The following is a 229,978-nucleotide window of genomic DNA, read 5'->3' as shown; positions in this document are numbered from 1 at the left end:
CGATCCATGCGCGGCCCGGAAGGGCACATTTTTGTTATTACTTATTTTTATTATAATATGAGTTTTTTAACACGCACGGAACGCCCCTGGCAAGGGACTGGCTCCCGGCGCTGCGAAAACCCCGGCGGGTGCCATGAGCGTTGGGGTGCGCCGGCTGCGCGTGGCGGACATCTGGACGAAATTCGCAGCGACCCGCCGCCCCGCCTGGCTGGAGGCGGACACCCCGCCTCGGCCGCGCTGCCGGCGTTCTCGTCCACCAGGGACATCTGCGAAAGGGCGGCGCCATGCTCCTCGCGAAGGCTCGCAAGGCGGCTTTCGCCATATCCATCTGGGGATGGCGTGTCGCGGAACGCCCTCAAGGCCGAGGACGCATCGGGGGGCGAGCGGGGCAATATGCGCAATTCGAAGGATGATCGTCGGCCATCGCGAACGACGCCATCCGCACCGTGGCGCTGGTGGCGGCGACCAGATTGTCGCCAAGGCCTTCGCCATCGAGCCCTGTGCCGCGGCCCGCATCAACCAGAGCGGCGGCGCCTTCGTCCAATCGGGTGGCGGCACCGCCGCCCTCAGGGGCTTATCGCCCGGCACCGGCGTGTCGGACATGCCATGCCCGATCTCATGAGGACCGACGGCGTTACCGGCTCGCGCGGCACCCCCAGGCTCACGGAAGCAGCCGGCCTCCCGGCGTCCAGCCCAATGTGTGCCGTGGCCGGCACCCATGCCGTGAAGGGGGCGCCGGCGGCTCACCGAGAGCGTTTCCCCGTTTCACGGAATCGGGGAAGCGCCCCCAGCCGGCGCCGGGGCGGGTCAGACCTTCTTGAGCCCTGCGAGCACCTTGTCCACGCCGCCAATCGCCACCTTGACGTTCACCTGCCGCCCGTCCTGGAGCCGGAAGGCCACGGTCGCCTCCTTGGCGGCGGACAGGTCGTTGGCGAGGGCCTGGTCGTAGGCGAGGCTCGCCTCGCATTCGCTCGTGGAACACCATTGGTACGCGAGCTTGCGGGTGTTCTGGCCGATGACGAGGTCGACCCCGTCGCGCACCAGAATGCCCGTAGGGGTGGTGATCGCGATGGTGGGCACATCCTTGCCGTCACGCCCGATCTTCCACACCACCACCACCCGCTTCGATTGGGCGTCGGTGACGCGCAAGATGCCCCAGCAGGCCTTCTTGCCGGTCTTCGCTCCCGCCGCGGGAGGGGCCTCCTGACAGGTGAGCACCCAGCCCTCGAAATTAGTGGTCTCGGTCTTGACCGGGCCGGTGGGCTGGGCCGGCGCCGGTGTGGCCTGGGCGGCCGCGCCCGGGGCGGGCCGGGCCGGCGGCTGCTGGCTCTGGGCTTCCGCCACCGTGCCGGCGCCGCCTGAGAGCATCACCGCCAGCGGTGTCACCGCAATCAGCGTCGCGAGCACACAAAAAGACTTGGCGAGGTTCACGTGCCGCCTCCGGGATGGCCGACGCGGCAGTCACTGGCGCGTCCGTCGGACTGAGATGGGAAGAGCGGCGCACCGAAGCGCGCCGCCCTTTCAAACTTGCACACGCCCGGGCGCGGGTCACCACTGGTAACGCACGCCGCCCTTCGCGCTGCCGGCGGTGTAGCTGTCGCCGAACTTCACGTCCGCATTGGCGAAGCCGTTCCAGCCGTTGCCCTTTCCGAAGATGTTGACGCCCACGCCGACCTCGCCGAACAGGCCGTCGAAGGTGTCGACGGTGGAGAACGGCAGGCCCGGGTTGAACACCGTGACCGCATTGTCGCCCAGGAACTCGTACCAGAGGCGGCCGGTGAAGCTGGTCACCACGCTGTAGGTGGCGGCGTCGTACACCTGCGCCCCGACCCGCCCACCGACGCTGCCGCGCAGGCTGTCGTTGTTGCCGAAGTCGACGAAGGTGGACGGCACCAGCGCCAGGTTCGAGATGTTGGTGTTCACGTAGCTGAGGGTGCCGAGGGCGTCGAAGAAGCCCGAGGTTCCCCACGTCCAGACGCGGTAGCCGGTGTCGAGGCTGAAGCCGAGGTTCCGGACGTCCGTGGACTGGCCGAAGTAGCCGGCCCCGAGCAGGGTCGGCGCGTCATAGTCCATGGAGAGGAAGTCGCCCTTGACCAGCGCGTCGAAGTACCACTTGTCGGTGATGTACGAGGCGTAGGCGCCGACCGTGCCACCCGAATAGGTCGCCGACGTGGGCGAGGCATCGAACGAGAGGTCGGAGGCCACGTAGCCGCCGAGCACGCCGAACACCACCGCGTCGTTTTGCGTCGCCACACCTTCCTTGCCGAAGTCGGCACCCGCCATGAAGCCGTAGATGTTCTGGCTGTAGCTGGTGTCGAAGCGGTAGAGGCTGCCGAAGGCGCTGAAGCTGTCGGAAGCATCGCGCGAGCCCCAGCTGCCGATCACCTTGCCCCAGATGCCGGGGGTGACCGAGCCGGGAGCGCCGCCCACGGCCTTGATGCCTTCCTTGGTCACGAGCTGGGTCGTCGTGCCCTGCAGGTAGGAGCGCAGGTCCGCCTGCCGGTCGAGCCACACGCCGGTGGTCTCGTGCCAGATGGCCTGGGCGCCGGTGACGAGCTTCGGCAGCTCGAACACCTCCTGGTCGGGCAGGCCGACCAGGTACTGGTCGTTGCCGATCACGGCGAGGTCGTAGAAGAACAGGCCCTTGTCGATCACGCCGCCGAACTTCGCCGCGTAATTGGCCGAGGCGGGATCGATGTAGAAGCTCTCCGGCAGCGTGGTGCCGGCGGCGCTCTGCACGTCCACCACCTGGATGCCGGCGAGGTTCAGGGCGCCGGGCCCGGCATTGACGTCATTGATGAGCAGCGCCGTCTGGCCGGTGGTGACGAGGCCGGCGATCTCGGCGCCGTTCACGTCGAGGCCGCCCACCGCCAGCACGTCCGAGGTGGAGCCCGGCGCGCCGAGGAAGCTGTCGAGCCCCACGGTGCTGTTGCCCACCCCGTTCCAGGTGCCGCTCACATAGGTGTTGTCGCGGGCGCCGTTGAAGGCGATCTGCCCCGGCGTCTCGTCGATCATGGTGAGGAGGCCGCTCTGGAGGAAGAGCGGGTCGCCGTTGTTGAACGTCTCGAGGCTGTTGAAGCGGGTGCTTTCCGCCACCGCCCCCTGCAGCGCCGTGACGATGCGGCCATCGTTGTTCAGAACGTCCGCGCCGCCGCCGAAGTAGTTGTCGCCGACGGTGACCCAGGTGTTGGAGCTCAGGTTGTTGAAGATGTCGGCATTGTCGGTAAGCCCGATGCGGCCGACGATGGTGCCCGAGTTGGTGATGGTGGTGGCGCCGCCATCGGTGTCGATGACGATGTCGCTCGCCGCCACGATCAGGCCGGGGAGATTGACGCCGCCGGTGAAGCTCCAGGAGCTGACCAGGGCGCCGGACGCCACGGTGATGTTGGTAGCGTCGTCGCTGGCGATGGAGACCACCGCCTCGGCCCAGCTCTTGCCCGAGCCGATGACCGCGGCGTTGGTGCCGACATTCACCGTGGCGATATCCGCGGAGAAGATGCGGATGCCGTTGCCGACCCCGCTCTCGTCCGCGTCGCCGCGGACCACGGACGACGTGCCGGTGGTGATGGTGACATTGTCCCAGCCGCCGGCGCGGATGCCCTTGTCGTTGCCGGAGGCCACCGAGAGGCCGCCGGTGGTGACGGTCACGTCGTTGCCCGGGCCGAAGGCGAAGTTGGTGGCCGTGATGGCATCGTCGCCGGCGAAGATCCGGGCCCCGGTGCCGGTGTTGACGTAGACGTCGCCCGTGCCGGCGAACTTGCCGGCGACGACGCCGTCTCCGCTCGCCTGCAGGAAGCTGTTGACGCCGGTGTCCACGGTGGCGTCGCCCGAGGTGCCGATGGACTGGGCCTCGATGCCGGTGGAGCCGGAGAAGATCTGGCTGTTCACGCCGGTGACCACCGTCGTGTTGCCGGTTCCGAAGAAGTGCCCGGCGAAGATGCCCGCGCCGGCGGTGATGGTGCTGTCCATCCCCGTCTGCACCAGCACGTTGCCGTCGCCGAAGGACTTGCTGGCGATGATGCCGAAGTCCTGGGCGTCGATGATCTTGTTGGTGGCGAGCTTCACCGTCACGTCGCCGGTGCCGAAGAGGCTATTGGCCTCGATGCCGTTGGCGGTGGTGGAGGTGATGTTGGCGTTGGCGTTCACCGCCACCGCGCCGTCGCCGGCCTTCAGGATGAAGATGCCGTTGTCGGTGGCGGTGATGGCGGCGTTGTTGGTGACGGTCACGTCGCCGGTGGTCAGCGCCGCCGAGAGGACCTGAATGCCCTCGTCGCCGGCGGTGATGACGCCGTTGGTGACGATGTCGATGTTGCCGCCGCCGAGGTGGCCCACCGAGATGCCGTCGTCACCCGCATTGATGGTTCCGGCGGCGGTGGTGGTGATGGCGATGGGGCTCTCGCCGAAGGCGATGGCGAGGATGCCGTCGCCGCCGGTCGCCGCGCCGCTCAGGCCGCCGATGGGGCCGTTCACGTCGATGGAGGTCAGGCCGTCGCCGAGCTTGAAGGTGAGGATGCCGATGCCATCGGACTTGATGGAGCCCGCGGCATTGATGTTCACGTCGATGGCGCCATTGCCGATGTTGGCCCCGACGATGCCGATGGCCGTGGCCTGCACCTCGGCGTTGACGTTGGCGATGGCGGTGCCCGAACCGATGGTCACCGCCGCGCCGCCGATGACCGGAGGATCGATGATGCCGTTGATGGTGAGCGTGGCATTGCCCGAGCCGCCGCCGATGGCCGCGGCGCCGATGATCCCGCCGGGTGCGACGCTGACCTTCTGGTTGACCGTGACCTCGGTCTCGCCGCCGGTGTTGAGGCCGACCACGCCCGCCACGGCCGCGTTGACCGTGCCGTCGGTGACGACCGTCACCTTCTGGCCGGCGCCGATATTGCCGCCGAACACGCCGATGCCGCTCGCCGACGTCACCGCCGCCAGGGTGTGCACGTCCACCGTGCCGCCGTTGCCGATGGAGAGGGCGCCAACGCCGAGCAGGTCGCCACTGACGGCCGCGTCGGTGAGGACGGTGACCGCGTTGTTGTCGCCGAAGGCGAGGCCGGCCACGCCGAAGCCGTCGGCCGAGGTCACGGTGGAGAGGGTGTGGATGTCGAGAGAGCCGCCGGTGGCGCCGAGGATGCCTCCGACGCCGAGGAGCCGGCCCGCGACCGCCTGCTCGGTGGTGACGGTGACGACGTTCGGACCGGCGCCGATGGCGCCGCCGAACACGCCGAAGCCGTCGGCCGAGGTTACCGTGTCCTTGGTCAGCACGGTCACGGTGTTGGCGTCGCCGAAGGCCAGCGCGCCGACGCCGAGGTAGCGGCCGGTGACCGCCTTGTCGGTGGTGACGTCAATGGTGTTGGAGCCGAGACCCAGCGCCGCCACGCCGAAGCCGTTGGCGGAGGTGACGATGTCCTTGGTCTCGACGGTGAGGGTGCCGCCCGTGCCGCCGATGACGCCGCCGACGCCGAGCAGGTCGCCGGAGACCTCCTTCTGGGTGGTCACGGTCACGGTGCTGGCGCCGGTGCCGATGGCGCCGCCCAGGACGCCGAAGCCGGAGGCGGATGTGACCTTGGCCAGCGTCTCCACCGTCACGGTGGTGCCGTTGCCGCCGAGGTTCAGCGCGCCCACGCCCAGCAGGTCGCCGTGCACCTCCTGCTGCGTGGTGACGTCGATGGTCTGGCCGGTGCCAATGCCCAGAGCGGCGACGCCGAAGCCGTTCGAGGAGACGACCTTGTCCTCGGTCACGATGGTCAGCTGCGAGCCGGCGCCACCGATGAGGCCGCCGACGCCGAGGAAGGTGCCGTTCACCTGCTCGCCGGTGGTGACGTTGACCACCGAATTGTCGCCGATGCCGGCGCCCACCACGCCGGCGCCGCCGGAGGTGATGGCCGCGGTGGTGGTGACGTCCACCTGGCCGTTGGCGCCGATGGAGAAGCCGCCGACGCCGAGGATGCCGGAATTCACTGCCGCCGAGGTGGAGACGGTGACGACGTGGTTGTCGCCGATGCCACCGCCCAGCACGCCGATGCCGTCGTTGGAGATGGCCGCGGAGTTCTTCACGTCCACCGTGGTGGCGATGCCGGCGAGGTTGTCACCGATGACCACGCCGCCGACGCCGAGAAGGCCGCCGGAGATGGCGCCGGTATTGGTGACCTTCACCTGGCCGTTGTCGCCGACGACGAGGCCGGCCACGGCCGCGCCCTGGGTGGTGATGGCGCCGGAATTGGTGACGCCCAGCGTGCCGCCGGTGCCACCGATGACGCCGACGACGCCGGCGATATCCGCATTGACCGACGCCTGGTTGTCGACGGTCACGGTGTGGTCGGTGCCGAAGCCGGCGCCAAGCACGCCGATGCCGGAATTGTTGAGGATGGCGCCGGAGTTCCGCACCTCCACCGTCGTGCCGGCGCCGGGGCCGATCGCGACGCCGGCGACGCCGAGGAAGCCGCCGTTGATGGCGCCGCCGTTGGTCACCGAGACGTTGGTGCCGAGGCCCGACCCGTCGAGGTCGATCGCCGCGCCGAGCACGCCGATGCCGCCGGTCTGAATGGCGCCGATATTGTTGACGGTAACGGTCTCCACGCCGGTGCCGTCGCCGATCACGATGCCGCCCACGCCGAGGAAGCCCGCCGAGACCACCGCGAGGTTGTTGACCGACACGTCGTTGCCATTGCCGACGGCGAGGCCGAGCACACCCACCTGGTAGTCCTCGACTACGCCCTTGTTCTCGACGTTCACGTCGAGGCCCGCGGCGTTGTCGCCCACCTTGATGCCGGCGATGCCCACCAGGGGAAGGGCGCCGACGCTGGATTCCACCGTGGCGCTGTTGTCCACGTCCACGCGGCCGTTGCCCACGTTGAGGGCGAGGATGCCGACCACGTCGGCGTCGATGTTGCCGGCGGTGTTGGTGGTGGCGGTGCCGTTGCCGATGGCCACCGAGGCGACGCCGATCAGCGGCGGGTCGATCACGCCGGAGAAATTGACGGTCGCGTCGCCGTTGTTGGCAATGGCGCCGACGCCCACGAGACCGCCCTGCGGTACCTGCACCGTGCCGTTGGTGGTGACGGTGACGTTGCCGCCGGTGTTGAAGCCGAGCACGCCGCCCATGGTGCCCGAGACGCTCTCGGTCTCCACGTTGACGGTGCCGCCGGTGCCGATGGAGCCGGCGAGGACGCCGAAGCCGCCGGTGGCGTCCACGTTGTCCTTGGCCTCGACGTTGACCTCGTTGCCGGTGCCGATGCCCACGGCGAGGATGCCGTGGCCGTTGTTGGCGGTCACGTCGTCGTCGGTCTCCACATTGACGGTGGCCTTGCCGGTGCCGACCGCCGAGTTCCAAGTGGAGGGATCGCTCGGGTTAAAGCCGGCGAAGTCGCCGACGCTCGCGCCCATGGCGAAGATGCCGTTGCCGCTGGTGCCTTCCACGTCGCCGGAGACGTCGACCGTGGTGTTGGCATTGCCGTTGAGGCTGCCGGAGAGGGCGAAGATGCCGTTGGAGCCGCCGGTGATGTCGGCGCTGCCGCGCACCGTGGTGGTGGCGGTGTTGGGGCCCCCCGACACCGGCGCGGTGATGGCTGAGGCGAAGATGCCGGCACCCGTGCCGCCCATCACCGTTCCGCCGTTGGCCGTCACGGTTGTCGTCGCGTCCACGCCGATGCCGCCGAGGCCGATGGCCGACGCCGTGGCGTTGATGCCGTTGGTGCCGCCGGAGACGAAGGTGCCGTTGGTGGTGACCGACGACACCGCGGGCACCTGCAACGGCCCGGCGGAGATCCCCACGGCGGTTGCGTTGATGCCGTCGCCGGACCCGCCCATGACGGTGCCGCCGGCGAACTTGAGATCCAGGTCGGCGCCGAGCGCCGCGACGCCGTTCGTCCCGCCGGTGTAGAAGCCGTTGTTGGCGATCAGATTGACTTCCGGTGCGATGAAGCTCGCGCCGTTGCCGCTGGTGCCGGAGAAGAAGCCGCCGTTGGTCGTGGCGTTGATGGTGCCGCCGCTGGTGATGACGAGGCCGTTGGTGCCGCCGCTCACAAAGGCGCTGGGCGTGGAGGAGAAGGTGACGCCGGTGACGCCGGTCAGATTGATGCCGTCACCCGTCCCGCCGGTCGCCGAGCCGCTGAAGCCGGTCATCGTGAGGCCGAGCAGCGAATTGTAGACGATGCCGTTGGTGCTGCCGGTGAAGACCGCGCCAGTGTTGTTGCTGGTGAGCGTGGTGTAGGAGGTCACACTCAGCGCCGTGCCACCGGGGGCAGTCTGCACCGTGGCCCCCGCTCCGGCGACTACCGTCACCGGCCGCAGATCCAAGGCGTTCAACGGCGTGTAGGTATAGCCGTTGGGGTCGTCGCCCGTGCAGGTGACGGTTACCGACAGAACGCCGCTTGAGGAGCAGGCCGCGTTGGCCTGGCCCGGCTGGATCACCGCGGCCAGAACCGTCGCCAGCGCGGAGCTGAGGAGCAGCGCCTTCATGCGTCCGCGGTTCACCGAGGGATGCACGTGCGCGCCAGAAAGGATGGTGCCGCCCGAATTGACCATCTTCACCCCCAAGTTGCGACCGAGCTCAATCCGGCCACGACACGTTTCATTCGGCCGCACTGCCCGTGCGGCCGCTTGGCGAGGGCGCAACACGGCACCCTCGCAACTGACCGGAAGCTAGCCGGGCGTCGGCGGCGTTTCTCTGCATCTGGCGAATAGTTACTACTCAAAAAGCGAATCTCATCACATTCCCGCGGGGTGTTGCACATCTGCCATGCGCTCTATTTTTCATTATAAAACAATTTACTATACCATACCGTGTATAGATTTTGGTATTTTAATACCAATCTTTGTTGAGTATTTTGATCCGTAAATAACGGTATTATGGTAGTTATTATTGCATTAAAATTCTATTTGTCGTGATGTTCGTCCGCTGACGGGGGCGATGGACTCACGATGGAGGAATTTCTACAGATTTCGCAGTCGCAATATTTTAGTATTGAATGGGCTGCCGACTCTCTTACCAATACTCCTCTGCGGCACGACGGGACCGTTCCGCCCCCCGGCAAGGCCAAGAGCGTTAACGATGAGTTAACTTCCTGCTCAATTGCCCTGCAGGATGTGATCATTGTTTATGCAAAGATCGAGCGATCGGGAATTCTGCGGATCGTGCCGCGTGGCCGACCGGTAACTCTGGCTGCGCGCATCAGCGAATCCTCGAATCTACGATGGGATCATGCGGAGCCGCTCGACACCGGAGCGAACGACGTGTCCTTGGGCACCATCCGCACCACGGTCGAGATCAGGCTGCCGCCGGCTGAGGCGACATTCGTGCTTGCTCCGAGCGACCTGGTCGCCCAGCCCGAGGTCCGCTTGCCGCCGACCCACGTCCCGGCCGGGACGCATCCGGCGCTGGACGTCCTCATGGCGCAGGCATCCACCCTCGTCGGCCGCAGGCTGACGCCGACGCTGGCGCAGGTGTGCGAGGCCAGCTTGCGCGGTCTTCTCACGGTTGCTCTTGCGGGCGGCACCCCCGCGAAGGCCCGCCCGGACGCACCGGATCGGCTCTACCGCGAGGTATTGCTCGATATCGCCGCCAATTGCGGGCGCCACGATTATGGCGTCGTCCAGGTGGCCCAGCGGCACAAGATCAATGTGCGCACCCTGCAGAAGATGTTCCAGAAGCGCGGCACCACGCTCAAGGAGCATATAACCGCCTCACGGCTTCAGCTTGCGCGCGACGCCCTGCTCGATCCGGCCAATGCCGACAAGAAGGTCTCCGACATCGCCTTCGAGGCGGGCTTCAACGATGTCAACACCTTCAACCGCCTGTTCCGCAAGAGATTTGGCCGAACCCCCTCGGCCCTCCGCGCCCAGCCCTCCGGATCCCCGGCCGAGCCCGCGGCCTGAGGGGCGCGCGAGGAGGGCCCGCCGGCCCCCAACGCCCTCGGACGGTTGCGGAAGCGATTCGGACGATGGTCCAAGCGGGCTCTTCGACCGCTTTCTGCGGCCACGTTGAAACGTCCTGCCCGCGGCGCCGTTGATAACGGGTAGCAACCACAGGACGGAGGGCGCCATGGCGCAGGACAATCACTCCCGTGAGGGGGGCAAGCCGAAGCATTCGCAGGGCGGCCTCGTCGGCAACTATCAGGAGAGCGAGCGGGAAGAGGCCACCGGGCACGACGGGACGTGCGAGCGCGCGCCCGGCGGCCTCGTCGGCAACCACCAGCAGGGCCAGCCCGGGTGCGATCCGCAGGGCAACACCGCCGGCCGGCAGCCCCCGCCAAAGGACGGCGAGCTCTCCCCCCACGAGACGTCCAGCGACAGGACCAAGAGTAAAGGCCAAGAGTAAAGGCCAAAGAGGGGGAGGGGCAGGAGTGGGGGGGCAGCAGCGAATAGCCAAAGTCGAGCCGTCGCGTGGCGATAAGACCAGGCGGCCGCCGGTGAAGGGCGCCGGGTTTGCCGGAGATTCCAACTGGACCGCCGCGCCGGCGCGCAGCCGTGCCGCGACGATCGCACCACGTGGACTTCCTCGTCTCATCGAAGGCGGGCGCAGCGAGCGCGAACCTCGTCGTTTGCCCGGGACCTCGCGGGACAGATGTGGGGATGCTTGATCCCGGGTTTGATGGCGTGAATCGCCGCATCGCCGAGCGTGCGGATGGGTGCGGCCAGGATCTGCTTCTCCATGGCCTCCAGCTCACCCTCGCACGCGGCGGGGCGGGGGTCGGCTGCCGGAACGGTGGGGTTCGGCATAGGGATTGCTCCAGCGGCAATCAGCATTCAATGTTGAGGCGCCAGTAGCGAGCCCGGCCCCCTTCAGCATAAAATGTTGAGCGACATGACCCCAGCACAATGCCGAGCAGCCCGCGCGCTCCTCGACCTGACCCAGCCCGCTTTGGCAGATGCCGCCCAACTTGGCCTGTCCACGATCGTCGATTTCGAGCGCAGCCGCAGGGCCGTCTCTGCCGAGGCTGCCGGCGCTATCTTCGTTGCCGAGAACGGCGAGGGACCTGGCCTGAGGCTGCGGAAGCTGGCGCCGTTGGCATCCCGATGACCCGGCCACGGCAACACTTATGACGCCGATCTGTACAGCGGGGACGAGCCTCATGAAGTACATCGTGTCAATTGCCGTGATCGGCATCCTGCTTCTGCAATGGACCGGCGCCATTCCTCTGGACAGCGTCGGCGGGGCGATGGTGATCGCGGCGGCTGTTTTCGTCGGCGCGCTGGCCGTCGCGATTCACGAGGCCTGGACGAGGAAACGGGGTGTACTTGGCTGGATCGTGAACATCGTCGTCTCATTCGTCGGCACTTTTCTGGTCGCCCCTCTCGGCGGCATGGTGATGGTGATGCTCCTCCTTCCGTTTATGGATGGATCTTCGTCGCTGGCCGCCGCGGGGGGTCCCCAGATGTCCGTCGCGCTTGCCGGCCAGATGGCCATCGCGCTGTTGGGATCATGGGGCGCGCTTTGGCTGGTGAACCGGTGGCGATGAGCATGTTCAGTGGCGCGTGTGCGGCAGCCACGACTGCTCGTTCGGCACGCATAGTCTTTCCGTCCACTCGGCACGGCGTCACGGCCGGCCGCGCCCAACCGATGCCTGCAAGCGGACGGCGGGGTCGCGGGCTTGGCGTACGCCCCTGAAGCCCGGAGGACCTGCCGCATCTCGAACCGGAGCTGCGCGCAAAAAGGGGAGAACGCATCCGACCTGACGTTGCCCCTCTGAGGTAATCCAGCTTGAAGTTCATGCTGGCCATCGAGAGGATCAGAACATGCGCCGCAGCCGCTTCACGGATAGCTTCCTCGCAGCCCTCAAGCTCGCCGCAGCCCGCATCTGGATCAAGGCGTTATGAGTCCTCTGCCTAAGTGGCGGCGGCTTTTCCCACTGACATTCTGGCCGTCAGCAGCAGGGACGTCAGCCGCTCCGAAATCGAGCGAATGCGCTGCTTCTGCGGCCGCGGCCTTCAGATCAGCAGCCAACGCGCGGATACGAGGCGCATCGAGATCGTTGGTGAAAGCGATGGCCGACAGCGCGCTTCTCGCAAGGCCATCTGGCCCGCAAATAGGGGCTGCCACCGTAGTGAAGTTGCGATTGTAGCGGCTGATATCGACGGCATAGCCGTCAACACGCGCGGCCCCTGCCTCCGCCCAGAACTGTTCGAAGCTCGGCGGATCTTGCCAGCGCAGCTCCTTGAACATGGCATGGATGTCCTCTTTGGGGAGCCCGAGATGGCCGGCGAAGCAGCGCCCCAGGGCTCCGATCAGTGAAGGCAGGCGCTGTCCGATCGTCATATAGACTCGGAGCGGCACCGGTGCCTCCGCGATGTCGATCAGCAGGACTCGGCTCGGGCTGATCAGCCGCCAGAGGATCACGGTCACGGAATGATCCAGCGCCACGCGCGCGAGATGGGGGTGAAGCAGACGGACGAAGCTCCCGCGCCGCAGCACGCTGGTCGCAAGCTCCAGCACGCCGATGCCCGGCGAGTACTTCTTCGTGGCGGGATCGAACAGGGCGAGACGCTCCTGTACCAGCGTGCGGAGCAGGTTGAAGCAGGTGCTCTGGCTGATGTTCAAATCGCGCGCGATCTGGATCACGCCAGCCGGTTCGGGCTGGGCGTTGAGATACCGAAGAATTGCAATTCCCCGCACCAGAGCGGGAACCGTCGCGACAGGACCTTCCGATCTGATCATTCCGTATGCTGCATATAATTCTTTGGGAAGAATGAGGCAGCATAGGGGACTGGACCACGTTCCACAATCCGGCGAACCTGCGCCGAACTCGGTGATCGATTTGGGGCGGTGCGCCCGGGGGAAGCAAACTCCGCGCTACCTGCCGCCGCGTTTCCGCCGGATGGGCTTGGCCTGAGCCGCGCCTTGCTGTTCTGCGAAGAGGCCGCCGGCCAGCAGCTTACCGTAGGCGGACAGCACATGGTCCGGCACAGTCGTGACGCTTTGGTCGGTGTCTGTATAGGCATATCGCTGGCTGAGGTAGCCGCGTGCGCCCATCAGCATATGCACGAGAACTTCGATTTCCTCGTCACTGAAAGCCTGCACCTCGCCTTTCTCGCGGCCGCGCCGAAGCAGGCGAGCGTAGGCGCCGGCAACGGTTCGGATATGTTGCTGGTAGCCCGCCGGCGCGAAAAGCTCCGCTTCGTTAAGGATGCGCAGAAATTCTGGCACCTCCTTCAGATAATCGAAGAAGGCCCGGAAGCGGTCGGCTTCCCGCACCGCCTCGGATCCCTCCCCGCGTGTGCGCTCCTGAATGAAGCGCAGCATGTCCTTGCCGATCTCCGGCAGAAGCTCGTCGAGCAGATCCTGCCGCGTGACGAAGTAATTGTAGAATGTGCCCTGTGCCACGCCGGCCTCGGCCGTGATCCGGGACACGGATGCTTCGGCATAGCCGAGCCGACCCACAACCTTCCGCGCCGCGTCGAACAGCTTCTGCCGGGTCAGCTCGTTGCGCTCGGCGCGCGTAAGCTTGGTGCGGGCAAGCTTGCCCTTTGTCGGCAGCCGGGCGGATGTGGGCATGGAAAACACTCTGGCGGGGTCAGGACAGCAGTTCATCGCGCAGCACGCGCTTCAGAACCTTGCCGGATGGATTGCGCGGCAGCTCGTCCCGTAGCACGAGATCCTTAGGAACCTTGAAGGCCGCTAGCCGCGCCCTGCAGTGCGCGACGAGCGTTCGAAGGTCAAGCTCGGCGCCTTCCTCCAGCGTGACCACTGCCACCGGCCTCTCTCCCCATTTTTCGTCCGGCACCCCGATGACGGCCACCTCGCGCACCGCCGGCAACTCGTAGATCACCCGTTCCACCTCAGAGGAGGCGATATTCTCCCCACCAGAAATAATAATATCCTTTTTTCGATCGGTGAGGAAAAGGAACCCGTCGGCGTCCAGGTGGCCCACGTCCCCGGTACGGAACCAGTCGCCGAACCGGCAGGCCGCCGTCTTCTCGGGGTCTCGCCAGTAGCCGCGCGTCACTTTGGGGCCGCGCACGCAGATCTCGCCCGTCTGGTCGGGTCCGAGGCGGTTGCCCTCATTGTCGTGGATCTCGATCTCCACATGTGCGAGGGCGCGGCCGGTCGAGCCGATCTTCTCGATTTCGCGCCCCGGCTCCATGAAGGTGTCGCCGCCGCAGGTCTCGGTGAGCCCGTAGGCATCGATGTAGCGGGCGTTGGCGAAACAGGCAGAGAAGCTGCGGATTCGCGATTCCGGTGTGCGCTCCCCGCCGCCGATGACCCATTCGAGGCTCGAAACGTCGTAGTTCGCGCGCCCGGGGCAAGCCAGCACCGCGCTCATCATCACAGGCGCGAGCCAGGCACCCGTGAGCCGGTCGGCGGCGATGGCGGCGAGCACCTCATCCGGCGCAAAATCCCGCTGGATCGAGAGGAGGCCCCCGACCCAGAGCACGGCGATGCCGGGCAGGTCGAAGGCGCCCACGTGATAGAGCGGGCCGACCACGAGCAGGCGCGTCTCACGCCCGAGGCCGAGGGCCAGGATGTGATCGGAGGACTTCCAGTAGAAGTTCTCGTAGCTGTGCATCACACCCTTCGGTCGATCGGTGGTGCCGGAGGTGTACATGAGGCGGAAGAGGTCGCCCGGCGCGCGGCGGACTCCCTCAATTCGTGGCGATCCCGGGAACAGGCGGCGGGCGTCCGTCCGCGCGGCACGATCCACGATCAGCACGCGTGCCGGACCTGCGGCGTTGCTCTCCAGCTCGTCGTCGGCGAACAGGAGCTTTGCGCCCGAATTCTCGACGATATAGGCCACCTCGTCCGCGGACAGTCGGAAGTTGATGGGCAGGAAGACTGCTCCGACGTGGCTGGCGGCCAGCGCCAGGTCGAGGAATGCGGCGCTGTTCCTCATCAGCACCGCCACCACCTCGCCCGGTTCAACGCCGTGCGAGAGCAGCCCGGCGGCGACGCGCTCCGCCCGGTCCAGAAGCTCACCGTAACTGACGCTGTGTCCCTCGAAGAGCACGGCCGGCCGGTCCGGATCGACCTTGGCGTGATAGGCCACGAAGCTCGTCAGGTTGATCATAGCGCGCCGTCTCCCTTGGGCGTTCGCGGCCGTGGGTGCCGGCCGTCGATGGATTTTATGATTGATGACTCATAGTTCATTTTTTAGTTGACGTCACCGCCTTCCCTCCCCGATTGTGTACCTGCGCAGCGTAAGACTGCGGCGATGGGCAGGAGCGCCGCCGGCCGGGAATTCCTTCCCTGTGGATCGGCGAGCGGGAGGAGACAATGAGCGATTCCAGGGGGAATTGTGTCAATCGGCGCGTGGCGCTGAGCCTGACCCGTCCGTGTCCGTGCTTAGCGCGATCATCGAGACCGACACCGCCGCCGGCTCCCTCGTGCACGAGCAGCGCATGACGCCGTAGGACTACACCTCCGACATCAAGAGCCTCGCCGCGATGCTGCGCCGGATCGGCGCCGAGGAGGGCGTGGCGCCAGAAGCCTTCGACCGTGTCGAGGCCTCCGCGGATGGCCTGCCGTCGGGCCGCATCGAGGACATCGTCGAGGCATTCCAGACGGTCTCCGCACGCATCGCCGCAACAAAAAATGAATAATGACTCATAATTCATTTTTCGTTAGACAGATTCAGCTCTTCGCGAGGTACCCATGACCGAGGCGCCCACCTCTCCCCCCAGCGACGGCGCCGCCAACACCGGCGCGCGCGTGCTCGGCCTCTACCGGCAGCTCCTTCTCATCCGCAGGGCCGAGGAGCGGCTGATCACCATGTTCGCCGACGGCGAGGTGCCTGGCTTCATCCACCTTAGCGTCGGCCAGGAGGCGGTGTCCGTGGGGGTGATGAGCGCGCTCGGGGCGCAGGACACCATCGCCTCCACCCATCGCGGGCATGGCCACGCCATCGCCAAGGGACTGCCGCTCGACGGCTTCTTCGCCGAGTTGCTGGCGCGTGACGAGGGCCTGTGCCGCGGCCGCGGCGGCTCGATGCATGTGGCGGACATGAGCGTCGGCATGCTCGGCGCCAACGGCATCGTCGGCGCCGGCCTGTCCATCGCGCTCGGCTCGGCGCTCGCCCACAAGCGGCTCGGGCGCGAGCAGGTGGCTGTGGCCTTCTTCGGCGACGGGGCGCTCGCCGAGGGATTGCTGCATGAGTGCATGAACATGGCCGCCCTGTGGCGTCTGCCTCTGCTGTTCGTTTGCGAGAACAACGGCTGGAGCGAGTTCCTGCCCAGCTCCAAGCAGATTTCCTTTGCGCTCGCGGACCTCGCCCGGGCCTATGGCATTCCCCACACCCGGATCGACGGCAACGACGTGGTCGCGGTGGCTGATGCGGCCGCCGACATCGTTGGCGCGGTCCGCGCTGGCGGCCCCGCGGTGCTCGAATGCATGACCACGCGCGTGCGGGGGCATTTCGAGGGCGATGCGCAGAAATATCGCGACCCGGACGACCTCGACGCCCTGGGCCCGCTCGATCCCATCCGGGTCGCGGCGCTCCTGCTCGCGGGCCTCGGTGTCGAGGATGCCGCCCTGAAGGCGGTGGCGGACGAGGTGGAGAGCCGCATCGAGGCGGCGGTGGAGGCTGCCCGCAAGGGCCATGATCCCGATTTCGCTGCGGCGTACGCGGACGTCTACAGCCCGGCGGAGGCAGTGTGATGGCGGAAGTGCGTTACCTGCACGCGGTCAACCGCGCCCTCGCGGACGCCCTCACCGCCGATCCGGCGGTGGTGGTCTTCGGCGAGGACGTGTCCGAGGCCGGCGGATCGTTCGGCGCAACGCGCGGCCTGCGCGGCCGGTTCGGCGAGGACCGAGTGTTCGACACGCCCATCTCGGAAGCCGCCATCGCCGGCGCGGCGGTAGGCGCGGCCCTGTCCGGGCTGAGGCCGGTGTTCGAGATCATGTTTATGGATTTTACCACGCTCGTCATGGACGCGATGGTGAACCAGGCGGCCAAGGCCCGTTTCATGTTCGGCGGGCAATCCTCGGTGCCGCTGGTGATGCGCACGCCCCACGGCGGCGGGCTCGGCGCCGGGCCGCAGCACTCCCAGTGCCTCGAAGCCTGGTTCGCCCATGTGCCGGGCCTCAAGGTGGTGTGCCCGTCCGATCCATCGAGCGCCTATGGCCTGCTGCGCGCCGCCATCGAGGATCCGAACCCGGTGGTGGTGGTGGAGAACAAGGCGCTCTACGCCATGAAGGGCGAGCTCCCCGACACGCCGGAGCCCATGACCATCGGCCGCGCCCGGACGCTGCGCACGGGGCGGGACCTGTCGTTCGTCACCTACGGCGCCGCCGTCCATACCTGCATGGCCGCCGCGCGGGACCTCGCGGCGGAGGGGATCGAGGCCGAGGTGATCGACCTCCTGAGTCTCCAGCCCTGGGACTTCGACGCCGTGCTGGCCTCGGTCAGCCGGACCCACCGCCTGGTGGTCGTCCACGAGGCGGTCGAGGCGTTCGGCCCCGGTGCAGAGATCGCGGCCCGCATGGCGCTGGACGGCTTCGACGAGCTCGACGCCCCGATCATGCGGGTGGGCGCGCCCTTCATGCCCGTTCCGTTCTCCAAGGCGCTCGAAGGCGCCTACATCCCCTCGGCCGCGGCGGTGGTGAACGCCGCCCGCCGCGTCCTCGCCTGAGCTTCGGAGAGTGCCATGGAAGACCGCGTCACGCTCGAGCGCCGCCAGAATGTCGCGCTCATCACCATCAACCGTCCCGAGACCCTCAACGCCCTCGACATGGACACCCTCGCGGCCCTTGACCGCGCCGTCGGCGCGGCGGAGGCGGATGCCGAGGTGCGCGTGCTCGTGCTCACCGGCGCGGGCAACCGGGCCTTCGTGGCCGGCGGCGACATCGCCGACCTGAACGCGCGCCAGGGCCTCGCCCACTATCTGGAGCTCGGCGAGCGGCTGCACACGGTATTCCGGCGGATCGAGACGCTGGACAAGCCCACCATCTCGGCGGTGAACGGCTGGGCGCTGGGCGGAGGCACCGAGCTGCTCCTGTGCACGGACATCCGCATCGCCGCCGACAGCGCACGGTTCGGCCTGCCGGAGGTCAACCTCGGCCTTTTCCCGGGAGCCGGCGGTTCGCAGCGGCTGCTGCGCCAGGTGGCGCCCTGCAAGGCCCGCGAGCTCATGTTCCTGGGCGACCGCATCACCGCGCAGGATGCCGAGCGCATCGGGCTGATCAACAAGGTGGTGCCGGTGGCCGAGCTGATGGCCGAAGCGTTCGCCATGGCCGACGCCATCGCCGGGAAGTCGCCGCTGGTGCTGAAGCTGCTCAAGCGCGCGCTGGTCGATGGAGACGAGATGCCCCTGCGCTCCGCCCTCCGCCACGAGCAGGCGATGATCGGCCTCGTGCTCGACACCGCCGACGCCCACGAGGGCTGCTCGGCGTTTCTCGATAAGAGGCCCGCAGCGTTCCGCGGCGTCTGACGGAGGAACGGGTGCGGCCATTGGAGGCGAGCCATGACGAGCGCGATCGTGATGCCGAAGCTCGGCCTCACCATGACTGAGGGGCTGCTGGCGTCGTGGCGGGTCGGTCCTGGCGACGACGTGCAGACGGGGGACGTTCTGTTCGTCGTCGAGACGGAGAAGATCGCCACGGAGGTGGCGGCGCAGGGGCCGGGGCGGGTCGAACGCATCGTCGTGTCCGCCGGCGACGTGGTGCCGGTGGGTGCCGTCGTCGCCACCTGGACCGGCGAGGGAGGCGCGGATCAACCGCTCCCGGAGGCCGGCCCTGCCCCGTCCACGGACACGCCGGCTGCCGGGCCCGTCGATCGCGAGGTGGCGCCCCAGGGCGGCGGGCGCATCATCGCGACGCCTCTCGCGCGCAGGATAGCGCGGGAAGGCGGCATCGAGCTGTCCTTGCTCTCGGGGTCAGGCCCGCGCGGACGGATCAAGGCCGCAGACGTCACGGCGGCGCTCGGGCGCCGCGGACAGGTCGCCGCGCCCGCAGCGCCGCAGACCGTGAACGCGGCCGCGCCGACGTCCATGCCGCCCGGCGGCAAGCGGCGGCCAGCGAGCGCCATCGAGAAAGTGGTGGCGCGCCGGCTCACGGCGGCCAAGCAGGAGATACCGCACTTCTATGTGCTGGCCGAGGCGGATGTGACGCGCCTGCTGAGTTTGCGCGAGGAACTGAACACCGCGCCGGATGCGCCGCGGATCAGCCTGACCCATTTCGTCGTCGCCGCGGTGGGCCGTGCCCTTGCCCGCATGCCGGAGATGAACGTCGTGTGGACGGAAGACTGCGTGGAGGAACTCCATGCTACCGACGTGGGCGTCGCCGTCGACACGCCGAGGGGCCTCCTCGTACCCATGGTGCGCAATGTCGCCGCGCTCTCCATCGACGCGACCGCACGCACCATGAGCGCCGCTGTGGAGAAGACGCGGGAGGGCAGGCTTGCGGCAGAGGATCTCGCCGGTGGAGCGATCTCGGTCTCCAATGTCGGCATGTTCGGAGCCTCGCACCTCGTGCCGATCATCAATCCGGGCCAGTCGTCCATTCTCGGTGTTGCGGCGGTGAAGCCTGTGTTCCGGCCCGACGCATCCGGCGCGCCGGCCTTGAGGCAGGAAGCGGGCCTCGTCCTGTCCTGCGATCACCGCGTGCTCGACGGCGTGAAGGCCGCGCGTTTCCTCGACCTCGTCACGAAGCTTCTGCAACAGCCCCTGGCGCTTCTGCGCGCGTGAAAGCTAAGGATCTCGACCATCATGGATTTCGCACGCACCGAAGAACAGCGCCTCCTCATTGATACCGCCCGTCGCGTTGGCGAGAAATTCGGGCTCGATTACTGGCGGACCCTCGACGCGAACAAGGAGTTTCCGAAGGCGGCCTGGGAGGAGATCTGCAACGCGGGCCTGTGCGGCATTGCCATCCCAGAGGAATATGGCGGTGCCGGCCTCGGCATGACCGAACTGGCGATGGCGGTCGAGGCCTTGTGCGCGGCCGGTGGCGGCTCGACTTTGAGCCAGATGTTCATGTGCAATCCCATCTTCGGCGGGATCACGCTGACGAAGTTCGGCACGCCGGACATGAAGCGCGAGCTGCTGCCGAAGCTGGTCTCCGGCAAAGCCACATTCGCCATGGCGCTGACCGAGCCGGACGCCGGCACCAACACCCTTGCCCTGAAGGCGTTCGCCCGCGCAGAGGGCAGCGGTTGGCGCCTCAACGGCCAGAAGATCTGGATCACCGCGGTCCCGCAGGCGACGAAGATCCTTGCCGTCGCCCGCACCACCAAGGCGGAGGATGTGAGGAGCAAGGTGGACGGGATCAGCCTGTTCCTCATCGACCAGGATCGGGACGGCATTAGCCACCAGGCGATCGAAAAAGTCGGAACCAACACGCTCCCCTCTTCGGCGGTGTTCTTCGAAGATGTGCGCGTCGACGGGCATGAGCTCGTGGGAACGCTAGATGGCGGCTTCCGGCAGTTGCTCGATGTGCTCAACACCGAGCGGATCGTGACCACCTCCGGCCTCGTCGCGACCGCCGAGCTCGCCATCCGCCTCGCGGTGAGCTACGCCAAGGACCGCAAGATCTTCAACGGCCAGCCCATCGGCGCCTATCAAGGGGTCCAGTTCCCCCTCGCCGAAGCGCACATCCAGGCCGAGTGCGCGCGCCTCATGAACCACAAGGCGGCGACGCTCTACGACCAGGGTCAGCCCTATGGCAGCGAGGCCAACATGGCCAAATGGCTGGCCGGTCACGCCGCCGGGCTCGCCACGGACCGTGCCATCCAGACGCTGGGGGGCATGGGCTACTCCAAGGAGTTCCATGTGGAGCGCCTGTGGCGCGACGCCCGCCTGTTCCGCTTCGCGCCGGTGGCCGAGGAGATGGTGCTGAATTTCGTGGCCCAGCATGATCTGGGGCTGCCGCGATCGTACTGACATGGGCCGGAGTTGAGAGGGTCTTTGCTAACATCGGTCGGCGCGGTCGCTTCCCATCGAACCCGGGAGATTCATCATCAATCCGATCCATCAAATGCCGGGACTAAACAGCTAGGATTCCGGCTCAGGCCGCGTTTGCCCCGCTGTGGCGACCAGCCTGCTCCCCGAGCTTGTCCAGGTAGCGCACGATCGTGTCTCTCACGCCGGAGCGGCTGTCGTTTTCGTGCATCATCAGGGAGAGTTGCGCCAGCCGCGCCGGCAGTTTCGACGGCGGCTGGTCGATGCGGATGCGCCGGACGCCTTTGGAGTCGGTAACGCTGACGGCTGCGGTCGTTATGGCGCTTCCTTCACGAGCGCGTCGAGCGCGACGGCGCTTGCCCCCCGCAGGACAAGCGGATTGATCTCGATCTCCTCCAGCCTGCTCTCCGAGAGGAAGCGCTCGCAAAGCTCCGCCAGCGCCCGGGCGACGGCCCGCAGGTCCACCGACGCACGCCCCCGGAAACCGTCGAAGAGCCTGGCGCAGCGCAGACCGCGAAGCATGGCCTCGATGGCATCGTCGCCAAGCGGAAGGAACCCCATGACGACATCCGGCGCGAGTTCGACTTCCACCCCGCCCCGGCCGACCATGAGGACCGCGCCGAATACCGGATCCCGGCGCAGACCCGCGACCAGCTCGAAGTCGAACGGCACCATCTGCTCAATGAGCACACCTTCGCATGAGACACCCGCTGTCGCGCCTTGCTCCAGCAGCGTGGCTGTCGCGGCGGTTGCCGAAGCGACATCGGCGAGCCCCAGTACGACGGCACCATGGTCGCTCTTGTGCAGCATCTGCGGGCTCTGCAGCTTCGCCGCATAGGGGCCGGGGATGTCTGCAAGGGCGGCGGCCACCTCCTCGGGCGAGATGACGAGGACACCTGCGGGAATGGCAAGGCCTCCGAGGCCGGCGAGTCGGGCCTTGCTGCGCCATTCGGTGAGCTGGCAGGCCTCCGGATGCGGGCCGGCTGGCGGTGGCGCGTTCGGAATCTCGCGGGCCATGGGCCGTGCTTTCGCGCTCCGCATCACGTTGGCGAGCGCGGCCACCGCCTGCGGGATATCGCCATAGACCGGAATGCGCGCTGCACCAAGGCGGGTCACGACGTTCGGCGGCGCGCCGATCCACACGACGACGAAGGGGCGGCCGCTCGCCTCGCGGGCGCTGAGGATCGCCCGCGCCAGATCGTCTGCAATGGAGTGCATGAGGCCGATGAACAAGATCGCGCAGTCGAGTTCCGGCGCCGAACTCACCACGGCCAGGGTGCGGCGGAACATCGTGGGGTCCGAGAGGACGTTGGCGGTGAGGTCGATGGGGTTCTGCGGCTTGGAATATTTGGGTAGACAGCGCGCGAGCTCCTGCGCCGTATCCGGGGTGAGGCGCGGCAAGCTGAGACCCGCGCTCTCGATGGCGTCCGCGAGCAGGACGCCGGCCCCACCGGACACGGACAGTATCCCCGCCTGCCCCGCCGCGGGCAGCGCATCGAAGAGGACCAGCTTGGCGGCGTCGATCAACTCCGTGATGGACGACACTCGCACCGCACCATACTGATCAAAGCAGGCCTGATAGATGCGGTCTTCCCCCGCGATGGCGCCGGTGTGGGAGGCCGCGGCGGCCGCTCCGGCAGCGGAGCGCCCGGCCTTGATCAGGAACACCGGCTTGCCGGCCCGGGCCGCGTCGCGCAAAGCATCGCGGAAGGCGGTGCCGTGCTTCACATCTTCCACGTAGGCGCCGATGACGCGGGTGTCGGGATCATGCACCAGCATGGAGAGGCCAGCGGCGATGTCGATGTCGCACTCGTTGCCGGTGGTGATCCACCGGCTGACTCCGAGACCGGACTGGAGCACGAGGTCGAGCCAGTAGGCGCCGAGGGCGCCGCTCTGCGTGACGAAGCCGAAGCCGCCAGGGACGAGGGCGTTGCCTTCCATCGCCGTGGTGAAGGAGGCGATGAGCCCGCTGTGGGCGTTGATCACCCCGAGGCAGTTGGGCCCCACCAGCGCAATGCCGTGCTGCTGCGCCAGCGCGCCGAGCCGGGTTTGGAGGCGTGCGCCTTCGGCGTCATGCTCGGCGAAGCCCGAGCTGAGCACGACGAAAGACGCGATCCCGCAGCGGATTCCCTCTTCGACGACCGGCTCCACCTGTGCAGGGGCGGTGCCGATGATGGCGAGGTCCACGGGCCCGTCGATGGCAGCCAGCGAGGGATAGGACTTCAGTCCCTGCACCTGGCTGCGGGATGGGTTCACCGGGAGGATTTGGCCCTTGAAGCCGCGCTTCAACATGTAGGCGATCGGCCGACCCGTCAGCTTGGCGGGGTCGTCGGAGGCTCCGACCACGGCCACCCGCGTCGCGGCCATCAGGCGCGCGAGCCGGTCGGCCGGCGTCGTATTCATGGTGATGGTCATGTTCATCATGCACTCTCAGTCGACGTCGTCCGTGGGAGTTCGGCCTTGGGCCAGCGCCGCGAGAGCGCACCGACGAGGCCATCCGGCGCAATGCGGATGACCGTCACCAGGAGCAGCCCGTAGATGAGCAGATGCACGCCGGGCAGGGCATCGCCGAACGTATGGCGCAGCCACTCGCCGGCAGGCACCAGCACCAGCGGGCCGAGCACAGGACCCCAGACCGTTCCCGTGCCGCCTACCACCGTGAACAGGATGATCTCGATGACGATGGTGATGCCCGCGAAGGTGTGGGGTTCCACGAACTGCAGATACTGAGCATAGAAGGTACCACCCAGTGCGGTGAGCCCGGCGCTGATCGCCATGGCCATCATCTTGTACTTCAGCACCGGGACGCCGATGGCGTGGGCAGCGCGTTCGTTGTCGCGCAGGGCACGCAGATAAAGGCCGATCTTGCTGCCGTAGAGCCACGCGGAGAGCACAAGGGCGGCGAGCGCATGGACCGCGATCACGACATAATAGGTGCCGTCGCTCCTGAACTGGTAGGAAGCCGGCCCGCCGCGCGGCAGCGTGAGGCCGCGGCTCGCTCCGAAAAAGTCGATGGAGGAGAGGGCGAGATAGCCGAGCATCGCAAAGGCGATGGTGACCAGCGCGAACGATAGGGGCGGCAGCGCGTAGCGGAAGGACAGCCAGGCGATGAACACGCCGATGATTACCGCCACCGCGGCGCCGGCGAACATGCCGATCCAGGGCGACAACCCGAAATGGATCGATAGCAACGTCGGCGTGTAGGCGCCCGCCGCCAGGAACAGGCTATGGCCGATACAGAACTGGCCGGCGGTGCCGCCGACAATATTCCAGGCGATGCACAGATAGATGAACAGCATCGTCAGGAGGGCGATGCTGATGCTGCCACCGCCCAGGGCGAACGGCGCCAGGGCGATGACGACGAACGCGATCCAGGGCAAAGGGCCACCGTAACCGGAGAATAGGGCAGTCATCAGCGCTCTCCCAGGAGGCCGCGGGGACGGAACAGCAGTACGACGATGAGCAGGCCATACGGGATCATCGCTCCAACGGTGCCGCCATAGAGCAGGCTGCCGAGGCTCTCCGCCACGCCGATGATGAGGCCGCCGATCATCGATCCGAGGAAGTTGCCGATACCGCCGATGACCATGACGATCAGGGCGACGAGGGTCAGGTCGAGGCCCATGGTGGGGGAGAGGGTGAACTGGGAGACGATCATGGGGCCTGTCAGGCCGAGCAGTCCGATCCCGAGGCCGAAGGCCAGGGCCTGGATGCGGTCGATGCGGATCCCCATGAGCGCGGCGGCGTCGCGGTTCTGCGTCACCGCCCGCACCTGCCGGCCGAAATCGGAGCGCATGAGCACCACATAGAGCACAGCGGCCAGCGTCGCTGCGGCCGCCGACCCCACCACCAGCACCCACGGCATGACCAGGGGCGCGATCACGAGATTGCGGTTCGAGAGCACTGTCGGCACGGTGTGATAGTCGCCTCCGAACAGCACCAGGATCAGGTTCTGCTCCACGAAGACGAGGCCGAGCGTGAGTTGCGCGCCGGCGAGCACCCCCGCCGCGAGCACGGGCTGCACGAGGCGCCGGAACAGGAGGATGCCGAGCCCCAGGAACAGCAGGAACATGAAAGGTGCGGCCACGTAGGCATCCACCTTCAGCGCGGCGTAGAGGATAAAGCTGCCATACATGGCGAGCGCCAGGAAATCGCCGTGGGCGAAGTTCAGGAGCCCGCCAACGCTGAAGATCAGCGTCATGGAGAGGGCGATGAGCGCATAGATCGCGCCCATCTGCAGTCCCTGCACTGCCGCTTGCAACAAGACTTCGCCAGACATGAGGGTCCTCACAGGCGCCCGAGATAGGCTTTGCGGGTGGCAGGGTCGCGCACGAGGTCGCCGGAAGCGCCTTCGAGCACGATGCGGCCGTTCTCGATCACGTATCCGCGGCTCGAGACCGCGAGCGACAGCTTCACATTCTGCTCGGCGAGCAGGATGGTGAGCCCTTCCCCGTTGAGCCGGCGGAGGGCGGCATAGGTCTCCTGAACCATGAGAGGGGACAGGCCGAGCGAGGGCTCGTCGAGGATCAGAAGCCGCGGCAGGGCCATGAGGCCGCGGCCGATGGCCAGCATCTGCTGCTCGCCACCCGACATGCTGCCGGCATGCTGGTCCCGCCGCTCGGCAAGACGGGGGAACAGGTCAAAGATCCGCTCAAGGCTCGCCGCCCGCCGCGCACGCGCACGCGGATGCACGCCGCCGAGCATCAGGTTTTCCCACACACTCATCCGTGGGAACACCATGCGGCCTTCCGGAACCAGCACCACGCCAGCCTCCACCGCCCGCTCGCAGCCCCGGCCGTCGAGCTCCGCCGCCTCGAAGCGGATGGCGCCTCCCGTGGGCCGGATCAGGCCGGCGATGGTCTTCATGAGCGTGGTCTTGCCGGAGCCGTTCACGCCGACCAGCGCCACGAGTTCCCCCTCGCGCACGCAGAGGTCGACGCCGCGCAGGATGGTGATCCGGCCGTAGCCGGAGACGAGGCCGGAGATGTCAAGCAAGCTCGAACTCCTCGCCCAGATAGATTTCCACGACCTTCGGATTGCGCACCACCTCGTCCGGCGGCCCCTCCGCAATCTTGCGGCCGGCGCCGATCACCACCACGCGGTCGGAGATGCTCATGATGACCTCCATGAGGTGCTCGACCACCAGGAAGGTGATGCCGCCGTCCCTGAGCCGTCGGATCAGGGCGACCACCTCCTCGGCCTCGCTCGGCCGCAGTCCGGCCATCACCTCGTCGAGCAGGATCATCTGCGGGCGGGTGGCGACCGCCTTGCCGATCTCGAGCGCCTTCTGGTCCGGCAGCGTGAGCTGGCGGCAGGTGAGGTCGAGCTTGTCCTTGAGCCGGACCAAGGCGGCGGTTTCCTCCGCCACCCGGCGAGCCGCCGCCATGGGCTGGTGCACCAGGGCCGCGGCGGTGAGGGTCTCGCGCACGGTCAGGCTCGGGAACACCTCCACAATTTGGAAGGTTCGGGTGAGCCCACGCCGGCAGATGGCCTCCGGCGGCAGATTGGTGATCGGGTCTCCAAGAAAGCGCACTTCGCCGGCGCTGGCGCGCACAAAGCCGGAGAGCACCTGGAAGAAGGTGGTCTTGCCGGCGCCGTTGGGGCCAATGACGCCGACAACCTCTCCGCGCCGCACGTCCAGCGATACACCATCGACGGCCCGAAGGCCGCCGAACTGCACGGCGATGTCGCGCGCGGAGAGAATCACGTCGGCCGCGGCCGGAGCGAGATCGGTTTGAGGGGCTAAAGTCATAGCAACAGCATTTCCTGTACACGGCGAATCCGGCGCATCGTCCCCCGGGAGACCGGATCGGACGACCGGCCGCGCGTCCTATGCCGGCGCGCGGCTCCCTTCAGTCGCGGGTCTTGATGATGGCCCGCGCGGACGCGACGGCTTCCGGGTAGACGATCTGCTTGTTGCCGTCCTTCCACTGGATGAAGATCGGGCTTGTTCCCTCCAGCATGCCGTCGCCGCCGAAGCGGAGGTCGCCCGGGATGAAGGGCAGCACGATGTCGGGCGCCCCCTTCTCAAGCTTCAGCGCACGGAACGCGGCATTCACCTTGACCGGATCGTCCGAGCCCGCGTTCTCCAGGGCACGCACCAGAAGCCGCGCCGCCTGGACCCCGAACATGAAGCTCTGGTCGAGGACCTTGTCGGGATAGAGCGCCTTCCCGGCCGCGACAGCCTGCTTCAGTCCCGGCAGGTTCCCGTCCTCTGAATAGAAGGCGAGGCCGAACGACTTTGTGAGCGTCTTCTCCGCCACCTCTGCGCCGAGGGTCGACCACAGCTTGTCGTCGCTGAAGCCGGCCGAACCGCCGATCCAGATGGGGGCGTCGTAGCCGAGATTGAACCGGGCCCGGTGGAGCAGCATTCCGTCCTGGAAGTACACGGCGGAGATGACGGCGTCCGGCGCCAGGTTCTTCACCTTCAGGACGATGGGCGTCATGTCCTTCACCGTGGGCTCGACCGGGATCTGCTCCAGCACCTTCACCCCGAGCGCCTGGAGCGCGGCCACCGCGCTCTTGGCGACCACCTGGCCATAGTCGTTGTTGACATAGGTGATGACCACGGTGTCGACTTTCGCCCCCTGCTTGCGCAACCAGGAGACGAGGTCGGCATAGCCCTTGCCGAACCCTTCCGCGCTGATGGACAGGGTCGAGAAATAAGGTGTGTTGGGCACGATGGTGGTCTGCAGGCCGACGCCGCCCACTTCACCACGGTCGGCAACCGGCATGAAGGCCTGAGCCTCCGGCGTCGAATAGGGGCCAAGGATGAAGGAGACCTTCTCCTCCGACATCAGGCGGCGCGCCTCCAGCGAGGTCTTTGCGGCCTCCGATCCGTTGTCGGTCACCACGAGCTTGATCTTGGCGCCGCCGAGACTCTTGATGCCACCCGCGGCGTTTGCCTCGCGCACCACCATCTCGATGCCGCGGATGACGCTGAGGCCGCTCTCCGCGTAGCGGCCGGTGCGCGGAATGAGGACGCCGACCTTCACGTCCTTCGTCTGCGCGTGAGCGGCGGTCTCGATCATCGAAATTGCGATGAGCAAGGACAGCGCGAGGAGTCTTAGGAACTTCGACCGACTAAGCATGTCATTCCTCCCTTGCGTCGAAAACGGGGCCGGTTGCTCCGACCTCCTGCTTCTGCCCGGTCAATTTCCGAGCGACAGCGTTCCGGTGATGACCGGCTCTCCGCGCTGATTGACCACGGTGACGTCATAGCTGCCGTTCCCGTTCGGACTTGTTCGTCCCATCACGCTCACCGTGTCGCCTTCCCGGACGGGGCGCACGAACCGCACATCCAGCCGTGCGTCGCGAGCCGCCTCGTCCCCATGGGTGGCGCGCAGCGCCTGCCAAATGAGATTCATGGACAGCATGCCGTGGGCGATGACTCCGCCCATCGGGGTGGACGCCGCGAAATCCGGGTCCACGTGGATAGGATTGAAGTCGTCGGTGATTTCCGCATAGCGCCGGATCGTGGCACGATCCACGCACAGGGAAATGGTCACGAGATCGGCGCGCGCATCCATGGTCACCTCGCCCAGAGCGTCTTCATGAGGCCGGAGAACAGGTGGTCCCCCGCCTGCGAGCGCGTCTCGCTGGCGAACCGAACCCAGCGCCGCTCGCCGCGCAGTTCCTTGCCCGCGCAGGAAAGGGAAGTGACCACCGTCTCGCCCGGCCGAGGAAGACGCCGCACCTCGAAGGTCTGGGCGCCATGGACGTTGCCCGGCGGGCGCGGCTGCAGAAGGTCGCTATAGGCACGGATGAAGACCACCGCCGTCAGGCCCGCTGGAACGCAGGAGCCGCCGCGATCTTGGGGGAACATTTCGAACCAGCGCTCCAGGATTGCGCTGTCGAGGGTCAACGCACGCTCGCCGATCATCTGGCCCGGCTCGAAGGTTTCATAGAGGTACATGGGCTTAATCCCGCAGCCGGGCTTGGGGCAAAGGCGGAAAGCCGCCCTCGGTCGGCTCGAACACAATGTCCACCGGGGCACCGATGGCCACGGCGGAGAGGTCGGCGGCCCGCACGTTCATCATTGCCCGCACCCCCTCCTCCAGCTCGATGATGGCGAGCGCATAGGGAACGTCTGCCTTGAAGGCGTCGGTGGGTGCGCGATGCACGATGGTGAACGAGAACACCGTTCCCCGCCCGGACGCCGGCCGCCATTCCAGACCGCCCACATGGCAGCGCGTGCAGGAGATCCGGGGCGGGAACTGGTCGTGGCCACATCGGGGGCAGTGCTGGAACTCCATGCGTCCCTCGGCGCAGGCCGCCCAGAAATGGCGGGTCACGGCATTGGGCTTGGGCAGAGGCTTCGCGCTGGACACTCAGGACCTCCCCAGGACGAGGGAACAGTGGGCGGACAGGATGCCGCCGTCGCCATGCACGAAGGCAAGCTCGGCGTCCGCGACCTGCCGCGCTTCGGCTTCCGCGCGGAGCTGCCGCACCGCCTCCACCACGTGGAACATGCCACCCGCAGCGCCCGAGTGGGCGTAGGAGAGCAAGCCCCCGTGGGTGTTGCAGGGCAGCGCGCCGCCAATGTCCATGGCGCCTGCAAGAATCGCGGGGCCGGCCTCGCCGCGCCCGAAGAAGCCGATACACTCCAGCTCCGCCAGCAAGGTGATGGTGAAGCTGTCGTAGATCTCCGCCACGTCGATCTCGGACGGCCGCACGCCGGCGCGGGCGAAGGCCTGGGCCGCGGACTGCTTGCAGCCGAAATCCGTGAGGGAGGGGGCGGCCACGATGTGCTCGTGGGTATTCATCTGCCCCGTGCCGAGGATGGCGACGCCGCCTTTCGCCGTGTCGCGGGCTGCGTCGGCCGCGCTCACCACCACGGCGGCGGCGCCGTCAGAAATGAGGCAGCAGTCCAGCAGCCGCAGGGGGCTGGCAATGACCTTCGAATTGGCCACGTCGTCGAGGCTGATGGGTGTGCGCATCTGCGCCTTTGGGTGGCGCATGGCATTGATACGGTGAGCGACGGCAACGCCAGCGAGATGCTCGCGTGTCACGCCGTGCTCGTGCATATAGCGCTGCGCCACGAGCGCGTAGGCAGGCGGCACGCCGATGCCGTAGGGTCGCTCGAACTCGGCATGGCCGACCTCCGAGAGCGCAGCCACCGCCTGGTCACGGCTCATGCCCGTCAGCCGGTTGTCGCCACACACACACAAGACGTGCCGGCACAGACCGGCCTCCACCAGCGCCGCCGCCTGCATCACCTGGGCGCAGGCGGTGGCGCCCCCCGCCTGCACCGCAACCGAATAGGACGGTGCGATGCCGAGGAACTCGCTCACGACCGAGGACAGCATCAGGTGCGGCGCCGTGAAGGAGTAGGCGCAGAGCACGCCATCGATGTCGCCCAGAGAGAGACCAGCATCGGCCACCGCAGCGCAGGCGGCCTCCGCCTGCAGGCCGAGGGAGGTCGAGCCTTCGAGCCGCCCAACGGCGGTGTCGGCCGCGCCGGTGATGACCGCTTTCACCATGCTATTTCCCCTTCGTCGGGGCGAATTTTTCCCACACGAATCCGAGTGGCGCCCGCGCAAGGAAGTCGGCTACGGCCGCGTGATGGTAAGGCGTCTCCAGGGCCACCGCCTGGGCACAAGCCTCCAGCTCGGCGAGGGCGTGCCGGTCGAGGTTGAATGCCTGGTTCAGCACGGTCTTGGCCATGCCGATTGCCTGCGTCGGCGCGTGGCGAAACCGTTCGGCGAAGGCGATGCCGGCCGCGAGCGCATCCCCCTCCGGCAAGATCTCGTGGACGAGGCCCAGCGCCTTTGCCTCCTCGGCACCGACCCCCCGCCCGGAAAAGATCAACTCCTTCGCCCGCTGCAGGCCCACCATGCGCGGCAGAAGCTGAAGCCCGCCGAGGTCCGGCACCAGGCCGATGCGCACGAAGACCGCGCAGAATTGCGCCCGCGGGGTGGCGAGGATGAAATCGGCGGCGAGGGCGAGATTGAAACCGGCGCCGAAGGCCGGCCCATCCACCACTGCGATGACGGGCATCTCCAAGTCGAGCAGTTCGTCGAACCAGACGTGGAGACGGCGGATGCGCTCGCGATTGACGTGCGCGGGCCGCCGCTCGGAGGACAGCGACTTCAGGTCGCCGCCGGCGCAGAAGGCGCCGCCCGAGCCGGCGATGACCAGCGCCTTGGCGCCAGGCTCGTCGCGGAGCATCCTGAGGACCTCCTCGATCTCCCGGCGCATGTCGAGATCGAGAGCGTTGCGCTGCTCCGGCCGATGGAGGACGAGGCGCGCGATGTCATTCTCCACGGCGAATTGCAGAGTGGTGAAGGCGGTCACGACCGGCCCCCGAAGGTCCGCGAGATGATGTTCCTTTGGATCTCTGACGTGCCTTCGCCGATGACATAGACGAGTGCGTCGCGATGGAAGCGGGCGACGGGATATTCCTGCATGATGCCAGCGCCGCCGAGGATGCGGACGGCAGCCTCGGTGACGCGCACGGCGGCCTCGCTGGCGATGAGCTTCACCTTGGAAGCGGTCGCGGCGTCGATGGTGCCTTGATCGACGCGCCAGGCGCCGTAATAGACCATCCACTTGGCCGCATCGATGTCGGCGGCCATGTCCGCCAGCTTGTGGGCGATCGCCTGGTGGGCCAGGATCGGTTTGCCGCGCACAATACGGGTCTGGGCAAAGGAGAGGGCCGCATCGAAGGCACCGCGCGCCATGCCGAGACAGTTGGCGGCCACCCCCACCCGGTTTTCCGAGAGGGATTCCAGGACGATGCCGTATGAGCCGACGCTGTCGCCCAGCAGAGCCTCGTCGGGAACGAAGGCATCAGAGATGTGAATGAGGCCGGTCTCGGAGGCCCGGATGCCATCCTTCTTCAGCTTGTGGATGTCGAAGCCCGGATTGGGCAGATCAACGATGAACAGGCTGATGGCATCCGCCGTAGGTTCAGGCTTGGTTCGGGCAGCGACCACGAGGAAGTCGGCGATGGGTGCGTTGGTGATGTAGAGCTTCGCGCCGTTGAGGCGCCAGCCACCCTCCACCTTCTCGGCGCGCGTCTTCATGCTGCGCACGTCGGAGCCGCCGTCGGGCTCGGAAAGGCCAAAGCCACCAATCTTCTCCCCGGCGAGACCTGGCACGAAATAGCGTGCTTTCTGCTCGGCTGTCCCCGCACGCCAGATGGGCCAGAGCGCCAGATGGGTGTGCGCCGACCAGGACGAGGCGAACGCTTGGCACACCCGGCTCGTCTCTTCCCGGACGATGCAGTCGGAAATCTTGTCGAAGCCGGCGCCGCCGTCCGCCTCGGGATAGCGCACGCCGAGCAGGCCGAGCTCGGCCCACCGGTGGAACAGGTCGGGTGGAAAGGTCTCGTGCTCCTCGGCGCCCGCGACCAGCGGCGCAAGTTGCTCGGCGGCGAAGCGCGAAACGGTCTCGCGCACCATTTCGTGCTGCGTGGAAAACGCAAAATCCATCAGGCTCTTTCCTCCTCAGCGGTATGATTCCGCCCCCGCCTTTCGCTCTGATGATGGCGCCCGGCCGAGATCGTCAAGCCGCATAATTCTTCTAATTGAATAATATTCTGTCACTTGAATATTGATATGCCCACTTGGGCGGCCGTGTCAACAAACCGTTGTGCGGGAAGGCAAGAGGTGGCTCGATGCAGTCCGACGCCAGAGCCTTGCCTTGGGCTTGCCGGAGGCAGTACCCGAGGGTCGGCCACGTCCGGCTCCACGACCCGAGCCGGAAACCCGGTCTGAACCTCGAAGTGGGGTGTGGGGCTCATGCGAGGCGCAAGTTCCTCGAACTCGCAGATCCCAACCGAGCCCCCATGGCGGCGGCAACCGTGAAGGTGATCGATGCCATCTTCGAGATCGAGTGCGAGATCAACGGCAGGCCGCGCAGTAGCCGCAGACCATGACCGGCACCACGAACGCGGCAACGACGACCGTCCTTGCCCGGAGAGCGCGAGTGATCAGGAACAGGAAGTGGCCGGGGCCGAACCGAAACAGGCCGGCGGCCAATCCGATGAGGACAGCGCCTGTGGCGCCTGCTCCGCTCTGTTGGACCCGGCCCGCGGCCGTTGACGGTCATCCGGCTCTTGACGAGGGCAAAGTCCCGCACACTGCGGCAGGAAATGGGGTCCTGCTCCTGCTGGAAGCGGAGAACCATCCGCTGACAGCCCCCTTGCGGGTCAGGCCGTGGGCCGCAATCACCGCGGCAAAGCGAACGCGGTTGCAGGCATGCGGAGTTGACGGCATGGCCGGACCATACGCCTCACGGATGGGCGGCCCCCTGATGATGGCCGAGATAGGCGCTCACCAGCATCTCATCGGCCATGAAGCGAGGCCAGTCGCCCTCGATAACCTCGTGAGCGATCCGCCCGGTCGCCATCACATAGGCCCGGCTGGTTGCACTCGACGCGATGGCGATGTTCTGCTCCACCAGAATGATGCTCATGCCATCCGCGCGCAGCCGGCCGAGAACATCCAGGATGTCCTTCACCACTTTTGGGGCAAGGCCGGTGGAGGGCTCGTCCATCAACATGATGTCCGGCTGGAGGAGAAGCGCGCGGCCGATGGCGACCTGCTGTTGCTGGCCACCGCTGAGCAGGTCGCATCGTACGCTCAGCTTTTCGCCCACCGCCGGGAAGAGATCGACGATCCGCTCCAAGGTGAACACATGCCGGCGCCCCCGCCCAGCCCGCTCGGCCAGGGCCAGATTTTCCCGCACCGTGAGTTCGCCGAAGAGGTTCCGGTTCTCGAGCACCACGGCTAGGCCGAACCCGCTGCGCTGATGCGGCGGGATGCGGGTGATGTCCTCGCCGCCGAGTCGGATCTCGCCGTCCCGCGCGGGCAGGAGACCGGCCAGCGTGCGCACCAGCGTGGTCTTGCCGGCGCCGTTGGCACCCACCAGCCCGACCACTTCGCCCGTGCCGATGCTGATATCGATGCCCTTGAGGATCGTCAGCGCGCCGTAGCCGGCGCAAAGGCCTTTCACGCTCAACATCTCACACCCCCAGATAGGCCTCGCGCACGGCCGCATCCTCCTGGACCTCCGCCATGGTGCCGGAGGCGATGATCCGCCCGAAGTTGAGCACGTGGATGGCTTGCGCCACCCCCATCAACTCCATGTCGTGCGAGACGAGCAGGATGGCGATGCCTTCCTCCGCCAGGAGCTTCAGCTTGGTGATGAGCACCTCGATCTCGGTGGTGGTCAGGCCCGAGGACGGTTCGTCCAGCATCAAGAGCCGCGGCCGGCCCTGATAGGCCCGCGCCAGCTCCAGCAGACGGCGCTGGCCGGCGGTCAGGAGCGGCGAGGGACGGTCGAAGACGGCGCCAAGATCGAAACGTTGAGCGGTCTCGTAGGCCCGCGCGCGCATCTCCGTCATCTCGCGACGCGCCGCGGGGAGGCCGGCAAGGCCGGCGAAGAAGCCCGAGCGGCCCGCCTTGAAGGCGCCCACCATCACGTTCTCCGCGACGGTCAGGCGCTCGAACACCTTCGGCGTCTGGAAGGTGCGTACCAGGCCGTCGAGGCTCCGCCGGCGCACGCTCTCGGCGCGGATGTTCCGGCCATCGAACAGCACCGCGCCCGACATGGGCATGAGAAAGCCCGAGATGATGTTGAACAAGGTCGTCTTGCCGGAGCCGTTGGGACCCATCAGTCCCGTAATGCCCACGGCCGGAACAGCGAAGCTCACGTCGTGAAGCACCTGGAAGCCGCCGAAGCGGTGGGCGATGGTCTTCAGCTCCAGCAACGGAGCATCGGGCGCGCTGGCGGCGACGCGGGAGGCAAGGTTCATGGCGTGGTCTCCCCGCGAGTGGCGCCGGACCTGCGCCTCACCAGCCCGGTCAGGTCACGGCCGAGGCCCCACAGGCCATCCGGGAAGAACACCACGGAAGCGACAAGCGCGAGCCCGAAGAGGACGCGGTGGATGTCGCCCAGCGTGCTGAGCAGTTCCGGCACGAGGCCGATGAACAGCGCCCCCACAATCACGCCGGCCGGAACCGAGGCGCCGCCGATGACCGGGACGAGCAGGAACAGGATCGACTTGTCCACGCCGAAGCTGTCCACGTTCACGAACCCCACATAATGGGCGAACAGGCTGCCCGACAGCGCGCCGAGCCCGCTCGACAGCATGAAGATCCAGAGTTTCAGCCGGGCATTGTCGATGGCCATCACCATGGCCGCATCCGGGGCGTCGCGCATGGCCTGCAGGGCGAGGCCGATGCGGCTGCCCATCAGATTGTGCATGGCGAGGATGGTGGCGAAGGCGATGGGCCAGACCAGATAGTAGAATTTTTCCGGCGTATCGAAGATGAATCCCCCCACCGCCAGCTTCGGCACGCCTGGCACGCCGAGCGTGCCGCCGGTGATGAAGTCTGCCTCGAAATAGATGTTGGTGCAGATGATGCCGAGCGCGAGAGTGGCGAGCGCCAGGAAATAGCCCGAAAGCCGCAGGATCGGCCGGCCGATGAGCGCGGCGATGGCCAGTGAAAGCACGATGCCGATGGCGATCCCCGCCGGCGCCGGCCAGCCCAGCCGCGCCGAGCAATAGGCGCGGGCGTAGCCGCCGATGCCATAGAATGCCGCCTGGCCGAGATTGACGATCCCGCCCTGCCCGAGAAGGAAGCCGACGCCGGCGCCGGCGATGGCATAGAGCCCGCAGAACACCAGGAGGTCTACGACGTGGCGCTCCAGCACCATTGGCAGGATGAGGAACACACCGGCGGCGAGCGCGAGGACAGACAAGGCAGCCGCCGACGAGCGGGTGGTCCGCAGCCGTTGCGCAGACAGCTCGCCGGCAATGCCGGGCGGGGCCAGAGAGGTCTTGTTCGGCAGCATGACTCAGCCTCCCTTGCGGCCGGCGCGGCCGAGGATTCCGTCCGGAACGAAGATCATGATGACGATGAGCAAGGTGAGGGCGACCGCATCCTTCATCCCGGACGAGACGAAGACGATGGACATCGCCTCCAGGATGCCGATGACGAGGCCGCCCACCAGCGCCCCGAGCGGATTGGAGAGGCCACCGAGGATGGCCGCCGCAAACCCCTTCAACGTCAGCAGCGGCCCCATCTGGTAGCCGACGCCGATGAGCGGCGCGACGAGGAGGCCCGCCAGCGCCGCCAGCAGGCCGCCCAGGGCGAAGGTGGCGGTGCGCATGGCGCGGACATTGATGCCGGTGGTGGCGGCGCCATCAGGGTCGATGGAGGCCGCCATCATGGAGAGCCCCAGGTGGGTGTGCCGATAGAACAGGCGCAGCGCCAGGATCAGCGCGGCGGAGATGCCGATCACCCAGAGGGCATGCTCCCGGATGATGGCGCCGAACACCTCGTACACCTCGTCCCCGAGCGGCGGCAGCAGGTGCTCCTCCCGGCCGAACAGGTAGAGCACCCCGGCCGAGAAGGTGAAGCCCAGGCCCACCGTGAGCAGGAGGAAGGATTCCTCCCGCGCCCGCCGGGCGAACAGGGCGCGGATCGGGCCGAGCTCCACGAGGATGGCGATGGCCATCCCCGTGAGCGCGCCGGCCACGACGGCCAGCCAGAGCGGAAGGCCCCATATGGCAGCAGCAAACACGGCCGTGGCTGCGCCGACCACGGCGAGCTCGCCCTGCATGGCGTTGATGACATGGCTGCCCTTGAAGATGACGGCGATGCCGAGCCCGACGAGGGCATAGACGAAGCCGTTGGTGACACCGGCGAGCAGTGCCTGAGTGAAGAGCATCAAGGCCAAGGGACGTCCCCCGTATCTGGGTTCAGGAGCCGGCCTTGAACGGCAGGCGGACGAACTTGCCCTTGTCGAGCTTCGAGAAGACGTAGCTCTTCAGCGTCAGGCCCGTCAGGTCCTCCTGCGAGAAGTCGAACCGGGCCATGGCGCCCTCGAAGGGGCCGCGGATCGCCTCGCACAACGCTCCGGGCTGGGTGTCGGCCCCGAGCTTGGCGAGGCCGGCCGCCACCGCATTGAAGGCGTCCCAGGCGCTGGCTTCCATGGTCTTGGGCAACACCCCGTATTCCTTGCGGAAGGCCTCGACGAACGCGGCCTGGCCAGGGAGGGGGTCCTCCGCCACCAGGAACTCGGCGAAGACGATATTGTCGGCCGCGTCGCCCATGGCCTTCACATACTCATAGGTGGCGGTGCCGAGGGCCGACAGGAGCGGCGCGGTAAGGCGGATCTGCCGGGCATTGCGGAACGGCGTCGCCGAATTGCCGATGACGGCGACGGCGTCGGGAGCTGCGGCCTTCACCTTGGCGGCCTGGGTCGTGGCGTCGGTGGCGCCCACTTCCCATTTCTCCACCGCCACGATCTCCACCGGATAGTCGGGGCTCACCTCCCGGATCTTCGTCATCACGATGTTGCCGTAGGCGGAATCATGCAGGACGCCGAGCTTCTTCGCGCCCAGCGCCTTGGTCGCGACCTCGAGCAGGGCGCGGGCGTTGAGGTCCTGCGACGGCAGCATGTGGAACACGCAGCGCCGCGTCTTCTCCAGTGGCACGCCGAGGCCGGTGAAGGCCATGACGGGGATCTTGGCCGGATCGGCGACACCCCCGACCGCAAGGGTGGAGGCCGTGAGCGTCGGGCCGACGATGGCCTGCACCTTCTGGGAGAAGATCAGGTTGTTCGCCTTGGTGACCGCGACATCCGGGCTCGACCCATCGTCCTCCATGATGAGCTGGATCTGACGGCCGTCGATGCCGCCTTTCTCATTGGCGAGCTTCACGGCCAATTGCAGCCCGTTGCGCTGCGGGATGCCGGCGCCTGCGCCGGGCCCGGTGGTCGACAGGATGACGCCAATGCGGATGGGTTCCGCCGCCTCGACGACGGCGACCGTTCCTGCAAGAGCGAGGACGAGCGCTGGCACCGCCAGGAGCGCCCGGCGCGACACGGATTGCGTCATGTTCTTCCTCCCAGATTTTATGTTTGTTCGACACTTCAGAAACCGACGCGGTCACCTCCCTTGAGGGCGAGCATCGACCGTGCGTCGCTTGGGGTCGCGAGCATCGGTCCCCGGCTTGATCTCCGTCCGGAACGGCATGAAGACCTTGGGATCGGGCGTCGGGCGACCGTCCCGCGCATTTCGGGCATGCAGGCGGAGGATGGCCGCGCCGGTCTTCACGCACCTTCTCCCTGGCCGGACTTGCGCACCGCGTCCTTCAGGTGGTGCACGAGCCCGGCGCGCACCTGATCGGCGGCCTGCGGCGGCCAATGGCGGAACCCTTCTCCCGACTTCATGCCGAGCCGGCCCCGCGCGACGAGATCGCGCAGATAGGCCGAGGGAGCGGCATGGCGGCTGAGGGCGGGCAATATGGTCTCGTGGATGGCGAGGGTCAGGTCGGTGCCCACGAGGTCCGCATTCTCCAGCGGCCCCAGCACCGCCAGGCGCAACCCAAAGCTGGCCTTGACCACCGTATCCACCGTCTCGGCATCGCAGACGCCCTCTTCCACGAGGGAGATGGCCTCGCGCCACAGCGCGTGCTGCAGCCGGTTCCCGACGAAGCCCGCCACGTCCCGACGCACATGGACCGGCTGCTTTCCCGCTGCTGCAAGGATGTCCATGGTGCGCGTGACGACGTCCGGCGTCGTGCGGTCCGTCCCGATCACCTCGACCAGCGGAACCAGATATGGCGGGTTCCACCAATGGGTGCCGAGCGCCCGCTCCGGCCGGGAAAGGTCGGCCATGATGCTGCCGATGGGGATGACGGAGGTGTTGGTGGCGAGAATTGCATGGGCCGGTGCACCGGCCTCGATTTCGGCGAACAGGGCGCGCTTGGCGTCGAGGTTCTCGGTCGCCGCCTCGATGACGAGGCCTGCGCCTGCCACGGCGTCCGCGAGCTTGTGGCAAGGCAGAACCCGCTGCGCGGCGGCGGGGTCCTGGCCGAGCGCGGAGAGGTTGGCACCGATGCGCGAGCGCAGGGACGCCAGCGCCTCGGGCATCGGGTCGAACACCCGGACCTCGTGCCCCCGTTCCGCGAACACCTGCGCGATGCCATGGCCCATGAGGCCGGCGCCGACAATGGTTGTGAGTGGCTGTGCGGTCATGCCCTTCTCCTCCTGCGTCCGCCGCAGGGTGCGACCCGTCCCGGCTGGATGCCGGAACAGGTCAGGTCGGGTGCGGTCTCAGAGGGGCGTGCCCGCCTCGATGCGGTAGGCCTGCTGGGGATCCTCGATGGCGACGAGGCGGATGATGCAGCCGTCGCCCCGATCCCAGTTCCAGGGGAAGAAGGCGAAGGTCACGCGCTTTCCGGTGACGGCATCGAGGTCGCCGCCGACGTTCTCGATGCCGAGAATGCCGTTGGTGAAGAGCTTGCGGTGGACCGGCTCCCACTCGGGGTGGTCCTCCTTCCAGTCCCGGCCGCCGGACCATGCCTTGTATTCCTCGGCGAGGTGGGGATGCAGGGGGCCGTTGCGGTGGGGGCCGATGGCGGTCGCCAGCGGATGGTCGTTGGCCTGGGTATCGTGGCCGACCACCTTCACCCGCTTCTCGACGAACCAGTCGCCGGCCGAGGCGACAAAGCCGGGCGCGTAGCAGAAATACTCCGCATTGTCGTCGTAGAGCTTGTGCCATCCGGTGTTGACGATGACCACGTCACCCGGGCGCACATGCGCCCCGGCGGCCTTTTCAAGGTCCTCGTAGGTGATGGGCTCCCACTTCTTCTTCGGGATCGAGACGACGATCCCGGTGCCGAAGAAATGCGGCAACGGAACTTCATCAATGAAAGGCGTGCCTTCCACCACATGAGCCGGCGCATCGATGTGGGTCGTGTTGTGCATCGTGGTGGTGATGCGCTGGGTCAGGACACCCGATTTTGCCATGTAATGGATGCGCTCGATCTGCACATCCTGGAAATACGGCAGTTCGGAGACTGAAAACCAAATCGGTGTGAAAGATTATAGAATTTGAGGCCCATGTCGTTATGGAGATTCGACTGAAACTCGATGCCACGGATCGTGACAGTCATTCAACGCCTCCCAGCGTCTTACCCTCGGCGAGGGCGGATCTTTTTCGTTGCTTCCGGGATATGGCGCGCAAAGGGGGTGGTCAAATGGAATGATACATGTGTACTGTAATGCGATACACATCCACGGAGCGGGCGATGTCGAAGGATGGAGCGGCCATCCGCGAAGGGGGTGGGATCCAGGTGATTGCTCGGGCGGCGGCCATCCTGCGGTCGCTGAAGAACCTACGTTCGGGGCTCAGCCTCGCGCAGATCGCAGGCCGGGTGGGTCTCCCGCGCTCGACCGTGCAGCGGATCGTCAACGCGCTTCTGGAGGAAGATCTCGTGATTTCCGCCGGTCCGGAGGGCGGCTATCGCCTCGGGCCGGAGATCCACGCGCTCTCCCGCTCCGGAAAGCTCGACATCGTGGAACTGGTGCGCCCCCACATCGTCGCGCTCTCCCAGGCGACAGGCGAGACGGTGGACTTCTCCGTACTGCGCGGGAGCGAGGTGCTGTTCCTCGACCAGGTGACGGGAACGCACCGGCTGCGGGCGGTCTCGGCGGTCGGGGACATTTTTCCGCTGACCAACACGGCTAACGGCAAATGTTGCCTCGCCCTGCTCGAACCCGAACGGGCGCGGACCCTCGTGCGCAAGGAGCTCCCGGGCACCAAGCGGCTCAACGCCGTGCTCGCGGAAATCGCCGAGGTGCGGCGCTCCGGCCTCGGCTTCAATCACGAGGAGCACACCGTCGGGATCAGCGCCGTCGGCGTCGGCTTTCGCGATGCCGCGGGCGGGATCTATTCGATCTCCATTCCCGTTCCCACCTCACGCTTCCAACTCGTGCGAGACGATGCGATCCATCATCTGCAGGCGCACAAGACCCAGATCATCGAAGAGTTGGGCGCCGGCAACAAAAATTTCCGCGTGGAGTGATTATCGTGGATGCGAATATCTGAACAATAATCGGCGGCCCAGCGGCGCTCATGCACCGCCCGACCCGATCTGGTAGACCGGAATGCCGAGTTTGCGGGCCTTGTCGGCGAAATTGTCCTGGATGCCCCTGCCGGGGAAGATGATGACCCCGACGGGCATCACCGAGAACGTCTGATCGTTGTGCTTGAAGCGGGCGGCCTTGGCGTGCCGTGTCCAGTCCGGCTTGAAGGCCACCCGCGGTACCTCGCGGGCATCGGCCCAGCAGGCGGCGATCTTCTCCGCGCCCTTGGGTTCGTGCGCAACCGGGAGATAGAAGCAGCGAGGACGGAAGCGCAGGCTTCCGGTTTCGTGCAAAGCCGTGATGCCGCGGTTCCGCAGATACGCCTCACACACCATGCGCTACAATTGTAGAGCGATCGAGCAGACCAGCCGCGTCGCCAAGCCGCGCATCGCTGGCCGGAACGTTGGAACAAAGGGCGGTAACCAAGGGTCCCGAAACCGACCTAAAGTGCATGGCGCGCCGGGGAAGATTCGAACTCCCGACCCCCAGATTCGTAGTCGGTTCAACCGTGTTTCCTTGGATATCCCCACCTATCCCAGTCTGTCAACAACCCACTGCTATCACTAGATATCTAGTTCCTGCTCTTGTACGGTCTGCCCCGGACTTTTCGTTTTGGTGATGACCCGGTGATGACCCGTGATGACCCGGATTGGATCGAATAGGCCTCCTGAGCGGGTAGCGAAGCTCACCAAGCGAGCCGTTGACGCTGCGGAGCCTGGAGCGGATCGGTACACGCTGTGGGACAGCGAAGTGAAGGGCTTCGGCCTTCGCGTCACACCAGCCGGGGCGAAGACTTACATTGCGCGATATCGGACAGGTGGCGGGCGAACTGGGCAGCTTCGCCAGATGACGCTCGGCCGCCACGGCACGCTGACACCCGAAGAAGCACGCGCGCTGGCCAAAAAGACCCTGGGGGCTGTGACCAACGGAGCCGACCCAGCAGCTGCCCGTGCAGCAGAGCGCCAAGCGATTTCCGTCAGGGAGGTCGCCGAGACGTTCCTCCTCGAGCACATGGAGGCGAAGCGGAAGCCGAGCACGACTGTGCTGTATCGAGACATTCTGAACCGCCACGTCCTGCCCGAGTTTGGTGGTCGGAAAGCTGAAAGCCTCACTTCCGCCGATCTGGCAAAGCTCCACATCAAGATGCGCCCTACCCGCTTCCAGGCAAACCGGATGCTGGCCGTGGTCGGCAGCATGTACTCATTTGCTGCGTCCCGCGGGTTCGTCGCGAAGGGTGTGAATCCCTCCGTCGGGATCGAAAAATACACGGAGCAAGGCCGCGAGCGTTATCTCAGCAGCGAAGAGCTCGCCCGCCTGGGGGATGCGATCCGCGAGGCGGAGACGGTCGGCATTCCGTGGGAGCCCGACCCGGCGAAGAAATCGAAGCATGCTCCAAAGGCCGAAAACCGCAGGACGCGCATCGACCCCTACGCTGCCGCGGCGCTCCGGCTTCTCCTGCTCACCGGCGCCCGCCTGCGTGAAATTCTGCACCTCCGATGGGATCACGTGGACCTGGAACGAGGCCTGCTCTTCTTGCCGGACAGCAAGACGGGAAAGAAGACCATCGTCCTGAACGGGCCGGCGATGTCACTGCTCGCCGAACTACCCCGCGCCGGCGCCTTCGTCATCGCTGGCGCTTCCGCCGGCACCGACGAGGAAAAGCCGCGGGCGGATCTGCAGCGCCCGTGGGCGCTCGTTTCGCGCCGTGCCGGCTTCTTCGAGATGACGCCAGTTCTGATGGTGCAGGGAAAACCCGAGGTCGACGCCAAGGGCAAGCCGAAGCTGCGGGAGCGGCCGACCGTCCGCCTGCACGACCTCCGCCACACCCATGCTTCGATCGGCGCCGGCGCCGGCTTGGGCCTGCCCGTGATCGGCAAGCTCCTCGGTCACACACAGGCATCCACCACCCAGCGCTATGCGCACCTCGACGCAGATCCCCTTCGGCGAGCATCGGACCAGATTGGGCGGGCGATTGCCGCGGCGATGGGTGAACCCGCAGGGAAGCTCCCAGCCAAGACCGGGAGGACCTAACCGGTGACGAAAAGAAAGCTGCCAAGGCAAATGCCCTCGTGGGAGCGCAACCGGCTTGTTGGCGCCGTCGACAGCGATCCTGCAGACGAGGAACCATCCTTCTGCGAGGCTTGTGAGACCGACCAGCCTGACGATGAGGATATTGTCGAAGGCATCCCAGCGGGCAGCGACTCTGCGGCCGTTATCGAGCATGCCGAAGATCCTCTCGAAGTAACGGCGCAACAGATCAACTTTGACGGTTCAGCGCCGTTGCCCCCGTGGCCTCGGGATGAGGAAAAAAGCCGTCACGATGGGGTGGATCCGCTAGATGGCAAGAAATTCACGGAACTACCTCCGCGCTTAATGCTTGATCTTCTGGGTGGCAAACATTTTTACGTTCGATTTCCGCTGCCATACTCGATTCCGGAAATGAAGACAATTACTTCCTTCGTTCCGCCAGAAGTGCGTGCCGATTCGGCGGATTGCATCGTTTTTTTGGCCCGAAAGTATTTGGTGAAAACGACGCTTGAACGTCCAGGCGCTTCAAAGCCAAGCCCCCAGGAGGAACTGGAAAATCTCCGAGATGCGGTGTCGAATTTACAGACCGCGATCCGTTCAGTCTCCGTTGAGGCGAGAAGGGTTCTGCATTTGTTGCCTAATAATTTACGAATAAGCATTCCTTATGGCCGGCCGCAGGTTGAAATAATATCGAGGCTGCAAAAGCCTGGATACTTTTCCATAGACGAGCTTGGTGCTGCTCTCAACGCCTTTCAGACACAGAACGAGGGGGTCCTCCAGAATATTCCGCCCAATAAGGATAGGCGGGGGGCTAAGCGTGCGCTTAAGAGTTCTCTTCAGGCGGACTTCGAGAAAGTGTTCCTTCTTGCTCACGGGGGCAGAAAGCCCAAGGGCGGGTTCGCCGAATTTCTCGACGCATGCTGCGAGCCCATCGGGGTCGAGCGTGTGGATCCGGAGAGTGAACGACGGGCCCGCATCCGGGCAAGGGCTCCCCTGAAGAATGGGTGACACAATGGGCCCGAAAGCGGGGTATTTGTGTCACTAGTTCCAGACTGCATTTTCTCCCATCGTCTCCTCACAGCTGATCTGCCCTTGGCGGACATGACGGAGGCGATGAGATGGCACTGGGACTTCGACGCGTTGATACGAAGGGTGCGGCCCAATACACAGGGCTGGCGGAATCGACGCTGAACAAGCGGCGCGTTTTCGGCGGCGGGCCTCGCTACATCCAGATCGGGCGCAGGGTGCTCTACGATATCGCGGATCTCGACGCGTGGATGGAGCAGAACAAGCGTTCGTCCACTTCGGACGCCGGCCGGGCCGCCTGACGATGCCGAAAACAGCGAACCCGACGCCCCTGGGGAAAGGGCGTCGGGCTCCGAGATTGACCACTGCGATTAGTGATGTCTCGGAGTTTCCTTCCTCCCTCGCCGTGTTTCAACGCACCGCGCCGCCGCGCCGGCCGATCCGGCCTCGCGTGGTGCTGGATAGCGGCGTCGTCGCCGGCCCCGACCCCAGCACCCGCGGGCGCCGCCTGTACTGGCTCGAAGCGACCAATGAATTCGGCGAGACCGCGGTCGTGGCCGATTCCTTCTCGCTTCGCGACCTGCAGTGGCTCGCCCTCCAATATCAGCGCGCTGGGTGGCTCGTCATCGATCGGACGGCGGGAGGCGCGCCATGACCGCGGCCCCGCAATTGGATCGGCAGATCGACACGGCCCATCGCTTCGCCCGCGATTCCGCCTTGTGGCTTCTTGGCCTCTGCCTTCGTCCCGACGGCCAGGTTGCAGCACTCCCCGATCGAGAGCTCGGCGAGCGTGCCTTGCGCGGCGTACGCAGCGGCGCGGCCACACTTCTCCGAGCCAGCGGCGTGGATGACCCGGAACTCTCCGAACGATACCAGAATCTCGTCGGCTCGTTGTTCCTCAGCGAGTTTGATCGGCTTTGCGCCGCCTGGCGAACCAAGGGAGGCCGGGCATGACGGCGCCCATCTCCGCCTCGCTTTCGATCACTCTGGCGCGCACCGATGCGCTCGCCCATTGGGAAACGACGCCCGCTTGGTTCGGCTTCCTTCGTGCCAATGGTCTGGATCCCCGTGAGATCGAGCCGTTCGCGGGGACAATCGGCGTCGTGCCTTGCCGCTTCACGCCACCGCCGCGCCGTTTCCGGTTAGATCCTGACGGTGCCGACGCCGCGTTCTTCGAGGTGCTGGCGATCGAGGATGGCGAGATCGTTGTGGCAGATCTTGTCGCGTTCGACGTGGCCGATCCGACGATCTTCGGCACCTTGGAAGGCTGCGGCGTGCTGCTCGGTGCTGACCAGATCGAGAACCCGTCGAGATATCTCGGCGACCGACCGCTGCTGGTCCATCGCACACCCCTGACGTGGCTTCGGGCCGGCTGCCAAGGTGTCGTCGTGCTCGATGAAAGGCGCGGCGGGGGTCGGCTGGCGGGGGCGCTGGGCAATCTGCTGGCAGAAGATCTGGATCACGCCCGGGCCCTGCACCGCATGATGGGGCGCGCTTTCCCAACCCGCCGGATCCGCGTGCCGTCGGCGTCAATCCGGGGGCAGCGTGACCCACGACCTGTCGCTCGATGAGGCGGACGACCTGGAGCGACGTGGCCGGCGGCGCAGCAGCGCGCGAGACCGCGCGGATCTGGCAGCAGATTCTCGATCTGAAGCCACACCCATTGATGCACGACATTCCGACAATAGCGGTGAGCTGACGGCGGACGATATTGCGCGGCTGGCACCGATGCTCGACGCCTCGGTCTTCGATGGCGTCGAGGTGCCGGAGCGCGAGTGGCATGTCGAGAACTATATCCCGCGGAAGACTGTCACGATTCTCTCCGGCGATGGCGGAACCGGGAAGTCCACCTTGGCCATGCAGCTTGCGGTCTGCACGGTGTTGGGACGCCCATGGCTCGGCATGCCGGTGGAGAATGGACCGGTCATATACGTCGCCGCCGAAGATGATCTCGATGAGCTCCACCGGCGATTTGCCGCCATCGTGGACGATCTCGGCTTGAGTTTTAGGCACCTCGTTGGGGCCGGGCTTCAGATCATCCCGCTAGCCGAGTGTGAGGATGCCCTGTTGGCGGTGCCGAACAGGGCCGGCAACCTGGAGCCGACGCAGCGTTTCCACGCCCTCATGAAGCGGGTGGAAGATGTTCGGCCGTCACTCTCAATTCTCGACACCAAGGCGGACCTCTTCGGCGGCGACGAGTTGAAGCGCGGTCATGCCCGCCAATTCATTGGAATGCTGCGTTCGCCTTCAATCCGGCTTAGCTACACTACTCTGCTACTCGATCATCCATCTGCCAGTGGACTAGCCCGCGGCACCGGCGACTCCGGATCTCTTGGCTGGGGGAACTCCGTGCGAAGCCGGCTCTATTTCGAGCGGATCAAAGACGAGGATGGCACCGAGGGCGACCCGGACGTGCGCCGGCTCGCCACTATGAAGGCGAACTATGCACAGAAAGGCCTCGAGTTGCGGGTTCGCTGGGAGCGCGGGGTCTTCGTGCCCGTGCCCACGCAGGGGACGGCCGCATATGGCGCCCAGGCGGCAGCGGACTACGCGGAGGATGTCTTCCTCAAGATGATGACTGCCCTCACTGCGGAGGGCCGGCCACCGACACCGGCCGGGCCCCAGTACGCCCCGACGATGTTCGCCAAGGATCCTCGTGCCGAAGGCCTCTCAAAGCGGGTTCTGGAGGCTGCAATGAACCGCCTCTATGCCAAAGGGCAGATCCGGGTGGAGGAGACGGGCCCCCGTCGAAGCGCCGTAAGCACGTCGTTCTGGTGGCCCCTTTGCCTCGGAAATGACCTTCCAATCCCTTCCAATCCCCCCATTCTCGCTTCCGATCGGTTCCAATCCCCCATCGAGCGATGTTCCAATCCCCCGGTTTTTTGGCTTCCAATCCCCTTTGCGGGCCTTCCAATCCCTTCCAATCCCCTTCCTTCCAACCCCCCATACCCCCCGAGCCCTTAGAGGGCGCTGCGCCGCCCCTCTGGAGAGGGGCGCTGCGCCCATCTGGCGGGTTGCGAGCGCACTTCCATCGCCGACCGACATCCCTCCCGTTCCAGAATGCTGGAAGCCGACGGATCACGGCTCGGTGCACCGCAATGTCCAATATGCCCGTGTGGATTGCGAGCGAACCCCGATGAAGGAGGGGGATTAATCGAGTTGGAGGGCGAGGTAGCTTTGCCCACCAACCGCCGCGGAAAAATCCCCAGCAGCATGGAGGTCGCGGCGTGAACGCCACCCAATAGGCTACCGGCCACCACGCAGCGTGCCCGTCGTGCGCATGCACCATCCACCGGGCGCGCCGCAGGGCCGTGCTCGGGACTGGCAGAGCGGTGGGAGGAGGATCGGACGGACCGCCTTGCTGGCCGGCGCACAGGAGCCGCGCCGTGCTGTTCAGCCGGCGGCCAGGCGCTTGCGGACGCGCTGGACCTGCATCGGGAACCACGTGCCGCCGGCGGGCGTGCTGATGCCGCGGCGGTTCAGCTCTTCGGCGGCAGCACGCGCGGTCATGCCGTCGAGTTCGGCGAACACCGGCGCGAGAAGTTGGGCTCGTTCCTCTGCCTCGGCCCTGAACCGCGGCGCGAGATGCTCGGCGCCGAACCGGCCCAGTTGCTGACCGCGGGCCTTCGCGGCGGCCAACGCGCTACGGGTACGGGCTGAGATAAGACGCCGTTCTTTCTCCGCGAAAGCCGCAAAAATGTGCAACGTAAACGGGTCTGCATCTGCCCCCAGCTCGGCGACGATGAAGGGCACGCGCTGCGACATGAGCCCCGCGATGAACGCCACGTCGCGGCTCAAGCGATCCAACTTCGCGACGATCACCGGGCATTTGCGCCGCCTGGCCGAGGCCAGCGCTGCCGCCAGCTCGGGCCGACGATCAAGAGCATCACTGCCCTTTCCGGTCTCGATTTCGATGCGCTCGCCCTGGATCTCAAAGCCCTCGGTCGCGGCAAAGCGGGCAATGGCTTCGCGCTGGGCTTCCAACCCGAGACCCGACTTCCCCTGCCTTGAGGTGGAGACTCGAAGGTAACTGATGGCGGCGCGCATAACAGGCACTCCAACGTTTGCCTGTTACGCTCGGGCCTGCGGGGCAGCTCGTCAAGAGGAAATTGCACGTCACTCCAATGGTTTGCGGCGATCCGGAGCGTCGTCTGCGGCACCTCGTTCGCGGGGGAAGGTCGACGTGCCCCCACACCCGGGGCCTTCGCACGTGAGAACGCGCGGGAGGGGGTGGGGGGCAAAAACCGACGGCCGCCGTCGGGCTCCTACATCGCCCACGCAACGGAGCCGAAAACGATCCGGGGTCAAATTTTTTCTGGCTCGAAGTTCCTTCCGGGAAAGGTCGGCGCGATCTGCGCAACCGCGGCAGCCTCATTGTTTTTCAGTCCGCGGCACACGGCAACGATATGCTCCATCCCCGCCCGCGGCCGCGCCGCGGGCCTCAGATCGAGGTGAACCAGCAGCCACAGTTTGCGGGTAACCCCATTTCCCCAGCGACGCCCCGAGCCGCCAGCATTTTCCCTGTCGCGGCGCAGAAATGGAGCGGGATCGCCGTCCATCACCGGGAATAGGCACACCTTGAGGGCATAATTTTCGCGTTTTAGCATTTCGTGTATAGGGTGCACACGTATACATTGCGCTGACACGCCGTGGCTTGGCGCAGCCTCGGCAGGTTGCAGCGGGATTGGGATTGCCGTCGGGGGCTGGCAATGGGCATGACGTCCTTGTGGATCGGCATCGCGATCTTCATCGTGCTCTATGCCGGCCTCGCCGCGTTTTCCATTGCTGTTCTTCCCCGCAAGAAGTATCCGCACCGGGAATTTGCGGATATCACGCAGGCGCTTGCCTACGACGACGCCCGGAACAAGCTGCGACAGACCATCGCGCAGATCGTCATCGGCTCGGGTTTCGTGTTCACCTTCGTGGCGGCCATCGTAGGGCACAACATCACCGTCCTGGAAGGCGAGCTGAAGAAGCAGAGCGACGATATCACCGCCTATATTAATGCGGGCAAGCTCGAAGGCGATGCACGCCTCATCTTCCTCGACCGACTTGCGAGGATATCGCCCCAGGGTTTTCACGATGCGGCCTACCGGGATGTGATCCGCACCATTCCGCACGCGAAGGACCCGCAATGTGAAAAGCCGGACTTCGACAACAGCCGCACCACGCTGGCCCTAACCCTGCTTGCGAACCGGATTGAGGCGAATGATGGCGCGCTCAGCCTCCTCCTCGAACGAAAGTGCCTAGCGGGGGTCCGGCTCGATCATTGGGGAGAGAAGGTCACGCGGGGCACTGGGCTGCGTTGGATGAACCTGTCCGGCTCGTCGCTCGTCGCCGCCGATTTGACGGGGATGGATCTCTCCAACAGCACCATGATGGGCGTTGCGGGCTGTGACTACGACATCGATGGATGGAGCGCAGATGTGGAGGCGAAGGGCCTAGATCTACGCGATCGCAACACGGCTTCCGAGCCCAAATACCCGGATCTTCGCCGCAAATACACTTTGCATTTCATCGACACCAAACTCAGGAACGTGCGGTTCGACTGGGCCTGCCTAAGCGGCGCGGATTTCCGCAAGGCGACCCTTAAGGGCGCGCAGTTTCACGGAGCCAACGTATCGCGCGCCGATTTCCGCGACACGGACATCTTGCCGTCACAGCTCGCAATGGCCTGCTACGGGCGGACCGATTTTTCGGCGGAGAAGAATGCGAAGGATTTTCCGCTGTTTGACGGATATGCCAGCGCCGCGTTCCGCGGCAAGGCGGCGATAATCCCGCTCTGCTCCAATGGGGAGCAATGACTGCAGTCTAAGTGTGAACGGGCGGGCGTCTCGCGGACAATGGTATCATACACTGTCTGCATTGCAGGAAGTCCCCATCCTGGTCCCGGACCGCGCACGATCGAGGTCTATCAGCTCGACAAGCGATCCTGCCTCATCGTCGTGGCCCAACTCTCCCCCGAGTTCACCGCGCGGGTGGTCGACCGCTGGCAGGAATTGGAGCAGCGCGTAGCGTAGCCCGACCCGATCCACGTGCTGAACGACCCGGCGGCGATGCGCGGGCTCCTGCTCACCTATTCGGAGAAGGTGCTGACGCTGGAGAGCGAGAACCAGGCGCTCGGCGACAAGGCCCGGCGCTGGATCGGATCGCAGTCGTCATCAGCATCCGCTGACTGGCCTCCCGCCTAACCTTGACGGGTGCGTTGTCGTGAATTGCGCGGGCCTTAGCCTCACTCCCGACTTCAGGGGCAGGCGGAGAGCCCGACCGGCATGAACAACACGACCGACCGGGGCTTTCGGTACTTCGACACCGATCTCGGAAAATCCATCGAATGGAACGGCACCGGGTGGCAGGCGCCATCGGTTTCGGCCGTCTGATCCTCGGTGCGTTGCTGCAAATTCCGGGGCGCCTAGCCTCTCCTCACAACCGGGCTGCCACCCGGGGCGCGGCAACCGAATTTGCGAAATCCTTCTCGGTGCCGGCGGTCGAATACGACACCCGCGCGCTGGGGCTTGGCAGCGCCGGCACCGAGAGGATCCATCATGCGTGACCCGCTCTCCGAGACACCTATCCCCGCCGTGGACGGCACGGCGCCCGTCATTCCGTTCCCGTCCCATCTCGCCCGCCCGAGCAACCTGCCCCGCTTTGCGGAAGCGCAGGTGGCGCCGCGGAGGGATGAGACGCTCGTCGAAAAGCTGAACCGCGCGCTTGCCGACATCGCGAGCATTCGCCGACCGCTGGAGGGCATGTGATGGGCGCGGAAACTCTCGCCCTCGCCGCCCTGACCGGCGCCTCGGCCGGCTTCAAGGCATACGGGGAATCGAAGGCGCAGGGCTATGCCGCCGCGGCGGCCGAGCGTGACGCCATGGTGGCGAAGACACAGGCGGCGCAGACCGACACGCAACTGCGCGAGGAGCTGAACCGCACGCTGAGCCGGGTGTCGACCATCCGCGCATCCTCGAATGTCGGCCTCGACAGCCCGACCACCGGGGCGGTGCTGGACGAGCAGCGCCGCATCGCCGACCGCGAGCGGCAGATCCGCGTCGGCTCGCTCGACATGCAGGCGGCGGCGAAACGGGACGAGGCCGATTTCCGGCGCGCGTCCGCGAACATGGCGCTCTACGGCGGCGGGCTCGATGCCGTCACCGGCATGGCGAAGATCGGCTACGGCGGCATGAAGCCCTCCGGCTCGTCCTGACACTGAACGGAGGCTCCCGTGGTCGATCTTCCCGAGTATCCCCATCGCCTGGTGGTTACTGAAGGCCCGCGCAACGGCATCTCCCCGGCCGACATCGCCGCGCCGTACGCCATGTTCGCCCGGGCGATGGACAATCTCGCCGACACGGTGCTGCCCGCCGCCATCGAGCAGGCCGAGGCCCGCGGGGCAGAGGCCGTCACCATCGGCCCGGACGGCCAGCCGCAGATCACGGAGATGGCGACGCTCGGCGTGCTGGGGCAAGCAGCGCAACGCGGTGCGCGGGCGAAGTATTTCGCGGACCTCCAGACGAAAACCGGGGAAGATTATCTCCAGCTTCGCCAAAAATATCAGGATGAGCCGGCTCGCTTCGATGTCGCGGCCAAAGCCTATAATCGCGAGATTGTCTCGAAGCAGGACCCTGTCTTGCGGCCGGCCGTTTCCACGGCGCTCGACAAGCTGCGCATGGGCCATTTCACGGACCTGTTCGAGAAACGGTTTGCGGTCGACCAGGCCAATGCCAAGACGGCGCTGGAAACTCAGCTGAACACGGTCTCGGACAACCTCGTGGCGCTGGCCCGCAGAGGCGGCGTGGAGAGCGGCGAGTATCTCGCCCAGGCGGAGAACGCGAAGGCCATCCTCGGCGAGCTCGGGAAGACCCCCCGCTGGGGCTACGGGCCTGCGGTCGTAGAAGACCGCCTGCGCCGCCTCGAAGACCGTGGCCGGGCCGCGGCCGTGCTGTCGTCCGTCGATGCCACCTATGACCACGTCGGGCCGCACGAGGCCCTGCGGCAGGCGGAAACGGCAATCTTCGATCCCAGCCTGCGGATGGACGAGGCCGAGCGGCAGAGCCGGTTCAACCTGGTGAAGGCGCACGTCGCCGCGCGCAAGTCCGAGGCAACGGAGGATATCCGCGAGATCCGCGCGCTCGCCGAGCCCACCATCACGGCGCTCCGGGACGGTGTCGACCTGGAAGCGGATGGCGACCTTCTGCGCCAGAGGATGCTCTCCCTTGGCGACACCATCGGTGCGGCCCGCATCACCTATGCGATGGAATATGGCCGCGGCCGCCGCGGGCAGTTCTCGATCCCCACGTCGGAATGGCAGCGGGGATCACTCGGCGATGTCCCGAAGGTACCGGCCCTCGCGACGGCCCGCATGGGCTTCGGCCAGGAGCTTCAGGACCCGGCGGTGAAGGCGCGCCTTGCCGCGCTCACCCAGGCCGAGGTCGGGGGCCAGGGGCCAGCGGCGCAGCAGGCGTTCATCGAGACCATCATGAACCGCGCTGCCGCGCGCGGGCAGACGCTGGCGCAGACCATGATCGGGGACTATTTCCCGGCGGTCACGCACCAGCGCACGGCACAATTCGTCTCCGATCCGAACATTGCCGCGCGTTATGACGGGGCGGTCTCTGCGGCGCTCGCCGGATCGAACGTCGGGAAGTTCGCCACCGGCAACGCGAGCGGGACGGTGCGGTTCAACGGCGGCCCCGGCGTGGCGGCCCACGGCGGCGAGCGCTTTGGCATTGAAGGACCGGATCAGGAATGGGCGCGCCGCATGGGCGCCGACATCGTCGGTTCCGGTCCGGATCGGCCTTCGTCCCCACTTCCCGCCTCCGCTCAGGGCCAGCAGGAGGGTATCGCGGCAGGCGGGTTGCCCGCCTCGCAGATCGCGGGCCTGCGCCAGTGGGCTGGCACCACGTTCGACGGCATGATGGCGGACGCGAAGAAGTCCGTGGGCAAATGGCACATCGGCGACGAGGATGTCGCCTTCCTCTCGGGGCGGATCTTCCCGTTCCTGGACGAGAAGCGGAAGCGCCAGGCGGTCGAGTTCCTCGCCGATGCCGAGCGCACGGACGCCCTGCTCGACCTGTCGCCGGATGCGCGGCAGGTGTTGCGGAACAGCCTGGAGCAGGCCGCGGCAGGTGGCAATCATGCGGCCCGCGCCGCGCTGCTCGACGACGAGGAGCGGTTCGCCACTCTCCAGCGCATGGAGCAGGAGACGCCGCTCCTGCGCGGCGTTCGCGCCGGCTGGATCAAGCCCCCTCCGCCTGTTCCCTGGCAAGGTTCGGACGATCAGGTGGCCGCCGCGATGCAGGCTCACGCGCGGGCGGCGATGCTGGTCACCAATCAGCTCCGGCGGCCGGTCCCGGCGTTCGAGGGCGAGGATCTCCGCTCGCTCGCGGGTGCGCTCGACATGGCGGACACGAGCGGCAAGGTCCGCATCCTCGGTGCGCTGGCCACCCTGCCGCCGGGCGTGCGCGAGGCAACGTTCGGCAAGCTGCATGAGACGGGGGCGAAAGGCGCGGTGCTCGCGTTCGCCGGCGGGCTGGCGAAGGATGCGCCGGATGTCGCCGCCGGCATCGTCCGCGGCCGGGACGCCCTCGCCGCCGAGCCGCGCTTTGTGCCGCAGAAGGAATCCGAGGCGCAGGCGTTCACCGAGGCTCTCGACACCACGCTTCCGGCATCGGCCTTCTCGATTGGGCACCGGACCGACGAGCGCGAGGCTTACGCCATCATGCGGGCTGCCGTGCGTGCCCGTTATGCCGACCTGTCCGCCGGCGCCGGCGACGCCTCCGGCGTATTGAAGCGGGAGCGTCTGGAGCGCGCCGTCGAGGAGGTGACCGGCGGCACTGTGCGCCACAACGGTGCGACCATCCTGGCGCCGAAGCGGGGTATGGACCAATCCGCCTTCGACAACATCCTGCTGGGCCTGACCGACACCGACCTCGCCGGCGCCCGCACGACGTCGGGCAAGCCGGTCACCGCTCAATATCTGCGCGACAGTGCCACGCTCGAATCCTTCGCCCCAGGGCGCTATTTCGTCCGGCTCAACCGCAACGCCGAGTCCCCACAATACGCCGCGGGCGACGACGGCCGCCCGTTCGTCCTTCGCCTCGACGACAAACAGCCGCCTGCAACCCGCGCGTGGGGGATGCCGCCTTCGTCGCCCGCCATCCCCTGGACCCAGTCGAACTTCGGCCGAGAGCCCTCCAGTTGGCCGGGAGGTGGTCGATGAGCTTTGGGATCTTCACCAAGGGACAGAACGAATCCCTCGACTATGCCCAGCAGCATCTCGCCGAGGATCTGCCGCTGGAGTTCTCAGATGCCTTCGATGCCGCCTGGCAAGAGGGGCTCCTGTTCGGCCAGTCCGTCTCCTCCGGCACCGCTCGGATGCAGGGCGTCCAGGAATATCTGGATGGCCTGCGCGAGAAGACCGGCACCACCTTCGTCAATCCGGCCTTCGCACCCCTCGGCGGCGGCAGCGCGGCGCTCGACGAGCTCAACGGCCAGATCGCGGCCCTCGCGCCGAAGTTCCCCGAGCTGGGCCTGAAGCCGCTCACCGCCGAGGACCTGGATCGCCTCGGCGAGGAGAAAGCGCGCCGGGCGCGGCAGGCATACCGCAAGGCCGCGGCACGGGAGCAGACCTGGGGCGGCACGGCCGGCCTCCTGCTGGGCTCCCTGTCCGCCGGTGCCGCCGATCCCGTCAACATCGTGACCCTGCCGCTCGCTGCGCCGAAGGCGCTCGGCATCCTCGGCACGGCGCTTGCCACCGCCGGCATCACGGCCGGCACCCAGGTCGGCATCGAGGCCATCGCCGCCCCGTTCAAGGAGAAGGTCGAGCCGGGCTACGGCGCGATCGGCGAGGCGGCCGAGAATGTGCTCAACGCGGCCGTCGCAGGCGGCGTGCTCGGCGGGGGGCGAAGGGCCTGGCTGCCATCTGGAGCCGTTACAAGACTGGTTCCTGGCCGCGCTCCGTGCGCGACGCCGGCAATGTGGTGGCGAGCGAAGGCCAGATCGACGCCACCAATCTCGTGCCCACTGTCGAAGGCGAGATGGCGCACCGCACGGCGCTCCAGCAGTCGATCGATGCGCTCGTGTCCGGCCGCCCCGTCGACGTGTCCGATACCATCACGCCCGACCTGTTGCGCGCCTATGGCGAGCGCCTGGATCCCGTGCTGGAAGCCCGCGGCAAGGCGCGCGCCGCGGAAGAATCGGCCTTCGCCCTGGAGCGCGAAGGGGCACGCCTGCCATCCTCGATGGAACGCCTGAGCGAGCTGCAGCTGAACGAAATCCGCAGTACGGCCCGGACTCTCGAACAGGAAGCCTCGGACGCTTTTGCCTCCCTGCGGGGTGAAGCCGACAGTCTCGCCGCCCGTCGCGCCGCCTTCGATGAGCGCGCTCCTGCTCGCGACGCCCTGCGCGCCGAGGTGGAGGGCCTTCGCACGGACCTCACGGCCGCGGAGCAGCGCCTCGCCGAGACCCGCGCCCCGAATGATCCCGACACGCAGGCCCGCCTTTCGGCCATTGAGGCCGACCTCGCCGCCGAGGGCCTGCCCACCGCGCGCCGCGTCGAGTTGGAGGTCGAGCGGGCCACCATCACCGAGACGCTCACCGCCACCGCTCCGGCAGATGCCCGCGCCATCGCTAGCCTCTCGGGAGAGGCGAAGGGGCTGCGCACCGCGCTCGCCCGAAAGGAGAAGGCGCTGGCCCGCGCCGAACAGACCGATGCGCGGGCCCGTGCCAAGCTCGACAAGGCCGACGCCGATCTGCCCCGCCGCATCACCGCCCACGAACAGCGCGCCGCCGGCCGCCGCGAGGCGGTCACCACCGAGATGCGCCGCACCGTGGCCCGGCTTGCGCAGGACGGATACGGCGTCCGTCTGTCCCGCGAGGAGGCCGAGCAGATCGCCGGCCAGATCCTCGGTGCCGGCGATGACGGCGCCGATGCGGTGCTGCGGTCGGTGACCGAGCACCTGGTGGACCGTGCGTTGGAGCAGCGCCGCACCCAGCCCGCGCCGCCACCCGGCCCCGGCCGCCCGGATCCCGTCGCGGCGCAGCGGGCCCGTGTCGGCCATTGGACCGACCAGACGCGCAAGCGCATCCAGGGCCTCGCCCGCGAGGTGGGCTATGAAATGCCGCGCGAGGAGGCCGCCATTGTCGCCGCGGCCGTTGCTCGCGCGCGGACCGATGACGAAGCTCTCGCCATTCTCGACGAGCTCCTGCTGCGCCCGCGCACCATCACCGAGACTCTGCCAGGCACCCTCGCGGCAAACCGCCTGCAGCCGGCACAGTCCCGCCTGACCGGCGCGGCGCTTGCGGTCCGAGAAGATGTGTATCGCCAGCTCATTGCGGCGGGCGAACCCGAGGGCCGGGCCGCCGCCGGCGCAGCGATCTGGGCCGCCCGCTACGACACGCGTGCCCGCCGGCTGGGCCTGTCGCCGGAACAGGCGTTCGACCTCTACCGGAAGGAGGGCGTGGACATCCGCGCGGCCGAGGCGCCGGAGGTGCTCGGGCCGGACAGCCTGCCGCAATCCTGGCTCGACCGTCTGAAGGCGGCCGGGGTCAGCACCGAGGTGAAGGCGCCGCCGCCGGCCGCTGCGGCGCGCGGGGAATCGCGCGGCCCAGTTCACGTGGACGCCGGCGCGAAGGAATGGACGCTCTATCACGGCACCGAGGCGACGACGGATTTCGAGCGCTTCGACCCGGAAAACGGCACCAACCCGCACACTCCGCCGGACGAGCGCGGCCTGTTCCTCGCCCCGTCGCCTGGCATGGCGGCCACCTATGCGTCGGGCACCGGCGCTACCGAGGGCGCTGGCCCGCGCATCTTCAAGGTGAAGGTCGATCCCGGCCGGTTCAAGGTGCTCGACCTGCCGGAGATGATCCGCAGCGATCCGGAGTTCATCGACCTGCTGCACGCCGCGAACAGCGATCGGCAGGGGCGGGGCGCGGAAGGGAGCTGGATCCCAGCGAACCAGCTCGACGCGCATTCCCGCCAGCGCTTGGCGGACCAGATTGCGCAGGCGGATACGCAGACGGAGGCAGCGCGGGCGGCCCGCGCCGTGATTCCGGATGCCACGGATGCCGACATTGCCGCCATGGTGGAGCGCTCGCGGCGCGTGATGCGCTCCAGCGGTGCCCTGAGCGCGGCGGTGCGCTATGGGCAGCAGCACGGCTACGACACCATCGTCGTGCGCGGGCTAATGGAGCATGATGGCGCCGATCAGGTGGTGGTGCTGCGGCCGGACCGGGTGTTCTCGGCCTATTCAGGGGAAAAGCTGTATCAACGCCGGAGCGATGCGCCGAAGGTCAGCACGGAAGTGCTTCGGGGTCAGTTGAAGGAGCAATTTCCGTCCGTCGAATTCTGGCTCGGGGAGCGGGATGGCGGAAATGTGCTTGTCCTGGATAAGATCGCCATCCCAGCTCAGCAGCGCGGTGCGGGCGTGGGCACCCAATTCATGCGCCGACTGCTCGAAGTGGCAGACCAGAATGGGCAAACGGTCGCGCTGACGCCATCCGGCGACTTTGGTGGGTCTAAATCCGCGCTGGAGCGTTGGTATCGCTCTCTTGGGTTCGTCCCGAACAAGGGGCGGAAGGCGGACCATTCGATATCGGAGGCGATGTACCGGCCGCCGGGGGGACGTTTCTTCCAGGAAAATGGAGGGCCACCCCGCGGCGCCATTACGATGGCCGACAACCGGGCCGTCATCGAGCTGTTCCAGGGCCGCGACGCCTCCACCTTCATGCACGAATCCTCGCACCTGTGGCTCTCGGAGATGGTGCGCGATGCCGAGGTGTCGCCGGCGGTGAAGGCGGACCTGGATGTGACCCTGCGCTGGCTCGGTGTGGACGACGCGGCGAAGATCGGTCGCGCCGAACAGGAGAAGTGGGCACAGGGCTTTGAGCAATACCTGCGGGACGGCAAGGCGCCGTCGTCCGCGCTCGCCCGCGCCTTTGAGCAGTTCAAGGAATGGCTGACCAGCATCTACCGCGCCGTATCGGACCTGGGCGATCCGATCCCGGACGACATCCGCGGCGTCATGGACCGCATGCTGGCGGTGCCGGAACAGGAGGTCGCGCCCGCAGCTTCGCCATCGCGCGCCGCACCCGTCCGCCCGGAGCAGCTCGCGGCCCTCGCGCCGGAGCTGATGCCCGCGAAGGTGCTCGCCGCCCGCTCGTCGGAGGAGACGGAGGCCGCGGTGCTCCACGATCTGGACAAGCTGCGGGCCACCCGAGACTTGCAGATCCCCGTCGGCGAACGGCTCGACGAAACCGGCGCGCGCGTCGCTGACATGCGCTCGGTCGACGAGCTCATGGACGAGGCCGATGCCCGCCTTGCCGCTGCGGCGGAGATCCGCGCCTGCGCCATGCCCATGCCGGAGGTGACCCTGTGAGCGTCGTGGATTGCATCGACAAGCTGGTGAAGACCGGCCAGATCACGCGGCAGATCGCGGACGAGGCCCTCGGCCTCTACGAGCGCTCCCGCGGCGAGTTCGGCCGCACCATGGGCCCGGCGAGCGCGGAGGCGGCCGCCGGCCTCGCCGCCGCGCGGGCGCTGGAATCCTCGGCCAAGCGGCTGAAGAACGACACGGCGACGCAGGCGCTCGCCTGGGCGAATGCCGAGCGGCGTGTCCTGTCGCACCCCAAGGGCCGCGTTGCTGGCGTCATGTCCATGCTCACCCGCGACATCTGGGAAGCCGGCGGCGAGAACGTCGCCACCAAGGGTGAGGTCATCTGGGCGCAGCTTTCGGCGAAGTTCGGCCAGGCGCTGGAGGCCTATTCTCCCGGCATCGCCGGCCAGTCGCGCCAGCAGATCGCCGGCGTGCGCAACCTCGTGCGCGAGCTGTTCGACGTCGAGACCGGTGACGGAATGGCCAAAGCCGCGGCGGCGGGCTGGAAAGCGGCGGAGAAGGAAGGCACGGACCGGATCCTCGCGGCCGGCCGCAACGTCCCGCTGGCCGACGCATGGCGCCTGCCGCAGTTCTGGGACACGCTCCGGGTGCGCGCGTTCACCCGTGAGGAATTCAAGGCCGACTTCGCCGCCGAGCTGGATCGCGGTGCGCTCACCCTGTGGGACCGCGACACCGGCGCCCCGGCGAAGGCCGACCGGCGCGACTTCGTGCTGGAGCGCGCCTATCGCGATATCACGGTGGGGGACAGCGCGAGCACCGCCTTTTCGCCCGAGCAGCGCACCTTCCAGTTCGCGGACGGTGCCGCGGGCGCGGAGGCCTGGCTGCGGCTCCAGGAGAAGTACGGCTCCGGGCAGAATGTCTTCGGCGTCCTCACCGGCCACCTGCAACGCATGGCGAACGAGATCGCCCTCGCCGAGGTCATCGGCCCCAATCATGGCGCCATCGTCCGCGCTGCCCTCACCCTTGCGAAGGAGGAGGAAGCCGGCCTGTCGCGCTGGCAGCGACTGAACCCGCTGCGGATGCTGGAGAGCCGGTCCATCGCCGAGCGCGCCTACGACGTGCTCACCGGTCGCGCCAACGCCGTGGATGGCCCGCTGATGGCCGGGTTCTTCGGCGGGCTGCGCTCGCTCAACGTCGCCTCCAAGCTCGGCGGCGCCATCGTCTCGGCGATCCCCGGCGACAGCGTCACCACCGCGCTCGCCGCCTCCTACAATGGCATGGACCCCGGCCGCATCCTCACCGGCGTCATCCGCGAGATCAGCCGCGGCGGCGAGGAGAGCCGCCAGATCGCGGCCCGCCTGCAGCTCACCGCGCACGCCGCGATGGATTCCGCCCACAGCTTTGTCCGCTTCGCCGGCGAGGCGTCGGGGCCGCAGATCCTGCGGGCGATGGCCACCACCGTGATCCGGGCGCAGGGGCTGGCATGGTGGACCGACACCATGAAACGGGTCTTCACCATGGAGTTCACCGGTCACCTCGCGGACCATGCCGGGCATTCGCTCGACGCCCTGCGCAAGGTCGACGCGCCGCTCGCCAACTTCCTCGACCGCCACCAGATCAGCGCGAAGGAATGGGACACGATCCGCGCCGGCGCGCCGCTGGAGGTGGAGGGCGCGCGCTTCCTGGACACCGAGGCGATCGGGGACCGGGCGCTGCGGGAGAAGCTGCTGGGCGCCATGATCGAGGAGCGGGCCTTCGCGGTGCTCGAGCCCGACGCCCGCATCCGCGCCGTCATGACCGGCGGCACGACAGCCGGCACCTTCTGGGGCGAGATGGTCCGCAGCGCGACGCTCTTCAAGTCGTTCAGCATGACCATGGTCGCGACACATCTCATGCGCCTCGCGACCCAGGGGCCCATCGAGCAGCGGGTGTGGAACGGCGCCGCCTTCGTGCTGTTCAACCTGCTTGCCGGCGCAGCCGCGATCCAGGCGCGTGCCGTGCTCTACGGCAAGACGCCGGAGGCCATGGACACGCCCGGCTTCTGGGTGCGCTCCGGACTGCAGTCCGGCTCGCTCGGCGTGTACGGCGACCTGATCAATGCCTCCACCTCGCGCACCGGCCGCTCGCCCGTCTCGGACCTCGCCGGCCCGGCCATCGGCGCGGCGGAGGACGTGGCGCGCCTGTCCTCGCAGCAGCTCCGGCGCCTGATGGAGGGGGCCGACACCACCTTCGGCGCCGAGGCGGTGCGCACCGCCAGGCGCTACGACCCCTCCCTCTGGTACACGCGCCTCGCCGTCGATCGCCTGCTGTTCGACCAGATCCAGACGCTCGTGGATCCGGACTATCGCGCCTCCTTCCGTCGGTCGGAGAAGGCCGCCCAGCGCGACTTCGGGCAGTCCTATTGGTGGGCGCCGGGCGACGCGCTGCCGCGAGGTGTGCGATGACGCGCATGAACTGGGGCCGCGCCCGCCGCTGGAAGCCCGAGGACAGCCTCTCCCGGCCGACCGTCGCCACCGACCGGATGGAGTCGTTCGGCTCCGCGCGCCGTCCGGCCCAGCGCACCTTGCCGCTTCCCGCAACGGCCTCGTCCACCATCACGTTGGCCTATCTCGCCGGCTTCGGCTTCAACCGCCTCTCCGCCTGGTGCCCGAGCTGCCGCGCCGTTGCCCGCATCAGCTTCGAGGAGCTCGCGGCCGAGCATCTCGACCGGGCGCCCGAAGACCTCGGCACTGCGCTCGCCTGCCCGGACTGCGGCTCGTCCCGGGCGCTCTCGCCCATGGCGGAAAAGGCGGTGCGCATCGGATGAGCCTGGAGCCGATCGCCTTCTGCCGGGACTATCGCGGCCTGATGGACGCGCTGAAGGCGCGGCGGGTAGCGCTCGGGTTCACGCAGATGGAGGTGGACGATCGCGCGGGGCTCCAGGACGGCTACACCGGCAAGCTCGAAGCCTGGGACCGGGACAGTGGGCGCCGGTTGGGGCCGGTATCCCTGGAATTGCTGCTGGTGGCGCTCGACGTTCAGATCGCCCTCGTGGAGCTCCGCCCGCCGGCGCCTCGGGCCGAACCCGATCCGGCGCAGCTCCGGCTCCCGCTCGTCGGCGGAGACATGCGCCGTCGCACCGATCAGGATTTTGTGCGCCTCCCTGGCCGGAACCGGCGGCGCGAGGCGCAGGCGCAAGCGGACCAGCAGAAATGCGCAGAGGTGATCACGGAGGCCGCCGAATGACCCGCGTCGAGACGCGCGACACCATGCGCAACCGGATGCGGGCGGAAATCCGCCGGCGCTGGAAGCCCCTCTCCCGGCGGGCGCTCGGGTGCAAGCGCGGCGCGCGGAACCGCAAGGACGTCTGGCTGCTGGCCAGCGACATGCCGGCCATCATCCTGCGCGTGATTGCCCGCGAGCTGGCCGCCGGGCGCCAGGTGCAGATCCCCGGCTTCGGCACCTTCCACAGCCGGTTCGGCGGGACCACGGTCGCGCTCCAGGGAAATCGGCCAGGTCACAAGCCGCTGCCATCCCGCCGGATGGCTCAGGTTCGCGTCTCGAAGTCATTGATCCGGGCGGTCCCTGGCGACGGTACCCGCTGGTCGCTGAAGTTCCGCGCCTCGCCGCTGCTGAAGAAGTCGATCCAGCCCGGCGGCCCGCCGCTGAAACGCACGCGGCGCAAGGCGGTGAGGCCAGAAACCCTGCCGCCCGCACCTGCGCCCGCACCGCGGCCGTCGGCGCCACTCGCCGAAATCATCCTGCGCTGATGGGAGGACGCGATGGAAGAAGAGACCGAAAACCCGCTGCTCCCCGAACCCGCCGAGCCGGACCCGCTCACCCCGAAGCGCCGGGCCTTGGTCGACGCCATGGTGTGGCGCGGGCTGAAGCTCACCGATGCCGCGGTCGAGGCCGGCATGACGGAGCGCAACGCCCGCATGTGCGCCCAGGACCCGAGCTTCCGGGCCGCGCTGAACCGGGAGATGGCTGCCTTCAAGGCATCGCACCGGCCGCGGAACGTGCACCGCCTCGCCGAGCTGCGCGATCAGGACGAAGCCAAGGGCGCCGCTGTGCAGGCCATCCGGCTGCTGGAGGATATGGCGGAGGCCGCCGATGCGGAGAAGACGACCACCGTCAAGCCCGGCATCGTCGTCATCATCCGCCGCGAGCACCTGCCGCAGCCAGCCGCCCCCGAAGGGGCGAAGATCGTGTTCTGCGACCCTGAAGACGAAGCCGGGTAGCGATGAGCGTCGACTGAGGCGCCCCGGCTCCCCGGCCCATCACTGGGATTTCCGCGAGGAAGACTGCAACCGTGCCACGGGCGGCGGATGGTCGAACCCAGCGTTCGCCGTTTACCATAAGAAGAGTGCGTTGTTGACCGGGACTACTTCAAATTGAATTGTTAAAGAACAGTTAACCGAGCGGAACTGGGGGCAGAGATGAGTGCCGGCGCTCGCACGCAGATGACGCCGCTTGCCTTCATCAAGAAATGGAAATCGGCTTCCCTCAATGAACGACAGTCTGCGCAAGAGCATTTTATTGACCTCTGCGCCCTGGTCGGCCATCCAACTCCGACGGAGGATGATCCCAGAGGCGAATTCTTCGCCTTCGAGAAAGGCGCGAGCAAGGTCGGGGGTGGTCGTGGCTTTGCCGACGTGTGGAAGAGGGATTACTTCGCATGGGAATACAAGCAGAAGAACGGTGATCTGGATGGCGCCCTTCTTCAATTGATGCGCTATGCCCCAGCCTTGGAGAACCCGCCGCTTCACGTCGTCTGTGACATCCAGCGCTTTCGCATCCACACGGCTTGGACAAATACAGTCCCGGCGACCTACGAAATTAACCTGGACGATCTAGCTGATCCGGCCCCGCGAGAGATCCTCTATAATCTGTTCTTCAACCCCGAGAAGCTCAAGCCGACACGGACCAGAGCCGGATTGACGAAGGAGGCGGCCGACAAGTTCTCCACCATTGCCTGGCGTCTGCAGGGGCGAGGTGCTCCGGAAGACATCGCGCACTTTGTGAACCAACTGGTGTTCTGCTTCTTTGCCCAGAGCGTTGGCCTTCTCCGCGGCGGGATCTTTACCACTTTGTTGCGCCGTGCAGCGCAAAATCCCGGCAAAGCGCGCGACTACCTTAGTGGCCTGTTCGAAGCCATGGAGAAGGGCGGCGACTTTGCACTCACCGATGTCATGCATTTCAACGGAGGGCTCTTCGACGGACGCAAAGCTCTGCCGCTGGACGAAGGTGACATCGGCCTTTTGATTGCTGCCGACAGCCTCGACTGGAGCCTGATCGACCCGACAATCTTCGGCACGCTGTTCGAGCGCTTCCTTGATCCGAAGAAACGGGCCCAGATTGGCGCGCACTATACCGACGCGGACAAGATCGGTCGGATCATCGACCCAGTGATCTTGCGTCCTCTCCGCGCTGAATGGGAGGTGACCAAAGGAAAAATTGTGGGTCTCCTGGATGGGACGTCCCAGCCGCCAATGCGAAAGAAAGAGCGCCGTCGGATGACCCGAGAGGAGGCCGCCGAAGAGGTCCGATCCGCATTCATCGAGAAGCTTTGCAACTTGAGGATTCTCGATCCGGCCTGCGGCTCGGGCAATTTCCTCTATCTTGCACTACAGGGTGTGAAGGACATCGAGAACCGGGCGAACCTCGATTGTGAGATGCTGGATTTGAAGTCGCGTTGGCCGGCCGTTGGCCCTGAAATCCTGCTGGGCATTGAGGTCAATGCGCTCGCCGCCGAGCTCGCACGAACGACGATCTGGATCGGCGATATCCAATGGCGCCTGCGGAACGGGATCCACACCCACGAGGTCCCGGTCCTTCGAAAGCTGAATTCCATCGAGGGCGCGGATGCCCTCATTGAGCGCGTCCCTGCACCTGATCGCGGCGGACAGATGGACTTGCTGGCCGGTCCTAATGCCAGGACCGCCTATCGCCCCACCATTTGGCCCCGCGCGGACTTTATCGTCGGCAATCCCCCGTTTCTCGGCGGGAAGCTGCTCCGGCATGGGCTTGGAGATGAGGTCGTAGATCGTCTTTTCAACCTATACGATGGGCGTGTAACGCGGGAGGCTGACCTTGTCTGCTATTGGTTCGAGCACGCTTTGGCTGCCGTCAAGGGCGGACGCTCGCAGAGGGTCGGTTTGGTGGCGACCAATTCCATCCGCGGAGGCGCCAACCGCAAGGTGGTAGAACAGATCGTAGCTGAAAGCCGGATCTTCGAGGCCTGGAGCGACGAGCCGTGGGTGGTCGATGGTGCGGCGGTTCGTGTGTCCCTCATTTGCTTCGGCAATGGGGAGGACGCCTGCCAACTCGACGGAGCGCCTGTCCCCCAGATTAATGCTGACCTGACCTCGGGCACGATGGACTTGACCAAGGCGCGCCGTCTCAAGGAGAACCTTGGCGTCGCATTCATGGGCGACACGAAGGGTGGCGCGTTTGACGTCCCGGGAGAACTCGCGCGAGCGTGGCTCCAGATGCCTCTCAACCCGAATGGACGACCTAACTCTGACGTACTGCGGCCCTGGCGCAACGGCATGGATGTGACGCGCCGGTCGCGCGATATGTGGATCATCGATTTCGGCTGGGTGATGACGGAACAGGAGGCGTCCCTTCATGAGGCTCCGTTCCAGCATGTGAAGGATCACGTGCTCCCCGAACGTTCTCAGAACCGACGTGATGCCTATCGCGAACGCTGGTGGCGGCATGTAGAGCCGAGACCGGCTTTTCGTACAGCGGTCCGGCAACATGCTCGTTATCTCACGACACCAAGAGTCGCCAAGCACCGGCTATTCATGTGGTTGAACGCCTGTGATGTGCCAGATTCCAGAATATTTTCATTCATTCGTTCTGACGATTTTTTCTTTGGCGTCTTGCATTCTAGGTTTCATGAGTTGTGGTCTTTGAGAACGTGCTCGTGGCATGGCGTTGGCAATGACCCGACCTATAATAATTCGACGGTATTCGAGACATTTCCGTTCCCCGACGGACTAACACCTGATGTTCCGATCGCGCGCGTCCTACGAGATCGCCGCGCTGAAGCCATAACGCAGACAGCAAAGCGCTTGGACGACCTGCGCCAGGCTTGGCTGAATCCTCCGGACCTGGCCCGCATCGAGCAAGAAGTGGTCCCTGGTTTTCCGGACCGCATTCTTCCAAAAGACGCTGCCGCGGCGGCGATCCTGCGCGAGCGCACCCTGACCAACCTCTACAACCGGCGCCCGCAGTGGCTGATCGATGCGCATCGCGAACTCGATGGTGCCGTCGCTGCAGCCTATGGCTGGCCGGCGGACATTTCCGACGAAGATGCGCTGGCCCGGCTGTTGGAGCTCAACCTGGCGCGGGCCGCTGCTGACGAAGCCGGCCCATCCGCACGGACGACTAAGCGGCCCCCTAAGCCCGACGGCGAGCGGCGCCAGACCCACATGAAACTGCCGATCACCGGCAAGGCAGGGAAGCAGGCGGACTTCCAGTCCCCCGAATTTCTTCCGCAGTCGGTAGAGGAAGAGCCCGCTGCGAAGCGCCGTCGGGGCCGGCGCCGCGCCAGTTGATCGTCGCCGAGCGGGGCGACGATCTGTTCAGCGCGGGGTGAGAAGGACGGGCGCCGGCTATTTTTTATCGATGGGTGGGCGACGGCGTGGCGGAGGTGTAGGAGGATCCCAATTCTCCTTGACGCCCGTCCCTGTTGAATGGAGCCGCGGGCCAATACCAGCCCTGTGATCGAACCAAGCTCGCACGGCGGGCCAGTAGCGGCCGCCGAACATCGGATCGATGCGGGGCAGGCCCTGCCGTTCGAGGATGATCGCGATGGATTTCCACTCGCTGACGCGCCCTGGCCCGAGGACAGCCCGTGCAATGTCGACCTCGCAGGGGAACAGAGGCATCTCTGCGCGTGGGGCCATGAGCATCTCCTTCACTACGGACGTGCATATGGCACATCTGCATCGGCTGGCCGATGACGGTCAACAATCAGCGTGATCGCCGAACAGCTCGTCTGCTGCGCCGTCGATCACCTGTCCATCCGACGATCTCGGCCACTGTCCAAACCTCTGCTCGGCCACTCGTGCCATCCCAGCGAGGATCGCGTCGCCACCGTAGAGATTGCGGCTCCGGAAGCCGGCGGCCCTGGCGCGCTTCCCGAACTCGGAATCCGGATGATCGAGGAGGACTTCCGCGGCGGCCGTGACCATCGACGACCGGGGCTCCGTCCGTCGCCGCTGCGCTCCCGGCGCTGGGTCATAAGCCCCCTCCATCAGCTTCGCGAAGCTTTCCGGCTTCAGCAGGAAATCCAGGCTCGCCCGCCATCCGCGGTCGTTTTCGCCGCGGAGGAACGGCGACGCGCGGACCCGGTCCATGGCGATCCGCCAGCCGGCGATTCCTCCGCAGTCCCGCAAACGGGCCTTGAGGGCCAGCCGGCGCTTCCGGATTAGCCCCTGCGCTTCGGGTAGGCCGACCTCGGCCGCCATCCGGTTGAAGGCCGCCAGCGCCTCGGCGAGTTCTTCCTGACGATCCACCCCGTCGCGATCCGACGCCGAGGGGGAGGAGGTTCCGTCAGGAACCGATGGGGTGAAATTGGATGAGGGTTGAGTTTTTTCTTTAGAGGGGGTGCAGGGGGAGACCTTTCTTTTTTCCTCGGGAGAGGGGTCGCATTCGTCGCGCGATATCGCGGAATTCGCGCGACAATCGGCGACATCCTGCGAAGCCTGCGATGTCGCGCGAACATCCGAGTGGCGGGCTGCCTCCCGCTTCCGACGCATGCGCTCGCGGTCGGCTTCGCGCTTCCGCTCGGCCGCATCGCTCGAACGATCCGTAGGCGCTGAGACCTCCATCTCGACCTCGATGCGGGCGACGGCAGCGACAAGCTCGTCGCCGGTTAGACCGGCGGCCATCAGCTCGCGCAGGGCAGCGGCGATCATGCTCATGCGCCGCCCTCCGACCCGACGACAAAGGCGCGCATCGTGCCGAAGATGGCCGCCACGTCCGCATCACGTGGGGCGATGCCGTCGAAGCCGGCCGGCCCACTGATGTGGTCCAGCCACGCCAGCATGCCGGCGGCCGTGAGGGGCACGGTGTGTAGCACGTGCTGCAGGGCCTCGACCTCCCGTTCGGAGGCAGCATCACGCAGGGCGCCCGCTTGGGCAGCGAGGGGACCATCGGCGCGATCAGGCAGTTCGGCCTCGCCGGCGGCATCGAATGCAGCCTCATGCTCGGCCCGGCGCCGCTGGTGCTCGGCGATGGCGGCGAAGATCGGATCAGCCATTGGGGCCTCCGACTTGCTCAAGGCGGTTGATGAAGGCGACCACCTCTTGCCAACCGCCCGGCCACAGATATTCGCGGACGATCTTCGCCTGCATGGAGACATCATTCATCGTCCGGATTGGCTCCGCGAGTATCTGCTCCTCCAGGGCGTTCAGTTGATCCTCGATCGCGGCAAGGCGATCCCCGATGCTGGTGACCCCGCTGCTGTCGCGAAGGGCGTCGCACTCGTCGCCCCAGCGATCCATGACGGCCGCCCGGTGGAGCGCGTCGTCTCGCACCCAGTGCGAATATTCGATGCCTTCGCAAGCGGACGCCAAACCCCTCCAGTGGCTGGCCATTCCCCACCGCATAAGCTGGCCCGAAGGCGTCTTGTCCAAAAAGCTTACCCCAAAGCCGAAATGCTGCGGTCCCGCATAGGCTTCCCGAGGCAGGGCCGGTTGAGCTGCGAGGTAGCGGTCGCGGGCTGCCTCCGCTTCCGCTGTGAGGCGCGTGTACTCAGGCTTGATGGCCCGCCACCTCTCCCACAGCGCGGGGACAGGGCTGTTGATCAACGCAGCCGCCTCCGCCTCCTTCGGCAGGATCGCGACGGGCACCACGAGCGCGGCGATGGTGCCCAGGGCGGCGCCGGCCTTGAGCACGGCGCGACGGTTCTTCAGGCTATCAGCCATTGGATGCCTCCCCAGCATCGGCGGGCAGGCTGTGCAGCGCTTTGAGCACGGCGGTCCGCTGCTTCTTCAGTTCCTCGGCGCGGTCCATGATCAGCCCGGCCACACGCTGAGCGGCCTGGGCCTCGTCCCACGGCATCGCTCCAGCAATGATGAACACGGCATGGGCGAGATCGCGGACCTCGAGCAGGCCGTTCTCCATGCGGTCAATCATGGTGAGGATCGCATCGTGGGATTCGGTGATGGCAGGCAAGCCGGGGGCGACTGCCGGAACGGTGGGGTTCGGCATAGGTGTTGCTCCAATCTGTCGATAAACGACGGATCGGACGTTAAGCGACTGCTAACTACAGATCAATCCATTTTCGATGGTTCTGGCGATTGAAGATGCCATGTGGTAGCCATCGCACATGATTACGCCAGCCCAATGCCGTGCCGCGCGTGCACTCATCGATTGGTCGCAGCAGCAGCTCGCTGATGCCGCGAAAGTCGGCGTCGTGACGATCCGGCAATTTGAGGGAGGGGCGTCCGCGCCGAGAAATGCCACCCTCACCGTGATCCGCACCGCCCTCGAAGCCGCCGGCGTGATCTTCGTCGAGGAGAACGGCGAGGGGCCGGGCGTTAGGCTGAGGAAACGAGGGTGATAACGACGGAGAGCATGGCTCGGCCTCCACCTAGACGAAAGGCGGGCGCCACAAGTTTAGGGATTGGTTCCGGTTTTTATCGAGATGAGGCCGAGTCGCGCCTCGGTCGGCAAGGCACAAATAGCGGCGCGGCTGACATGAATCGTCTTCGCAAACGCGAGTCATTTCAGACCTGTCTCTCGACCGAAATTGCTGGCGCTGTGGTTTGGGGGCGCCGTTGCGATCAGCTATGGCACGAGGATGGAGGAGCCCGTGGTGTTGCGGCCTTCCAGGTCCAGATGAGCCTTCGCAGCCTCAGCCAGCCCGTAGGTCTGGTTGACGTGGATCTTGAGAATGCCCGCGTCCACCAGCCCGAAGAAGTGACGCGCCGAAGCCAGCAGGTCGCTGCGTTTGCGCATGTAGACGAATAGGCTGGGATGGGTGAAGAACAGTGAGCCCTTCAGGGTTAGCTCCCGGGCATTGACGAATTCGACCAGTCCAGATGCATTGCCGTAGTTCACCATCATCCCGAGTGGACGCAGGCAATCGATCGAGCCGGCATATGTATCCTTTCCAATGGAATCGTAGACAACACGTACGCCCTCGCCGCCGGTGATCTGGCGCACCTCCTTCACGAAATCCGTCTTTGTCCGCACGATGGGATATTGGCAGCCGTTGAGCCGCGCGAGGTCTGCCTTTGCTTCCGACCCCACGGTTCCGATCACCACCGCGCCGATATGGTGCGCCCATTGGCACAGCATGAGCCCCACTCCGCCCGCCGCGGCGTGGACTAGGATGGGGTCGCCAGGCTCGACCGCGATGGTGCGGTTGAGGAGATATTGCGCGGTGATGCCGCGATTGATGCCGGCCGCCGCCCGCTCGAAGCTGATGCCGTCGGGAATGGGCACCAGCCGGTCCGCGGCGAGGTTGCGCTCCTCCGCATAGGCGCCGGCTGGATAGCAGATATAGGCCACCCGATCGCCTACCTTAACCTCGTCCACGTCCGGCCCCACCGCCGTCACTATGCCTGCCCCCTCCACCCCAATGACCGCAGGCAAGGCCGGGAGCTTGTAAAGGCCGGTGCGGTGGTAGATGTCGATGTAATTCACCCCGATGGCGCGGTGGGCGACGCGGGCCTCGCCCGGCCCGGGCGGCGGGACCTCGATCTGTTCAAGCATCAGCCGGTCGACGCCGCCGGGTTCGTGGATGCGCACCACCTTCGTCATTGCCTCTGGGTCTCCCTTTCCGGCGCCCTACGCCACAGTCGCGCGCATGGTGCCAGCCGGGGGATCTGCCGGAAGGGCCGGATTTACCCAAACTGATGGAACCGGTTCTCGCCTCATGTTGCTTGGGGCAGCCTGTTTTCGGTGCGGCTGCCCAATTTCCAACCACAACCAATCGAGTGGCACTTCGCGAACCCGCCCGAAGTGGTTCTTCCAAACCAGGCGATTGTTGGTTCACGCTGGGATCATTCAAATCGGACAGAGGCCGGCGAGGGTCGATCATGCGGATGTTGAGAGCACTACGGAACGCGTCTGCGGCATTCACACTCCTGGCTTCGGCTTCTCTGGCGGGCGGCTATTCCGCTCTGGCGGCAGAGTTCCGCTGGGCGTCGTCCGGCGACGTCCAGTCCCTCGACCCACACTTCACCATCGAGACCTTCTCAACCAGCATGCTGGCGAATGTCTACGAGCCGCTGGTGCGGCGCCTGCCGGACATGAAGCTCGAGCCGGCGCTTGCCACCTCCTGGGAACAGACCAACCCGCTGACCTGGACTTTCCGCCTGCGGCAGGATGTGACCTTCCAGGACGGCACGCCCTTCACCGCGGCAGACGTGCTGTTCTCCTTCGAGCGCGCCAGCAGCCCGGGATCGGCGATCAAGGGCTATTTCGCGGCGGTCGACCGGATCGAGGCGACCGATCCCTACACCGTCGTGTTCAAGATGAAGCGGGTCGACCCCATCCTGCCGGAGGAGATCTCGGCCTGGCTCATCATGTCCAAGGCATGGTCGGAGCAGCACGGGGCGGCCAAGGCGAGCGGCGCGGCCACCGCCGCGGAGAGCTTTGCGACGCTCAACGCCATGGGCACAGGGCCATTCCATGTCGTGACGCGCGAACCCGGCGTGAAGACGGTGTTCGAGGCCAATCCGAAATGGTGGGACAAGCCGCAGCACAACGTGACCAAGGCGACCTACCTCGCCATTCCGAACCAGGCGACGGCGGTGGCGGCACTACTCGCCGGCAGCATCGACATGATCTACGACGTGCCCTCGGACGCGGTGGACAACCTGTCCCGCTCCTCGGGCATCAAGATCCTCACCCGCCCCGAGTTGCGGGTGATTTACGTGGGCTTCGACGTCACCCGCGAGGAACTGCTGGACTCCAGCGTGAAGGGCAAGAACCCCTTCAAGGATCCGCGGGTGCGCAGGGCCTTCGCCGAGGCCATCGATGTCCAGGCCATCAAGCGCTCGGTGATGCGCGGGCTGTCTCAGCCGACCTTCATGATGGTGGCGGACGGCATCAAGGGCTATAATAAGGATCTCAACATCCGCCCCACATATTCGCCGGCCTCCGCCAAGAAGCTGCTGGCGGAAGCAGGCTATCCGGACGGCTTCACCTTGGGGATGGACTGCCCGAACGACCGCTACCCCAAAGATGAGGACACATGCCAGGCCATCGTCGGCATGCTCGCCAAGATCGGAATCAAGGTGAATTTGCTGGCCCAGACTAAGACGCGCATGTTCCCCAAGGTGTTCTCGCCGCGCTTCGAGACGAGCTTCTTCCTCCTCGGCTGGGCGCCTTCCAGCAACGACGCGCATTCCGCCTACGAGCGGCTGCTCTATTCCCGCGGCCGGAGCACGGAAAAAGGCACCTACAACATCACCGGCTTCCACAACGACCAGTTTGACGGGCTCATCGACGCGGCAGGCGTGGAGATCGATCCCGTCAAGCGGCAGGCCATGCTCGATGAAGCGGCCCGTATTGTGCAACGGGAGATGCCGACCGTCCCGCTGCACCAGCCGCTCCTCGTATGGGCAGCGCGCGACGGGGTGACTGTCGAGCAGTATCCTGATGACTTCTTCCCGCTGCGGCTAGTCCGCGTCGGCAAGACCGGAGGCTGAGGCATGGTTGGCTACGTCGCCCGCAGGCTGGCGCAATCGATCATCGTGGCGGTGGCAGTGGCCTTCATCGCCTTCGCAGTGACCGACCATGTGGGCGACCCCCTGGCCAATCTCGTCGCCCAGGACGCCTCCCAGCAGGAACGCGACCAAGTGGCTGCCATGCTGGGCCTCGACGCCCCCTTTCCGCTGCGTTTCGCCCACTACCTCGAGCAGATCGCGACCGGCAACTTCGGTCTCTCCTACCGCACGCGCGAGCCGGTCCTGAAGATGATCGTCGACCGCCTTCCGGCCTCCATTGAGCTGAGCGTGTGCGCGATCCTGCTCGCGCTGGTCATCGGCGTTCCGATGGGCGTCTATTGCGGGCTGTTTCCCAAAGCCTGGCTCAGCCAGGTCTTCCTCGGCATAGCCATGATGGGCATATCACTGCCGACGTTCCTGATCGGGATCTTCCTCATCCTCATTTTCTCGGTTTGGCTAGGCTGGCTGCCGGCCTTCGGACGCGGGGACGTGGTGGCGATCGGCTGGTGGACCACCGGGCTGGTCACCGCCGGCGGCCTGAAGGCGCTGGTGCTGCCGACCGTGACCCTCGGCCTGTTCCTGATAACGCTGGTGATCCGGCTCATCCGCGGGGAGATGCTGGAGGTGATGCGCGAGGAATACATCCGCTTCGCCCGCGCCAGGGGCATTCCCAGCCTCTCGATCTATTTCCGCCACGCGCTAAAGAACTCCATCGTGCCCGTGGTCACTGTGCTGGGGCTCCAGTTCGGCTCCGTTCTGGTGTTCGCGATGATCACGGAGACGGTGTTCTCCTGGCCGGGCATCGGCTCGCTGATGATCCAGTCGGTGACCACCGCCGACATTCCCGTCATGACCACCTATCTGGTGATGACGGGCGTGCTGTTCACCCTGATCAACCTCGCGGTCGATCTGCTCTATCTCGCCATCGATCCGCGCGTGCGGCTGGCGGGGGCGTGAGGGCAGCCGCATGAGCCTCACCGCGCCTTCCCGCTCCTCCGTTGCGCTCCCCGTGCCGCTCGCCCGCCTCGCCGCGGTCGTGGCAGACCTTGCGGGCGCCGCAACGCGCGCACCGCTGGTCGCACTGTGCGGCCTCGTGGTGGGGCTCGCCGTGGTCTGCGCGCTCCTGGCGCCGTGGATTTCGCCCCACAACCCTTACGACCTCGTCAGCGTGGAGTTGTCGAACGCGTTCCTTCCGCCGGCGTGGATCGAGGGTGGCTCCTCGGACTTTCTCCTTGGAACCGACAACCAGGGACGGGATCTGCTCTCCCTCATCATCTATGGGCTGCGTAGCTCGCTCGGCATCGCGCTCCTCGCCACCGCCACCGCGCTGCTGGTCGGCGTCACCGTGGGCCTCGTGAGCGGATATGTGGGGGGCTTCCTCGATTCGGTGCTCATGCGCGTCGTGGATATCCAGGTGGCATTCCCCGCGATCCTGCTGGCGCTGCTCATCGACGGCGTCGCCCTCAGCCTCCTCGGCAGCCAGCGCCACCAGTCCGCCGCCGTGGTGGTGCTGGTCCTGTCCATCGGTCTATCCCATTGGGTGCAGTTCGCCCGCGCCATTCGCGGCTCGACGCTGGTGGAGCGGCAGAAGGACTACGTGAGCGCCGCTGAGGTGCTCGGCGTCGGGCGGGTGCGCATCCTCGTGCGGCACATCCTGCCGAACGTGGCGGGCCCCATTGTCGTAATGGGCACCCTCAACGCCGCGCTCGCCATTATCAGCGAAGCGACCCTGTCCTTCCTCGGTGTCGGCCTGCCGCCCACCGAACCTTCCCTCGGCACGCTGGTGCGCATCGGCAACAACTTCCTGTTCTCCGGGGAATGGTGGATCGCCGTATTCCCCGCCCTGGTGCTCGCGGTCCTCATCATCGCCGTCAATTGCCTCGGCGACTGGCTGCGTGACCTCACCAACCCCAAACTGGCGTGAAGACGAGGTGACGCATGGGCAGTGAACCCCTCCTGAGCATCCGGCACCTCGAAATCCAGCTTGCCGCGGCACGGGGTGAGAAGGTGGCGGTAGACGGTGTCTCTCTCGACGTGGCGGCGGGCGAGGTGCTGGGCCTCGTGGGTGAATCGGGCGCCGGAAAATCGCTGATCGGCTCGGCGATCTGCGGGATCATGCGTCACCCCGCCCGCATCGGCGGAGGGTCCATCCACCTTGAGGGACTGCGGATCGACAATCTGCCCGAGAAGCGGATGCGCGCCCTGCGCGGCCGCCGCATCGGCACCATCTTCCAGGATCCGCTGACCAGCCTCAACCCCCTGCTCACCGTTGGCCAGCAGCTCGAAGAGACCATTCGCAGCCACGTCCCCGTAACGCGGCGGGAGGCGCGTGAGCGCGCATTGTCCCTGCTCGACGAGGTCGGCATCCCGCGACCGCGCGAGCGGATCGACCAGTATCCCCATCAGTTTTCCGGCGGCATGCGCCAGCGGGTGGTGATCGCGCTCGCCCTGTGCGCCGACCCCGCCCTCATCATCGCCGACGAGCCGACCACCGCGCTCGACGTCTCGCTCCAGGCGCAGATCATTCTGCTACTGCGCCGCCTGGTTCGCGAGCGCGGCATGTCCATGATCATCATCACCCACGATATCGGCGTGGTGGCGGAACTCGCCGACCGGGTCGCGGTGCTCTATGCCGGCCGCCTCGCGGAGGTGGGGGCGGTCACAGATGTGCTCTCCCGCGCCAGTCACCCCTATACGCGCGGGCTGCTGCGCTGCGTGCCCATGATCGGGGTGGACGTCGAGGCGTTGGAGCAGATCCCCGGCGCAATGCCATCCCCCGGCGCGACGCCGGCCGGCTGCGCCTTTCACCCGCGTTGCCTGCGCCGGTCAGCGCAATGCGATGCTGAGCCTCCGCCCATGCGACATCTCTCCGGGTTCGAGGTGGCGTGCTGGGATCCGCATCTGGAACCGGCACCGGCGGAGGTGGGAGCGTGATGCATCAGGTAGTTGCGCGATCGACTGCGGCAGAGCCCCTGCTCAAGGTGAGTAACCTGTCGCGCCATTTTCCCGTCGGCGCCCACCGCGTGGTGAAGGCGGTGGAGCAGGTGAGCTTCGAGATCGCCGCCGGCGAGACCCTGTGCATCGTGGGCGAAAGCGGTTCCGGCAAGTCTACTCTCGGCCGCCTGGTGGTGGGGCTCGATGTCCCCACGGGCGGCGCCGTGACGTTCGCAGGTCACGACTGCCAGCCGAAGCGCGGAAGGTCCGGCGGGCGCGGGCCGATCCAGCTCATCTTCCAGGATCCCTACGCCTCGCTGAATGCCCGCCACCGGGTGAGCGACGCGCTGGCGGAGGTGGTGCGCATCCATCGGCCGGCCATCGGCGAAGCGGCCGTCTCCGCCCGGGTCGACGAGCTTCTGGTACAGGTCGGCCTCAGCCCGCGCGACGGGATGAAGTATCCGCATCAGTTCTCCGGCGGCCAGCGCCAGCGCATCTGCATCGCCCGGGCGCTCGCGGCGGACCCGCGCTTCATCGTCTGCGATGAGCCTACGTCCGCCCTCGACGTCTCCGTCCAGGCACAGATCCTCAACCTCATCAAGCTGTTGCAGCGCGAGCAGCAGCTGACCTACCTGTTCATCAGCCACAATCTCGCGGTGGTCTATCACATCGCCGACGCGGTGGGCGTGATGTATCTCGGGCGACTCGTGGAGATGGGCCGCAAGCACGCCGTCTTTGGCCAGCCGACGCATCCCTACACCCGGATGCTGCTCAACGCCGTGCCAAAGCTCGAGCGCTCGCCCGATGCCGCCCTTGCGGCCAACGGTGAGATCGCGAGCGCCATCGCTCCGCCGCCGGGCTGCGCGTTTCATCCCCGCTGTCCACTCGCCGATGCGCGGTGCGCGCGGGAAATCCCGCAGATGCTGGCGCAGCCGAACGGCACCTTCGCCGCCTGCCACGCCGCGGAGGAGAGACGGCTGCCCTTCTAGATGCCATGCACCGCGTGGCGCCCGAACCTATGAAGCAACGGAGGCACGGATGATCGTCGAGCAGCGGACCTACACACTTCATCCGGGGCGCGGACCCGACTATCTCGCCATTTATGGCGAGGAAACCTATGCCGCCAGCCAGCGCATTCTCGGGAACATGATCGGCGTGTTCACCACCGAGATCGGCGAATTGAACCAGTTCATCACCATGGTCGCTTACGACAGCTGGGAGGAGCGGGCCGAGCGGCGGCGCCAGCTGCGCGCCGATCCGGCATACCTGCGCTATTCCCCGCAAGTGCGACCGATGATCGTGCGGCAGGAGTCCAAGATCCTGATTCCCGCGCCGTTCGCGCCGCTGAAGTAATCAAATTGGCCCCGCCACGATGGCGGCAAGTGGAACTCGACCATTTCAATCGTGGGCGCTCTCATTCGTCCATCACGATATTGAACCGGAGAGGGATCTCGATCATGAGCGATCGCAACGACCTGCGCGGCATTCTCAACTTCCTGCCGACGCCCACCATGCCCGATGGTGCGATCGACTACGATCGGCTCGCGGCCCTCGTCGAGACGGCGGTGCAGAACAAGGTCAAGGCGGTCACGCTGTTTGGCAGCGTGGGAACGGTGGCCTCGCATCCTGCCGACGAGCGCATGCAGGCGGCGGAAGTCGCCGTGAAGCAGGCCGCTGGCCGCACCCACGTCATGATCGGGACCGGCGCCGTCGGCCAGCGCGAGGTGATCGCCCTGTCGAAGCACGCGGAGAAGGTCGGTGCGGATTCGGTGCTGGTGGTGCCCGTCACCTACTGGATCCTGAACGAGCGGGAGATCGTCGATCATTACCGCACCATCAATGAGGCGCTCGGCATCCCGATCGCCGTCTACAACAATCCCCGCCTCACCGGCACGGACATCACCCCCGACATCCTCGCCCGCCTTGCCGACCTTCCCAACGTGCGCTACGTGAAGGAGAGTTGCCCGGACGTGCTGCGCATCAGCCAGACCAAGCGCCTATGTGGCGACAAGGTGCAGGTGCTGCTGGGGCGCGAGAACATCGCCTTCGAATCCCTCGCCGTCGGGGCGGATGGCTGGACCTCGGTGCTGTCTGGCGTCCTTCCCGCCGATATTCAGGCCATCTTCGAAGCCGCCACGAAAAAGGACTTCGACGCGGTGCTCATCATGACGCGCCGCCTGCTTCCCATCGGCGACTTCCTCATGGCGAAGGGGCTCGCCCGCTCGGTCTATGCCATGTACGAGCTGATGGGCGCGCCAGTGGGCAAGCCGCCGCGGCCGCTCCTGCCAATGGATGACGCCGCTGACCTGTCGAAGCTCGCCGACCTCATGCGATCCGTGGGCATTGTGGTGGCAGAGCCGGCGCGCAAGGTCGCGTGAGGCGGGAGGCGAATTTGGAAGCCGCTGCACGCGAGGAGGTTCGCACCATCTGCAGCCACTGCTCCACCCGCTGCGGCGTAGTGGTGACGGTGGAGGGTAACGTTCCTGTCGCGATCCGCGGCGACCGCGACCATCCGGTTACGCAAGGGTTCATATGCCCGCGCGGCCGCGCTGCCATCGAGTATTTCCACAATCGCCGACGCCTCGACCACCCCTTGAAGCGCATGGGCGACCGGGGCGAGGGACACTGGGTCAGGGTGCCGTGGGACGAGGCGGTCGACGAGATCGCCGACCGGCTGAAGCGGATCGCCGAGGAGAGTGGCCCGGAGGCGCTCGCGTATTTCTTCGGCACCTACCATGGCACGGACCAGGGTGCGGGCCTCAGGTTCATGAACCTGTTCGGCAGTCCGAACTATGTGGGCAACGCCTTCATCTGCGCCGGACCAAAGACCGGCGCAGAGTGGGTGACGCTCGGGTTCGGCCCGGCCTCGCCTGATCTCGCTTCGGGCGAGGCACGCTGCATCATCGTCTGGGCGCAGCATCCTTCGGCGTCCAACGTGCCGTTGTGGACGCGCATCCTCAAGGCGAAGGCTGCCGGCGCGAAGCTGGTGGTGATCGATCCCGTGCAGACCCCCGAGGCGCGGGCCGCCGACCTCTGGCTAAAGATCCGTCCGGGAACCGACACGGCTCTGGCGCTCGGCCTCATCCACATCGCCATCACCGAGGGCTGGACGGACCAGGCCTTCATCGCGAAATGGACGGTGGGATACGACGCGCTCGCCGAGCGGGTCGCCGACTACACCCCCGAGCGGGTGGCGCAGCTGACCGGCCTCGCCGAGGCGGACATCAGGACATGCGCGGCTTGGTACGCGGACGACGGTCCCGCCGCCATCTCCATCGGCGTCATCAATGGCATGGGGCGCGACACCTTTTCCTGCGAGCGGGCCAAGCTCTGTCTCATCGCGGTGACAGGCAACATCAACCGCCCCGGCGGTAACATCCTTGCCGGTCCCACGCGGCGGGTCATGACCAAGGCCGACCTCGAGATGAACGATCGCCTGTCCGACGTCCAAAAGGACAAGCGCATCGGCGGTGATGCCTTCCTAATGCACACCCGGGGCTACGAGGCCATCAACGCGGCGGCGCGCCGCCTGTGGCCGCAGCATCACTATCCCCTGACGACGTCCCGTGGGGGCATCGCCCATCCACCCAGCATGTTCCGCGCCATCGTGGACCGGGAGCCCTATCCCGTGCGCGCGGCCATCGTGCAGCACAACAATCTGGTGGGCAGCTACGCCAACAGCCGGCTCGCACGCGATGCGCTCGTCTCGCCGAATCTGGAATTGTCGGTGGTGCACGAGCTGTTCATGACGCCGACGGCCGCGCTCGCCGATTTCGTCATGCCGGCCGCCTCCTGGATCGAGAAGTCGTTCATGTACGTCTCGGGCGAGGGCGGGATGTTCTTCGCCGGCCGGCGGCCGGTCCGCCCCCATGCGGAGCGCCACAGCGACTACGAGTTCTTCCGCGATCTCGGGCAGCGGCTCGGGCAGGGCGCCTTCTGGCCCGACACTCTGGAGCAGCTCTGGGACATGATGCTTGCGCCAGCGGGCCTCACCCACGGTGCGCTGGCGTCCGCGGGGCAGAACTGGGTGAACGATGCTGCCGGCTATGCGCCGTTCGCGACCGATCCGGCCACCGGCGAGCCGTTCGGATTCGGCACGCCGAGCGGCAAGATCGAGCTGTCGTCCTCCATCCTCGCCGCCTGCGGCGCGGACCCACTGCCGAGCTACCAAGGCTATGCGCCGGCCGACCGCGGCGCGGGCGGCGAGCTGCCGCTCACGCTGATGACCGGCGCCACCAAGATCGACATGACTCATACCGACCACAGGCAGGTCGAAACAATCCGGCGCAAGCACTACGACCCGCTGGCGCGGATTCATCCCGACACCGCCAGCGCGTACGGCATCGCCGACGGCGACTGGATCTGGATCGAGAGTCCCATGGGGCGTATCCGGCAACGCGCGCAGCTCTCGCCGGACATGCCGGAGAAAACCGTCGATGCGGAGCGCTGGTGGTTTCCCGAACGCGATGGCCGGGTGGACACCCTGTTCGGTACGATGGAGACCAATGTGAACGTGCTGGTAGACGACAACCCCGACCTCTGCGACCGGTCCTATGGCACCTGGCCGCTGCGGCTCATCCGCTGCCGGATCGAGAAGGCCGACGCGCCGGCCTAAGAGCCACCCAAGGTCACGCGGTCCGGCCGAGGTGCGCCTCCAGCCACTTGCGGCCCCGCCTGCCGGGGGTGGCAGCTACCTCTTCCAGGATGGATTGCGCGGCCAGGAAGCCATCCGGCTTGCTGGTGCCGAGAACCCCGCTCGGCCCCCGCTTCAGCCAGCCCACAGCATAGAGCCCCTCAGCCACCCGCCCTGCCTTGTGCAGCAGCCGGCCGTCGCCGTCGAACGGCAGGCCGGACAAGCGGGCGGGGAGGAAGCCGGTTGCCGTCACCACGGCCCCGCAGGCGACCAGCCGCTCACGTTTTTCGCCCCGTCCCACACAGAGGCGGAGCCCGGTCACCCGGCCCGACCCGACGATCTCCTCGGGTGTCGCGTCGAACAGGAAATGGATGCGCCGCGTGGCGCTCCGTGGCGGGGCCGAGGCATAGGCGCGGAAAGCTTCCAGATTGCGCACCTGCATCCGGCCGGTGCCGGGCGGCGCGGCGGCGGGGATGCTCGCGGGCTCCGCTACGATGCCGGCGTCGGCGAGGCCGGCCAGCTCGCGCAGTTCTGGATTGGTGAACTTCGCCTCCAGCGGACCCCGCCTTCCGATCAGGTAAATGTCCCTGATCCCGGCTCCGGCGATGGCCTCACGGGTGGCGGGGGCGATCTCGGTGCCCTCCAGTTCGGCGCTGGTCCGTGCGAGCAGGCGCGCGATGTCGAGCGCCACGTTGCCGTTGCCGATCACCGCAAGGCCAGGCTGATCCAGCAACGGGTCGAGCCCGATGAAATCGGGATGGCCAGTGTACCAGCCGACAAAGGCGGCCGCGCCGTAGACGCCGGCAAGGCCCGTGCCCGGAATGGCGATGCCGGCGTCCTCCGCCGCGCCCGTGGCGAGGACCACGGCGTCGTAATTGGCTCGCAGCGCCTCCAGATCCACGGTGCGGCCGAGCTCTACGCCGGTGAAGAGCCTGACCGGGGGTGCCGACAGATGCCGGGCGAACGTCTCGGCGATGCGGCGGGTCTCCGGGTGGTCGGGCGCGATGCCGAAGCGGGCGAGCCCGAAGGGCATATGCAGCCGCTCCAGCACATCCACCTCCACGGCGCGCCCCGTCGCCAGAAGCGCCTCCACCGTGAAGCATGCGGACGGGCCGGAGCCGGCGATGGCGACACGCAAAAGCTCGGCAGATGGCATCGTGGCCTCGTTTGCTGGCCTCGGGCCGCGCCACGAAGCGTGGCGCGGCGGAGCGCACCGTTGCCGAATAGGCGAGGCGTCCTGCTCTGCGGAAGAGCCGCATTGCGGGTTTGCGCAGGAGCCACAGGGCGCACCGGAGCACCGAATTGGTACTATGAGATTGGCATAAATCGGCTCTACGAAAGGAACCGGATAGCGAGGTCTACTGTGGCGCACGAGTCCGTCGTCGCCGCAAAGGAATCGCCATGCCGTATGTCGTCACCGAGGAATGCATCAGGTGCAAGTACGCCGAATGCGTCGCGGTCTGCCCCGTGGATTGCTTTCGGGAAGGCGCCAACATGCTGGTGATCGACCAGACCCAATGCATTGACTGCGGAAGCTGCGAGCCCGCCTGCCCCAATGAGGCGATCATTCCGGGCATCGATGATGACGGCGGCCGTTGGGCGGCCTTCAACCAGACCTATGCCGCGGTCTGGCCGCTCATCAAGATATCGCACCAGCGGTGCGCGCCGGCCGACGCCGACGATTGGAAGGCGGTGCCAGACAAGCTGGCCAAGCACTTCGATCCCGCCCCAGCGGCGCGGCCGTGAGCGTGGCGGACGTGAATGTCTCGGCGGCGTCGCACCGCGTCCCTCAGCGCCCGTTGGCAGGTAACTCGCAAGAAAAGCCGCCCCGGTCGGCTGGATCGGGGCGGCTGGGCCGTGTTCGGTCGAGTCCCGGCCGATCAGCCCTCGATGGGCCGGATGCGGCTGTAGTCCACCAGATAGGAGGGCAATTCTACCCCCGCGAGCAGGCGGCCATCATCCACCGCCGGCTCCGTTACGGTCCGGACCGGAACGATGCCGCCCCAATATGGCAGCGCGTAATCCTCATCGTCGTCGGCGGGCGGGCCACTGCGGATCTTCGCCGAGGCCTCGTCGATCCGCATCTTCAGCAGCGAGGTGGCTTTCATTTCGAGGTCGGTCGGCGGGCGGACGTCATCCCAGCGGCCCGGTACGATGTGATTGGTGAGGACAGTGAGTCCATGCATCTTCTCCTCACCCTCGACGAGAGCGGCCTTGCCGAGCACCACTACCGAGCGATGGTTGACCGAATGGTTGAACACCGAGCGGGCCAGAACGAGGGCGTCCACCAGCGTGACGGTGACGCAGATCGGGATCTCCTCGGCCAGGGCGCGCATCATCCGGCTGGCAGAGGAGCCGTGGAGGTAAAGCGTGTCCCCGTCACGGCCATACCCCGTGGGGATGACGAAGGGCTGGCCCTCCTGGACGAATCCCACGTGGCAGACGAAGGCCTCGTCCAGGATCGCGTAGATGCTGTCGCGGTCATAAACGCCCTTGTTCGGCCGGCGCCGAAGCGTGGTCCGCTCGGTTTTCAGCGACGGGGCGGGGCCGTTCGTCATCTTATTCATCGCTACTCTCTTCGATTGCTGGCGCCGGCTGGGCGGCCGAACGACGCTTCTCAGCGCCCTGCTTCCCCTGTTATTGTCTCAAGCGGTTCTTCAACAGGACCGCTTGAGACGCAGATGATGGGTCCATTTCCGAAATGCTGATCCGCATCGACAATTCCAGCCCGATCTATCAGCAGATCTATTCGGCATTGCGCGGGGGATCCTGTCGGGCGAACTGCCAGCGGGCACCCGCATCCCCTCCAGCCGCAGGCTTTCCAAGGATCTCGCGGTCTCGCGCAATGCTGTGCTACTGGCCTATGACCAACTGCTCGCGGAAGGCTATCTCGATTCCGCTGTAGGCTCCGGCACCTTCGTCGCCGCCAACCTGCCGGACGATGGGCTCCCGAAAAGCCGGCAGCGCCCGTCCTCCGACCCGGCCGCAAGCCCTCACGCCGTCTCGCGCGCCGCGGTGGCGGCGCAGGCGGCGTTCGCACAGGCGGTGGGTTTCAGAGGCCAGGCGCCCACCTACGATTTCCAGTACGGCGTGCCCAACGTGCTGGATTTCCCCCATGAGCTGTGGCGCCGGCTGTTGATCTCCGCCGCGCGGCGCCGTAGCGCGAAGATCCTCGCATACGCACATCCCTCCGGTGTCCCGGAACTACGCGAGGCGGTCGCGCGGTACGTGCGTCAGGCGCGCGCCGTCGCGTGCAGCGCGGAGAACATCCTCATCGTCAATGGCTCGCAGCAGGCCCTGGATCTGGTGGCTCGCACCCTCTGCGATCCCGGCGATCGCGTGGTGATCGAGAACCCGCATTATTCGGGAGCGCGCAATGCGTTCTCGGTGGCGGGTGCCTCGCTCGTACCGGTGCCGGTGGATCGTGGCGGGCTCTCGGTGGAGACGGGGGAGCAGATCGTGAGCGATGCCAAGCTCATTTACGTCACTCCCTCCCACCAGTTCCCGACCGGCGCGATCATGCCGCTGGCACGCCGCATCGCGCTTCTCAACTGGGCCGAGGCGCTCGGAGCCTACGTGGTGGAGGACGACTATGACAGTGAGTTCCGCTATCTGGGGCGCCCCATCGAGGCTGTGCAGGCGCTCGATACCAAGGGACGCGTGATCTACGTGGGGACGCTATCGAAGACCATGTTTCCGTCGTTCCGCATGGGCTACATGGTGTTGCCGACCGCACTCGTGGAGGCGTTCTGCGCCATGAAGTACGTCAATGATCGGCATAGCGCGATCCTGCAGCAGCAGGCTCTCGCCATGTTCCTGAGCGAAGGCCATTTCGAACGCCACGTTCGTCGGTCACGGGTGCGCAACGCCGCCCGGAGGGAGGCGCTAATCGCTTCGCTTCGCCGTCATTTCGGCGATCGCGTGCAGATTGCCGACGAGAATTCAGGACTGCACCTGCTGGTTTGGTTCCCCGACCTCACCGCGCAGGAGACGCCGGCGCTCGCGCAGGCGGCCGAGAAGCTCGGCGTCGGAGTCTATTCGGTCGCGCCCTACTTCATCGGCGATCCTGGCGGCTGCGGGCTAGTTCTCGGCTATGCCGCACTGGAGCCGCCAGGTATCGATGCGGGCATCGCATTGCTGAGGCGGGGTTGGGACCGCGTCACCACACAATGATGCCTGAACGACCCCTGTTCCGCTGCCGGCTTTCTGAACAGGTCGTTTGGTCACTGACCATCAATTTGGGAGGATCCCTCGCCGCGCAGATCCTCAACAGGGTGTGGGAGGTCGCCTTAGGGCACGCGCGTCACCGTCACGAACGCGGTCCAGTGAAGCCGACCGTCCGCCCACACACACGCTGCTTCTGGTGATGACCCGGTGATGACCCGACCGCGCCAGTACGCTTTCACGTACCCGCGCATGTGGGAAATTATCGTTTATTTTCTTTGAGTTAGGTGGCGCGCCGGGGAAGATTCGAACTCCCGACCCCCAGATTCGTAGTCTGGTGCTCTATCCAGCTGAGCTACCGGCGCCTGCTGCCCCTCTTCGGCCTCGGCCGAAATGGAAGGCGGGACCTTCCAGGGCGTCGCGGCGGGGAGCGCCGCGAGGACCCGTCAGCTACTCCTTTTCCGCGGACCGCGCAAGGCCCCCGCGCCGCGGAAGCGACGCGCAGGCGCCGGCAGCGCACAGCCTGTGGAAAACCCCGCCTCACGCGCGGATGCGTTCCCGCCGATGGTGCCGGTCGCCGCTCTGGTCGGGAATGGTGATGCGGAAGGTGGTGCCCACCTGCGTGTCCACGAGGCGGATCTCGCCGCCATGCGCCCGCACGAGCTCCTCGGCGATGGGAAGGCCGAGGCCGGTGCCGCCCCGCCGGGCCGATGAGACGAAGGCCTCGAACAGGTGCTCGCGCCGCGCGGGAGGAATGCCGGGGCCCGTGTCGGAGAGCTCGATCTCCACGACCGTGCCCTTGCGCCGCGCGCGGATGCGGATCTGGTCGCGGTCGGGATCGAGAGGCACCCGACCCTCCAGGGCCTGCACCGCGTTCCGGGCGATGTTGAGCATCACCCGGAACAGCTGGTCCGGATCCGCGTCCGCCACCAGCCCGCGCTCCACGTCCGCCACCCAGCCGATTCCGGCGCCGCTCGCCAGGCCGAGCGTGTCGCGCACCTCCTCGAACAGCTGCGCCACCTCCACGTCCCGCCGCTCGGGCAGCGGCTCCTTGGCGCGGCCGTAGGACAGCGTCTGCTCGCAATAGGCGATGGCCCGGTCGAGGGCCGCCAGCAGCTTCGGGGCGAAGCGCTGCACGGTGGGGTCCGGCACCGAGACGAGACGATCGGAGAGAAGCTGCGCCGAGGCCAGGAGATTGCGCAGATCGTGGTTGATCTTGGACACCGCCAGGCCCAGCGCGGCCAGGTGGCTCTTCTGGTGCAGGGTGAGGGAGAGCTCGCGCTGCATCTCCTCCAGCGCCTCCTCCGCCGTGCCGATCTCGTCCGAGCGCCCGCTGGGCACGATGATGCGAGAGGCGTCCTCCGGATTCTCGCGGAAGGCGGAGATACGCTCGGTGAGCCGCCGCATGGGCCGCACGAACAGCCAGTTCAGGCTCACATAGACGAGGATGCCGGCCACCACGGCCACCGCCAGCGACACCAGCAGCACCGTGGCGGCGAAGCGCAGCAGCGCGCGGCGCATGGGCGTCTCGCTCAGGACGATCTCGATGAAGTCCGCCCCCCGGGGCGGATCGCCGACCACGCGCAGGATCCGCCCGTTGCGGGCCATCAGCGTGTCGCAGGCATCCCGCACGGCGCTCCACAGGGTGGTGCCGCGCATGTCGATATGCACGTTCGCTTCCGGCGGCATGGTGGAGGCGGCCAGCAGGCGGCGCGTGTCCTCGCTCTTCACCACGATCACGGTGGCGCCGACGCTGTCCAGCAGCTCGCGCGTCAGGTCCGCGGAGATCCCCTCCTGTGGCGCGGCGTCGAGCGCGAGCGCCGCGGTGCGGGCAGCGGCGAGGCGGTCGGAGAGCCAGGCGATGCGATAATTGGCGATGGTGGGCACGAGCACGGCGATTTCCGCCGCGGCCACCACCACGACGGTGAGCGCCAGCAGCTTGGCCGACAGGCCGAAGCGCCACCGCGCGCCCTCGGGCGCCGGCCGGGCACCGGCTCTATGGCTCGTCGGCTCCAACATGGCTCTGATACGGGGGGAAGGCCCGTCCCGGATCCCCGCGCCCTGCGCGCGGCAGATCAAAGTAAACAAATAGGCAACCACCGCGGTGCCGACCAGAGCAACTTAAGATCGAGGTAAACGGCGGGCGCCGCCCACAGCTGAAGCGGGGCTATTCCTCTTCGCCGAAGCGGTCGGCGACAAGGGTCGTGAGCGCGTCCATCACGGCCGCCGCCTCGGCGCCGGTGGCGGTCACGGTGACGGTGGTGCCGGGGGCGGCGGCCAGCATCATCAGGCCCATGATGGAATTGCCCCCCACCGCCTCGCCGCTGCGGCATACGGTGACGCAGGCATCGAAGCGCTCCACCGTCTGCACGAACTTGGCCGAGGCCCGCGCATGCAGGCCCCTCTTGTTCACGATGGGAAGGGTCCGCACCAGGGCCTCGGGCGCCACCGGCCGGCCGCAGACCATTGCCGGGTCCTCCTCCCCCGAAGCGCGGGGGGCGGGAAACTCATTTGCCCGAAAGGACACGGCTTGCGACATTGATGTACTTCCTACCGGCTTCCTGAGCGACATCCACCGCCTCGGCCAGCGGCAGCTCGCCGCGTACCTTGGCGAGCTTCACCAGCATCGGCAGGTTGACCCCCGCCACCACTTCCACGTCCGGAGTGTTCATCACCGAGATCGCGAGGTTCGACGGCGTGCCGCCGAACATGTCCGTCAGGATCACCACCCCGTCCCCCGTGCGCACGCGGTCGACAGCGTCGATGATGTCGCGGCGGCGTCGCTCCATGTCGTCGTCGGGACCGATGGTCACAGCGGCGATCTGGGTCTGCGGCCCCATCACGTGTTCCAGGGCTGAGCAGAATTCATCTGCGAGGTGGCCGTGTGTGACGAGGACAAGACCGATCATGCTCCCTCCGCCCTCATCCCCGAATGAAGGCCTCCCGCGCTGCGGGACGGCCATATTCAGAGCGGCTCAAAAATTACGCAAGGGGTGCAACGCACAAAAGCACATTTAGTTTTCGTAATCGTCAGTCGCGAGCAGGGTCGCCAGAAGCACCCGCGCCTCGTCTGCCGTACGCGCAGAAACTCTTTTTATTTCAATGCCATGCATTTCTTCACGGCCGGCAGGGGCCGAGGGCATGCGCGTCGTGTCCCCTGCTGCAAGATCGACCAGCCATCGCACCGCGACAAAAGGGCGATGGGCCATGCGGCGGACGCCGAGCCCTCGCGCCTCGATGAGGCCGGCGAGCCGCGGCGCCGGCCGGGCCACCAGGGTACCCTCCGCCGCCGCGAGGTGCACGCGATCGTCGGCGACCAGTTCCGCCGGCGCGAGCGCGCGGGGTGGATCGAGGATCAGGCGCAGCGCCAGCCAGGACTTGCCGGCCCCCGACGGCCCGCGGATCAGCACTCCCCCATCGCCGATGGCGACGCAGCTCGCATGGATGGAGGCGGCGGGATCTTCCATCGCCTCACCCGGCCGGAAGGCGGACGACGAAGCGCGCGCCGGCCACCCGCGGGGCGTCGCCGGGAACCGCCTCCATCCGGTTCTCCGCCCAGATCCGGCCGCCGTGCGCCTCCACGATCTGCCGGGAAATGGAGAGACCGAGCCCGGAATTCTGGCCGAAGCCCTGGTGCGGGCGATCGGTGTAGAAGCGCTCGAAGATGCGCGCCAGGGCGTCGGGCCGGATGCCGGGCCCGTCGTCGTCCACCACGATCTCCGCCCCGTCCTTGAGCCGGCGGCAGGTCACGCGCACGCAGCTACCGGAGGGCGAGAACGATCGGGCATTCGAGACCAGGTTGTCCACCACCTGCCCGAGGCGCGAGGCGTGGCCCGCCACCAGGAAGTCGGCAGCGGCGCCGGAGGCGCGCTCGAAAGCGAGGGAGACGGAGACACCGTCATCCTTGCGCACGTCCTGAGCGAGGCCCACCACCATTTCCAGCAATTGCCTGAGATCGACGTTCGCCGCCTCCTGGCGCTGCAGCTCGGCGTCGAGGCGGCTCGCGTCGGAGATGTCGGAGATGAGGCGGTCGAGCCGCTTCACGTCGTGCTGGATCACCTCCAGGAGCCGCCCGCGCGAGGTATCGGTCTTGGCCAGCGGCAGGGTTTCCACCGCGCTGCGCAGGGAGGTGAGCGGGTTCTTCAGCTCGTGCGCCACGTCGGCGGCGAAGCTCTCGATGGCCTCGATGCGGTTGTAGAGGGCGCTTGTCATGTCGCGCAGGGCGCCGGAGAGATGGCCGATCTCGTCCGCGCGGGCGGTGAAGTCGGGGATCTCCACGCGGTTCTTGATGCGCCGGCGCACCCGCTCGGCCGCCGCCGCGAGCTTGCGCACGGGGTCGGCGATGGTCCCGGCCAGCAGCACCGACAACAGCACCATCACCGCCGCCGCCACCAGGAAGACGCGGACGATGACGAAGCGCTCGGCCTTGACCGCGGCATCGATCTCGCCGCTCTGGGTGGAGAGCAACAGCACGCCGAGAATGGCGCGGAAGCGCTGGATGGGCACGGCGACGGAGACCACCACCTGCCCGCGGTCATCCACGCGCACCTCGCTCGCCTTGGTGCCGACGGCGGCGGAGGCGACCTCGGGATAGTTCTTGCCGGCCTGTGGGCCGTACTCGCGATAGAGCGGCAGGTCGCCGCGGCCGAACCAGAGCTGCACCGCGCGCCACGCCCGCTCGGTCACCCCCGGCTTGGGCTCGTTGGGCGAGGGCAGGTCGTAGCGCAGGATCTCGCCGCGCGAGTAGAGCGAGCGGGAATCCAGCAGCAGCTGGCCGTCGCGGTCATAGATGCGCGCGCGCGTGCGGGTCGGCCCCACGAGGCGGCGCAGCACCGGGGCGACGCGCTCGGGGTTGATGGGGAATTCGAGCGGGGCGAAGCCGTCGTCGGCCGGGCCGTAGCTCTCGCCCGCCTGCAGCTCAAGCAGGCGCTCGGGGTCGAGCGTGATGGTGTTGGTCTCCACCTGCGCCGAGGAGGCGATGGCGGCGGCGATGATCTCGCCCTGCACGAGCAGGCTCTGGATGCGCGCGTCGATGAGGCCCGAGCGGAATTCCGACAGATAAAGGATGCCGGAGACCAGGGCGCAGAGCCCGGCGAGGTTGAGCAGGACGATGCGGCGGGTGAGCGAGGAGAAGCTCTTGAACGCCACGAAGCGGCGCACGCGGGTGAGCCAGGCGAGGACACCGCCGCGCGGCTCGCTTACCTGCTCCATCCCCCCATGCTCGGTTTCCGCGCTCATGACGTCGCGCACCTCGGCGTCGCGCACCTCGGCCGCCCCCGCTCGACCCGCGGCACGCCGGCGCTCACTCCTTGAACCGGTAGCCGACGCCGTACAGGGTCTCGATCATCTCGAAGCTGTCGTCCACCGACTTGAACTTCTTGCGCAGGCGCTTGATGTGGCTGTCGATGGTGCGGTCGTCCACATAGACCTGGTCGTCATAGGCGGCATCCATGAGCGCGTTGCGGCTCTTGACCACGCCGGGACGCTGGGCGAGCGCCTGCAGGATGAGGAACTCGGTGACGGTGAGGGTCACCGGCTCGTTCTTCCAGGTGCAGGTGTGGCGCTCGGGGTCCATGCGCAGGTTGCCGCGCTCCAGCACCTTGGCGCTGTCGGTCTCGCGCGGGGCGACGCCGTCCTTGGCGCCGGCCCGGCGCAGCACGGCCTTCACCCGCTCCACCAGCAGGCGCTGGGAGAACGGCTTCTTGATGAAGTCGTCGGCGCCCATCTTGAGCCCGAACAGCTCGTCGATCTCCTCGTCCTTGGAGGTGAGGAAGATCACCGGCATGTCGGTCTTCTGGCGCAGGCGGCGCAGCAGCTCCATCCCGTCCATGCGCGGCATCTTGATGTCGAGGATGGCGAGGTCCGGCGGATTGGTCTTGAAACCGTCGAGGGCCGAGGCACCGTCGGTGTAGGTGTCGATACGATAGCCTTCCGCCTCCAGGGCGATGGACACCGAGGTGAGGATGTTGCGGTCGTCGTCGACGAGGGCGATGGTGGGCATGACACCTCTTTTCAGCCGTCCGGTACGGCCGCTTTGTTCTGCGGCCTGCCACAGGGGGTGAACCCCGTTCGCGTGGCCGAAATGTGACACACAAGAGTCGATTGCCGCAAAATAGCGGGATTCTCCCCTGACTCCAAATGCCGGCCCGATCCACGTAAGGGAATGAGCGCGCAGGCAAATCGTGCGGCACCCCTTGCCGCCCCCGCACCGCGGACGGCACCGGCACGTTTGCCCGTCCCGGATGGGGACGTGCGCGGGGATCGCAGAAGCGCCGATCAGGGTGAAGGAAAGGTAAATTCCTGCGCCTCGGCCTCGCCCGTCGCGCGTGCCACCAAGGCAGGGGAAGGTGGCCGGTGACGGTGGCCGGGGCGCGCCCTTCATGTGCGGCTGCCGATGTCCCCCGTCCGCACCGCCCGGTTCGCGATCGGATCCCGATGCTCAACCGGCCTTGTCCAGGGCCTCGGCCTCCGCCTGGAGCGCTGCGAGCAGGGTCATGAAGCGCTCGCCCTGCACCACCACGTGGGCGCGCACCCGCTCGGCGGCGCCGACGCCGTCGCCGGCGGCCAGCGCCTCCACGATCCCCTCGTGCTCGGCGAAGGAAGCCTCCATGCGGCGGGGCACCTTCAGCTGCAGGCGACGATAGGGCTGAAGGGCGCGCTGGAGCCGCAGCGCCTCGCCCATCAGCACGCGGTTGCCGGTGGCGGCGTAGATGGCGCCGTGGAAGACCGCATTGGCCGGATAGTAGGCGGCCTCGTCGCCCGCCGCGACCGCGCCGCGGCAGGCCTCATGCGCGGCGCAGATGGCGGCCATGTCGGCCGGGCCCATGCGTTGTGCGGCGAGGCGCGCGCAGGCGGCCTCGATCTCCGCCATCAGCTCGAAGGATTCGAGGAGCGCGCGGGGGCCGAGCAGCACCACGAAGGCGCCGCGCCGGGGGCGGATCTCCACCAGGCCGGAAGCGGAGAGCTGGATGAGGGCCTCGCGGATGGGCGTGCGCGACACGGCGAAGCGCTCGGCGAGGCCCGCCTCGTCGAGCCTCTGGCCCGGCCGGAGCCGGCCGGAGACGATGTCGTCCTCCAGCGCCTCCCGCAGCCTCGGGGTCTGCTCGCCACGCACGTTCGCCTCCCGGCTACAAGGAAGCCGCGCCCCCTCGCTCAATGCAAGTCATATAATCTTGCATACATGATGATTGACAATAAATGCATATTGTCCTTCATTCAATGCATGAACGCTGGGAAGGCTGCCGTGCTCCGTTCCCGCCGCCATCGCGCGGCGATCGCCGGGCGCCCGGCCGGCCTCCGCCGAAAGAGATGCGCCGGAACGGCGCGCGAGGCCTTGCCATTGCCCGTTTCCCGCCGTCCCATAGGGTATCCGGCAGCAGACTCTGACATTCCATGGGTGGGGGCCATGCCATGAGTTCCAATACCTCCTTCTTCGGCGATATGCTCACCTCCATCGCCGAGCGCGGGCGGGCGCTGCTCGACCGCACGAATCGCGTGTCCGGGGCCACCAAGGCGGCCACGCTGGTGGAGCGCTGCGAGCAGTTGCTCTCGGGACGCGGCGAGGCATCGGGGGTGGCGCTCGCCACCGACATCCTCGACCGCTACGCCCGTATGAAGACCGGCGAGCGCATCGCCTTCTTCGAGGCGCTGGCGGAGACCTTCGGCCCGGACCGGGCGCGGCTCGAGAAGGCCATCGAAAGCTACGCCCGCACCGGCTCGGACGCGGCGGCGGCGGAGATCCACCTCGCCAGCGAGCCGCGCCGGCAGGAGCTGTTCCGCCGCTTCAACCTCGCCCCCGGCGCCACCCTCTCCCTCGTGCGCATGCGCGAAAACCTGATGGACGCCCTCGTCCTGCGGCGCGACCTTGCCGCCGTGGACCGGGATTTCGGCCATCTCTTCTCGTCCTGGTTCAACCGGGGGTTCCTCGTGCTCCGCCGCATCGACTGGTCCACGCCCGCCAACGTGCTGGAGAAGATCATCCGCTACGAGGCGGTGCACGCCATCCGCGACTGGAACGACCTGCGCGCCCGCGTCGACAGCCCGGACCGGCGCTGCTACGCCTTCTTCCATCCGGCCCTCGTGGACGAGCCGCTGATCTTCGTGGAAGTGGCGCTCACCAAGGACATACCGGGCGCCATCGCCCCGGTGCTCGACCAGGCGCGCGAGCATCTGGAGCCGGAGAAGGCGACCACCGCCGTCTTCTATTCCATCTCCAACTGCCAGCGCGGGCTCGGCGGCGTGTCCTTCGGCAACTTCCTCATCAAGCAGGTGGTGGAGGAGATTTCCCGCGAGATCCCTTCCCTCTCCACCTTTGTCACCCTGTCCCCGGTGCCGGGCTTCCGGGCGTGGCTGGATGCCGAGCGCAAGGCGGAGAACGCCCTCGGCCTCTCGGCCGCGGACAAGGAGACGCTCAAGAGCCTCGACACGCCCGACTGGTCGGAGAAGGTGGAGGCGCGGGACGCGCTGGCGCCCGTGCTCGGTGCCGCGGCGGCCTACTACTTCCTCGTGGCCCGCACCAACAAGGGCAAGCCCATCGACCCGGTGGCGCGCTTCCACCTGGGCAACGGCGCCCGGCTGGAGCGCATCAATCCCATGGGCGACCTCTCGGCGAAGGGAATCTCCCAGGCCGCCAGCCTGATGGTGAACTACCGCTACGTGCTCTCCGATATCGAGAAGAACCACGAGGCCTTCGCCGGCAAGGGCGAGGTGGTGGCGAGCGCCGCCGTCAAGAAGCTGCTCAAGGCCGAGGCGAACGGCCGCTCGCTTGTTCCCATTCCCTGAGCCGGCACGGCTCCACACCTGAAGAAGCCGGTGGGCGGCGATCTGTCGGCCGCGGCCGGCGCGTGAGAGGCACATGAGCGACAACCATCTTTTCGACGCCATCCGCGCCGCCATCCCCGCCGCGGGCAAGCCGCTCGCCTTTCTCGCCGACGGGCGGGTGGAGACCTATGGCGACGCCCTCGCTTTGTCCGCCCGCCTCGCCGGCCTGCTGGTGGCGCGCGGGGTGAAGCCCGGCGACCGGGTGGCGGTGCAGGTGGAGAAATCCTGGCCCGCGCTGGCGCTCTATCTGGCCGCGGTGCGGGCCGGCGCCGTCTACTTGCCGCTCAACACCGCCTACACGCTGAACGAGGTGGAGTATTTCCTCTCCGACGCCGAGCCCACCGTGTTCGTCTGCCGGCCGCAGATCGAGGCGGAAGCCCGCGCGCTGGCGACCCGCCTCGGCGTGCCCTGCGTCGAGACGCTGGGGGCGGACGGTGCCGGCTCGCTGACCGACGCGGCCGCCGGCTTCCCCGCCGACTTCGAGGACGTGCCGCGCGGGCCGGAGGATCTCGCCGGCATCCTCTACACCTCGGGCACCACCGGCCGCGCCAAGGGCGCCATGCTCTCCCACGCCAACCTGCTCTCCAATGCGCAGACGCTGAAGGACTGCTGGCGCTTCACCGCCGACGACGTGCTGATCCACGCTTTGCCCATCTTCCACACCCACGGCCTGTTCGTCGCCACCAACATCGTCCTGCTCGCCGGCGCCTCCATGATCTTCCGGTCGAAGTTCGACCCGAAGGAAGCGCTGGAGCTGATGGGCCAGGGCGAGGCCGGGCACCGCCCGACCAGCCTCATGGGCGTGCCCACCTTCTACACGCGCCTGCTCGACCAGCCGGGCCTCACCCGCGAGGCGACGGCCGGCATACGCCTGTTCATCTCCGGCTCGGCGCCGCTCCTCGCCGAGACCCACCGCGCCTTCTTCGAGCGCACCGGCCAGGCGATCCTCGAGCGCTACGGCATGACCGAGACCGGCATGAACACCTCCAACCCTTATGACGGCGCGCGCATCGCCGGCACGGTGGGCTACCCGCTGCCGGACGTCTCCCTGCGCGTCACCGATCCGGAGACCGGCCGGGTGCTGCCCACGGGCGAGATCGGCATGATCGAGGTGAAGGGTCCCAACGTCTTCAAGGGCTACTGGCGCATGCCGGAAAAGACCGCCGGCGAGTTCCGCGACGGCTTCTTCATCACCGGCGATCTCGGCAAGGTCGACGAGGCCGGCTACGTGCACATCGTCGGCCGCGGCAAGGATCTCGTCATCACCGGCGGCTTCAACGTCTATCCCAAGGAAGTGGAAGGCGAGATCGACGCCATTCCCGGCGTCCTGGAAAGCGCCGTCATCGGCCTCGCCCATCCCGATTTCGGCGAGGGGGTGACAGCCGTGGTGGTGCCAGCGGCCGGTGCCAGCCTCACCGAGGACGACATCCACAGGGCGCTGGAGACCCGCCTCGCCAGGTTCAAGCAGCCCAAGCGCGTCTTCTTCGTGAGCGAGCTGCCGCGCAACACCATGGGCAAGGTGCAGAAGAACGTCCTGCGCGAGACCTACAAGGACATCTATCGGAACGTCGCCTGACGCCGCCGACGCCCGGCCTGACCGGTCCCATCAGGGTCCCATCAGGCGCGGCCACCAGCGCGCCTGGGCGGCCCCCCTGCCCTCACCGCACCACCGGCACCACGTCCACGCCGACGGAGAGCAGGTGGTCGCCGGAGGTGACGATCACTCCGTCCACCGGCGCCACGTCGGCATAGTCGCGGCCCACGGCGAGGATGATGTGGTCGTCGCAGGCGGGAATGGCGTTGGTGGGGTCGAGCCCGATCCAGCCGGCCACCGGGCCGCACCAGATCTCCACCCATGCATGGGTCGCATCCGCGCCCTCGAGCCGCGGCTGGCCCTCGGGCGGAATGGTGCGCAGGTATCCGGACACATATCGCGCCGGCAGGCCGAGGCCGCGCAGCCCGCAGATCATCACCTGCGCGAAGTCCTGGCACACCCCCTTCTTGGCGACGAACGCCTCGTGCGGGGAAGTGGTGACGCGGGTGGCGCCCGGCTGGTAGACGAAGTCCGCCTTGATGCGCTGCATCAGCTCCAGCCCCGCCTCCAGCACCGGCCGGTCGCCGCGGAAGCTGGTGCCGGCCCACTCGGTGATCTCCGGATCGAGGGGCACCGCGCGGCTCGGGAACAACCCGTGCACCGCCGCCCCCGGGCCGAGGTCGTGCTGTTCCATGGCCATCGCCCGCACCTCGTCGACGAAGAGCGTGGCGGCGGGATCGGGCAAGGGCGTGGACGCCACCTCGACCCGGCTGCGGGTGGTGATGGACAGGTAGTCGTGCGGTTGGTCGACGGTGAGCCAGGTGAGGCCGTTGCCGAAGAAATCGGTCCCGCGCTCCAGCTCCGCCGGCTCGGGATCAATGTCGAGCATGTGGGCGATGACGTGCTGGTGGCCGGGGCGGTCGGCGGGCGTCATCCGCAGCACCTGCCGGACCACGCGCACGGGCACCTGGTAGCTGTAGGTGGTGGTCTGGCGGATGTCGTAGAGCATCGCTTCGTCCTTCAAGACCGGCCCCGGGGTGCCGCGCATCGGGGATCCGTGGTCACGTTCCGGTCGTCACATGGTGAAGGTGAGGGTCATCTCCGGCGAGTGGCCCTGCAGGAAATAGTGGGACGAGATCTCGTCCGACAGCTCCATCAGCATGTGCTCCATGGCGTCGAACCAGCCCGGATCGAAGCTCTCCGCCGTGCTCGCGGCCAGTTCCGCCTGCATGCGCGCCACCAGCCGCTCCCAGCGCGGCGGCGGGGCGTCCTGGTCGCGCCCCGGCAGTACCTTCAGGTGGTTCGCCATGCGGTGGACCTGGAACGTCACCGAGCGCGGATTGTCCGGATCCAGCAGCACCAGGTCGAGCACCGGCCCGCGGGCCTCCATCATCACGTAGCGGGTGCGATAGGTGATGAGGCTGTCGGCCACCTGCAGCAGCGCATCGAGGGAGCCCTGCGGCGCGCCCTGCTCGCCGAAGGTGCGGGCGAACCGCAGCGTGCCGATGGCCCGCTCGGTGCGTCGCCCCAGCTCCAGGAAGCGCCAGCCGGTGAGACGGTTCATGTTCTCGCTGGCGAGGCCCGAGAAGGCGGCGATGATGCGCAGGGCGGCGTCGGCCCGCTCGGCTGCGTCCGCCTCGGACGGGGCGGAGGGCATGGGCGCCAGCACGCAGGCCTCCAGGTCCACCAGCGCCCGCCAGGCGTCGGGCGAAAAGCGGTCGCGGATGACCGAGGCCGCTGCGCGCGCCGCCTGCACCAGCTGCGGCAGGGCGCCGGGCACGTCGCGGCGGGTCAGCACCGCCACCGCGTAGCGGGCCGGCGTGGCGCGGGCGAGATCGCGCGGCATGGCGCCCCAGGCGCCGAGCAGGCCCAGCAGGCGCGAGACGAGGGGGCTGGTGCCGCTGTCCCCGCTCTCGGCGAGGCGGCCCACGAGGACACGGGAAAGGCGCAGCGCCGCCTCGGCGCGCTCCACATAGCGCCCGAGCCAGAACAGGTTGTCCGCCGCGCGGCTCGGCAGGGTACCGGAGGAGCGGCGGACCTTCACGTTGTCCGGGCTCGGCAGCAGGGTGGTGTCCGCCACTTCCGCGTCGGCCAGCACCCACACGTCGGCCGAGCGGTCGCCCTTCTGCATGGAGACGGCGCGGGCATCCGCCGCCGAGGAGATGCGGCAGAAGCCCCCCGGCATGACCGTCCAGCCCTTGTCGGTGGCGGCGAGGAACACCCGCAGCATGAAGGGCCGCGGCGTCAGCTTCTCGCCGGTCCACACCGGGGTGGTGGAGAGGCGGGCGATATCCTGGCCCACCACGTCCGCGCCGCGGCGGGCGAGCAAGGTGGACAGGCGCCGGCGATCGGCCGCCGGCAGGTCCGCGCCGAGCACCGAGCCGCCATCCGGCAGACCCGGCAAGGCCCGGCCGAAGGCGGAGGAGATGACGAGTTCGTCCAGATGCTCCATCACCTGCGCCCGCTCCGCCGGCTGGCCGCACCACCAGGTGGCCACGTGCGGCAGGCTCAGCGGGCGGCCAAACAGGCGGGTGGCGACGCGCGGCAGGAAGGCGAGCAGGGCCGGCGCCTCGATCAGGCCGCTGCCGAGGGCGTTGGCGAGGGAGACGCCGCCCGCGCGCGCCGCCTGGACCAGCCCCGGCACGCCAAGCCGCGAGCGGGCGTTCAGCTCCAGCGGATCGGCGAAGTCGGCGTCGAGCCGCCGCAGCAGCACGTCGATGCGGCGCAGCCCCGCCACCGTCCGCACGTGCAGCGTGTCGCCGCGCACGGTGAGGTCCTCGCCCTCCACCAGCAGGAAGCCGAGATAGCGGGCGAGCAGCGCGTGCTCGAAATAGGTCTCGTTCAGCGGGCCTGGGGTGAGCAGCCCGATGCGGCCCTCCCCGGTGCGGTCGAGCTTGAGCAGCGAGGTGCGCAGCGCCTGGAAGTAGCCGGCCACCCGCTGCATGTTGAGGCTGCGCGAGACATCCGGCAAGGCGCGGGTGGAGGCCAGCCGGTTTTCCAGCGCGTAGCCGGCGCCGGAGGGAGCCTGGGTCCGGTCGGCCAGCACCCACCAGCGCCCGTCGGGCCCGCGGCCCACGTCGGCGGCGTACAGGCGCAGGAAGCGGCCGCCTTCGGGCCGCACCCCCACCAGCGGGCGCAGGAATTCCGGGCTCCCCGCCACCGCGGCGGCGGGCAGGTCGCCGTCGGCGACCAACTGGCCGGGGCCGTAGACGTCCTGCAGCACCTCTTCCAGAAGCTCGGCGCGCTCGATCAGGCCGGCGGCCAGCACCTCCCATTCCGCCTTCTCGATGAGCAGCGGCATGTGGCTGAGCGACCATGGCCGCTCGCCGCCCCCGGTATCGTCGTAGACGCGGTAGAACACGCCGGAATCACGCAGATAGCGGTCGGCCGCGGAGAAGCGCCGGCGCAACTCGTCGGAGCCCAGCTCGGCGAGGGCCGCGAGGAACGGCAGCCAGTGGCTTCGCGGCTGGCCATCCTGGTCCATCATCTCGTCGCGGACGCCCGGCAGGGTGCGATAGCCACCGATCAGGCTCTCGGCCGCAGCCCTCTCGAACGCCTCGCTGCGCTGCTCCGCCCCCGCCACGATCTTCCTTTCGCCGCGTCCGCCGCTGCGGACCGCTCATTATGCGCGCACCGGCGCGAGATGCATCCTTCTTTGGAAGGAATCCAGGCGCCGGCATCGCGGCGACCGCCCGGCAATGCCGCCGGCGGTCCCATCAGGCCGCCGCCGCGCTCGCCCCCGGGCCGCTTTGCCCCCCGCCCCGCGAGGCGGGGGAGACGATGCCGCGCCCTCGCGGCGTTCAGCCTCCCTGCGACAGGCGCAGGTCGAGGGTGGTGGGGAACTCGCCCGGCGCGGTCTCGGCCGGGACGTGGACGACGCCGGGCGTGTGGCCGTAATCCTGGAAGCGGGCGAGGCGGCGCGCCTCCGCCTCGTAGGAGTTCACCGGGAAGGTGTCGTAGCTGCGGCCGCCCGGATGGGACACGTAATAGACGCAGCCCCCCGCGAGCGATCGCTCCAGGTGTCCACCACGTCGAAGGTGAGCGGCGAATGCACCGGGATGGTGGGATGCAGGCCCGACCAGGGCTGCCACGCCTTGTACCGTACGCCGGCGACAAAGGTGCCGTTGCGCCCGGTGGGCGCCAGCGGGACGCGGCGGCCGTTGCAGGTGAGCACATGGCGGGAGGGGTTGAAGCCCTCCACGGTCACCTGCAGGCGCTCCACCGAGGAGTCCACGTAGCGCGCGGTGCCGCCGGTGACGCCCTCCTCGCCCAGCACGTGCCAGCACTCCAGCGCCTGGCGGACCTCCACGTCCACGCCGGCCCGCTGCACCTTGCCATAGGCGGGAAAGCGGAACTCGAACTGCGCCCGGAACCATTCCGGATCGAAGCTATAGCCGGCGTCGCCGAGATCATCGAGCACGTCGACGAAGTCCGCCCAGACATAGTGCGGGAGCATGAAGCGGTCGGTCAGGGTGGTGCCCCAGCGCGTGCACTTGCCGTGCACCGGCTTGTGCCAGAGCCGGGCGATGAGGGCGCGCAGGAGCAATTGCTGCGCAAGACTCATGCGCCAGTCCGGCGGCATCTCGAAGCAGCGGAACTCCACCAGACCGAGGCGGCCGGAGGGGCCGTCCGGCGAATAGAGCTTGTCGATGGAGATTTCCGTGCGGTGGGTATTGCCGGTGACATCCACCAGCAGGTTGCGCAGCAGGCGGTCCACCAGCCACGGCGCCGGCGGCGGGGTGTCGCTGCCCGGCAGGGCGATCTTGGAGAAGGCGATCTCCAGCTCGTAGAGGCTGTCGTGGCGCGCCTCGTCCACCCGCGGATGCTGCGAGGTGGGGCCAATGAACAGGCCGGCGAACATGTAGGACAGGGATGGGTGGCGCTGCCAGTAGAGCAGCAGGCTCTTGAGCAGGTCCGGGCGGCGCAGGAACGGGCTATCGGCCGGTGTCGCGCCCCCCACCACCACGTGGTTGCCGCCGCCGGTGCCGGTGTGGCGGCCGTCCACCATGAACTTCTCGGTGCCGAGCCGCGAGAGGCGCGCCTCCTCGTAGAGGATGCGGGTGATGTCGACGCAGCCGGACCAGGTCTCGGAGGGATGGACGTTCACCTCCAGCACGCCCGGATCGGGCGAGAGGCGGATGACGTCGAGACGATAGTCGAAGGGCGGCGGATAGCCCTCGAGGTGAAGCGGGGTGTTCAGCTCGATCGCCACCTGCTCAACCGCGGCGATGAGGTCCAGATAGTCCTCCAGCACCTCCACCGGCGGCAGGAACACGCACAGCCGCCCGCCCCGCGGCTCCACGCAGAGCGCGGTGCGGGTGTCCTCCGCGTAGATCTGGGTGTCGTTCTTGGCGAGATACTGGCGCACCAGCTCCTGCGCGCGCTCGCCGGTGCCATAGGCTTCGGTGCGGGCGGCCACGCGATAACGCTCGCGCGCGTCGCTCGCCGCCTCGCCCGCCGGCTCGCCGTCCGCCGCCGCGCGATAGCGGCTGCGGAACGCCTCGGCGTCCGGGAGCGGCCCGCGCGGCTCGAACGGGTCGGTCGGCACGATGTAGGGATAACGCGTGGGCGCCAGATACATCATGGATTCGAGCGGAAGCCGGTAGCCGATGGGGCTCTCGCCGGGGATCAGGAACAGAAACTCGCGGCGGAAGGTCCAGGTTTCCGAACGCCAGGCCGGCCCTTCCGGGGTCGCGATCCGCTTCAGCGGCAGCACCGCGCCGGTGGGCGTGGCGAGGCCCTGGTTGAAGGTGCGCACCAGCATGCGCCGCGCCACCTCGTCGGCCATGCGCTCGTCGCCGGGGGCGATGTTCTCGGGAAGGGACTGCTCCTTCCACATGAAATAGATGTTGTCCTCGTAGGCGGGCTGCACGAACTGCGCACCCACCTTCAGCTTCTCGGCCAGGGCCTTGCAGAAGCGGTCCGCGTCGGCGGCGGTGGCGCCGTAATTGATCTTCTCGTCGGCGATCAGGTCCTCGCGCCGCCACATGGGCTGGCCGTCCTTGCGCCAGAACAGGTCGAAGGACCAGCGCGGCAGCGTCTCGCCGGGATACCACTTGCCCTGGCCGTAATGCAGCACGCCCTCGGCGGAGAAGCGCCGGCGCAGGCGGCGGATGAGGTCGTCAGCGCGCACCCGCTTCTGCGGGCCGAGGGCCTCGGTGTTCCATTCCGGCGACTCATAGTCGTCGATGGAGACGAAGGTGGGCTCGCCGCCCATGGTGAGGCGTACGTCGCCGGCCTTGAGGTCCTCGTCCACCTTGTGGCCGAGGGCGTCGAGGGCGGCCCAGGTCTCGTCGGAGAAGGGCAAGGTGACGCGCGGCGCCTCGGCGACGCGGGCAACGCTCATGTCGAAGCCGAACTCGGTCTCCGACTTCTCAAGCAAGTATCCGGTGATGGGCGCCGCCGACCGGTAATGGGGGTCGCGGCCAACGGAATGTGGCCCTCGCCGCAGAGCAGGCCGGAGGTGGGGTCGAGGCCGATCCAGCCCGCGCCCGGCACATACACCTCGCACCAGGCGTGCAGGTCGGTGAAGTCCACGTCGGTGCCGGACGGACCGTCCAGCGCCGCCACGTCGGGCTTCAGCTGGATCAGGTAGCCGGACACGAAGCGCGCGGCGAGGCCGAGATGGCGCAGCACCTGCACCAGCAGCCAGCCGGTGTCGCGGCACGAGCCGAGCTTCTTGGTGAGCGTCTCGTCCGGCGTCTGGACACCCGGCTCCATGCGGATGACGTAGCCGATCTCCTGCTGCATCCGCTGGTTGATTTCCACGAGGAAATCCACGATACGGCGCGGCTCGCGCGAGACCGAGGCGACGAAGGCGTCGAACGGCGTCCCCTCGCTCTCCAGCTCGAGGTAGGGAGCAAGCTCCGCCTTCAGCTCGGGGGCGTAGGTGAAGGGGAAGTTCTCGGCATATTCCTCGACGAAGAAGTCGAACGGATTGAGCACGTCGAGCTTGGCGAGGAGATCCACCTCGACCTTAAACTCCTCCACCTTCTCCGGGAAGACGATGCGCGCGAGCCAGTTGCCGAACGGGTCCTGCTGCCAGTTGATGAAATGTTCGGCTGGCGAAATCTTGAGCGAATAGGCGGGAATCTCGGTGCGGCTGTGCGGCGCCGGGCGCAGGCGGATGGTCTGCGGACCCATGGCCACCGGGCGCTCATACTTGTAGCTCGTGACGTGATGCAGGCTCGCGAGGATCGACATGAAGGCACCTGGTCCTGCGGGCGACGGCCCCGGGGGGCAGCCCAACGGTTGGGTGGAACGCATTCAGCCAAGGTTAGCCAAGCCCCTTATGGGGCGAAAGCGCGACTTTGCGGCGACGCTCGCCTCGTTGGCGAGCAAGTGCCGCATTAAACGGCACCAGCGGCGCCCCGGGTTCAGGCAGATGCGGGCGCCGGGGGCACGTCGGGTTCGGGGGGCGTGAGGCCGCCCGCCTTCTTCTTCCTGCCCTTCAACTTCTCCTCGAAGCGCTGCAGCACCGTGTAGAAGGACGGCACGAACAGCACCGCGAGGCAGGTGGAGGCAAGCATGCCCGAGACCACCGCGATGCCGATGGACTTGCGCGAGTTCGCGCCGGCGCCGGTGGCGAACACCAGCGGCAGCACGCCGAGGATGAAGGCGAACGAGGTCATGAGGATGGGGCGGAACCGGAGGCGCGAGGCCTCCACCGCCGCATCCATGATCTCCATGCCCTCCGCCCGCTTCTCGCGGGCGTACTCCACGATCAGGATCGCGTTCTTTGAGGCGAGCGCGATCAGGAGCACGAGGCCGATCTGGGTGTAGAGATTGTTGGCGACGCCGAGCCCCAGCAGCGCCCCCACCGTGCCGAGCAGCGCCAGCGGCACCGCAAGGATCACGGCCATGGGCTGGATCCAGCTCTCATACTGTCCGGCCAGCACGAAATAGACGAGCAGAATGGCGAGGCCGAACACGTAGTAGATCTGATTGCCCACCGCCTTCTCCTGATAGGACATGGCGGTCCACTCGAAGCCGGCTCCGGGCGGTAGGGTCGAGGTGGCGATCTGCTCCATCAGCGACAGCGCCTGCCCGGAGGAGAAGCCGGCCGATTCGGCCCCCACGACGGTGGAGCTCGGATAGAGGTTGTAAAGCGAGATCAGGGGCGGGCCCTGCACCGTCTTGATGTCCACCAGCGTGCCCAGGGGCACCATGTCGCCGCCAGGCGTGCGGACCTTCAGGCCCACCAAGTCCGCCGGCGTGACGCGGTAGCCCGCCTCCGCCTGCACGTAGACCTGGAAAACATTGCCGAACTTGTTGATCTGGTTGACGTAGGTCGAGCCCAGATAAGACGAGATGGTGTTGAACACCTGCCCCACGGTGACGCCCAGCGTCTCCGCCTTGATGCGGTTGACCTCCACCTCGATCTGCGGCGCCCCGGCGCGGAACGAGGAGGAGACGTGGCTCAGCGCCGACTGGGCCCGCGCCTTGTCGACGATGGTGGTGGTGATCTGCTCCAGCAGGCGGTAGTCGAAATTGCCGTTGCGCAGCTGCGGCTGCATGGTGAAGCCGGCGGCGTTGCCGATGCCCTGGATGGCCGGAGGCACCAGGATCAGCACTTCCGCCTCCTCCACGTCCGCCACCGCCTTGTTGAGGTTGTTGTAGAGCGAGAGCAGGTCCTGCCCGGTGGTGGCGTAGCGCACGTCCCACGGCGTGAGGGTGATGTAAAGCACCCCGGCATTGGACAGGGTGGAGGAGTTGTCGAGCACCGAGATGCCGGAGATGCCGAGCGCGGTCTTGACCCCCGGCACCTTGCGCACGCGATCGGACACGTCGGCGACGATCTGCTTGGTGCGGTTGAGGTTGGAGGCGTCCGGCAGCTGCACGTGGGCCAGGAAGTAGCCCTGGTCCTCGATCGGCAGGAAGGCGGTGGGGATCCGCGTCAGGCCATAGGCGGCGACGCTCATGAGCGCGATGGCGATGATCACCATCAGCTTGGAATGATGCACCATGCGGGAGATGAGTCCCGCATACCAGTGCTCCGCCTTGCCGTAGATGGTGTTGAAGCCGCGATAGATGAAGTTGCGCTTCTCCGGCGGCACCGGCTTGCGCAGCCAGAGGGCGCACTGGGTGGGCTTGAGCGTCGCCGCGTTGATGGCCGAGATGAAGGCCGTCGCGGCGATGACCAGCGCGAACTGCTTGAACATCTGCCCGGTCAGGCCCGGTATGAACGAGGCCGGCAGGAACACGGACATGAGCACGAGGGTGATGCCCACCACCGGGCCGAACAGCTCGTCCATGGCCTTTTCCGCGGCCGGCTGCCCGTCCATGCCCTCCTCGATGTGGCGCGCCACGCCCTCGACGATGACGATGGCGTCGTCCACCACGATGCCGATGGCAAGGATGATGGCGAACAAGGTCGAAAGGTTGATGGTGAAGCCCATGGCGTCCATGGCGGCGAAGGCGCCGATGATGGTCACCGGCACCGTGGTCGCCGGCACCAGCGTCGCCCGCCAGTCCTGCAGGAAGAGCAGGATCACCACCAGCACCAGCAGCGCCGCCTCGAACAGGGTCTTCCAGACCTCGTCGATGGAGGCGGACACGAACCAGGTGGTGTTGAAGGGGATGTTGTATTCGAGCCCCTCGGGGAAGCTCTTCTTCAGCTCCTCCATCTTCAGCGCCACCTGGGCGGACACCTGCAGGGCGTTGGCGGCGGGAAGCTGGAAAATGCCGATGCCGGCCGCAGGCTTGTTGTCCTGCATGAAGTCCTTGGAATAGCTCTGCGAGCCCAGCTCTACGCGGCCGATATCCCGGATGCGGACGATGCGCCCGCCGTCCGAATTATCCACCTTGACGATGATGTTCTCGTAGTCCTTCGCCTCGTCCAGGCGCCCCTTGATGTTCACCGTGTACTGGAAGGCGGCGTTGGACGGCGCCGGCGGAATGCCGAGCTGGCCGGGGGTGACCTCCTGGCTCTGCTTCTGGATGGCGTTGGAGATGTCCGTCGGGGTCAGCCCGAACGCCTGCATGCGGTCGGGATCCATCCAGATGCGCATGGCGTAGGTGCCGGCGCCGAACACGCCCACGTTGGCGACGCCGTAGACGCGTTCCAGCTCGTTCTGGATGTTGATGATGGCGTAGTTGTTGAGGAACAGGCCGTCATACCGTCCGTCCGGCGAGATCAGGGTCACGAACTCGAGGATCGAGGTGCCCTTCTGCAGGATGGTGACGCCCTGCGCCTGCACCGCGGTGGGCAGCGAGGCAAGGGCGATGTTGACGCGGTTCTGCACCAGCACCTGCGCCATATTCGGATCGGTGCCGATGGCGAAGGTGACGATCAGGGTGTAGGTGCCGTCCGATGCCGACCAGGACTGCATGTAGAGCATGCCCTCGACGCCGTTCACCTGCTGCTCGATGGGCAGGGCGACCGTGTCGATGAGCGTCTTGGCGGAGGCGCCCGGATAGGACGTGGACACCGACACCGTCGGCGGCACGATGTTCGGATACTGCGATACCGGCAGCCGCATGAGCGAGACAAGCCCGATCAGCACGAACACCAGTGCGAGCACGTTCGAGAGGACCGGCCGCTCGATGAAAAAGCGCGAGATCATGGGCGCTGCCCCAGGTTCGAGGGCGGATCAGTTCTTCGGGGTCGAAGGCGAGGTCGGCGCCTGCGAGGGCGCGACCGAAGGCGCGGCCACCGCCGGCGCATTGGCGGGCGCGACCCCGGCCGGCTTCGGCAGCGGCTTGCTGCCGTCGTCGGTCTTGGGCGCGGCGATGCCGACGATCTTGCCTGCCTCCACGTCCACCTTGGAGCCCGGCACCGCGCGCTGGATGCCGTTGATGATGATGCGGTCGGAGCTCTTCAGCCCGCCTTCCACGGCACGCAGCCCGTCCGCCTGGAGCTGGCCGAGGGTGATCTGCGCCTGCGACACCACGTTGTCCGCGCTGACCGTCAGCACGTAGGGGCCGAGCTGGTTGGCGCTGATGGCGGCGTCCGGCACGAGGAGGGTGGTCGCCGCCTTGCCCAGCGGCACGCGCACCCGGGCGAAAAGGCCGGGGAGAAGGGCGAAATCGTCGTTCTGGAAGAGGCCGCGCACGGTGAGCGTGCCGAGGCTGGGGTCCACCTGCGGCGCGATGTAGTCGATGCGGCCCGTGTGCGGATAGCCGGTCTCGGTCTGCAGCCCGATCTCGATGGGGATGTCCGGCACCTCGCGGGTGATGGAAACCAGCGAGCGGCCGTCCTTGGCGAGGTGTTCCTTGATGCGCAGCACCTGCTGCTCGCTCAGGGTAAACCAGACCCAGATGGGGTTGAGCTGGACGATGGTGGCGAGCTTGGTGGGCCCGCTGTAGCCGACGAGGGCGCCCACGTCCTGCAAGTGGGCCGTGACCGCGCCGTCGAAGGGCGCGGCGACCTCGGTATAGCCGAGGTTGATCTGGGCCAGCAGCAGCGAGGCCTGGGCGTTGGCCACATCGGCCACCGCCGAATCACGCTTGGCGCGCGCCTGGTCGAGGGTGGCCTGGGAGGCGAAGTCCTGCTTGGCGAGCTGCGCCTGCCGGTTGTATTCCGCCTCGGCCTGCACCTGCGCGGCCTGGTTGGCGGCGAGGGTCGCCTTGGCCTGGTCCAGCTGGGCCTTGTACTGGTCCTGCTCGATCACGAACAGCACCGAGCCCTTCCGGGCGAGCGCGCCATCCTTGTAGTTGATGGAGGTGAGGAAGCCCTGGACGCGCGCGTTCAGGTCCACCGAATTGATGGCGGCGGTGTTGCCGGTGAGCTCTAGGAAGCGCGTCACCGGCTGCTCCAGAACCGGAGCGACCGTCACCTTGGGAGGCGGGGGTGGAACGTAGGTGTTCTTCTCCTCGCAGGCCGCCAGGAGTAAGGCCGCACAAAGCGCGACGCTGCCACGCTGCAGCCCACCGGACACCCCGATACCCCCCACCATACTCCATCCCCCGATTGTGCAGTCGCGGCGGATAGTAAGCATGGGGTCCAGACGTGTCCATGAGAGGAATGGGCCGGGTCCCGCGTGCCGGCCGGATTTGCCGCGGCCTGTGCAAGGCAGCAACGCTTTGTCAAAGCAGCGCGGATGCGCCTCCGGTCCGAGCGCGCGACGGCGGGCGAGCCGGGAGGGGAGATGAGCACCGGCAGGGGCGCGACGGGCCGCGGCCGCCCTCCCCCGCGCGGCGCACGGCACCCGGATCGCCCGACCTCGCATTGACATTGCCCCGACCCGTTCATAAGTGTCCCGCTGGTACGCTGCCCCCGAAGGGACGCGCGAAAGCGGCTGCGCGCTTTGTCGCTGCACCCGCCTGCGCGCGCCCTGCGGACTTGCTGACGCCGCATTGCGGTTGTCCAAAGGCGCATCATTGACCGGAGGGTCCGGCGGCCCGTCTCCGCCCTCCTTGAGACCTGACGGATCGGAACAGAGACACAACCCATGTTAGGTGGACTTGCCCGCAAGCTCTTCGGCTCCGCGAACGATCGCCGGGTGAAGGGATACCGTCCCCGCGTTCAGGCCATCAACGCACTGGAGCCGGAGTTGGAGGCGCTTTCCGACGAGGCGCTCCGGGCCCGGACCGACGACTTCCGCCGCCAGATCGCCGAAGGCAAGACGCTGGACGACCTTCTGGTGCCGGCCTTCGCCACCGTGCGCGAGGGCGCCAAGCGCGCGCTGGGCATGCGGCCGTTCGACGTGCAGCTCATCGGCGGCATGGTGCTGCACGAGGGCGGCATCGCCGAGATGAAGACCGGCGAGGGCAAGACCCTGGTCGCCACCCTTCCCGTCTACCTCAATGCCCTGGCCGGCAAGGGCGTGCACGTGGTGACGGTGAACGACTACCTCGCCAAGCGCGACGCCGAGTGGATGGGCCGCCTCTACCGCTTCCTCGGCCTCACCACCGGCATCATCGTCCACGGCCTCGACGACGACGAGCGCCGCGTCGCCTACGCCAGCGACGTGACCTACGCCACCAACAACGAGCTCGGCTTCGACTATCTGCGCGACAACATGAAGTACGAGCGCGCCCACATGGTGCAGCGCCCGCACTTCTACGCCATCGTCGACGAGGTGGACTCCATCCTCATCGACGAGGCGCGCACGCCCCTCATCATCTCCGGCCCGCTCGACGACCGCTCCGACTTCTACAACACCATCGACGCCTACATCCCGCGCCTCGCCAAAGAAGACTACGAGGTCGACGAGAAGCAGCGCACCGTCACCATGACGGAAGCGGGCATGGAGAAGATGGAGCAGATGCTGACCGAGGCGGGGCTGCTCAAGTCCGAGAGCCTCTACGACATCGAGAATGTCTCGGTGGTCCACCATGTGAACCAGGCCCTGCGCGCCCACACCCTCTTCCAGCGCGACAAGGACTATATCGTCCGCAACGGCGAAGTGGTGATCATCGACGAGTTCACCGGCCGCATGATGCCCGGCCGGCGCTATTCGGAAGGCCTGCACCAGGCCCTGGAAGCCAAGGAGCGGGTGCAGGTCCAGCCCGAGAACCAGACGCTGGCCTCCATCACCTTCCAGAACTATTTCCGCCTCTACGACAAGCTGTCGGGCATGACCGGAACCGCCAACACCGAGGCGGCGGAGTTCTCCGACATCTACAAGCTCGAGGTGGTGGAGATCCCCACCAACGTGGCGATCTCCCGTACCGACGACGACGACGAGGTCTACCGCACCGCGGGCGAGAAGTACGCCGCCATCATCGAGCTGATCAAGGAATGCGCCGCGCGCGACCAGCCGGTGCTGGTGGGCACCACCTCCATCGAGAAATCGGAGCTGCTGGCGGAACTGCTCAAGCAGGCCGACTTCAAGCAGAAGGACTTCTCCGACCCGGAGGCCTTCTCCGGCCGCGAGCTCCTCAGCAATGACAGCGCTGTGAAGGCCTTCGCGGTGCTGAACGCGCGCTATCACGAGCAGGAGGCCTACATCGTCTCCCAGGCCGGCGTGCCGGGGGCGATCACCATCGCCACCAACATGGCCGGCCGCGGCACCGACATCAAGCTCGGCGGCTCCGCCGACATGCGCATCGACATCGAGCTGAAGGACCTGCCGGAAGGCGAGGAGCGCGCCGCCGCCGAAGCGAAGATCCGCGCCGAGGTGGAAGCGCTGAAGCAGAAGGCGCTGGCCGCCGGCGGCCTCTACGTGCTCGGCACCGAGCGGCACGAGAGCCGGCGCATCGACAACCAGCTGCGCGGCCGCTCCGGCCGCCAGGGCGACCCCGGCCATTCCAAGTTCTTCCTCTCCCTGGAAGACGACCTGATGCGCATCTTCGGGTCGGACAGGCTCGATGGCATGCTGCAGCGCCTCGGCCTGAAGGAAGGCGAGGCCATCATCCACCCCTGGATCAACAAGGCGCTGGAGAAGGCGCAGCAGAAGGTGGAAGCGCGCAACTACGACATGCGCAAGAACCTGCTCAAGTACGACGACGTGCTGAACGACCAGCGCAAGGTGGTGTTCGAGCAGCGCCTCGAACTGATGAATGACGGCGACGTCGCCGAGACCGTCGAGGACATGCGCCACGCCCTCATCACCGAGATGGTGGCCAAGCACATCCCCGAGAACGCCTATCCCGAGCAGTGGGACGTGGACGGCCTCGACGCGGCGCTGAAGGAGGTGCTCGCCCTCGAACTGCCCGTGAAGGAATGGGCGAAAGAGGAGGGCATCGCCGGCCCCGAGGTCACCGAGCGCGTCATTCGCCTGGCCGACGAGCTGATGGCGGCCAAGGCCGCCCAGTACGGGCCGGACATCATGCGCTATGTGGAAAAGTCCATCCTGCTGCAGACCCTCGATCACCTCTGGCGCGAGCATATCGCCATGCTCGACCACCTGCGGCAGGTGGTGGGGCTGCGCGGCTACGCCCAGCGCGACCCGCTCAACGAATACAAGTCCGAGGCCTTCAACCTCTTCTCCGCCTTGCTCAACCGGCTGCGCGAGATCGTCACCGCCCAGCTCATGCGGGTGGAGATCGTCACCCAGCCGCCGGCGACGGAGGAGCTTCCGCCCATGGAAGCCCACCACGCCGACCCCTTCACCGGCGAGGACGAGATCGCGTTCGCTGGTGCGTCCATCGGCAGCCGGCCCCAGCCCCTGCTCTCGGGCGACGTGGCGGTGGTGGAGCGTGATCCGAACGATCCCTCCAGCTGGGGGAAGGTGGGCCGCAACGAGGCCTGCCCCTGCGGCTCGGGCAAGAAATACAAGCACTGCCACGGCCGCTTCGCCTGAAGCGCCGGGTCTTTTCGGGTCTTGGGGGCGGGAGCCGTCCCGCCCGGGCGCGCCGCTCAGCGGGCGATGCGGCGGGCGAGCAGCCTGTCGATGCCGAGGAAAAGCAGGGCCGTCGCGAGGAACGCCGCGGCGAGCAGCACCGTGTTGAGGGCCATGCGCCCGTCCCCGAGCTTGGCCGGATCGAGGAACCAGTAGGCGTACCATCCGTCCGCCTCGCCCCGCGCCAGGGCATAGGCGAGGTAGAGGATCGGCGGCGCCATCGCCCACAGGGCGTCGCGGACGGCGAGGCTGCCGTGGCGTGACAGGCCCCAGGTCGCAAGGAACAGCAGCGGCGTCGCCTCATGCAGCAGGTGGTCCGCCACCGCCTGCCAGCCCGTGGGGTTCCACACGTGCCGGAGCAGCAGCGCGTAGATGATCCCCACCAGCACAATGGACACCACCGCCATCAGCCGCAGGCGCGGCGTCGCGATCCGCCCGGCCGGGTAAAGAGCCACCGCCGTCGCCACCACCGCGACGAGGCCGTTGGTGAGCACGGTGAAGAAGCCGAGGAAGCGCCACGCGGCGGCGCCCAGGCCCTGGCCGATGGCGGCCATCCTGACCACCACGATGCCCAGTTGCAGCGCCAGCGCCACCCAGGCAACCCCCGCCGTGACGGCCGCGGCCCGCCTCGCCCAGTCTTCCATGCGCCCCTCCCCTCCGGAAAGCATCCGTCGGCAGCAGTGAGCGTAAGCGGCACCTTAAGGCTTCAGCAAGCGGCGGGAGCGCCCGGTGCCGGCTTCGATCAGGCTGCGGCGGGCCGATCGGCGCGGGCTCCAGCCGCTCGAGGGGACGATGGCGGAAGCTCCGGCGCATGGGCGGAGCATAAGCGGAGACGGCGCCGGAGGGGGCGCGGCGGTGCCCGCAGCTCACGGCGCGTTCACGCTTTTCCGCATGCCGCCGAGCGAGAGCCTCCGGCCGAAGCCGCCCCGCTCACTGCGGGCGGGTGGCCGAGGGTTCGGAGGAGACGGACCGCTGCGGCACGGTGGCGGCCGCGACGCTCGCGACGGCCGCCGGGTTGGGCACGCCTGCGGCGGGCCTGGGAACGCCTGCGGCGGGCTTGGGCGCCGCGGCGGTCGCCACCACAGGCTTCGCGGCCGGGGGCTGAGGAGCGGCGGCGGGCGTGGGAACGCGGGCCACGGAGGCGGTGGTCGCCACTTCGGCCGGCGCAGCGGCGGCCCCGGTCACCTTCGGCGGGTTCACGTATTCCGGCAGCGTTCCCGGCGCCTCGGTGAAGGAGAGCTGTCCGCTCTCGCGCTCCTTGAGCTTGGCCAGGAAAACCGGGTGCATGCCGCCATCGCTGCCGGTGCGCACGGGCGCCAGCGGCGAGGACGGGGAAAGCTCCGCCACCTGGGCGTCGTCCTTCCTCTGCTTCTCGGCCACGGCGGAGGCGATCTGCGGCGGCACCTGATAGGGCGGGCAGGCGGCGGCGGCATCGAAGCCCCGGCCCGGCGCCGCCTCGGCGTCGAACACATAGGAGCGGGCGCACACGTTCACCTTCGGCTCCTGCCGGGTGACCTCGAAATGGTCGTAGCCCTGCTTCAGGTTGCGCCAGAAGGCCATGTTCGGGTTGTTGCGGTGCTTGGCGATGTTCTTCGGCGTCATGCGGAAGGGGTAGGCCTGCACCTGGAACGCCCGCTGCCCGCCGCCGAAGCTCTCGCGCGCCAGCGAGAAGATCTCGGAAATCTGCTCGTCGGTCATGGCGTAGCAGCCGGCGGACGAGCAGTCGCCATGCACCATGAGGAACTCGCCCGTGCGCCCGTAGGCGCGGTCGAAGGCGTTGGGGAAACCGAGGTTGAAGGACAGGTAGTAGTTGGAATTGGGGTTCATCTGCCCGGGGGTGATGGCATAGAAGCCCTCGGGCGCCTGCCGGTCACCCATCCGCACCTTGGGACCGAGCTCGCCCGACCAGCGGCAGATGGGATAGGTCTTCAAAAGGGCATAGGAGCCGTCGGAGGTGACCTTCCACACCTCGAGCTCCGCCTCTTCCTTGAAGATGCGCACCAGGATCGGGCTTGCCGGCGACATGTCCTTCTGCCCGAGCAGGGACACCATTTGCGGCGACAGCGGCTTGTTGGCCTTGCGCGCCACCTCGGAATCGGTCGCGTTGCACGCCGCGAGGGCGAGCGCCGCGACGGCGGCCAGGGCCACCATGCGGATGCGGGACGAGGCTTTCGTCAACGGACGGCTCAACGCTTGACTCCCGGGTCCCTGCCGGTCGCGGTGACCGACATGGTTAGTCCCTCAACCCTTGACGGCACGTAAAGAGTTGCCGCCCTGCTCCCTTGGAGACAATAAGGCAAATGCGGCCAAGATGAGATGCGCCGCACCCGTCCGCCCCCTGTCGCATGGACATGGTTAAAGCGATCTGCCGATGGCCAGGAACTTGTCGCGGCGCGCCTTGCGCACCTGCGCCCCATCAAGGCCGGCGAGCGAGGACAGGGCATCGGCGATGGCATCGCCCGCCGCCGCCACGGCCGCGTCGGGATCGCGGTGGGCCCCGCCGGCCGGCTCCTTGACGATGGCGTCGATGACGCCGAAGCGCAGCAGGTCCTGGGCGGTGATCTTCATGTTGGTGGCGGCGTCCTGCGCCTTCGCGGTATCGCGCCACAGGATGGAGGCCGCGCCTTCCGGCGAGATCACGCTGTAGATGGCATGCTCCATCATCAGCACCTTGTTGGCGGTGGCGATGGCGATGGCCCCGCCCGAGCCGCCCTCGCCGATGACGAGCGCCACGTTGGGCACCGAAAGGGAAAGGCACGCGTCGGTGGAGCGGGCAATGGCCTCCGCCTGCCCGCGCTCCTCGGCGCCGATGCCGGGATAGGCGCCGGCGGTATCCACCAGCGATATGACCGGCAGGCCGAAGCGGTCGGCAAGCTCCATGATGCGGGCCGCCTTGCGGTAGCCCTCCGGGCGCGCCATGCCGAAATTGTGCCGGATGCGCATTTCGGTGGAGGAGCCCTTCTCGTGGCCGAGCACGCACACGGCCTCGCCGCGGAACCGGGCGAAGCCGCCGAGGATGGCTTCGTCCTCGCCATATTTGCGGTCGCCCGCCAGCGGAGTGAAATCCTCGAACAGGCCGCGGGTGAAATCGGCGAAGTGGGGGCGCTGCGGATGGCGCGCCACCAACGTCTTCTGCCAGGGCGTGAGGTTGGTGTAGAGAGCGATCAGCGCCTCGCGCGCCTTGGCCTCCAGCCGCTGTACCTCGTCGGTGATGGCCACCCCCTCGCCGGAGGAAGCCAGCGCCCGCAGCTCTTCCACCTTGGCCTCGAGTTCGGCGACCGGCTTCTCGAAGTCCAGATAGCTGCGCATGAGTGTCCGTGGGGTTGGAGGGGGTCGAACGCGGCGCCCCCCCGACGCGGCGCGAAGCTGCCTTCGCCGCGACGGCAAGTCAAGGCCACCAAGTCAAAGGCCGCCGAGTCAAGGCCGCCAAATCAAGGCGCAGCCCGATGCGCCCGGTTATTGTAACCGTCGTGCCGGCTTACGAGGCCGGCGCAGGAAACAGCGCGAGCCGCCGACGGCTGCATCGTGCGCATTCGCGGTTTTGCCGCGGCCCCCACGCGGCGGATGCGCCCTTTGAAACGCAAACACGGCTGCAGCGTTGTCTTCCAATGATGGTCAGATGATGGAGGCTGCCATGCCCGCCCATGTTCCCACGCCCCGGACGCCACGTCCCCCCACGGAAGCCCGCCCCACCGGAACCCCCGCGACAAAAGCTCCGGTCGCGGCAGGAAAACCCAGCGCCGGAAACGACTTTCCCGCGGCCGGTCCGCATGCCAAGCCGCACCTGACCGATCCGGAGAAGACGCCGGGCGCCGGCGCCCTGCCCGATCCCGGACGGCCCCGCGATGGCGACGCGACCGGCTGACGCAGGCGGCGGGCGCCTCGGCGTGGTGCCTTACGCCTTGTTCGGAGGAGCCTCGGGGGCTATTGCTGTGGCGCAACTCCCCGGGGACCGTTTCTGCGATGCGCGCACTGCTCGACGTCATCCTTGTCGTACTGCAACTCTACGTCTGGATCCTGATCGCGGCGGCGGTGCTGTCCTGGCTCGTCGCGTTCAATGTGGTGAACCCGTACAATTCGTTCGTGCGGAACGTGGGCGAGTTCCTCTTCCGCGTCACCGAGCCGGTCCTGGCGCCCATCCGCAACCTGCTGCCCAATCTCGGCGGCATCGATCTGTCGCCGATGGTGCTGATCCTGCTGATCTTCTTCCTCCAGCAGGTGATCCACTACTACGTCTACCCCAACGTGTTCTGAGAGGCCGGCACACCCCGTGTCCTTCCTGAAGCTGCTCGCCGACGGCGTGGAGGTCACCATCCGTGCCACCCCGCGCGGCGGGCGCGACGGCCTCGACGGGCTCGCCAGCCTGTCGGACGGGCGGGAAGTGCTGAAGGTGCGGGTGCGCGCCGCCCCCGAGGATGGCGCCGCCACGGCGGCGGTGTGCAAGGTGCTGGCCCAGGCGGCGGGGGTCGCACCCTCGCAGGTGAGGCTCGCCTCGGGCGCCACCGCCCGGGTGAAGGTCTTCCGCATGTCCGGCGACGCCCCGGCGCTGGCGGCGGCGCTCACCGCCGCAGCCGCGGGCAAGGCGAAGGGCTGACCCCTCCCTATCCGGGTCTCAGGCGTCCTTCAGGAAATCCGCCCGCATGGGGGCGAACACGTCCACCAGCACGCCGGGCTCGATGCAGATCGCCCCGTGATGGACGCCCGAGGGCACGTAGAAGCTGTCGCCGGCCTTGAGCCGCTGCGTCCGCCCGTCGATGGTCAGGTCGAACACGCCGCTCTCCACGCTGGTGATCTGCACGTGAGGATGGCTGTGCGGCGCGCCGCCGGGTCCGGGCGTCTTGAAGATGACCCGCACCATCATGATCTCGTCGTTGAAGGTGAGGATCTGCCGGCTCACCACCTCGTCGATCACCTCCACCGGCGTTGCATCGGCGAAGGCGAAGACGTCCCCTTTTTCGCTCATGGATCTCTCCTGTCGGCTCAGCGGGCGAGCCAGCCGCCGTCCACCGGCAGCACGACGCCGTGCACATAGTCCGCCGCGCGGGAGGCCAGGAACACCGCCGCCCCGCCGATGTCCGACGGATCGCCCCATTTTCCCGCCGGGATGCGGGCGAGGATGGCGGCGTTGCGGTCCGGGTCCGCGCGCAGCGCCTCGGTGTTGTTGGTGACGAAATAGCCGGGCGCGATGGCGTTCACATTGATGCCCCGCCCCGCCCATTCGCAAGCCAGCAGCCGCGTCAGGCCGGCCAGCCCGCTCTTGCTCGCCGTGTAGGAGGGAATGCGGATGCCGCCCTGGAAGGAGAGCAGCGAGGCGATGCTGATCACCTTGCCGCCCTTCCCGTCCTGAAGCATGCCGCGCGCCACCGCCTGGGTGAGGAAGAAGGTGGACTTGAGGTTGACGTTCATCACGTCGTCCCAGTCCTGCTCGGTGAAGTCGATGGCGTCGGCGCGGCGGATGATGCCGGCATTGTTGACCAGGATGTCGACACGCCCCCCCGCCCGCGCCTCCGCGACGACGCGCTCGATCGGCTCCAGCGTCGCGAGGTCCGCGGCGACGGCGGTGAACGACGCCCCGGCGGCGCGCACCAGGTCCGCCGTCTCGTCCATGGCGGAGCGGCCGACGCCCACCACCTGCGCCCCCGCCGCGCCCAGGGCCACGGCGATGGCCTGGCCGAGGCCGGTATTGGCGCCGGTCACCATCGCGCGGAGGCCGGCAAGGTCGAAGGGAGAGGGAATGGCGGCGGTCACTTCAGCTCGCCCATGGGCACCATGTCCATGTCCGTATAGTCGATATTGTCGCCGCCCATGCCCCAGATGAAGGTGTAGGCCCGCGTGCCGCAGCCGGAATGGATGGACCAGGGCGGGGAGATCACCGCCTGCCCGTCCGCCACCACGACGTGGCGGGTCTCGTCCGGCTCGCCCATGAGATGAATGACGCGGGCGTCCGCCGGCAGGTCGAAATAAAGGTACACCTCCGAGCGGCGGTCGTGCACATGACAGGGCATGGTGTTCCACACATTGCCCTCGTCGAGCTGGGTCATCCCCATGACCAGCTGGCAGGAGGTGACCACGTCCGGATGGATCATCTGGTAGATGGTGCGCTTGTTGGCGGTGGCGGTGTCGCCGAGCGGCATCCGCTTCGCCTCGGCGATGCGGACCACCTTCGTCTCGTAGCGCGCATGCGCGGGGGTGGAGAGCAGATAGAAGCGGGCCGGCGCATCCGGATCGTCGGAGGCGAACACCACCTCCCGCGTCCCCATGGGGACGTAGAGGGCATCGCGGTGGCCGAGGGGATGGGCCACGCCGTCCACGCTCACTGTTCCCGCACCGCCGATGTTGAAGACACCGAGCTCGCGCCGGTCGAGAAAGTTGGGTGAGCCGATGGTGGCCTTGTCGCTCTCCAGCTTCAGCGGCACCGAGGCGGGGGTGGCGCCGCCGATGACGAAGCGCTCCACGTGGGAGTAGGTGAGCAGCACCTTGCCGGGCTCGAACAGCCGCTCCACCAGGTAGTTGCGCCGCAGCGCCGCGGTGTCGAAGCCCTTGGCCGCGTCCTGGTGGTGCACGTGGCGCACGTCGATCATCATATGGCAACCTCGCAAGGGGGATGGCGGGCGGACGCCCGGAAAAGCTCCGAAGACGGGGCCGGATCAGGCGGTCAGCGGAACACGGACGGCAGCCAGAGCGACACCGCCGGCACGTAGGTGACGATCATCAGCACCGCGATGGAGGCACCGAAGAAGGGCCAGATGGTCTTCATCGCCTCGCCGATGGTGATCTTGCCCACGGCGCAGCCCACGAACAGCACCGAGCCCACCGGCGGCGTGTTGAGGCCGATGCCGGCGTTCAGGATCAGGATCACCCCGAAATGCACCGGATCGATGCCGAAGGCCTTCACCAGCGGCAGGAAGATGGGGGTGCAGATGATGATCATCGGCGCCATGTCCATGAAGGTGCCGAGGATGAGCAGGATGATGTTGATCAGCAGCAGGATGACGTAGGGGTTGGACGACAGCGACTGCATCAGCTCAATGGTCGCCTTCGGCACCTGCAGGAAGGCCATGAGCCAGCCGAAGGAGGCGGCGGTGCCGATCACCAGCAGCACCATGGCGGTGGTGCGCACCGCGCCGAGCGTCGCGTCCACGAAGCCGGACCAGTCCATCTCCCGATAGACCAGGGTGGTCACGAGGATGGCATAGACCACGGCGATGCATGAGCTTTCCGTCGCCGTGAAGATGCCGGAACGCACCCCGCCGAAGATGATGCCGATGAGCAGGATGCCCGGCACCGCCGCCACCACCGCGCGCAGCACGGCGTACCAGCCCGGGAATTCGCCGGCCGGATAGCCGCGATTGCGCGCCACCACATAGGCGGTGATCATCAGCGCGGCGGCCAGCAGCAGGCCGGGCACGATGCCCGCGGTGAACAGATCGGCGATGGAGATGGTGCCGCCCGCCGACAGGGAATAGATGATCATGTTGTGGGACGGCGGGATCATCAGGGCGATGATGGCCGCGTTCACCGTCACGTTGACCGCATAGTCCTTGGCATAGCCGTGGCGCGCCATCTGCGGGATCATGATGCCGCCGATGGCCGAGGCGTCCGCCACCGCCGAGCCGGAAATGCCGCCGAACAGGGTGGAGGCCACCACGTTCACCTGGCCGAGCCCGCCGCGCAGGTGGCCAACGAGGCTCGCCGCCATGCCGATGAGGCGGTCGGCGATGCCGCCGCGCATCATCAGGTCGCCGGCGAAGATGAAAAACGGAATGGCCAGCATGGAAAAGGCGTTCATGCCGGAATTGAGCTGCTGGAACACCACCACCGGCGGCAGGTCCATGTAGAGCACCGTCGCCAGCGAGGCGAGGCCGAGGCAGAAGGCGACCGGGGTGCCGATGAGCAGCAGCAGCGCGAACACGCCGAACAGGATGGTGATGGCCATGGATCTATCCTTCCCGCGTCATTCGACGGTGTGCACGTGCCCGAGCGGCACCTCGGGGACGCGCTTCTCGGTGAGGTCGGTCAGGAGCCGCTCGAAGGAGAACAGGCAGATGAGGAAGCCGCCGCCCACGAGCGGCAGGTAGTCCACGCCCTGGGGCAGGTCGATGCCCGCCATCTTGGCGCTCCAGGTGCCCATGGCGAGGTCCCAGCCATACCAGGCCATGGCGCCGCCAAACGCCATCACCAGCACGTGGGTGGTGATCTCCATGGCCCGGCGCACAGGGGGGCTGGCGAAATGCAGGCCGATCTCGAAGCCGAGATGCATGCCCTCGCGCACGCCCACCGCCGCGCCGAGCAGGATGAACCAGCTCATCAGCAGCAGCGACAACGGCTCGGTCCAGCTCGGCGAGGCGTTGAGGATGTAGCGGCCGATGACCTGCCAGAACACGGCGGCCGTCATGGCCACGAGGCCCGCGCCGGAAATCCAGAGGGCGACGTGGGACAGGAGCCTGACCACGTGCCTCAGCATGAGGAGGCCGGAGAATTCACCCATGGACTCCCGTTCCTTCAAGGTGTGCTCGCTCATGCGAAACCCCATCCTGCAGGCCGCGCCGGGCCAGGCGGCCCGGCGCGGCGCGCGCTTCAGTCGACCGCGCGGATGCGGGCGACGAGGTCCTTCATCTTGTCGGTGGTGACGAACTTGTCGTAGACGGGCTTCATGGCGTCGATGAAAGGCTTCTTGTCCACCTCGTTGATGATGGCGCCGCCCTTGATCACCCGCTCCTTGGACTCGGCGTCCCGCTTGGCCCAGAGCTCGCGCATCTTCTTGGTGGCCTCCAGGCCCGCCTCCTTGAACATCTTCTGCTCGTCGGCGCTCAGCTTGTCCCAGGAGCGCTTGGACATGACGAAGACCTCGGGGGCGAGCGAGTGCTCGGTGAGCGAATAATACTTCGCCACCTCGTAGTGCTTGACCGAGTCGTAGGAGGGATAGTTGTTCTCCGCCCCATCCACCAGGCCGGTCTGCAGCGCCGAATAAAGCTCACCGAACGGCATGGGGGTCGCGTTGGCGCCCAGGGCATTGATCATGCCGATGAAGAGATCCGACTGCTGCACCCGGATCTTCATGCCCTTCATGTCGTCGAGGGTCTTGATCGGCTTCTTGGAATTGTACATGGAGCGCGCGCCGGAATCGAAGAAGCCCAGCACCACGAGGCCGTGCGGCTCGAACGACTTGGCGATCTCGGCGCCGATGGGGCCGTCCACCACCTTGTACATGTGCTCCACGGAGCGGAACAGGAACGGCATGCCGAGCACCGCCGTCTCCGGGATCAGGTTGTTGAAGGGCGCGGTGTTGATCCGGTTGAGGTCGATGACGCCGAAGCGCGTCTGCTCGATGGTGTCCTTCTCGCCGCCGAGCTGGCCGGCATAGAATACCTGCACCTTGTACTTGCCGTTCGTCTTCTTCTCGATGATCTCGCCGAAATACTTCACCGATTCCACGGTGGGATAGCCGTCCGGATGGATGTCGGCCGAGCGCAGCGTGGTCTGGGCGAGGGCCGCCGGCGCCGCGAGAAGCGCGGCCGCGGCGACGGCGAGGAGGGGCAGGCTTCGGCGTGACAGCATTGGCGTTCTCCCTGGTGTTTTGCGTATTCCAGCGGCCTTTCCGGCCTTTGTCGCGGACGCGCCCGGAGGCGCGCGCCGCGGTGTTGCGCAGGCCGGCGCGCCGCGCCGGCCCCGCGTGTCGTCACATCACGGCGCCGATCTGCCAGGGCACGAACTCGGCGTCGCCATATCCCAGCGCCTCCGACTTGGTGCGCGCGCCCGAGGCGACGGCCAGCACCGCATCGAAGATCTCGCGGCCCTTCGCCGGAAGCGGCACGCCGTCGAGCACGTCGCCGCAGTTGATGTCCATGTCCTCCTCCATCCGGCGATAGATGTCGGAATTCGTGGCGAGCTTGATGGACGGCGCCGGCTTGCAGCCGAAGGCGGAGCCCCGGCCGGTGGTGAAGCAGATGACATTGGCGCCGCCCGCCACCTGGCCGGTGGCGGCCACCGGGTCGTAGCCCGGCGTGTCCATGAAGACGAAGCCGTGCGCGGTCACCGGCTCGGCATATTCATAGACGGCCCTGAGGGTGGCCGATCCGCCCTTGGCGGCAGCGCCCAGCGACTTCTCGAGGATGGTGGTGAGCCCGCCCGCCTTGTTGCCGGGGGAGGGATTGTTGTTCATCTCCCCCGCATTGCGGGCGGTGTAGTCCTCCCACCAGCGGATGCGGGCGACGAGCTTCTCGCCCACCTCCCGGCTGGCGGCGCGGCGGGTGAGCAGGTGCTCGGCGCCGTAGATCTCCGGCGTCTCGGAGAGGATGGAGGTGCCGCCATTGGCCACCAGCAGGTCGGAGGCGACCCCCAGCGCCGGGTTGGCGGTGAGGGCCGAATAGCCGTCCGAGCCGCCGCACTGGAGGGCCAGCACGATCTCGGAGGCCGGCCGCGTCTGGCGCCGGGCGGCGGCCGCCTTCGGCGCCATTTCCCTGAGCATGCCGAGGATGTGCTCCACGGTGCGCCTTGTGCCGCCCTCGTCCTGAATGGTGAGGGTGCGGAAGCCCTCCGCCTCCTGCACCCCATACTCGGACTTGAAACGGGCGATCTGGAACATCTCGCAGCCGAGCCCCACCATGACCACGGCGGCGAAATTGGGATGGGTGGCATAGCCCCACAGGGTGCGGGAGAGCACATCGTAGCCCTCCCCCTTGGAGGCCATCCCGCAGCCGGTGCCGTGGATGATGGGCACGATGCCGTCGATACCGGGAAAATCCGCCAGCAGCCCGGCACGCTCGGCCGCCTGCGCCGCAAACCGCGCCACCGAGGCCGAGCAGTTCACGCTGGTGAGGATGCCGAGATAGTTGCGGGTACCGGTGCGCCCGTTGGAACGGAGATAGCCCTGGAAGGTCGCGCGCTCCGCCTCGGGGACCAGGACATCCTCTTTCGCGTCGGCGGCGAAGGCGTAGTCGCGGGCGAAATCGTGCAGCACCACGTTGTGGGTATGGATGTGGGCGCCGGGCGCGATGGGTGCGGCGGCGAACCCGATGACCTGGCCGAACTTGAGCACCGGAGCGCCTTCGGAGATCGCCTCCAGCGCGAACTTGTGCCCCCTGGGAATGCGCGCGAGCGCACGCACGCCGGCCACGGGAGCGCCCGCGGGCACCTCGTCCAGAGCCACGGCCACGTTGTCCTTCGCCGACAACGCCAGGACGCGAGGCGCCGTGCCGATTATCGCTTCCACCAAGACGCTCCTCCCTCGCGGCCGGGTTCCGGCTCCGGCGCCTTCGTTGACGCTTTTGATATGCTAATATATTAGTATGCGAAGCACCGCAAGAGCGGCGCGGGATGGGGAGGCGGCGGGCGTGGCGGATCTCAGGCGCAAGTTGGCCACCCGCGGCGAGAATGTCCGCGCGGTGCCGGCCTCGGCCCGCATCCACGCGGCGCTGCGCGACGAGATCGTCGCCATGACGCTCCCCCCCGGCGGCGCCCTGCAGGAAAAGCAGATCGCCCTCGCCTACGGCGTCAGCCGCACGCCGGTGCGCGAGGCGATCCTGAAGCTCGCGGACGAGCGCCTGGTGGACATCTTCCCCCAGTACGGCACCTTCGTCTCGCGCATCTCGGTGCCGGAGGTGCGCGACGCCATGGTCATCCGCAACGCGCTGGAGCGCACCACGGTGCGCGAAGCCGCCGCGCGCGTCGCCGCGGCCCCGTCGGCGGACCGCCGGGCGCTGGTGGCGCCCCTCCACACCCATCTGCGCCAGCAGCGGGAGGCGCACCGGGCGCGGGCACTCACCGATTTCCATGCGGCCGACGAGGACTTCCACCAGGCCATCGCCGAGCTGGCCGGGCACCCCAACATCTGGCGGGTGATCCGGCAGGAGAAGACCCACGTGGACCGCTGCCGCCTGCTCACCCTGCCCTCGCCCCAGCGCCGCTCCTCGGTCATCGCCGAGCACGCGCTGGTGGCGGACGCCATCGCGGCCGGGGATGCGGATGCGGCGGAGAAGAACATGGCGGCCCATCTCGGCCGGGTCATCCCCAGCGTGGAGGCCCTCGTCGCCGCCCATCCCGATTATTTCGAGCAGGGCCCCGATCCCGCCGTCGCTGCGAACGAGGCCGCCGAACCGCCACTTGTCGCGAAAGCGAGGTAAGTCCTTGTCCCCGCTCCTTCATCCCGACCGACTCTTCCCCGCCGACCCGTCCGCGCGCGCCGTCGCCCGCCGGCTGTACGGGGAGGTGGAGGCCTTGCCCATCGTCTCGCCCCACGGCCACACCGACCCGCGCTGGTACGCGCGCAACGCGCCCTTCCCGGACCCCGCGAAGCTGTTCGTGGTGCCAGACCACTACGTCTTCCGGATGCTCTACAGCCAGGGCATCCCCCTGGAAAAGCTGGGCGTTCCCCGCAGCGACGGCGGCGAGACCGAGCAGGATGGGCGCGCCATCTGGCGGCTGTTCGCCGCCAACTACCACCTGTTCCGTGGCACCCCCACCCGCCTGTGGCTGGACCACGCCTTCGCCACCCTGTTCGGCCTCGGCGAGCGGCTGTGCGCCGAAAACGCCGATGTCACCTACGACCTCATCGCCGGCAAGCTGGAACAGGACGCCTTCCGCCCGCGCGCCTTGTTCGAGCGCTTCAACATCGAGGTGATCGCCACCACCGAGAGCCCCCTCGACGACCTCGCCGCCCACGCCGAGATCCGCGACAGCGGCTGGAGCGGACGCGTGGTGACGGCCTATCGGCCCGACCCGGTGGTGGATCCGGAGTTCGAGGGCTTTTCCGCCAACCTCGCGCGGTTCGGCGAGCTGACGGGGGAAGACACCTTCTCCTGGTCCGGCTACCTCGAAGCGCACCGCAGGCGGCGGGCCTTCTTCAAGACCTATGGCGCCACCTCCACCGACCACGGCCACCCCACCGCCGCCACCTTCGACCTGCCGCGTGAGGAGGCGCAGGCCCTGTTCCGGCGGGTCACCGGCAACGCCCCCGTGAGCGCCGGGGATGCCGAGCTGTTCCGCGGCCAGATGCTCACCGAGATGGCGCGCATGAGCCTGGAGGACGGCCTGGTGATGCAGATCCATCCCGGCGCCGTGCGCAACCACAACGGCCAGGTGTTCGCCCGCTACGGCCGCGACAAGGGGGCCGACATCCCCTCCCCCACCGAATATGTGCGCGCGCTGAAGCCGCTGCTCGACCGCTTCGGCAACGCGCCGGAGCTCACGCTGATCCTCTTCACCCTGGACGAGACCACCTATGCCCGCGAGCTGGCGCCCCTGGCCGGACATTATCCGGCGCTCAGGCTCGGCCCGGCCTGGTGGTTCCACGACAGCCCGGAGGGCATGAAGCGATTTCGCGCCATGACCACGGAGACCGCCGGTTTCTACAATACGGTGGGCTTCAACGACGACACCCGCGCCTTCCCCTCCATCCCGGCCCGCCACGACGTGGCCCGGCGCATCGATTGCGGCTTCCTTGCCGAGCTCGTCACCGAGCACCGGCTCGACGAGGACGAGGCGGTAGAGGTGGCGCGCGACCTCGCCTACGGCCTCGCCAAGAAAGCCTACCGGCTGTGAGCGGCGCACGGCTGTCCCTCGCCAGCCTCGCCCATGTGCCCGCCCCCGTGCGCCGCCCCGGCTATGACGTGGCGGCGGCGCAGGTGGGCGTGGTGCATCTGGGCGTCGGCGCCTTCCACCGGGCGCACCAGGCGGTCTACCTCGACGACATCCTCGGCCGCGGCCATGCGGGCTGGGCGGTGGCAGGCGCCAGCCTGCGCTCGCCCAACACATCCGATGCCCTCGACCCGCAGGACGGCCTCTACGCCCTCGTCACCCGCTCCGGGGAGGGCGACCGCCTGCGGGTGATCGGCTCCCTGCGCCGCCTGCTCGTGGCGCCACGCGAGCCGCAGGCGCTGCTCGCCGCCATGACCGACCCGGCGGTGCGCATCGTCACCCTCACGGTGACCGAGAAGGGCTATTGCCACGATCCCGCCGCCGGCACCCTGGACGAGGGCCACCCGGACATCCGCGCCGACCTCGCCGATCCCGAGCGCCCGGTGAGCGCGCCGGGCTTTCTGGTGGAGGCGCTGCGCCGGCGCCGTGCCGCTGGTATCGCCCCCTTCACCGTCCTGTGCTGCGACAACCTGCCGGCAAACGGCCGGACCGTGGCGCGGGTCGTCGCCCGCCTCGCCGCCTTGCGCGAGGCCGACCTCGGGCGGTTCGTGGAAGGCGAGGTGGCCTTCCCCTCCACCATGGTGGACCGCATCGTCCCCGCCACCACCGACACGGTGCGGGCCCTGGTGGCGGACGGACTGGGGATGGAGGACGCGTGGCCGGTCTCGGCGGAACCGTTCAGCCAGTGGGTGGTAGAGGACCATTTCCCCCTCGGCCGGCCGCCGCTGGAGGAGGTGGGCGTCGAGCTGGTGCCGGATGTCGCCCCCTACGAGCACATGAAGCTGCGCCTGCTCAACGGCGCCCATTCCACCATGGCCTATCTCGGTGCCCTCGCCGGCTACGCCCATATCGCCGACGTGATGGCGGCGCCGGCCTTCGCCCGCCTGGTGGAGCGGCTGCAGGACGAGGAGATCACCCCGACCCTGCATCTGCCCGCCGGCGTGGACGTGGGCGCCTACAAGCGCGCCCTGCGCGAGCGCTTCCGAAACCCGGCGCTGAAGCACCGCACCTGGCAGATCGCCATGGACGGCTCGCAGAAGCTGCCGCAGCGCCTCGTCGCCCCGGCGCGGGACCGGCTCGCCGCCGGCGCGCCCATCCCGCTCCTCGCCTTCGCCATCGCCGGCTGGATGCGCTACGTCACCGGCCGCGACGAGCACGGCACGCCCATCGAAGTGCGCGACCCCCTGGCGGGCCGGCTGCGGGCGCTCGCCGACGCGGCCGGTCCCGATGCCGACCGCCTCACGCCCGCCCTCCTCTCGGTGCGCGAGGTGTTCGGGGACGACCTGCCGGCCGATCCCCGATTCGCCGGGCCGGTGCGCGCGGCGCTCGGCCGGATCCTCGCCGGCGGCGTGGCGGCGAGCGTCGCGGAGACGGTGGCGGGCTGAGGGAGAAGGCGTCGCCCGCGCCCCTTGTTCGGCGCGCCCCCCTCGGGCATCGTGCGCGCCTCATTCAGGCGGACCGCACATGTCTCCTTCTCCCCGACCCCTCAAGCCCGGTGACCACGTCTTCCTGGTGGATGGGTCCTCGTTCGTCTTCCGCGCCTACTTCCAGTCCATCAACCAGGACCGCAAGTACAATTTCCGCTCGGACCGCCTGCCCACCGGCGCGGTGCGGCTGTTCTGCACCAAGCTGTTCCAGTTCGTGCGCGACGGGGCGGTCGGCATCAAGCCGACCCACCTCGCCATCATCTTCGACAAGTCGGAGGACAGTTTCCGCAAGGAGCTCTATCCCGACTACAAGGCCAACCGCTCCGACCCGCCGGACGAGCTGATCCCGCAGTTTCCGCTCATGCGCGAGGCGGTGCGCGCCTTCGGCCTCATCCCGGTGGAGCAGGCGCGCTACGAGGCGGACGACCTCATCGCCACCTATACCGACCAGGCGGTGAAGGCAGGGGCGGAGGTGCTGATCGTCTCCGCCGACAAGGACCTGATGCAGCTCATCGGCCCGAACGTCGCCATGTACGATCCCGCCTCCGGCGAGAGCGGCGGGCGCGGGGCACGGCCGGAGCGGCGCATCGGCCTCGGCGAGGTGGTGGAATATTTCGGCGTGCCGCCGGAAAAGGTCACCGACGTGCAGGCGCTGGCGGGCGACTCGACCGACAATGTGCCGGGCGTGCCCGGCATCGGCATCAAGACCGCCGCCCAGCTCATCGGCGAATATGGCGACCTGGAGACGCTGCTTTCCCGCGCGTCCGAGATCAAGCAGCCCAAGCGGCGCGAATCGCTCCTGGGCAATGCGGAGGCGGCGCGCATCTCCAAGCAGCTGGTGACGCTGGTGCGCGACGTGGCGGTGGAGGTGCCCCTCGACGATCTGGTGCTGGAGGCGCCCGACGCCCGGCAGCTCATCGCGTTCCTGAAGGCCATGGAATTCACCACCATCACCCGCCGCGTGGCCGAGGCCTATGGTGTCGAGGCGGGAGAAGTGGAGCCCGACCCGAGGCTCGCCCCTAAGGGCGACCTCTTCGGCCCCGGCCCCGAGGCGGACGCTGCCGCGCCGGGGGCACGGCGTCCGGCGGGACGGCTGCACAGGCGTCCGCGGACACGCCGAAGGGCACCCTCAACCCGTCCGACCTCGCCCAGGCCCGCGCCGGCGAGGCCCGCGCCACCCCAGTGGACCGCAAGGCATACCGCACCATCCTCGACCTCGCCGAGCTCAAGGCGTGGTGCGCCAAGGCCGCCGACCAGGGGCTCGTCGCCTTCGACACCGAGACCACCTCGCTGGACCCCATGCAGGCGGATCTGGTGGGCGTCTCGCTGGCGCTCTCGCCCAACGAGGCCTGCTACATCCCCCTCGCCCATCAGGGCGCCGGGGACGGGCTGTTCAGCGAGGGACTGCTGCCGGGCCAGATCCCGTTCGCCGACGCCATCGCCGCGCTGAAGGGCGTGCTGGAGGACAAGGGCACGCTGAAGGTCGGGCACAATGTGAAGTACGACCAGCTCATCCTCGCCCGCCACGGCATCGAGGTCGCGCCCATCGACTGCACCATGTGCATGTCCTACGCGCTGGACGCGGGGCGCAACGGCCACGGCATGGACGAGCTTTCGGTCCTCCACCTCGGCCACCAGCCCATCGCCTTTTCGGAAGTCACCGGCAAGGGCAAGGCGCAGATCACCTTCGACAAGGTGGCGCTCGACACGGCCACCGCCTATGCCGCCGAGGATGCGGACGTCACCCTGCGCCTGTGGCGGGTGCTGAAGCCGCGCTTGGCGGCGGAAGCGCGGACCACGGTCTACGAGACGCTGGAGCGCCCGCTCATCCCGGTGCTGGCGCGCATGGAGAGCCGGGGCATCTCCATCGACAAGGCGATGCTGGCGCGCCTCTCCTCCGAGTTCGCGCAGGGCGCGGCGCGGATCGAGGATGAGATCGCGGAACTTGCCGGCGAGCGGCTGAACGTGGGCTCGCCGAAGCAGATGGGCGACATCCTGTTCGGCCGGATGGGGCTTCCCGGCGGCACCAAGACCGCCACCGGCATGTGGTCCACCAAGGCCACCGCGCTGGAGGAACTGGCCGAGGCCGGGCACAAGCTGCCGCAGAAGATCCTGGACTGGCGCCAGCTCTCCAAGCTCCGCTCCACCTATACGGACGCGCTGCCCAATTTCGTCCACCCGCAGACCAGGCGCGTCCATACATCCTATGCGCTCGCCGCCACCACCACCGGGCGCCTGTCCTCGTCCGACCCCAACCTGCAGAACATCCCCATCCGCACCGAGGAGGGCCGGCGCATCCGCCGGGCGTTCGTGGCGGAGGACGGCAACCTGCTCGTCTCGGCGGACTATTCGCAGATCGAATTGCGGCTGCTGGCCGAGATCGCAGAGATCCCCGCGCTCCGGCAGGCCTTCACCGAGGGCCTGGACATCCATGCCATGACCGCATCCGAGATGTTCGGCGTGCCGGTGCAGGACATGCCGGCCGAGATCCGCCGTCGGGCCAAGGCGATCAATTTCGGCATCATCTACGGCATCTCCGCCTTCGGCCTCGCCAACCAGCTGGGCATTCCGCGCGATGAGGCAGGCCAGTACATCAAGCGCTATTTCGAGCGCTTCCCCGGCATCCGCGACTATATGGAGGAGACCAAGACCTTCTGCCGCGAGCATGGCTACGTGGAAACGCTGTTCGGCCGGCGCTGCCACTATCCCGACATCGCGGCGAAGAACCCCTCCATCCGCGCCTTCAACGAGCGCGCCGCCATCAATGCCCGCCTCCAGGGCACGGCGGCGGACATCATCCGCCGGGCCATGATCCGCATGGAGCCGGCGCTCGCGAAGGCCGGGCTCGAAGCCCGCATGCTGCTGCAGGTGCACGACGAGCTTGTGTTCGAGGTGCCTGCCGGCGAGGCGGACGCGACCATCCCGGTGGTGCGCCACGCCATGGAGACCGCGGCCAGCCCCGCCGTCACCCTCGCGGTGCCGCTGAAGGTGGACGCCCGCGCCGCGAAGAACTGGGAAGAGGCGCACTGAGGCACTCCGCGCATCCCTGCCCACCGCAGCGAAGCTGAAGGAGAGCGGGGACCCGGCGTCAAAACGCTCGCGCAGCGGGCGATGTGTTGGATCGCCGGATTATGGAAGCGCCTTCGGCGGTCTCTTGCTGGGCTCCCGAACCGTCGTCGCCCTCCGGCTTTGCCGGAGGGCCCATGCTCTGGCCGGGCATCACGCCCGGCGGCGGGACGGATGCTCCGGTCAAGCCGGAGCATGACGGCGGTTGAGCTGTCCACCACCGATTGGCCGGCGACGTTCCCCCGGTTGACGCATCCGCCCCCCAAGCTGCTAAACACCTCCCCCGCAACGAAAGGACCGATCCATGAGCATCGAGAGGCTCGACAAGGGCCGCCGCATGAGCGAAGCCGTGATCCACGGCAACACCATCTACCTCGCCGGCCAGGTGGCCGAGGGCGCGGACGTGGCGAGCCAGACCCGCGGGGTCCTCGCCTCCATCGACAGCCTTCTGGCCCGTGCCGGCACCGACAAGTCGCGCATCCTCTCGGCCACCATCTGGCTTTCGGACATCGCCAACTTCGCCGACATGAACGCCGTGTGGGACGCCTGGGTCGACCAGGAGAATCCGCCCGCCCGCGCCACCAGCGAGGGCAAGCTGGCGGCACCCAAGTATCTGGTGGAGATCATCATCGTCGCCGCCCGCGACTGAAGGATGCCGGTGGGACCGTCACGCCGGGCCTCGTGCCGGGCATGATGGTCCCAACCGCGTGCAGGCCCAGCCGCGTGCAGGCTCGCGAAGGCCACGACCGGGCATTCCACCCCGCCCCGACGCGCGCGTTGATCGCCGGCGCGCCGCGCCGTACGCTTCGAAACCAGAGCCTCTCAGGAGCATCTTTCCCCATGGCCGCCACCGGCCCCGACACCCCCTCCTCCCGCGCGCCGCGCCACACCGGCCATGCGCGCATGGAGCAGATCGCCCGCCTGCCCGTCTTCTTCGGCCTCGAGGGGCGGCGGGTGCTGGTGGCGGGGGGTGGTGAGCCCGCGGCCTGGAAGGCCGAGCTGCTGTCCGCCGCCGGCGCGCGGGTGGAGGTGATCGCCCCCCAGGTGTGCGAGGACCTGTGGCGCCTCGCCGGGGCTCCCCCGCACGGCCCCATCGCCATCCATGTGCGCGCGTGGCACGCGGACGACCTCGACGGCGCCGTCCTCGCGGTGGCCGACGGCGAGGACGAGGGTGAAGCCGCGCGGTTTTCCGCCGCCGCCCGCGCGGCGGGGGTGCCGGTGAACGTGGTGGACCGCCCGGCCCTCTCCGACTTCACCTTCGGCGCCATCGTCAACCGCTCGCCCCTCGTGGTGGGCATCTCCACCGACGGCGCGGCGCCGGTCTTCGGCCAGGCGGTCCGGGCCAAGATCGAGGCGCTGCTGCCCACGGGCTTCAAGGCCTGGGCGCTGGCGGCGAAGACCTGGCGCCATCAGGTCACCGCGCGCGGCCTGTCGCACCATGCGCGCCGCGCCTTCTGGGAGCGCTTCGCCGCGAAAGCCCTCGCCGAGCCCAACCGCGCGCCCGACGACGACGACCGCGCCGCCTTGTTCAATGCCATCGAGACCGAAGGCGCGGCCGCGCATTCCGGCTCGGTGGTGCTGGTGGGCGCGGGTCCGGGCGACCCCGAGCTGCTGACGCTCAAGGCGGTGCGGGCGCTGCAATCGGCGGACGTGGTGCTCTATGACGACCTCGTCTCGCCCGCCATCCTCGATTTCTCCCGCCGCGAGGCGAGGAAGATGCTGGTGGGCAAGACCGGCTACGGCCCCTCCTGCAAGCAGGACGACATCAACGCCCTGATGGTGGACCTCGCCCGCGAAGGCCGCCGGGTGGTGCGCCTGAAGGGCGGCGAGCCCATGATCTTCGGCCGCGCCGGCGAGGAGATCGCCCATTGCCGGGCGGCGGGCGTGCCGGTGGAGGTGATCCCCGGCATCTCCGCGCCGCAGGGCGCGGCGAGCCGGCTCGTCACCTCCCTCACCCATCGCGACCACGCGCGGCGGCTGCAATTCGTCACCGCCCATGCCCGCGACGGCAAGCTGCCGAAGGACCTCGACTATGGCGCCCTGTCCGACAAGGCGGCGACCACGGTGGTCTACATGCCGCGCCGGACCCTGCCGGACCTGGTGCGCAACCTGATGGCCGCCGGCATCGATCCCGCGACCCCCGCGGTGGCGGTGTTCTCGGTGACGCGGCCGGAAGAGAAGGTGGTCATGGGCCGCGTCGCCACCCTCGCCGAGGACGTGGCCCGCGCCGTGGACGCGGGCGCCGAGGGGCCGTGCCTCGTGCTCTACGGCCATGCTTTGGCCGAGCTGGGAGCCGGCGTGCTCACGCCGCCGGCCGGCGCGGCAGCGGCGGGCTGACGCGAGGGAGGCCTCCCCGCCCCACGTTCAGGACGGCAGGTGGAAGTCCAGCAGCCGGCCCTGCGGGAAATCGTAGAGCCGGCCGGTCTCGGTGAAGCTCGGCAGGCACAACGGCAGGATGCCGGCGGCCGCGGCCTCGGGGGGCGGCAGGCTCATCGGGTCTTCGCCGGGAAAGGCCTTGGCGCGCATCAGGGTGCGGATGGGGCCGGGATTGAACAGGTTCACCTTGAGATTTCCGGTGATGCTCTCCGCCGCCCAGGTGCGGGCCATCGCTTCCAGCCCGGCCTTGGTGATGGCGTAGGGGCCCCAATAGGCCCGCGCCTTGTGCGCCGCGCCGGAAGAGATCATCACCGCCCGCCCGGCGGGCGACAGCTTCAGCAGCGGATCGAAGGAGCGCACGCAGCGCCAGTTGGCGGTGAGGTTCACCGCCACGGCGTTGTCCCAGTCCTTCGGGTAGACATGGCCCAGCGGCGACAGCGGGCCGAGCACGCCGGCATTGGCCACGAACACGTCGAGCCGGCCGTAGCGCTCGAACAGCGCGCCGCCGAGGCGATCGGTGCCGTCTGAATCCTTGAGGTCCAGCGGCACCAGGGTGGCGGTGCCGCCCACGGCGCGGATGGCGTCGTCGATGTCCTGGAGCCCGCCCTCGGAGCGGCCCACGGCCACCACATGGGCGCCCGCCGCCGCGAGGGCGACGGCGGTGGCCGCGCCGATGCCGCGGGTGGCGCCGGTGACGAGGGCGATTTTATCGGCGAGCGGCCGTTCGGCGGTCATGGGCGATCCAGAGCGATTATCCTGGGCGCTTTCTTTCAGAAAACCGCCGCGGTTCCAAGCCCGGCCGTCGCGCCGGCCCCGCGCGGCCCCCTATCGCTTCAGCGCGGCAAAATAGGCTGCAAGGTCGGCGGCCTCGGTGCGGTTCAGCGAGACCTGCGGCATCTGCGGGTGCGGGAGCAGCAGGCGGAAGGCGAGCCAGGGACCGGAGATGTCCCCGTCCCGCGCGGCGATGGCGGGAAAGGTCGGGGCGTCGGTGGTGCCGCGCGTGGCGTCCACCGCCACCACGTGGCAGTTGGCGCACAGACGCTCGGCAAGGACACGGCCGGCGGCGGCATCCGCCGCCCGTGCCGGAACCTCTCCAGCAAGGAGGAGGGCGAGAGCGGCCCCCGCGAGCGTCAGCCTCAGGTCAGATCTCACGATGCCCGCCTTTCATCACCGGTGAACGCCGCCCGCGCCGAACCGCGACGGGCGGGGATCAGCGCAGCAGCACTTCCAGTTCCTGGTCCTTGCCGGCTTCCACCTTGAAGTCGCGGTTGTAGTTCTTGCCGTCCTTGCGGGCGATGGCGGTGTAGTCGCCCTCCCCGAGGACGAAGGTGGGGAAGGCGCCGATGGATTCCTTGATGGTGTCGCCGCCAGGGGTGATCACCGTCCACTGGGTGTCGGCGAGCGCCTCGCCGGCCGGCACCTTCACCAGCTTCAGGACGATCTGCGCCGCGCGATGGTGCACGGTGGCGTCGGTGAGCTTGCCCGGCTGCACGTTCACGTCGGCGCGCACCACCGCATTGGCGTCGCCGTAGGTGGACACCACATGGTAGGTGCCCTCCGGCAGCAGCACCACCTCGCCGGCGCTGGCGCCCCGATAATAGGGCTGGCTGGAGGTCCGCCCCTGCAGGAACGAGCCCTCGAAGATGTCGAAGGTGAGCTTCTGCGCCGGGATGGGCTTGTCGTTCACGTCCGCTGCGAGGCGCAGGGCGCCCGCCGGCATGTCGAAGGCCTGCCGGCGCGAGACCGGCCCCACCTGCACCCGCTGGGCGGTGGTGGCGAAGCCGAAGGCCACGTGGACGATATAGCCGCCGGGCGTGAGGAAGAAGACCGGCGAGGCCTCCGAGCTCTCGGCCACGAGAGGGAAGGCCCCCGAACTCTCCGGCTGGTCGGCGAAGACACGCCAGATGAGCCCGCGCGGCACCGGCGCGCCCTCCGTCCCGAAGCGGGCATAAAGGCCCAGCGCCGACTTGCCGGCGGGCGCCGCGGGCAGCACCGCGTGCGGCTCGCGCGCCGACGACCCGCCGCCGGGCGGCGCGAAGGGCGCCGCGGGAGCCCCCGGGCCGGGCGCCTGGAGCACCGGGCGGGGGGCGCCGGGCGGCGGCGCGAACGGGCCGGCGGCGGATGGGGCCGACTGGCCTCCCAGGAATTGCATGCTCTGCGCCGCTGCGCCGGCGGGCGACAGCAGCAGCACCGCGGCGAGCAGCGCCGCAGCGCGCCGCGTCGCCTGCCGACGCCACAGCGAGCCGGCGCGGGGGACGGCGGAAACGGACGAAAATGCGCGGGTGAGGCGGTGCATTCATCTCACCTGCACAAAATTCAGGGCGGATTCAAGTCAGGGCGGATTCACGCCGGGATCAGCGCGCCCGCCTGCCGGAGCGGAAAGCCGGGCGGCGGTTCAAACGCGGTGCGCTTGCCATTATAGAGAGGAGCGCCCGCCGCGCCTTTCCTTGTCGTCTCCCCTTTCTTGCAAGAGCTTTTCCACGATGCCCGATGCCCTCGACCTGCTCGCCACCCGCCGTTCCTCCCGCATCATCGACCTGGTGGAGCCTGGCCCCTCCGGCGCCGACCTCGACACCATCCTCACCATCGCCGCCCGCGTGCCGGACCACGGCAAGCTCACGCCGTGGCGCTTCCTCGTTCTGGAGGCCGACGGCCGTGCCCGCGCCGGCGCCGCCCTGGCGCAGGTGCTGAAGGCGGCCGATCCCGCCACACCGGACAAGCGCCTGGAGGACGAGGCCGGCCGCTTCCTGCGCGCCCCGGTGGTGGTGGCGGTGATTTCGCGCGCGGCGCCCCACGTGAAGATCCCGGAGTTCGAGCAGCTCATGTCCGCCGCCGCCTGCTGCCAGAACATGCTGCTCGCCGCCGCCGCCCTGGGCTACGGCGCCACCTGGATCAGCGAGTGGCCGGCCTATGACGCCGATGCCCGCGCCGCCCTCGGCCTCGCCGCCGACGAGCGCATCGTCGGCTTCATCTACATGGGCACCGCCACCCAGAAGCTGGAGGACCGCCCGCGCCCCGATCTGTCGCAGGTGGTGACGCGGTTCTGAGAACGCCGCCGCCCGGCGGCCTCGGGGCCAGCCGGGAAAAAGGTTCAGCTCCGCTCCGACAGGCCCCCCGTGTCTTGCCGGCGGCCGCGCATGGATGCCCGGGACAAGCCCGGGCATGACGGTCGGTCGGTGGCACGGGCCAAAGGCGCCGGTCGAATTTCCAACCCGCCCTCAGCTCTCCTTGAAGCCGTAGTCGGGGATGCCCTGCTCGTTGCCGTAATACTTGTAGGGCAGGAACTTGCCGGACATGGTGATCTGCACCCGATCACCCTTGGGATTGGGCTCGCGCACCATCTCCATGTTGAAATCGATGGCGGACATGATGCCGTCGCCGAACTCCTCCTCGATCAGCGCCTTCCAGGCCGGCCCGTTCACCATCACCAGCTCGTAGAAGCGGTAGATCAGCGGGTCGGTGGGCGGCATGGGCGTGCCGGCGCCGCGCATGGGCACCTCGTTCAGCATGCGCTCCTCGACCTCCGAGAGGGAGAACAGGGCGGCGGCCTTCGCCGCCAGCGGCTTCACCAGCTTCATCTGGCCGAGCAGCGCGCCGACCACAAGGACCGGCGACATGCCGCCGATCTCCTCGCAGATATACTTCCAGGTCCAGCCCTTCTCGCGCTTGATGTCGAGGATCTTCTCGGTGAGTTCTTCGCGCTTCATTGGGTCTTTTCTCCACTCTTGTCAGTCGATCGATGGGCCGGCCGGCTGCCTCACGCGCCCGTCCGCTCACTCGCGTCCCTTCACTCACGTCCGTTCACTCACGTCCCTTGGCGAGCGCCGGGAAGGGGATGGTATTGGCGGGCGGCGGCTCTGGCGCCGCGCCGAGGCGCACCTGCGGCGGATGGCGCGGGTCGTAGTCCTGCGGCTTCTCGTCCCTGAAGGTGCGGCTGCGGGCGACGAGGAAATCCACCAGGTGATTGCGCACCGTGTAGTAGTCCGGCTCGCGATGAATGGTATCGCGGGCGCGCGCGGCCGGCAGCGGGTTCTCGACCACCTCGGCGACCATGGCCTCCGGGCCGTTGGTCATGAGCACGATCTTGTCGGCGAGGTAGATGGCCTCGTCCACGTCATGGGTGATCATCACCACCGTCTGCCCGGTGGACGTGCAGATGCGCCGCACCTCGTCCTGCAGGGTGCCGCGGGTGAGCGCGTCGAGGGCCGAGAACGGCTCGTCCATGAGCATGATCTTGGGCTCGATGGACAGCGCGCGGGCGATGCCCACCCGCTGGCGCATGCCGCCGGAGAGCTCCGCCGGCTTCTTGTGCTCGCTGCCCCTGAGTCCGACGAGGTCGATGCAGCGTTTCGCCCGCTCCTCCACCTCGGCGCGGGACGCCTTGCGCCAGCGGGAAGAGACGGCATAGGCCACGTTGCCGAGTACGCTCCGCCACGGCAGCAGCGCGTGGCCCTGGAAGATGACGGCACGGTCGAGGCTGGGGCCGGAGATGGCCTGCCCGTCCACCACCACCACGCCGTCCGAGGGCTGCTCCAACCCGGCGAGGATGTTGAGCACGCTCGTCTTGCCGCACCCCGAATGGCCGATGATGCAGACGAACGCGCCGCGCGGCACCTGGAGCCACAGGTTCTCGAAGATGGTGGTGGCCCCGCCCCCCGGCGCCGGATAGCGCCGGGCGATGCCCTCGATGGAGATGAATTTGGGGTCGCTCTCGGCCACGGCGCTCACTCCGGGAAGGTGACGCGGCGCTGCAGGCGCGCCAGGATCAAGTCGAGCACCATGCCGACGACGCCGATGAGCAGGATGCCCACGATGACATTGGCGATGGAGAGGTTGTTCCATTCGTTCCACACGAAATAGCCGATGCCGGTGCCGCCCACGAGCATCTCCGCCGCCACGATGACGAGCCAGGCGATGCCGATGGAGATGCGCATGCCGGTGAGGATGGTGGGCGCCGCCGCCGGCAGGATCACCGTGAAGGCCCGCCGCCACGGCCCGACTTCCAGCGTGCGGGCGACGTTGAGCCATTCCTTGCGCACCGCTCCCACCCCGAAGGCGGTGTTGATGAGCATGGGCCAGACCGAGCAGATGAAGATGACGAAGATGGCCGAGAGGGACGAATCCTTGATGGTGTAGAGGGCGAGCGGCATCCAGGCCAGGGGCGAGATGGGCTTGAGCACCTGGATGAACGGGTCCAGCGCCCGGTAGGCGAGCGGCGACATGCCGATGAGAAAGCCCACCGGCACCGCCACCAGCACGGCGATCGTATAGCCGAGCGCCACCCGGCCGATGGAATAGAGCAGCTGGAGGCCGAGCCCCTTGTCGTTCGGCCCGTTGTCGTAGAAGGGCCGCTTCAGGTTGTCCCAGAGCTTTTGCGCCACGTCGAGCGGCCCCGGCATGGCGGACTTCGCCCCGACCGTCTGGATGCCCATGAGCTTGGCATATTCCGGATCCAGCGCCGGCCCCGAGCTCGCGCCCGGGGTGACGGCGATCTGCCAGAGCGCGCAGAAGGCGACGAACAGCAGCACCGAGAGAAAACCGGCGCGCAGGCCGAGGCTCTTCATCACGTCAGCTCCGCTTGATGGCGAAGGAGGCGACGTATTCCGCGGGCTTTTGCGGATCGAACACCTTGCCCATCACCGAGAACGACTTGGAAGTGGTGGCGGGCGGGGTCAGCCCCATCTCCTTCATCACCTTGGCCGCGTCGGTGGCGAGGAACACCTGGTTGGCCACGCTCTGGTAGTCCACCTCGCCCTTGATCTGCCCCCAGCGCTTCATCTGGGTCAGCATCCACACGGCGAACGAATCCCACGGGAAGGGATCGAAATCGACGCGCTTGGGGTCGTCCTTGATGTTGCCGAGGCCGTCGGCATACTTGCCCACCAGCACCTGCTCCAGCACCACCGGGGGCGCGTTGAGATAGGCGGCCGGGGCGATGGCCTCGGCGATGGCCTTGCGGTTCTCCGCCTTCGAGGCGTAGCCGGTGGCGTCCACGATGGCCCGCAGCAGCGCCGCATAGGTGTTGGGCATGGTGGCGATGAACTCCTTGCTGGCCGCGAACGAGCAGCAGGGATGGCCATCCCACATGGTTTTCGACAGGGAATGGATGAAGCCGACGCCATCGAACACGGCGCGCTGGGCCACATTGTCCGGGGCGAGGAAGCCGTCGATGTTCTCGGCCCGCAGGTTCGCCACCATCTCCGGCGGCGGCACCACGCGCAGCTGCACGTCGGTGTCCGGATCGATGCCGTTCTCCGCCAAAAGGTAGCGCAGCAGGTAATTGTGCATGGAGAAGTCGTAGGGAATGGCGAGCTTCATGCCCTTCCACGACTTCACGTCCATCTTGTCCTTGTGCTTGATGCCGAGGGTGAAGGACTGGCCGTTGATGTTCTCGATGGCCGCCGCCACGAACGGGATCGGGTTGGAGCCCAGCCCCTGCGAGATGGCGAGCGGCATGGGCGCCAGCATGTGGGCGGCGTCATATTCCTTGTTGATGGTCTTGTCCCGGATCACCGCCCAGCCGGCGGTCTTCACCACCTCCACGTTGAGGCCGTGCTTGGTATAGAAGCCCATGGGATGCGCCATGATGATGGGGGTGGCGCAGGTGATGGGGATGAAGCCCACCTTGAGGTCGGTCTTCTCCGGCTTGCCGGTGGCGGCGAAGGCCTCGGTGGCCGCATCCAGCGGGAAGAAGGTGGCGACCGCCGCCGCCGCCGTGGAGGCGCCCACTGCCTTCAGGAAGGCCCTGCGCTTCATGTCATTGGGGAACAGCGCCCGCATGAGGCCCGAGGCCACCACGTCGCGATAGCGCGCCTCGTCGCCGAGCCCGGCCGCCCGCTCCGCCGCGGCATGCTCGTCCGGCGTCGCATGGCGCCCGCACAGGCAGCGGCCGAGCTTCGACTTCAGCGAGAACGGGTTCGAGAACATCGACATCAGGGCTCTCCGTGCGGAAATTTCGGGTGGATGACGCTATGGAAGGGCAATGGCCGTGCCACCCCTACCCGGGCACGGGCAGGGGTGGTGGCGCGACCAGCGCCTTGCGGGCCAGCATGTGGCTCTTGGGGTCGTTGACGGAGCAGACCGCGAGCAGGCGATCCCCCGCGAAATACCGCACGCAGAAGCGACCGGCTGCGATGTCGCCCTCGCATTCGGTACGGTCGAAGCCGTCCAGGAGGCCGGCGATCTGAAGCTTCACATCATATTGGTCGGACCAGAACCACGGCACCGGATCGTATGCAACCGTACTCCCGGTGATTGTTTTTGCGGCAGACTTGGCCTGGTCGATGGCATTCTGCACGGATTCCAGGCGTACACGACGCCCGTACAGAGTGCTTGGAAAGGAGGCAACATCCCCGGCAGCGTAAATGTCGGGCGCGCTGGTGCGCGTCGCCGCGTCCACCCGGATGCCGTTCTCCAGGGCGATGCCGGCCTCCGTGGCCAGTTCCGCATTGGGCACCGCGCCCACGGCGGACAGCACGAGGTCCGCCGGCAGGATCCGCCCGTCCGCCAGTTCCACGCCGGTCACCCGGTCGGTGCCGGTGATCCGCGTCACCCCCATGCCGGTGAGCACGGCGACGCCATGGCCTACATGCAGGTCACGGGCGAAATCCGAGATGGTGGCGCAGGCGACGCGGGCGAGCAGCCGCTCCTGGCCTTCCACCACGCTCACGTCCAGGCCGAGCTTGCGCGCCTTGGCCGCCACCTCGAGGCCGATATAGCCGCCGCCGATGATCACCAGCCTCGCCCCCGGCAGGGCCGCGGCGCGGAAGTGCTTCACGTCGTCGATGGAGCGGATGGAGAAGACCCCCGGCAAGTCCGCCCCCGGCACCGGCAACGCGCGGGCGCGGGTGCCGGTGGCGATCAGCAGCGCGCCGTAGGTGAGGTGTGATCCATCGGCCAGATCCACCCGCTTCTCGGCCGGATGGATGCGGGCGACACGGACGCCAGTGCGCACCTGCGCGCCCGCATCCGCATAGAATTTCGGTGCCTTCAGCTCCAGCCGGTCCTCGGTCATCTCGTCGCCGAGATAGGCCTTCGACAGAGGCGGGCGCTGGTAGGGCAGATACGGCTCGTCGCCGAGCACCACGATGTCGCCGGCATACCCTTCCGCCTTCAGGGAGGTGACGGCCTGGGCCGCCGCCTGCCCCGCGCCGACGATGACCACGGGCGCGCTCATTGCGCCGCCTCCGCCGGTGCCCCGGCCAGCGCCTCGGCGAGGAAGTCCAGCCGGTCCTGGCCGAAATAGAGCTCCCCATCGACCACATAGGAGGGCGAGCCGAACACGCCGGCGGCTATGGCCTCCGCGGTGTTGCGCGCGACCCGCTCGGCCGCCTCCACGCTGTCGGACAGCTCGGCGAGGTGCGCGCCGTCGAGGCCGACCTCGTCGGCGAGGCGGACGAGGGTGGCCCGCTCGGAAATCTGGAGGTTGCGCGCCCACACCGCGCCGAGGCAGGCGCCGATGAGGTCGGTGGCATCGATGCCCTGAAGCATTGCCGCCGCGATCAGGCGGCAGGCGGGCAGCGTATCGGTGGGCCAGAAGGCCGGCTCGGTGTTGATCGAAATGCCGGCGCGCTTCGCCCAGCGCACGATGTCCACCTTGCGATAGGCGTTGCGCACCGGCGACTGCTTGGCCGGGGCGGTGGAGCCGCCCTCGGCGAAGACTTTCAGGATGTCCACGGGCCGCCACAGAATGGCGGCGCCGTGCGCCCGCGCGATGGCGACGAGGCGCGCGTGCCCCAGATAGGCATAGCCCGATTGCGGGCTGAAATAGCAGGTAATCTCGGGCACGGCGGGGCTCCTTCGGTTCAGGCCGTGGCCGCCGCCGGATGCCCCTCCTCGATGGGGAGCGCCGGATCGCGCGACCATTCGTTCCAAGAGCCAAAATACATCTTCACGTCCTTCACCCCCGCCTCTTTCAGCGCGAGGAAGGTGTTGGAGGCCCGCGCCCCTTTGAAGCAGTAGAGATAGACGGGTGTGTCGGGTGAAATGCCCACGGTGGCGCATTCGGCCAGGATCTCGGGCGCCGACTTGAAGCGCGGGCCGTCCGCCGTGGGCTTCATCATGCGGTACCACTCGATCCACCGGGCGCCGGGGATGCGTCCCTTGCGGGGGCAGAAGTCCTTGCCATAGGGGGACGAGCTCTCGCCGATCCACTCGTCCACGTCGCGCACGTCGAGCTTGGCGATGGCGGCATCCTCCACTGCGGCGAGCATGGCGGCGGCGTCGATGACCACCGCGCCGGCGGCCTCGTCCACCGGGAAGGCGGCTGCCTTCGGCTCCGGCAGGTCGATGGAGACCGGCAGGCCCACCGCGTTCCAGGCGTCGAAGCCGCCGTGCAGCACCTTGATCTTGGGGTAGCCCAGGAAGGTGAGCAGGAAATAGCCGCGGCAGGACTGGCCGAAGCCGGAATTCATGGACTGCTCGTAGATGACCGCCGTTTCCCTTCCCGAGAGGCCGGCCTTGCCGAAGGCGTCGGCGAACTTCTCGCGCAGCTCGGCATAGCCCTCGGGGGTGGAGGTGGCGAGGAAGGTGAAGATCTCATGCAGGTTCACCGCGCCGGGAACATGCCCGGCCGCATAGCTTTCCGGGTTCCGCGTGTCGATGACGACCGTGGGCTCGGACAGGATCAGCTTGGAGAGCTCGGACGGCGAAATCAGGATTGCGCTCATGGTAATCCCCTCTCGAAGGATGGATGACGAAACGAACCGGAAGGTCGGAGGCTTCGCGCCCCTCGGCGTGTTGGAAGGAAAGCGGGCCGGCGCTCAGGCCGGCATCTGGTCCAGCATCAGGCGCAGCTGCTTGGTGGCCGGCGTGACGATGGCGACGAAATAGGCCTCGCGCAGGCGGCGCTGGCAGCGGTGGGCACGCACATAGCCGCGGGCGCCGCAATGGAGCATGGCGTTGTGCGCCGCCTCGACGCTCTTCTCCCCGGCGAGGAGCCGGGCGGCGACCACCCGGCGCCAGTATTCAGGGCTGGTGTCGTAGGGCGTCTCGGCGAGGGCGTTCACCTCCGCCTCGATGCCGGCGAGGGTCTCGGCCAGGGCGTCCGGCTGCGTCTCCAGGAAGCGGTTCACGTGGCCCAGCGGCCCCTCCACCTCGCGCATCATGGCGACGGCGTCGCGCATGAGGCCGATGGCCATGCCGGCCTGGAGCAGGATGAAGCCGGCGCGCATCTTCTTCACGAAGGCCATGGCCTCGTGCGCCAGCACCATGTCGTCGGGGACGAACAGATCGCGCACCTGCACGCCGTAGGTGCCGGTGCCGTCCATGGAGAGGAAGGGCTCGCACGGCTTCAGCGTCACAGCCGGGTCGGCGCAGTCGATGAGGGCCATCACCGGCTCGGCGCCGTCGACGGCGAAGATGGCGCCGAAGAAGTGGTCGGGCCCGAGGTTGGACACCCAGGGCAGGATGCCCTTTACCTTGTAGCCCCCGTCCACCCGGGTGCCCTTCAGCTTCAGCGTCTCGATGCCGAAGAAGGACTTCATGGGATTGGAGAGCGCGGTGCCGCCCAGCACGTGGCCGGTGGCGGCGGCGGCGAGGTACTTTGCCTTCGCGGCCGCATTCTCGGAGTTGATCAGGTACCAGACCAGCGTGTTCTGGCACCAGGCCATGAAGCCGGTGGAGGTGCAGACCTCCGAGATGCGGCTCATGCCCTCGATGGCGCTGCCCAGCCGGTGCCCCTCGCCGAGATGCAGGCGGAAGGCCCCGGCATCGGCGAAGCGATGCAGCAGGGTGGCGGGATAAGTCCCCTCGTCGATGGCGCGGGCCCAGGCGGACAGGTCGGTAACCGCGATCTTGCCGATCTCGGCGAGCGCCGCGGCGGAATCGAGGTCGGATGCGGACAATTCATGCGGCGACAAGGCGGACACGGCGGTCGATGGCATGGCAATCCCTCTGGCTGAAATTCCCTTGGTGGACCCCGGCAACACGGACCGGCATGCCCGGGCAAACCGGGCATGCCGGGCGCGGGCGATCAGGCCAGCGCCACCTCGAGATTCACCGGGCGCACGAAGGTGTTGGCCACCGGCGACCACTTGGTGACATGGGCGATGAGGGCGTCCACGTCCTCCTTCGGCACGCCGTCGCACTCCATCTCCACCTTCACGCGCACGTCGGTGAAGCCCACCGGCTTCTCGCTGACGTCGCCGGTACCCCACACGGCGGTGATGTTGAGGTCGCCCTCCAGCTGGAGCTCCAGCTTGCGCACGGTCCAGCCGCGATGCACCGCATTGGCATGCAGGCCCACGGCGAGGCAGGAGCCCAGCGCCGCGAGCGAGGCTTCGGACGGGTTCGGGGCGGTATCGTCGCCGAGCAGGCCCGGGGGCTCGTCGACGATGTAGGGGGCGAGGTTGCGGATATAATTGGCGTGCCGGAAGCGGCCCTCGGCCACAGTCTTGCACTTCAGGGTCTTGATGACCTTGGGGTCCGCCTTGCCGGCGGCGATGAGCTTCTCGAGGCCGTCCCTGTCGATGGGGGCGAGGCAGCCGGTGGCAGCCTCGGGCGCGAGGCAGCCCGTGAGAACGGTTTGGGGCGCGGACATCCGGATCTCCTTGGGTCACGAATAGACAGACCGGTCTGTCTTATGCATGCCCTGTGCCAGCTGCATCGGACCCAGGACGAATCTTCAGCGAAACATCTTTTCCTCAAGCGAGAGAAGCATTTTCGGCTTCCCCTCGTCGCCATTGCACGGCATGATTCATGCCTGTAATTGACAGACAGGTCTGTCTGAGTGCCCACGAAATCGGCACATTGGTGAGAAGCGATGCAGCAGCCGAAGATGATGCGGGCAAAGGTGCCGCACGGTCCCAATCCGCATGCCGCTCCGGAGCCGGAGGCCGAGCCGAAGGCGCGCGAGCGCATCCTTTCCGCCGCGACCCGCCTGTTCTGTCGCTATGGCATCAATGCCGTGGGCGTGGACGCGGTGGTGGCCGAGGCGGCCACCGCCAAGGCGACGCTCTACAAGACCTTCGGCTCCAAGGAGCGGCTGGTGGAGGCGGTGCTGGAGCGCGAGGGCGCCGCCTGGCGCGACTGGTTTCTCGGCGAGCTGCTCAAGGGGGAGGCACCGGCCCGCGCCCGCCTGCGCCGCATCTTTCCCGTGCTGCGGGAATGGTTCGGCGACGACGCCTTCTTCGGCTGCCCGTTCATCAATGCCGTGGCCGAGCACGACAAGAGGGACGACCGCCTGCGCCAGATCGCCCTCGCCCACAAGAAGGTGGTGCTCCAGACCATCGCCCGTCTCGCCGCCGAGGCCGGTTCCCGTGACCCGGAGGGCGCCGCCCACCAGATCGGCGTCCTCATCGACGGTGCCATCGTCGCCGCCATGATCACCAAGGACGCCAACGTCGCCCTGCTCGCCGGCCAGACCGCCGACCTGCTGATCGCCGGCATGGTGGCGGAAGCCGCCTGAGGCTTCCGCCGGCGACGAGAACCGGCGCGCGTGCGGCGCGCCTTCCCCTGAATGCCCATTCGCCCGAGCTTGACGCTGCCCCATGCGCCGGCCATTACGGCGCAAAGGATCGTCGGGAGGAAATATCATGCGTATTCGCGCCGCCGTGCTCCGCACGTCCCCGGTCGGCAAGCCCTACGGGGAGACGCGCCCGCTTACCATCGAGACGGTCGAGCTCGCCCCGCCCCAGGCCGGCGAGGTGCTGATCAAGGTGGCGGCTGCGGGCCTGTGCCATTCCGACCTCTCGGTGATCAACGGCGACCGTCCGCGCCAGTTGCCCATGGTGCTCGGCCACGAGGCCTCGGGCGTGGTGGTGGAGACCGGCGCCGGTGTCACCGACCTGTCCCCCGGCGACCATGTGGTGATGAGCTTCGTGCCCACCTGCGGCACCTGCCCCTCGTGCCTGGATGGAAAGGCCCAGCTGTGCGGCCCCGGCCAGGCGTCCAACGGCGCCGGCACCCTGCTCGGCGGCGGCCGGCGGCTCACCTGCGACGACGGCACGCAGGCCTACCATTTGTGCGGAATCTCTGGCTTCGGCGAGTATGCGGTGGTCTCGCGCCGCTCCATCATCAAGATCGACCCGGAGATGTCGCTGGTGGACGCCGCCCTGTTCGGCTGCGCGGTGATGACCGGCGTCGGCACGGTGGTGAACACCGCCGGCGTGAAGGCCGGCGACCGGGTGGCGGTGGTCGGGCTCGGCGGCGTCGGCCTTTCGGCGCTCATGGGCGCGGTGGCGGCCGGGGCGGAGCAGATCGTCGCCCTCGACATCTCGCCGGCGAAGCTGGAGCTGGCCCGTTCGCTCGGCGTCACCGACACCTTCCTGGCCACCGACCCCGATGTGGTGGAGGCGGTGAAGGACGCCACCTCCGGCGGCGTTCACCACGCGGTGGAGATGGCGGGCTCCGCCCCGGCCTTCGAGCTCGCCTACAAGATCACCCGGCGCGGCGGCACCACCACCACCGGGGGCCTTGCCAACCCCAACGCCCGCGTGTCCCTGCCGCCGGTGCACCTGGTGGCCGAGGAGCGCACCATCAAGGGCAGCTACATGGGAAGCTGCGTGCCGCCGCGCGACATCCCGCGCTTCATGGCGCTCTACCGGCGCGGCAAGCTGCCGGTGAACCGCCTGCTTTCCTCCACCGGCCCGCTCGACGACATCAATGAGGGCTTCGACCGCCTCGACCGCGGCGAGGTGGTGCGTCACGTGATCGTCTATTGAGGCGGCGGGCGGGGCGGCGGAGGCGCCCTTCCCCACCGAGCTTGCCCCGCCGCTTCGCCTGATGTCTTTGACTGATGTCTTTGCCTGGCCGCATTTTCTTCACGCGAACCCGTCCCCGGGCTCGAAAATGCTCTAAGGTCCCGGCGTCCGCAAAAGGAGAAGCCATGCGCGCCGTCATCCGTCTCGTCGCCGTCGCGGCGCTCGCCCTCGGCCTGTCGGGCTGCGACAAGTGCGGCAACTGGTTCGGCCAGGGCAGGCCCGGCGCCTGCCAGTCCACGACGCCGAAATGAGCGCTCCCTACCTGGCGTAGGGATTGGGTACCGTGCCCTTCACCGCCTTCAGGCGGGCAATCTCGGTCCGGATGGGACCGAACGGCCCGTATTTGTGCTGCTCCGCCGGGAAGCTGTCCGCGTAGGGGCCGTAGGGCGTGTCCACCGGCTTTTCGAGCAGGTTCGGGAAATCGGCCTCGAATGCGGCCCGCGCCGGGCGCGGCTGGCTCACCACGTAGGCGGCCACATCCCACGCATCCTCAGGCACCAGCACGGGCATGGTCCAGTCGGTGCCGTTCGGCATGTTGTCGTGCACGAAATTGGCGATGGTGACGAGGCGGTTCATGCCGGCGCCGTCGTTGAAGCTGTCCGGTCCCCATAGCGGCGGCACCCCATAGCCGAAGCTCGCGACCACGGCGTTGCGCGCGAGGCCCCGGCCATCCGCGCGATGGCAGAAAACACAATTCTGCGCGTAGACGAGCGCGCCGCGCGTCGGATCGGCGGGCCGGTCGAGGCCGGGGATGGCGCCGGCCCCGGCGCCCTCGATGCGCGCGTCCTTCGGTAGCGCGGTGGAGAGAATCCGCAGATAGGCGACAAGCGCCCGCATGGGGCCGGCGTCCCGCGGCATGGGGCGGCCGTTCATGGAGCGCGTCATGCAGTTGTCCAGCCGGTCCTCGAGGCTCGCCATGCCGCCGCTGCGCGCGGAATATTGCGGATAGTCGGTCGAGGCACCCACCAGCGGCAGGCCGAATTTCTTGCGGCCGGCATTGAGATGGCAATTGACGCAGGCCAGATTGTTGCCCGCGAACCGCATGGCCGGGTCCGGCGCATCCGGCCCGATATGGCGGGCGGTGGCTTCCAGGACGGAGCGGCCGTAGCGCACCAGGCGACCCTCGGCGTCATCCGGCAGCAGATCCACCTGCGGGATGTCCCACACCGCGATGCGGGCGTTGGCCGCGGCGAGCGCGGCGGCATCGCCGGCCGGCGCGCCGGGCCGCGGCGCCTCCTGCTGGGCCAGCGCCGCGCTCGCGGCGAGGGTCAGCGCGGCGCAGGTCAACGCGACGAAGGTCAATGCGGTGAAGGTCCGCGCGCCAATGGCGATGGCCCCGCCGGCCCTTCCAGCCAGCCCCCTCGGATATGCCCCCATGGCCGCTCCCCATCGGGCCGAAACGCCCGTCTTTGTTGCATCCGCGCCGTCGCGCCGTTATAAGCGCGCCTTCGTCCGCGGCATGCGCCCCCCTGGAGGCGTGCCGTCGGTCGAAGGCGCGTGCCCGCTCGGCGAGCCCGTGCCGCTTCCTGAACCTTATCAAAGTTAGGACGAGTGCCATGACTGCCATCAAGGAACTGAAGGCTGTGGCGCGCCCGCGGGCCGGCAAGGGGGCCGCCCGTGCCGAGCGCCGCGCCGGTCGCGTGCCCGCCGTGATCTACGGCGAGAAGCAGGAGCCGGTGACGATCTCGCTGAACCATCGCGAGATCAACAAGATCATCTATGCCGGCCACTTCCTCACCACGCTGTTCGAGATCGACGTGGACGGGACCAAGCACCGCGTGATCCCCCGCGACTACCAGCTCGACCCGGTGAAGGATTTCCCCCTGCACGTGGACTTCCTGCGCGTCTCCCAGGGCGCGAGCGTGACGGTGGAGGTGCCGGTGCACTTCGTGAGCCATGAGGCCTCCCCGGCGCTCAAGGCCGGTGGCACCCTGAACGTGGTGGCCCACACGGTGGAACTGGAGTGCCCGGCCGAATCGATCCCCGCCTCCATCGAGGTGGACCTGACCGGTGCCGATTACGGCGACATCTTCCACCTGTCCGACCTGACTCTGCCCGCGGGCGTGACCTGGGCCGGCCACGGCGACGACACTCTCGGCACCATCGTGGCCCCGTCGGGCCAGGCTGATGCCGCCGCCGAGGATGCCGCGGAAGCGGCCAAGGCCTGATCTGTCGCATCGCCACAGTCTGATCTGACGACTTTCGGGCCGGAGGAAAGCCTCATGTTCCTGTTCGCAGGGCTCGGCAATCCCGGCCCGAAATATGCCGGCAACCGTCACAATATCGGCTTCATGGCGCTGGACGCCATCTGCCGGCGCCACCGGCTCGGTCCACTCCGGCGCCGCTTCCAGTCCATGGCGGCGGAAGGCGAGATCGCCGGCGAGAAGGTCATCGCCGTCTTCCCCGAGACCTACATGAACGAGAGCGGGCGCGCGGTCTCCGAGGCGCAGCGCTTCTACAAGATCCCCCTCGACCACATCTTCGTCTTCCACGACGAGCTGGACCTGCCCCCGGCCAAGGTGCGCATCAAGAAGGGCGGCGGCAATGCCGGCCACAACGGCCTGCGCTCCATCACCGCCCAGTGCGGCAACGACTATTTCCGCGTCCGCCTCGGCATCGGCCATCCCGGCGACAAGGCGATGGTGATGCCCTACGTGCTCGGCGACTTCGCCAAGGCCGAGAAGGCCTGGGTGGACACGGTGTGCGACGCCTGCGCGGACTTTGCGCCCCTGCTGGCGGAAAAGCGCCCGGAAGAGTTCCAGAACCGCGCCCACCTGTTCCTGGAGGCGCAGGGCTTCGGCGAGCAAAAGCGGGTCGGCGAGAAGGGGTGAGGGCCGGGTGCGCCGTCGCGACCTGTTCCGATGGCGGGTTGCGCAGCCGTCCCGTCAGGGGATATGCGAAAGCCGAACGGTCACCCGCCTGACCTCCTCCCGTTCCTGATCCTGCCGCCGCCGAGGCTGGCGGGACAACTCTGAGCGTTCCATGGGCTTCAAATGCGGTATCGTCGGGCTTCCCAACGTGGGCAAGTCCACCCTCTTCAACGCGCTCACGCAGACCGCGGCGGCGCAGGCGGCGAACTATCCGTTCTGCACCATCGAGCCCAACGTGGGTGACGTGGCTGTACCGGACCCGCGCCTCGACACGCTGGCGCAGATCGCCGGCTCGGGGGCGATCATCCCCACCCGCCTCACCTTCGTGGACATCGCCGGCCTCGTGCGCGGCGCCTCCAAGGGCGAGGGGCTCGGCAACCAGTTCCTCGCCAACATCCGCGAGTGCGACGCCATCGCCCATGTGGTGCGCTGCTTCGAGGACGGCGACGTGACCCACGTGGAGGGCAAGATCTCCCCCGTGGACGACATCGAGACCATCGAGACCGAGCTCATGCTCGCCGACCTCGAAAGCCTGGAGAAGCGCGCGGCGGCGCTGGAGAAGAAGGCCAGGACCCTGGACAAGGAGGGCAAGGACACCCTCGACCTCATGACCCGCGCCCTGGTGCTGCTGCGCGAGGGCAAGCCGGCCCGCTTCGCCGAGGTGAAGCCGGAAGAGGAGAAGCTGTTCTCCCAGCTGGGCCTGATGACCGCCAAGCCCGTGCTCTACGTGTGCAACGTGGAGGAGGCCTCCGCCAAGGACGGCAACTCCCTCTCCGCCCAGGTGTTCGAGCGGGCGAAGCTCGAAGGCGCCATGGCGGTGGTGGTCTCGGCCAAGATCGAGAGCGAGATCGCGGTTCTCCCGCCCGAGGAGCAGAAGGAGTATCTGGAGGCCATCGACCTGGACGAGCCGGGCCTCAACCGGGTGATCCGCGCCGGCTACGACCTCCTGCACCTCGTCACCTACTTCACCGTGGGGCCGAAGGAGGCGCGCGCCTGGACCATCACCAAGGGCACCAAGGCCCCGGCGGCGGCCGGCGTGATCCATACGGATTTCGAGAAGGGCTTCATCCGCGCCGAAACCGTCGCCTACGACGACTACGTGAAGTTCAAGGGCGAGGCCGGCGCCCGCGAGGCTGGGCGCTTCCGCCTGGAAGGCAAGGACTATGTGGTCGCCGACGGCGACGTGCTGCACTTCCGCTTCGCCAACTGAGCCAGGGGCGCGGGCATGACGACGGAGGCGGCGGGGCCGCGCGAGATCGGGCGCTTCACCTTCACCGCCGAAGAGATCCGGCGCTTCGCCCGTCTCTATGACCCGCAGCCTTTCCACCTGGACGAGGACGCGGCGCGGCGCTCGCATTTCGGCACCCTCGTCGCGTCAGGCTGGCACACGGTGGCGGTGTGGATGGGATTCTTCGTGCGCGCCCACGCCGGGGCGGCGGAGAGGCTGCCGGAGGATCATCCCGCCGTCATCTCGCCGGTGGGCGTCGGCTTCGGCCTCCAGAACCTGCGATGGCCGGCCCCGGTGCGCGCTGGGGACACCATCGTGTTCCTCACCGAGATCCTCGATTCGCGCGCGAGCGGCAGCCGCTCCGGCTGGGCCATCCATCACCGCCGCAACAGCGCGCGCCGGGAGGACGGGACCGAGGTGCTCTCCTTCGAGCTGAGGCACCTGGCGCCGGAGATCGCAACCGCCCCTGAGGGCGCGGGGGGCCTTCCGGCATCCGGCGCGCGGTGACGACCCGGCCGGGGCGCGCGGCGGCCGCTGTCCGGGCCGGGAGAACCGGGGGGCTTGCGCCTTCTCCACCTTGACGTTTGCGGCATCCTCGCCTTGGATCGCATTCCAACGACAGGGAGGCCCGCCTTGCCCGACATCTTCTTCGAAGATTTCATCATCGGTGAGGTGAAGACGTTCGGTTCGCACGAGGTGACGCGGGATGAGATCGTCACCTTCGCCCGCGAGTTCGACCCGCAGCCCATGCATCTCGACGAAGCCGCGGGCAAGGCGTCCCTGCTCGGCGCCCTCGCGGCCTCTGGATGGCAGACCTGCGCCATCATGATGCGGCTCATCTGCGACGGCTTCCTGGTGCGCACCGCCGGCATGGGCTCGCCCGGCGTCACCGAGAACAAGTGGCTGGCGCCCGTCTTCCCCGGCGACGTGCTCACCCTGCGCCGCACGGTGCTGGAGAGCCGCACCTCGCGGAGCAAGCCCGACATGGGCCTCGTGACGTTCCGGTTCGAGCTGCTGAAGGCGAACAAGAGCCCCGCGATGGAACAGGTCTGCGTGCTGATGGTCGGCCGCCGCAACCCCGGAGCCCGCCTCGCATGAAATTCTTCGACGACATCGAGGTCGGCGCCCGCGAGGTTCTGGGCCACCACACCTTCGGCGAAGCGGAAATGATCGCGTTCGCCCGCGCCTATGATCCCCAGCCCTTCCACGTGGATCCGGAGGCGGCGAAGCGCAGCCATTTCGGCGCCCTGGTGGCCTCCGGCTGGTACACCGCATCGCTCTGGATGCGATATTTCGTCGGCTTCAACGTGCGGACAGCCGAGGCCCAGCGCGCACGCGGCGAGCGGGTGCCGGTCGTGGGCCCCTCCCCCGGCTTCTCCAACCTGCACTGGCTGAAGCCGGTCTATGCCGGCGATACCATCACCTACGCCACGGAGGCGAGGGAGAAGACGGTGAGCCGCAGCAAGTCCCACTGGGGCATCCTCAAGGCCTACAACAGCGGCACCAACCAGTATGGCGACCTGGTGATCGACTTCGAGAGCGTGGTGCTGCTGGAGCGGCGGGGGAGCTGAGAGCCCCCCGCCCGGGCGGGAGCCCCGGGCGTTCCAGACGGGTCGCGCGCCCCGCGCGATCGTCGCGGGGCGCGCGCCGGCCTCACAGGCCGAGCAGCGCCATCGCCGCCTGCGGGTAGCGCGTGCCCGCCACCGCCGCCGGCGCGAACAGCGCATCGAGGGTCGCCACCTCGGCGCCGGTGAGGCGGAGCGCAGCCGCCGCGACGTTCTCCTTCAGGTAGGCCACACGCCGCGTGCCGGGGATGGGGATCACGTGGTCCTGCTTGTTCAGGATCCAGGCGAGGGCGATCTGCGCGCTGGTGGCACCCTTCTGCGCCGCGAAATCGGCCAGCGCCTCGGTGAGCTTGAGGTTCTGCGCCAGCGCCTCGCCCACGAAGCGCGGGTTGGTGCGGCGGAAATCGTCCGCGGCCAGGGCATCCGGACTGGTGACCGCGCCGGTGAGGAAGGACCGCCCGAGCGGACTGTAGGCGACGAAGGCGATGCCGAGCTCGCGGCAGGCATCGAGCATCTCCGCCTCCGGCTCGCGGCTCCACAGGGAGTATTCGATCTGCACCGCGGCGATGGGATGCACCGCATGGGCCCGCCGCAGGGTGGCCACCGAGCATTCGGACAGGCCGAGGAAGCGCACCTTCCCCGCCTCCACGAGGCCCTTCATGGCGCCAACCGTGTCCTCGATGGGGGTCTCGGGGTCGACGCGGTGCTGGTAATAAAGGTCGATGGTGTCGATGCCGAGCCGCGCGAGGCTGGCGTCGCAGGCGGAGCGCACATAGTCCGGCGTGCCGGAGATGCCGAGGCGCTCGCCGTTCGGCCCGCGCACGTTGCCGAACTTGGTGGCGAGGATCACCTGGTCGCGCCGGCCTTTCAGGAAGCGGCCGAGCAGCCGCTCATTGTGGCCGACGCCGTACATGTCGGCGGTATCAAAGAAATTTATGCCGAGGTCGAGGGCCGCTGCTAGGGTTGCCAGCGACTGGTCGTCGTCGCTGGGGCCGTAGAATTCCGACATGCCCATGCAGCCGAGGCCGATGGCGGACACGGAAAGACCCGAGCGACCGAGAGGACGGTGGTCCATGGGGACCTCACGATGATGAGAGGGGAGAAACCGAAGGCGGCCAACGCGGACAGGACTGGCCACACAAGTAAACTACACCGTATCGTTTACATATGTCAATGAATCCCGCCACGCCCCGCCCGGTGGCGCCCCGGCGCCGCGATCCGCGCGGCACCGCCGCCCGCATCCGCGCCGCCGCGCGCCGGCTGTTCCTGGAAAAAGGCTACGAAGCCACCGCCATGGATGCGGTCGCCGCCGCCGCGCCGGTGTCCAAGCGCACGCTCTACCAGCATTTCAGCAGCAAGGCGGAGCTGTTCGGGGCGGTGATCGACGAGGCTTGGTCGCATTTCACCCGCGCCCCCATGCTCCCGTCGGATACCACGGGCGATCCGCGCGCGGTGCTGCGCGCCTATGTGGGCCGGCTGACCGAGCATTGGGACCGGCCCGACGTCATCCCCCTGCTGCGCCTGGTCATCGCCGAGGCGCCCCGCTTTCCGGAGCTTTCGCACGCCTATTTCGCGGCCGGCAAGGAACCGGCGGTCAAGGGCCTGTCGGCCTATCTCGCCAGCCTCGCCGGCGAGGGCCGCCTCGCGCCGGGCCTCGACCCGCAGCTCGCGGCGGCCCAGTTCCTCGGCGCCATCAAGGAGCCCCTGTTCTGGCCGCGCGTGCTCGGCGTGCCGGCGGCTTTCGATGGGGCGGAGGCGATGGAACGCGCCATCGACACGGTGTTGCGGCAGGGGTGAGGGCCGCCGAAACGGGCAAAAGCGCCGCGCCGCCCGCCAGGTCCGGGCCCCGCACCCGGTCGCGCGGCGGCGCCTTCGCCCCGCCGTCCCTTGCCCCGTCACCCTGCGGCTGCTAAGAGCCGCGCCATCCGCGGACCGCCCGCGGCCTTCCCATTCCAGAACAGACAGGACGGTTCCCCATGGCGATCGAGCGCACTTTCTCGATCATCAAGCCCGACGCGACGCGTCGGAACCTGACCGGCGCCATCAATGCCGTCATCGAAAATGCAGGCCTGCGCATCGTCGCCCAGAAGCGCATCGCGATGACGAAGGCGCAGGCGGAGACCTTCTACGCCGTGCACAGCGCGCGCCCCTTCTTCGGCGATCTCGTGTCCTTCATGACCTCGGGGCCGGTGGTGGTCCAGGTGCTGGAAGGCGAGGACGCCGTGGCCAAGTACCGCGAGGTCATGGGCGCCACCAATCCCGCCAATGCGGCGGACGGCACCATCCGCAAGCTGTTCGCCGAATCCATCGAGGCGAACTCCGCGCACGGCTCCGACAGCGTGGAGAATGCGGCGGCGGAAATCGCCCAGTTCTTCTCCGGCAACGAGATCGTCGGCTGAACCCCGGCAGCTCTTGACCCATGCCGCAGCGCGCGATCGATTTGTGCGCTGCGGTGTCCGGTTTTTGTTGTGAGCGGACTTAACGGAAGCTAGCGTAGCGTCAAAATCCAAAATACGGCGCACCAGACGCAGAATACCATAAGGTCCGGGGTAGGAACCATGTCGCTCGATTCACCAGTGCTCTGGCTCGCACTGCTGCAGATCATCTGGATCAACGTCCTCCTCTCGGGGGACAATGCCGTGGTCATCGCCCTCGCCTGCCGTTCCCTGCCGGACAAGGCCCGCCGCATGGGCATCGTCCTCGGCGCGGGGGTCGCGGTGGTGCTGCGCATTCTCTTCACCGGCATCGTGGCGACCCTTCTCGCCCTGCCGTGGCTGAAGCTGGTGGGATCGCTGGCCCTCATGTGGATCGCCGTCGACCTCGCCGCGCCCAACGAGGCCGGCGAGGAGAGCGTCGAGGCCAGCGACAGCCTGTGGAAGGCGGTGGGCACGGTGGCCGTGGCCGACATCGTCATGAGCCTCGACAACGTGGTGGCCGTCGCCGCCATCGCCGACGGCAACTGGTGGCTCCTGGTCTTCGGCCTCGCCATCTCCATCCCGCTGATCGTCGCCGGCTCCTCGCTGGTGATGGCGCTCATCGACCGCTTCCCGCTGCTGGTCTGGGCCGGCGCCGCTTTGCTCGGCTGGGTGGCCGGGGACATGCTGCTCGGCGACGTGGCGGTGATCGAGCGCATCGGCGCCGAGACCACGGAGCACCTGCACCGCATCGTCTCCGCCGTCGGCGCAGTACTGGTGGTGGCCGTGGCCTACGGCCTGAAGCGCTACAAGGCATCGCGCGGCCACGACAACCTCGCCGCCTAGGCGGCACGCCCCCGGCGGGGGTATCGAAATCGGGGCCGGATGGCCCCTTTTTCTTGGTATGATATTGACGTAGCGTAAGTTTTACGTAGCGTCATCATTCCACGGAAAAGTAATGCGCGCCAGAAATGGCGCACCGCGGCGGTATCCGCAGCTGGGAGCAGACGATGGATTTTACGGCACCAACCTTCTGGGTCTCGCTTCTCCAGATCATCTGGATCGACCTGCTGCTGTCCGGTGACAATGCGGTGGTCATCGCGCTCGCCTGCCGCTCGCTGCCGGTGAAGCAGCGCAAGTGGGGCATCCTGCTCGGCGCCGGCGCGGCGGTGGGGCTGCGCATCCTGTTCGCCCTCGCCGTCACCGTGCTGCTCGGCATCCCGTTCCTGAAGGTAGCGGGCGGCCTTCTGCTGTTCTGGATCGCCATCAAGCTGGTGACCGACCACGAAGGCGAGGCGCACGATGTCGCCGCCTCCGACAGCCTGTGGAAGGCGGTGCGCACCATCGCCATCGCCGACGCGGTGATGAGCCTCGACAACGTGGTGGCCATCGCCGCCGCCGCGCGCGGGCACTGGGAGCTGTTCGTCTTCGGCCTCGTTCTCACCATCCCGCTGATCATCTTCGGCTCGCAGCTGCTGCTCAACCTGCTCACCCGCTTCCCCATCCTCATCTGGGCCGGCGCGGCGCTCTTGGGCTGGATCGCCGGCGAGATGCTGGTGGGCGACGTGATGGCGCTCAGCTACCTGCAGCATTTCGACCCCTCGCTGGTGAAGGTGGACGACCACGGCGTCCATCCGGCCGCCCTGCCCCATTACCTGGCCAGCGTCACCGGCGCGGTCGTCGTGCTGGCCGCGGGCTACCTGCTGCGGGGCCGCTCCCGCGGCGCGGAGGCCGGGCACGGGGCCTGATCGCCGCCCGGGATGCCTTGAAAAGGGGGCGACGGCAGCCGTCGCCCCCTTTATCCTGCCCGCATGAACGTGCATGCCCCGAACACGTCCCCCGCCCCCACCGGCGCCGTGACGACACGCGCCTCCACCTGCCCGCATGACTGCCCCTCCACCTGCGCCCTCGAGGTGGATATCGGCGCGGACGGCCGCATCGGCCGCGTGCGCGGCGCCAAGGCGCAGACCTACACCGCCGGAATCATCTGCGCGAAGGTGGCTCGGTATGCCGAGCGGGCAAACCACCCGGACCGCCTCACCCACCCGCTGCTGCGCACCGGGCCGAAGGGCTCCGGGCAGTTCGCCCGCATTTCCTGGGACGAGGCCCTCGACCGCATCGCCGAGGCGCTGCTGATGGCCGAGCGGGAGCACGGCGCGCAGTCCGTGTGGCCTTATTTCTATGCCGGCACCATGGGCCTGGTGATGCGCGACGGCATCAACCGGCTGACCCATGCCAAGGGCTATTCGCGCTTCTTCGCCACCATCTGCGTCAACCCGGCCTGGAGCGGCTACATGGCCGGCGCCGGCCGCATCTCCGGCGCCGACCCGCGCGAGATGGCGGTCTCCGACCTCGTCACCCTGTGGGGCAACAACGCCGTCTCCACCCAGGTCAACGTCATGACCCACGCGGTGAAGGCGCGGAAGGAGCGCGCGGCGAAGATCGCGGTGGTGGACGTCTATCGCACCCCCACCATGGAGCAGGCGGACATGGCGCTGCTCATCCGCCCGGGCACGGACGGGGCGCTCGCCTGCGCCGTCATGCACGTGCTGTTCCGCGACGGCCATGCCGACCGCGCCTATTTGGAGCGCTATGCCCGCGACGTCGAGGCGCTCGAAGCCCACCTGAAGTCCCGCACCCCGGCCTGGGCCGCCGCCATCTGCGGGCTGGCCGCGGAGGAGATCGAGGCCTACGCGCGGCTGGTGGGCACCACGCCCCGCGCCTTCTTCCGCATCGGCTACGGCCTCTCGCGCAGCCGCAACGGGGCGGTGAGCATGCATGCGGTCGCCTCCATCCCGGTGGTGACGGGCGCCTGGCAGCACGAAGGCGGCGGCGCCCTGCACTCCCTGTCGGGTACCTACCGCTGGCGCAAGGGATGATCGAGGGGCTCGACCGGCTCGATCCGGCCACCCGCCAGCTCGACCAGTCCCGCATCGGGCCCATCCTCATGGGCGAAGAGGATGCGCTCGCCGGCGGGCCGCCGGTGAAGGCGCTGTTCATCCAGAACACCAATCCCCTCGCCGTCGCGCCGGAGCAGGAGAAGGTGCGGGCCGGCTTCGCGCGCGAGGACCTGTTCGTCGCCGTGCACGAGCAGTTCATGACCGACACGGCGCAGATGGCCGACATCGTCCTGCCCGCCACCATGTTCACCGAGCATGACGACCTCTACCAGGCGGGCGGGCATCCCCACATCCAGCTCGGGCCGAAGCTGGTGGAGCCGCCGGGCGAATGCCGCTCCAACCACGAGGTCGTCTGCGCGCTGGCGCGGCGCGTGGGGGCGGAGCATCCCGGCTTCGCCATGAGCCCGCGCGAGCTCATCGACTGGACCCTGCGCGAGACCGGGCGCGCGCCGCTGGACGCGCTGGAGACGGCCCGCTTCATCGACGTGGCGCAGAGCTTCGAGGAGGCCCACTTCCTGAACGGCTTCGGCCATCGCGACAAGCGCTTCCACTTCGCGGTGGACTGGGCCAACCTCGGCTTTCCCGCCCCGGCCAAGTTCGGTCCCGTGGCCGACATGCCGGCCCTGCCCGACCACTGGGCGGTGATCGAGGACGCCACCGCCGAGCACCCCTTCCGCTTGGTGACGGCGCCGGCGCGCAACTTCCTCAACTCCTCCTTCACCGAGACGCCCACCTCCGCCGCGCGGGAGGGGCCGCCCTCCTTGCTCATCCACCCGCAGGACGCGGCGGCGCTCGGCGTGGCGGAGGGCGAGCAGGTGGAGGTGAGCAATCCGCGCGGGTGCGTGGTGCTGGCGGTGCGCCTGTTCGACGGGCTGCGGCGGGGCGTGGTGGTGTCGGAGCAGATCCAGCCGGCCCGCGCCCATCACGGCGGGCGCGGCATCAACACCCTCACTGGCGCCGATCCGGTCGCCCCGGTGGGCGGCGCCGCCTTCCACGACAACCGGGTGCGCATCGCGAGGCTCCCGGCCGGCTGATCGCAACGGCGGTGGACGCCGCCATGCCACCTGCACTACAAGGCGGTGTCTTTCCACCACAATCCGGGATGTCCCGCCGCGATGCTCGCCGCCTTTGCCGACCGCGTGGCGCAATGGCCCAACATTGCCATCGTCCTGAGCTTCTCGGGCGTGATGCTGGCTCTGCTCATCCTGTCACGCCGGCTCGGGCGGCGCTTCCTGCCCCGCACGGGCGAGGATGAGCGCGCCAGCGCGGTGCTCGACACCTTCAAGGTTCTGGGGCCGCTCACCGGCGTGTTCCTGAGCTTCTCCCTGGTGCAGAGCATCGGACAGTTCCGCGCCGTCGACGTGAACGTCGCCCGGGAAGCCACCAACATCTTCCAGCTCGACCGCGCGCTCGCCGGCGCGCCTGCCACCGAGGAGGCGCGATCCGCGCGCCTCGCCCTACGCGACTATGTGCGGTCCGTGGTCAGCGACGAATGGCCCGCGCTCCACGACGGAGAGAGCGAACCCCGCGCCACGGTGCAGGCCCTCAACCAGCTCCACCTCTCGGTGGAGGCTCTGGTCGCCAGACTGCCGACGGACGCGCGCGCCGCCAGCGACGTGGACAAGAATTTCGACGACATGCAGGACGACCGCGCCAACCGGCTCGGCGTAGCCCATGGCGGGCTGCCGGACGTGATCTGGTGGGTGCTGGCCCTGCTCTTCGCCCTGCTCTTCGCCTGCGGCGCCTGCCTGCAGGGCTCGACCGCGCGCCACCCGCTGCCGATCGTCTACGTGACGGGGCTGGGGCTGCTGGCGGCCCTGCTCTTCATCTTCGACCGGCCGTTCCAGGGCGACGTCAGCATCGCCCCAGCGCCCATCGTGAAGGTGCTGGGCCAGATGGAGGCGCGGCTGAAGTGAGGCAGGGCCTTAGGACCGATCGACATTCAAATCGACCGACGCCCTCCCTACACCACCATTGCGGCCGGGCTTGTCCCGGCCATCCCACGCGGTTGGGCCGGGCACATATCCTCGCAGGCCGGCGCCAGCGGTGCGGCGTGGATGCCCGGGACAAGCCCGGGCATGACGGCATCCGAAGAAAAGCGCGGACACTGAATGTCGATCGGTCCTAAGGCCCCTCACACCACCGGCAGCACCAGCGGCGCGAGGCCGCCGCGCGCGCCTTCGATCAGCACCCGCTCCTCGGCCACCGTCAGCCGGCCGGAGGCGAGGAGCTCGAGGCCCTTGGGATAGATGACGTGCTCCTGTGCCAGCACCCGGTCGGCCAGCGCGTCGGGGGTATCGTCGGCCTCGATGGGCACCACCGCCTGGAGGATGATCGGCCCCTCGTCCATCTCGGCGCGCACGAAATGCACGGTGCAGCCGTGCACCCGCACCCCGGCCTCCAGCGCCCGCTCGTGGGTGTGCAGGCCCTTGAAGCTCGGCAGCAGGGAGGGATGCACGTTGATCATCCGGTCGCGCCAGCGCTCCACCAGCCACGGCGTGAGCAGGCGCATGAAGCCGGCGAGGCAGACGATCTCGATGCCCTCGGCCTTCAGGTGCGCATCCAGCGCCGCGTCGAAGGCGACGCGATCCGAATAGTCCTTGTGGCTCAGCACCAAAGTCGGGATGCCGTGTTCCTTGGCGAAGTCGAGCCCGGGGGCATCGGCGCGGTTGGAAAGCACGAGGGCGATCTCGGCCGGAAAGTCCGGCTGCTCGGCCGCGCGCACCAGCGCCGCCATGTTGGAGCCGCGCCCGGAGATGAGGACGGCGGTGCGCTTCGGCTGCGCGCCGTTGGAGCGGCCGGTCATCGCGCGAACCCGAAATCCGTCGCGCCGTCATAGGTCACGTGAGCGCCGCCGGCCCCCGGCTCGATCACGCCGAGGCGGATGACGCTCTCGCCCGCGTCGGCGAAGGCGTCCGCCACCTCCTCCTCCCGCTCCACCGGCACCACCACGGCCATGCCGACGCCGCAGTTGAAGGCGCGCAGCATCTCCTCGGGGGCCACGGCGCCCACGCTGGCGAGCCAGCGGAAGACCGGGGGCACCATGAGGTTGGCAAGATCGATGCGGGCGATGGTGCCCGTGGGCAGCACCCGCGGCAGGTTCTCGGTGATGCCGCCGCCGGTGATGTGCGCCAGCGCCTTCACCGCACCCGTCGTGCGGATCACCGAGAGCACGCTCTTCACATAGAGGCGGGTGGGGGTGAGCAGCGCCGCGCCCAGCGTCTCCCCGGCGTGGAACGGGGCGGGATCGGTCCAGGCGAGGCCCGAGCGCTCGACGATGCGGCGGACCAGGGAATAGCCGTTGGAATGCACCCCGTCCGAGGCGAGGCCGAGGATGACGTCGCCCGCCACCACGTCCTTCCGCGGCAGCAGATCGCCGCGCTCCACCGCGCCGAGGGAGAAGCCGGCGAGGTCGTAATCGCCGTCCCGGTACATGCCGGGCATCTCGGCGGTCTCGCCGCCGATGAGGGCGCAGCCGGCCGCCTTGCAGGCCCGGGCGATGCCGGCGACGATGTGGGCGCCCACTTCCGGCGCGAGCCGGCCGGTGGCGAAATAATCGAGGAACAGCAGGGGCTCGGCGCCCTGCACCACCAGGTCGTTGACGCACATGGCGACGAGGTCGATGCCGATGGTGTCGTGCACGCCGGTGTCGATGGCGATCTTGAGCTTGGTGCCGACGCCGTCGGTGGTGGCGATGAGGAGCGGGTCGGAAAAGCCCGCCGCCTTCAGGTCGAACACCCCGCCAAAGCCGCCGATGTCCGCGTCCGCCCCGGGGCGCGCGGTGGCCTTCACCAGCGGCTTGATGAGATCGACCAGGCGGTTGCCCGCATCGATGTCCACGCCCGCGTCGCGGTAGGAAAGTCCGTCCTGCGCCATAAAGGTCCCCGTCTTTGCGCGGGGCTTAGCTTTGAATGCCGGGCAAAGCAAGGCGGCCAAGCGCAACCCTGCGCCCCTTCCGTCCGCGCGAAGGCGATTGACCCTCACCCGCCGGGGCGGCAGGCCTTGACCATGGCGGCGACCGCGTCCACGTCGTCGCGGAAGGGAAGCGTCCGCCGCCAGACGAGGCCGATGGTGCGGGTCGGCACCGGATCGGGAAACGGCAGCAGCCGCACCCGCGGGATGCGCCCGCCCTCCGAGGACACGAACATCTCCGGCAGCAGCGTCACGCCCTGCCCGTTGGCCACCAGCTGGGCCAGGGTGGAGAGGCTGGAGGCGCCGAAGCGCCTCAGGCGCTTCTCGTCCACCTTGCGGCAGACGTTGAGCGCCTGGTCGCGGAAGCAGTGGCCGTCCTCCAGCAGCAGGAGGTCGTCGGCGAGGATCCGGTCGGCGGAGGCCAGCTCTTCCGGAAAGGCGTCGGACGCCTCCGGGACGGCGAGGAAGAAGGGATCATCGAACAGGGCCAGGGTCTCCAGCGCCGGGTGCTCCACCGGCAGGCTGAGGACGACGAGGTCGAGGTCGCCATGGGCGAGGTCGGCCACCAGCTGGTCGGTCTGGCTCTCCCTGAGCGCGATCTCGACGCCGGGATAGCGGCGCGCCATCTCCGGCAGGAGGCGCGGCAGGAGATAGGGGGCGATGGAGGCGATGACGCCGAGGCGCAGCCGGCCCTCCAGCAGGTGGCCACGATCGCGAATGGTGCGCTCCATGTCGCCCAAGGCGGCGAGCACGCCGCGGGCCCGCGCCGCCGCCTCCTCCCCCACCACGGTGAGGCGGACTCCGCCCTGTCCGCGCTCGACGAGGCGCACCCCCAGCATGTCCTCCATCTCGCGGATCTGCATGGACAAAGCCGGCTGGGTCACGGCGCACTCCTTCGCCGCGCGCCCGAAATGGAGGTGCCGGGACAGGGCGTCGAAATAGCGAAGCTGGCGGGTGGAGAGCATTCGATAAGATTATCTGATCAAAAATTCAATGCAATCTGATTTGTGCTTATGCCGGCTTCCCCGCATGCTGTGCCGAGATTTGGCCCGGAACCAGACCCGGCGCGGCAGAAGCGGCCGCGCCGCTGCGTTCTCAAGGGCAAGATGCGGGCTCGCGCCGGCGGAGGAGCGAGGCGCGCAACCCGGATGGCGGCAGCCCGGATCGCGAATGCGCCGGGCGCCGGGCGGAAGACGCCGGAAGCTCCCATCGCCGCCCCATGGCGGACGGGAAACCGTGCGGGGAAAGCCTGACGGGCGAGCGGTCCGATCGTCAGGCTCGCGGAAAGGGGATGCGCCACGGCGCATCCCCTTTCTTTTGGCGTGCGCCGCTCAGGCGCCGCGCGGGCTCGGTTTCCAGGCCGGCGCCGCTCAGGCGCCGCGCGGGCTTCAGTCTTCCAGCACCTTCAGCTTGAACAGCAGGCCGGCGAGATAGGCGCCCACCAGCGGCACCACGATGAACAGCCACAGCTGGGAGATGGCCTTGCCGCCGGCGAACAGGGCCGGGCCGATGGAGCGGGCCGGGTTCACCGACACGCCGGTCACGGGGATGAAGACGATATGGATCATCACCAGCGACAGGCCGATGGCGAGCCCCGCCGCCTGGGTGATGCCGGCCTTGGAGGTGGAGCCGAGGATGACCACCAGGAACACGAACGTGCCCACCAGCTCCGCCACGATCGCCGCGCCGAGGCCGTAGCCGCCGATATAGCCCTCGCCCCAGCCGTTCTGGCCGAGACCCGCCGTGCCCACGTCGAAGCCGGCCAGCTTGCCGGAGGCGATGACGAACAGGATGGCCGCGCCGGCAATGCCGCCCAGCACCTGGGCCAGCCAGTAGAGCGGCACCTCGGACGTGGGCAGCCTTCCGGCCGCCCATACGCCGATGGTGACCGCCGGATTGATATGGCAGCCGGAGACGTGCCCGATGCCGTAGGCCATGGAGGTCACTGCGAGGCCGAAGGCGAACGCGATGGCGAGCATGCCGATCGGGGCGCTTCCATACCCGGTGAGAACCGCCGACCCGCAGCCGAACAGGACCAGCACCGCGGTGCCGATGAATTCCGCCACATATTTGTTCATGCCCACCTCCCAGGTGCGCACCCGTCCGGCCACTGTCACAGCGCCGATGGGAAAGAGCGCACCATCCATCGATTCAAGGACGGATTCACCGAGGAGGCCGACGCGCCGCCCCGGACCCATCCCGCATGCGACGCGAATCCCAGACCCCTTCGGGGGGCGCCGCCGCGCAAGCCAACGCCTCGTCAAGGCCGAGATCAAGATCGCAACCGCGACCGGCGGGGCTTTCCACCGTTCTCTCGCGCCATCCGTCGTGGGGACCGCTCGCGAAAAGATGAACGGTTCCTGAGCGCCCGATCCAGCGCCGGTTCAATTGGAAAGACGTAAGACGTGCCGATCTTCATCCTTCGTTAGGGGGAAGACGGCCGGACCGCACGGCGGTAGCTGCCACGTCCGGCCCACCCGGTTTTTCGCGAGAGTCACATGAAGACGCGGTCCATCATCGTCATGGCGGGAGCAACGCTCCTCGTCGCTAGCGCATTCGGAGGCAACCTGGTGCGTGCCTTCCCGGCGGAGCCGGCACCGGCTCCGGGCGTCGCCCAAATCGCCCAGGCCACCGAGGCGCCTTACCAGTGGCACGGCTATTTCGGGCCCCGGCTCGTGGTGACCGACGCCTATGTGCCCTCCTGCCCGCTGCGCAAGATGTGGGTGGACACCGATTCCGGCCCGCGCCTCAAATGGCGCCGCGCCTGCCCGGACCAGGGCTAGGATCGACCGGCGCACGGTCCGGCCCGCGTCCATCGGGATCGCCAGGCACGGCGAAAACACAAGCAAAATGGCGCCCGGATGCCGGTCTGTCCTCGGCGTCCAGCGCCGGGAGTGGGCGCGGCGGCGTGCGCTTGAAGCGCCTGGCGTGCCTGGAGCAGGCGCTCGGCCCCGCTGACGCTCGACACGGAACATGGTAGTCCTGCGCCGCCCCTGAGATCGGGGAGGGAGGGTCTTCATGACGCGACTTTGGAGAGGAGCTCCGGCGGCCGCGCTCGCCGCCGCGCTGCTCTTGAGCACCGGCGGTCACGCGCAGCAGCAGCCGCCCGCCGCTGCCCAGCCCACCACCGGCCAGCAGGCCACCGGCCCGTCCGCGCCGCTGCCCTGGCCCCGCGATTTCGACCTCGGCGACAACCAGCTCCTTCAGCTCTACCAGCCGCAGATCGACAGCTGGAACGGCGACCAGATGGCCGGCCGCGCCGCCGTGGCCATCGGCCCGAAGTCCGGTACCCCCACATACGGCATGGTGCGTTTCTCCACCCGCGTGGCGGTGGACAAGCCGGCCGGCCTCGTCCACCTCGCCACCCTCTCCATCGACGGCGTAGAGGTGCCCACCGAACCGGACAAGGCCGCTCTCATCCGCTCGACGCTCCAGTCCCGCCTGCCGGCGGACGGCATGACCATCCCGCTCGACCAGCTCCAGGCGAGCTACGCGGTGAACCAGGAACTGGCCAAGCTGAAGACCCAGCCGGTGGACAACACCCCGCCGCAGATCGTGTTCACCACCGCCGCCACCATCCTCGTGCCGGTGTCCGGCGCGCCGGCGCTGCGGCCGATCAAGGACGTCACCGGCTTCCAGCGCATCATCAACACGCGCCCGCTGCTGCTGCTCGACGAGGCCGGCACCTATCATCTGGAAGCCGCCGGCCACTGGTATGAATCCACCTCGCTCGGGGGCAGCTGGATCCTCACGCCGCAGGTGTCCGACGCCCTCACCGCCGCCGGCAAGGCGGCGAGCCAGGAGATCCCCGGCGATCCCCTGCTCAACAGCCAGGGCAAGCCCATCAACCCGGCGCCGGCGATCCTGGTGAGCAGCAAGCCCACGGAGCTGATCCAGACCGAGGGCCAGCCGCAGATGCTGCCGGTGGTGGGCACCAACCTGCTCACCATGAACAACGCCGACCACGCCGTGTTCATGGAGACCACCTCCAACACCTATTACGTGCTGATCTCCGGCCGCTGGTTCCGGGCCCCGGACCTGAAGGGCCCGTGGGCCTTCGTGGCCAGCGACGCCCTGCCGAAGGACTTCGCCAAGATCAATCCCAACGATCCCAAGGCCAACGTGCTGGTCTCGGTCGCCGGCACGCCTCAGGCCAAGGAAGCGGCCATCGCCGCCACCATCCCGCAGACCGCCTCGGTCAAGCGGACGCTGGAGCTCAAGGTGGTCTATGACGGCGCGCCGCGGTTCGAGCCCATCGCCGGCACCCCCCTGACCTATGCGGTGAACACCCCCACCCCGGTGATCCGCCTCGACGGCCAGCGCTTCTATGCCGTGAACAACGGCGCCTGGTTCGTCGCCGAGGGTGCGGCCGGCCCGTGGCGGGTCGCCGACGTGGTGCCGGACGTGATCTACACGATCCCGGTCTCCTCGCCGCTCCACTACGTCACCTACGTGCGCATCTACGCCACCACCCCCGACGCGGTGGTGGTGGGCTACACGCCCGGCTACATGGGCGTGGTGGTGGCGCCGGGCGGCACGGTGGTCTACGGCACCGGCTACACCTGCCCCGGCTATGTGGGCACCTACTGGTTCTCCTGCCCGGTCACCTACGGCCTCGGCGCCGGCTTCGCCCTCGGGGTCGACGACGGCTTTGCCTTCGGCTTCGCCACCGGCTGGACCTGGGGCGCGGCGGTGTGGCCCTATTGGGGTCCCTACTGGCATCCGTGGGGTCCCTATGGCCCCTATGGTCCTTACGGCCCGTGGGGTCCGCACGGCTACGGCCCGTGGGGCGGCCACTGGGGCTACACCAACATCAACCAGACCAACCTGTATGGCCGCTGGGGCGGCGCCGCCACGGTGAACCACGCCTGGGGCACCACCTGGAACGGCACCGAGTGGTCCGGCCGCAACTGGCACGGCACCACCGCGGGCGACACCCACTTCACCGGCCGCTCGGCCGCGGCGTTCAATCCCTATTCGGGGAACTACGCCGCCGGCCGCGAGAACGCCCGCGACAACCCGGCCACCGGGGCGCGCGGGGAATCGCGGGCGGGCGTGGCGGGCAACGCCTATACCGGCAATGCCGCGGCGGGCCGCGAGTCCGCCGGCTACAACCCCGCCACCGGCACCGGCCACGCCTCGCAGACCGCCGTCACCGACAAGGACGGCAAAGTCAGCGTGGACAGCCGCGGCGTCGCCGGCAACGCCAAGACCGGCAATGCGGTGGCCTGGAACAACGGCCACGTGGCGGTGGACCACGACGGCAACGTCTACCAGCACACCGACTCGGGCTGGAGCAAGAACACTGGCTCCGGCTGGCAGAGCGTGGACCGCAACGCCAACACCAGCACCCTCGACAACGAGGAGCGCGCCCGCGCCACCAGCGAGCAGCGGGTGTCGAGCTATGGCCGCAGCAGCTATGGCGGCGACGGCTTCGGCGGCGATGCCTTCGGCCGGGGTGACACCTTCGGCGGCGGCGACCGTTTCGGCGGCGGCTTCGGCGGCGACGGCTTCGGCGGCGGGGACCGCTTCGGCTCCGGCGGCTTCGACCGCGGGTTCGGCGGCTTCGGCGGCGGTGGCCGAGGCTTCGGGGGCGGCTTCGGCGGAGGGTTCGGCGGCCGCCGCTGACCCCGCCGTCACACGACGAAAGGCCGGGCACCCGCCCGGCCTTTTTATTGCCCGGAAAGCCTCAGGCGGCCTGCCCCAGCCCCGCCTCCGCGCCGGCGAGGATGCGCTGCACCGGCGTCGGCGCGAACTCCTCCGGCACGGCGCAGAGCTTCAGCCGGACCGCCAGCCGCCCCATGCGCGGATCGGCGGTGAGCACGGTGAAGGGGACTGCGAGCACATAACCCGCCAGCACTGGCGCCGCCCACAGCACCAGCACCGGCTGGACGGCGAGGAGCCCCCCCGTCACCGCCAGGCCGAACAGTGTCTGCGGCCAGAAGCAGCGCAGCGCGGTACCCCAGCCTACCCTGTGCCCGTCGCGGACCTGTGCCCGCCAGCCGGAACGGGCGCGGCCGAGGAGGAGCCGGCCGATCTGCCCCGTCACCGCCAGCGCCGTGATGGCGGAGAGGAGGAAGGAGAACGCCAGCTCCACCACGACCGCTATGGCGAACCGGCGCGGCCCGCCATAGCGGGCGACCCCGCCCGACGTCAGCGCCACGTCGGCGACGCCGGCGAGCTTGGGCGTGAGCGCCAGCACCAGCATGCCGCCATAGAGGGCGAGGGCGAGCCCGGCCGGATAATCCGGCGTCGCCAGCGCCTCGGCGGCGGCGAACGGCAGCAGGGCCAGCAGCAGCGGATGCGCCGGCACGGTGACAAACATGAGGACGGCCCAGACCAGCTGGAAGCGGCTCATGGGCAGGAGGCTCGCGGCAAAGCCGGGCCGGGCCAGCAACCGCAGATATTGCAGGTTGCCGAGGCACCAGCGCAGGTCGCGGGTGACGAAGTCGGTGGCGGCGGGCGGATTCTCCTCGTAGCTCTCGCTCTCCACCGGCAGCACCCGCGCCTCGTAGCCGGCACGGCGCATCAGCGCCGCCTCCACCTGGTCGTGGGAGAGGATCGGCCCGCCCAGCGGCGGGATGCCCGGCAGGGCCGGCAGGTGGCAGGCGTCGCGGAACGGGGCGATACGGATCAGGGCATTGTGGCCCCAGAAGGGGCCGCAATCCGCCGTCCACCAGCTGGCGCCGAGCGTGTAGCAGCGCATGCCGTGGCGCATGCCGAACTGGAAGATGCGGGCGAACGCGCTCTGCGCCGGCAGACCCACCACGAGGCTCTGCAGGATGCCCAGCCGCGGGTGGGCGGCCATGAGGCGCACCATGTGCAGGATGGTGCCGGCCCCCATCAGGCTGTCGGCGTCCAGCGGCAGCATGAAGTCGTAGCGCTCGCCGGCGGCAAGGCAGAAGTCGCGGATGTTGCCGGCCTTGAAGTCGGTATTCTGCGCCCGCCGGCGGTAGAAGATGCGCGCCGCGCCCTCCTGTGCCTTCCAGGCGGCCACGGCCTCCTCCTCGGCGGCGGCGATCTCGGGCCGGGAGGTATCGCTGAGGACATGGAAATCGAACGCGCCCCCCTGCCCGCTGGCATCGAGGTCCGCTTTCACGGCCTTGAGACGGGCCAGAGCGCGGACGGGGTCCTCGTTGCGCAGGGTCATGAGAACGGCGGTCCGCTGGGTCACCGGGCCACCCGGCTCCGGCGACCCGGGGAAGGGGGCGGCCGCTTCCAGCCCGCGCCGGCCGCCATGGGCGAGGCGCAGCCCGACGAGCGCGTTCCAGAAGCCGATGGTGTTCCACGGCGTGATGGCGAGGGCGCACAGCGCCAGCGCGCCATCCACCACGGTGAAGCCCCCGGCGGCGCCGAGCACCCCCATGCCCGCCAGAAGCAGGGCCAGGGTGACGCCATTGGCGGCGAGCATGAACAGCCGCCGCCGGCGCAGCGCGCCCATGGGCTGGAGGAGAGCGGGGGTAAAGGCATCCGCAGGAAGCCGCCGGGGGATTGGACCGGACCGCGAAGACATGCATAGCTCCCTTCGCCGCCCGCAGCGGCATTCCCCGTGGCTATACGAAAGCGCAGGCATGGCAGCCACCGATGCGTCAAAATGCCCCATGACCGCGCGCGCACTCTGGTACGTCGGCCCGGGCAGCTGTGCCCTGCGCACCGCGCCGCTGCCGGACGCCGCCGCCGGCCATGCGCGCATCGAGAGCTTGTGGAGCGGCATCAGCCGCGGCACCGAGCGCCTTGTCTTCCGGGGGCTCGCCGACCCGATCCACCGCGACCGCATGCGCGCGCCCTTGCAGGACGGCGATTTCCCCTTCCCGGTGAAATACGGCTACAGCGCGGTCGGCCGCGTGGAGGAGGGCCCGGCGGAGCTTCTGGGCCGCACGGTGTTCGCCCTTGCCCCGCATCAGGACCGCTTCCGCCTCCCCGCCGACGCGCTGGTGCCGGTGCCCGATGGCGTTCCCGCCCGCCGGGCGACCCTCGCCGCCAACATGGAGACGGCGCTGAACGCGCTCTGGGATGCCGGCGCCGGCCCCGGCGACCGCATCGCGGTGGTGGGAACCGGGCTCGTCGGCCTGCTCGTGGCCTACCTCGCCGCCCGCCTGCCGGGGGCCGAGGTCACCGCCATCGACCCCGACGCCCGCCGCGCCCCGCTCGCCACCGCCTTCGGCGCCGCCTTCGCGCCGGCGGGGCCGAAGGCGCTCGATGCCGACATCGTGTTCCACACCTCCGGCACCGGGGCGGGCCTCGCCACGGCGCTGGGCTGCTGCGGCGAGGAAGGCCGCCTCGTGGAAATGAGCTGGTACGGCGACAGGGCGGTGGAGATCGGGCTCGGCGGCGCCTTCCACCACCGGCGGCTTGCGATCCTCTCCTCGCAGGTGGGGCAGGTGAGCCCCTCCCGCCGACCGCGCTGGAGCCACCGGCGCCGGCTCGCCAAGGCCCTCGACCTCCTCGCCGACCCGCGCCTCGACGCGCTCATCACCGAGGAAGTCGCCTTCGACGATCTGCCACAGGCCCTGCCGCGTATTCTCTGCGACGGGGCGGCAGGCATCGCCACCGTCGTGCGCTACACATAGCGCCGGACCAACGGCAGAGGGGAAGCGCGCATGTATGCGGTGGAAGTGCGGGACCACATCATGATCGCCCACAGCTTCAAGGGCGCCCTGTTCGGCCCCGCCCAGGCCCTGCACGGCGCCACCTTCGTGGTGGACGTGGCCTTCTTCCGCGCGGAGCTGACGGTGGAGGGGGTGGTGGTGGATATCGGCCGCGCCCATGAGGCGCTCAAGGGCGTGCTCGGCCCGCTCAACTACCGCAACCTCGACGACCTGCCCGCCTTCGCCGGCCGCAACACCACCACCGAGGTGCTCTGCCGCCACGTCTTCGACCGGATGGCGGAAGCCGCGCGCGCCGGTACGCTGGGCGCCGGCAGCGATGGCCTCGCCCGCATCCGGGTGACCCTGCACGAATCCCACGTGGCCCGCGCCTGGTACGAGGCGGACCTCGGCGCCGACGCGGCGTCGCTGCAACTGATCTCCTGAGATCGAATGCGAGGCTGAATGCGCGTTGCCTTCGTCCATCCCGGCGACATCGAGACGCCCACCGGCGGCTACGCCTATGACCGCCGGATGATCCGCGAGCTCGGCGCGGCGGGCCTCGACATCGCGCCGCTGCGCCTCGACGGCGCGTTTCCCACGCCCTCGGCGGGAGAGATGGAAGCAGCGCTCGCACGGCTCGCCGCCACGCCGCCAGATACGCTGCTGCTCGGCGACGGCCTCGCGCTCTCGGTGCTGCCGGCGGAGCGGCTGAAGCGCCTCGGCCGGCGCACGGTGGCGCTGGTGCACCACCCGCTGGCGCTGGAAACGGGGCTCGACCGGGCGGCGGCGCATGCGCTCCATGCAAGCGAACAGGCGGTGCTCGCCATCGTCGACGCCGTCATCGCCATCAGCCCCGAGACGTGGCGCATGCTGATCGCGCGCTATGGCGTCACCCCGGAGCGCATGACCCTTGCCCTGCCGGGCACCGAGCCGGCGGCGCGGGTGCCGGCGGACGGCGCGCCGCCGCGACTCATTGCGGTGGGATCGCTGACGCCGCGCAAGGGCTACGACGTGCTCCTCGACGCGGTCGAACGGCTGGGCGACCTGGATTTCACCCTGACCATCGTCGGCACGCCGGACCTCGATCCCGGCACCGCCGCGCGCATCGCCGGCCGCGTCGCCGCCATGCCCGGCGGCCGCGTGCGGCTCGCCGGGCAGCTTGATACGGCGCAACTCGATGCCGCCTACGCAGCGGCGGACATCATGGTGCATCCCGCCTTCTACGAGGGCTACGGCATGGTGTTGGCGGAAGCCATGCGGCGCGGCCTGCCGGTGGTCTGCACCACCGGCGGCGCGGCGGGCGAGACGGTGCCGGATGGCGCCGGCCTCAAGGTGCCGCCGGACGACGCCGCCGCGCTGGCCGCCGCATTGCGCCGGCTGATCGGGGACAGGGCGCTGCGCCGCCGGCTCGCCGATGGCGCGTTCACCGCCGGGCAGGCCCTGCCCTCCTGGCAGGATACGGCCCGCATCATCGCCGGCGTCCTCACGAAGGTGGCGACATGAGCCCGCCCGCCGCCACATTCTCCGACGATTGGCTCGCCTTGCGCGAGGCGGCGGACCATGCGGCCCGCAGCGCGGCGCTGGAGGACGAGCTGGCGCGCCGGCTCGCCGGCCTGGAGGTGCAGCGCATCGTCGATCTCGGGGCCGGCACCGGCTCGAACCTGCGCGCCCTCGCCCCGCGCCTCGGGATCCGCCAGCACTGGACGCTGCTCGACCACGATGCAGGGCTGGCACAGGCTGCCCGTGCCCGCCTCGCGGCCTTCGCCGATGCGGCGCGCGAAGAGGAGGACGGGCTCGTCCTGCGCATTGGCCCGCGCGAGATCCGGGTGGATTTCGCCATCGCCGACCTTGCCGCCGATCCCGCCGCGGCGCGCGGCTTCGGGCCGCATCTGGTGACCGCGTCCGCCTTCTTCGACCTCGTGTCGGGGGCGTGGTGCGCCCGCTTCGCCAAGGCCTTCGCGGGGAGCGGCATCCTCCTTCACGCCGCCTTGACCTGCGACGGACGCGACGCCTGGATGCCACCCCACCCGGCGGACGCGGCCATCGCCGCCGGGTTTCGCGCGCATCAGGGCACGGACAAGGGCTTCGGGCCGGCGGCCGGCGCCGATGCGGCGCGCTGGCTCGGCGCGGCGCTGGCCGAGGCCGGCTATGCGGTGCGGGTCGCCGACAGCCCGTGGCGGCTGGGACCGTCCGAGCGGGCCCTCATCACGACGCTCGCCGACGGCACGGCGCGGGCCGCCGTGGAAAGCGGCGGGGTGGACGAGGCGACGGCCGGGGACTGGGCGCGCCATGCGGCCGAGGCGGATGCCTGCACCATCGGCCACGTGGACCTCATGGCGACGCCCCGGGGTTAGGACGGCCGGGGCGAGAAGCTCACTCCAGCCCGGCGATGGCGCGGGCGAAGTCGCGGGCGGCGAAGGGCTGGAGGTCGTCCGCCCCCTCGCCCACGCCGATGAGGTGGATGGGCAGGGAATGCTTTGCCGCGATGGCGACGAGGATGCCGCCGCGGGCCGTGCCGTCGAGCTTGGTCATGACCAGCCCGGTCACCCCGGCGATGCGGGTGAAGGCCTCCACCTGGGACAGCGCGTTCTGCCCCACCGTGGCGTCGAGCACGAGCAGCACCGCGTGAGGCGCGCCGGGCTCCAGCTTCCGGATGACGCGCACCACCTTCTCCAGCTCGGCCATGAGCTCGGCACGGTTCTGCAGGCGCCCGGCGGTATCCACCAGGAGGATGTCTGCCCCCTCCTCCCGCGCCTGGGTCACCGCGTCGTGGGCGACGCCCGCCGCGTCCGCCCCCTGCTCGCGGGCGATGACGGTGGCGCCGGTGCGCTGGCCCCACACCTTGAGCTGCTCGATGGCGGCGGCGCGGAAGGTGTCGCCGGCGGCGAGCACCACCTTCTTCCCCTCCCCCACCCATTGGGCGGCGAGCTTGCCGATGGTGGTGGTCTTGCCCGAGCCGTTGACGCCCACCATGAGCACCACGAACGGCTTGTGCGCGGCATCCACCATCAGGGGCCGCGCCACGGGGGCGAGGATCGCCTCCACTTCGGCGGCGATGAGGCCCTTCACCTCCTCGGGCGCGATCATCTTGTCGTGCCGGCCCTTGCCCACCGCCTCGACGATGCGGGCGGCGGTCGCGACGCCGAGGTCGGCGCGGATGAGCACGTCCTCCAGCTCCTCCAGGGTCTCGGCGTCGAGCTTGCGCTTGCTGACGAGGTCGGTGATGCCCTGTCCGAGGCTGGACGCGGTGCGGGCGAGACCCGAAGCAAGGCGGCTCCAGAATCCCCTGGCCGGAGTCGGGGCCGGCGCGGTCGGCTCCGAACCGGAAGGGCGCTCCGGCTCGGGTGAAGGCGGCGGTTCGGGCTCGACCACGGCCTCGGGGACAAACACAGGCTCCGGCGGGACCGGCGCTTCCGGTTCCACCACGGGGATCGCATCCGGCTCCACCGGCATGGGCGCCTCGGCGACTTCCGCCGGCGGGGCAGGCGGCTCCTCGGCCGGGGGCGCGGATGGCGCAGACGTGGCGGGCTCCTCGGCCGCTGGCGCCTTGGCGGGCTCTTCGGCGCCACCCTTCAGCCAGCCCCAGAAGCCGCCCTTCTTCCTGCTCGGGTCCTTGGGATCCTCGTGGCTCATGGCTGGCTGCCGCTCCTGGAAAGGGTCATGCCGCGATCAGCCGCACGCCGTCATGTCCGGCGATGCGCAGCTCCGCGAGGCTCCCGCGCTCGGTCGGCCGGGCGAGCCGCACGGGGGTGAAATGCTCGGTGTGGCCGCGCCCTCCGGCCTCCACCAGCACCGTCCGGCGCCGGCCGACCTGCGCTCCCAGGTGCCGCCGCAGCAGGGCGGATGCGGTCTCGCGCAGCCGCAGCGCCCGCTCGGCCACCACCGGCGGGGGCAGAAGCGGCATCCGGGCCGCCGGGGTGCCGGGGCGGGCGGAGAAGGGGAAGACGTGCAGGAAGGCGAGGCCCGCTTCCTCCGCGAAGGCGCGGGTGGCGCGCGCCTGCACCTCGGTCTCGGTGGGAAAGCCGGCGATCATATCCGCCCCCAGCACCACGTCCGGACGCGCCCGCCGCAGGGCCGCGACGAAGGCGAGGGCCTCAGCGCGGGTATGACGGCGCTTCATGCGCTTGAGGATCAGGTCGTCGCCCGACTGGAAGGACAGGTGCAGATGCGGCATCAGCCGCTCTTCCTCGGCAAGCGCCCGCATGAGCACGTCGTCGGCCTCCACCGCGTCGATGGAGGACAGGCGCAGGCGCGCCAGCTCCGGCACGCCCTTGAGCACCGCGCGCACCAGCCGGCCGAGGGTGGGGGTGCCCGGCAGGTCGGCGCCATAGGCGGTGAGGTCGACGCCGGTGAGCACGGCCTCGCGGTGGCCGTTTTCCACCAGCCGGCGCACATGCTCCACCACCGCGCCCATGGGCACGCTGCGAGAGGGGCCGCGGCCGAAGGGGATGATGCAGAAGGTGCAGCGGTGGTCGCAGCCGTTCTGCACCTCCACGAAGGCGCGGGTATGCCCGTCGAAGCGGTCGGCAAGGTGGGGCGTCGCGGCGCGCACCGCCGCCATGTCCTGCACCTGCACCTTCTGTTCGTCCGGGATGCCGAAGGCCAGCGCCGCCCGAGCCCCGGCCCAGGTGCCGGGATCGGTCTTGGCCGCATTGCCCAGCACCAGGTCCACTTCGTCCATGCGGGCGAAGGCCTCCGGATCGGTCTGCGCCGCGCAGCCGGTGACGACGATGCGCCGCGCCGGATCCTCCCGCCGCGCCCGCCGGATGGCCTGGCGCGCCTGGCGCACCGCCTCCGCCGTCACCGCGCAGGTGTTGACCACGAGCATGTCGACCACGCGGGCGTCGGCGAGGCCCGCGGCGGCCGCCGCGCGGGCGATGCCGTCGCCTTCCAGGGCATTGAGCCGGCAGCCGAAGCTGACGACGCGCACCGCGTCGCCCGCGTCCTCGCCGCATTCCGCCGCAAGGGGCATCAGGCGACATCCTCGAGCATGGCGGGGGTGAGGGTGCCGGAGAATTCGTGCGCCACCGGCCCGGTCATGAGCACGTGGGAATCGCCCTCGCGCCAGACGATCTCCAGGTCGCCGCCCGGCAGGGTCACCGTGGTGGCGCGGCCGGCGCGGCCGGTGCGCGCGGCGGACACCGCGGCGGCGCAGGCGGCGGTGCCGCAGGCGCGGGTGCGCCCGGCGCCGCGTTCCCACACATGCAGCCGGACGCGATCCGGCGCGGTGAGGCTGGCAAACGAGATGTTGGCCCGCTCGGGAAACAGCGGATGATGCTCCAGCGCAGCGCCGAGACCCTCCACGTCCACCCTGTCCGCGTCGGGCACGAAGAAGACGGCATGGGGATTGCCCATGCTGACGAGGCTCGCCGGCCCCAGTTGCTCGAAGCCCGGCACAAGCACCGCGGCGGTGTCGCCCACGTCGCGCGAGAGGGGGATTTCGGTCCAGGCGAAGCGCGGCGCACCCATGTCCACCCGCACCTGCCCGTCGGCGCGCACCGCGCAGTCGAGGAGGCCGGCCTCGCTCTCGAACAGCACGTGCGGCGCGCCGGTCGCCTGCGCCTCCAGCGCGGCGATGCAGCGCGTGCCGTTGCCACAGGCCGCGGAATAGGAGCCGTCGGAATTGAGGATGCGCACGAAGGCGGCCGTCCCGGCCCGCCGGGGCGGATAGAGCACCATCGCCTGGTCGAACGGCAGGACCGAGGGACGCGCCAACGCCCGCGCCGCAGCCGGCGGCACATCCACCGGATCGGCGCGCAGGTCCAGCACGAGGATCTCGTTGCCGAGGCCGTTCATCTTCACGAATGGGCGATGGGCGAGCGGGTTCACGGCGCAGGTCTTCGATGAGGCTCAGGTTCGGCAAGGCGCAGGATTGAAGGCCCTATATGGCCCCGATCCGCCGCCGGCGCCACCCCCGGCACGCCGGGCCGCCACGGGCGCCGCAAAGCCGTCGCAATCAAGCCCGGTTGCAACCGCGGGACCGCCCGCAAAGCGCCGTCTCGTCAGGGCGTTGGATCATGCTAGAAACAGCCATCCCTGCTTCGGCAGTGAGGAGAACTGGACATGCTCGGGTTGCGTTGGAGAAGAACGAAGACCGGACCGGCGGGCACGCGCGCACGCGTCGCGCCTCTTCAGGCCTCTGTTCTGGCGGCGGCGCTGATGGGCGCGGGGCTCCTGGGTGCCGGAACGCTTCCCCTCCGCGCCCAGGGCGCGGCGACGCCGGCAACCCCCGACGTGGCTCCGGCACCGGGACCGTCGGCGCCCGCGCCGGGCACCTCGCCCATCGATCCGAAACCGGTGGAGACCGTGCCCGTCTCGCCGTCCGGCCGATCGCTTGCACCGCAGGAAATCACCCTCTCCCCGGTGCCGGTGCTGACGCTTTCCGGCCACGCGAGCTGGGAGGAGGCCTATGACAGGCTCGTCACCAGCCTGCAGCAGGCGGACAAGGAGCTGAAGCGCCTGGGCCTGGCGCGGTCCGGCGACGCCTTCGTGGTCTATTCCTCGAGCGACGACCTCGGCTTCGAGTACGAAGTGCAGCTTCCCTTCTCTGGTACCACCACGGAAAAGCCGCAGGGCGGTATGAAGATAGGCGGATCGTTCGCCGGCAAGGTGCTGAAGTTCAGCCACGCCGGCTCATTCGCCGACATGGACAATACCTACGAGCAGATTGCGAACTATCTGGACGAGAAGAACGTTGAGCAGAACGAGCTCTATATCGAGCAGTATCGCTCCGACCTCCTCACCGCCAAGCCGGAAGCGCTGGAGATCGACATCCTGGTTCCGGTTCAATGAAGTCCACAAGAGCGTCCGAGTATCAACGACGTGCGCCGCAACGGCGCTAAAAATGTCTTTGTCTGCAATGCGCTCAGGGGCGTGACGCAGGGGTAGGAGGGCCGAATGGCAGGTTTCACAGTAGCGACATGCGTCAAGGGACGCGCGGGAAACTGGTCCCGCGTGGCCGTGGCGGCCGTGTTCGGATGGTCCACGGCGGTCTATCCGGTGCTGGCGCAGACGCCACCGGCCGATCCGCCGGCCCAGGGAGCCCCTCAGGTCGCGCCCGACCAGCCGCCGCCCCCCGGCGCACAGCCGGCACAGGTCCCGCCCGTTCCGGACGCGGCGCAGGCGACCGGCCCCACCTATTCGCTCAGCGACCTGGAATACATCCTGGGTCCGGTGGCCCTCTATCCCGACCCGCTGCTGGCCATCCTGTTCCCGGCCACGCTGTTCCCCGAGCAGATCGTGGACGCCTATAACTGGATCGAGGCCAATCCGCGCCTGGTTCAGGCGCGGAACTTCGCGCAGGTGGACGCCAGGGACTGGGATTCCTCGGTGAAGGCGCTCGTGCGCTTTCCGGACGTGATCCGCCAGCTCCATGATCACATGGAATGGTCCGAATCCCTCGGCCTCGCCTTCTCCACCCAGCCGCAGGATGTCTCCACCACCATCCAGATGCTGCGCGCCAAGGCGCAGAGCGTCGGCAACCTGAAGTCCACGCCGCAGCAGGTGGTCACCACCCGCGAGGAGGGCGGCCAGCGCACCATCTATATCGCGCCGGCCAACCCCGAGCGGATCTACGTCCCCGTCTACGACAGCTCCTCCGCCTTCACCACCTTCGCCACCGGGGCCCTGCTGTTCGGCACCGCCGTGCTCGTGGGCTCGGCCTGGAACAACAACTGGGGCTGGAACAACCGCGGCTGGAACTCGGTGTGGGTCGTGCCGCCGCGCTGGAACCGGCCGCCCCATTGGGGTCCCGGCTGGGGCGGTCGCCCGCCGGCCTGGGGGCCTGGCCCGTGGCGTCCCGGCCGCCCCGGCGGTCCGGGTGGTCCCGGCGGCCCTGGCGGTCCCGGTGGCATCGGCGGCCCGGGTCGTCCCGGACTTCCCGGCGGTCCCGGTCGCCCCGGTGGTCCCGGCGGCCCCGGATTTCCCGGCGGCCCTGGGGGCATCGGCGGTCCCGGTCGCCCCGGACTTCCCGGCGGTCCCGGCGGTATTGGTGGTCCCGGCCGTCCCGGCGGCCCCGGTGGTCCCGGCCTTCCCGGTCGTCCTGGTGGTCCTGGCGGTCCTGGCGGCCCCGGTGGTCCTGGCGGCCCGGGTCGCCCAGGCGGTCCCGGCGGCCCCGGTTTGCCCGGAGGTCCCGGAGGTCCTGGTGGTCCTGGCAGCGTGCGGCCCGACCGGCCGAATCTGCCCGGCGACCGGCCCGGCGCTGGCAATCGGCCCAACGTGAACCGGCCGAACGTCGACCGCCCGGCGACCGGCAATCGGCCGAATGCCCAGCGTCCCGGCGCCGGGCAGAACCGCCCGAACGTCCAGCGCCCCAGTGGCCAGAACGTGCGCAACCGCGCGCAGCAGGCGCGACCCCAGCAGCGGGCGCGGCCCCACCAGCAGGCACGGCCGCAGCAGCGAGCCCGGCCCCAGCAGCGGGCGCGGCCGCAGCAGAACGCCCGCCCGCGTGGCGGCGCTCGGGGACGCTGAAACCTGTCGTCCCGCGTCGAGGGTTCGGCGCGGGACGACACCTGATCCGCCCCACGGGGCGGATCAGTCTCAAAGACGGTGCGGGCCTCCCCGTTTCCCTTTCCTTCGGGACGCGAATCTCCTTCACTGAAGCGAGCCGTTCGCGGGGCGAGCCAGCCCCGTCAGGACGGCGCCGCAGCACCGCACTGCGGACCCGAAAGCCGGCCCATCGCGGAGGGACCCATGCCGCGACTCTTCACCGCCATCGAGATCCCCCGCGAGGTGGGCCTCGGGCTGTCGCTGCTGCGCGGCGGCCTGTCTGGGGCACGTTGGATCGACCCGGAGAACTACCACGTCACCCTGCGCTTCGTCGGCGACGTGGACGACGCCACCGGCCGGGACATCATGCTGATGCTCGGGCAGGTGCGGCGCCCGTCCTTCGATCTCACCCTGGATGGACTCGACCAGTTCGGCGGCCACAAGCCGCGCGCCGTTTTCGCCTCGGTGAAGGCCACGTCCGCCCTCATGGAGCTGCAGGCCGAGCAGGAGCGGCTGATGCAGCGCCTCGGCCTCGGCGCGGAAGGGCGCAACTACAAGCCCCACGTCACCCTCGCCAGGCTGCGCGACGCCTCCTCCCGGCAGGTTGCCGACTACCTCGCGACCCGCGGCCCCTATCGCAGCCCGGCGTTCCACGTGCCGCGCTTCGTCCTGTTCTCCTCGCGCGATTCGGTCGGCGGCGGCCCCTATCTGGTGGAAGCGGCCTACCCGCTTTTGTGAAGGGCCGGACATCCGGCCCTTGCGGGGCGGCGCAGCGTTCCCAAATGACGGACATGACCAGCTCTTCCGCCACCAGCGACGCTTTCGGCCCCGGGGACCTTTCGCCTGATGCGGCGGCGCAGGCCGCCCGCGACGAGGAGGCGGTGCGCCGCAATTTCTGGAGCAAGCTCAAGGGCACGGCCTCGCGCATCCCCTTCGCCGAGGATGCGGTGGCGGCCTACTACGCCGCCTTCGATCGTGCCACACCCTTCAAGGTGCGCGCGATGCTGCTGGCGGCGCTGGCCTATTTCATCCTGCCGCTCGACGTGGCGCCGGACCTTTTCCCGCTCATCGGCTTCACCGATGATGCGGCGGTATTGATGGCTGCGCTCAGGCTGCTCTCCGGCCACGTGAAGCCGGAGCATTATGAAGCGGCGCGCAGCGCGCTCGAGGGCATACGCCCGCGGAAGGCCTGAGGCCTCCACGGGGATGCCGCGCAGCCGGCCGTGCCGGCTCATCCGCCCGTCGTGAGCACCACCTTGCCCCTCACCCGGCGCCCGGCGATCTCGCCGAGGGCGGCGGCGCACTGCTCCAGCGGAAAGGTCTTGTCCACATGGGCAGAGATTCGCCCCGCCTCGGCGTGGCCCATCAGGATCGCCACCATCTCGCGCAGCCATTCGGGACAATCGCGCGCCCGGAAGCCGAAGGCCACGCCGCGCGCATCGCAATTCTTCAGCAGCAGCAGGTTGAGGGGGAGCTTCGGGATCTCGCCGGAGGCGAACCCCACCACCAGATACCGGCCGAGGGAGCCCAGCGCCCTCAGGGCCTGCTCCGCCATCTCGCCGCCCACGGGATCGTAGACCACATCGAGGCCGGCCGGTCCTGCAAACGCCTTGAGGGTGGCCTTGAGGTCACCCTGCGAATAGTCGAACCCCGCGTCGGCGCCATGGGCGAGGGCGAAGGCCACCTTCTCCGGCGAGGAGGCGCAAGCAAGGATGCGGGCGCCGAAGACGCGACCGAGCTCCACCGCGGCGAGCCCAACCCCGCCCGAGGCGCCGAGCACGGCGAGGCTTTCCCCCGCCTTCAGCTCGCCGCGGTCCCGCAGGGCGTAAAGGGCCGTGCCGTAGGTGACGATGAGCCCCGCGGCCTTCACGAGGTCGAGCCCGTCCGGCACCGGCGCGAGGACAGCCGCGGGCACGACCACTTTCTCCCGCGCGGCGCCGTGGGTCATGTAGCCGCAGACCCGCTCGCCGATGGCGAAGCCGGTGACGCCCTCGCCGAGCGCCGCCACGCGGCCGGCGAATTCTGCGCCGGGAGAGAACGGCAGGGCCGGTTTCACCTGGTAGAGGTCGCGGATGATGAGCGTGTCGAAGAAATTGAGGCCGATGGCGGCGACGTCCACCACCACCTCGCCCGGCCCGGCGACGGGATCGGGCAGGTCCCGGATCACCAGGGCATCGGGGAAACCGTGGCGCTCGCACACAACCGCTTTCATGAAGGATGCCCTCGCTGGCGATGAATCCGTATCCCGCGAATTACCAAAATTTAACCCAACGGCGAAGTAAGGTGGGGCAAAACGGAGCTTCCCGTGGCGATCGCGCGGCCCGGACCTTAATGCCGAATTGCGCTGCAACACCGGGGCAAGCGTCGCATGAGCCCGCACCAAACCTAGAAAATCCGGTGATGTTTGTCGCGGCGCATTGAGCCGAACGACGCCTTTGGTTTAGGAAAGCGCAAGAGGTGTCCGCCATTTTTTCGTCTGCCTGCGCCGCTACCCGACGCAAGGGCGACCTCGCCGGACTCCGGTGCGCCCCCGAAGGCCCCAGTGAATAGGACAAGCCATGACGTTTCCTCATGTCCATCCGATGCTCCTGGGCGTGTTTCTCGCCACGGCGGCGGTAGCGCCCGCAGCTGCGCAGGGCCAGCCCCAGTCGAGCGCCGTGGCCCAGTTCGGGGACTGGGCGGTCTATGTCTCCACCGCCAGCCCGAAGATCTGCTACGCCACGTCCCAGCCGAAGAGCCGCGCGCCCGCCAACCTGAAGCGTGACCCCGCCTTCTTCTTCATCTCCACCCGCCCGAGCGAGAAGGTGAAGAACGAGGTGACCGTCACCGTGGGCTTCCCGCTCAAGGACGGCAGCGACGCCACCCTGACGGTCGGCAGCCTGAGCCTGCAGCTCTACACCAAGGACAGCGGCGCCTGGCTGCGCAACGTGGCCGACGAGGTGAAGCTGGTGGATGCCATGCGCAAGGGGAAGGACCTCACCGTCGTCTCCACCTCGCTCAAGGGCAACGCCACCACGGACAAGTACTCGCTCACCGGCCTCGGCCAGGCCCTCGACCGGGTGGCACAGGAATGCAAGTGACGCCCGCAGGCTTGCTCCGGCCGGACTGACGCGCTCCGGCGGCGGCCCCGGAAGCCCGGTCACGCGCCGGGCAGCTGTACCGCTCCGGCATGGCGTGCGCCGCATGGCTTGCGCCCCGCGGCGTGTGCAAGTGGGCGTGGAAAGGCGGGAGCAGACGCATTATGTGTAAAGCCATGATGTCTGAGCCCGAAACCGCCCCCTCGCTCGTTCCCTCGCCGGCGCCGGGCGCCGCTTTGCCTTCCCTCGTCGGCCTCGACCGGGAGAAGCTCGGCGCCGCGCTCGATGCCATCGGCGTGCGCGGATCGGATCGGCGCATGCGGGTGAACCAGCTCTGGCACTGGATCTACCTGCGCGGCGCCACCGACTTCTCCGAGATGACCAACGTCTCCAAGCACCTGCGTGCCCACCTCGCCGAGGCGTATACGCTGGCGCGGCCGGAGATCGTGATGGAGCAGGTCTCGCAGGACGGCACGCGCAAGTGGCTGCTGCGCTTTCCCGCCGACCATCCCGGCGAGCGTCCCCACGACATCGAGACCGTCTACATCCCTGAGAGCGACCGCGGCACCCTGTGCGTCTCCAGCCAGGTGGGCTGCACCCTCAACTGCTCCTTCTGCCACACTGGCACCCAGCGCCTGGTGCGCAACCTCACCGCCGCCGAGATCGTGGCGCAGGTGATGGTGGCCCGCGACCGGCTGGGCGACTATCCCGGCCGCGACCGCGCCGTAGGGCCGGGCCTGCCCACCGAGGGCGACCGGCTCGTCACCAACATCGTGTTCATGGGCATGGGCGAGCCGCTCTATGCCTATGACAGCGTCAAGGAAGCCATCGAGACCCTCTCGGACGGCGACGGCCTCGGCCTCGGCCGGCGGCGCATCACCGTTTCCACCTCCGGCGTGGTGCCGGAGATCGAGCGGCTGGGATCCGAGGTGGGCCCCATGCTCGCCATCTCGCTCCACGCCGTGCGCGACGATTTGCGCGACGTGCTGGTGCCCATCAACAAGAAGTATCCCATCAAGGAGTTGATGGAGGCCTGCCGCACCTATCCCGCCGCGTCCAACGCCAAGCGCATCACCTTCGAATATGTGATGCTGAAGGGCGTGAATGACAGCCCGGCCGACGCCAGGGCGCTGGTGAAGCTGCTGGAGGGGGTTCCGGCCAAGATCAACCTCATCCCCTTCAATCCCTGGCCCGGCACGCAATACGAGTGCTCCGACTGGGAGACCATCGAGCGCTTCTCGGACATCGTCTTCCGCGCCGGCTATGCGAGCCCGGTGCGCACCCCGCGCGGGCGCGACATCCTCGCGGCCTGCGGCCAGCTCAAGAGCGAGAGCGAGAAGCTCTCCGCCCGCGAACGCCTCGCTTTGCGCGCCATGATGGCACAGGCGGAGTAGCGCCCGCTTCCGGAGACGCCCCTATGCTGGACCATGTCGGGATTTCGGTACGCGACGTGGCGCGTTCGCGCGCCTTCTACCTCGCCGCGCTCGCACCGCTCGGCTACGGCATCGCCATGGAAGTGGGGGAAGACGGCAAGGGCGGCCATTCCAACGTGGGCTTCGGCGACGGCAAGCCGGTGTTCTGGATCGGCATCGGCCAGACGGCCACCGGCCACATGCACATCGCCTTCACCGCGAAGGACCGCGCCAGCGTGGACGCCTTCTACCGCGCCGCCCTAGCGGCCGGCGGGCACGACAACGGCCCGCCGGGCCTGCGCCCCCACTACCACCCCGATTATTATGGGGCCTTCGTGTTCGATCCCGACGGGCACAACGTCGAGGCCGTCTGCCACCTTCCGGAATGACGTCCCACCCATGGACAATCTCGCCCGCCTGCTCCTGCGGTTCGTCCTGGTGCCGCTCGGGTATGTGTGCGGCGGTGCCGCCGGGCTGCTCGCCCTCGCCTTTGTGAGCCACGCCCGCTCCCCCGACATCCCGGCCCTGCCGGTGGTCTTCTTTGTTTCGGTCATGAGCCTCGTCGTCGCGGTGCAGCTTAGCGCGGTGGGGCTGGTCGCGTTCGTTGGAATTCTCTACGCAGAGCGCTTCGCCATCCGCGGCTGGCAATTCCACATGGGCAATGGCTTCGTCTCGGCCTGGCTGACGGCCGCGGGCCTTCACGTGGCCGGCTGGTTTGCCATTTCCGCCCAAAGCCTGCTGCCGGTCTCGGTCGCAGGCTTGGCGGCAGGGCTGATCTATTGGCGGATCGCCGGATCGACGGCCGGCTATTTCCGGCCCATGTCCCGGTCGGCGGCCCGTCGTGCGGCCGCGGTCACGCCGGTCAGCCCCCCGGTCCCGTGACCGAGCGATCCGTCGCCGCTCTGACCTCCACCCTGTCCCGGTCAGGATGCTGCAATCTTCCTGTTCCGGGACGGCGTGGTAACCTTCGGGCGGCAGGCCCCTGCCAAGCCAAGGAAACTGAATGGACAACCTCGCCCGCCTGCTGCTGCGCTTCCTCCTGGTGCCGCTCGGATATCTCGCTGCGGTGATCGCGGGGGCCGGGGTGATCCTGTTCGGCGAATGGCGCATCGGCACCCTGTTCGAGCCTCCGCCCGGGTCCGAGACGGCGGGGCTGGGCGCCTTGGTCGCCATCGTGGTGGCGGCCGCCGTTCTGGTGCTGCTGGTCCTGCTCATGTGGCTGGTGGCGGCCATCGGCATCCTGTTCTCGGAAGCCTTCGCCGTGCGCTCATGGATGTTCCATGCGGCGAACGGGGTCGTCTCGGCCCTCATCGGCGCGCAGCTGTTCGCCGGCGGGCCGGACGCGGCGCCGGTGACCGAAGATCCGTTCTACGTCGTTGCGGCCGGCCTTGCCGCCGGCCTCGCCTACTGGCTGGTCGCCGGCTCCACCGCCGGCTTCTTCAAGCCCATATTGCGGTCGCCGGCGGAGCGTGCCGGACAGTTGCCGCCCCCGTCGCGCGGGGATGGCGACAGGCCGGCGGCTCCGCTGCCGCCGCCCCGATGACGTCCCCCGAGAACGAGACCGCGCGGCCACGGCTCGTCCGGCGCCGCCTGGGCCTGCTCGCCCTCGCCTACGTGGCCGGAACCTTCGTCACGGTGAGCGTCCTGCCTCTCGTCGGCGGGGCAACGGACCTTCTTGCGCCACGGTTCGGATTTTCCGACGACATGGCCCTGCTCTATTTCATCGGCATCGCGTCCGGCGGCCTCGCCTATCTCTTCGCGCTGCTGTTCGGGCTCCTTCCGGCGCTGTTCTGGATGGCGGCGTCGGAACGCCACGGCGTGCGCCACGCGCTGGCCCACGTCATCGCCGGTGGCGCAGGAGCGGTGGCGGGGTGGGTTCTCCTGTCCTTCGTCGCCGAGATGCTCGGCGACCGGCTGTTGTGGCGGGTGGCGGGCGACCTTTTCATTGCCGGATGCGCCGGCGGCCTCGCCTACTGGGCCATCGCCGGGCGCCGCGCCGGCACCCCGGGCGCTGCCGAGATCCCGCCGCGCCAACAATCCTTTGATTCTCCGCCCGGTTCCCGGTAAGCCTCCCCACCCAGCCGCGCGCGAATGCCATGACACAGAACGACGCTCCCCTCTCCCTCGCCGACCTGCGTGCCGAGATCGACCGCATCGACGAAGCGATGCACCGCCTCCTGATGGAGCGCAGTGAGATCATCGACCGCCTCGTCCAGGTGAAGCGCAACGCGGGCGCGGAAGTGGGCTCGGCCTTCCGCCCCGCCCGCGAGGCCGACATGATGCGCCGGCTGGTGGAGCGCCATCACGGGCTCCTCCCGCTCGACACGGTGGAGAGCATCTGGCGCGTCATCATCGCCACCTTCACGTTTGTGCAGGCGCCCTACGCCGTGCATGCCGACCTCTCGGTGGGCGAGCCGGCCATGCGCGACAGTGCCCGCTTCCACTTCGGCTTCACCGTGCCGTTCGTTCCGCACATGGGCGCGCGCGGCGTGATCGACGCCGTGGCCGGCTCGAAGGGCGACCTCGGCCTGCTCGCCGCCGCCCCCTCCCCCAGCGCCGGCGATCCATGGTGGACGGCGCTGGAGGGCAAGGGCGCGCCGAAGATCATCGCCCGCCTGCCCTTCGTGGAGCGCGCGGACCATCCGGCGGGCCTGCCCGTCTTCGTCGTCTCCCATCCCATCGACGACGCGGCGGTGCGCGAGGTGCGCGTCTATTCGCTGCGCGTGACAGGATGGAGCGCCGCGGCAGGCCGTGCCATACCCGCCTTCGCCGAGGTGGTGGTGGCGCCGGACGAGGCCCTCGACGGCGCCGCTCTTCTTGTCTGCCTGCCCCCCGGGCACGCGGTGGAGGAGGTGACGGCCGCCCTCGTGGAAGCCGGCGCCGGCATCCGCGCGGCGGCCGAAGTGGGCAGCCACGCCGCCATTCACAAGGTGGGGGAAGACGGGGCCGCGGGCCGGCCCTGAGCTTTTACGATTCCGGAGTACCTGACATGTCCGCCGTGCTGAAAGACCCCGTTCCCGCTCCCGGCCGGCCCGAGCCGCGCCCGGGCGTGCTCGCCATCGAGGCCTATGTGCCCGGCAAGAGCCACGCCCCGGGAGTGGAAAAGGTCTTCAAGCTGTCCTCCAACGAGACGCCCCTCGGCCCGAGCGAGAAGGCGGTCGCCGCCTTCACCGAGGCGGGGCGCAAGCTGGAGGAATATCCGGACGGCGCCGCCACCGTGCTGCGCGAGGCCATCGCCAAGGCCTATGGTCTCGACCCCGCACGCATCATCTGCGGCGCCGGCTCCGACGAGATCCTCAATCTGGCGGCCCATACCTATGTGGGGCCCGGCGACGAGGTGCTGTTCAGCGAGCACGGCTTCCTCGTCTACAAGATCGCGACGCTCGCCGCCGGCGGCACTCCGGTGGTGGCGAAGGAGCGGGACCTGACCGCCGACGTGGATGCCATGCTGGCGCTGGTGACCCCGCGCACGCGCCTCGTCTTCCTCGCCAATCCGAACAACCCCACCGGCACCTACCTGCCCTTCGACGAGGTGCGGCGCCTGCACGCCGGCCTGCCCGCCACCGTGCTGCTGGTGCTGGACGCGGCCTATTCGGAATATGTGCGCCGCAACGACTACGAGACCGGCCTCGAGCTGGCGCTCACCGCCGAGAACGTGCTGATGACGCGCACCTTCTCCAAGATCCACGGCCTCGCCGCGCTGCGCATCGGCTGGGCGGTGGGACCGGCCCACGTCATCGACGCCATGAACCGGGTGCGCGGCCCGTTCAACATGAACACCCCGGCGCTGCTTGCCGGCGCCGCCGCCATCGCCGATAGCGCCCACGTGGACAAGTCGGTGGCGCACAACGACCAATGGCTGCCCTGGCTCACCGGACAGATCGAGGCGCTGGGGCTGAAGGTGACGCCGTCCGTCGCCAACTTCGTGCTCATCCATTTCCCCGACACGCCCGGCCGCACGGCGAAGGACGCCGACGCCTTCCTCACCCGCCGCGGCCTCGTGCTGCGCCAGGTGGCGTCCTACGGCCTGCCGGGCGCCCTGCGCATGACCGTGGGCACGGAAGAGGCCAATCGCCTGGTGGTCGCCGCCCTCGCCGACTTCATGGCGGGCGACAAGGCGCAGCCCAAGTGATCCGTCCGCTGGTGCCCCGCCTCGCCATCATCGGGGCGGGGCTCATCGGCTCGTCCCTGGCGCGGGCGGCGCGGGAGAAGCATCTCGCCGGCACCATCGTGGTGGCCGACGCCGACCCCGGCGTGCGCGAGCGGGTGCGCGCGCTGGGCTTCGCCGACGCGGTGACCCAAAGCGCGGCCGAGGCGGCGCAGGATGCGGACATCGTCATCGCCTGCGTGCCCGTGGGCGCCTCCGGCGCGGTGGCGGCGGAGGTGGGGCCGGTGTTGAAGCCGGGCGCCATCCTCTCCGACGTGGGCTCGGTGAAGGCCTCGGTGGTGGACGCCATGGCGCCCTTCGTGCCCGCCCACGCCCATCTGGTGCCGGCCCATCCGGTGGCGGGAACGGAATTTTCCGGCCCCGATGCGGGCTTCGCCGCCCTGTTCGAGAACCGCTGGTGCATCGTCACCCCGCCCGAGGGGGCCGATCCCGCCGCGGTGGCGCGCATCGTCGCGCTGTGGCGCGCGGCCGGGGCGAACGTGGAGACCATGAGCGCCCAGCACCACGATCTGGTGCTCGCCATCACCAGCCATGTGCCGCACCTCATCGCCTACAACATCGTCGGCACGGCGGCGCAGCTGGAGGAGACTCTCGCCTCCGAGGTGATCAAGTTCTCCGCCGGCGGCTTCCGCGACTTCACCCGCATCGCCTCGTCCGACCCCACCATGTGGCGCGACGTGTTCCTCACCAACCGCGAGGCGGTACTGGAGATGCTGGGGCGCTTCACCGAGGATCTGACCGCCCTCCAGCGCGCCATCCGCTATGGCGACGGCGATGCGCTGTTCGACCACTTCACCCGTACGCGGGCCATCCGCCGCTCCATCATCGAGCAGGGCCAGGAAACCGCCGCCCCCGACTTCGGCCGCCGCGCCGCGGAGAAGCCGAAGCACGAGGAGAGCTGAGGGGAGCACCCCGGCTCATCGCGCGCCGCTCCACCCCTTCGCAATCGTCATCCCCCGGCTCGTCCGGGGGATCCACGGTGCCGCCGGGCCGGCGTTTGGGCGCCGCTCACCGCAGCTTCGGAGGAATGGATGCCCCGGATGAGCCGGGGCATGGCACCGGTGTGGCTCAAGGTAGCGGACACAGCAGGCGCCGGCTCCCTTCTCCCCCGGCGAGAGAGGGAGGGATGAGGAGATGACCCCCTCGCAACGGGCAAGGGAGGATGCCCCTACTCCGCCGCCACCGCAGGCGCCTCCGGCGGTGCGCGCAAGCGCGCGAGGAGCGCCGCCTCCTCCGCCTTCGCCGCCTGAAGGTGCCGCGCCTTCACGTGTCCGAAGCCGCGGATCTTCTCCGGGATCGAGGCGATGGCCACCGCCAGCGCATGGTTCGAGCCGTCGAGGCGCGCGACCAGTTCCTCCACCGTGCGCTCGTATTGGCCGATCAGCGCCCGCTCGGTCTTGCGTTCCGCCGTGTAGCCGAACACATCGAACGGGGTGCCGCGCAGGCCCTTCAGCTTCGCCAGCAGGCCGAAGCCGCGCATCATCCACGGCCCAAGCGTCATCTTCTTCGGCTCGCCGGTGATGGGGTCCTTGCGCGCCAGCAGCGGCGGGGCGAGGTGGAACTCGAACGTCAGGTCGCCGTCGAAGGCGGCCCGGGCCTGGGCGACGAAAGCGCCATCGGCGTAGAGCCGCGCCACCTCGTATTCGTCCTTGGTGGCCATCAGCTTGAACAGGTTCTTCGCCACCGCCTCGGCCAGTCCGCCACGGCCAGGCGCCTTCGCCCCTTCTGCGGCGCGCACCTTGTCCACCAGCGCCTTGTAGCGGGCGGCATAGGCCGCGTTCTGGTAGAGGGTCAGCTCCTTCACCCGCCGGGCGATGACCTCGTCCAGGGTCTCGGACAGGCGGCGGGCGTCGCTCTGCGCCTCGCCCTGCGGCGCGGCCATCTTCGCCACCGCCGCCGGGTCATGGGCGGCGCGGCGGCCCCACAGGAAGGCGGCCTTGTTCATGGCGACCGCCTCGCCGTTGAGCTCGATGGCCTTCTCGATGGCCTCGGCCGACAGGGGCAGGGCGCCGAACTGGTAGGCGTAGCCCACCATGAAGATGTTCTGCGCCAGCGCATTGCCGAACAGCGCCAAGGCGAGGCGGCTCGCCTCGATGAAGTGGGTCATCTCGCCGCCGGCGAGATCGCGGATGGTGCGCTTGATGCGCTCGGTGGGCAGCGAATAGTCGGCGTTGCGGGTGAAGTCGCCGGGCAGCACCTCGTGGGTGTTCACCACCACGATGGTCTTGCCCGGCTTCACCGCCGCCAGCACCTTCTTGGTGCCGGCCACCACCAGGTCGCCGCCCAGCACCACGTCGGCGCCGCGCGCCGGCACGCGGATGGCGGTGATGTCGGCCGGGTCATGGGCGAGGCGGATGTGGCTGTAGACGGCGCCGCCCTTCTGGGCGAGGCCGGCCATGTCGATCATGCCGCAGGCCTTGCCCTCCAGGTGTGCCGCCATGCCGAGGATGGCGCCGATGGTGACGACGCCGGTGCCGCCCACGCCGGTGGCGATGATGCCGTAGGTGCCGTCGATCTCTGGGTGCGCCGGCTCGGGCAGCTCCGGCCAGTCCTGCGCGCCGGATGCAGCGCCCGCGCTCTTCTTCGGCTTGGCGCCCTTCACGGTGACGAAGGACGGGCAGAAGCCATTCACGCAGGAGAAGTCCTTGTTGCAGGACGACTGGTCAATCTCCCGCTTGCGGCCCCACTCGGTCTCCAGCGGCTGCACGGAGACGCAGTTGGACTTCACCCCGCAGTCGCCGCAGCCTTCGCAGACCCGCTCGTTGATGAGCACCCGCTTGTCCGGATCCGGGAACTGGCCGCGCTTCCTGCGCCGCCTCTTTTCGGAGGCGCAGGTCTGGTCGTAGATGAGCACGGTGACGCCGGGGATCGCCGCCAGCTCCCGCTGCACGGCTTCCAGCTCGTCGCGGTGGTGGATGGTGAGGCCCGCCGGCCAGTGCGTGTTCGGCGCATACTTGTCGGGCTCGTCGGTGACCACCACCACCCGCTCGACGCCCTCCGCCGCCACCTGCCGGGCGATGACCGGCACGGTGAGGTCGCCGTCGTGCTTCTGGCCGCCGGTCATGGCCACCGCGTCGTTGAACAGGATCTTGTAGGTGACGTTCACCTTGGCCGCGCAGGACGCGCGCAGGGCAAGATAGCCCGAGTGGTTGTAGGTGCCGTCGCCCAGATTCTGGAACACGTGGGGGCGCTTGGAGAAGGAGGATTCCCCGATCCAGTTGGCGCCCTCGCCACCCATCTGGGTGAAGCCGGTGGTCTCCCGGTCCATCCACTGCACCATGTAGTGGCAGCCGATGCCGGCATAGGCGCGCATGCCCTCGGGCACCTTGGTGGAGGAATTGTGCGGGCAACCGGAGCAGAAATAGGGGATGCGCGTCGCCACGTCCGAGGTGGCGGCGAGCACCCGCTGCGCCTCCTCCAGCTCGGCGACGCGGGCGGCGATGTCCGGGATGTGGCCGTAGGCGAGCAGGCGCTTGCCGAGCTGGATGGCGATGTCGTTGGGGTCGAGCGCCCCCTTCACCGGGAACAGCCAGCGGCCCTCTTCGTCCTTCTTGCCGATGCAGACCGGCTGGTTGGCGGTGCCGTACAGCTCCTCGCGCACCTGCACCTCGATGAGGGAGCGCTTCTCCTCCACCACCATGATCAGGTCGAGGCCGCGGGCGAACTCCATGAGGCCCTGCGTCTCCAGCGGCCACGGGCAGGCGACCTTCCAGATGCGCAGGCCAAGATCATTGGCCCGCACCTCGTCGATGCCCAGCTCGTCCAGCGCTAGGCGCACGTCGAGATAGGACTTGCCCACGGTGGCGATGCCGATGCGCGGGCGCGCGCCGCCGGAGGTGATGAACCGATTAAGCCGATTGGCGCGCAGGAAGTGGAGCACCGCGTCGCGCTTGAACTCCTGCAGCCGCTCCTCCTGCGCCAGCGGCGTGTCGCCGAGGCGGATGTTGAGGCCGCCCGGCGGCATCTGGAAGCCCAGCGCCGGCTCGATGCGCACCCGGTCGAGGCGGCCGTCGACGATGCCGGTCGACTCGATGGTGTCCTTCACCGCCTTGAGGCCGACCCATGCGCCGGAGAAGCGCGACAGGGCCCAGCCGTAGAGCCCGTAGTCGATGATCTCCTGCGCCCCCGCGGGGTTCAGCACGGGGATCATCACGTCGACGAAATGAAACTCGCTCTGGTGGGCGGTGGTGGAGCTTTCGCAGGTGTGGTCGTCGCCCATCAGGGCCAGCACGCCGCCGTGCTTGGAGGTGCCGGCATTGTTGGCGTGGCGGAACACGTCACCGGAACGGTCCACGCCTGGCCCCTTGCCGTACCAGAGGCCGAACACGCCGTCGAACTTGCCTTCGCCCCTGAGTTCCGCCTGCTGCGAGCCCCAGAGCGCGGTGGCGGCGAGATCCTCGTTCAGGCCGGACATGAACTTGATGTCGTTGGCCTTGAGCAGTTTCTCGGCGCGCAGGAACTGCTGGTCGAGCCCGCCCAGCGGCGAGCCGCGATAGCCGGTCACATAGCCTGCGGTATTGAGGCCGGCGCGGCGGTCGCGCTCCTTCTGCATCAAGGCGAGGCGCACAAGGGCCTGCGTGCCGGAGACGAAGACGCGCTCCTGGGACAGGTCGTATTTGTCGTCGAGCGAAACCGGCTTAAGGGCCATGGACGCCTCCAGGGCAGGCGAGGCTTAGGCGCGGCGCAGCGGGTCAAACTCACCGCAGCCGTTCAACCCTAGGCTGGCACGGAGTGTCGCACCCCGCAATTTCGTTGTTTCAATTCCAGGCGCAACGAAATTGCTCAAAAGCTGGGCGTGACGTATTTTGGTGCAACGCGAAAGGTGCCTGACGGCGCCGCAGCATGGACCCGAGGCTCCCGGCTCATCCCGCCGTCAGCCGCTCGCTCTCGATATATCCGGTGAGCAGGGCGAAGCCGAACAGCATCACCAGCATCGCGGCCGTGAGCTCGAGGCCCGACAAAAGCACTTCCGCCCGCTGGGTGCGCGCACCCGCCAGCCGCACGGCAAGGCGTTTGCCGTAGACCGCGATCGCCGCGATCAGGGTCACCGTCAGCGCCGTCCCCAGGCCCATGGCGAAGACCGCGCCGACGCCGCTGGCGAACACGCCCTGCGCCAGGGCGAAGGAGAGCACGATGATGGCGCCGGAGCACGGCCGCGCCCCCGCCGACAGCACCGCCACCGCCGCCCGGCGCAGGTCGCCGCCGGTGGCCAGCAGCGCCGGGTCCGGCGCATGGGCGTCGCCGCAGCCGCAATCGGCATCGTGGGCGTGGGCATCGCCCCGCAGCGCGGCAACGAGGCGGCGGCCCTTCACGAATGCGAGATAGAGGCCGAACAGGCCGATGCCCCCATAGGCGCCGATCTCCACCATGTTCACCACCCGGTCCATGGTGCCGGAGGTGGCGTTGAGCGCGAGAAAGACGATGGAGACGAGCAGGATGGCGCTCATCGCCTGGACCACGCCCGCCGCGAGCGAGAGCGCGGCGCCCCGGCGGAGCGTGCCGCCGTCTGCAAGGATGTAGGAGGAGATCACCGCCTTGCCGTGGCCGGGCCCGGCGGCATGGAACACGCCGTAGGCGAAGGACAGCCCGGCGAGCAGGAAGAAGGCGTGGCCGCCCGCCTTGGCGGCACGCACGGCGCTCTTCAGCGCGAGATAGAATTCCGCCTGCTTCGCCAGCAGGAAGCCGGTCACGCCCGAGGGCGCAGCCGCGCCGGGCGGACCGCCGAGGCCGAACGGGGTCGGCGGCTTGCCCCCGCCGCCGAGACCCTGGGCAAAGGCGAACTCGGGATACAGCAGCAGGGCGGCGAGCAGCGCGAGGGCAAGGAGCGCCCCGAGCGCGAGGAGAACACCCGTTGCCCGGCGCAGGGGTGCGGCGACCCCGGTCACGTTGCTCACGGGCATTGCACCGTGATCTTGTCGGCAAACTGGGCGCCATAGGCGCTGGCAGAGGTCAGGCTGTTGAAAAAGGCCTCGCTGAGCTGCGCGCTTTGCGGCGGCTCGGGCGAGATCACCTGCTGGGTGCAGCCGGCCGGGGCATCGACCAGCCGCACCGGTTCCTTTTCCACGAAGGAGAAGGAGACGAACACGGTCGGATCATAGATTTCGAGCGAGATCGCCCCCTTCGCCGGCACCGGCTTGGCCAGCGGCAGGGTGAAGTGCAGCGTCAGCATCTCGTCCGCATAGGTGAGGAAATAGTCCACCGGGTCCTTGAACGCGATCTTGGCCGTCGCCGTCTTGCCGGTGACGAAATAATCGTACTCCTTCAGCGAGGTGACGTTGACCTCGGCGAGCGGCTTCAGCACGTCGTCGGCATAGGTGCCATCCTTCCGCTTCTCCATGCCCTGCAGGGCGTAGGCGGAGAATGCGTCGTCGAAGGTCCAGCTCTGCTTCACCGCGGTGAGCCGGCCGTCCGGCGCGTAGACGAGCTCGCTCTTCATCGTCACCCACACATGGGGATGGGCTTGCGCCGGACGCGGCGCGGCGAGGAGGGCGGCGGCACAGGCCAGTGCGACCGAAGCGAAGCGCGGTGTCATCTTGCGGCATCCTGTTTGCGCATGACCATGCCTGTGACTTCGGCGGAACGGTGGCGCAATCCGGCCTTCCGCAGCAGGAGGCAGGCCGGAGGGCGCTTGAATCGCTCCATACGCGGGCATGATGACATATCGGTGATGACGCCCGCCTGCGTCACGCAGGCGGGCGGATGCCGGCGCGCGATCAGTTGCCGCCGAGCATGGCCTTCAGTTCACCGCGAAATTCGTCGGCGATGTCCGGACGCGAGAGGGCATAGGCCACATTGGCCATGAGGAAGCCGATCTTGGAGCCGCAATCGTAGACCGAGCCGTCGAACCGCACGGCGAAGAACGGCTCGCTCTCCTTCAGCTTCAGCATGGAATCGGTGAGCTGGATCTCGCCACCGGCGCCCCGCTCCTGATTCGCCAAAAGGTCGAAGATGGCCGGCTGCAGGATGTAGCGGCCGGAAATGGCGAGGTTGCTCGGCGCGTCGCCGGCCTTGGGCTTTTCGACCATCTGCGCGATGGCGTGGGCGCCCTTCGCCACGGCGTCGCCGGTGCCGACGATGCCGTACTGGTGCGTCTGGTCGTCCGGAACCTCGTAGACGGAGAGCATGTTGCCGCCGGTCTCGGCATAGGCTTCCACCATGGAGCCGAGGCAGCCCTTGCCGTTGCCCGCCCCGTTCTTGGGCATGTGGAGCATGTCCGGCAGCAGCAGGGCGAAGGGCTCGTCGCCGATGATGTCGCGCGCGCACCACACCGCATGGCCGAGGCCGAGGGGAAGCTGCTGGCGGGTAAAGGAGGTGGTGCCGGCCTTGGGCGTGTCGCGGTCGAGCTGCTCCAGCTCCTTGATCTTGCCGCGCTCCTGCAGGGTGCGCTCCAGCTCGAACTGGCGGTCGAAATGGTCCTCGATCACCGCCTTGTTGCGGCCGGTGACGAATACGATGTGCTCGATGCCGGCGGCCCGCGCCTCGTCCACCACGTGCTGGACCACCGGCCGGTCCACCACCGTGAGCATTTCCTTGGGGACCGCCTTGGTGGCGGGCAGGAAGCGCGTGCCGAGACCGGCAACCGGAAGAATGGCCTTACGAATGGGTTTACGCATCAAGATCCGCCCCTTTGCGAGCCACGTCTCGCGTGCTCTATCACACCTGCCGCGCAGGCGTCCGCGCCCCTGCGAAAGGATTTCCGCCATGGTGGCGTCACGGCAACGGTCGAGCCCGCGATCGGGTTCCGCAAGGAACAATCTGCTACCGCCACCGGTTGCGGGCGTCGTTTCCGGCAAAGCCGCGCGCACAAGATGACGCGGATGGTAAAAAATCTCCGGCACGCCGAAACGGCGCATGGATCAACCTTCCCGCGGCCTTGCTTTGCTCTGCCGGCGGCATTCATCGGATCCGGCCGTGGAATCTTGCCTTCCGTTAACCCGCGCGCAACCATATTGCCGCCCAGTAGATGCCTCAGACGGTCAGCAGACGGCCGCCGGAACAGGCGTGCCGCGGAGAAGGTTTCACGATGGCTTCAAGGACCTTGAGGAGTGGTGTTCGCGCCGCGCTCGCGCTGGCTGCGGCGGTGCTCGTCACGCCGGCGGCGGCACAGGCCCAGACCACCGGCTCCATCTTTCCCTTCCTTCAGCCCCCGGCACAGCAGCCGGCGGCCGCCGGCGGCGGCCATCCGCTGATGCAGCCGGAAGCGCTGGCCCAGGCCCAGGCCAACTTCCCGAACTGCATCGCCGCCCTGTGGCCGCTGGCCCAGTCCAAGGGCGTCTCGCGGCGCACGTTCGAGCGCTACACGGCCCGGCTCGAGCCGCAGATGAAGATCATGGACTTCATGGACAGCCAGCCGGAGTTCTCCAAGCCCATCGGGGCCTATGTGAACATGCTGGTGACCGACTGGCGCATCAAGAAGGGCCGCGAGATCCTCGAGCGCTACAAGCCCATCTTCGAGAAGGTGGAAAAGGCCTACGGCGTCGACCGCTACGCGGTGGCGGCCATCTGGGGCATCGAATCCACCTATGGCGACCCGGACGGCATCGGCCGGCGCAACGTGCTGGAATCCGTCGCCACGCTGGCCTGCATCGGCCGGCGGCAGGAGTATTTCCGCGACGAGTTCATCGCCACCCTCCAGATCCTGGAGAAGGACGACGTCCCCTACGACCACATGAAGGGCTCGTGGGCCGGCGCGTTCGGGCCCACCCAGTTCATGCCCACCTCGTTCCAGCGCTTCGCCGTCGATTTCGACGGCGACGGCAAGCGCAACGTGGTGGATTCCATCCCCGACATCATCGCCTCCACCGCCAACAACCTGAAGCTCGACGGCTGGGAGTTCGGCAAGGCCTGGGGCTACGAGGTGGTGCTGCCGCAGGGCTTCGACTACCGTTCAGCCAACCGCACCATCAAGAAGTCGCTGGCCGAATGGAACGCCATGGGCGTGCGTCGCACGGGCGGCATCGCCTATCCGCGCCCCGGCGAGAGCGCCTACCTGCTGCTGCCCGCCGGCTCCGGCGGCCCTGCCTTCCTGATGATGAAGAATTTCGACGCCATCCTGAGGTACAACCCGGCCGACGCCTACGCCCTCGCCATCGGCCATCTCGCCGACCGGCTGCGCGGCGGCGGCGCCTTCGCCCAGTCGTGGCCGAAGGAGGAGCGCGGGCTCAGCAAGGCGGAGCGCCTGGAAATCCAGGGCCGCCTCGCCCAGATGGGCTACGACATCGGCAATGTGGACGGCATCCTCGGCCAGAAGACCCGCGTCGCCATCCAGGACTTCCAGGCCCGCTCCGGCATGGTGCCGGACGGCTATCCGGACCTGCAGGTGCTGGCGCAGATGCGGCGCTGAGGGGAACCGACGCCTCTGCGTACCGGACCAGCGACGCCGAAGGCGGAGCGCCGAGCCGATACCCAGCGCAAGACTCCTGCGCAGCAGGCAAGTCGCGGGGATGCTCCGGAAGAGAGCCGCCTTCGACGCATTTTTGCGCTGGGCACCGGGCAGTGCCTCAGTCCAGCCCGATCCGGTAGCTCTGCGGGAAGGGCGTGCCGCCCATGTCCACCGGCGCCAGCGGCCGGGAGGCGGGGCGGCGCAGGACGCGCTTGACGATCTCCGGAATCATGGTGCCGCCCACGTAGCGGCCGAGGCACTCGTGGTGCCCGTAGCCGAAATGCAGATAGGTGTGGAACGGCCGGTCCGGCTTAAACGCCTCCGGCTCCGGCACGAAGTCCGCGTCGAACATGGCCGAGAGGCTGAGCGGCAGCACCACCGTGCCCTTGCCGATCACCTTCTCCCGGTCGGTCCCCTGGGCGATGGCGATGGTGGAGGCCGCCTCGCGGAACATGAAGGCGACGATGGGCGAGAAGCGCAGCGCCTCCCACACATAGCCCTCGAAGGCGGGATCGTCCGCCACCGCCGCCGCCCGCGCCCCGGCCAGCGCCTCGGGCCGCGCGAACAGCTCGGCGAGGGCGTTGATGACCGCTTCCGCCGTGGTCTCGATGGCGCCGATGAGCAGCCCGCCGATATTGATCACCACCCGGTCCATGCCGAAATGGGCGGCGGCCGGCAGGTTGAGGCTGAGAATGCGGGTGAGGCTGTCGTCGGGGGCCGTGCCGGCCTTGATTTCGGCGATGCGCGCCGGGATGAGCTGCGCGAACAAGGCCCGCAGCTTCACCCGCGCCTCCTCCGCCGCCTGATGGACGGCCTCGGCGTCGGGACGCCCGTCATAGGGCAGATTGTTGAACTGGTCCAGCTGGTTGGCATAGGACCAGTCGAGCAGGTCCTGGTCCGGGCCGGCAATGCCGAATATGCGCTGCACGATGCGCATGGGGACGAGACGGGCGAGCTGCTGCACCGCCTCGATCTCGCAACCGGCCTTGTCCAGCGCCTCGTCGGCCACCTCCGCCACCGTTGAGCGGACCTTCGGCAGATCCTCCCAGGCGAGGATGGCGCGCATGACGGACTTGTCACGGTAGTTTACCACCGTCTCGTCCATGGCCAGCATGAAGTCGCCCATCTTGGGCTTGTAGAGGTCCACGGTGAACACCTTGGGGATCGACAGCACCTCGATCACGTCGGCGCGCCGCGCGATGAGTGTCACATCGCTGGTCTCGTAGATCGGCGCATGGGCGCGCAGCTCGGCGAAGAAGGCCCGCGGCTCGCTGGAGATCCAGCTGCGCGCCAGCGGCCAGCGCTCGGCCGGACGCAAGCTTGCGAGGCGGTCGAGGTAGGGCGTGGGCGAAACGCGGGTCGCGGCGTCAGTGGCGGCGGACATCCGGCCCCTCCAGGATCTTCAGGTATTCCACGATGGCGAAACGGTCGTCGGGCGAGAGCTTCGTCACGGCGGGATCGGGAAAGGCGTGGCCGCGATTGGAATTGCCCGGCAGGCTGGTGTCGAACAGGAACAGGCCGGCGCGCGCCTTCTCGGGGAATGCATCCGGCGACGAGACGAAGCCCAGCTTTTCGGCATCGAGGCGCTTCGAGCCCACATAGAACCGGGCGGGCCGCTCCTCCTCGGGCGAAAGCAGGTCATAGACGGTGGGCACCGAACCGTTGTGCAGGAAGGGGCCGGTGGCCCACACGCCGGCCAGTGGTCCCGCCTTGTAGCTTGGCGGCTGAAGCCAGCCCTGCTGCGGCGCGTTGCTCCCCGGCGCGAAGCGCCAGCCGTACCACTGCTTGCGCGCGTCGCCGGTGATGCCACGGGCCCGCAGGTCGTTCTCGGTGATGGCACTCACCGCCGCCAGCAGCACGGCGCCCGCCGGCACCTGGCCGTCGGACAAATGCGGTGCGTTGGCGAGCAGCGGGGCGAGCACGCCCGGCTTGGCGAAGCGGCCGGTGAAATTCGTGAGCATCTTGGGGTCGGTCTTCACCTTGCCGATGTCGACCATGGTCACCGCCAGCCACTGCCGCCCGCCCTCGGTGTCGGCGGCGGGGGTCAGACGGTATTCCGGCCCGCCGTGGCAGCCGGTGCAATGGGCCTTGAACAGCTCCGCGCCGTGCCGCGCCTTGGCGGCGTCCACCTTCCCGAGTTCCGCCTCGGGCCACGGCGGCGGCTTCAAGTCGGCGACCCAGGCCTCCAGAGCCACCAAATTGTCGGCGAGCGCCGCGGAGGAGAAGGCGGCCGGGTTGCCGTTGGCGAAGCTGGTGTGCCCGAACACCCCCATCACCTCGCCGAGATTGCGCCCCAGCGGGTTGCCTGCCACCCCGTTCCACTGCGCGTAGCGCTGCGCCGCGGTCGTCCACAGGAAGGGATAGCTCACCGGCGCGTCGGGAATGCGGAAATTGGCGGGCTCCGCCAGCGCCTCGGCGGCCACCGCGTTGAGGATATGGCCGAACGCATCGAGCCGGCCGCGCCCGTAGGGCACCGGAGTCCAGGAGGCGGCCTCCAGGCGGCGGATCTCGGCGGCGGTAGCTTCGAGCCCCGGTCGCACCATTTTGGGGTCCACGGCGACGAGGCGCGCGGCGAAGCGCTGGAACTTGGCGGGATCAGCGAGCGTCACGTCGAGCGCGCGGCTCAGCTGCTTCATGAACTGCTGGTAGTCACCGAGCGAGGCTCCGCCATCGATGCGGATGCGCACGCCCTTCGCCTCGATGTCGGCGGTGTGGCAGGCGGCGCAGGTCAGCCCCACCATGGGACCGTAGGCGCCGCCCGCCCGCGGGTCCTTCACGAAGCCGATGGGCAAGGCATCCGGGTTGAGGGACGACGGCTTGTCCGCCGGGAGGAAGCCCGTTTGCGCGATATAATCGGCATCGAGGAACAGCGCTTCGGAGAACGGCTGCTCCAGCGCCCGCAGGAAGGCGTAGGGCAGAAGCTGCGACCCCTGGGATGTGTAGTAGAACTGCTCGCGCCGCGCGTCGGTCCAGCCCTGGTCCAGCAGCTTCGGCGCTTGTGTCGTCGTCCCGGCATCGCGCCGCGACAGGATGGCGTCGGTCGCGGCCGCCAGCGCGAGAAAGCCCGCGAGCCCCGCCAGCACGATGATACCCTTCCGCCCCAGCATTCTCTCCCCCAGATCCATGCGGCGGGGACGCGGCCCCGCGTGACGAAGACGCCGGCCGCCGGCCGGCGCAATCCATTCCTGCCTTCGCGCCGCCGCCAGCGCCCTCGCGCCGGCGAGCTTTGCGCCGCTGCGTGTCAGGCGAGCGACAAATCGAGGCTCTCCCGCAGGCGGGCGACGAGCTCGCCCTGCCGGTTGGTGTCGGTCTTCTCGTAGAGCGCCTTCAGCTGGCTGCGGGCGGTGGAGACCGCCACGTTGCGCTGCTGGGCGAAATCGGCGATCGAGGCGCCCACCGCCAGCGCCGCCGCCAGCGCCGCCTCCGACGGGGTCAGGCGGAACGTGGTCTGCAGCCGCCGGGCCACGTCGGCGCCACTCCGGCCGGGGGCGCGCACCACCACGGCGATCTGCGCGCGGCTGGCGAGGCGGGTGCTCCCCTCCGCTGCCGGCAGGGGGTGGAGCGACACGCGGTAGGGGCCACCTTCAGCGGCTTGGCGCGGCACTTCCAGGTGATCGGCATGGGCGAGGTGCGTCTCACCGCGCGCAGCGGCGAGGGCGAGGGCGACGGCGCCCGCCACCTGGCGCGAGGCGCGGTCATCGCGGAAAGCAAGCTTGCCGCTGCGCAGAGCAATGTCGCCCTCCTTCACCATGGCCTCGCCGGTGCGGTTCACGTGTCCCACGCGCATCTCGCCGTCCACCAGGAAGATGCCCGCGTCCACGATGTCGAGGGCGGCGGCGATGTCGCCGACCTTGGCCTTCGCCTCGTCGAGCAGCGCGTAATATTCAAAGGCGCGGCGCAGATGCGGCACCACGAGGCCGAGCTTCTGCTTTTCCGGCGCGCCGAACGGTCCCTGCGCCCGCCCGCGCATGGCGCAGACGGTGGCCATCACGTCCGCTTCCTGGGCGAAGTAGGAGACGAGGGAATGCTCCAGGTCCATGGGCTCCACCACCTCGCGGAACATGGCGGAGGCGCGGAACTGGTCGGGGTCCACCCCGTCCTCCCCGCAGATGACGCGGCCGGGGTTGGACAGGATGTAGGACAGGCGCGGATCCTCGGTCGCGTGGCGATAGAGGAAGGTCTTGTAGGCGTTGTGGTCATGACCCCACACGCGCCAGGTGGGCTTGCGCTGCTGCTTCAGGCTGAACACCGCAAGCTGGCCGACGCGGCCGTCGATGAACCGCGTGACCCCTTCGAGCAGGATGCCCCACTGCTGGGGATCGCCGCTGAGCTCGTACACGTCGCCGATGAGGCGGGAATATTGATCGAGATCGCCCATGTCCGTCCCATTTCCGCGCGGCGCCGCGTCCGGACGGGCCGGCACGTCGCAACGCTCTGATCCGATGGACCGCCGTGGCTCATCCCCGCGAGAGCCGAACGGCGCGCCGGCAACGCCCGTCCCCGCCTTCAAGGCGGCGACCGCCGGAGCGGTCCGTGACCTTGGGCGCAGCATTGCACAACCGCCCCAAGCTGCAAGACGCAGAAGGGCGCGGTCATCCCCCATTCGCAGGATGCTTCCCCATGCGGAGCCATGCTGACCTATCGGGCAAGGGGCGGGCGTGGGCGAACAGACAGAAGAAGAGTGAAGCACCGGTATGCGTGTGGAAAGGCCTATGGACATGTGTGCGGGGGGAGACGAGCCGCGCCCGATGCTACGCGAGTCGATCGGCGAGCGCGTGCGCGCGCTGGCGCTGGAAGCCGGCGCTCGCCCCAGCGATCAGGGATTTTGCCGCATGTTTCCGGCGCTTGCCGGCGAAGCGCATCTTCTGCCATCGGGGCCGCGCACGCTGCGGGACCTGTCCCTCCTCGCCGCCACCATGGTGGAGCCGGAGGCGCCGCCGCCGCGTCCACGCGTCAAGTCGCCGGGCGATAGCGACCTTCCGGCCGCCTACACCTACCTGGTGGAATTCGTGCGCAACGACCTGGTCTGGGAACGCCGCTCCCAGGACGAGGCCGCGCTCGGCCCGGCGGCCTATGGCCCCCTCGGCTCCCTCTCGGGCCTGCTCAACCGCCGATCCGGCGGCCTCGACCTCGACAGCGTCTACGATGCCCCCCGCGACCCGGCGGCTGTGCGCCGCATGCTGCTTGGACCGACCTCGCCACGATCGGGAGCCTCCGCGTCCGCCGACGCGCGCGCGGAGGGCCGCAACGGTGCGCGCAACGAGGATGCGCGCACCGACCTGCCGCGCCACCCCCGCAGCCGCGATCCCGCACGGGACCGCACCCCGCGCATGAGCGATACGCGCAACGACGCGAACCTCATCCTCAGCCAGCTCCATGTGGCCTTTCTCAAGGCCCACAATGCCCTGATCGCCGCGGGCCTCTCGTTCGAGGCGGCCCGGCGCGCCCTGCGCCGCCGCTACCAGTGGATGGTGTTGGAAGACCTCCTGCCGAAGATCTGCGACCCGCAGGTGGTGGACGAGGTGCTCGCGACGGGGCCGCGCCTGTGGCGGGCCCAGAAGCCGGGCGAGATCTCCATGCCGGTGGAGTTCTTCGCGGCGGCCTTCGTGCTGGCGCCCTCCATGACGCGGCCGAGCTATGACTACAACGCCCGCTTCCGCGCCGTCGAACACGCGGCGCTGGCCACGCGCGCGGTGCTCGGCGCGGGCGGGCGCGGCCCGGACACCCTGCCCGGGGAGCGTGTGATCGCGTGGGACGCCTTCCTGCCGCTCAGGGCGGAGGCGCCGCAGCGGGCACGCCTGCTCGACACCCAGATTGCCGGGGCGCCGGAGAGCGCCGCGGCGCTGGCCACGCGGCACCTCACTCGCGGCTTCCGCCTCGGCCTGCCCTCCGGCCAGGCGGTGGCGCGGCATCTGGGGCTGCGGCCGCTGCGCGACGACACCCTGCTCGCCACCCTGCCGGACCACCAGCGCGTGGCCGCCCTGCCCTTCTGCGAGGCGACGCCGCTGTGGTTCTATATCCTCGCCGAGGCGGGCGACCCGAACGGACCCGCCGGCCGGCACCTGGGGCCGGTCGGCAGCCGCATCGTCGCCGAGAGCCTGTGGAACCTCGTCCGCCATTCGGATGCGTCCATTCTCGCACCGCGGGAGATGGCGGACTTCGAGCGATTCTCCCTGGCGGACCTCGTCCTCCTCGCGGGCGAAGAAGACGCCACCTGAGCGCACCCACACTTCGACCGAAGTCTCTACCGGACCACCATGCTGCGCCACACCCTAAAGCGGGGTGTGGCGCAGCACGCGGCAGCCCTCACCCCTCCCGCCTCAGAACCCAGGAGCATCTCGAAGGTAAATGCCAAACAAAATATAGGTATTATGATGCCTCAGCATGCCTATTTTACCGGCATTTACTTCTTTTCTTCGTGATCTCGCTGCAAAGGAGATGACAACGTCCACTGCGTACGCATAGTTTTGCGCTGCGGCATTCTTGGTGGAAGGGGGCGCTTCCCGTGGATAGCTTGGATCTTCTCGACGGTGATTCACGCACGCTCGCCACCGGGCATCCGGTGGATCCTGAAGCCGTAGCGGTCATCGGCATCGGCTGCCGCTTCCCTGGCGGCGTGGCCAGCGCAGCTGGATACTGGTCCTTCCTGATCGGCAAGAGATGCGGTATCCGTGAGATTCCAGCGGACCGCTGGAATCTCAAGAACTACTACGATTCCGACCCCGAAAGCGCGGGCAAGTCTTACTCAAAGTGGGGCGGCTTCCTCACCGACGACGTCTTCCACTTCGACCCTTCCTTCTTCGACATGGCCCCGCGCGAGGTCATGCTGATGGATCCGCAGCAACGCCTGCTGCTGCAGGTGGCCTATGAGGCCATCGAGGATTCCGGCACCGCGCTGCGCATCCTGCAGAAGCAGCGCACCGGTGTGTTCGTCGGCATCTCCACCTCCGACTTCAGCTACAGCCAGCGCTACCGGCGCGTCGCCACCGACATCTTTGCCGGCACCGGATCGGCCTATTCCATCGCCGCGAACCGCATTTCCCACCGCCTCGACCTGAAGGGGCCGAGCATCGCCCTCGACACCGCCTGCTCCTCGGCGCTGGTGGCGGTGGACCAGGCGGTACGCCACCTCTCCATGGGCACATGCGACGTGGCGCTCGCCGGCGGCGTCAACATGATGCTCGATCCCGGCCCGTTCATCGCCTTCTCCAGCGCCAACATGCTCTCGGCCACCGGCGCCATCTACACCTTCGACGCCCGCGCCGACGGCTTCGTGCGCGGCGAGGGCTGTGGCCTGGTGGTACTCAAGCCGCTGGCCCGCGCCGTGGCCGACGGCGACCGTATCTACGCCGTCATCCGCGGCACCGCCGTGAACCAGGACGGGCGCACGCCGACCCTCACCGCCCCCTGCGACGCCGCGCAGACCGCCATGCTGGAGAGCCTCGTTGCGCGCTCCGGCATCGATCCAGAAGACGTGGGCTACGTGGAGGCGCACGGCACCGGCACGCCGGTGGGCGACCCCATCGAGGCGAGCGCCATCGGCCGCGTGTTCGGCACGCCGCGGGTCGACCGCCCGGTGCTGGTGGGCTCGTTCAAGCCCAATCTCGGCCATCTGGAATCCGCCTCCGGCATCGCCGGGCTGATCAAGATCGTGCTCTCCACCCACCACGGCGTGGTGCCGCCCAACCTCAATTTTGACCAGCCGAACCCGAACATCCCGTTCGATGCGCTCGGCCTCAGCGTTCCGGTGGAGCCCACCCCCTACGACACCGAGGACGGCGTGCGCCTCGCGGTGGTCAATTCCTTCGGCTTCGGCGGCACCAACGCCTCCGTGGCGGTGGAGAGCTGGCGCGGCGGCAAGAGCTTCCGCCCGGGGCCGCGGCCCGGCTCGGAGACCCGCGCCCGAGCGGTCCCGGCGGACGGCCCGGTGCTGATTCCGCTGTCGGCCAACAGCAAGGGCTCCCTTGCTCTGTGGGCGGAGGAGCTCGCCGACGCGGTGGACGAGGGCGGCCCCTTGTCCTCAGTCCCCTACGCGGCGCTCGCCGAGGCGCTGAAGGCGCGGCGCGACCATCTTTCCGAGCGCGCCGCCCTCCTCGCCGACCCGCAGGCGCACGATCTGCCCCTCAAGCTGCGCACCCTGGCGCTGGGCGCCGACGCCCCCGTGGACGAGGCCCTCGCGCCTTACATCGTCACCGGCCGGGCGAAGCCCCGGCGGCTCGCCTTCACCTTCTCCGGCCAGGGCGGCCAGTGGTGGGCCATGGGCCGCAAGCTGCTCACCGAGGACAAGACCTACCGCGGCTTCGCCGAGACCTTCGACGAGGTGCTGAAGCCCTATACCGGCTGGTCGGTCATCGAGGAGGTCACGCGGGATGAGGCCACGACCCGCATCAACGATGCGGACGTGACCCAGGCCGCCATCTTCACCTGCCAGGTCGGCCTCTACCGCATGTGGCGCGAGCGCGGGCTCACGCCGGAGCTGCTGGTCGGCCACAGCTTCGGCGAGGTGGCGGCAACCCACATCGCTGGCTGCATCGACCTGGATACCTGCGCCAAGATCATCTACCACCGCGGCCTCATCCCGCTGCAGAGCAAGCGGCGTGGCGCCATGGCGACGCTCGGCGTCACCTACGAGCAGCTCGCGCCGCTCCTGCCCGACGACGGCAGCGTGGTGGTGGGCGCCTATAACGGTCCCACCGCGCAGACGATCACCGGCATGGAAGCTCCCGTGGACGCGGTGCTCGCCGAGGTGAAGCGCCTCTATCCGGACGTCACCGCGCGCCGCCTCACCATGGATTTCGGCTGGCACTCGCCCCACCTCGACGATTGCGAGGCCTATTTCCGCGCCGGGCTCGGCGAGATCTCCTGGAAGCCGCCGTCCGTCCCCATCGTCTCCACCGTCACCGGCATGCTGGAGACGTGCTTCGATTCCGAATACTGGTGGCAGAACCTGCGTCAGCCGGTGAGCTACAAGAAGGCCATCGACTTCTGCCTGGACCTCGGCATCGACGCCTTCCTGGAACTGGGTCCACACCGCACCGTCACCCCCCTTGTCCACGGCATCGCGCAGGAGCGCAGCGCGGCGGTGGTGGCGGTGTCCTCGCTGGAGCGGCACGGCGACGACCGGCTGGTGATGGCCCGCTCCATGGCCGGCCTCTACGTGAACGGTGTCGCCTTCGACTGGACGGAAGGCGGGGCGAGCCGCGAGGAGCACCTGCCTTTCCCGCGCCGCCCCTGGGCCAACGAGCGCCTGGTGCAGCTGCCGCTGGAGGCACGGAACTTCCTGTTCGACGCCGACCGCCATCCCCTGCTGGGCTGGCGCGAGACCGGTCCCGACCCGACCTGGACCAACGAGATCACCCTCAAGAGCCTGAAGTTCCTCGCCGACCACAGGCCGGGGGGAGACTGCCTGTTCCCCACCGTCGGCTATGTGGAGATGATGGCCGGCGCCCTGCGCGAGCTGTTCGGCGACGCGCCGGTGGAACTGCGCGACTTCCGCATCCACGATGCCCTGTCCATCGGCTCCGACGACGTGGTGCTGCTGCGCACCACCTACGATCCCATTACCAGCCGCCTGCGCATTTCCTCGATGAAGCGCGACACGGAGGAGGACTGGCGCCTTCGGGTGGAAGCCTATGGCTGGCAGCACGCCTTCAGCCTGCCGCCGGCGCGCTTCGACCCCGCCATCCTCGCCACCGAACCGGCCATCGCCCGGGAGGACTTCTATCGCCTCACCGCGCGCCACGGTCTCGACTACGGCCCGAGCTTCCAGGCGGTGGAGGCGCTGTGGCTCGCCGGGCCGCGCCATGCGGTGGCGCGGCTTTCGAGCGCCGAGGCCGCCCGGCGGGACGGCTTCATCGCCTTTCCCGGCCTGTTCGACAGCGTGCTCCAGTCCGGCCTCATCGTGGAAGATGCCGAAACCGGCCTGTGGATCCCCGGCGAGCCACTGCCGGAGGAGGAATCCGTCGCGGGCAAGTACAAGCTCATGCTGCCGGTCGGCATCCGCAAGGTGATGGTGGCCGGCCCCCTGCCGCCGGAAGTGATCTGCGAGTTCTTCACCGCTCCCGCCGACGACACCGGCATCTACCGGGTCTATGCGCCGGACGGCACGCCGCTTCTGGCGGTCGAGAACCTGAAGGTGAAGACTCTCGGCGCGCTCAAGGCGAGCGCCGGGGACGGCGCGGCGGTGGTGATCGAAGAGACGTTCGAGACCGTGGCGCCAAAGGCGGACACCCCGCTGCGCCTTGGCCGCTGGCTCCTCGTCTCCGGCGACCCGGCGACGACGGCCCCCCTCGCCACGGCGCTCGCCGCCTCGGGTGCGAGCGTCGAGACCCTCGCGCCGGACCTCTTCACCGCCATGCGGACGGATGAGGCGGTGGCCCTGGTCGAGACACGGCTCGCCGCGACCGAGGGCCTCGCGGGCATCGCCTATGCGGCAACGGCAGGCATCAAGATCGGCCCGGAGGAGCAGCTTTCCACCGACCGCCTCGTCGCTGCCGTGGAAACGGCAACCTGCGGCCTCGTCACGGTGGGCCAGGTGATGGATCGCCTGCGTACCGCGCCGGCACGCCCGGCTCTCGTCGTCCTTGCCCGCGCCAGCCGCCGGGTGCCGGGCGACGGCGCCATGGCGACCGAGGGCCTTGCGGATTCCGCGCTGCTCGGCGTGTCGCGCACCCTCGCCAACGAGTGCCAGGAATTTTCCGTCCGCCACGTGGACGCCGATGCCGCCGCCTTCGCCGAGGGCACCGCCCTCGCCGGCGCCGTGCTGGAGGACAGCGACGAGGCCGAGATCGTCCTGCGCGGCGCGGCCCGCGTGGTGCCGCGCCTCCGGCAAGGGCCGCTTTCGGGCCTCGCGCCGCGCCGGCGGACCATCGCCAAGGCCACGGACGGGACGAACTTCACCGTCACCATGACCAACCCCGGCGTCATCGACAACGTGGTGCTGCGCGAATGCGCCATGCCGCGGCCGAAGGTCGGCGAGGTGGTGGTGGAAGTCGCGGCCGTGGGCCTCAACTTCCGCGACATCATGGCGGCCACCAGCATCCTGCCCGACGAGGCGGAGGGCGAGGGCGCGTGGTGGCGCAATCTCGGCCTCGAATTCGCCGGCACGGTGCTCCAGGTGGGCGAGGGCATCTCCGGCTTCAAGGCCGGCGACCGCGTCATGGGCATGGGCAAGGGCTTCCTGCGCCGCTTCGCCGCCGCCGATGCGCGCTTCCTCATGCACGTGCCGGATCAGGTCACGCTGGAAGACGCCGCCACGCTGCCGGCCGCCTTCATGACCGCCCATTATTCGCTGGTGGACGTGGGCCGCCTTGCCGACGACGAGACGGTTCTGGTGCATCTGGCCACCGGCGGCGTGGGCCTTGCCGCCATCCAGGTGGCGCGGGACATCGGCTCGGAGATCCTCGCCTCCGCCGGTTCCGACGCCAAGCGCGCCTTCCTGCGCGAATTGGGCATCACCCATGTGATGAACTCGCGCAGCCTCGAATTCGCCGAGGGCGTGCGGACCGCCACCGGCGGGCGGGGCGTGGACGTGGTGCTGAACGCGCTCTCGGGGGCCGGCATCGACAAGGGGCTCGAATGCCTCGCGCCCTTCGGCCGCTTCGTCGAGATCGGCAAGCGCGACCTCGCCCAGGACAAGCCCATCGGGTTGAAGTCGCTCTACTATAACAACAGCTATGCGGTCATCGACCTGTCCACCATCGCCGACGAGCGGCCCGCCAAGCTCTCCGCCCTGCTGCGCGCGGTGGAGGCGAAGGTGGGCGAAGGCCGCTACCGGCCCATCGTCGCCTCGCGCTTCCCGGTGTCGCAGGCGGCGGAGGCCATGCGCATCTTTTCCAAGGCGCAGCACATCGGCAAGGTGGTGCTCACCTTCGACGAGCCCGCCGTCGAGGTGGACATCGACCTCTCCCAGCCCATGCGTTTCGCGGCCGATGCGAGCTACCTCGTCACCGGCGGCCTGCGTGGCTTCGGCGTGGCGGTGGCGGACTTCCTGAGCCGCCAGGGCGCCGGTCGCCTGCTGCTCGCCGGGCGCAACGGCACGCCGGACGAGGCCTCGGCGCCCCTCATCGCCGCCATCGCGGAGCGGGGCACGCAGATCGTGCCCGTCGCCCTCGACGTCAGCGATACGAATGCGGTGGACGCGCTGATCGCCGCTCATGCCCATTCCGACAAGCCGCTCAAGGGCATCGTGCACGGGGCGGCGGTGATCGAGGATGGTTTCGTCAGCCAGCTCGACGCCGCCCAGATCGCCCGCGTCGTCCGCCCCAAGGCGGGCGGAGCCTGGAACCTCCATCGCGCGGTCACCGCGCACGGGGCGGAGCTGGACTTCTTCGTCAGCTTCTCCTCCCTCGCCCAGGTCATCGGCAGCCCCGGGCAGGCCAACTACACGGCAGCCAATTCGGTGCTGAACGCCATGGGCTCCTATCGCAAGGGCCGGGGCCTCGCCGGCTCCGCGGCGGCGTGGGGCTCCATCGCCGGCTCGGGCTTCGTGTCCCGCTCGGAGGCGCTCGGCAACTATCTCGAGAGCATCGGCATGAAGCCGCTGCCGGACACGGAAGCCGCCGCCTCCCTCGGCACCCTGCTGCGGGCCGAGGAGGAGAACCTCGGCTTTGCCCGCGCCGACTGGGCGGCCATCGCCCGTGCGCTGGCGCAAACGGCGGGCACCGCGCGCGTCAAGCCGCTGCTGGCCCAGCGCTCGGGCGGCCGCTCGCGCATCCAGGCCGAGCTCATCGCCGCCCCGCGCGAGGCGTGGGACGGCATGCTCGCCGACCTCATCCGCGCCGAAGTGGCGAAGGTGCTGAAGGTCTCGGCCTCCGATATTCCGGCCGACCGGCGCCTGTCCGAGCTCGGCCTGGATTCCCTCTCCTCGTTCGAGCTGAAGAACCGCATCGAAGCGCATGTGGACGTGAACATCCCGGTGGCGAAGTTCCTTCAGACGCCCACCATTACCGGCCTGTCCGGCGTGGTGGCGGCCACCTTCGAGACCGCGCAGAAGGCCCGCGCCGCGAGCGCGGCGGCCGCTGCCGCCGGCGGCTCGGGGGACGGCGGCACGACCGCGGCCGCGTTCCGTCCGCTGCCGCGGCAGGAGGCGCTCCTCGCCCTCGACAGCCGGCCCATGACCTCCCCCATCGCCCGCACGGCGCTGGAGGTCGCGGCATCGCGCACCTGCGATCCCGGGCTCGATTTCGAAACCCTGGCCCGCGCCCTGGCCGCCCTCGCCCAGGCGGAGGACGCGCTGCGCCTCGCCGCCGCGGCGGACGGCACCATCGTCGTCGGCGAAGCCCCCGACCTCGAATGGATCGCCGATGCGGCGGCCCTCGCCCCGGTCACCCGGCCGGGACCCCTCTGGCGCTTCGGCGTGACCCGCGGCGCGGACGATGTGCTCACCTTGCATGTGCGGGCGCACCGGGCCGCGGCGGACGCCCTCTCGCCGTACCTTGCCCTCGCCCGCCTCGTGGCCGCCGCGCCGAAGGCGCCGGAGCCCGGAACCCCGTTCGCCGCATTCGCGGCTGCGGAGCGGCCGGCGGACGGCACGCCCGCCCAGTACGCGCACATGGCCTTCTGGAAGGAAGTGCTCCGCAACCCGCCCCGCGCCATTCCCGCGCCCGGCCGCACCCTGGCCCAGGCCCCCGCGGGCTTCGGCCTCAATCGCGGCCCGGTGGGCCGGCTCAGCGCCGCCATCTCCGTGCCCGGCTTCAGCGGGCTCGCCGCGCCGGAGCAGGAAGCGATGTTGCTGGCCGCGCTGGCGCGGGCGCTCGCCACCGTGGCCGGCACCAACCGGCTGGTGGTTGAATGCCACGATCCCGCGCGGCGCGACGGGCCTGCGGACCTTCTTGGTCCCGTCTGCGCCTCGGTGCCGCTGGTAGTGGACCGGCTCGACACGCCGGCCGAGCGGCTGGTGCGGCGCGTGCGCCAACGCCTGGCCATGGCACGGGCGCATCGCGCCCTCGATACCGCCGCCATCGAGACGCTGCTCGCGCAGCGCCTCAACGGGGCCGGAGCGGCGCTGCGGCAGGTCGGCTTCGCCTTCCTCGACGCCGACGCGCCCGCACGCCTCGCCGCCCTCGGCATCGATGATCCACTGGATGTCCTGTCCGATCCCTTCAACGAGATCCGGCTGGATGCGGCAGTGGAGGCAGAAGGTGTCCGGGTGCGGCTCCGCCTCGACACCGCGACGGCCTCCGAAGCGAGTGGCCGGGCCCTGCTCGATGCCCTCACCGAGGCGCTCGCCCAGCTATCGGGGCTCCCGGTCGAGCTGAAGACGCCCGTCTGGCGTGCTCCGGCGACCACGGCACGGATGCCGCGCGCCGCCGCCGCGCCGGAGCGGCCGGCCGTGGCTGCACAGACCAATGGCGAACGGGAGGTCCCCGTCGCCCTGAAGCAGGACCTGCTGCTGCGGGCCTTGCTGAAGCCCGAGACCAACCACGCGTTCCGCGTGCACTGGACCATCGGTCGCGCCTTCCGCATCTCGCCGCGCATCGACCTCGACCGGCTGCGCCGCGCCCTGTGTCTGGTGGAAGAGCGGCAGGAAGCCCTGCGGACACGCTTCGTCGCCACCGACGACGGCCGGCCCCGTGCCCTCATCGTCCCGCCGGGTGCCCCGCCCCTCGTGGTGGAGGACATGCCCGGCGCCGACATGGTCGAGGTGGAGGCGCGCGTCGCCGCCTTGCTCGACTGCGAGCTCGACCCCTTCACCAGCCGGCCCTATCGCATCACCGTTCTGCGCGGGGCCGCGGAAGGCGACGTGGTGGTGGCGCACGGGCATCACACCGTCTTCGACGGCTGGTCGCTGGGCGTATTCGTGGAGGAGCTGTTCCAGGCCTTCCTCGGCATTCCCCTGCCACCGCCGGAGATGGGGGTCGAGGAGTATGTGCGCGACTTCGATCGCGCGCTGGACCCCGCCTTCATGGCCGAGCGCGACGCCTACCTCGCCGCCCTTTATGGAGACAATCCACCGCCCCTGCCCGACTTTGGCCGGCGGGCGAAGGGGCTCGCCACCAATATCGACCTGACCCAGGCGGCACCGGCGGGCGAGATGTTCGCCTTCCTGACCACCGACGGCCAACAGCGGGTGCAGGCCCGCGCCCGCGCCGCCGGCGTCACCGAGACCGCCCTGCTCGCCGCCGCCTTCAGCCAGACCCTCGCCACCCGAGGCAAGGTGGATGACGTGATGGTGTGCATGCCCGTCGCCATGCGGACCGACCGCCGCCTGACCAGCTTCGTGAGCTGGCTTGCCGGGCTGACCCTGCTGCGCGCGCCGGTGCGGGGGACGCCGGGCCTCGACGCCCTCGCCGTCGAGCTCACCAACCAGCTCCACCGCTCCATGCCATACGTGCCGCTGGGCTACGCCTGCGAGGAGCGGCCGGCGCATGACGCGGTTCGGGCGGCCGGCTCCTATCTCTCGCTCTACAATACCGGCATGCACACGCCGGACCGCTTCGCCCGCGGCGCCACCACCTCCGCCCTCCAGCGTCAGGGCAAGGCCGAGGAGCTGGACCTCGGCATCATCAAGGTCGCGCCCCTGTCGGCGGGGTTGTCGCGCTACGCCATGTACGAGGTCGACCTGCGCTCCTTCCAGGGCGCGAACGGCCTCGCCTACCGCATGTGCTTCGACCTCACCGCCCTGACGCCGGCGGAGGGCCGCGGCTTCCTCGTTGAGGTGGTCGAGCGCCTGGGGGCGGGCGGCGACGGCTGCGAACCCATCGTCGACGTCGCCGAGGAGGGAAACGCGTGACCCGCTGTCCCGGCACCAATCCCTCGGCGGGACCGCCGCGATGAAGCCGCAGCCCCCGCCGCTGGCCGCCACCGACCATTCCGCCGGCTGGCGCCGCCTCGCCTTCGCCCTGCTCCTCGCGGCGCTGGCGGGAGGCGCCATCGGCTACTGGTACGTGGTGCCGGTCAAGGTCCCCTGGCAGCAGGTGCAGCCCCGCCTCATGAGCCTGGAGATCAACGGCCCCGGCCTGCTCGACGCCATCAACCGCGTGGTGGTGACAAGTCGCATCCAGGGTTTCCTGAAGTCCATCGAGGCCGACCGGAACGACGTGGTGAAGCGGGGCCAGGTGCTGGCACTGCTCGAATCCGTCGATCTCCTGAACCAGCTCGCCGCCGCCCAGGCCGAGGCCACCGCCGCCGCCCGCGGTATCAGCGAGGCGGAGAGCGAGCGGGCCCGCGCCAAGGCCGGCTACGACCGAGCGAAGATCGAGTTCGAGCGGCGCTCCAGCCTCGCCCGCAGCAACGTCATTTCTCCCGCCGAGCTCACCACGGCGGAATCGAACTACCTGCAGGCCGAGGCCGACATGGCGCGGGCCGATGCCGGCATCGAGCGGGCCAAGGCGCAGCTGCTGTCGAAGCAAGCCAACGTGAAGGTGCTGGAGGCCAAGCTCGCGGAAGCGACCATCGTCTCCCCCCTCGATGGCGTGGTCATCTCCCGCGAGCGCAATCCCGGCGACCTGCTGCTGCCCGGCGCCAACCTGATGCAGGTGGTGGAACTCTCCACCATCATCATCTCCGCCCGCTTCGACGAATCCGCCCGTTCCACCGTCAAGCCGGGACAGCCGGCGCGCATCCGCTTCGCCGCCGACCCCAACCGCGTCTGGACGGGGAAGGTGCTGCGCCTGTCGCGGCAGGTGGACCAGGAGACGCGGGAGTTCACCGCCGACATCACCCTCGACGCGTTGCCCGAGAGCTGGGCCATGGGCCAGCGGGCCAACGTGGCGGTGGAGGCGCAGTCGCCGGCCCTCACCATCGGCGTGCCCGAGACCTTCGTCACCCGCCGCGACGGGCGGCCCGGCGTGTGGCTGGCACGAAACGGACGGGCGACCTGGGTGCCGGTGACGCTCGGCTATGTGAGCGGAACGAATATCGAGGTGACGCGCGGCCTCAAGGCGGGGGACGCGGTGCTGTCACCCGCCGGGCGCTATCCTTTCGAACCGGTGCAGCTCGGCGCCCAGTTGCCCTAACTAGGTGCCTTAACCAGGTGCCTCAGGTGGCCGCTCCGACTGGCAGGGGACGCGGACAAGCAGGACGCACACATAGGGGACGGAGGCGCGGGGCATGAACATCGCCCTCAAGGACATGCGGTTCTCGGCCCTGCGCTTCGCCCTGACGGCGGTAGGCATCGGCCTGCTGCTGGGCGCCACCATGGGGATGATCGGGCTCTATCGCGGCATCGTCCACGAGGCGCTGCTGATCATCAACGACATCGGCGCCGACCTGTGGGTGGTGGAAGGCGGGCGCTCGGGCCCGTTCGCCGAAACCTCCGCCGTGCCGGCGAGCCTCGACCGCCGGGTGGAGGGCGTGCCCGGGGTGTCGGCGACCCGGCGCTTCATCCAGTACAACCAGCAATACCAGATCGGCGGCAAGAGCGTGCGGCTCGCCGTCACCGGCATCGACTATCCCAAGGACACGGGCAGCTGGATCCCGCTCATCGACGGGCGGCTGTTCCGCTCCACCCGGTACGAGGCCATTGCCGACGCCTCCACCGGCCTGCTGGTGGGCGACGTGATCCGCCTCGGCCACGATGACTATACGGTGGTCGGTGTCACCCGCGGACAGGTGGACATGGGCGGCGACGGCATGTTCTTCGTCACCATCCCCGACGCCCAGGCCATCAACCGGGTGCTGCCCTCCGAGGCGATCCTGCTCAACCGCATCGCCAAGGGCCGCTCGCGCATGGGCCTCGGCGACGGCGGCGCGCTCGCGGCGGTGATGGTGGAGCTGAAGCCCAATGCCGACCCGCGGGTGGTGAAGAACCACATCAAGGCCTGGGGCGACGTGGAGGTGCTGACGCAGGACGAGGAGCGCGCCATGCTGCTCGACGGGCGGCTGTGGCGGCTGCGGGTGCAGATCCTCGCCTTCACCGCCATGACATTGCTGGTGGCGGGCTCGATCATCGCGCTGACCATCTACATGCTGACGCTGGAGAAGATCCACCAGATCGCGCTCCTGAAGCTCATCGGCGCGCGCGACCGGGTGATCATCGGCCTCATCGTGCAGCAGGCCCTGTGGATCGGGGCGCTTGGCTTCTCGGTGGCGCTCGCCATCTCCTTCACCCTCTATCCCAACTTCCCGCGCACGGTGCTGCTGCTGCCGGAGGATCTGGCGGGCATCGGGCTTGCCCTGCTCGCCATCAGCCTCGGCGCGAGCTGGTTCGCCATCCGGCGGGCGATGAAGGTGCGCGCGCAGGAGGTGCTGGCGTGACGGCCCCCTTCTGGACCAAGGACGTGGTGATGGAGGTGCGCGGGGCGGGCAAGGCCTACCTCTCCGCCGGGAGCACCGTGAACGCGCTCGCCGACATGACCCTGGCGCTCCGGGCGGGCGAGCTCACCGGCATCGTCGGGCCGTCCGGCTCGGGCAAGACCACCTTTCTGATGATCGCCGGCCTGCTGGAGCCGCCCTCCACCGGCGCGGTTCTCTTCCGCGGCCAGCCCATCGCCGATGCGAGGACGCGCCTCAACAGCCTGCGCGACTTCCGCCGCACCCATGTGGGCTTCATCTTCCAGAAGGCGAACCTCATCCCCTTCCTCACCGCCGTCGAGAACGTGCAGATCGCCCTGGAGATCAACGACGTGCGGCCGAAGGCGGCACGGGCCAAGGCGCGCGACCTCCTCGCCCGCTTCGGGCTGGAGCAGCGGGAGAACAACTATCCCACCCAGCTGTCGGGCGGCGAGCAGCAGCGTGTCTCCATCGCCCGGGCGCTGGCCAACGATCCGGTTCTGCTGCTCGCCGATGAGCCCACGGCGGCGCTGGACGGCGCGCGCGGGCGGCAGGTGATGCAGGAATTCCGCAAGCTCGCCGACGAGCGGCAGGTGGCGGTGTGCGTGGTGACCCATGACCCGCGCTGGTCGGACATCTTCGACCGCATCGTGGAGATGAGCGACGGCCGCATGACCACGGTGCGCCCCGGCGGCGCCCCCACCGCGCCGGTGGAGCTGTAGGGCACAGGTGTTCACGCCGGCGCGAACTCCCGCACCGCCGCCCATACGGAGGGCAGCGCGGGCTCTCGCCTCGACATGAACGCGCTGAAGCGACCGGCGGGCATCGAGATGTGACGCGCCCCGAGGGCGCGCCGACGATGCCCGGGCCCCTTCCGGGACGGTGCCGGCGGACGTCAGCGCCAGCCGAGGGCCGGGGCGACGTGCTTCAGGATGGCCTCGATGACATGCGCGTTGTAGTCGACGCCAAGCTGGTTGGGCACGGTCAGCAGCAGGGTGTCGGCCTCGGCGATGGCCTCGTCCTCCGCCAGTTGCCGGACGAGGACATCCGGCTCGGCGGCGTAGCTGCGGCCGAAGATCGCCCGGGTCTTCTCGTCGATGAAGCCGATCGTGTCCTCTTCCGCGTTGCCGCCGCCGAAATAGGCACGGTCGCGGTCGTCCACCAGCGCGAAGATGGAGCGACTGACGGAAACCCGCGGCGTGCGGGCGTGGCCGGCGGCCTGCCACGCTTCGCGAAAGGCCCGGATCTGCGCCGCCTGCTGAACGTGGAACGGCTGGCCGTTCTCGTCGTCCTTGAGGGTGGAGCTCTGCAGGTTCATCCCGAGCTGCGCCGCCCAGACGGCGGTGGCGTTCGAGCTGGCCCCCCACCAGAGCCGCTCGCGCAGGCCCTGCGCATGCGGCTCGAGCCGCAGCAGGCCGGGCGGGTTGGGGAACATGGGCCGCGGGTTGGGCTGCGCGAAGCCTTCGCCGCGCAGCACGTCGAGCAGCACTTCGGCATGCCGGCGGGCCATGTCGGCGCTGGTCTGCCCCTCGGCCGGGGCGTAGCCGAAATGGCGCCACCCGTCGATCACCTGCTCGGGTGATCCGCGGCTGATGCCGAGCTGCAGGCGCCCGCCGGCGATGAGGTCGGCGGCGCCCGCGTCCTCGGCCATGTAGAGCGGGTTCTCGTACCGCATGTCGATGACCGCTGTGCCGATCTCGATGCGGCTGGTCTTCGCCCCCACCGCCGCCAGCAGCGGGAACGGCGAGGCGAGCTGCCGGGCGAAGTGGTGCACGCGGAAATACGCCCCGTCCGCGCCCAGCTCTTCCGCCGCGACGGCGAGGTCGATGGATTGCAGGAGCGCGTCGGCGGCGGAGCGCGTCCGGGAGTGGGGCGAGGGCGTCCAGTGCCCGAAGGAGAGGAATCCGATCTTCTTCACGATGATCCAGCGCAATGGTGAGGTCGGCGCAAGTTACGACGCCACGGCCGCGAACGCACCTGCCGACCGTCCCTTATCCCGACATCGTGCGCAGGCCTGCCATGCCTGGATGGGCACCGTGGCGACCGCCCTTGAGCCCGCCGGTCGGTCACCCGTTGCTGCGCGCGCCCCGCAGCGTGGGCAGGCCGATGCCGGCGGCGTCGAAGCCGCCATCCACCGCCAGTTCCTGTCCGGTGATGTAGCTGGCGCGGTCACTGCACAGGAAGAACACCGCTTCCGCCAGCTCATGCTCCAGCCCGTACCGGTTGAGCGGGATGGAATCGTGGTAGTCGGCACGGATGGCAGGGGAATGCACCGCCTTGGCCATGGCGGTGTCCACGGGACCTGGGGCCACGGCATTGACGCGGATGCCGAGGCCGGCAAGCTCCACCGCCAGCTGCTTCGTCAGATGGGCGAGCCCGGACTTGCTGGTGCCGTAGGCGGCACGCAGCGTCGAGGCCCTGAGCCCCGAGATGGACGTGATGTTGACCACGGCGCCCCCGCCCTGGTCGCGCAGCAGCGGCGCGGCGGCCTTGGTGCAGAGGAACGGGCCGGTGAGGTTCACCTCGAGCACGCGGCTCCATTCCGCGTCGCTGGTCTCCAGCAGCGGCTTGAACACCGCGACGCCGGCATTGTTGACCAGGGCGTCGAGCCGCCCGAACCGCGCCACGAGGGTCGCGAACGCCGCGGCCACCGCCTTCGCGTCCGAGACGTCGCAGGTCAGGGCCAGGGTGCGCTCGGCGTCGCCCAGGCTCGCGACGGCGGCTTCCAGCAGCGCGCCTTCGATATCCAGCAGCGCCACCCGCCAGCCTTCGGCGAGGAACTTCTGCGCCACGGCGAGCCCGATGCCGCGCGCGGCACCGGTGACGAGGGCGACTTTCTGATCAGGAGAGGACATGGGCGCTTCTGGGTTCGCGAATTTCACCCCTCATATCCCGGTGTCGGGGAAAACGGAATGCCGAGGGGAGGCCCGCGCCCGCCCCCATGCCCAAGCGCCAAGGTGGGGCGGCGGAAGGCGCCTCCCCGCGCCGCCTTTCGCTTGACGACGTTGCGCGGCTTCTATTAACTATCAAGTTAATAAAGGTGCGGATACCGCACCGGAAGCTCCAGGGAGGAGCGCCATGGCGCACGCCAAGCGACGCCGGTCGATCGGGGGCTTCCTTCAGAAGGCCTGGGTCCGTCCGGCCCTTTTGATGATTGTCCTCGTGATCCTGTGGGACCTCGCCATCAAGGTCTTCCAGATTCCCGCCTACCAGGTGCCCTCGCCGATCGACGTGGCGGTGACGCTCTACAAGGAGTGGCCGCTCCTGCTCCGGGAGGCGGTGCCCACCACCACCGCGACCCTCGCCGGCTTCCTGCTCTCGGCCGCCTTCGGCATCCCCGTCGCCATGCTGATCGCCTCTTCCAAGACGGTGGAAAGCTACGTCTATCCGCTGCTGGTCTTCTCCCAGTCCATCCCGAAGGTGGCGATCGCGCCGCTGTTCGTGGTGTGGTTCGGCTTCGGCATCTTTCCGAAGGTGATCGCCGCCTTCCTCCTCGGCTTCTTCCCGGTGGTGGTCTCGGCGGTGCAGGGCTTCAAGTCTGTGGACCCGGACCTCATGGACCTCGCACGGTCCATGGAGGCGAAGAAGTTCCAGACCTTCCGCATGGTGTCGCTGCCCTTCGCCACGCCGGCCATCTTCGCCGGGCTGAAGGTGTCGGTGACGCTCGCGGTAGTGGGCGCCGTGGTGGGCGAGTTCGTCGGCTCCAACTCGGGCATCGGCTTCCTGCTGCAGCGGTCCATCGGCAATTTCGAGCTGCCCATGATGTTCGCCGCGCTGGTAGTGCTGGCCCTCATCGGCATGATCCTGTTCTGGCTCGTCGACGTGGTCGAGCGCTTCGCGATCCCCTGGCATGCCAGCCAGCGGCACGATTTCGTCGTGGCGACGTGAGAAGGAGCAGCGACATGGCCCGCCCGCATCTGCGCCTCGCCAGCGAGGCTCCCGTGCTCCGCAGCGCACGCCCCATCATCGAGATGAAGGGGGTGTCCAAGACCTACCGTACCCGCGACGGGGACGTGCCCTCCCTGAAGCCCATCGACTTCACCATCACGGAAGGCGAGTTCCTGGTGATCGTCGGTCCCTCCGGCTGCGGCAAGTCCACCCTGCTGAAGATGGTGGCCGGGCTGCTGCGGCCCTCCACCGGCGAGATCCGGGTGGAGGGGCGCACCATCGTCAAGCCCCATTCTGACGTGGGCGTGGTGTTCCAGCAGCCGCTGCTCCTGCCCTGGCGTAGCGTGCTGGCCAACGTGATGATGCCGGTGGAGGTGAAGGGCCTCGACAAGGCGCATTTCGGCAAGCGCGCCCTCGACCTGCTGGACATGGCGGGCCTTGCCGACTTCGCCCACAAATATCCCTGGCAGCTGTCCGGCGGCATGCAGCAGCGCGCCTCCATCTGCCGGGCGCTGGTGCACGATCCCAAGATCGTGCTCATGGACGAGCCGTTCGGCGCCCTCGACGCCATGACCCGCGAGAAGATGAACGTGGAGCTCCAGCGCATCCAGCGCGCGACGGGCAAGACCGTGCTGTTCATCACCCATTCCATTCCCGAGGCGGTTTTCCTTGCCGACCGGGTGCTGGTGATGAGCGAACGGCCGGGCACCATCGCCGGCGTCTACGAGGTGGACCTCGACCACCCGCGCACGCTGGACGTGATGGCGGACCCGCGCTTCGTCGCGCTCACCCAGAAGATCCGCCAGCACTTCTACGCCCACGGCGGCATCGACTGATGACGGGCCCCCGCCGCGCAGTGCGCGCCCCCGCAACCTCCGGGGGCGCGCGACCGGGCAGGAGGCCCGATGATGTCGTCGCCCAACTACATGATCGCCCGCCTGGAGGAGATCCCGGCCGTCGCCTGCCCCTGCGGCTTCGCGCGGCGCGCCTTCGGCACCTCCGACAATGCCCTCGCCACCGTGCACCTCACCGACATCACGGAGGATGCGCGGGTGCACTACCACAAGGCGATGACCGAGATTTACGTGATCCTCGATGGCGAGGGCGAGATGGAGCTCGACGGCGAACGCATCCCGGTCGCGCCCCTGACCTCCATCTTCATCAAGCCGGGATGCCGCCACCGCGCCATCGGGCGCATGCGCATCCTGAACATCCCGATCCCCGCCTTCGATCCTCACGACGAATGGTTCGACTGATGCCCGCGCTCCAGCTTCCCACCGCCTCCGGCCGTCTCGAAACCTACCGTCCGGGCGCGGCTTCCCCCTTCCCCCGCACGCAGGCCGGGCCGTTCAACCGCATCGCGTTCGGCGCGGCCCATGTGGTGGCCGACCCGCTGCGCGCCGAGAACCCGTGGATCGACACCGCGGTGGACTGGGACCGCACCATCGCCTTCCGCGAGCATCTGTGGGACCTCGGCCTCTCGGTCGCCGAGGCCATGGACACCGCCCAGCGCGGCATGGGCCTCGACTGGCCGACCTCGCTGGAGCTGATCCGCCGCTCGGTGGTGGCGGCGAAGGCGCGGGGCGCCGGCGTCTATTCCGGCGCCGGCACCGACCAGCTCGCCGCGGAGGCCGCGCGCAGCCTCGACGACGTGATCCGCGCCTATGAGGAGCAGGTGGAGGCGGTGGAGGCGGTCGGCGGCCGCATCATCCTCATGGCCTCGCGGGCGCTGGCCCGGATGGCGCGCGGACCGGAGGACTACGGCCGGGTCTACGACCGCATCCTGCGCCAGGTGAGGGAGCCGGTGATCATCCACTGGCTCGGCGACATGTTCGACCCCGCGCTCGCCGGCTACTGGGGCACGCGCGACCTCGGCGCCGCCCTCGACACGGCGCTCGACGTCATCAACCGCAATGCCGCCCGGGTGGACGGGGTGAAGGTCTCCCTGCTCGACAAGGATTTCGAGATCGCCATGCGCCGCCGCCTCGCCCCGGGGGTGCGCATGTATACGGGCGACGACTTCAACTATGCGGAGCTGATTGCCGGCGACGAGCAGGGTTATTCCCACGCTTTGCTCGGCATCTTCGACGCCATCGCGCCGGCCGCCTCCGCGGCGCTGACGGCGCTGGCGGCGGGGGAGGAGGACACCTTCCACCGCATCCTCGCGCCGACGGTGCCCCTGTCGCGCCACATCTTCCAGGCGCCCACCCGCTTCTACAAGACCGGCATCGTCTTCATGGCCTATCTCAACGGCCACCAGGACCATTTCACCATGGTCGGCGGACAGGAGAGCGCGCGCTCGACCCTGCATCTGGCCGAACTGTTCCGGCTGGCCGACAAGGCCGGCCTTTTGGCCGATCCGGACCTCGCCACCGCCCGGGCGCGTCCGGTGTTCGCCGCGCACGGCATCGCCGCATGAGACGGCCCCGCCTCTCCCTCCGACAGAGAGAGGGCCGGCTTGCCTATTTCTCCACGAACGCCTTCTCGATGACGTAGTGCCCCGGCTCGGACATGCTGCCTTCGGTGAAGCCGCGTGCATCCAGCCCGGTGCGGATGTCCGCGATCATGGCCGGGCTGCCGCACAGCATCACCCGGTCATGGGCCGTCTCCAGCGGCGGCAGGCCGATGTCGGCGAACAGCTTTCCGGTTTCGATGAGATCGGTGACGCGGCCGGTGTGGCGGAAGGGCTCGCGGGTCACGGTCGGATAGTAGATCAGCCCGTCGCGCACCGCAGGGCCGAGGAACTCGTCCTGCGGCAGCTCGCGTGTGATGAGGGTCTCGTAGGCGAGTTCCGCCACCCGGCGGCAGCCGTGCACCAGCACCACCTTCTCGAACCGCTCATAGGTGTCGGGATCGCGGATGATGCTCATGAACGGCGCCAGCCCCGTCCCCGTGCCGAGCAGATAGAGATGGCGGCCGGGCAGGAGGTTGTCGTGGATCAGCGTGCCGGTGGGCTTGCGCCCGACAAGGATCCTGTCGCCCACCTTCAGATGCTGGAGCCGCGAGGTGAGCGGGCCGTCCGGGACCTTGATGGAGAAGAATTCCAGCCCCTCGTCATAGTTCGGGCTGACCATGGAATAGGCGCGCAGCAGCGGGCGGCCGTCCACCTCCAGCCCGATCATTGTGAACTGGCCGTTGATGAACCTGAGACTCTGGCTGCGGGTGGTCCGGAAGCTGAACAGCGTGTCGGTCCAGTGGTGGACACAGAGGACTTCTTCACGGTCGAAATTGCTCATGGGGCGTTCCGGTGCTTTGGGTCGATACCGCGCACGGGCGCACCGCGGCGCCGGCCGGAGATTTGACGGGTGGACGGCCTCCACATTATAACTAACTAGTGAGTTAAACAAGCGGCGATGCCGCGCCTCCCGGCGAAGGGGCGTGCGGCCCGGGCATATGGCCCGACGAATGGGAGGAACGAGCGATGGCTGTTCGCGTGGTGAGCGCCGAGGACGCGGCGCGGCTGGTCAAGTCCGGCGACACCCTCCTCATCGGCGGCTCGGGCGGCGGCCATGCGGTGCCGGACACGCTCATCGCCGCCGTCGCGGAGCGCTTCCTGAAGGAGGGCGCGCCGCGCGACATCACCACCGTCCATCCGGTGGGCCTCGGCGACCGCAAGAGCCGGGGCGTCGGCCACCTCGCCCATGACGGCCTCCTGAAGCGGGTGGTGTGCGGCACGCTGGTGGATTCCCCGCCGGTGGAGAAGATGGCGCTGGAGAACCGCATCGAGGCCTACACCCTGCCCCAGGGCGCGCTCTCCCAGCTTACCCGCGAGATGGCCTCCGGCCGCCCCGGCCTTGTCACCCATGTGGGCCTCAACACCTTCGTGGACCCGCGCCTCGGCGGCGGGCGCCAGAGCGCGCGGGCCACCGAGGACCTGGTGGAGGTGGTGGAGCTCGCCGGCCGCGAATGGCTCTTCTACAAGCCGTTCGTGCCGGACGTCGCGTTCCTGCGCGGCACGACCGCCGACGAGGACGGCAACGTGACCATGGAGCAGGAGGCCATCTTCGGCGAGATGATATCCATGGCCCAGGCGACGCGCCGGGCCGGCGGCATCGTCATCGTGCAGGTGAAGCGCCTGGCTCGGCGCGGCACGCTCAACCCCAAGCAGGTGAAGATCCCCGGCATCCTGGTGGACCTCGTGGTTGTGGACCCCGCCCAGACCCAGACCTACGCCTCCGACTACAACCCGGCCTATGCGGGCGAGCTGAAGATTCCGCTCTCCGCCATCGCCCCCCTGCCCTTCGACCCGCGCAAGGTGATCGCGCGGCGGGCAGCGCTGGAGCTCTATGCGGGGGCGGTGTGCAACCTGGGCTCGGGGATCTCCACCGGCATCGCCACGGTGGCGGCGGAAGAGGGCTGCCTCGACGCCATCACCCTCACCAACGAGCAAGGCCTCATCGGCGGCGCGCCGGCCTCGGGCAACGAGGTGGGCGCGAGCCGCAACTACCACGCCATGATCGACCAGCCCTACCAGTTCGACTTCTACGACGGCGGCGGGCTGGACGTGGCCTTCCTCTCCTTCGCCGAGGTGAACGCGGAGGGCAGCGTCAACGTCTCGCGCTTCTCCGACCGCATCATCGGCCCCGGCGGCTTCATCAACATCTCCCAGAACGCCAAGACGGTGGTGTTCTCGGGCACCTTCACCTCGGGCGGCCTCGACATGGCGTGGCCGGACGGGCGCACCGTGATCAGCCGTGAAGGCAGGGACAGGAAGTTCGTTTCCGCCCTTCAGCAGCTCACCTATAGCGGGCTCTACGCGCAGAAGGTGGGGCAGGAGGCGCTCTACGTCACCGAGCGCGCCGTCTTCCGCCGCAACGCGACGGGACGGCTGGAGCTGATCGAGATCGCGCCCGGCATCGACCTCGAACGCGACGTTCTGGGGCAGATGGCGTTTACACCCGACATCGCGGCGGACCTGAAGCTGATGGACGCCGCCCTGTTCCGGCCCGGCCCGATCGGGCTTGAACGGCGGCTGCATCTGTCGCAACGTCCCGAACGTATCGCTTGGCCCCGACTCAGCGCCTGAACGCTTGGGGCGGGGCGCCGTCCGGAAAGTTGATGACCGTGCCCTCCGCCAGTTCCACCAAGGGGTCCCGCACGAAGCCCCGCGCCACCCCGGCGAAGGAGGTGGCGACGCGGGATGCCGACAAGACCCGGCTCAAGATCCTCGAAGCGGCGGAGGTGGAGTTCGCCCGCAAGGGCCTCGCCGGGGCGCGCGTGGATCTGGTGGCCGAGGAGGCGGGCGCCAACAAGCGGATGATCTATTACTATTTCGGCAGCAAGGAGGACCTCTACGTGGCGGTCCTCGAACGCGCCTATACGGACATGCGCGTGGCCGAGGCCCGGCTGGATCTCGAATCGCTGCCACCGGTGGAGGCCATCACCCGGCTCGTCGAGTTCAAGTTCGACTATCCGGCAACACACCCCCATATCATCACGCTGCTCAACGGCGAGAACATGCTGGGCGGCGAATACCTGCGCCGTTCGACGCGGCTCAGGGAGATGCAGATCTCGCTCATCGAGCGCCTGAAGACCCTTCTCGCCCGTGGCGAGAAAGAAGGTACGGTGCGTCCGGGCATCGATCCCATGCACCTCTACATGACCATTTCCGCGGTGAGCTATTTCTACTTCTCCAACAATCCGACCTTCTCCACCGCCTTCGGCCGGGACCTGTCCACACCCGAGGAACGCGCGGTGCGGCGCCGGCATGTGGTGGACGTGGTGACCCACTACATCAAGGCATCCTGACCGCCCTGTCCCCGGCGGGCGGCCTCGTTTCCGCTCCGCCCGCTTCGGCAGACGCCACGCGCACGTCGCCAGGGCCGGAGTTGTCGCTTCCATCGCATCGTCGACGCGGCCCCGGCGCATTGACAGCATTCTCGACGTGACTTAACTAACTAGTTACATCACGGTTGGGACGACGCTGCCGAGGAGCCGCCGATGAAGTATGGGGATTTCCCTAAGGTCACCTCGTTTGGCGGCGTCGCCGGCTTCCGCGCCCATCTCGCCGAGCTTGGCATCGACATGCCCTGCGACGACATCGTCGCCGGCGGCGTGGAATCCCCCCTCGCCGCGCCGCTGGTGGTGGACGGGATGACCATCGGCAACCGCTTTGCCATCCATCCCATGGAGGGATGGGACGGCACCCGCGACGGTGCTCCGACGGAGAACACCAAAAGGCGCTGGCAGCGCTTCGGGCTCAGCGGCGCCAAGCTCATCTATGGCGGCGAGGCGGTGGCGGTGCGCCATGACGGCCGAGCCAATCCGCTCCAGCTGGTGATGAGCGAGGCGACGCAGGCCGCCATCGCCGACCTGCGCGAGACCGTCGTTTCCGCCCACCGGCAGGCGGCCGGCACCGACGACGGGCTGGTCATCGGCCTGCAGCTCACCCATTCGGGACGCTTCTGCAAGCCCAACGATAACCGCCGCTTCGAACCGCGCATCCTCTACCGCCACCCGGTGCTCGATCGGAAGTTCGGCACCGCCGACCAGCCGGTCCTGTCCGACGACGACATCTGGCGGCTCATCGACGACTATGTGGTGGCAGCGAAGCGGGCGCAGGCCTGCGGCTACGACTTCGTCGACCTGAAGCATTGCCATGGCTATCTCGGCCATGAATTCCTCTCCGCCAAGACCCGGCCGGGCCCGTTCGGCGGCTCGCTGGAGAACCGCACCCGCTTCCTGCGCGAGCTCGTGTCCGGCATCCGCGCCGCCTGCCCCGGCCTCAAGCTGGCCACGCGCATCAGCGCCATCGACATGATCGCCTTCCGGCCGGATCCGGCCCGCTCGCTTCCCGGCGCGCTCGGCCCCGGCGTACCCGACGACGACGCCGGCGCACGGCCCTACATCTACGGCTTCGGAACCAAGGCCGACGACCCCACCGCCTACGACCTGTCGGAGACCTTCGCGCTCTTCGAGATCCTGCGCGACCTCGGCATCCGCCTCGTCAACGTCACCCTCGGCAGCCCCTATTACAACCCGCATCTCACCCGCCCCGCGAGCTACCCGCCGTCCGACGGCTACCACCCGCCGGAGGATCCTCTGCTGGGCGTGATGCGGCACCTGGCGGTGGTGCGGGATCTCAAGCAGAGGTTCCCGGACTTCGCCCTGCTCGGCTCCGGCTACACCTACCTGCAGGAATTCCTGCCCCACGTGGCGCAGGCGGTGGTGCGGCTGGGCTGGACGGACCTCGTCGGCCTCGGGCGGATGGTGCTGTCCTATCCCGAACTGCCGCTGGACATGCTGTCCGGCCGGGGGATGCAGAAAAAGAAGATCTGCCGCACCTTCTCCGACTGCACCACCGCGCCGCGCAACGGCATCGTCTCGGGCTGCTATCCGCTCGATGCCGCCTACAAGCAGTCCGACGCGTTCAAGCAGCTCGCCGTGGTCAAGAAGGCGGCCAAGACCGCCTGATCATCCGCCTGATCCGAACCTAAGGGAAAGCGCATGACGGAGGTCTCGCCGGGCAGCGCCGTGGCGTTCCTCGGCACCGGCATCATGGGCGGCCACATGGCCCGCCGCCTCGCTGAGGCGGGCTTTGCCGTCCGCGCCTGGAACCGCAGCCCGGCCAAGGCCGAGCCGCTGGCGCAGCACGGCGCGACCCTGGCCGGGACGGCTGAGGACGCGCTGCGTGGCGCGCGGGTGGCGGTGGTGATGCTGTCCACCGGCGCCGTGGTGGAGGAGGTGCTGTTCTCCGGCCCGTCCCCCGCCGTGGCTGTGCTGGCGCCGGGCGCGACGCTGGTGGTGATGAGCTCCATCCCGGTCGAGGCCTGCCGCGCCCAGGCGGAGATCTGCGCCCATCACGCCATCGCCTATGTGGACGCCCCGGTGTCCGGCGGCGAGGTCGGCGCGCGGGACGGCACGCTCGCCATCATGGCCGGCGGCGATGCGACGGCGGTGGCGGACCTCGCTCCCGTGTTCGCGGCGCTGGGCCGGTCCACCCGCATCGGCCCCGTCGGCACGGGGCAGCTCGCCAAGCTCGCCAACCAGATCATCGTCGGCGCGGCCATGGTCGGCGTGGCGGAGGCGTTCGCCTTCGCCGCCCGGGGCGGCGCCGACCTGTCCTGCCTGCGCACCGCGCTGATGGGCGGCTTCGGCGAATCCCGGGTGCTGAACCTGCACGGCGCCCGCATGGCCACGCGTGACTTCGTGCCCGGCTCACCGGCCCAATACCAGCTCAAGGACCTGCGGACGGCGCAGGCCCTGGCGCAGGAGCTCGGCCTCTCCCTCACGCTGCTCGACACCATGGCGGCCATCTTCACCGACATGATGGCGCACGGCGGCACCGACCGCGACGTCTCCGCCGTGTTCGAGGAAATCGAGCGGCGTTCCGCCCGCTGACAGGAGGCCCGCATGGCCGACGATATGGACGGCGCGATCCGCATCGAGCGCGAGGGCCATGTGGCCCGCATCGTGATCGACCGGCCGCGCAAGCATAACGCCATCACCCCCGCCATGGCCCGCAGCCTCGGGGAGGCCTGCGCCGCCCTCGACGCCGATGCCGCCATCCGGGTGGCGGTCATCACCGGCGGCGGAGCGCGCGCCTTCTCGGCCGGTTCCGACATGAACGCCCTGGGCGAGATCACCGATCTGTGGGCCTTCCGCAGCCGGGTGGAATATGCCGCGGTGGTGCGCGACATGCGCAAGCCGGTCATCGCCGCGTTGCGCGGCTGGGTGCTGGGCGGGGGGCTGGAGATCGCGCTCGGTGCCGATATCCGCATCGCCGGAGCGAGTGCGCGGCTCGGCGCGCCGGAGGTCACGCGCGGCTGGGTCGGCGGCGGCGGGGCCTCGCAGATGCTGCCGCGCCTCGTGGGCTATGGGCAGGCCATGCGCCTGCTGCTTTCCGGCGACACCATCGCGGCCGGACAGGCGCTCAGCATCGGCCTCGTGGAGGACGTCGTGGCGGACGAGGCCCTCGACGCCCACGTGGCGGCGCTGGCGCAGCGCATCGCCGCCTTCAGCCCGGTGGCGACGCAGGCGGTGAAGGCGGCCACGCGCGCCGCCCTCTCCATGCCGCTCGAAGCCGGCATCCGCCACGAAAACGAGCTGCACGTCCTGTGCATGTCCGATCGCGGGCGCCACGAGGGCATCGCCGCTTTCGTCGAGAAGCGGCCGGCCACGTTCGGGGAGTGAAGATCAGCCGATCGCCACCGCGATGGTGCCGAGCGGGCCGAAATCCGCCTGCGCGAGGCCGGGACGCGTGAGGCGCAACGGCATGGTGGCGGTTCCGGTGGTGATCATCTGGCCGGCGCGCAAGGAACCCGCCAAAGGCTGGGCGTTGGCCAGCGCCTGCACCGCCTTCAGCGGATCGCCGAGGATGCGCCTGCCCGAGCCTTCCTCCACCACCGCGCCGTCGAGGCGCAGCACCACCGGGCCGGCCCGGTCGAGCCCGCGCCAGTCGCGGATCGGCACGCCATGCACGAAAGCCCCGTTGCCCATGCTGTCGGCGAGACGCAGCGGCCCCGGCGCGCCTGCTGGAACCCGCCCGTCGGCGATCTCGAAGGCTGCCACCACCGCGTCCACCGCCTGCGCCACGGCGTCGAGATCGTAGGGCGCGGAACGCGGTGGCAGATCGCGGCCGAGCACGAAGGCGAACTCGCATTCCAGCATGGGCGTGAGAAAGCCCGACAAAGGGAGCGTCGCCGGCGAGGCATGGACCGCCGCGGCGAGGAGGGGGCCAGCCACCGGACGGTCGCCACCGTAGGCGCCCTGATCCTCGCGCTTCAGCGCTGTGACCTTCCAGCCGCGCACCGGCCCGCCGGACAGGCGGATGATCTCGGCCTGCACGGCATAGGCCGCGTCCGGATCTTCGGGCAGCGCGTATGCCGGCGCGTCCCAGTCGGCGAACGCGTGGGCGGCGGCCCGTGCCGCCGACAGGCGCGCGGCCAGCGACGCCGTGGCGGCGGGCGTCATCGCTCGGCCGGCGCCGGATTGAACGCCTCCCGCTTGCCTGCCGCGCCGTTCCAGCTGTCCGCATCCTCCGGGGCCGGCAGGCGCCGGGTCAGGTTGGGCCAGACGGCGGAATAGGCGCGGTTGTGCTCCAGCCACTGGGCATGGCCATCCTCGCCTTCCGCGCGAATGGCATCGGCCGGGCATTCCGGCTCGCACACGCCGCAGTCGATGCATTCATCCGGATTGATGACCAGCATGTTTTCCCCCTCGTAGAAGCAGTCGACGGGGCAGACCTCCACACAGTCCGTATATTTGCAGCGAATGCAGTTCTCGGTGACCACATAGGCCATGGGCCTCCTCCTTTCCGCCGCTCGGCGCGGCGCATTCGGGCCTCAGGCGGCGGCCGCGGGGCGGGCGAGGCCGAAATAGGCCATCATCAGGTCGCGCTGTCCGTCCAGCATGTGCCGGCCCTGGTGGATCGGGCAGCCGCGCGCTGAAGCCGCGTGGAGCAGCGCCGTGGTTTCGGGCTTCATCAGCACCTCGGCCACGAGGGTCGGCGGCTCCACCAGGTCCACGTCGAAGGAAAAGCCGTCCCCGGGCTCGAGGCCGAGGGGCGTGGCGTTCACCGCCATGTGGTGGCCGCGCGGATCACGGGTGCCGAGCGCCAGCTCGATGCGGGGATAGGCGGTCTCCACCGCAGCCAGCAGCGCCTCCGCACGCGCACGGGTGCGGTTGTGGATGGTGAGGCGGGCGATGCCGGCGCCGGCGAGGGCGAACGCCAGCGCGCGCGCCGCGCCTCCCGCTCCGGCGATATAGACGCTGCGGCCTGCCGCACCATGGCCGGCTCGCGCCAGCCCGGCGACGAAGCCGTGGCCGTCCAGCATGGTTCCCGTGAACGAGCCGTCCGGCTCGCGCCGCACCGTGTTGACGGCCCCGACGAGTGCCCCGTCGCCCTCCAGCCGGTCCACCAGCCCCGCCACCCGCTCCTTGTGAGGCGCGGTGACGATGAAGCCGTCCAGGTTGGCCATGGCCTTCAGGCCGGCAAATCCCGCCTCCAGCGCCTCGGGGCGGATGTGGATGGGCACGCAGACGGCGCCGATGGAATGCTCGGCAAAATAGGCGTTGAAGACCGCCGGCGTGCGCACGTGATGGATCGGATCACCGATGATGGCAAAGAGGCGGGCATGACCGGCGACCATGACGTTCCCTTACTTAACTATCTAGTTAGATATTACGAAGCGCATCATCGGCCTGTCAATGCGCCCGCGCCACGCCGCTCGCCGCCATGCCCGTCGAAAGAGCATGGCGGCGCGGCGTGAATGCGTCCTACTTCGGCAGGAAATCGTTGGTGTAGAACTTGTCTACCTGGGCGGGATCGACCTCCACGCCACTGTACTTGGACAGGATGTCCAGCGTGCCGGAGACGTCCTTCGGGTCGGTCCAGAGCGCCGGCTTGTTCTGCGTCAGCGCGGTGTGCAGCAGAGGGACGGTCACCGTCCAGCTCGCGAGCAGCGTCTCGCGCTTGCCGGCCTTGGGGTTCACCTTCAGCATGGCGTCCACGGCCGCCTCAGGGTTCTGCTTTGCCTCCTCGACCGACTTCTGCGCCGCGCGCAGGAACCGTTCCACCAGGTCCCGGTTGCTGGCCAGGAGGTCGGGCCGGGTGATGAAGGCGCCGTTGACGGTGTTCACGCCGAAGTCGGCGAACAGCATGGCATGGACCGGCTTGCCGGTGGCCTCCTCAATGAGCGGCTTCTGGTCGTTCACGTTGCCGAGCAGGAAGTCGGCCTGGCCGGAGATCACCGCGTTGCGCTTGGTGGCGGCGTCGCCGGAGATTACCTTCACCTGCTTCTCGTCGATGCCATTCACCTTCAGCAGCGCCGGCCAGAGCTGCGAGAAGCTGTCGCCCGGAGTGGACACCACGGTCTTGCCGATCACGTCCTTGGGGGTGCGGATGTTCTTGTCGGCGAAGCCCTCGGCCGCCATGGGGCTCTTCTGGAGCATGACTCCCACCGCCTTGATGGGCGCGCCCTTCACCGCCGCCTTCACCATGGTGCCGAAGTCGGCGTAGCCGAAGGTGGCGGAGCCGGCCGCCGTGGCTTGCACCGTGACGCCGGAGCCCCGGCCTTCCTGGATTTCCAGGTCGATGCCCTCCTTGGCAAAATGACCCTTGTCGATGCCCAGGTAGAAGGGCGCGTGCTCACCGTAATTGTACCAGTTGAGCAGCAGGATCACCTTGTCCGCCGCCGACGCCACGCCGGCGGTCGCGACGAGCGCTGCCGCGGCGCAGAGCCATGCGCCCACTCTTGCTTTGAGCCTCATGTCTTCCTCCCGTTTGACCCCAGCGCGCCTTTTGCGCGTCTTGTACAGTCCTGGTGCGATCGCGGTTGGCGCCGCGCTTCATCGCCTGAGACCGGGCCTGCGCCCCATGCCGCCGCCCCATCGGAGAAGGGACTGGCGCAGATCGGGATCAGGAGAACCAGCCTCTCATTTATCTAACCATATAGTTATTTCGGCCGACAGCCATGTCAAATCGCAGACTCCGGCGGACCGCCCGCGCCGCGCCGAGACGCAATGCCGCCGCCACCTCGCGCCCCCGCCTCCGGCCCGCCCTTCCCCGGGGCCGCCACATGGCCTATTGGCGCGCCTAGAGCTTCCAAAGAGATCGCGCACGCATGATTCGTCTCGACAACATCGGCAAGCAGAACGGCAAACAGATCGTCTTCATCGAGGCCTCCGCGGCCCTGCTGAAGGGCGAGAAAGTGGGTCTCGTCGGTCCCAATGGCGCGGGCAAGACGACGCTGTTCCGCATGATGACCGGGCAGGAGCCGCCGGACGAGGGGCAAGTCTCCGTCGATCGCGGCATCACCATCGGCTATTTCAGCCAGGACGTGGGCGAGATGAGCGGCCGCAGCGCGCTGGCCGAAGTGATGGACGGCGCCGGCCCGGTGAGCGTCGTCGCCGCCGAGCTGAAAGAGCTGGAAACCGCCCTCGGCGACCCGGACCGCGCCGACGAGATGGATGAACTCGTCGAGCGTTACGGCGAGGTGCAGGCCCGCTTCGAGGAACTGGGCGGCTATGCGCTGGAGGGCCGGGCGGCGGAGGTGCTGGCGGGCCTCGGCTTCAGCCAGGAGATGATGGACGGCGACGTGGGCAAGCTCTCGGGCGGCTGGAAGATGCGCGTGGCGCTGGCCCGCATCCTCCTCATGCGCCCGGATGCGATGCTGCTGGACGAGCCGTCGAACCATCTGGACATCGAGAGCCTCATCTGGCTGGAGGCCTTCCTGAAGGGCTATGACGGCGCGCTGATGATGACCTCGCACGACCGCGCCTTCATGAACCGCATCGTCACCAAGATCGTGGAGATCGACGCCGGCGCGCTCACCACCTATTCGGGCGACTATGACTTCTACGCCCAGCAGCGGGCGCTGAACGAGAAGCAGCAGCAGGCCCAGTTCGAGCGCCAGCAGGCCATGCTGGCCAAGGAAATCCAGTTCATCGAGCGCTTCAAGGCCCGCGCCTCCCATGCCGCGCAGGTGCAGAGCCGGGTGAAGAAACTGGAGAAGATCGACCGGGTGGAGCCGCCCCGGCGCCGCGAGAGCGTCTCGTTCGAATTCCAGCCGGCGCCGCGCTCCGGCGAGGACGTGGCGAGCCTGAAGAACGTGCACAAGAGCTATGGCAGCCGCACCATCTATGAAGGGCTCGACTTCCACGTCCGCCGCCGGGACCGCTGGTGCGTGATGGGCGTCAACGGCGCCGGCAAGTCCACCCTGCTGAAGCTGGTGGCAGGCACCACGCAGCCGGACGCGGGGAGCGTCGCGGTGGGCGGCAGCGTGAAGATGGGCTACTTCGCCCAGCACGCCATGGACCTGCTCGAGGGCGAGCGCACCGTGTTCGAGACCCTGGAGGATGCCTTCCCGCAGGCCGGCCAGGGCTCGCTGCGATCGCTGGCTGGTTGCTTCGGCTTTTCCGGCGACGACGCGGAAAAGAGGTGCCGCGTGCTGTCCGGCGGCGAGAAGGCGCGCCTGGTGATGGCGAAGATGCTCTACGATCCGCCGAACTTCCTGGTGCTGGACGAGCCGACCAACCATCTCGACATGGCCACCAAGGAGATGCTCATCGCATCACTGGCCGAATACGAGGGGACGATGCTGTTCGTCTCGCATGACCGGCACTTTCTCGCAGCCCTCTCCAACCGAGTGCTGGAACTGACGCCCGACGGCATCCACCAGTATCCCGGCGGCTACACGGAGTATGTCGCACGCACCGGGCAGGAAGCGCCGGGCCTCAGGAGCTGAGCCGGAGACGTCGAGCAAGAGCGGGGGCCGCCGGGAGCGTGCCGCCACGGACGCGCTCCCGACTGCGCGCCGAAGATCCCTGCAAAATGCTGGCCAGTCCCTTATAAAATAACGTTTTTCCCACCTCGGGCAGCGCCCGCGCGGCGGCAGTTGTCCGAGTTTTCCACAGCCCCGCCGGCCTCAGCCTTTTCGCAACGCGGGTATTGACAGGTCGAGTCTCGTCCCCCTATAAGCCGCCACACCGAAGCGACGCCGCCCCACGGCGAGATGTCGTTTCTCCAAAGCTCCGCCACAACGAATGGTCAGAAAAGACCGGCAGTTGCCGAGCAGCGAGCTTTGCGCGAAGCCCAAAGGGTGTAAGCCTTGCGGGTGAGCGGCCAAAATCTTCGCCTG

Annotated in this window: 197 protein-coding genes, 1 tRNA gene and 5 pseudogenes; 106 read left to right on the top strand and 97 right to left on the bottom strand. The window is 68.6% G+C overall.

Going from position 1 to position 229,978, the window contains the following annotated elements; all coding sequences use genetic code 11:
* The first annotated feature begins 409 nt into the window (after nt 1–409).
* Nucleotides 410–622 (top strand): hypothetical protein, encoded by a 213-nt coding sequence (locus EZH22_RS14330; protein ID WP_203196239.1) that lies wholly within the window; start codon nt 410–412, stop codon nt 620–622.
* Nucleotides 623–807: 185 nt separating this feature from the next.
* Here EZH22_RS14330 and EZH22_RS14325 read toward each other — a convergent pair whose 3' ends face one another.
* Both EZH22_RS14325 and EZH22_RS14320 read right to left on the bottom strand, forming a co-directional pair.
* On the bottom strand, nt 808–1,431 hold the full coding sequence (locus EZH22_RS14325; protein ID WP_203196238.1) for an invasion associated locus B family protein: 624 nt from the start codon (nt 1,429–1,431) through the stop codon (nt 808–810).
* A gap of 117 nt (nt 1,432–1,548) precedes the next feature.
* Nucleotides 1,549–8,526, bottom strand: coding sequence for an autotransporter outer membrane beta-barrel domain-containing protein (locus tag EZH22_RS14320; RefSeq protein WP_203196237.1), 6,978 nt, complete (start codon nt 8,524–8,526; stop codon nt 1,549–1,551).
* Nucleotides 8,527–8,922: 396 nt separating this feature from the next.
* Here EZH22_RS14320 and EZH22_RS14315 point away from each other — a divergent pair, with 396 nt between their 5' ends.
* Complete coding sequence (locus EZH22_RS14315) at nt 8,923–9,876, top strand: helix-turn-helix transcriptional regulator (RefSeq protein ID WP_203196236.1); 954 nt, start codon at nt 8,923–8,925, stop codon at nt 9,874–9,876.
* 166 nt (nt 9,877–10,042) lie between these two features.
* On the top strand, nt 10,043–10,318 hold the full coding sequence (locus tag EZH22_RS14310; protein WP_203196235.1) for a hypothetical protein: 276 nt from the start codon (nt 10,043–10,045) through the stop codon (nt 10,316–10,318).
* Nucleotides 10,319–10,503: 185 nt separating this feature from the next.
* Here the strand turns inward: EZH22_RS14310 and EZH22_RS14305 are convergent, their stop codons facing one another.
* The gene (locus EZH22_RS14305) at nt 10,504–10,719 is read right to left on the bottom strand and encodes a hypothetical protein (RefSeq protein WP_203196234.1); all 216 of its coding nucleotides are present in this window, start codon (nt 10,717–10,719) and stop codon (nt 10,504–10,506) included.
* Between the two features lie 85 nt (nt 10,720–10,804).
* Between EZH22_RS14305 and EZH22_RS14300 the strand changes: the two genes are divergently transcribed.
* Both EZH22_RS14300 and EZH22_RS14295 read left to right on the top strand, forming a co-directional pair.
* Nucleotides 10,805–11,020: a helix-turn-helix domain-containing protein gene (locus EZH22_RS14300; protein ID WP_203196539.1), complete on the top strand. Its 216-nt coding sequence runs from the start codon at nt 10,805–10,807 to the stop codon at nt 11,018–11,020.
* A gap of 52 nt (nt 11,021–11,072) precedes the next feature.
* Complete coding sequence (locus EZH22_RS14295; RefSeq protein WP_203196233.1) at nt 11,073–11,459, top strand: hypothetical protein; 387 nt, start codon at nt 11,073–11,075, stop codon at nt 11,457–11,459.
* Nucleotides 11,460–11,803: 344 nt separating this feature from the next.
* On the opposite strand, the gene EZH22_RS14290 is transcribed toward EZH22_RS14295, so the two are convergent.
* The 3 genes from EZH22_RS14290 to EZH22_RS14280 form a co-directional block, all read right to left on the bottom strand.
* A complete protein-coding gene (locus tag EZH22_RS14290) occupies nt 11,804–12,655 on the bottom strand; it encodes an IclR family transcriptional regulator (RefSeq protein ID WP_203196232.1) in 852 nt (283 codons plus the stop codon).
* Between the two features lie 135 nt (nt 12,656–12,790).
* Nucleotides 12,791–13,492, bottom strand: coding sequence for a TetR/AcrR family transcriptional regulator (locus tag EZH22_RS14285; RefSeq protein WP_203196231.1), 702 nt, complete (start codon nt 13,490–13,492; stop codon nt 12,791–12,793).
* Nucleotides 13,493–13,511: 19 nt separating this feature from the next.
* Nucleotides 13,512–15,002: an AMP-binding protein gene (locus tag EZH22_RS14280; protein ID WP_203196230.1), complete on the bottom strand. Its 1,491-nt coding sequence runs from the start codon at nt 15,000–15,002 to the stop codon at nt 13,512–13,514.
* A gap of 376 nt (nt 15,003–15,378) precedes the next feature.
* Here EZH22_RS14280 and EZH22_RS14275 point away from each other — a divergent pair, with 376 nt between their 5' ends.
* Genes EZH22_RS14275 through EZH22_RS14250 form a run of 6 tightly spaced genes read left to right on the top strand, consistent with a single transcriptional unit; the run spans nt 15,379 to nt 20,808 of the window.
* Complete coding sequence (locus tag EZH22_RS14275) at nt 15,379–15,534, top strand: hypothetical protein (RefSeq protein WP_203196229.1); 156 nt, start codon at nt 15,379–15,381, stop codon at nt 15,532–15,534.
* A 52-nt stretch (nt 15,535–15,586) separates the two neighbouring features.
* On the top strand, nt 15,587–16,588 hold the full coding sequence (locus EZH22_RS14270) for a thiamine pyrophosphate-dependent dehydrogenase E1 component subunit alpha (protein WP_203196228.1): 1,002 nt from the start codon (nt 15,587–15,589) through the stop codon (nt 16,586–16,588).
* The gene (locus EZH22_RS14265) at nt 16,588–17,562 is read left to right on the top strand and encodes an alpha-ketoacid dehydrogenase subunit beta (protein ID WP_203196227.1); all 975 of its coding nucleotides are present in this window, start codon (nt 16,588–16,590) and stop codon (nt 17,560–17,562) included. Before EZH22_RS14270 ends, EZH22_RS14265 begins: the two co-directional genes overlap by 1 nt.
* Nucleotides 17,563–17,577: 15 nt before the next feature.
* The gene (locus EZH22_RS14260) at nt 17,578–18,360 is read left to right on the top strand and encodes an enoyl-CoA hydratase/isomerase family protein (protein WP_203196226.1); all 783 of its coding nucleotides are present in this window, start codon (nt 17,578–17,580) and stop codon (nt 18,358–18,360) included.
* Between the two features lie 33 nt (nt 18,361–18,393).
* The gene (locus EZH22_RS14255; RefSeq protein WP_203196225.1) at nt 18,394–19,614 is read left to right on the top strand and encodes a dihydrolipoamide acetyltransferase family protein; all 1,221 of its coding nucleotides are present in this window, start codon (nt 18,394–18,396) and stop codon (nt 19,612–19,614) included.
* Nucleotides 19,615–19,635: 21 nt separating this feature from the next.
* A complete protein-coding gene (locus EZH22_RS14250; RefSeq protein WP_203196224.1) occupies nt 19,636–20,808 on the top strand; it encodes an acyl-CoA dehydrogenase family protein in 1,173 nt (390 codons plus the stop codon).
* A gap of 333 nt (nt 20,809–21,141) precedes the next feature.
* Here EZH22_RS14250 and EZH22_RS14245 read toward each other — a convergent pair whose 3' ends face one another.
* From EZH22_RS14245 to EZH22_RS14190, 12 genes are all read right to left on the bottom strand, one after another.
* Nucleotides 21,142–23,250, bottom strand: coding sequence for an acetate--CoA ligase family protein (locus EZH22_RS14245; RefSeq protein ID WP_203196223.1), 2,109 nt, complete (start codon nt 23,248–23,250; stop codon nt 21,142–21,144).
* Complete coding sequence (locus EZH22_RS14240; RefSeq protein ID WP_203196222.1) at nt 23,247–24,239, bottom strand: branched-chain amino acid ABC transporter permease; 993 nt, start codon at nt 24,237–24,239, stop codon at nt 23,247–23,249. The genes EZH22_RS14245 and EZH22_RS14240 overlap by 4 nt, the downstream gene beginning before the upstream one ends.
* A complete protein-coding gene (locus tag EZH22_RS14235; protein ID WP_203196221.1) occupies nt 24,239–25,105 on the bottom strand; it encodes a branched-chain amino acid ABC transporter permease in 867 nt (288 codons plus the stop codon). The genes EZH22_RS14240 and EZH22_RS14235 overlap by 1 nt, the downstream gene beginning before the upstream one ends.
* A gap of 8 nt (nt 25,106–25,113) precedes the next feature.
* Nucleotides 25,114–25,821: an ABC transporter ATP-binding protein gene (locus EZH22_RS14230; RefSeq protein WP_203196220.1), complete on the bottom strand. Its 708-nt coding sequence runs from the start codon at nt 25,819–25,821 to the stop codon at nt 25,114–25,116.
* Nucleotides 25,814–26,578: an ABC transporter ATP-binding protein gene (locus EZH22_RS14225; protein ID WP_203196219.1), complete on the bottom strand. Its 765-nt coding sequence runs from the start codon at nt 26,576–26,578 to the stop codon at nt 25,814–25,816. The genes EZH22_RS14230 and EZH22_RS14225 overlap by 8 nt, the downstream gene beginning before the upstream one ends.
* Before the next feature lie 100 nt (nt 26,579–26,678).
* Nucleotides 26,679–27,857: an ABC transporter substrate-binding protein gene (locus EZH22_RS14220; protein WP_203196218.1), complete on the bottom strand. Its 1,179-nt coding sequence runs from the start codon at nt 27,855–27,857 to the stop codon at nt 26,679–26,681.
* A gap of 120 nt (nt 27,858–27,977) precedes the next feature.
* Entirely contained in the window at nt 27,978–28,355 is a 378-nt protein-coding gene (locus tag EZH22_RS14215; RefSeq protein WP_203196217.1) for a MaoC family dehydratase, read from the bottom strand.
* A gap of 2 nt (nt 28,356–28,357) precedes the next feature.
* Nucleotides 28,358–28,741, bottom strand: coding sequence for a hotdog family protein (locus EZH22_RS14210; protein WP_203196216.1), 384 nt, complete (start codon nt 28,739–28,741; stop codon nt 28,358–28,360).
* Between the two features lie 4 nt (nt 28,742–28,745).
* The gene (locus tag EZH22_RS14205) at nt 28,746–29,156 is read right to left on the bottom strand and encodes a Zn-ribbon domain-containing OB-fold protein (protein WP_203196215.1); all 411 of its coding nucleotides are present in this window, start codon (nt 29,154–29,156) and stop codon (nt 28,746–28,748) included.
* On the bottom strand, nt 29,157–30,308 hold the full coding sequence (locus tag EZH22_RS14200; RefSeq protein ID WP_203196214.1) for a thiolase family protein: 1,152 nt from the start codon (nt 30,306–30,308) through the stop codon (nt 29,157–29,159).
* A 1-nt stretch (nt 30,309) separates the two neighbouring features.
* A complete protein-coding gene (locus EZH22_RS14195; RefSeq protein WP_203196213.1) occupies nt 30,310–31,122 on the bottom strand; it encodes an enoyl-CoA hydratase/isomerase family protein in 813 nt (270 codons plus the stop codon).
* The gene (locus EZH22_RS14190; RefSeq protein ID WP_203196212.1) at nt 31,119–32,261 is read right to left on the bottom strand and encodes an acyl-CoA dehydrogenase family protein; all 1,143 of its coding nucleotides are present in this window, start codon (nt 32,259–32,261) and stop codon (nt 31,119–31,121) included. Before EZH22_RS14190 ends, EZH22_RS14195 begins: the two co-directional genes overlap by 4 nt.
* A gap of 185 nt (nt 32,262–32,446) precedes the next feature.
* Here EZH22_RS14190 and EZH22_RS32890 point away from each other — a divergent pair, with 185 nt between their 5' ends.
* On the top strand, nt 32,447–32,707 hold the full coding sequence (locus EZH22_RS32890; protein WP_203196211.1) for an IS66 family transposase: 261 nt from the start codon (nt 32,447–32,449) through the stop codon (nt 32,705–32,707).
* 356 nt (nt 32,708–33,063) lie between these two features.
* On the opposite strand, the gene EZH22_RS14180 is transcribed toward EZH22_RS32890, so the two are convergent.
* From EZH22_RS14180 to EZH22_RS14145, 8 genes are all read right to left on the bottom strand, one after another.
* Nucleotides 33,064–33,831 carry an ABC transporter ATP-binding protein gene (locus tag EZH22_RS14180; RefSeq protein ID WP_203196210.1) on the bottom strand — a complete coding sequence of 256 codons (768 nt, stop codon included), beginning with the start codon at nt 33,829–33,831 and terminating at the stop codon, nt 33,064–33,066.
* Complete coding sequence (locus tag EZH22_RS14175; protein ID WP_203196538.1) at nt 33,797–34,588, bottom strand: ABC transporter ATP-binding protein; 792 nt, start codon at nt 34,586–34,588, stop codon at nt 33,797–33,799. The genes EZH22_RS14180 and EZH22_RS14175 overlap by 35 nt, the downstream gene beginning before the upstream one ends.
* Nucleotides 34,585–35,631 (bottom strand): branched-chain amino acid ABC transporter permease, encoded by a 1,047-nt coding sequence (locus EZH22_RS14170; protein ID WP_203196209.1) that lies wholly within the window; start codon nt 35,629–35,631, stop codon nt 34,585–34,587. Before EZH22_RS14170 ends, EZH22_RS14175 begins: the two co-directional genes overlap by 4 nt.
* 3 nt (nt 35,632–35,634) lie before the next feature.
* Entirely contained in the window at nt 35,635–36,510 is an 876-nt protein-coding gene (locus EZH22_RS14165) for a branched-chain amino acid ABC transporter permease (protein ID WP_231711535.1), read from the bottom strand.
* Nucleotides 36,511–36,541: 31 nt separating this feature from the next.
* Nucleotides 36,542–37,681, bottom strand: a complete 1,140-nt coding sequence (locus EZH22_RS14160) for an ABC transporter substrate-binding protein (RefSeq protein ID WP_203196207.1) — start codon at nt 37,679–37,681, stop codon at nt 36,542–36,544.
* Nucleotides 37,682–37,732: 51 nt separating this feature from the next.
* Nucleotides 37,733–37,900, bottom strand: a complete 168-nt coding sequence (locus EZH22_RS14155) for a 3-keto-5-aminohexanoate cleavage protein (RefSeq protein ID WP_333473727.1) — start codon at nt 37,898–37,900, stop codon at nt 37,733–37,735.
* Complete coding sequence (locus EZH22_RS14150) at nt 37,897–38,823, bottom strand: 3-hydroxyacyl-CoA dehydrogenase family protein (protein ID WP_203196205.1); 927 nt, start codon at nt 38,821–38,823, stop codon at nt 37,897–37,899. The genes EZH22_RS14155 and EZH22_RS14150 overlap by 4 nt, the downstream gene beginning before the upstream one ends.
* 78 nt (nt 38,824–38,901) lie before the next feature.
* On the bottom strand, nt 38,902–39,597 hold the full coding sequence (locus tag EZH22_RS14145) for a cyclase family protein (RefSeq protein WP_231711476.1): 696 nt from the start codon (nt 39,595–39,597) through the stop codon (nt 38,902–38,904).
* Between the two features lie 281 nt (nt 39,598–39,878).
* Between EZH22_RS14145 and EZH22_RS32395 the strand changes: the two genes are divergently transcribed.
* Entirely contained in the window at nt 39,879–40,655 is a 777-nt protein-coding gene (locus EZH22_RS32395) for an IclR family transcriptional regulator (protein ID WP_203196204.1), read from the top strand.
* A 48-nt stretch (nt 40,656–40,703) separates the two neighbouring features.
* Here EZH22_RS32395 and EZH22_RS14135 read toward each other — a convergent pair.
* Nucleotides 40,704–40,946: pseudogene (locus tag EZH22_RS14135) on the bottom strand (SLOG family protein); the annotation flags it as partial.
* A 15-nt stretch (nt 40,947–40,961) separates the two neighbouring features.
* Nucleotides 40,962–41,051 (bottom strand): annotated as a pseudogene (locus tag EZH22_RS33160) (DUF7146 domain-containing protein); the annotation flags it as partial.
* A 304-nt stretch (nt 41,052–41,355) separates the two neighbouring features.
* Here EZH22_RS33160 and EZH22_RS14130 point away from each other — a divergent pair.
* The 7 genes from EZH22_RS14130 to EZH22_RS14100 all read left to right on the top strand — a co-directional run bounded on the left by EZH22_RS14130 (nt 41,356) and on the right by EZH22_RS14100 (nt 46,734).
* Entirely contained in the window at nt 41,356–42,747 is a 1,392-nt protein-coding gene (locus tag EZH22_RS14130) for a site-specific integrase (protein ID WP_203196203.1), read from the top strand.
* A 3-nt stretch (nt 42,748–42,750) separates the two neighbouring features.
* Nucleotides 42,751–43,752, top strand: coding sequence for a hypothetical protein (locus EZH22_RS14125; protein WP_203196202.1), 1,002 nt, complete (start codon nt 42,751–42,753; stop codon nt 43,750–43,752).
* Between the two features lie 110 nt (nt 43,753–43,862).
* Nucleotides 43,863–44,072, top strand: a complete 210-nt coding sequence (locus EZH22_RS14120) for a helix-turn-helix transcriptional regulator (protein WP_203196201.1) — start codon at nt 43,863–43,865, stop codon at nt 44,070–44,072.
* Nucleotides 44,073–44,128: 56 nt separating this feature from the next.
* Nucleotides 44,129–44,425 carry a hypothetical protein gene (locus EZH22_RS14115; protein ID WP_203196200.1) on the top strand — a complete coding sequence of 99 codons (297 nt, stop codon included), beginning with the start codon at nt 44,129–44,131 and terminating at the stop codon, nt 44,423–44,425.
* Entirely contained in the window at nt 44,422–44,724 is a 303-nt protein-coding gene (locus tag EZH22_RS14110; RefSeq protein WP_203196199.1) for a hypothetical protein, read from the top strand. The genes EZH22_RS14115 and EZH22_RS14110 overlap by 4 nt, the downstream gene beginning before the upstream one ends.
* Entirely contained in the window at nt 44,721–45,341 is a 621-nt protein-coding gene (locus tag EZH22_RS14105; protein WP_203196198.1) for a hypothetical protein, read from the top strand. The genes EZH22_RS14110 and EZH22_RS14105 overlap by 4 nt, the downstream gene beginning before the upstream one ends.
* On the top strand, nt 45,316–46,734 hold the full coding sequence (locus tag EZH22_RS14100) for an AAA family ATPase (RefSeq protein WP_203196197.1): 1,419 nt from the start codon (nt 45,316–45,318) through the stop codon (nt 46,732–46,734). The genes EZH22_RS14105 and EZH22_RS14100 overlap by 26 nt, the downstream gene beginning before the upstream one ends.
* A 429-nt stretch (nt 46,735–47,163) precedes the next feature.
* Here EZH22_RS14100 and EZH22_RS14095 read toward each other — a convergent pair whose 3' ends face one another.
* Both EZH22_RS14095 and EZH22_RS14090 read right to left on the bottom strand, forming a co-directional pair.
* The gene (locus tag EZH22_RS14095; protein ID WP_203196196.1) at nt 47,164–47,817 is read right to left on the bottom strand and encodes a recombinase family protein; all 654 of its coding nucleotides are present in this window, start codon (nt 47,815–47,817) and stop codon (nt 47,164–47,166) included.
* Between the two features lie 257 nt (nt 47,818–48,074).
* Nucleotides 48,075–48,329: a hypothetical protein gene (locus EZH22_RS14090; protein WP_203196195.1), complete on the bottom strand. Its 255-nt coding sequence runs from the start codon at nt 48,327–48,329 to the stop codon at nt 48,075–48,077.
* A 150-nt stretch (nt 48,330–48,479) separates the two neighbouring features.
* Between EZH22_RS14090 and EZH22_RS14085 the strand changes: the two genes are divergently transcribed.
* The 13 genes from EZH22_RS14085 (at nt 48,480) to EZH22_RS14020 (ending at nt 65,647) form a co-directional block, all read left to right on the top strand.
* Nucleotides 48,480–49,574 (top strand): pentapeptide repeat-containing protein, encoded by a 1,095-nt coding sequence (locus tag EZH22_RS14085; protein ID WP_203196194.1) that lies wholly within the window; start codon nt 48,480–48,482, stop codon nt 49,572–49,574.
* Nucleotides 49,575–49,805: 231 nt separating this feature from the next.
* On the top strand, nt 49,806–49,961 hold the full coding sequence (locus EZH22_RS14075) for a hypothetical protein (protein WP_203196192.1): 156 nt from the start codon (nt 49,806–49,808) through the stop codon (nt 49,959–49,961).
* Between the two features lie 143 nt (nt 49,962–50,104).
* Entirely contained in the window at nt 50,105–50,323 is a 219-nt protein-coding gene (locus EZH22_RS14070) for a hypothetical protein (protein ID WP_203196191.1), read from the top strand.
* Nucleotides 50,316–50,525 carry a hypothetical protein gene (locus EZH22_RS14065; RefSeq protein WP_203196190.1) on the top strand — a complete coding sequence of 70 codons (210 nt, stop codon included), beginning with the start codon at nt 50,316–50,318 and terminating at the stop codon, nt 50,523–50,525. Before EZH22_RS14070 ends, EZH22_RS14065 begins: the two co-directional genes overlap by 8 nt.
* Complete coding sequence (locus EZH22_RS14060) at nt 50,525–50,971, top strand: hypothetical protein (protein ID WP_203192623.1); 447 nt, start codon at nt 50,525–50,527, stop codon at nt 50,969–50,971. Before EZH22_RS14065 ends, EZH22_RS14060 begins: the two co-directional genes overlap by 1 nt.
* An 18-nt stretch (nt 50,972–50,989) precedes the next feature.
* Nucleotides 50,990–53,986 (top strand): hypothetical protein, encoded by a 2,997-nt coding sequence (locus tag EZH22_RS14055; protein WP_203192622.1) that lies wholly within the window; start codon nt 50,990–50,992, stop codon nt 53,984–53,986.
* Between the two features lie 739 nt (nt 53,987–54,725).
* Complete coding sequence (locus tag EZH22_RS14050; protein ID WP_203196189.1) at nt 54,726–58,145, top strand: hypothetical protein; 3,420 nt, start codon at nt 54,726–54,728, stop codon at nt 58,143–58,145.
* On the top strand, nt 58,142–60,547 hold the full coding sequence (locus EZH22_RS14045; protein ID WP_203196188.1) for a hypothetical protein: 2,406 nt from the start codon (nt 58,142–58,144) through the stop codon (nt 60,545–60,547). The genes EZH22_RS14050 and EZH22_RS14045 overlap by 4 nt, the downstream gene beginning before the upstream one ends.
* Nucleotides 60,544–60,909, top strand: coding sequence for a YbbN family protein (locus EZH22_RS14040; RefSeq protein WP_203196187.1), 366 nt, complete (start codon nt 60,544–60,546; stop codon nt 60,907–60,909). Before EZH22_RS14045 ends, EZH22_RS14040 begins: the two co-directional genes overlap by 4 nt.
* Complete coding sequence (locus EZH22_RS14035) at nt 60,906–61,328, top strand: hypothetical protein (RefSeq protein ID WP_203196186.1); 423 nt, start codon at nt 60,906–60,908, stop codon at nt 61,326–61,328. Before EZH22_RS14040 ends, EZH22_RS14035 begins: the two co-directional genes overlap by 4 nt.
* Nucleotides 61,325–61,852, top strand: coding sequence for a hypothetical protein (locus EZH22_RS14030; RefSeq protein WP_203196185.1), 528 nt, complete (start codon nt 61,325–61,327; stop codon nt 61,850–61,852). The genes EZH22_RS14035 and EZH22_RS14030 overlap by 4 nt, the downstream gene beginning before the upstream one ends.
* Before the next feature lie 12 nt (nt 61,853–61,864).
* Nucleotides 61,865–62,323 carry a hypothetical protein gene (locus tag EZH22_RS14025; protein WP_203196184.1) on the top strand — a complete coding sequence of 153 codons (459 nt, stop codon included), beginning with the start codon at nt 61,865–61,867 and terminating at the stop codon, nt 62,321–62,323.
* A 198-nt stretch (nt 62,324–62,521) separates the two neighbouring features.
* Nucleotides 62,522–65,647, top strand: coding sequence for a class I SAM-dependent DNA methyltransferase (locus EZH22_RS14020; RefSeq protein WP_203196183.1), 3,126 nt, complete (start codon nt 62,522–62,524; stop codon nt 65,645–65,647).
* Between the two features lie 411 nt (nt 65,648–66,058).
* On the opposite strand, the gene EZH22_RS14015 is transcribed toward EZH22_RS14020, so the two are convergent.
* Genes EZH22_RS14015 through EZH22_RS14000 form a run of 4 tightly spaced genes read right to left on the bottom strand, consistent with a single transcriptional unit; the run spans nt 66,059 to nt 68,309 of the window.
* The gene (locus EZH22_RS14015; RefSeq protein WP_203196182.1) at nt 66,059–67,018 is read right to left on the bottom strand and encodes a hypothetical protein; all 960 of its coding nucleotides are present in this window, start codon (nt 67,016–67,018) and stop codon (nt 66,059–66,061) included.
* A complete protein-coding gene (locus EZH22_RS14010; RefSeq protein ID WP_203196181.1) occupies nt 67,015–67,356 on the bottom strand; it encodes a hypothetical protein in 342 nt (113 codons plus the stop codon). Before EZH22_RS14010 ends, EZH22_RS14015 begins: the two co-directional genes overlap by 4 nt.
* Complete coding sequence (locus tag EZH22_RS14005) at nt 67,349–68,023, bottom strand: hypothetical protein (protein WP_203196180.1); 675 nt, start codon at nt 68,021–68,023, stop codon at nt 67,349–67,351. The genes EZH22_RS14010 and EZH22_RS14005 overlap by 8 nt, the downstream gene beginning before the upstream one ends.
* Nucleotides 68,016–68,309 (bottom strand): hypothetical protein, encoded by a 294-nt coding sequence (locus EZH22_RS14000; RefSeq protein WP_203196179.1) that lies wholly within the window; start codon nt 68,307–68,309, stop codon nt 68,016–68,018. Before EZH22_RS14000 ends, EZH22_RS14005 begins: the two co-directional genes overlap by 8 nt.
* Before the next feature lie 118 nt (nt 68,310–68,427).
* Between EZH22_RS14000 and EZH22_RS13995 the strand changes: the two genes are divergently transcribed.
* Nucleotides 68,428–68,661 (top strand): helix-turn-helix domain-containing protein, encoded by a 234-nt coding sequence (locus tag EZH22_RS13995; protein ID WP_203196178.1) that lies wholly within the window; start codon nt 68,428–68,430, stop codon nt 68,659–68,661.
* Between the two features lie 227 nt (nt 68,662–68,888).
* On the opposite strand, the gene EZH22_RS13990 is transcribed toward EZH22_RS13995, so the two are convergent.
* Nucleotides 68,889–69,866, bottom strand: a complete 978-nt coding sequence (locus EZH22_RS13990) for a quinone oxidoreductase family protein (protein ID WP_203196177.1) — start codon at nt 69,864–69,866, stop codon at nt 68,889–68,891.
* 278 nt (nt 69,867–70,144) lie between these two features.
* Between EZH22_RS13990 and EZH22_RS13985 the strand changes: the two genes are divergently transcribed.
* The 8 genes from EZH22_RS13985 to EZH22_RS13950 all read left to right on the top strand — a co-directional run bounded on the left by EZH22_RS13985 (nt 70,145) and on the right by EZH22_RS13950 (nt 79,328).
* A complete protein-coding gene (locus tag EZH22_RS13985; RefSeq protein WP_203196176.1) occupies nt 70,145–71,761 on the top strand; it encodes an ABC transporter substrate-binding protein in 1,617 nt (538 codons plus the stop codon).
* Between the two features lie 3 nt (nt 71,762–71,764).
* Nucleotides 71,765–72,736: an ABC transporter permease gene (locus EZH22_RS13980; RefSeq protein WP_203196175.1), complete on the top strand. Its 972-nt coding sequence runs from the start codon at nt 71,765–71,767 to the stop codon at nt 72,734–72,736.
* Nucleotides 72,737–72,746: 10 nt separating this feature from the next.
* Nucleotides 72,747–73,703, top strand: a complete 957-nt coding sequence (locus EZH22_RS13975; protein WP_203196174.1) for an ABC transporter permease — start codon at nt 72,747–72,749, stop codon at nt 73,701–73,703.
* Nucleotides 73,704–73,717: 14 nt separating this feature from the next.
* Nucleotides 73,718–74,713, top strand: a complete 996-nt coding sequence (locus EZH22_RS13970; RefSeq protein WP_203196173.1) for an ABC transporter ATP-binding protein — start codon at nt 73,718–73,720, stop codon at nt 74,711–74,713.
* Complete coding sequence (locus EZH22_RS13965; protein WP_203196537.1) at nt 74,713–75,702, top strand: ABC transporter ATP-binding protein; 990 nt, start codon at nt 74,713–74,715, stop codon at nt 75,700–75,702. The genes EZH22_RS13970 and EZH22_RS13965 overlap by 1 nt, the downstream gene beginning before the upstream one ends.
* Before the next feature lie 49 nt (nt 75,703–75,751).
* On the top strand, nt 75,752–76,066 hold the full coding sequence (locus tag EZH22_RS13960) for an NIPSNAP family protein (protein ID WP_203196172.1): 315 nt from the start codon (nt 75,752–75,754) through the stop codon (nt 76,064–76,066).
* A gap of 104 nt (nt 76,067–76,170) precedes the next feature.
* Nucleotides 76,171–77,091 (top strand): dihydrodipicolinate synthase family protein, encoded by a 921-nt coding sequence (locus tag EZH22_RS13955; RefSeq protein ID WP_203196171.1) that lies wholly within the window; start codon nt 76,171–76,173, stop codon nt 77,089–77,091.
* Nucleotides 77,092–77,105: 14 nt separating this feature from the next.
* Nucleotides 77,106–79,328: a molybdopterin-containing oxidoreductase family protein gene (locus tag EZH22_RS13950; protein ID WP_203196170.1), complete on the top strand. Its 2,223-nt coding sequence runs from the start codon at nt 77,106–77,108 to the stop codon at nt 79,326–79,328.
* A 13-nt stretch (nt 79,329–79,341) separates the two neighbouring features.
* Here EZH22_RS13950 and EZH22_RS13945 read toward each other — a convergent pair whose 3' ends face one another.
* Entirely contained in the window at nt 79,342–80,502 is a 1,161-nt protein-coding gene (locus EZH22_RS13945) for a ferredoxin--NADP reductase domain-containing protein (protein ID WP_203196169.1), read from the bottom strand.
* 245 nt (nt 80,503–80,747) lie between these two features.
* On the opposite strand from EZH22_RS13945, the gene EZH22_RS13940 reads away from it, so the two are divergent.
* Nucleotides 80,748–81,092, top strand: coding sequence for a ferredoxin family protein (locus EZH22_RS13940; protein ID WP_203196168.1), 345 nt, complete (start codon nt 80,748–80,750; stop codon nt 81,090–81,092).
* A gap of 134 nt (nt 81,093–81,226) precedes the next feature.
* Here the strand turns inward: EZH22_RS13940 and EZH22_RS13935 are convergent, their stop codons facing one another.
* A complete protein-coding gene (locus EZH22_RS13935) occupies nt 81,227–81,913 on the bottom strand; it encodes a pyridoxamine 5'-phosphate oxidase family protein (RefSeq protein WP_203196167.1) in 687 nt (228 codons plus the stop codon).
* Between the two features lie 187 nt (nt 81,914–82,100).
* Here EZH22_RS13935 and pdxR point away from each other — a divergent pair, with 187 nt between their 5' ends.
* Complete coding sequence (gene pdxR / locus EZH22_RS13930) at nt 82,101–83,519, top strand: MocR-like pyridoxine biosynthesis transcription factor PdxR (RefSeq protein ID WP_333473736.1); 1,419 nt, start codon at nt 82,101–82,103, stop codon at nt 83,517–83,519.
* 279 nt (nt 83,520–83,798) lie between these two features.
* On the opposite strand, the gene EZH22_RS13925 is transcribed toward pdxR, so the two are convergent.
* The 8 genes from EZH22_RS13925 to EZH22_RS13890 form a co-directional block, all read right to left on the bottom strand.
* Nucleotides 83,799–83,875: transfer RNA gene (locus EZH22_RS13925), tRNA-Arg, on the bottom strand.
* 175 nt (nt 83,876–84,050) lie between these two features.
* Nucleotides 84,051–85,529: a sensor histidine kinase gene (locus EZH22_RS13920; RefSeq protein ID WP_203196165.1), complete on the bottom strand. Its 1,479-nt coding sequence runs from the start codon at nt 85,527–85,529 to the stop codon at nt 84,051–84,053.
* A gap of 148 nt (nt 85,530–85,677) precedes the next feature.
* The gene (locus tag EZH22_RS13915; RefSeq protein ID WP_203196164.1) at nt 85,678–85,977 is read right to left on the bottom strand and encodes an HPr family phosphocarrier protein; all 300 of its coding nucleotides are present in this window, start codon (nt 85,975–85,977) and stop codon (nt 85,678–85,680) included.
* A 40-nt stretch (nt 85,978–86,017) separates the two neighbouring features.
* On the bottom strand, nt 86,018–86,419 hold the full coding sequence (locus EZH22_RS13910) for a PTS sugar transporter subunit IIA (protein WP_203196163.1): 402 nt from the start codon (nt 86,417–86,419) through the stop codon (nt 86,018–86,020).
* A 105-nt stretch (nt 86,420–86,524) separates the two neighbouring features.
* Nucleotides 86,525–86,977 (bottom strand): HPr kinase/phosphorylase, encoded by a 453-nt coding sequence (locus EZH22_RS13905; protein WP_203196162.1) that lies wholly within the window; start codon nt 86,975–86,977, stop codon nt 86,525–86,527.
* 4 nt (nt 86,978–86,981) lie between these two features.
* Nucleotides 86,982–88,748, bottom strand: a complete 1,767-nt coding sequence (locus tag EZH22_RS13900; protein WP_231711532.1) for a sensor histidine kinase — start codon at nt 88,746–88,748, stop codon at nt 86,982–86,984.
* A gap of 64 nt (nt 88,749–88,812) precedes the next feature.
* Nucleotides 88,813–89,511, bottom strand: coding sequence for a response regulator transcription factor (locus tag EZH22_RS13895; RefSeq protein WP_203196161.1), 699 nt, complete (start codon nt 89,509–89,511; stop codon nt 88,813–88,815).
* Nucleotides 89,512–89,949: 438 nt separating this feature from the next.
* Nucleotides 89,950–90,624: a GntR family transcriptional regulator gene (locus EZH22_RS13890; RefSeq protein WP_203196160.1), complete on the bottom strand. Its 675-nt coding sequence runs from the start codon at nt 90,622–90,624 to the stop codon at nt 89,950–89,952.
* Nucleotides 90,625–90,920: 296 nt separating this feature from the next.
* On the opposite strand from EZH22_RS13890, the gene EZH22_RS13885 reads away from it, so the two are divergent.
* Nucleotides 90,921–92,291 (top strand): malonyl-CoA decarboxylase, encoded by a 1,371-nt coding sequence (locus EZH22_RS13885; protein WP_203196159.1) that lies wholly within the window; start codon nt 90,921–90,923, stop codon nt 92,289–92,291.
* Between the two features lie 73 nt (nt 92,292–92,364).
* Complete coding sequence (locus EZH22_RS13880; protein ID WP_203196158.1) at nt 92,365–93,906, top strand: malonate--CoA ligase; 1,542 nt, start codon at nt 92,365–92,367, stop codon at nt 93,904–93,906.
* An 82-nt stretch (nt 93,907–93,988) separates the two neighbouring features.
* Here EZH22_RS13880 and EZH22_RS13875 read toward each other — a convergent pair whose 3' ends face one another.
* The 5 genes and pseudogenes from EZH22_RS13875 to EZH22_RS13855 form a co-directional block, all read right to left on the bottom strand.
* On the bottom strand, nt 93,989–94,873 hold the full coding sequence (locus tag EZH22_RS13875; RefSeq protein WP_203196536.1) for a transglutaminase family protein: 885 nt from the start codon (nt 94,871–94,873) through the stop codon (nt 93,989–93,991).
* A gap of 66 nt (nt 94,874–94,939) precedes the next feature.
* Nucleotides 94,940–97,351 (bottom strand): circularly permuted type 2 ATP-grasp protein, encoded by a 2,412-nt coding sequence (locus EZH22_RS13870; RefSeq protein ID WP_408647732.1) that lies wholly within the window; start codon nt 97,349–97,351, stop codon nt 94,940–94,942.
* Between the two features lie 313 nt (nt 97,352–97,664).
* Nucleotides 97,665–101,067, bottom strand: a pseudogene (locus tag EZH22_RS13865) (transglutaminase family protein).
* A 173-nt stretch (nt 101,068–101,240) separates the two neighbouring features.
* The gene (locus EZH22_RS13860) at nt 101,241–104,429 is read right to left on the bottom strand and encodes an efflux RND transporter permease subunit (protein ID WP_203196157.1); all 3,189 of its coding nucleotides are present in this window, start codon (nt 104,427–104,429) and stop codon (nt 101,241–101,243) included.
* Nucleotides 104,430–104,456: 27 nt separating this feature from the next.
* The gene (locus EZH22_RS13855; RefSeq protein WP_203196156.1) at nt 104,457–105,761 is read right to left on the bottom strand and encodes an efflux RND transporter periplasmic adaptor subunit; all 1,305 of its coding nucleotides are present in this window, start codon (nt 105,759–105,761) and stop codon (nt 104,457–104,459) included.
* 495 nt (nt 105,762–106,256) lie between these two features.
* On the opposite strand from EZH22_RS13855, the gene secA reads away from it, so the two are divergent.
* Nucleotides 106,257–109,052 (top strand): preprotein translocase subunit SecA, encoded by a 2,796-nt coding sequence (gene secA / locus EZH22_RS13850; protein WP_203196155.1) that lies wholly within the window; start codon nt 106,257–106,259, stop codon nt 109,050–109,052.
* A gap of 56 nt (nt 109,053–109,108) precedes the next feature.
* Here secA and EZH22_RS13845 read toward each other — a convergent pair whose 3' ends face one another.
* From EZH22_RS13845 to EZH22_RS13835, 3 genes are all read right to left on the bottom strand, one after another.
* Entirely contained in the window at nt 109,109–109,735 is a 627-nt protein-coding gene (locus EZH22_RS13845) for a Pr6Pr family membrane protein (protein ID WP_203196154.1), read from the bottom strand.
* 286 nt (nt 109,736–110,021) lie between these two features.
* Nucleotides 110,022–111,281, bottom strand: a complete 1,260-nt coding sequence (locus tag EZH22_RS13840) for a L,D-transpeptidase family protein (RefSeq protein WP_203196153.1) — start codon at nt 111,279–111,281, stop codon at nt 110,022–110,024.
* 165 nt (nt 111,282–111,446) lie between these two features.
* A complete protein-coding gene (locus EZH22_RS13835; RefSeq protein WP_203196152.1) occupies nt 111,447–112,400 on the bottom strand; it encodes an acetyl-CoA carboxylase carboxyltransferase subunit alpha in 954 nt (317 codons plus the stop codon).
* A 654-nt stretch (nt 112,401–113,054) separates the two neighbouring features.
* Here EZH22_RS13835 and EZH22_RS13830 point away from each other — a divergent pair.
* Both EZH22_RS13830 and EZH22_RS13825 read left to right on the top strand, forming a co-directional pair.
* A complete protein-coding gene (locus tag EZH22_RS13830; protein WP_203196151.1) occupies nt 113,055–113,345 on the top strand; it encodes a YggT family protein in 291 nt (96 codons plus the stop codon).
* A 16-nt stretch (nt 113,346–113,361) separates the two neighbouring features.
* The gene (locus EZH22_RS13825) at nt 113,362–113,685 is read left to right on the top strand and encodes a DUF167 family protein (protein WP_203196150.1); all 324 of its coding nucleotides are present in this window, start codon (nt 113,362–113,364) and stop codon (nt 113,683–113,685) included.
* An 18-nt stretch (nt 113,686–113,703) separates the two neighbouring features.
* Here EZH22_RS13825 and EZH22_RS13820 read toward each other — a convergent pair whose 3' ends face one another.
* The 7 genes from EZH22_RS13820 to EZH22_RS13790 all read right to left on the bottom strand — a co-directional run bounded on the left by EZH22_RS13820 (nt 113,704) and on the right by EZH22_RS13790 (nt 120,303).
* Nucleotides 113,704–114,054 carry a cupin domain-containing protein gene (locus EZH22_RS13820; protein ID WP_203196149.1) on the bottom strand — a complete coding sequence of 117 codons (351 nt, stop codon included), beginning with the start codon at nt 114,052–114,054 and terminating at the stop codon, nt 113,704–113,706.
* A gap of 17 nt (nt 114,055–114,071) precedes the next feature.
* Nucleotides 114,072–114,791, bottom strand: a complete 720-nt coding sequence (gene kduD, locus EZH22_RS13815; RefSeq protein WP_231711530.1) for a 2-dehydro-3-deoxy-D-gluconate 5-dehydrogenase KduD — start codon at nt 114,789–114,791, stop codon at nt 114,072–114,074.
* A gap of 44 nt (nt 114,792–114,835) precedes the next feature.
* Nucleotides 114,836–115,675, bottom strand: a complete 840-nt coding sequence (gene kduI, locus EZH22_RS13810; RefSeq protein WP_203196148.1) for a 5-dehydro-4-deoxy-D-glucuronate isomerase — start codon at nt 115,673–115,675, stop codon at nt 114,836–114,838.
* Between the two features lie 71 nt (nt 115,676–115,746).
* Nucleotides 115,747–117,027 carry a TRAP transporter large permease gene (locus tag EZH22_RS13805; RefSeq protein ID WP_203196147.1) on the bottom strand — a complete coding sequence of 427 codons (1,281 nt, stop codon included), beginning with the start codon at nt 117,025–117,027 and terminating at the stop codon, nt 115,747–115,749.
* A gap of 18 nt (nt 117,028–117,045) precedes the next feature.
* A complete protein-coding gene (locus EZH22_RS13800; RefSeq protein ID WP_231711473.1) occupies nt 117,046–117,612 on the bottom strand; it encodes a TRAP transporter small permease in 567 nt (188 codons plus the stop codon).
* A 56-nt stretch (nt 117,613–117,668) separates the two neighbouring features.
* Nucleotides 117,669–118,649, bottom strand: a complete 981-nt coding sequence (locus EZH22_RS13795; protein WP_203196146.1) for a TRAP transporter substrate-binding protein — start codon at nt 118,647–118,649, stop codon at nt 117,669–117,671.
* A 121-nt stretch (nt 118,650–118,770) separates the two neighbouring features.
* Nucleotides 118,771–120,303, bottom strand: coding sequence for a UxaA family hydrolase (locus tag EZH22_RS13790; RefSeq protein ID WP_203196145.1), 1,533 nt, complete (start codon nt 120,301–120,303; stop codon nt 118,771–118,773).
* A gap of 121 nt (nt 120,304–120,424) precedes the next feature.
* Between EZH22_RS13790 and EZH22_RS13785 the strand changes: the two genes are divergently transcribed.
* The 6 genes and pseudogenes from EZH22_RS13785 to cysG all read left to right on the top strand — a co-directional run bounded on the left by EZH22_RS13785 (nt 120,425) and on the right by cysG (nt 129,556).
* Nucleotides 120,425–121,213 (top strand): GntR family transcriptional regulator, encoded by a 789-nt coding sequence (locus tag EZH22_RS13785; RefSeq protein ID WP_231711472.1) that lies wholly within the window; start codon nt 120,425–120,427, stop codon nt 121,211–121,213.
* A 4-nt stretch (nt 121,214–121,217) separates the two neighbouring features.
* Entirely contained in the window at nt 121,218–122,630 is a 1,413-nt protein-coding gene (gene uxaC / locus EZH22_RS13780) for a glucuronate isomerase (RefSeq protein ID WP_203196143.1), read from the top strand.
* Nucleotides 122,627–124,111, top strand: a complete 1,485-nt coding sequence (locus EZH22_RS13775) for a mannitol dehydrogenase family protein (RefSeq protein WP_203196142.1) — start codon at nt 122,627–122,629, stop codon at nt 124,109–124,111. Before uxaC ends, EZH22_RS13775 begins: the two co-directional genes overlap by 4 nt.
* Nucleotides 124,112–124,190: 79 nt before the next feature.
* A pseudogene (gene polA / locus EZH22_RS13770) lies at nt 124,191–127,183 on the top strand (DNA polymerase I).
* Between the two features lie 340 nt (nt 127,184–127,523).
* Entirely contained in the window at nt 127,524–127,868 is a 345-nt protein-coding gene (locus EZH22_RS13765; RefSeq protein ID WP_203196141.1) for a RidA family protein, read from the top strand.
* A 191-nt stretch (nt 127,869–128,059) separates the two neighbouring features.
* Nucleotides 128,060–129,556 carry a siroheme synthase CysG gene (gene cysG, locus EZH22_RS13760; protein ID WP_203196140.1) on the top strand — a complete coding sequence of 499 codons (1,497 nt, stop codon included), beginning with the start codon at nt 128,060–128,062 and terminating at the stop codon, nt 129,554–129,556.
* 27 nt (nt 129,557–129,583) lie between these two features.
* Here cysG and EZH22_RS13755 read toward each other — a convergent pair whose 3' ends face one another.
* The 3 genes from EZH22_RS13755 to EZH22_RS13745 form a co-directional block, all read right to left on the bottom strand.
* The gene (locus EZH22_RS13755; RefSeq protein ID WP_203196139.1) at nt 129,584–130,330 is read right to left on the bottom strand and encodes an SDR family NAD(P)-dependent oxidoreductase; all 747 of its coding nucleotides are present in this window, start codon (nt 130,328–130,330) and stop codon (nt 129,584–129,586) included.
* A 90-nt stretch (nt 130,331–130,420) separates the two neighbouring features.
* Entirely contained in the window at nt 130,421–130,747 is a 327-nt protein-coding gene (locus tag EZH22_RS13750; protein WP_231711471.1) for a cytochrome c, read from the bottom strand.
* A gap of 58 nt (nt 130,748–130,805) precedes the next feature.
* Complete coding sequence (locus EZH22_RS13745; RefSeq protein WP_231711470.1) at nt 130,806–131,891, bottom strand: hypothetical protein; 1,086 nt, start codon at nt 131,889–131,891, stop codon at nt 130,806–130,808.
* Between the two features lie 187 nt (nt 131,892–132,078).
* On the opposite strand from EZH22_RS13745, the gene EZH22_RS13740 reads away from it, so the two are divergent.
* The gene (locus tag EZH22_RS13740; RefSeq protein WP_203196138.1) at nt 132,079–132,642 is read left to right on the top strand and encodes a nitroreductase family protein; all 564 of its coding nucleotides are present in this window, start codon (nt 132,079–132,081) and stop codon (nt 132,640–132,642) included.
* Nucleotides 132,643–132,813: 171 nt separating this feature from the next.
* Here EZH22_RS13740 and cynS read toward each other — a convergent pair whose 3' ends face one another.
* The 9 genes from cynS to EZH22_RS13695 form a co-directional block, all read right to left on the bottom strand.
* Entirely contained in the window at nt 132,814–133,302 is a 489-nt protein-coding gene (cynS, locus tag EZH22_RS13735) for a cyanase (RefSeq protein WP_203196137.1), read from the bottom strand.
* Nucleotides 133,303–133,396: 94 nt separating this feature from the next.
* Complete coding sequence (locus tag EZH22_RS13730; protein WP_231711469.1) at nt 133,397–134,323, bottom strand: ABC transporter ATP-binding protein; 927 nt, start codon at nt 134,321–134,323, stop codon at nt 133,397–133,399.
* Nucleotides 134,320–135,159, bottom strand: coding sequence for a nitrate ABC transporter permease (gene ntrB / locus EZH22_RS13725; RefSeq protein WP_408647711.1), 840 nt, complete (start codon nt 135,157–135,159; stop codon nt 134,320–134,322). Before ntrB ends, EZH22_RS13730 begins: the two co-directional genes overlap by 4 nt.
* A gap of 4 nt (nt 135,160–135,163) precedes the next feature.
* A complete protein-coding gene (locus EZH22_RS13720) occupies nt 135,164–136,528 on the bottom strand; it encodes a CmpA/NrtA family ABC transporter substrate-binding protein (protein WP_203196134.1) in 1,365 nt (454 codons plus the stop codon).
* A 64-nt stretch (nt 136,529–136,592) separates the two neighbouring features.
* A complete protein-coding gene (locus EZH22_RS13715; RefSeq protein ID WP_203196133.1) occupies nt 136,593–137,771 on the bottom strand; it encodes an NAD(P)/FAD-dependent oxidoreductase in 1,179 nt (392 codons plus the stop codon).
* Nucleotides 137,768–138,382, bottom strand: coding sequence for a 2-hydroxychromene-2-carboxylate isomerase (locus EZH22_RS13710; protein ID WP_203196132.1), 615 nt, complete (start codon nt 138,380–138,382; stop codon nt 137,768–137,770). The genes EZH22_RS13715 and EZH22_RS13710 overlap by 4 nt, the downstream gene beginning before the upstream one ends.
* Nucleotides 138,383–138,399: 17 nt before the next feature.
* Entirely contained in the window at nt 138,400–139,263 is an 864-nt protein-coding gene (locus tag EZH22_RS13705; RefSeq protein ID WP_203196131.1) for a sulfurtransferase, read from the bottom strand.
* A 93-nt stretch (nt 139,264–139,356) separates the two neighbouring features.
* Entirely contained in the window at nt 139,357–140,478 is a 1,122-nt protein-coding gene (locus EZH22_RS13700; protein WP_231711468.1) for an acyl-CoA dehydrogenase family protein, read from the bottom strand.
* Between the two features lie 89 nt (nt 140,479–140,567).
* Complete coding sequence (locus tag EZH22_RS13695; RefSeq protein ID WP_203196130.1) at nt 140,568–141,134, bottom strand: OsmC family protein; 567 nt, start codon at nt 141,132–141,134, stop codon at nt 140,568–140,570.
* Nucleotides 141,135–141,356: 222 nt separating this feature from the next.
* Between EZH22_RS13695 and EZH22_RS13690 the strand changes: the two genes are divergently transcribed.
* The 3 genes from EZH22_RS13690 to EZH22_RS32390 all read left to right on the top strand — a co-directional run bounded on the left by EZH22_RS13690 (nt 141,357) and on the right by EZH22_RS32390 (nt 143,546).
* Nucleotides 141,357–142,001, top strand: coding sequence for a TetR/AcrR family transcriptional regulator (locus EZH22_RS13690; RefSeq protein WP_231711467.1), 645 nt, complete (start codon nt 141,357–141,359; stop codon nt 141,999–142,001).
* 127 nt (nt 142,002–142,128) lie between these two features.
* Nucleotides 142,129–143,256 (top strand): zinc-dependent alcohol dehydrogenase family protein, encoded by a 1,128-nt coding sequence (locus EZH22_RS13685; RefSeq protein WP_203196129.1) that lies wholly within the window; start codon nt 142,129–142,131, stop codon nt 143,254–143,256.
* A 164-nt stretch (nt 143,257–143,420) separates the two neighbouring features.
* A complete protein-coding gene (locus EZH22_RS32390) occupies nt 143,421–143,546 on the top strand; it encodes a hypothetical protein (protein ID WP_269902913.1) in 126 nt (41 codons plus the stop codon).
* A 7-nt stretch (nt 143,547–143,553) separates the two neighbouring features.
* Here EZH22_RS32390 and EZH22_RS13680 read toward each other — a convergent pair whose 3' ends face one another.
* Nucleotides 143,554–144,672, bottom strand: a complete 1,119-nt coding sequence (locus tag EZH22_RS13680) for a c-type cytochrome (protein ID WP_203196128.1) — start codon at nt 144,670–144,672, stop codon at nt 143,554–143,556.
* A gap of 179 nt (nt 144,673–144,851) precedes the next feature.
* On the opposite strand from EZH22_RS13680, the gene EZH22_RS13675 reads away from it, so the two are divergent.
* The 6 genes from EZH22_RS13675 (at nt 144,852) to EZH22_RS13650 (ending at nt 148,964) form a co-directional block, all read left to right on the top strand.
* A complete protein-coding gene (locus tag EZH22_RS13675; RefSeq protein ID WP_203196127.1) occupies nt 144,852–145,463 on the top strand; it encodes a 50S ribosomal protein L25/general stress protein Ctc in 612 nt (203 codons plus the stop codon).
* 54 nt (nt 145,464–145,517) lie between these two features.
* Entirely contained in the window at nt 145,518–146,126 is a 609-nt protein-coding gene (gene pth, locus EZH22_RS13670; RefSeq protein ID WP_203196126.1) for an aminoacyl-tRNA hydrolase, read from the top strand.
* Between the two features lie 151 nt (nt 146,127–146,277).
* Nucleotides 146,278–147,375 carry a redox-regulated ATPase YchF gene (gene ychF / locus EZH22_RS13665; protein WP_203196125.1) on the top strand — a complete coding sequence of 366 codons (1,098 nt, stop codon included), beginning with the start codon at nt 146,278–146,280 and terminating at the stop codon, nt 147,373–147,375.
* 15 nt (nt 147,376–147,390) lie between these two features.
* Nucleotides 147,391–147,900, top strand: coding sequence for a MaoC/PaaZ C-terminal domain-containing protein (locus EZH22_RS13660; protein WP_203196124.1), 510 nt, complete (start codon nt 147,391–147,393; stop codon nt 147,898–147,900).
* 126 nt (nt 147,901–148,026) lie between these two features.
* Nucleotides 148,027–148,491, top strand: coding sequence for a MaoC family dehydratase (locus tag EZH22_RS13655; RefSeq protein WP_203196123.1), 465 nt, complete (start codon nt 148,027–148,029; stop codon nt 148,489–148,491).
* Complete coding sequence (locus tag EZH22_RS13650; RefSeq protein WP_203196122.1) at nt 148,488–148,964, top strand: MaoC family dehydratase; 477 nt, start codon at nt 148,488–148,490, stop codon at nt 148,962–148,964. Before EZH22_RS13655 ends, EZH22_RS13650 begins: the two co-directional genes overlap by 4 nt.
* A gap of 82 nt (nt 148,965–149,046) precedes the next feature.
* Here the strand turns inward: EZH22_RS13650 and EZH22_RS13645 are convergent, their stop codons facing one another.
* The gene (locus EZH22_RS13645; RefSeq protein WP_203196121.1) at nt 149,047–150,033 is read right to left on the bottom strand and encodes an aldo/keto reductase; all 987 of its coding nucleotides are present in this window, start codon (nt 150,031–150,033) and stop codon (nt 149,047–149,049) included.
* Between the two features lie 98 nt (nt 150,034–150,131).
* On the opposite strand from EZH22_RS13645, the gene EZH22_RS13640 reads away from it, so the two are divergent.
* The 6 genes and pseudogenes from EZH22_RS13640 (at nt 150,132) to EZH22_RS13615 (ending at nt 156,188) form a co-directional block, all read left to right on the top strand.
* On the top strand, nt 150,132–150,755 hold the full coding sequence (locus EZH22_RS13640) for a TetR/AcrR family transcriptional regulator (protein WP_203196120.1): 624 nt from the start codon (nt 150,132–150,134) through the stop codon (nt 150,753–150,755).
* A 179-nt stretch (nt 150,756–150,934) separates the two neighbouring features.
* Entirely contained in the window at nt 150,935–151,357 is a 423-nt protein-coding gene (ndk, locus tag EZH22_RS13635; protein WP_203196119.1) for a nucleoside-diphosphate kinase, read from the top strand.
* 159 nt (nt 151,358–151,516) lie between these two features.
* A complete protein-coding gene (locus EZH22_RS13630; RefSeq protein ID WP_203196118.1) occupies nt 151,517–152,218 on the top strand; it encodes a TerC family protein in 702 nt (233 codons plus the stop codon).
* Nucleotides 152,219–152,382: 164 nt separating this feature from the next.
* Nucleotides 152,383–153,120 (top strand): TerC family protein, encoded by a 738-nt coding sequence (locus EZH22_RS13625; protein WP_203196117.1) that lies wholly within the window; start codon nt 152,383–152,385, stop codon nt 153,118–153,120.
* A 63-nt stretch (nt 153,121–153,183) separates the two neighbouring features.
* Nucleotides 153,184–155,306, top strand: a pseudogene (locus EZH22_RS13620) (molybdopterin-containing oxidoreductase family protein).
* 81 nt (nt 155,307–155,387) lie between these two features.
* Complete coding sequence (locus EZH22_RS13615; RefSeq protein ID WP_203196116.1) at nt 155,388–156,188, top strand: bestrophin-like domain; 801 nt, start codon at nt 155,388–155,390, stop codon at nt 156,186–156,188.
* 218 nt (nt 156,189–156,406) lie between these two features.
* Here EZH22_RS13615 and purN read toward each other — a convergent pair whose 3' ends face one another.
* From purN to aqpZ, 4 genes are all read right to left on the bottom strand, one after another.
* Nucleotides 156,407–157,078 carry a phosphoribosylglycinamide formyltransferase gene (purN, locus tag EZH22_RS13610; RefSeq protein WP_203196115.1) on the bottom strand — a complete coding sequence of 224 codons (672 nt, stop codon included), beginning with the start codon at nt 157,076–157,078 and terminating at the stop codon, nt 156,407–156,409.
* Nucleotides 157,075–158,148: a phosphoribosylformylglycinamidine cyclo-ligase gene (purM, locus tag EZH22_RS13605; RefSeq protein ID WP_203196114.1), complete on the bottom strand. Its 1,074-nt coding sequence runs from the start codon at nt 158,146–158,148 to the stop codon at nt 157,075–157,077. The genes purN and purM overlap by 4 nt, the downstream gene beginning before the upstream one ends.
* A gap of 104 nt (nt 158,149–158,252) precedes the next feature.
* Nucleotides 158,253–159,149, bottom strand: coding sequence for a hydrogen peroxide-inducible genes activator (locus EZH22_RS13600; RefSeq protein ID WP_203196113.1), 897 nt, complete (start codon nt 159,147–159,149; stop codon nt 158,253–158,255).
* Nucleotides 159,150–159,572: 423 nt separating this feature from the next.
* On the bottom strand, nt 159,573–160,262 hold the full coding sequence (gene aqpZ, locus EZH22_RS13595; protein WP_203196528.1) for an aquaporin Z: 690 nt from the start codon (nt 160,260–160,262) through the stop codon (nt 159,573–159,575).
* 420 nt (nt 160,263–160,682) lie between these two features.
* Between aqpZ and EZH22_RS13590 the strand changes: the two genes are divergently transcribed.
* Both EZH22_RS13590 and EZH22_RS13585 read left to right on the top strand, forming a co-directional pair.
* Complete coding sequence (locus tag EZH22_RS13590; RefSeq protein ID WP_203196112.1) at nt 160,683–160,967, top strand: hypothetical protein; 285 nt, start codon at nt 160,683–160,685, stop codon at nt 160,965–160,967.
* Between the two features lie 235 nt (nt 160,968–161,202).
* Nucleotides 161,203–163,812 carry a carbohydrate-binding family V/XII gene (locus tag EZH22_RS13585; RefSeq protein WP_203196111.1) on the top strand — a complete coding sequence of 870 codons (2,610 nt, stop codon included), beginning with the start codon at nt 161,203–161,205 and terminating at the stop codon, nt 163,810–163,812.
* A 61-nt stretch (nt 163,813–163,873) separates the two neighbouring features.
* Here the strand turns inward: EZH22_RS13585 and mdoH are convergent, their stop codons facing one another.
* Nucleotides 163,874–165,697, bottom strand: coding sequence for a glucans biosynthesis glucosyltransferase MdoH (gene mdoH, locus EZH22_RS13580; protein WP_203196110.1), 1,824 nt, complete (start codon nt 165,695–165,697; stop codon nt 163,874–163,876).
* 88 nt (nt 165,698–165,785) lie between these two features.
* Here mdoH and EZH22_RS13575 point away from each other — a divergent pair, with 88 nt between their 5' ends.
* Genes EZH22_RS13575 through EZH22_RS13560 form a run of 4 tightly spaced genes read left to right on the top strand, consistent with a single transcriptional unit; the run spans nt 165,786 to nt 169,126 of the window.
* On the top strand, nt 165,786–166,754 hold the full coding sequence (locus tag EZH22_RS13575) for a zinc-dependent alcohol dehydrogenase (RefSeq protein WP_231711466.1): 969 nt from the start codon (nt 165,786–165,788) through the stop codon (nt 166,752–166,754).
* Nucleotides 166,755–166,784: 30 nt separating this feature from the next.
* Nucleotides 166,785–167,216 carry a 6-pyruvoyl trahydropterin synthase family protein gene (locus tag EZH22_RS13570; RefSeq protein WP_203196108.1) on the top strand — a complete coding sequence of 144 codons (432 nt, stop codon included), beginning with the start codon at nt 166,785–166,787 and terminating at the stop codon, nt 167,214–167,216.
* Between the two features lie 18 nt (nt 167,217–167,234).
* Nucleotides 167,235–168,275 (top strand): glycosyltransferase family 4 protein, encoded by a 1,041-nt coding sequence (locus EZH22_RS13565; RefSeq protein WP_203196107.1) that lies wholly within the window; start codon nt 167,235–167,237, stop codon nt 168,273–168,275.
* Nucleotides 168,272–169,126, top strand: coding sequence for an SAM-dependent methyltransferase (locus EZH22_RS13560; protein ID WP_203196106.1), 855 nt, complete (start codon nt 168,272–168,274; stop codon nt 169,124–169,126). Before EZH22_RS13565 ends, EZH22_RS13560 begins: the two co-directional genes overlap by 4 nt.
* Before the next feature lie 19 nt (nt 169,127–169,145).
* On the opposite strand, the gene ftsY is transcribed toward EZH22_RS13560, so the two are convergent.
* Genes ftsY through dapF form a run of 3 tightly spaced genes read right to left on the bottom strand, consistent with a single transcriptional unit; the run spans nt 169,146 to nt 172,601 of the window.
* On the bottom strand, nt 169,146–170,405 hold the full coding sequence (ftsY, locus tag EZH22_RS13555; protein ID WP_203196105.1) for a signal recognition particle-docking protein FtsY: 1,260 nt from the start codon (nt 170,403–170,405) through the stop codon (nt 169,146–169,148).
* A 25-nt stretch (nt 170,406–170,430) separates the two neighbouring features.
* Nucleotides 170,431–171,744: a tRNA (N(6)-L-threonylcarbamoyladenosine(37)-C(2))-methylthiotransferase MtaB gene (gene mtaB / locus EZH22_RS13550; protein ID WP_203196104.1), complete on the bottom strand. Its 1,314-nt coding sequence runs from the start codon at nt 171,742–171,744 to the stop codon at nt 170,431–170,433.
* A complete protein-coding gene (gene dapF / locus EZH22_RS13545) occupies nt 171,744–172,601 on the bottom strand; it encodes a diaminopimelate epimerase (protein ID WP_203196103.1) in 858 nt (285 codons plus the stop codon). The genes mtaB and dapF overlap by 1 nt, the downstream gene beginning before the upstream one ends.
* Before the next feature lie 234 nt (nt 172,602–172,835).
* Between dapF and EZH22_RS13540 the strand changes: the two genes are divergently transcribed.
* The 4 genes from EZH22_RS13540 (at nt 172,836) to EZH22_RS13525 (ending at nt 176,452) form a co-directional block, all read left to right on the top strand.
* Entirely contained in the window at nt 172,836–173,564 is a 729-nt protein-coding gene (locus EZH22_RS13540; RefSeq protein ID WP_203196102.1) for a GyrI-like domain-containing protein, read from the top strand.
* 105 nt (nt 173,565–173,669) lie between these two features.
* The gene (locus EZH22_RS13535) at nt 173,670–175,241 is read left to right on the top strand and encodes a DUF3300 domain-containing protein (RefSeq protein WP_203196101.1); all 1,572 of its coding nucleotides are present in this window, start codon (nt 173,670–173,672) and stop codon (nt 175,239–175,241) included.
* Between the two features lie 222 nt (nt 175,242–175,463).
* Nucleotides 175,464–175,997 carry an RNA 2',3'-cyclic phosphodiesterase gene (gene thpR, locus EZH22_RS13530; protein ID WP_203196100.1) on the top strand — a complete coding sequence of 178 codons (534 nt, stop codon included), beginning with the start codon at nt 175,464–175,466 and terminating at the stop codon, nt 175,995–175,997.
* A gap of 53 nt (nt 175,998–176,050) precedes the next feature.
* Entirely contained in the window at nt 176,051–176,452 is a 402-nt protein-coding gene (locus tag EZH22_RS13525; protein ID WP_203196099.1) for a YkvA family protein, read from the top strand.
* 38 nt (nt 176,453–176,490) lie between these two features.
* Here the strand turns inward: EZH22_RS13525 and EZH22_RS13520 are convergent, their stop codons facing one another.
* Nucleotides 176,491–177,471, bottom strand: coding sequence for an NADPH:quinone oxidoreductase family protein (locus tag EZH22_RS13520; protein WP_203196098.1), 981 nt, complete (start codon nt 177,469–177,471; stop codon nt 176,491–176,493).
* Between the two features lie 346 nt (nt 177,472–177,817).
* Here EZH22_RS13520 and EZH22_RS13515 point away from each other — a divergent pair, with 346 nt between their 5' ends.
* From EZH22_RS13515 to EZH22_RS13475, 9 genes are all read left to right on the top strand, one after another.
* Nucleotides 177,818–178,339, top strand: a complete 522-nt coding sequence (locus EZH22_RS13515; protein WP_203196097.1) for an invasion associated locus B family protein — start codon at nt 177,818–177,820, stop codon at nt 178,337–178,339.
* 176 nt (nt 178,340–178,515) lie between these two features.
* A complete protein-coding gene (gene rlmN / locus EZH22_RS13510; protein WP_408647708.1) occupies nt 178,516–179,730 on the top strand; it encodes a 23S rRNA (adenine(2503)-C(2))-methyltransferase RlmN in 1,215 nt (404 codons plus the stop codon).
* Between the two features lie 23 nt (nt 179,731–179,753).
* The gene (locus EZH22_RS13505) at nt 179,754–180,137 is read left to right on the top strand and encodes a VOC family protein (protein ID WP_203196095.1); all 384 of its coding nucleotides are present in this window, start codon (nt 179,754–179,756) and stop codon (nt 180,135–180,137) included.
* Nucleotides 180,138–180,147: 10 nt separating this feature from the next.
* A complete protein-coding gene (locus EZH22_RS13500; RefSeq protein WP_203196094.1) occupies nt 180,148–180,630 on the top strand; it encodes a hypothetical protein in 483 nt (160 codons plus the stop codon).
* 121 nt (nt 180,631–180,751) lie between these two features.
* Entirely contained in the window at nt 180,752–181,291 is a 540-nt protein-coding gene (locus tag EZH22_RS13495) for a hypothetical protein (protein ID WP_203196093.1), read from the top strand.
* Nucleotides 181,288–181,815: a hypothetical protein gene (locus tag EZH22_RS13490; protein WP_203196092.1), complete on the top strand. Its 528-nt coding sequence runs from the start codon at nt 181,288–181,290 to the stop codon at nt 181,813–181,815. The genes EZH22_RS13495 and EZH22_RS13490 overlap by 4 nt, the downstream gene beginning before the upstream one ends.
* A 29-nt stretch (nt 181,816–181,844) precedes the next feature.
* Nucleotides 181,845–182,711 carry a chorismate mutase gene (locus EZH22_RS13485; protein ID WP_203196091.1) on the top strand — a complete coding sequence of 289 codons (867 nt, stop codon included), beginning with the start codon at nt 181,845–181,847 and terminating at the stop codon, nt 182,709–182,711.
* A 26-nt stretch (nt 182,712–182,737) separates the two neighbouring features.
* On the top strand, nt 182,738–183,880 hold the full coding sequence (gene hisC, locus EZH22_RS13480) for a histidinol-phosphate transaminase (RefSeq protein WP_203196090.1): 1,143 nt from the start codon (nt 182,738–182,740) through the stop codon (nt 183,878–183,880).
* On the top strand, nt 183,877–184,818 hold the full coding sequence (locus EZH22_RS13475; RefSeq protein WP_203196089.1) for a prephenate/arogenate dehydrogenase family protein: 942 nt from the start codon (nt 183,877–183,879) through the stop codon (nt 184,816–184,818). The genes hisC and EZH22_RS13475 overlap by 4 nt, the downstream gene beginning before the upstream one ends.
* 266 nt (nt 184,819–185,084) lie before the next feature.
* Here the strand turns inward: EZH22_RS13475 and EZH22_RS13470 are convergent, their stop codons facing one another.
* The 4 genes from EZH22_RS13470 to EZH22_RS13455 form a co-directional block, all read right to left on the bottom strand.
* A complete protein-coding gene (locus EZH22_RS13470) occupies nt 185,085–188,564 on the bottom strand; it encodes an indolepyruvate ferredoxin oxidoreductase family protein (protein ID WP_203196088.1) in 3,480 nt (1,159 codons plus the stop codon).
* A 214-nt stretch (nt 188,565–188,778) separates the two neighbouring features.
* Nucleotides 188,779–189,816 carry a nickel/cobalt transporter gene (locus EZH22_RS13465; protein WP_203196087.1) on the bottom strand — a complete coding sequence of 346 codons (1,038 nt, stop codon included), beginning with the start codon at nt 189,814–189,816 and terminating at the stop codon, nt 188,779–188,781.
* Nucleotides 189,807–190,448, bottom strand: coding sequence for a DUF1007 family protein (locus EZH22_RS13460; RefSeq protein ID WP_203196086.1), 642 nt, complete (start codon nt 190,446–190,448; stop codon nt 189,807–189,809). Before EZH22_RS13460 ends, EZH22_RS13465 begins: the two co-directional genes overlap by 10 nt.
* Nucleotides 190,449–190,629: 181 nt before the next feature.
* Nucleotides 190,630–191,529 (bottom strand): UTP--glucose-1-phosphate uridylyltransferase, encoded by a 900-nt coding sequence (locus EZH22_RS13455; protein WP_203196085.1) that lies wholly within the window; start codon nt 191,527–191,529, stop codon nt 190,630–190,632.
* Nucleotides 191,530–191,939: 410 nt separating this feature from the next.
* Between EZH22_RS13455 and EZH22_RS13450 the strand changes: the two genes are divergently transcribed.
* Nucleotides 191,940–193,259, top strand: coding sequence for a lytic murein transglycosylase (locus EZH22_RS13450; RefSeq protein WP_203196084.1), 1,320 nt, complete (start codon nt 191,940–191,942; stop codon nt 193,257–193,259).
* A 157-nt stretch (nt 193,260–193,416) separates the two neighbouring features.
* Here the strand turns inward: EZH22_RS13450 and EZH22_RS13445 are convergent, their stop codons facing one another.
* The 3 genes from EZH22_RS13445 to EZH22_RS13435 all read right to left on the bottom strand — a co-directional run bounded on the left by EZH22_RS13445 (nt 193,417) and on the right by EZH22_RS13435 (nt 197,676).
* On the bottom strand, nt 193,417–194,682 hold the full coding sequence (locus EZH22_RS13445) for a cytochrome P450 (RefSeq protein ID WP_203196083.1): 1,266 nt from the start codon (nt 194,680–194,682) through the stop codon (nt 193,417–193,419).
* On the bottom strand, nt 194,666–196,405 hold the full coding sequence (locus EZH22_RS13440) for a di-heme-cytochrome C peroxidase (protein ID WP_203196082.1): 1,740 nt from the start codon (nt 196,403–196,405) through the stop codon (nt 194,666–194,668). The genes EZH22_RS13445 and EZH22_RS13440 overlap by 17 nt, the downstream gene beginning before the upstream one ends.
* A gap of 134 nt (nt 196,406–196,539) precedes the next feature.
* Complete coding sequence (locus EZH22_RS13435) at nt 196,540–197,676, bottom strand: helix-turn-helix transcriptional regulator (RefSeq protein WP_203196081.1); 1,137 nt, start codon at nt 197,674–197,676, stop codon at nt 196,540–196,542.
* 370 nt (nt 197,677–198,046) lie between these two features.
* Between EZH22_RS13435 and EZH22_RS13430 the strand changes: the two genes are divergently transcribed.
* The 5 genes from EZH22_RS13430 to EZH22_RS13410 all read left to right on the top strand — a co-directional run bounded on the left by EZH22_RS13430 (nt 198,047) and on the right by EZH22_RS13410 (nt 212,233).
* Nucleotides 198,047–199,516 carry a peroxidase family protein gene (locus EZH22_RS13430; protein ID WP_203196080.1) on the top strand — a complete coding sequence of 490 codons (1,470 nt, stop codon included), beginning with the start codon at nt 198,047–198,049 and terminating at the stop codon, nt 199,514–199,516.
* Nucleotides 199,517–199,803: 287 nt separating this feature from the next.
* Nucleotides 199,804–209,031 (top strand): type I polyketide synthase, encoded by a 9,228-nt coding sequence (locus EZH22_RS13425; RefSeq protein WP_203196079.1) that lies wholly within the window; start codon nt 199,804–199,806, stop codon nt 209,029–209,031.
* 40 nt (nt 209,032–209,071) lie between these two features.
* Nucleotides 209,072–210,256 carry an efflux RND transporter periplasmic adaptor subunit gene (locus tag EZH22_RS13420; RefSeq protein WP_203196078.1) on the top strand — a complete coding sequence of 395 codons (1,185 nt, stop codon included), beginning with the start codon at nt 209,072–209,074 and terminating at the stop codon, nt 210,254–210,256.
* A 94-nt stretch (nt 210,257–210,350) separates the two neighbouring features.
* Nucleotides 210,351–211,496 carry an ABC transporter permease gene (locus EZH22_RS13415; protein ID WP_203196077.1) on the top strand — a complete coding sequence of 382 codons (1,146 nt, stop codon included), beginning with the start codon at nt 210,351–210,353 and terminating at the stop codon, nt 211,494–211,496.
* Nucleotides 211,493–212,233: an ABC transporter ATP-binding protein gene (locus EZH22_RS13410; protein ID WP_231711465.1), complete on the top strand. Its 741-nt coding sequence runs from the start codon at nt 211,493–211,495 to the stop codon at nt 212,231–212,233. The genes EZH22_RS13415 and EZH22_RS13410 overlap by 4 nt, the downstream gene beginning before the upstream one ends.
* A gap of 173 nt (nt 212,234–212,406) precedes the next feature.
* Here EZH22_RS13410 and EZH22_RS13405 read toward each other — a convergent pair whose 3' ends face one another.
* Both EZH22_RS13405 and EZH22_RS13400 read right to left on the bottom strand, forming a co-directional pair.
* Complete coding sequence (locus EZH22_RS13405; RefSeq protein ID WP_203196076.1) at nt 212,407–213,429, bottom strand: LLM class flavin-dependent oxidoreductase; 1,023 nt, start codon at nt 213,427–213,429, stop codon at nt 212,407–212,409.
* Between the two features lie 148 nt (nt 213,430–213,577).
* Nucleotides 213,578–214,366, bottom strand: a complete 789-nt coding sequence (locus EZH22_RS13400) for an SDR family NAD(P)-dependent oxidoreductase (protein ID WP_203196075.1) — start codon at nt 214,364–214,366, stop codon at nt 213,578–213,580.
* 223 nt (nt 214,367–214,589) lie between these two features.
* Between EZH22_RS13400 and EZH22_RS13395 the strand changes: the two genes are divergently transcribed.
* From EZH22_RS13395 to EZH22_RS13380, 4 genes are all read left to right on the top strand, one after another.
* On the top strand, nt 214,590–215,399 hold the full coding sequence (locus EZH22_RS13395; RefSeq protein WP_203196074.1) for an ABC transporter permease: 810 nt from the start codon (nt 214,590–214,592) through the stop codon (nt 215,397–215,399).
* 14 nt (nt 215,400–215,413) lie between these two features.
* Entirely contained in the window at nt 215,414–216,235 is an 822-nt protein-coding gene (locus EZH22_RS13390) for an ABC transporter ATP-binding protein (RefSeq protein WP_203196073.1), read from the top strand.
* Nucleotides 216,236–216,304: 69 nt separating this feature from the next.
* A complete protein-coding gene (locus tag EZH22_RS13385; RefSeq protein WP_203196072.1) occupies nt 216,305–216,655 on the top strand; it encodes a cupin domain-containing protein in 351 nt (116 codons plus the stop codon).
* Nucleotides 216,655–217,818 carry a dihydrodipicolinate synthase family protein gene (locus tag EZH22_RS13380; RefSeq protein WP_203196071.1) on the top strand — a complete coding sequence of 388 codons (1,164 nt, stop codon included), beginning with the start codon at nt 216,655–216,657 and terminating at the stop codon, nt 217,816–217,818. Before EZH22_RS13385 ends, EZH22_RS13380 begins: the two co-directional genes overlap by 1 nt.
* A gap of 43 nt (nt 217,819–217,861) precedes the next feature.
* Here the strand turns inward: EZH22_RS13380 and EZH22_RS13375 are convergent, their stop codons facing one another.
* On the bottom strand, nt 217,862–218,635 hold the full coding sequence (locus tag EZH22_RS13375; protein WP_203196070.1) for a ferredoxin--NADP reductase: 774 nt from the start codon (nt 218,633–218,635) through the stop codon (nt 217,862–217,864).
* A gap of 185 nt (nt 218,636–218,820) precedes the next feature.
* Between EZH22_RS13375 and EZH22_RS13370 the strand changes: the two genes are divergently transcribed.
* The 5 genes from EZH22_RS13370 (at nt 218,821) to EZH22_RS13350 (ending at nt 224,531) form a co-directional block, all read left to right on the top strand.
* Entirely contained in the window at nt 218,821–220,425 is a 1,605-nt protein-coding gene (locus EZH22_RS13370) for an acyl CoA:acetate/3-ketoacid CoA transferase (protein ID WP_203196069.1), read from the top strand.
* A gap of 32 nt (nt 220,426–220,457) precedes the next feature.
* Nucleotides 220,458–221,147, top strand: coding sequence for a TetR family transcriptional regulator (locus tag EZH22_RS13365; RefSeq protein WP_203196068.1), 690 nt, complete (start codon nt 220,458–220,460; stop codon nt 221,145–221,147).
* Nucleotides 221,148–221,339: 192 nt separating this feature from the next.
* Complete coding sequence (locus EZH22_RS13360; protein WP_203196067.1) at nt 221,340–222,812, top strand: oxidoreductase; 1,473 nt, start codon at nt 221,340–221,342, stop codon at nt 222,810–222,812.
* A 33-nt stretch (nt 222,813–222,845) separates the two neighbouring features.
* Nucleotides 222,846–223,739 (top strand): NAD(P)-dependent oxidoreductase, encoded by an 894-nt coding sequence (locus EZH22_RS13355; RefSeq protein ID WP_203196066.1) that lies wholly within the window; start codon nt 222,846–222,848, stop codon nt 223,737–223,739.
* Between the two features lie 12 nt (nt 223,740–223,751).
* The gene (locus EZH22_RS13350) at nt 223,752–224,531 is read left to right on the top strand and encodes an enoyl-CoA hydratase/isomerase family protein (RefSeq protein WP_203196065.1); all 780 of its coding nucleotides are present in this window, start codon (nt 223,752–223,754) and stop codon (nt 224,529–224,531) included.
* A 3-nt stretch (nt 224,532–224,534) separates the two neighbouring features.
* On the opposite strand, the gene EZH22_RS13345 is transcribed toward EZH22_RS13350, so the two are convergent.
* The 4 genes from EZH22_RS13345 to EZH22_RS13330 form a co-directional block, all read right to left on the bottom strand.
* Complete coding sequence (locus tag EZH22_RS13345) at nt 224,535–225,311, bottom strand: 2-keto-4-pentenoate hydratase (protein ID WP_203196064.1); 777 nt, start codon at nt 225,309–225,311, stop codon at nt 224,535–224,537.
* Nucleotides 225,308–225,640 carry a ferredoxin FdxA gene (gene fdxA / locus EZH22_RS13340; protein WP_203196063.1) on the bottom strand — a complete coding sequence of 111 codons (333 nt, stop codon included), beginning with the start codon at nt 225,638–225,640 and terminating at the stop codon, nt 225,308–225,310. Before fdxA ends, EZH22_RS13345 begins: the two co-directional genes overlap by 4 nt.
* Before the next feature lie 42 nt (nt 225,641–225,682).
* Nucleotides 225,683–226,489 carry a shikimate dehydrogenase family protein gene (locus tag EZH22_RS13335; protein ID WP_203196062.1) on the bottom strand — a complete coding sequence of 269 codons (807 nt, stop codon included), beginning with the start codon at nt 226,487–226,489 and terminating at the stop codon, nt 225,683–225,685.
* A 127-nt stretch (nt 226,490–226,616) separates the two neighbouring features.
* Entirely contained in the window at nt 226,617–227,609 is a 993-nt protein-coding gene (locus EZH22_RS13330; RefSeq protein WP_203196061.1) for an ABC transporter substrate-binding protein, read from the bottom strand.
* Nucleotides 227,610–227,962: 353 nt separating this feature from the next.
* On the opposite strand from EZH22_RS13330, the gene EZH22_RS13325 reads away from it, so the two are divergent.
* On the top strand, nt 227,963–229,585 hold the full coding sequence (locus EZH22_RS13325) for an ABC-F family ATP-binding cassette domain-containing protein (protein ID WP_203196060.1): 1,623 nt from the start codon (nt 227,963–227,965) through the stop codon (nt 229,583–229,585).
* Nucleotides 229,586–229,978 lie beyond the last annotated feature (393 nt).

The sequence above is a fragment of the Xanthobacter dioxanivorans genome (genome assembly GCF_016807805.1).
Lineage (GTDB): Bacteria > Pseudomonadota > Alphaproteobacteria > Rhizobiales > Xanthobacteraceae > Xanthobacter > Xanthobacter dioxanivorans.
The sequence above is the reverse complement of the archived record's forward strand: the minus strand, read 5'-3'. Positions and strand labels throughout refer to the sequence as shown.

Coding starts and splice junctions, on each gene's coding strand:
- EZH22_RS14275 (WP_203196229.1), top strand. CDS start 15,379: ATGCTGCGCCGGATCGGCGCCGAGGAGGGCGTGGCGCCAGAAGCCTTC.
- EZH22_RS13575 (WP_231711466.1), top strand. CDS start 165,786: ATGACCGCGCGCGCACTCTGGTACGTCGGCCCGGGCAGCTGTGCCCTG.
- EZH22_RS14120 (WP_203196201.1), top strand. CDS start 43,863: ATGGCACTGGGACTTCGACGCGTTGATACGAAGGGTGCGGCCCAATAC.
- fdxA (WP_203196063.1), bottom strand. CDS start 225,640: ATGGCCTATGTGGTCACCGAGAACTGCATTCGCTGCAAATATACGGAC.
- EZH22_RS13960 (WP_203196172.1), top strand. CDS start 75,752: ATGATCGTCGAGCAGCGGACCTACACACTTCATCCGGGGCGCGGACCC.
- EZH22_RS13675 (WP_203196127.1), top strand. CDS start 144,852: ATGACTGCCATCAAGGAACTGAAGGCTGTGGCGCGCCCGCGGGCCGGC.
- EZH22_RS14040 (WP_203196187.1), top strand. CDS start 60,544: ATGACGCGCATGAACTGGGGCCGCGCCCGCCGCTGGAAGCCCGAGGAC.
- EZH22_RS14145 (WP_231711476.1), bottom strand. CDS start 39,597: ATGGCAAAATCGGGTGTCCTGACCCAGCGCATCACCACCACGATGCAC.
- secA (WP_203196155.1), top strand. CDS start 106,257: ATGTTAGGTGGACTTGCCCGCAAGCTCTTCGGCTCCGCGAACGATCGC.
- EZH22_RS14150 (WP_203196205.1), bottom strand. CDS start 38,823: ATGACCGCACAGCCACTCACAACCATTGTCGGCGCCGGCCTCATGGGC.
- EZH22_RS13415 (WP_203196077.1), top strand. CDS start 210,351: ATGAACATCGCCCTCAAGGACATGCGGTTCTCGGCCCTGCGCTTCGCC.
- purM (WP_203196114.1), bottom strand. CDS start 158,148: ATGGCGCAGGACGGACTTTCCTACCGCGACGCGGGCGTGGACATCGAT.
- EZH22_RS13495 (WP_203196093.1), top strand. CDS start 180,752: ATGGACAACCTCGCCCGCCTGCTGCTGCGCTTCCTCCTGGTGCCGCTC.
- EZH22_RS14035 (WP_203196186.1), top strand. CDS start 60,906: ATGAGCCTGGAGCCGATCGCCTTCTGCCGGGACTATCGCGGCCTGATG.
- EZH22_RS13590 (WP_203196112.1), top strand. CDS start 160,683: ATGAAGACGCGGTCCATCATCGTCATGGCGGGAGCAACGCTCCTCGTC.
- EZH22_RS32395 (WP_203196204.1), top strand. CDS start 39,879: ATGTCGAAGGATGGAGCGGCCATCCGCGAAGGGGGTGGGATCCAGGTG.
- EZH22_RS14160 (WP_203196207.1), bottom strand. CDS start 37,681: ATGACGCAATCCGTGTCGCGCCGGGCGCTCCTGGCGGTGCCAGCGCTC.
- kduD (WP_231711530.1), bottom strand. CDS start 114,791: ATGGTGACCGGCGCCAATACCGGCCTCGGCCAGGCCATCGCCGTGGCC.
- EZH22_RS14110 (WP_203196199.1), top strand. CDS start 44,422: ATGACCGCGGCCCCGCAATTGGATCGGCAGATCGACACGGCCCATCGC.
- EZH22_RS13720 (WP_203196134.1), bottom strand. CDS start 136,528: ATGTCGATGTTCTCGAACCCGTTCTCGCTGAAGTCGAAGCTCGGCCGC.
- EZH22_RS14225 (WP_203196219.1), bottom strand. CDS start 26,578: ATGACTTTAGCCCCTCAAACCGATCTCGCTCCGGCCGCGGCCGACGTG.
- EZH22_RS13560 (WP_203196106.1), top strand. CDS start 168,272: ATGAGCCCGCCCGCCGCCACATTCTCCGACGATTGGCTCGCCTTGCGC.
- EZH22_RS13970 (WP_203196173.1), top strand. CDS start 73,718: ATGGGCAGTGAACCCCTCCTGAGCATCCGGCACCTCGAAATCCAGCTT.
- EZH22_RS13565 (WP_203196107.1), top strand. CDS start 167,235: ATGCGCGTTGCCTTCGTCCATCCCGGCGACATCGAGACGCCCACCGGC.
- EZH22_RS13870 (WP_408647732.1), bottom strand. CDS start 97,351: ATGATGGACCAGGATGGCCAGCCGCGAAGCCACTGGCTGCCGTTCCTC.
- cynS (WP_203196137.1), bottom strand. CDS start 133,302: ATGAAGCGCGAAGAACTCACCGAGAAGATCCTCGACATCAAGCGCGAG.
- EZH22_RS13820 (WP_203196149.1), bottom strand. CDS start 114,054: ATGAGCGAAAAAGGGGACGTCTTCGCCTTCGCCGATGCAACGCCGGTG.
- EZH22_RS13990 (WP_203196177.1), bottom strand. CDS start 69,866: ATGACGAAGGTGGTGCGCATCCACGAACCCGGCGGCGTCGACCGGCTG.
- ychF (WP_203196125.1), top strand. CDS start 146,278: ATGGGCTTCAAATGCGGTATCGTCGGGCTTCCCAACGTGGGCAAGTCC.
- EZH22_RS13625 (WP_203196117.1), top strand. CDS start 152,383: ATGGATTTTACGGCACCAACCTTCTGGGTCTCGCTTCTCCAGATCATC.
- EZH22_RS14025 (WP_203196184.1), top strand. CDS start 61,865: ATGGAAGAAGAGACCGAAAACCCGCTGCTCCCCGAACCCGCCGAGCCG.
- EZH22_RS13805 (WP_203196147.1), bottom strand. CDS start 117,027: ATGGCCATCACCATCCTGTTCGGCGTGTTCGCGCTGCTGCTGCTCATC.
- EZH22_RS13885 (WP_203196159.1), top strand. CDS start 90,921: ATGAGTTCCAATACCTCCTTCTTCGGCGATATGCTCACCTCCATCGCC.
- EZH22_RS14090 (WP_203196195.1), bottom strand. CDS start 48,329: ATGGACGGCGATCCCGCTCCATTTCTGCGCCGCGACAGGGAAAATGCT.
- EZH22_RS13520 (WP_203196098.1), bottom strand. CDS start 177,471: ATGAAAGCGGTTGTGTGCGAGCGCCACGGTTTCCCCGATGCCCTGGTG.
- EZH22_RS14020 (WP_203196183.1), top strand. CDS start 62,522: ATGAGTGCCGGCGCTCGCACGCAGATGACGCCGCTTGCCTTCATCAAG.
- EZH22_RS13345 (WP_203196064.1), bottom strand. CDS start 225,311: ATGACGCCCGCCGCCACGGCGTCGCTGGCCGCGCGCCTGTCGGCGGCA.
- EZH22_RS13980 (WP_203196175.1), top strand. CDS start 71,765: ATGGTTGGCTACGTCGCCCGCAGGCTGGCGCAATCGATCATCGTGGCG.
- EZH22_RS14215 (WP_203196217.1), bottom strand. CDS start 28,355: ATGGATGCGCGCGCCGATCTCGTGACCATTTCCCTGTGCGTGGATCGT.
- EZH22_RS13855 (WP_203196156.1), bottom strand. CDS start 105,761: ATGGTGGGGGGTATCGGGGTGTCCGGTGGGCTGCAGCGTGGCAGCGTC.
- EZH22_RS13740 (WP_203196138.1), top strand. CDS start 132,079: ATGCCCGATGCCCTCGACCTGCTCGCCACCCGCCGTTCCTCCCGCATC.
- EZH22_RS14170 (WP_203196209.1), bottom strand. CDS start 35,631: ATGCTGCCGAACAAGACCTCTCTGGCCCCGCCCGGCATTGCCGGCGAG.
- EZH22_RS32390 (WP_269902913.1), top strand. CDS start 143,421: ATGCGCGCCGTCATCCGTCTCGTCGCCGTCGCGGCGCTCGCCCTCGGC.
- EZH22_RS14000 (WP_203196179.1), bottom strand. CDS start 68,309: ATGCCGAACCCCACCGTTCCGGCAGTCGCCCCCGGCTTGCCTGCCATC.
- EZH22_RS13935 (WP_203196167.1), bottom strand. CDS start 81,913: ATGAATAAGATGACGAACGGCCCCGCCCCGTCGCTGAAAACCGAGCGG.
- EZH22_RS13355 (WP_203196066.1), top strand. CDS start 222,846: ATGACGGAGGTCTCGCCGGGCAGCGCCGTGGCGTTCCTCGGCACCGGC.
- EZH22_RS13830 (WP_203196151.1), top strand. CDS start 113,055: ATGCGCGCACTGCTCGACGTCATCCTTGTCGTACTGCAACTCTACGTC.
- EZH22_RS13455 (WP_203196085.1), bottom strand. CDS start 191,529: ATGCGTAAACCCATTCGTAAGGCCATTCTTCCGGTTGCCGGTCTCGGC.
- EZH22_RS14060 (WP_203192623.1), top strand. CDS start 50,525: ATGGGCGCGGAAACTCTCGCCCTCGCCGCCCTGACCGGCGCCTCGGCC.
- ndk (WP_203196119.1), top strand. CDS start 150,935: ATGGCGATCGAGCGCACTTTCTCGATCATCAAGCCCGACGCGACGCGT.
- EZH22_RS14260 (WP_203196226.1), top strand. CDS start 17,578: ATGGAAGACCGCGTCACGCTCGAGCGCCGCCAGAATGTCGCGCTCATC.
- EZH22_RS14015 (WP_203196182.1), bottom strand. CDS start 67,018: ATGAGCATGATCGCCGCTGCCCTGCGCGAGCTGATGGCCGCCGGTCTA.
- EZH22_RS13910 (WP_203196163.1), bottom strand. CDS start 86,419: ATGATCGGTCTTGTCCTCGTCACACACGGCCACCTCGCAGATGAATTC.
- EZH22_RS13685 (WP_203196129.1), top strand. CDS start 142,129: ATGCGTATTCGCGCCGCCGTGCTCCGCACGTCCCCGGTCGGCAAGCCC.
- EZH22_RS13915 (WP_203196164.1), bottom strand. CDS start 85,977: ATGGTCTGCGGCCGGCCGGTGGCGCCCGAGGCCCTGGTGCGGACCCTT.
- EZH22_RS13650 (WP_203196122.1), top strand. CDS start 148,488: ATGAAATTCTTCGACGACATCGAGGTCGGCGCCCGCGAGGTTCTGGGC.
- EZH22_RS13875 (WP_203196536.1), bottom strand. CDS start 94,873: ATGCTCTACGACATCCGCCAGACCACCACCTACAGCTACCAGGTGCCC.
- EZH22_RS14235 (WP_203196221.1), bottom strand. CDS start 25,105: ATGTCTGGCGAAGTCTTGTTGCAAGCGGCAGTGCAGGGACTGCAGATG.
- pth (WP_203196126.1), top strand. CDS start 145,518: ATGTTCCTGTTCGCAGGGCTCGGCAATCCCGGCCCGAAATATGCCGGC.
- EZH22_RS13940 (WP_203196168.1), top strand. CDS start 80,748: ATGCCGTATGTCGTCACCGAGGAATGCATCAGGTGCAAGTACGCCGAA.
- EZH22_RS13905 (WP_203196162.1), bottom strand. CDS start 86,977: ATGGAAGATCCCGCCGCCTCCATCCATGCGAGCTGCGTCGCCATCGGC.
- mdoH (WP_203196110.1), bottom strand. CDS start 165,697: ATGTCTTCGCGGTCCGGTCCAATCCCCCGGCGGCTTCCTGCGGATGCC.
- EZH22_RS14300 (WP_203196539.1), top strand. CDS start 10,805: ATGACCCCAGCACAATGCCGAGCAGCCCGCGCGCTCCTCGACCTGACC.
- EZH22_RS14085 (WP_203196194.1), top strand. CDS start 48,480: ATGGGCATGACGTCCTTGTGGATCGGCATCGCGATCTTCATCGTGCTC.
- EZH22_RS13540 (WP_203196102.1), top strand. CDS start 172,836: ATGCTCGGGTTGCGTTGGAGAAGAACGAAGACCGGACCGGCGGGCACG.
- EZH22_RS14095 (WP_203196196.1), bottom strand. CDS start 47,817: ATGCGCGCCGCCATCAGTTACCTTCGAGTCTCCACCTCAAGGCAGGGG.
- EZH22_RS14105 (WP_203196198.1), top strand. CDS start 44,721: ATGACGGCGCCCATCTCCGCCTCGCTTTCGATCACTCTGGCGCGCACC.
- EZH22_RS13955 (WP_203196171.1), top strand. CDS start 76,171: ATGAGCGATCGCAACGACCTGCGCGGCATTCTCAACTTCCTGCCGACG.
- EZH22_RS14070 (WP_203196191.1), top strand. CDS start 50,105: ATGGAACGGCACCGGGTGGCAGGCGCCATCGGTTTCGGCCGTCTGATC.
- EZH22_RS13335 (WP_203196062.1), bottom strand. CDS start 226,489: ATGGTCGCCGGTCATGCCCGCCTCTTTGCCATCATCGGTGATCCGATC.
- EZH22_RS14005 (WP_203196180.1), bottom strand. CDS start 68,023: ATGGCTGATAGCCTGAAGAACCGTCGCGCCGTGCTCAAGGCCGGCGCC.
- EZH22_RS13370 (WP_203196069.1), top strand. CDS start 218,821: ATGGCTGTTCGCGTGGTGAGCGCCGAGGACGCGGCGCGGCTGGTCAAG.
- EZH22_RS13795 (WP_203196146.1), bottom strand. CDS start 118,649: ATGCTGTCACGCCGAAGCCTGCCCCTCCTCGCCGTCGCCGCGGCCGCG.
- EZH22_RS13535 (WP_203196101.1), top strand. CDS start 173,670: ATGGCAGGTTTCACAGTAGCGACATGCGTCAAGGGACGCGCGGGAAAC.
- EZH22_RS13390 (WP_203196073.1), top strand. CDS start 215,414: ATGGCCCGCCCGCATCTGCGCCTCGCCAGCGAGGCTCCCGTGCTCCGC.
- EZH22_RS13845 (WP_203196154.1), bottom strand. CDS start 109,735: ATGGAAGACTGGGCGAGGCGGGCCGCGGCCGTCACGGCGGGGGTTGCC.
- EZH22_RS13660 (WP_203196124.1), top strand. CDS start 147,391: ATGACGACGGAGGCGGCGGGGCCGCGCGAGATCGGGCGCTTCACCTTC.
- EZH22_RS13385 (WP_203196072.1), top strand. CDS start 216,305: ATGATGTCGTCGCCCAACTACATGATCGCCCGCCTGGAGGAGATCCCG.
- EZH22_RS32890 (WP_203196211.1), top strand. CDS start 32,447: ATGCAGTCCGACGCCAGAGCCTTGCCTTGGGCTTGCCGGAGGCAGTAC.
- kduI (WP_203196148.1), bottom strand. CDS start 115,675: ATGATGATCGACGTGCGCCACGTGCACCACCAGGACGCGGCCAAGGGC.
- EZH22_RS13525 (WP_203196099.1), top strand. CDS start 176,051: ATGACCAGCTCTTCCGCCACCAGCGACGCTTTCGGCCCCGGGGACCTT.
- EZH22_RS13835 (WP_203196152.1), bottom strand. CDS start 112,400: ATGCGCAGCTATCTGGACTTCGAGAAGCCGGTCGCCGAACTCGAGGCC.
- EZH22_RS13500 (WP_203196094.1), top strand. CDS start 180,148: ATGGACAATCTCGCCCGCCTGCTCCTGCGGTTCGTCCTGGTGCCGCTC.
- EZH22_RS13975 (WP_203196174.1), top strand. CDS start 72,747: ATGAGCCTCACCGCGCCTTCCCGCTCCTCCGTTGCGCTCCCCGTGCCG.
- EZH22_RS13695 (WP_203196130.1), bottom strand. CDS start 141,134: ATGTCCGCGCCCCAAACCGTTCTCACGGGCTGCCTCGCGCCCGAGGCT.
- EZH22_RS13800 (WP_231711473.1), bottom strand. CDS start 117,612: ATGAGCGAGCACACCTTGAAGGAACGGGAGTCCATGGGTGAATTCTCC.
- EZH22_RS14065 (WP_203196190.1), top strand. CDS start 50,316: ATGCGTGACCCGCTCTCCGAGACACCTATCCCCGCCGTGGACGGCACG.
- EZH22_RS13465 (WP_203196087.1), bottom strand. CDS start 189,816: ATGCCCGTGAGCAACGTGACCGGGGTCGCCGCACCCCTGCGCCGGGCA.
- EZH22_RS13615 (WP_203196116.1), top strand. CDS start 155,388: ATGCTCGCCGCCTTTGCCGACCGCGTGGCGCAATGGCCCAACATTGCC.
- EZH22_RS14130 (WP_203196203.1), top strand. CDS start 41,356: ATGACCCGGATTGGATCGAATAGGCCTCCTGAGCGGGTAGCGAAGCTC.
- EZH22_RS14295 (WP_203196233.1), top strand. CDS start 11,073: ATGAAGTACATCGTGTCAATTGCCGTGATCGGCATCCTGCTTCTGCAA.
- EZH22_RS13450 (WP_203196084.1), top strand. CDS start 191,940: ATGGCTTCAAGGACCTTGAGGAGTGGTGTTCGCGCCGCGCTCGCGCTG.
- EZH22_RS14010 (WP_203196181.1), bottom strand. CDS start 67,356: ATGGCTGATCCGATCTTCGCCGCCATCGCCGAGCACCAGCGGCGCCGG.
- mtaB (WP_203196104.1), bottom strand. CDS start 171,744: ATGCCCCTTGCGGCGGAATGCGGCGAGGACGCGGGCGACGCGGTGCGC.
- EZH22_RS13895 (WP_203196161.1), bottom strand. CDS start 89,511: ATGCCCACCATCGCCCTCGTCGACGACGACCGCAACATCCTCACCTCG.
- EZH22_RS13755 (WP_203196139.1), bottom strand. CDS start 130,330: ATGACCGCCGAACGGCCGCTCGCCGATAAAATCGCCCTCGTCACCGGC.
- EZH22_RS14240 (WP_203196222.1), bottom strand. CDS start 24,239: ATGACTGCCCTATTCTCCGGTTACGGTGGCCCTTTGCCCTGGATCGCG.
- EZH22_RS13485 (WP_203196091.1), top strand. CDS start 181,845: ATGACACAGAACGACGCTCCCCTCTCCCTCGCCGACCTGCGTGCCGAG.
- EZH22_RS13360 (WP_203196067.1), top strand. CDS start 221,340: ATGAAGTATGGGGATTTCCCTAAGGTCACCTCGTTTGGCGGCGTCGCC.
- ftsY (WP_203196105.1), bottom strand. CDS start 170,405: ATGAGCCACGAGGATCCCAAGGACCCGAGCAGGAAGAAGGGCGGCTTC.
- EZH22_RS13330 (WP_203196061.1), bottom strand. CDS start 227,609: ATGAGGCTCAAAGCAAGAGTGGGCGCATGGCTCTGCGCCGCGGCAGCG.
- EZH22_RS14290 (WP_203196232.1), bottom strand. CDS start 12,655: ATGATCAGATCGGAAGGTCCTGTCGCGACGGTTCCCGCTCTGGTGCGG.
- EZH22_RS13490 (WP_203196092.1), top strand. CDS start 181,288: ATGACGTCCCCCGAGAACGAGACCGCGCGGCCACGGCTCGTCCGGCGC.
- EZH22_RS14180 (WP_203196210.1), bottom strand. CDS start 33,831: ATGCGGCCGTGCGCGAGGCCTATCTGGGGGTGTGAGATGTTGAGCGTG.
- EZH22_RS13435 (WP_203196081.1), bottom strand. CDS start 197,676: ATGGGCGATCTCGATCAATATTCCCGCCTCATCGGCGACGTGTACGAG.
- EZH22_RS14175 (WP_203196538.1), bottom strand. CDS start 34,588: ATGAACCTTGCCTCCCGCGTCGCCGCCAGCGCGCCCGATGCTCCGTTG.
- EZH22_RS13445 (WP_203196083.1), bottom strand. CDS start 194,682: ATGTCCGCCGCCACTGACGCCGCGACCCGCGTTTCGCCCACGCCCTAC.
- cysG (WP_203196140.1), top strand. CDS start 128,060: ATGGCCGCCACCGGCCCCGACACCCCCTCCTCCCGCGCGCCGCGCCAC.
- EZH22_RS13715 (WP_203196133.1), bottom strand. CDS start 137,771: ATGAGCGCGCCCGTGGTCATCGTCGGCGCGGGGCAGGCGGCGGCCCAG.
- EZH22_RS13995 (WP_203196178.1), top strand. CDS start 68,428: ATGATTACGCCAGCCCAATGCCGTGCCGCGCGTGCACTCATCGATTGG.
- EZH22_RS13515 (WP_203196097.1), top strand. CDS start 177,818: ATGACGTTTCCTCATGTCCATCCGATGCTCCTGGGCGTGTTTCTCGCC.
- EZH22_RS13765 (WP_203196141.1), top strand. CDS start 127,524: ATGAGCATCGAGAGGCTCGACAAGGGCCGCCGCATGAGCGAAGCCGTG.
- thpR (WP_203196100.1), top strand. CDS start 175,464: ATGCCGCGACTCTTCACCGCCATCGAGATCCCCCGCGAGGTGGGCCTC.
- EZH22_RS14280 (WP_203196230.1), bottom strand. CDS start 15,002: ATGATCAACCTGACGAGCTTCGTGGCCTATCACGCCAAGGTCGATCCG.
- EZH22_RS14210 (WP_203196216.1), bottom strand. CDS start 28,741: ATGTACCTCTATGAAACCTTCGAGCCGGGCCAGATGATCGGCGAGCGT.
- EZH22_RS13430 (WP_203196080.1), top strand. CDS start 198,047: ATGCTACGCGAGTCGATCGGCGAGCGCGTGCGCGCGCTGGCGCTGGAA.
- EZH22_RS14220 (WP_203196218.1), bottom strand. CDS start 27,857: ATGATCGAGACCGCCGCTCACGCGCAGACGAAGGACGTGAAGGTCGGC.
- purN (WP_203196115.1), bottom strand. CDS start 157,078: ATGACCGGCCGCTCCAACGGCGCGCAGCCGAAGCGCACCGCCGTCCTC.
- EZH22_RS13400 (WP_203196075.1), bottom strand. CDS start 214,366: ATGTCCTCTCCTGATCAGAAAGTCGCCCTCGTCACCGGTGCCGCGCGC.
- EZH22_RS13900 (WP_231711532.1), bottom strand. CDS start 88,748: ATGAGCGCGGAAACCGAGCATGGGGGGATGGAGCAGGTAAGCGAGCCG.
- EZH22_RS14270 (WP_203196228.1), top strand. CDS start 15,587: ATGACCGAGGCGCCCACCTCTCCCCCCAGCGACGGCGCCGCCAACACC.
- EZH22_RS13920 (WP_203196165.1), bottom strand. CDS start 85,529: ATGTTGGAGCCGACGAGCCATAGAGCCGGTGCCCGGCCGGCGCCCGAG.
- aqpZ (WP_203196528.1), bottom strand. CDS start 160,262: ATGAACAAATATGTGGCGGAATTCATCGGCACCGCGGTGCTGGTCCTG.
- rlmN (WP_408647708.1), top strand. CDS start 178,516: ATGTCTGAGCCCGAAACCGCCCCCTCGCTCGTTCCCTCGCCGGCGCCG.
- EZH22_RS13505 (WP_203196095.1), top strand. CDS start 179,754: ATGCTGGACCATGTCGGGATTTCGGTACGCGACGTGGCGCGTTCGCGC.
- EZH22_RS13880 (WP_203196158.1), top strand. CDS start 92,365: ATGAGCGACAACCATCTTTTCGACGCCATCCGCGCCGCCATCCCCGCC.
- EZH22_RS13945 (WP_203196169.1), bottom strand. CDS start 80,502: ATGCCATCTGCCGAGCTTTTGCGTGTCGCCATCGCCGGCTCCGGCCCG.
- EZH22_RS13585 (WP_203196111.1), top strand. CDS start 161,203: ATGACGCGACTTTGGAGAGGAGCTCCGGCGGCCGCGCTCGCCGCCGCG.
- EZH22_RS13860 (WP_203196157.1), bottom strand. CDS start 104,429: ATGATCTCGCGCTTTTTCATCGAGCGGCCGGTCCTCTCGAACGTGCTC.
- EZH22_RS13985 (WP_203196176.1), top strand. CDS start 70,145: ATGCGGATGTTGAGAGCACTACGGAACGCGTCTGCGGCATTCACACTC.
- EZH22_RS13700 (WP_231711468.1), bottom strand. CDS start 140,478: ATGCCATCGACCGCCGTGTCCGCCTTGTCGCCGCATGAATTGTCCGCA.
- EZH22_RS14165 (WP_231711535.1), bottom strand. CDS start 36,510: ATGCTCTTCACTCAGGCACTGCTCGCCGGTGTCACCAACGGCTTCGTC.
- EZH22_RS13630 (WP_203196118.1), top strand. CDS start 151,517: ATGTCGCTCGATTCACCAGTGCTCTGGCTCGCACTGCTGCAGATCATC.
- EZH22_RS13350 (WP_203196065.1), top strand. CDS start 223,752: ATGGCCGACGATATGGACGGCGCGATCCGCATCGAGCGCGAGGGCCAT.
- EZH22_RS13460 (WP_203196086.1), bottom strand. CDS start 190,448: ATGACACCGCGCTTCGCTTCGGTCGCACTGGCCTGTGCCGCCGCCCTC.
- EZH22_RS14255 (WP_203196225.1), top strand. CDS start 18,394: ATGACGAGCGCGATCGTGATGCCGAAGCTCGGCCTCACCATGACTGAG.
- EZH22_RS14285 (WP_203196231.1), bottom strand. CDS start 13,492: ATGCCCACATCCGCCCGGCTGCCGACAAAGGGCAAGCTTGCCCGCACC.
- EZH22_RS14320 (WP_203196237.1), bottom strand. CDS start 8,526: ATGGTCAATTCGGGCGGCACCATCCTTTCTGGCGCGCACGTGCATCCC.
- EZH22_RS13965 (WP_203196537.1), top strand. CDS start 74,713: ATGCATCAGGTAGTTGCGCGATCGACTGCGGCAGAGCCCCTGCTCAAG.
- EZH22_RS13745 (WP_231711470.1), bottom strand. CDS start 131,891: ATGCACCGCCTCACCCGCGCATTTTCGTCCGTTTCCGCCGTCCCCCGC.
- EZH22_RS14330 (WP_203196239.1), top strand. CDS start 410: ATGATCGTCGGCCATCGCGAACGACGCCATCCGCACCGTGGCGCTGGT.
- EZH22_RS13705 (WP_203196131.1), bottom strand. CDS start 139,263: ATGAGCGCAATCCTGATTTCGCCGTCCGAGCTCTCCAAGCTGATCCTG.
- EZH22_RS14305 (WP_203196234.1), bottom strand. CDS start 10,719: ATGCCGAACCCCACCGTTCCGGCAGCCGACCCCCGCCCCGCCGCGTGC.
- EZH22_RS14030 (WP_203196185.1), top strand. CDS start 61,325: ATGACCCGCGTCGAGACGCGCGACACCATGCGCAACCGGATGCGGGCG.
- EZH22_RS14315 (WP_203196236.1), top strand. CDS start 8,923: ATGGAGGAATTTCTACAGATTTCGCAGTCGCAATATTTTAGTATTGAA.
- EZH22_RS13600 (WP_203196113.1), bottom strand. CDS start 159,149: ATGCTCTCCACCCGCCAGCTTCGCTATTTCGACGCCCTGTCCCGGCAC.
- EZH22_RS14310 (WP_203196235.1), top strand. CDS start 10,043: ATGGCGCAGGACAATCACTCCCGTGAGGGGGGCAAGCCGAAGCATTCG.
- EZH22_RS13440 (WP_203196082.1), bottom strand. CDS start 196,405: ATGCTGGGGCGGAAGGGTATCATCGTGCTGGCGGGGCTCGCGGGCTTT.
- EZH22_RS14250 (WP_203196224.1), top strand. CDS start 19,636: ATGGATTTCGCACGCACCGAAGAACAGCGCCTCCTCATTGATACCGCC.
- EZH22_RS14245 (WP_203196223.1), bottom strand. CDS start 23,250: ATGATGAACATGACCATCACCATGAATACGACGCCGGCCGACCGGCTC.
- EZH22_RS13645 (WP_203196121.1), bottom strand. CDS start 150,033: ATGGACCACCGTCCTCTCGGTCGCTCGGGTCTTTCCGTGTCCGCCATC.
- EZH22_RS13375 (WP_203196070.1), bottom strand. CDS start 218,635: ATGAGCAATTTCGACCGTGAAGAAGTCCTCTGTGTCCACCACTGGACC.
- EZH22_RS13380 (WP_203196071.1), top strand. CDS start 216,655: ATGCCCGCGCTCCAGCTTCCCACCGCCTCCGGCCGTCTCGAAACCTAC.
- EZH22_RS13395 (WP_203196074.1), top strand. CDS start 214,590: ATGGCGCACGCCAAGCGACGCCGGTCGATCGGGGGCTTCCTTCAGAAG.
- EZH22_RS13680 (WP_203196128.1), bottom strand. CDS start 144,672: ATGGGGGCATATCCGAGGGGGCTGGCTGGAAGGGCCGGCGGGGCCATC.
- EZH22_RS13420 (WP_203196078.1), top strand. CDS start 209,072: ATGAAGCCGCAGCCCCCGCCGCTGGCCGCCACCGACCATTCCGCCGGC.
- EZH22_RS13690 (WP_231711467.1), top strand. CDS start 141,357: ATGCAGCAGCCGAAGATGATGCGGGCAAAGGTGCCGCACGGTCCCAAT.
- EZH22_RS14265 (WP_203196227.1), top strand. CDS start 16,588: ATGGCGGAAGTGCGTTACCTGCACGCGGTCAACCGCGCCCTCGCGGAC.
- EZH22_RS13325 (WP_203196060.1), top strand. CDS start 227,963: ATGATTCGTCTCGACAACATCGGCAAGCAGAACGGCAAACAGATCGTC.
- hisC (WP_203196090.1), top strand. CDS start 182,738: ATGTCCGCCGTGCTGAAAGACCCCGTTCCCGCTCCCGGCCGGCCCGAG.
- EZH22_RS14200 (WP_203196214.1), bottom strand. CDS start 30,308: ATGGTGAAAGCGGTCATCACCGGCGCGGCCGACACCGCCGTTGGGCGG.
- EZH22_RS13470 (WP_203196088.1), bottom strand. CDS start 188,564: ATGGCCCTTAAGCCGGTTTCGCTCGACGACAAATACGACCTGTCCCAG.
- EZH22_RS13570 (WP_203196108.1), top strand. CDS start 166,785: ATGTATGCGGTGGAAGTGCGGGACCACATCATGATCGCCCACAGCTTC.
- EZH22_RS13640 (WP_203196120.1), top strand. CDS start 150,132: ATGAATCCCGCCACGCCCCGCCCGGTGGCGCCCCGGCGCCGCGATCCG.
- EZH22_RS14190 (WP_203196212.1), bottom strand. CDS start 32,261: ATGGATTTTGCGTTTTCCACGCAGCACGAAATGGTGCGCGAGACCGTT.
- ntrB (WP_408647711.1), bottom strand. CDS start 135,159: ATGAAGAGCCTCGGCCTGCGCGCCGGTTTTCTCTCGGTGCTGCTGTTC.
- EZH22_RS13365 (WP_203196068.1), top strand. CDS start 220,458: ATGACCGTGCCCTCCGCCAGTTCCACCAAGGGGTCCCGCACGAAGCCC.